This is a genomic window from Cupriavidus sp. OV096, assembly GCF_900115455.1.
Taxonomy (GTDB): domain Bacteria; phylum Pseudomonadota; class Gammaproteobacteria; order Burkholderiales; family Burkholderiaceae; genus Cupriavidus.
On record NZ_FOWM01000005.1, the window covers coordinates 169277 to 395123 of the forward strand.

The following is a 225847-nucleotide window of genomic DNA, read 5'->3' on the forward strand; positions in this document are numbered from 1 at the left end:
AGGCCACAGCCGCCGCGCCGATCATGCCGGCGGCGCCGGGGCGGTTGTCGACGATCACGCTGGTCTTCAGCGAGGCACCGAGTTTGTCCGCGATAAAGCGCGTGATGGCGTCCGTGGAGCCGCCGGGCGGGTAGGGCAGCACGATCCGGATCGGACCGGAGGGGGTGGGCTGCTGCGCCCAGACGGGGCGGCCGAGGGCCAGGCCGCCGAGCGTGGCGGCGGACAGTTTGAGCAGGGTGCGTCGCGGCGTGTTCATCGGGTGTCTCCTCTTTTGTCTTGTTAGTTCTGCTCGAACTGCGCCTGCAGTTCCACCTTGCGGACCTTGCCGGTGGCCGTCATCGGCAGTTCCGCCACCAGGCGGATCTCCGGCACCTTGTAGCTCGCCATATGCTCGCGGCACCAGTGCAGCAGGTCGTCGCCGGAAACGGCGGCATGCTCGGGGCGCAGCCGGATGAAGGCCACGGGCACCTGCCCGCGCTCCGGGTCTGGCCGCGGCACCACGGCCGAGCCGAGCACGGCCGGATGCCGGCCCAGCAGCACTTCCAGCTCGGACGGAAACACGCTCATGCCGCGCACCTTGATCATCTCCTTGCGGCGACCGAGGAAGTGGAGATAGCCGGCCTCGTCGTAGGCGCCGATGTCGCCGGTATGGAACCAGCCGTTGCGGAACACCTCGGCGTTGGCTTCCGGGCGGCCCCAGTAGCCCTTGAACAGCGAGGGCGTGCTGACCACGATCTCGCCTTCCTCGCCCACCGGCAGCACCTTGCCGGTCTCGAAATCGCAGATCTTGATGCGCGTGCCGGGCACGGGCAGGCCCACGAAGATCGGGCGGCCGTGCAGGTCCATGTCGTCGGTCTGCATGCCGGTGGTGAAGGTGTCGCTGGTGTGCGTCTCGGTCATGCCCCAGGCACCCTCGGCCAGGATGCCGCCGGTGAGCGCCAGCCACTGGCGGCGCAGGTCCGGCGTGAGCTTGCGGATAAACGACGCCACGCGCGTGTGTTGCAGCGTGCGCAGGTCGTGGCGGGGGAGGTCCGGGTGCTGGAGCAGTTCGACGATGCTGTCCACCACCATGAAGGTCCGGTTCACGCGGTAGCGGTCCACGGCGGCCATCACGGCCGAGGGGTCCCAGCGCGCCAGCAGCACCAGCGTGGCGCCGCTGAAGATCGGGTAGATCAGGCCGAGGTTCTCACCGGCGATCCAGAACATCGGCAGGAAGTTCAGCATCACGTCCGAAGAGGGCTGGGCCGGGTCGCGGCCCGCCTGCCCGCTGGCCACCGCCAGCGAGGCGGCGGCGGTGTAGAGCATGTCCCGCTGCGTGTGCATGCAGCCCTTCGGCATGCCGGTGGTGCCGCCGGTGTAGTTGAGCGCCGCCAGGGCGTCCAGATCCACCTGCGCGTCGCGCACGTTGCCGGTGCACAGGCGCACGGCGGTCATCAGGTCGATGGTGCCGGCGTGCTCGACGGGCGGCGCATCCAGCCCGGCGGGCACCGGCAGCGTCGGCTGGGCCGGCAGGAACTCGCCCGGCGAGGTGCGGAACACCGTGGCCACGGGCGTCTGCGCCTTCACGGCCATCAGCATCGGCACCAGCGAATCGAGCGCGATGACGGTGGTGGCGCCGGCATCGTTCAGCTCGTAGGCCAGCTCGTGTTCCTTGAACAGCGGGTTGACCGGCACGTAGACCGCGCCAATCTTGAGGATCGCGTAGAACACGATATGGAACTGGGGGCAGTTGCCGAGCAGCACGGCCACGCGCTCGCCCGGCCCGGCGCCGTGGCCGCGCAGCAGCTCCGCGCAGCGTTCGCTGAGGTCGTCGAGTTCGGCATAGGTCAGCGTGGTGCCATAGTAGACCAGCGCCGGGCGGTCTGGCTGCACGCGCGCCCAGGCGCGCAGGGTGTCACCCAGTCCGATCTCGCCGTGCGGGTAGTGCGGGGCGGTAGGCAGGCCAGCCGGCCAGATGCGGGCGTGGCGGGCGTCCAGGTCGGCAAAGAAGGCGGTCTCTTCCATCGTGTCTCCGGGGCGTTGGACGAACAGGGGGTTACCAGGCGTCTACATAGCGGCGCGGCGGGATGTCGCGCGGGGCGGGTTCCAGCCCTGCCAGCAGCCAGCGGCGTGTCTCGGCGGGATCGATCACGGCGTCGATCTCCAGCCCGGCGGCGGCGTTGATCGCGTGGCCGCGCTCGTACATTTGCGCTACCAGCTGTTGATAGAGCGCGTCGCGCTCGGGGCCTTCGGGCAGCGCCTCCAGTTCCTTGCGGAAGCCGAGCCGCACGGCGCCCTCCAGCCCCATCCCGCCGAACTCGCCGGTGGGCCACGAGATGGTGAAGGCCGGCGCGCGGAAGCCGCCGGCTGCCATCGCCATCGCACCGAGTCCGTAGCCCTTGCGCAGCACCACGGCCATGAACGGCACGCGCAGCTTGGCGCCAAGCACGAACAGGCGGGACACGTGCCGCACCTGCGCGCGCGCCTCGATCTCGGGGCCGACCATGAACCCCGGCGTGTCGATCAGCGAGACGATGGGCAGCCCGTGGGTGTCGCACAGTTGCATGAAGCGCGCGGCCTTGTCGGCGGCGTCCACGTCGATAGCGCCGCCGAGGTGGCGCGGGTTGTTGGCGACGATGCCGACCGGGCGCCCCGCGATGCGCGCGAGCGCCGTATGCACGCCCGTGCCGTAGCCGGCGCGCAGTTCGAGCAGGCTGTCCACGTCCGCAATGCCCTGCATGGCCGCCCGCGTGTCGTAGACGCGCAGGCGGTTCTCGGGCACCACGCCGCGCAGCAGCAGCGGGTCGGGCGCCTGCCAGTCCTGCGTGCGGCCCTGGAACATCGACAGATAGTGCTTGGCGGCCTGCACGGCAGCGGCCTCGTTGTCGACGAGCAGGTCCACCACGCCGTTCTGGAACTGCACGGCAGCGGGGCCGATGTCCTCGGGGCGATACACCCCCAGCCCGCCGCCCTCGATCATCGCCGGGCCGGCCATGCCGATGTTGGCGTCGCGTGTGGCGATGATGACGTCGCAGCAGCCGAGCAGTGCGGCATTGCCGGCAAAGCAGCGGCCCGCCGCGATGCCGATCACCGGCACCTCGCCGCTCAGGCTGGCGAACGCCGCGAACGACGGCTGGTAGAGCCCGGCCACGGTCGGGAAATCGACATCGCCGGGCCGGCCGCCGCCGCCTTCGGCAAAGATCACCGTGGGCAGCTTCTGGTCCGCGGCGACTTGCAGGATGCGGTCAGTCTTGATGTGGTTGCGCTTGCCCTGCGTGCCGGCCAGCACGGTGGCGTCATAGGCCAGCACCGCGCAGCGGGCTGCCTCGGGTGCGAAGCGGGCGCCGTTGACGCGCCCCGTGCCGGTGATCAGGCCATCGGCAGGGGTGTTGGCGATCAGGTCCTCGGCGCTGCGCCGGCTGGCCTGCGCCGCCACCGCGTAGGCGCCGTACTCGACGAAGCTGTCGGCATCGCACAGGTCCGCCACGTTCTCGCGCGCGGTGCGCTGGGCACGGGCATGGCGCTTGGCCACGGCGTCCGGGCGGGCGGCGTCGGCGAGGAAGGCGTCGCGGTCGAACACGCGCTGCAGGTCTGGTCGTACGGCGCGCGGATCGGCGCCTGCGGTGCGGTGCTGCGCTGCACCGGTGGTCTCCATCGGCTCCAGCACCAGCAGGATCTGGTTCTCGGTGGTCTGCGCGCCGGCGCCGAGGCGCACGTCGATCACGCGGCCGGCGGCCTCGACGACGATGGTGTGCTCCATCTTCATGGCGTCGAGGATGGCCACGGTCTGGCCCGGCTGCACGATGGCGTCCTCGTTGACGCGCATCTCGACCACACGGCCGTTCATCGGCGCGCGGATGGCGATGAGGCCTTCGCCGGGTGCTGCCTCGCTGCCCGCAGCCAGCGCGCTGGCCGGTACGCCGGCGGGCTGGCCGCTGGTGGCATCGCGGGTGGCAGCCGTGGCAGCGATGCGCCTCGCGTGCTCCAGCAGTTCTGGCAGGATCGCCTCGAAATGGCGCGTATGCACGTGCTGGGTGGCGAAGTCCTCGCGCGCGACCAGCGCCCGCAACAGGTCGATATTGGTCGGCACGCCGTCGATGCGGAACTCGGCCAGCGCGCGGCGCAGTCGGCGCACGGCGTCGTCGAAGCGCGGCGCGGCGGCGGTGACGATGAGCTTGGCCAGCAGTGAGTCATAGCCCGGCGGCGGGGCATAGCCGGTGTAGCCGTGGGTATCCACGCGCACGTCCGGGCCGCTGGGCGGATCGAAGCGCTCGAGCCGGCCCTGCGCGGGCCGCGCGAGACCCTGGGCGTCGGTGGCCTCGGCGTTGATCCGTAGCTGGATGGCGTAGCCGCGCGGGGCGGGCGGCGCCTGCGGATCGAGCCCCGCCTCGCGCAGCGAGCGGCCCTGCGCGAGGGCAAGCTGCGTCGCCACCAGATCCACGCCGGTGACCTGCTCGGTAATCGTGTGCTCGACCTGAAGGCGCGGGTTCGCTTCGATAAAGACGAAGCCGCGCGGCTCACCGGCTTCCGTGGTCTCCACGAGGAACTCGAACGTCCCAAGGCTGCGATAGCCCACCTCGCGCGCCATCACCGTGGCGGCGTGGAGGATGCGCTCGCGCAGGCCCGCCGTGAGCACCGGGCTCGGGGCGATCTCTACAAGCTTCTGGAAGCGCCGCTGCAGCGTGCAGTCGCGCTCGCCCAGCGCCACCACGTCTCGCCCATCGCCCACGATCTGCACTTCGATATGGCGCGCGCGCTCGACCAGCCGCTCCGCGTAGATCTCGTCCACGCCGAAGGCGCTGCGCGCTTCCGAGCGGCAGCGCGCGTAGGCTTCCGCGAGCGCCTCCGCCTCGCGCACGATGCGCATGCCGCGCCCGCCACCGCCGCCCACGGCTTTCAGCACGATCCCGTTGCCTTGCTGGGCGTGGAAGAACGCCGTGATGGCGTCAAGCGTGGCACCACCGGGCGTGGCGGGCATGACCGGCACGTCGCAGCGCGCCGCCAGTGCCAGCGCGCGGCCCTTGTCGCCGAACAGCCCAAGCTGCTCGGGCGTGGGGCCGACGAAGACGATGCCCGCATCGGCGCACGCCTGCGCAAAGTCGGCCCGCTCGCTCAGGAAGCCGTAGCCGGGGTGAATCGCATCGGCGCCGGTGGCGCGCGCGGCGCCGAGCATCGCGTCGATATCGAGGTAGGCCGCCGGGCCGCTGCCCGGTAGCGCCACCGATTCGTCGGCCAGCATGCGGTGGCGGCACTGGGCGTCGTCGGCGGCGTAGACGGCCACCGTGGCGATGCCAAGATCCTGGGCCGCCCGTTGGACACGCAGCGCAATCTCGCCGCGATTTGCAATCAGAAGCTTCTTCACTGGCTGGATTCCCGAGGTTGACGACGTGGGATGCAAGCCAGACTGTAAGGGGCGGCGGCCACCGGTCACAACGTGAATCGGACACGCATGGCGCAAGTTTCATTACGGCCATGCACGGCCTGTATGACCGGTGCTGCGCTGCGGAACGGCGCTAGCCGTCCTGCATCATGCCCCGCGCCACGGTGGTGAAGTGCTGCACGTGGCGGTCATCGGCGCCCTCGCGCGTGGCCAGCGCAATGCCGATGCGCGCGGCGGGCCGGGGGCTCGACAGCCGCAGGAAGCGCACGCGCCGATTGGTGTAGCGGGCCGTCACGCCGGGCACCAGCGCCACGCCCAGGCCGCTTTCCACCAGGCTGACCATGGTCTGCACCTGCACCGCCTCCTGCGTCACGCGCGGCACGAATCCGGCCTGCTGGCACAGCAGCATCGCCACGGCCTGCTGGTTGGGAACCTCGGCGCTCGGATGCATGATGAAGGGCTCGTCAGCCAGTGCCTTGAGCGCGATGGACTCCTGCGCGGCGAAGCGGCTGTCGGCCGGCACGGCGGCCACGAAGGTGTCTTCCTCCAGTGGCGTCAGCGTGAAGGGGCCGGCGCTCAGGATCGGGAAGCGCACGAGGCCGGCATCCACCTGCCCGCGTTCGAGCCGGTCCAGGATCGAGGCCGATGTCGACTCATGCAGGATCAGTTCGATGCCGGGATGCGCCGCGCGGAAGGCCGGAATCAGCCGGGGCAGCAGCGCGTAGGTAGCCGAGCCGATAAAGCCGACGCGCAGCGCGCCGCGCTCGCCATGTGCGGCGGAGAGCGCAGCCGCCCGGGCCTGATCGGCGTGGAACAGCGCGCGCCGGGCATCGGCCAGCGCCGCCTCGCCGGCCTGCGTGAGGCGCACGCCGCGCGTGGTGCGCACGAACAGCGGCGTGCCCAGATCCGCCTCCAGCTTGCGGATGGAGATCGAGAGCGGCGGCTGCGCCATATGCAGGCGCTCGGCCGCCCGGTGGAAGTTGCCGGTTTCGGCGAGCACGACGAATTGCTGGAGTTGGCGCAGGTCCATGGCGAGATGGTGATATCTAATCGATATCGGTTCCTAAAAAACTAATATTAGACGGAAAGGGTTCGCCAGCGGTAACCTCGTCACTCAAAGCCAAAAGATATAAGGAGACGCCCATGCTGCCGCTGTCAGGCATTCGCGTGGTAGACCTGTCCACGGTCGTGATGGGCCCGTACGCCAGCCAGTGGCTGGCCGACCTGGGCGCCGAGGTCATCAAGGTGGAGCCGCCCGAGGGGGATTCCACGCGTCGCACCGGCCCCGCCACCGAAGACGGCATGTCGGCCATCTTCCTGGGCGTGAACCGCAGCAAGAAGAGCGTGGTGCTGAACCTGAAGCTGCCCGCAGCGCAGGCCGCGCTGCACCGGCTGCTGGCCACGGCGGACGTCTTCATGCACAGCATGCGGCCGCAGAAACTGGCCAAGCTCGATCTGGACCCCGCCAGCGTGATGGCGCGGCATCCGCAACTGGTCTATGTGAGCCTGCTGGGCTTTGCGGAGGATGGCCCCTACGGCGGGCGCCCCGCGTACGACGACATCATCCAGGGCCTGTCCGGCAATGCCGCGCTGATGGCCGCGCAGACCGGCACGGTGCGTTACTTCCCGACCATCGCAGCGGACAAGACCAGCGGGCTGGTGGCGGCGCTGTCGATCTCGGCGGCGCTCACCGGGCGCGCGCGGCAGGGCGGCAAGGGCTCGATGGTGGAAGTGCCGATGTTCGAGTCGATGGTGGCCTTCAATATGGTCGAGCACCTCTACGGCCAGCATTTCGAGCCGCCGCGCGGCACCGCCGGCTATCCGCGCGTACTGGCGCCGCTGCGCCGGCCCTACCAGACCGCCGACGGCTACGTCTGCATGATGCCGTACACCGACGCGCACTGGCGCGACTTCTTCCGCAGCACCGGTCGCGACGATCTGGCCGCCGACGCGCGCTTCACCGACATCGCGGCGCGTACGCGCCATATCGAAACCCTCTACGAAATCACCGGCGAACTGGTGAGGGAACGCTCCACGGACGACTGGATCGAGATCTGCGAGGGCCTCCAGATTCCTGTGGCGCGCGTGAACGACCTCGACGAGCTGATTGATGACCCGCACTTGAAAGCCACCGGCTTCTTCGAGCAGGTCAGCGATCCGTCGATGGGCACGCTGCGCTTTCCGGGCGCGCCGGTGCGCTTCGACGGCGAGCGCGCCCGTGCGGCGCTGCCGCCCCGGCTCGGCGAGCACACGCGCGCTGTGCTCGGCGAGGCTGGGCTGGACGCGCAGGACATCGACGCCCTGACGCGCGACGGCGCGGCGTTCGCAGCCAAGCCGCGCTGATACCCCCATTCCAAAGAAGATCCACAAGGAGACGAACATGACCCAAGCACAGCCCAAGCGCCTCGGGCAGGGCTACTACTGGCAGGACATCGAGGTCGGGCAGGTTTTCGAGACCTTCCGCCGCACCGTGACGGAGACCGATCTGGTCAACTTCATCTCCACCACCGGCATGCTGGAGGCCATCTTCATCGAAGCCGGCTACGAGGGCGGTGCGATCCAGGGCCGCCCGGTGCCGGCCGCGCTGACCTACGCGCTGATCGAAGGCTTCATCCTGCAGACCATGATCCAGGGCACCGGGCTGGCGATGCTGGAACTGACGCAGAAGATCCACGGCCCGGTGGTGGTAGGCGACACGATCCGCGCCACCGTGACCGTGACCGGCATCCGCCCGACGTCGAAGAGCGGCCGCGCGGTGGTGGATTCGAGCATCGAGGTCTTCAACCAGCGCAACGAGCTGGTGATGACCTACACCGCGCGCCGCCTGCTGGCAGGCCGCTAGCCTGCCGGCGGCGGCCCCCACGCATTCACAGGAGGAGACAACATGCCAGTTCAGAGCAAAAATGCCAGGCATCACCCCACGCTGCGACGCGTCTGCGCCGTCGCCGCGCTGGTCTGCGCGCCGGCCGCCATGCCGGCGCACGCGGCGGAATTTCCCGATCATCCGATCAAGCTCGTGGTGCCGTTCCCGCCGGGCGGCCCGACCGACCTCGTCTCGCGCGTGATCGCCAAGAAGATGTCGGAAGACCTTGGCCAGCAGGTGGTGGTGGACAACCGCCCCGGCGCCAACGGCAATATCGGCGGCGAGATGGTCGCCAAGGCGCCCGCCGATGGCTACACGGTGCTGTACAACACCTCGTCCATCGCACTGAGTCCGGCGCTGTACAAGAAGCTGCCCTACGACGTGAAGCGCGACTTCGCGCCGGTGGCGATGACCGCCATGGTGCCGCTGGTGCTGGAGGTGAACGCGAAGGTGCCTGCGAACACCGTGGCCGAGTTCGTCAGCTGGCTCAAGGCCAACCCCGGCAAGATGACCTACGGGTCGGCCGGCAACGGTAATGTCACGCATCTGGCCGCTTTCCTGTTCCTGCAGGCCAACGGGCTGGACGCGGTCCACGCACCCTACAAGGGCAGCGCGCCGGCCCTGACCGACCTTGCCGGCGGACAGGTGCAGTTCATGACGGACACGATCAACTCGTCGCTGCCGTTCATCCGCGACAAGCGCATGAAGGCGCTGGCGGTGACCAGCCTCACGCGCAGCTCGCAACTGCCGGACGTGCCGACCGTGGCCGAAACCGTCATGCCGGGCTTCGAGGTGGGCGCCTGGCAGGGCATGATGGTGCCGGCCAAGACGCCGCCCGAGATCGTCAAGAAGCTCAATGCCGCCACGCTGAAGGCGCTGGCCGCGCCCGAGGTACGTGCCAGCCTGGCCGCGCAGGGCGCCGAGCCGCGCGGGACCAGCCCCGAGGCCTACGGCAAGTACGTGGCCCAGGAGCTGGATCGCTGGCGCAAGGTGGTCAAGGATTCCGGCGTCACGCTGGACTGAAACAGGAGTTCGATGTGAGTGCGCTGTTCGCAACGTTCCAGCTCACGGCGCTGCCGCCGCAGGCTGCGGCCTTCCGTGCCGAGGTCAAGGCCTTCCTCGCCGAACATCTGCCCGCGCTGCCGCCCGATGTGCGCGCGCGCTCGTGGATGGGCTTCGACGCCAGCTTCAGCCGTGCGTTGGCGCGGCGCGGCTGGGTGGGGATCACGCTGCCGGCGGCGTACGGCGGCGCCGGGCTCGACGCCTTTTCGCGCTTCGTGCTCGTGGAGGAACTGCTGGCATGCGGCGCGCCGGTCTCCGCGCACTGGATCGCAGACCGGCAGAGCGGGCCGCTGATCCTGCGCTACGGCAACGACGCCCAGCGCGCCTTCTACCTGCCGCGTATCTGCCGCGGCGAGGCGTTCTTCTGCATCGGCATGAGCGAGCCGAACGCCGGCTCCGATCTCGCCAGCGTCAGCACGCGCGCGGTGCCGCTGCCGGAAGGCGGCTGGCGGCTGAACGGCCGCAAGATCTGGACGACCAATGCCGACCGCTGCCAGTACATGCTGGCGCTGGTGCGCACCTCGGGCGAGGTGGGCGACCGCCAGAAGGGCCTGTCCCAGGTCATCGTGGACCTTGCCGCGCCGGGCATCACGATCCGGCCGATCCACGACCTGGCTGGCGACGCGCATTTCTCGGAAGTGAGCTTCGAGGATGTGACCCTGCCGCCCGATGCGCTGGTGGGGCAGGAAGGCGCGGGCTGGGAGCAGGTCAACGCGGAGCTGGCTTTCGAGCGTAGTGGCCCGGAGCGGCTCTATTCGAGCGTGGTGCTGCTCGATGCATGGATTGCCGCGCTGCGCCGGCTGCCGTCGATCCGGCGCGACACGGTCACCGTCGGGCGGCTGGTCGGCCGGCTCGCCACGCTGCGCGCGATGTCGCTGGCGGTGACGGCGCGGCTCGCCGCCGGGGAAAGCCCGCTGGTGGAGGCCGCGCTGGTCAAGGACCTCGGCACCGAGCTGGAGCAGTCGGTGGGCGCGCTGGCCGAAGCGGCGCTCGGGGAGGATCCGGAACTGGCCGCCGACACGGCGCTGTATCGCACGGCGGCCTACGTCAGCCAGATTTCGCCGACCTATTCGCTGCGGGGCGGCACCCGCGAGATCCTGCGCGGCATGATCGCGCGCGGGCTTGGCCTGCGCTGAAGGAGTTTCGAGATGGATAACGCCTATTCCGACGCGCTGACGGCCCTGCTGCGCGACCACTGCACGCCGGCGCATGTGCGCGCCGTGGAAGCGGGGCAGGGCGCGGCGTCGCTGTGGAACGTGCTGCGCGACAGCGGCTTTGCGGACTGCCTGCTGCCCGAGGACGCCGGTGGCGCGGGGCTCTCGCTGGCGGACGTCGCCCCGCTGTTCTTTACGATGGGCTGGCACGCGATGCCGTTGCCGCTCGCGCAGACGATGTTCGCGCGGGCCGTGCTGCACCGGGCCGGCATCGAATTGCCGGAAGGGCCGATCGCGCTGGCGACGTTTGACGGCGCGCCGCGTACCCATGCGCCGGGTGGGGCGACTGCCGCGTGGTTCGTCGTGCAGGACGGCGGTCAGGGCGCGCTGGTCGCCCGCGAGGCAGCGGACGTATCCGAGACCGGCGTGCACGGCGACCTGACGGTCTCCATCGGCCGCTCCCCGTCAACGACCTTTCCGCTGGCGCCGGGGCTGCTGCGCCCGTTGGGCGCCTGCCTGCACGCCGCGCAGATGGCCGGCGCGATGGCGCGCGTCTTCGACATGACCTTGCAGTATGCCAACGACCGCGCGCAGTTCGGGCGGCCTATTGGCAAGTTCCAGGCGATCCAGCATCAGGTCAGCGTGATGGCCGAGCAGGTGGCGGCGGCGCGCGTGGCAGCGCAGATCGCGTGCGCGTCGGACGACGCCTGGCCGGACCGCATGCGCGCAGCGGTGGGCAAGCTCAATGCCAGCGAGGCGGTGACCCCGGTGACCGGCAGCGCCCACGCCGTGCACGGGGCGATGGGCGTGACCGAGGAATACGACCTGCAACTGTTCACGCGCCGCCTGCACGCGTGGCGGCTGGCCGATGGCTCGGAGCGCTACTGGGGCCGGGAGATCGGCGAAGCGGCCTGCGCGGCGGATGCCGGCACGGTCGACCTGATCCGGTCGTGGAGTACCGACGCGGCTTGACCCCGGACTTCGCTTGAGGTGCCCGCCCTCTCCCCCGGCCCCTCTCCCGGAGGGAGAGGGGAGGAACACCGCCGGTTTGCTCCCCTCGCCCGCTTGCGGGAGAGGGGCCGGAGGGAGAGGGGAGGAACACCGCCGGTTTGCTCCCCTCGCCCGCTTGCGGGAGAGGGGCCGGAGGGAGAGGGGAGGAACACCGCCGGTTTGCTCCCCTCGCCCGCTTGCGGGAGAGGGGCCGGGGGAGAGGGGCAGCGCGTCAAACTGACGGCACGGTCTCGCGCATCGACGCGCGCTGGTCGAATGTGGCGAACCATTGCGCCAGCGCTGGCGCCTGCGCGCGCCAGTCACGTTCCTGAAAGCGGAAGTCGAGATAGCCCAGCGCGCAGCCGATGGCGACATGCCCGAGCGATACGGCTGACTCGCGCAAGGTGGCCGCTTCGCCGTCGAGCACCGCCAGTGTCGCCGCCAGCTTGGCGGCCCAGGCGTCAAGGATGGGTGCCGATTGCTGCGCCGTCGGGCGTAGCCGCTCGTTGCGCCACAAGACCAGCAGATCGGTCAGCCCATGGCCGATGCCGTGCCAGCGCAGCGCGCGCAGGCGGGCCGCGCGCTCCTGCGGCACCAGCGCCGAGCCGGCAGCGAGGTATTCGCAGATCAGCGTCGATTCGGACAGCACGCCGCCGTCCTCCAGCACCAGCGTCGGGATCTTGTTGAGCGGGTTCACGCCCATCACGTCTGCGTTGCAGGCGGTCATGGCCACCACGGCGTCCGTGCAGCGGATGCGGTCGGCGATGCCCAGTTCGTGCGCGGTCACCATCACGCGCCGCACGAACGGCGAGCGGGGCGACCAGTACAGCGTCATCGTGCTCATGTCATTCTCCGTGGATGTTGTGTTCCTTGACCACGCGGCCCCACTTGGCGGTGTCGTTGCGGATCAGCGTGGTGAACTCGGCGGCGCTGCCAGGGGCGGGGACCAGACCAAGTTGTTCAAGGTTTGTGCGCACGCCGGGGTTGTCCAGCGTGCGGCGCAGGGCCGCGTTCACGCGCTTCACCACATCAGGCGGCGTGCCGGCTGGCCCCATCATCCCGTACCAGTTGCTGGCCTCTACGTTGGCGATGCCCAGCTCGCCGAGCGTCGGCACATCGGGCAGGAAGCCGAGCCGCTTCGGCGCCGCCACGCCAATCGGCCGCAGCCGCTTGCTGGTGATGAACGGCATCAGCCCGGACGCATCGCCAAAGAACGCATCCACCTGACCGCCGAGCGTGTCGGTGATGGCCGGCGCGGCGCCCTTGTAGGCCACGTGCAGGAAGTTCACACGCGTGGCTGCCTTGAACAATTCGATGGTCATATGCGGCATGCTGCCGACGCCGGTGGAGGCCAGGCTCGGCGGCTTGGCCGCCTGCTGCGCCTGCTTGACGAATGCCGCAGCGTTGGCGGCGGGCGCGTCGGGCTTCACGACCAGCACTTCGGGCGTGTTCACCACCAGCGAGATCGGCGTCAAGTCCTTCTGCGGGTTGTAGGGCAGGCTGGCGTAGAGCGACGGGTTGATGACGATGGCCCCGGCGCTGGTCAGGAACAGCACCGAGCCATCGGTGGGCGACTTCGCCACGAAGCTCGCCGCGATGGCGCCGTTGGCGCCGGGGCGGTTGTCGATGACGACGGTCTGCTTGAGTTCGAGTTCCAGCTGGCGCGAGATGGCGCGCGCCAGCGAATCAGCAGGGCCGCCGGCCGGGAATGCGACAACGAGCCGCGTGATGGGCGCCGCGTGGGCGACGGGTGCAGTGGCAAGGGTGGCCAGCGTGGCCAGGGCCGCGAGCGCGAACGCCGGGGCAAGCATGCGGATGCGCATGGGGGTCTCCTCCAGATTGACAGGGTCGGTGGCGCGCGGGTCTAGCCGCCCACGGCGCCTTGCGTGTTGACGTACAGCGAATAGATCGACGTGCAGGACGCCATGAACAGCCGGTTGCGATGCCGCCCGCCGAAGCAGAGGTTGGCGCAGCGCTCGGGCAGCGAGATATGGCCGATGGCCTCGCCCTGTGGCGAGAACACGCGCACGCCGTCCAGTTCCGGCGTGCCCATGCCCCAGCCGCACCAGAGGTTGCCGTCCACGTCCACGCGGAAGCCGTCCGGCGTGCCGGGGCCGGCATCGACCAGCACGCGCGACTCGCCGAGCCGGCTGCCGTCGCCGCTGACCTGGAAGGCGCGGATGCGGCGCGGGCGGGCGCGCGATTCGATCACGTACAGCGTGGATTCGTCGGGCGAGAAGGCCAGGCCGTTCGGCCCGCTGACGTCGTCGGCCATCACGGTGGCGGTGCCGGTAGCGGGATCGAAGCGGTAGATGCGCTCCGGCTGCTCGGCTTGCGCGCGCTCGCCCTGGTAGTAGCCGGCGATGCCGAACGGCGGATCGGTGAACCAGATCGAGCCGTCGGACTTCACCACCACGTCATTGGGCGAGTTGAGCGGCTTGCCGTCGACGCTGTCAATCAGCACCGTGATGCGCCCGTCATACTCGGTGCGCGTGATGCGGCGGCCACCGTGCTCGCAGGTGATCAGGCGGCCCTGGCGGTCACGCGTGTTGCCGTTCGCATGGCCGGAGGGCGCGCGGAACACGCTTACCGCGCCGGTTTCTTCCTCCCACTTCATGATGCGGTTGTTCGGGATATCGCTCCAGAGCAGGTAGCGGCCATCGCCGAACCAGACCGGGCCTTCGTTCCAGCGCCCGCCGGTGGCGATGCGCTCCACGGCGGCCAGCACCAGGCGGTAGTGCTCGAAGGCGGGCTGCAGGACCTGGACGGCGGCGTCCGGATAGCGGCCGATGGGCATGCGGTCGTTGTCGTGCATGGGGGTTCCTGTTTCAGGCATAGAGCCGGGCGGGGTTGTGGCGCAGCACGGCGTCGGCGGTGGCGGCGTCGCCGCACAGCGCGCGAATCCAGGCCAGCAGTTGCGCCTCGTCGGGCCGGGGATAGCGGATGTTCGGGTGCGGCCAGTCGGTGCCCCAGATCGCGCGGTCCGGCGCGGTGTCCAGCAGGGCGCGCGCCACGCGCACGGCATCGAGATAGGGCGCGATGCCGTCGGTGATGCGGTCAGGCCCGGAGAGCTTGATCCACAGGTGGGGCAGGGCGAGGGTCTCCTGGAGCCGCGCGAAGCTGGCATAGGCCACGCCGTCGCGCGCCTGCACGCGTGCCATGTGGTCGATCACGAGCGGTACGCCCAGCGGGGCCAGCACCGCGAGCGCGCCCAGTACATCGTCGATCTGGCCGTGTAGCAGCGCGTGCCAGCCGTACGGGCGAATCCGCTCCAGCACGGCGCGCATCTGGCCCATGTCCGGCGCGCCGCCGAGGTGGGACATCAGGCCGAGGCGGATGCCCCGTACACCGCGCGCCGCCATGTCGGCAAGCTGGGCTTCGTCGATATCGGGATCGATGGTCGCAATGCCGCGATAGGCCCCGTCGGTCGTATCCAGCGCGGCAAGCAGCGCGCTGTGATCGTTGCCATAGCAGGCGCCCTGCACGATCACGCCATGGGCGATGCCGAGCGCGGCGTGGATCGCCCGGATCTCGGCAAACGGCGCGGGCGGCGGCGTGTAGATGGGGTTGGGTGGCAGCGGATGGGCGTCGTAGGGGCCAAAGATATGGAAGTGGCAGTCCCAGATGCCCGAGGTGCTGGCGGCAGAAGTCGGCATATTGGTGTCAGTCGGAGCGCGCGCCGGTTTCCTTGACCACGCGGGTCCAGCGCGCATATTCGTTGCGGATCAGCGCGCCGTACTGCTCTGGCGTGCCGCCGGTGGCTTCGGCGCCCTGCGCGTGCAGCGCGGCGAGCGTGTCGGGGTCCTTCAATACGGCGGCCACCTCGCGGTGAATCCGTGTAACGACGGTAGTGGGCAGGCCGCGCGGCGCCACGATGCCCTGCCACGTGCCGGAGTCGAACCCGGGCGCGATGGTTTCGGCCAGCGTGGGCACATCGGGCAGCACGGAGACGCGCCGCGCCGTGGTGGCCGCAATCGCGCGCAGCCTGCCGTCCTGGATGAACGGCAGCGCGGCGTTGAGGCTGCCGGACATCATGAAGTCCAGCCGGCCGGAAAGCAGGTCTGGCAGCGCGGCGGCGTTGCCCTTGTAGGGGATATGGTTGAACTGCGTGCCCGTGCGCGCGGCAAACAGCACGCTGGTCAGGTGGTCGATGGTGCCGTTGCCGGACGAGCCGAAGCTCATCTGCCCGGGCCGCGCCTTCAGTTGTGCGAGGAAGTCCTTGGGCGTGCGGATCGGCGAGGCGGCGTTGACGATCACCACCAGCGGCACCGTGGCCACGTACGCCACCGGCGTGAAGATCTCGGTCGGATTCAGCGCGGGCTTCTGGAACAGCGCCGGCGAGATGGCGATCGACGAGCTGTTGTAGAGCAGCGTGTAGCCGTCCGCGGCGGACTTGGCGACCTGCTCCGCCGCGATATTGCCGCCCGCGCCGGGCCGGTTCTCGACCACGACCTGCTGGCCCAGCCGCTCGCCAAGCTTGCGCGCGATCACGCGGGCGATGATGTCGGTGGGGCCGCCCGGCGAGAACGCCACGACCATGCGGATCGGCTTGTCGGGGTAGGTGTCGGCCTGGGCGGCCTGCGCGAAAGAGGGAAGGCCGAGGCTGGCCGCCAGGAACGTGGCCAGCAGGATGCGTCGCCGGGAAGCGGCGGCGCGCGGTGTCGATGCCATGAGCGGGTGTCTCCTCTATCTGTTTTTATATGCGGCGCGTCTTGTCGCTCAGTCGCAGCGCACGCTCATCCCGCCATCGACGACGATCTCGGTGCCGGTGACGAAGCGTGCTTCGTCCGAGGCGAGAAACAGGGCTGCGTTGGCGGTGTCGCGCCCGTCGCCCATGAAACCGAGCGGGATGCGGGCCTGGCGCTGGGCCAGCAGCGCGTCCACGTTGCCGCCGGCGCGCTGGCCGGCCAGGCGGGCTTCGACCATCGGCGTATGCATCTGGCCGGGAATCACGGTGTTCACGCGTACGCGTTTCGGGGCGTACTGCACGGCCACCACGCGCGAAAACTGGATCACGGCGGCCTTGGCCGAGGCGTAGCCCACCTGCGCGGCGCCAGTCCAGCGGATGCCGGAGGTGGACGCGGTGTTGACGATGGCGCCGCCGCCCTGTGCCTCCATGTGCGGCAGCACGGCCTTGCAGGTCAGGAACACGCTCTTGAGGTTGAAGTCGAGCTGGGCGTCCCAGGTCTCCTCGCTCAGTTCCACGGGGCCGCCCTTGGCCGAGCCGCCCACGTTGTTGACCAGCACGTCCACCCGGCCGAAGCGGGCGATACAGGCATCGACCATGGCGTTGACCGCGGCGGCGTCGGTCACGTCGCAGCAATGGGCTTCCACGTCGCCGTCGATGGCGCGCACGCGCTCCAGGGTTTCGGCCATGGCGTCGGCGCTCTTGTCCACAGCGAAGATGTGCGCGCCTTCCTCGGCAAACCGCACGGCAACGGCGCGGCCGTTGCCCCAGCCCGGGCCGACGCAGCCCGCGCCGGTCACGATGACGACTTTGCCTTCGAGTCTCTTGGACGATGTGGATGACATGTTTCGGGATTCCTGTTCAGAGCGGATCGAGTTCGCTGGGCGTGCCTTCGGGCGGCACCACCTCGAACGCGTTGATGGTCATCGAGATCAGCGTGTAGTAGCCGGCGAGGCCGACGAGGTCCACCACGCCGTCCTGGCCGAGCACGTCGATGGCGTGCTTGTAGAGCGTGTCGGGAATGCGGCGCGTCTGGTCGAGGCTCTGCATCACGGCATGGACCACGGCCTCGTCCTCGTTGGCGAAAGCCGGGGTGCGGCCGGTGCGGATGGCTTCGACCACCTCAGGCTGCACGCCGGCCTTCAGCGCCAACGGCTTGTGGGCGTACCACTCGTATTCGGCACGCCAGGCGCGGGCCATGCAGAGGATGGCCAGCTCGGACAGGCGCGGCGGCAGGGAGGAGTCGTAGCGGCAGTACTGGCCCAGCGCCTGGGCGGTGGCGGCGAGCTGGGGGCGTTGCAGCCAGACCGCCAGCGGTCCGCGGACGCCACCGCGCGGGCCGCCGGCAATGGTGTCGTGCACGGCGCGCTGGGCAGGGGTCATGGCGTCCAGCGCCAGGTTGGGGATGCGGGGCATTGCGCCTGTCTCCGGAATTGTAGGGTTGTCTTGGAATCCGGCCATTGTGCAAATGGCGTTTGGATGCGTCCAATATATTTTTGGGAACAGACTGATTCCAAAATAGAATGACTGGCGCCGCTGTCCGGTGGCGCACGCAAGGGGCGGGAAGCATGAAAGCGACGATGGAGATTCGGGACCTGCGCATGTTCATGGCGCTGGCGGAGGAACTGCATTTCGGCCGCGCGGCGGAGCGGCTGCGCATCTCGCAGCCGCCGCTGACCAAGCACATCCAGCAGCTCGAGGAACAGCTTGGCGTGATGCTGTTCGACCGCAACAAGCGCAGTGTGCGGCTGACGCCGGCCGGCGCGGCGCTGGTGCAGGAGGCGCGGCGCATCCTGAATCAGGCCGAGGTGGCCTTGCAGGTGGTGCGGCGCGCACAGCAGGGCGAGACCGGCACGCTGCGCATCGGCTTCGTGGCGGCAGTGGTCTACATCGGCATCGAGGCGCTGTTCGCCCGGCTGCATCGCGAACTGGCGGGCGTGGAAACGGTGTGGGAGGAGATGGGCTCGTCAGAGCAGGTGGAGGCGCTGCGCAAGGACCGCATCGACCTGGGCTTCGCGCAGGTGCCGATGGGGGTGGGCGAGATGGCGGCGCACCTCGTGGCCAGTGTGCCGCTGGCGGCGGCGCTGCCCGCCACGCACCGGCTGGCCGGTCGGGCGAAGATCGACGTGGCGGCGCTGGCCGACGAGCCGTTCATCGTGATTCCCCGGGAGAGCGCGCCGGGCTACTTCGACCTGACGGCGGCCACCTGCCTGGCCGGCGGCTTCAGCCCGAACTTCCGCCACTACGCCAAGCACCTGCTGTCCGTCATCAGCCTGGTGGCGCTGGGCCGGGGCGTGGCGCTGGTGCCGCGCACGCTCGGCACGGCGGCGGTGCCCGGTGTGGTGCTCAAGCCGCTCACCGGGGCGCCGGCGCACGCGCAGTACTCGGCGATCTGGCATCCGGGGAACCCGTCGCCGGTGCTGGCGCGTGCGGTGGAATTGCTGGGGGCGGGCGGCCTCAGATGATCGTATCGACCACGCCGCCATCCACCCGCAGCGCCGCGCCGGTGGTGGCCGATGCCTGCTTCGAGCACGCGTAGACGATGATATTGGCCACTTCCTCCACCGTGGCCGCGCGCTGGATCAGCGACGAGCTGCGGTGCGCCTTGACGAAGTCGGCCGCCACTTCCTCGGCGCTCTTGCCGGTCTTGGCAATCTCGTCCTTGAGCATTGCCTCCACCCCTTCGGACAGCGTCGGCCCCGGCAGCACCGCGTTGACCGTCACGCCGGTGCCCGCCAGCCGCTTGGCCAGCCCACGCGAGATGGCCAGCTGGGCGGTCTTGGTGACCCCATAGTGGATCATTTCCACCGGGATATTGATCCCGGACTCCGACGCGATGAACACGATCCGGCCCCATTTCCGGGTGGCCATGCCTTGGGCGTAGGCGCGCGAGAGCCGCACGCCGGTCAGCACGTTGACGTCGAAGAAGCGCGTCCATTCGCTGTCGGGGATGTCGAAGAAGTCCTGCGGCTGGAAGATGCCGAGGTTGTTCACGAGGATGTCGAGGTCGGGATGGGTGCCGACGAGCTTGTCGCACACCGCCGCATCGACCAGATCGCCGGCAAAGCCTACCGCCTGGGCGTCTGGCACGGCGGCTTTCAGCTTGGCCAGCGCCTGTTCCACGCTGGCGCTGCTGCGGCCGTTGACGATGACGCGCGCGCCGGCCTCGGCGAGCCCCTTGGCCGTGGCAAAGCCGATGCCGGCCGTGGAACCCGTGACGAGGGCGGTCTTGCCCGATAGATCGATCTTCATGGCGACTCCATTCAACTGGGTGGAAAGAAAGGAACGGGCCCCGCGCGGGGCAACCCGACAAGTGTAGGAGGAAATGAAAAGGGCCGCGTTGCCGCGGCCCTTCCGTCACTGAGTCACTGGCTGTCCGGTATTAGTGGAACAGCTTCAGCGCCTGGGTGATGGTGTTGGACACCCCCCAGACCAGCGGCACCAGCACATAGAGCCAGAACACCGCCAGCAGACCCGTATTGGTCGGTTGCGCGTTGAGAGATTGGTTTTCCATGGATGACTCCGTTCTAGATACTTAGTGCGCGCCGCCCGCCACACCGGCCATGCCGGCCACGTCGGCGTCGCTCATGTGGTGCTTCTCGCTGACGCGCGAGACCAGCAGGTTGGCCAGGAAGCCGATAACCAGCAGGGCGGCCATGATGTGCAGCGTCATCGTGTACGCCGCGCCACCGGTCACGCCGTGCGCCACCTGGTATTCGCGGATGTAGTTCACCAGCACCGGACCGGCGATGCCGGCGGCGGCCCAGGCGGTCAGCAGACGGCCATGGATGCCGCCCACGTAGGCCGTGCCGAACATGTCGGCCAGGTAGGCCGGGATGGTGGCGAAGCCGCCGCCGTACATCGACATGATGACGCAGTAGGCCAGCACGAACAGCGCGATGCTGCCGGCGCCACCCAGTTGCGGCACCAGCCAGTACAGCACGGCACCCAGCGCGAAGAACACGAAATAGGTGTTCTTGCGGCCGATCCAGTCCGACGACGAGGCCCAGAAGAAGCGGCCGCCCATGTTGAACAGCGACAGCAGGCCCACGAAGCCCGCGGCGGCAGCCGGGGTGACCGAGCCCTTGAAGCTTTCCTGGATCATCAGCGAAGCCTGGCCGAGCACGCCGATGCCGGCGGTCACGTTCAGGAACAGCACCACCCACAGCAGGTAGAACTGGGGCGTTTTCAGCGCCTGGTCGATGTGCACGTGGTTACGCGTGATCATCTTGTTGGTGGTGACCGGCGGGGTCCAGCCAGCGGGCTTCCAGCCGGGCGGCGGGACGCGGATGGCCAGCGAGCCGATGGTCATCGAGATGAAATAGCCCACGCCCATGACCAGGAAGGTCTGGGTCACGCCGACCGAGGTGGCGCTCTTGAAGGTGTTCATCAGCGCCACGGACAGCGGCGCGGCGATCATCGCGCCGCCGCCGAAGCCCATGATGGCCATGCCGGTGGCCATGCCGCGGCGGTCCGGGAACCAGCGGATCAGCGTGGAGACCGGCGAGACATAGCCGAGGCCGAGCCCGATCCCCCCGAGCACGCCGTAGCCGAGGTAGAGCAGCACGATCTGGTGCGTATAGACCCCGAGGGCCGAAACCAGGAAACCGCCGCCGAAGCAGCAGGCCGCCGTGAACATGGTCTTGCGCGGGCCCACGCGTTCCAGCCATTTGCCGGCGAAGGCGGCGGAAATGCCGAGGAAGAAAATGGCCAGCGAGAAAATCCAACCCAGCGTGGTCAGTTTCCAGTCGTCAGGCGCGGATTCGGAAATACCGATGACCTTGGAAAGGGGGGCATTGAATACCGAGAAAGCATAGGCCTGGCCAATGCAGAGGTGCACCGCCAGCGCGGCGGGCGGGACCATCCAACGGGAAAATCCCGGTTTGGCGTAGGTCGCTTCCTTGGAAAAGAACGGCGCTCGCCCGTAGGACGGGCTGCCACCATCGTTGATCACGCTGCTCATGTTGAACATTCTCCGGGACATGGGAATACCGGGTAGTTCGTCCCCACTGGCCTGGCGCGCCCGGCTGCTCTGGCGGCAGCGCGGTTGACCCCGTCACGCCCTGGACGAATTACCCCCAGAAATGTCGGTGCCCCCGGGCTTTGAGAGGGTTTGTGGCCCCGGGGCGGTCCGACAATTACTACACGGTGGAAACGGGGGCCGCACACACCGGACGTGCGTGCGCAACGGACCTGGGGGGTCCGGCATCGAGGGCGAAGGAAGGCGTGCTGCGTCCCGTTTCGAAATGACTCATTTGGATTTCCAGATTGGGGCGTGCAATATATGTCGCGAATAACATATATCACCGTGGAAAATATTATTCGCCGAACCTTATCCGCCCTTATTCAGGACTTCAATAGGCTAAAGATGACATATTCCCGCTGCGCGTGAATTGCGGGCGTTGATCGGGAATTGGACTGGATGGTGCCCTGGGGGCGTGGGATTTTTGCCACATGACCGGGCCACCCGGCAGTGCGGATGGCCCGGGTACATCAGGACATCAACCCAGCTTGACGCTGGTGGCATCCGCGGTCAGGTAACCGACGGCGGAGCCGAACTTGTCCTTGTAGTTGGCACGCACGAGCGGATCGAGCGTGGTCTTCACGCCGGCGGGCATGGTGCTGATGAATTCACCCGCGTGCTGGAAGTTGCTCATGATGTAGGTCCAGCCGTTGAGTTCGTCCACGGCGTGCAGGCCCGTCGACTCGCCGCCAGACGGCACCGACATCAGGCGGCTCAGCTTCTTCGTATCGATGTTGTACGCCCACAGGAAGTTGTTGGCGTGCTGGCCGCTGTCTTCGCCGATGAACAGCGTGCGCAGCTTTTCCGAGAACTTCAGGTTGTCCGGGTTGCCGATCGTTTCCGGATCCGCCGTGTTGCCCAGCGCGTCAGCGGCGATGTCCTTGCCGGCGATCAGCGCCTTGGTGTGCACCGGCACCCATTCGCTGCTGATGGCAGCGCCGCTGGTGTCGGTCTGGCCACCGGTCAGGTTGTGCTGCATCACCACGCCGGCCTTCAGCGCGGCCGGCACGCTGATGTTGCTGGCGGCGTTCCAGCCCTTGGCGTTGTTCAGCACCATCGAGTCCTGAACGTTCTGCAGGGCGGAATAGGCGATCTTGTCCTTGATGTTGACCGTGGTGCCTTCCATCTTGGTGAAGCCCATGCTGCCGCCGGCCAGGTAGGCGTAGCGGTGGGTTTCCAGGAACGCGGCGACGTGCTCCTTGCCCGGCACGACCTTGACCCATTGGGCAATGCCGTTCGCGAAGATCTTGGTGTAGCTGGCGTCCACCGGGTCCGCCCACTTCACGTCCATGATGTCCTGCGGACGGTGCGACTTGGCCATGGCTTCCACTTCGGCGCTGGTGGCGTGGCCGAGCTTGATCCAGGTCAGCGCGGCGCCAGCGGCGGCCGGATCGACCGAGAAGCCCGAACCCACCTTCGCCACGTACAGCGTGCCGGCGGACAGGTCCTTCTCCTTGTCGGCGATGAACATGAACATGGCGCTGTTGGTGGCGTCATCGCCCATCAACACGGTGCGGTTGTCCGGCATCACCTGCACGAGTTCGTGCGAGATGCGGCCCAGGCAGTAGTGCTTCTTGATCGAGCCTGTGCCGTCCGCGTTCACCGTGACTTCCGGCAGGTGGCCGTACAGGTACGGGTTCAGCGGAATGCTCGCGTTGCCGTACAGGTTGGTGGAGTACTTGGCGTACTGCGCGATCAGGGCGGCGTCCGTGGTCCACGGGTCCGGCTCGTACTCTTCGCTGGAAAGGTGGGTGTTCCACGGCGACAGGCTCGCGCCGCAGGTAATCCACAGGCCGTTGGCGCTGGAGGTGTCGACGTTGTGGTACTTGACCAGCGACAGCTTGCCGGTGGTCGGGTTCTGGTCGAGCGTGAGGATGGCGATCGGCGACGGCAGGCAGCCGTAGGTGCTCACGCCGGCCTGGTCGGCCGTGTTGTATTCGAACTGGACCACGGCGAACACGGTGTTGCCGGTCACGCCGGCCACCTTGGCGCCATCGATCTTCAGCAGCGACGTGCCGTCCGGCGAGTCGGAGAAGAACTGGCGTTCCTTGCCGGCCACCGAGACGTCCGTGATCGGCTGGTTATTGATGTTGACGTAGCCGCCGGCCAGGATCTTGCCGCCGTTGCCGTCAGGCACCTGGTCGCCGGTGATGAAGAACGGCTGGTAGGCCAGCTTGTAGGTCTGGCTGGTGCCGTCGCTCATGGTCACCTTGAGCGACGAGCCCACCGTGGTGGTGGACATCGCGGCCGGATCGGCCAGCGTCGGCGCGGCCATGCCCGTGAATTCGGCGGAGGCGAACGTCGCGGGGGTGGCGCCCGGCGTGGCGGGCGTGTTCGGCGTACCCGGCGTGGCAGCGTCGCTGTCGCCGCCGCAACCGGCCAGCAGGGAAATGGAACCCATGCCCAGCGGCAGCATCGGCGCGCCGGCGAGGAGTTTCAGGGCCTTGCGGCGCGATGCGTTGAGTTTGTCCAGCATTTTCTCGTCCTTTTTTGTGTGGTCGGCAACCCGATGGCAAGGCTCGCCATGTCGCCGAGTGGGAACGACCTCTAATCGTTCAGGCCGGACGCCATGCTATGAACGGAGTGTGACAAGGTGTTGAAAGCGCAATAACCATCACTTAATTGCGCACCCGGGGCGTCGCAAAAGTGCAAAAAAGGTGGGCGATCATGGTCGCCCCAAATGTCTCTCAACCTGGAGCGCCGGGTATGCATTGATGTACAGACATGATGTAACGAAACCGTCATTTGTGATCGCTAGTATCTGCCCCGGCAAGTCGCCGCCGGGACAACAGAAGCCCGGCGGTCTCCCTGACAACTGGAGGTCTCTACTCATGTCGTACATCACCGATAAGTTCCGCGCACCGCGCCGCGAAGCCCAGGGCTCGGTCACCGTGCCTGGCCAGACGCTGGAGGAAATCGTTGCCGCCAACCCCGAGCGCCGCAAGGTGCTGCGTGGCGGGCTGGGCCTGTCGCTGCTGTCGGCATTCGGCAGCGGCAGCCTGCTGGCGGCCTGTGGTGGCGATGATGATCCCGCTCCGGCTCCCGCGCCGGCGCCGGCTCCTGGACCCGGCGCGGCCCCAACGCCGACCCCGGTGCAGCCGCTGGACTACAGCATCAACTTCACGCCGGTGGCCGACAAGGTGACCGCCGACACCGTGACGCTGCCGACCAACTACTCGTATACCGTGCTGTTCTCGGCGGGCGACCCGGTGGAAGCGGGCTCGGTGGGCTACACGGGCGCGTTCCAGTCGTCGGCCGAAACCGAGCGCCAGGCCGGCGGTAACCACGACGGCATGCACTACTTCGAGATCCCGGGCACGGACCCGCAGAAGGGCGGCCTGCTCGTGATGAATCACGAAGCCATGGATAGCGCCATCCTGTTCCCGGGCTCGTACAACGCCGGCACCGCCACGCCCGAGCAGAAGCGCCTGGCGCTGTCGTCCGTTGGCGTGTCCGTGATCGAGGTCGAATTCGTCGCCAACGCCTGGCAGGTCAAGAAGAATTCGACGTACAACAAGCGCTACACCGGCAACTCGCTGTATCGCGTCTCCGGCCCGGCCGCCAGCGTGGTGGGCGGTACCGTGGTCGGTACGCTGAACAACTGCTCCAGCGGCCACACGCCGTGGGGCACCTACCTGACCTGCGAAGAAACCACCGATAACTACCTGGACCCGACGCAAGCCGAGGAAGGCTACGGCTGGGTGGTGGAGATCGATCCGCTGCAGCAGATCTCGGGCATGCCGGTCAAGCGCACCGCCATGGGCCGCTTCGACCATGAGAACACCGCGTTCATGACCGATTCGAGCAATCGCGTGGCGTTCTACATGGGCGACGATGGCACGCCGGGCTGCATCTACAAGTTCATCCCGAGCGCCGCTTTCGACGCGACCAATCGCCTGAACAACGCCAGCCTGCTCGACAACGGCACGCTGTACGTGGCCAAGTTCAATGCCGACGGGTCGGGCGACTGGATCGAACTGACCCAGGGCAAGAATGGCCTCGTGGCGGGTGCCTCGGACCCCGGCAATTTCACGCAGTCGGTCGTGCCGCCGGCGCCGGTGGCAATCGACTTCAATACACAGGCCGACGTGCTGATCAACACCAAGGCCGCCGCGCGCGTGGCCGGCGGCACGCTGATGGACCGCCCGGAGTGGATCACGGTGGGCCTGGACCGGACGATCTACTGCACGCTGACCAACAACGGTGGCCGCCAGGTGACCGACGCGGCCAACCCGCGCGTGACCAACTCGCACGGCCACATCGTCCGCTGGAAGGAAACCGGCGATTCGCCGCTGGCGGTCAAGTTCACGTGGGAAATCCTGCTGCTGGCCGGCGACCCGTCCATCGCGGCGGCGAACCTGAAGGGCAACATGGTGGGCGACACGTTCTCGAGCCCGGACGGCATCCGCGTGGACCCGAAGGGCCGCCTGTGGGTGCAGACCGATGCGGGCACGGGGACCAGCGTGACCAACATCTTCGGCGCCAATTCGATGCACTACGTGGATCAGCTCACGCGCGAGGTGAAGCGCTTCCTGGTCGGCCCGCACGGCTGTGAAATCACCGGTCTCGCGTACACGCCGGATCTGACGACGTTCTTCGTGAACATCCAGCATCCGAACGACAAATGGCCGAGCGCCAGCCTCCCGGCACGCTCGTCCACGGTCGTCATCCGGCACAACGAAGGCAAGCCGATCGGCGCCTGATACAGGCGCACGGGCGGCATAGTGGGTGCCGCCCGATCGGCACATTGACACGCCGCGGTCCGCAGGGATCGCGGCGTTTTTTTAGGTTCGGCACGCTTAGAACTTGTGGCGAACCCCCACACGCGCCACCACCTGTCGCGTCGTGGACGACTGGCTTCCCGTTGCGCCGTCATAGACATCGGCCCGGGCACCACCTGCGGATTGCTGATAGATGCCCATCAGATAGACGTCGGTGCGCTTCGAGAAGTAGTAGTCCAGCAGTGCGTTGAGCTGATGGTACTTAGGGCTCCCGCCCGTGGCGTCGACCTTGGCCCGTGTAAAGGTGTATCCGAGCGTCGTCTGCAGGACTGGCGTGAAATAGTATCGACCCCAGATTTCGTAGTTGTCGAACTTCACGGTATTGCCGGTGACGCCGTTGGCATCGTCAAAGCTGACATGCGAGAAGTCCATGCCGATAAGGCCGGCCTGGCCGAACGAATAGGTGCCGCCGGCCGCGTACGTTTCCATGTTCGAGGGATTGCCGACATAGCCGAACGGCCCACGACCCGATACGCCAGGATTCGTCGTGCTGGGGGCCCAGTTGCCATCGGGAAACTGGGTCGCCGGGTTGCGTGCGTAGAAGTATGCGGCGCCAAGATAGACGGGGCCGCTGCCATAGCTGGCGCCCGCGCCGACCGTGCTGTTGCCGCGATAGTTGCCCGCCTGCTCGCCGAATGCGTAGAGTGCCTCGAAGGTAAGCCCGCCCAGCGGCGCGGTGACGTACTTGACGGCGTTACTGACGCGGAAACCGTTGTTGCTGTTGTCGATGTCACCCGCATGGGAGAAGAAGGCGCCGCTCGAGCCGTTCATCACAGCCGGCTGCACCAGGTCGGCTACGGGATCGTACTGGCGGCCGACAGTGACGGTACCGTATTTGCTGTCGGATAGCCCGACATACGCCTGCCGGCCGAAGATCAGGCCACCTTGTCCAAGCTTGCCGGTATCGACATTGAAGCCGCTTTCGAGTTGAAAGATCGCCCTGACGCCCTGGCCGAGATCTTCCGCGCCCTTTATCCCCCAGCGACTCCCCTGGGCCACGCCGCTCTGTACCTGCCAGAACTGGTGCCCGCCTGCATTGTTGGTAAAGGTGATGCCTGCGTCGATAATGCCATACAACGTCATGGCATTTTGCGCCGACACGGGGCTCGCCGCTGCACTCATTAATCCCAGTGCGATAAGCGACTTCTTCATATTATGGTCCTCCGAGATACTAGTGGAAAGGTATGCGCGCAAGCATCCGGGAGAGATGTACCATTATGGAGTGCTGTTCCATAATGGTGCAGGTGTTGTGGGCGGATGCACCGGATTTGAGCTTCTCTTTTCTCTCGAGCCTTGTCCGGAGAACGGTTATCCAGAAAATCTCGATGCCGTCTTGTGCGTGGCCGGATTTTTCACGTCCCCATATTCGCAGTCCACTCATTTACCTTCTTGATACAGAAGCGGAGCTTATAGGTGTATATCAGGGAAATTGAGGCATTTCGGGCGGTCATCACGTCGGGATCGACCGGCAAAGCGGCCCGGTTGCTTGGGGTGTCCCAGCCGGCCGTGAGCCAGGCCATCCGCAAGCTTGAGGAGTTGGCCGAATTGCGTCTGTTCGACCGGATTGGCGGCCGCCTGCAGCCGACCCAGGAAGCGCACGCGCTGATGACGGAGGTGGACAAGTTTTTCGTCGGCTACGAGGCTATCGAACACCGCATCCGAAGCCTGAGAATGTTCGGCGTCGGGCGGCTATCGGTGGCCTCGTACCCAGCCTTCGGCGTTTCCTTCGTGAGCCGGGCAATCGCCGCCTTCGCGCCGCAAAAGCGAGATGTGCGAATGTCTCTGCAGGTCGGCAGTTCGAAGGAGGTCTTCCAGCTCGTCTCCGCTGGCCTGGTTGATTTCGGGCTCATGAATGATGAGGTGGCGACCCAGAGTGTCGAACATTCGGTGTTTTCGACGTTTTCCGGCGTGGTTGCCATGTCGCCTGAACACCCGCTGCGCGCGCGGCGGGTGATTCAACTGGGCGACCTCGCTTCGGACGCCTTCATCGACATGAACCCGGAGGATCTGGGTAGGACTCGCCTCGAGAGCGCGCTGGTCGAACATGGCGTGACGCTCCGCCGTGTCATCGAGACGCCGCTCTCGGCGACTGCCTGTGAGTTGGCACTGGCGGGAGTTGGCCTGGCGCTGGTCAATCCGATTGCGGCGCTGGACTATATGGCGCGCGGACTTGTGGTCCGCCGCCTGGCAGTGGCGATCGATGCGCGCACGCTGCTCATCATGCGACCGGGGCGGCCGGTTTCCACGAACGGGCAGGAGTTCCTGAGGTACCTGCGCCTGCAACTTCAGTCTGAGACCGACAAAATCAACAGATATCTGGATGCCTAATCCCACCCCGGGCCGGAAAGCTTATCCAATACCCTGATGGGGATTCCACTGATTGCGATATTCCAGATAGCGAATATCTGGATTTTCCCGGGCGCAAGGCAAGGTGATATGGCTCATTGGCCAATAAGCCAGGCTTCTCGATTGAAAAGTCCCGCAGGTGGATGGATTTGAAATCGTGGTGAAAAATGCTGGCACATATTCACTGGCATTGAAAAATGAGCACGCCACCGGCCGACTACCGTAACCAACCTTTTGAGAGTCTTTCTCCTGGTGTATTCAGGGCGTCCACGATCGTATTCGATTCGTATGAAGATTTCGTTGCGCGAAAATCACGCCAGCCAGATGGATTCAGCTACGGGGTGACTGGTACCCCGACCCACCGCGAGCTGGAGGGCAGGATCGCGGCGCTGGAAGGCGCCAGCCACTGCGTCGTTGTTCCGTCTGGGCAGGCCGCGCTGGTCAGCGCGATCATGCCATTCGTCAAAAGCGGCGACCACATCCTGATTTCCGACGCGTGCTATGGCGGCCTGAAGGCCTTCGCGGGCGACTGGCTGGCCCGGCTCGGTGTGGATGTCGATGTCTATCCGGCCGACATCGGCAGCGACATCGCTTCCTACATCCTGCCGTCGACACGGATGATCTGCCTCGAGTCTCCGGGGACGGTGTCGATGGAAATGCCCGATGTACCGAAAATTGCCGCCGAGGCCCGGCGGCGCGGCATCCTCACCATGATGGACAACACCTGGGCGAGTCCGCTTGGGTTCCAGCCGCTCCTGCATGGTGTGGACATGAGTATCGAGGCCGCCACGAAGTTCTTCGGCGGGCATTCCGACCTGCTGATGGGTGCGATCAGCACGAACGACTTCACGCTGTACGAAAAACTGCGCGAGGCGCAAGCCACCCTGGGCCTTGCCGTGAGTGCGGACGACTGCTTTTTGGTGTTGCGCGGTCTGGAGACGTTCCCCTTGCGCTTCGCCGAGCAGGGCAGGCGCGCACTGGAGGTGGCGCAATGGATGCGGCACCACCCAGTTGTCGATCGCGTGCTGTTCGCTGCCTTGCCAGACGACCCCGGGCATACGATCTGGAAGCGGGACTTCACGGCTGCCGGGTGCCTATTCTCATTCGTGCTCAAACCTGCCCCGGAACAGGCGGTCGCAGCGTTCTTCAACGCGCTCAAGGTGTTTTCGATCGGTGCAAGCTGGGGCGGGACGCATAGTCTGATCGCGTTCTACCCGGCAGGGATCCAGAAGGCTCGCAGATTCCCACCCACCGACCAGCCGATCTTCCGCGTGTCCATTGGTCTTGAGGACACGCAGCGACTCATCGCCGACCTTGAGCACGGCTTCGAACAGTATGCTGGCCATCGGCCGGTCTGATTTCTCCCCCCCCCCCACACACACTCACAGCAACAGGATAAAAAATGAAACGTTGGCCTCTGACAATGCGACTCAGGCAGGCACTCTTGGTGGGTGTGATGATGGGCCTATGGCCGGCCGCTCACGCTACCGATCTCCTTCCGAAGATCAAGGCAGACAACGTGCTGCGTGTGGCCAACACCCAAAGCAGCCCGCCGTGGAGCATGCTCGACGAGAAGAACCAGCCTGCCGGCTACGACGTCGAGATCGCCAAGGAAGTGGCACGGCGCATGGGTGTACAGAAGGTCGTGTTCATCGCCGACTCGGGAAAGAACTTCATCGAAGGCCTGAAGGCGGGTAAGTACGACGTGGTCATGAACGACCTGACCCCGACGGTCGAGCGCAGCAAGCAAGTGGACTTCGGCACGCCGTACGGTGCGGAGGACTTCCGGATCTTTGTGCGTGCCGACACTACGACCATCAAGGGACGTGGCGATCTCGGCGCGAAACGCGTCGGCGTGACAACGGGCTCCAGCAACGAATCCTGGGCACGCAAGCATCTCACGTCTTCCGAACTGCGCTCCTACGACAACGGCGGACTGCTGTTCAGCGATCTCGCCAACGGGCGCATCGATGCGGTGATCGTGTCGCATTTTGGCGGGCTGCGATACGCGACGGTCAACAAGCTTCCCCTGAAGGAGGTCGGCGAACCGCTGACCTACCAGCTCTCGGCGCCTGCGCTCGCGAAGAACCAGCCAGCCCTGGCGGCGGCGATCAACAAGGCAATTGGCGAGATGCTGGCGGATGGCACGGTCGACCGGCTGGCGAAGCGGTGGGTAAGTCATGACTATGACATGCGTGGTGCCATTGCCAGGGCAAACGAAGACAAGGAGTAAGTGATGGGCGAGCTATTCCTCCGTTCGCTGCCACTGCTCAAGGACGCCGTCCTGATGACGCTGTTCCTGGGGCTCGGCGCGTTCACGCTCGGGTCGATCCTCGGCCTGCTGCTGGCCCTCGCCCGGCTCTCCCGCTTCGTTGCACTGCGGGCATTGGCCTTCGCTTACGTGTCGGTTTTCCGGGGCACGCCGCTGCTCGTACAGATCCTGCTGCTCTATTTCGGATTGCCGCACTACGGTGTGACGCTCGACCCGATTCCCGCTGCACTGCTTGCACTCACGCTGTTTGCCGCGGCCTATCTGAGCGAGAACTTCCGGGCGGGTATCGGCGCGGTGGACAAGGGCCAATGGGAAGCCGCGATGTCGCTCGGCATGGGGTACTGGAAGGCCATGTCGCGCGTGATCCTGCCGCAGGGTCTTCGCATTGCCATTCCGCCCGTGGGCAGCCGCATGATCGCCCTGATCAAGGATACCTCGCTGGCGTCGACGATCACGGTGGTGGAGTTGACCCGGGTCGCCGAGCAGGTCGGCGCGACCACCTTCCGGTACATGGAAATGTTCCTGATGGTCGGGCTTATCTATTGGGTAGTGAACCAGATCCTGACGATCCTGCAGACAGTGCTGGAAAGCAGGGCGTCGAAGCGTTATCTATGAACAATACGGAAGCAACAATCTGCGTACGTGGCCTGACCAAATCATTCGGTGGAACGCCGGTACTCCTTGGCGTCGACTTCAGCGTCGCCAAGGGCGAGGTCGTCGTGATCATGGGACCCTCCGGGTCTGGCAAGACCACGCTGTTGCGCTCGCTGAACTTTCTCGAGCAGCCCGACGCCGGATCCATACGGGTCTGCGGCACGGAAGTCGAGTGCTTTCCGAATCGGGAGCTCTCGCGCGAGAACAGGAAGCGGATCGCCGCGATCCGCCAGCGATCCGCGATGGTGTTTCAGTCGTTCAACCTCTTCCCGCATCGCACGGTTATCGAGAACGTGATCGAAGGCCCGGTGAGTGTCAAGAAGGTCGACCGCAAGGTGGCCATGACACGGGGAATGGCGCTGCTGGAGCGTGTAGGGTTGAGTGCCAAGGCCAATGAGTATCCGTCACGCCTGTCCGGTGGCCAGAAGCAGCGCGTGGCCATTGCACGCGGCCTGGCCATGGATCCCGATGTGATCCTGTTCGATGAGCCAACGTCCGCACTCGACCCCGTGCTCCGCGAGGATGTGCTCGTAGTCATGCGCGAACTGGCGCGGGAAGGCATGACGATGCTGGTGGTGACACACGAGGTGCGTTTCGCTCAGGACGTGGCTGACCGCGTCGTATTCATGGAAGGTGGCGTGGTAGTGGAAGATGCGCCTCCGCAGCAGTTCTTCCGCGGCAACGACAATCCTGGCGTGCAACGGTTTCTGAATCTCATTGCGAGTTGAGCCTGCGCTGGCCGCGACACGCGGGAGGAGATCGACCCGCCAGGCGCCGCCAGCTCAGGGCTTTCTCCCCTTGACCGCCCCTGCCTTCACCTTCCACCCCGAAAACACCACATCCAGACACTCCAAAGACGTACACGCATCCCGCTGCTTGCGGAACGCCGCCACATCCGCGTCCGTAATCTTCTGCTCCCGCAGCAACCGCTGCTGGTCCGCGAAGATCCGGCGGTAGCCCATGGATAGCAGCGCGTGGTCGCAGATCAGGCGGTGGGCGGGGAGGGCGGTGGCGGCCAGGGCGGGGTCGCAGTCGAGGTCGATGCCTTCGGCGTGGGCGGCGAGGGTGCCGGTGGCGAGGCTCAGGAAAATGGTCAGCCGGATCAGCGATCTACGGAAAATTCGATGCATATGACGATGGCGGCGCGTGCGTGCGCCGGCGCGCTGCGGGTTCCAAAGCGGCGATCGTAGCACCGCTGCGGGGGATGACCGCGGGCATCGGGGCGACGGTCTTAGGGGAACTACTACCCCGTCTGACCAGTCAATTGTTGCGTTCGGTTACAATGCTGTACCGCAGCAACGCCGGTACTGGTGCGTGTTCTGCAAGAACCCCAGCGCCGTCCCGGTGCGTGCCCCCAATCGCCCCAACGCCCATCGCGCCCCCGTTTTGAGACGTTTCATCCTCTTCGTGCTGACTGCCCTGTGCTTGTCCGCGCTGTCCTTTACGGCAGCGGCGGGTGCGCTCGCGGGCACGCCGAAGGTGGAGGCGGCCATGCCGGACTATGACGCGATGCTGGCAACCGGTGACGACCTCGCCCAGATCGTCCTGCCCGGCGATGCCGCGCTGGAGGCCGAGGCGCTGTTCGACAACGCGCCGCCGCCCGGCTACTGCAATATCTGGTCGGCCGATCTGCTCGACCCGCTGGACCTGCTCGATGAAATCGAGGAATCCAGCGCGCTGTTCGATCTCCCCGACATGAAACTGGCCCAGTCGATCGACGACGTGGCGCCCATCCTGCCGGGACGCTCCGCGTCCCAACCGGACGGCCTGTTCCGGCCGCCCAATCTCCTCGCCTGATCTCCCGGGCCACCCCGCGCGCTGTCTCTGACACGGTCGCCTCTGTCTTCATGGCATTGAGCGACTACTCTTAACCAGCCGTCCGTCGTCCCGTCCATTGCCCCTGAGCGCCCCCAAGCGTCCGTGATCCGAGCCGTCACGGCGTGATGCCATGCAGGTCCTCTCGCGCCCGCCGCAGCCGAGGACGCGCCTGGCCATCGTGGCGGCGTCGGGCAGTTGTATCGCTCGATTGATTCCGACATGACTATCAATAAAACGCTGACCTGGGTCGCGTCGCTATCGCTGGTAGCGGCGCCGGCAATGGCCGCGCAGCCTGTGCCCGGTGGCTCCGCCGCCGCGCCCAAGGTGGCGCAGTCCGCCACCACCAAGCCTGCCGCGCCGTCCGGCCCCGTGACGCTGCCGCGCGCCGCCTCACCGGCCACGATGGCCGCTGCCGACAGCTTCGACCTGCCTTACCTGCTCTCGCTGGCCCAGTCCACCAACAAGGGCGTGGAGGCCGCGCAGGCCAATGTCGATGCCGCGTCCGCGGCCATCAGCACCGCGCGGGCCTATCCGAATCCTCAGGTCGAAGTGATGTACGGTCGACTTCACGGCAAGGAGGCCGGTGTCGCCAGCGGCAACGCGCCGTCCTACGCCTTCGTCCAGAAGTTCGACTATCCGCAGCAGCGCAGCCTGCGCCAGGAGATGGCCGGACGCGGGTTCGAAGCCTCGCAGGCCGTGCGCCAGGGGTTCCGCAGCGACCTCTCCGCGCGCGTGAAGACCTCGTACTACCAGGTGCTGCGCCGCGAGACCGAGCTGGCCGCCGCGCAGGAAGACCTGTCCCTGATGCGCCAGATCCATTCCCGCGCCAAGGTGCGTGTGGACGTGGGCGAAGCGCCGCGCTACGAGCTGATCAAGGCCGAGACCGAACTGCTGGCCGCCCAGAAGACGCTCCAGACCACCGAGCTGCGCGTCGAGCAGGCCAAGACCGCGCTGCGCCAGCAGGTGGGCGGGGCGCTGCCGTCGAACTTCCGCCTGACCGGCACCCTGGGCAACGCGCCGGATGTGCCGAACCTGCCCGTGCTGCGCGACACCATGCAGGCCGGCAACGCGGAACTGGCCCAGCGCCGCATGGAGCTGGAGCGCGCCCGGCTGGGTGTGGACTACCAGCGCTCGCTGCGCTGGCCGGAAGTGGCCGTGCGTGCCAGCACGGATCGCCAGCCCGACAACAACGTGTCGCAGATCGGCCTGGTCATGACGATTCCGCTGTGGGACCGCCGCAGCGGCCCGGTGGGCGAGGCGGCGGCGCAGGCCACCCAGGCCCGCACCGCGCTGGAGGCGCGCGAGTTCGAGCTGAACCAGGAGCTGGAAACCGCCTACCGCCAGTACGAGATCACCCAGGCGCAGGTCACGGCGCTGGAGTCCGGCATCGTGCGCGAGGCCGAGTCCGCGCTGGGCGTGGCCGAGGCCGCCTACCGCTTCGGCGAGCGGGGCATTCTCGACTACCTGGACGCGCAGCGCGTGCTGCGCAACGCCCGCAGCGAACTGATTTCCGCGCAGTACGAACTCCAGGTTGCCGCCATCCAGATTGAAAAGCTTATGTCGACCGCCCCCGGCACCGCTGCCGGTGTCGCACCCGGTGCGCCCGGTGCACCCGCTGCGCCGTCGATGTCCGACTCCCCGAATCCGCCGACTCCGAACTGATCATGCGCCCCCATCATCCCTATCGTCCACGTGGCCTGCTTTCCCTGATCGCCGCCGCGGTCATGCTGATGGCCGTGGCCGGCTGCTCCGATAAACCCGAGCCGACCGCCGAGGCGCCCAAGTTGCCGCCCGGCATCGTCAAGCCCGAAGAGAACCTCCAGAAAACGCTGAAGGTGGCGCCCGTCGCCACGTCCCCGTTCAGCGAGATGCTGCGCGTGTCCGGCCGCATCGATTTCGACGAACAGCGCGTGTCCCGCATCGGCGCCAGCGTGACCGGCCGGGTGACCGACCTGTACGGCATCCTCGGCCAGGAGGTCAAGGCCGGCCAGGTGCTCGCCCGCCTGCACAGCAGCGAGCTGGGCGCCGCCCAGATGGCCTTCCTGAAGGCCGAGGCGCAGAGCACGCTGCAGGCCCGCAATGCCGAGCGCGCGCGCCAGCTGTTTGCCGCCGACGTGATCGGCCGCGCCGAACTGCAACGCCGCGAGAGCGAATACGCCATCGCCGCCGCCGAGATGCGCGCCTACCGCGACCAGCTGCGCGTGCTCGGCATGTCCGCGGCGTCGATTGCCACGCTGGCCAAGAGCGGCAGCATCGACTCGTACTCGCCGGTCTACTCCAGCATCCAGGGCACCGTGGTGGAGCGCAACGTGGCCCAGGGCCAGGTGGTGCAGCCCGCCGACGCGCTCTACACCGTGGCCGACCTCTCGCACGTCTGGGTAGTCGCCGAGGTGCCCGAGCAGCAGGCCGCCCAGGTGGCCGAGGGCCAGAGTGTCGATATCGATGTGCCGTCGGTGGCCAATGGCGCCGGCCGCATCACGGGCAAGCTGATCTACGTCGGCCGCACCGTGAACCCGCAGTCGCGCACGGTGCTGGTGCGCACGGAACTCGAGAACAAGGAAGGGCGCCTGAAGCCCGCCATGCTGGCCAGCATGCTGATTGCAGGCAAGCCGGTGGACCAGCTCGTGGTGCCGGAGTCCGCCGTGGTGCGCGATGGCAACGACGAGCAGGTCTACGTGGAGACCTCCCCGGGCCAGTACCGCATCACCAAGGTCAAGCTCGGCGCCGAGAGCGACGGCATGCGCGTGGTGCAGGGCGGCATCAAGCCGGGCGACCGCGTGGTCGTGGAGGGCGCGTTCCATCTGGACAATGAACGCAAGCGCCTGGAACAGGGGTAAGCGGCCATGATGACATCCCTAGTTGAAGCCGCTATCAAACAGCGGCTGGTGGTGTGCGTGATTGCCGTGGTGTTGTTCTTCTTCGGCCTGCGCGCTGCCAGCAAGCTGTCGGTCGATGCGTTCCCGGACGTGACCAACGTCCAGGTGCAGATCGCCACCGAAGCCACCGGGCGCTCGCCAGAGGAGGTGGAGCGCTTTGTCACGGTGCCCATCGAAATGTCGATGACCGGCCTGCCCGGCCTCGAGGAAATGCGCTCGCTGAACAAGGCGGGCCTGTCGCTGATCACGCTGGTGTTCACGGAGAAGACCGACGTCTACTTCGCGCGCCAGTTGGTGATGGAGCGGCTGATCGAGGTGGGCGGGCGCATGCCGGCGGACGTGACGCCGGTGCTCGGCCCCGTTTCCACGGGCCTGGGCGAGGTCTACCAGTACACGCTGGATCGCGCCGACGATGGCAACCGCGAACTGACGCAGGAGGAGCTGGCCGAGCGCCGCATCGCCCAGGACTGGGTGGTGCGGCCGCTGCTGCGCTCGATCCCCGGCGTGGCGGAAATCAACTCGCAGGGCGGCTACGTGCGGCAGTACCAGGCACTGGTCAACCCGGAGCGGATGCGCCACTACGGGGTCAACATCCAGCAGGTCTACCAGGCGCTGGCGCGCAACAACGCCAACTCGGGCGGCGGCGTGCTGCCGCACTATGCCGAGCAGTACCTGATTCGCGGCGTGGGCCTGGCCAAGGGCGTGGACGACATCGGCAGCATCGTGCTGAAGGAGGTCAACGGCACGCCGGTCTACCTGCGCGACGTGGCGCAGGTGACCATCGGCCACGAGGTGCGACAGGGCGCGCTGGTCAAGAACGGCCAGACCGAGGCCGTGGGCGGCATCGTGATGATGATGCGCGGCGGCAACGCCAAGGAAGTGGTCAGCCGCGTGAAGGCCCGCGTGGCCGAGATCAACGACCGCGGCATGCTGCCCGGCAAGCTGCAGATCGTGCCGTACTACGACCGCAGCGAACTGGTGGACGCCGCGCTCTGGACCGTAACCAAGGTGCTGCTCGAAGGCGTGGTGCTGGTGGTGATCGTGCTGTTCCTGTTCCTTGGGGACGTGCGCTCGTCGGTGATTGTGCTGGCCACGCTGGTGCTCACGCCACTGATGACGTTCATCGTCATGAACAAGGTGGGGCTGTCGGCCAACCTGATGTCGCTCGGGGGGCTGGCCATCGCCATCGGCCTGATGGTGGATGGCTCCGTGGTGGTGGTGGAGAACGCGTTCGAGCGGCTGGGCCACGCCGAGAAATCGGGGCTGACCCGCACCGAGATCCTCGTCAAGGCGGTGCAGGAGGTGGCCACGCCGGTGATCGTGGGGGTAGGCATCATCATCCTGGTGTTCCTGCCGCTGATGACGCTGTCCGGCATGGAAGGCAAGATGTTCGCGCCGCTGGCTTTCACGATCTCGATTGCGCTGGCGATCTCGCTGTTCCTGTCGCTGACGCTGTCGCCGGTGCTGTCCGCCTACCTGCTCAAGGGCGGCGCCGAGCATGACACCAAGCTCATCGCGTTCATGAAGCGCAACTACCTGCGCATGCTGCACTGGGCGCTGCAGAACAGCAAGACCACCGTGCTGTCGGCGGTGGGGCTGTTCGTCGCGACGATCCTGATCGTGCCGCTGCTGGGTACCTCGTTCATCCCCGAGATGAAGGAGGGCTCCATCGTGCCCGCCATCGACCGTGTGCCGAACATCTCGCTGGAGGAGTCGATCAAGCTCGAGAAGATGGCCAACAAGCTGGTGCTGGAGGTGCCGGGCGTGAAGTCCGTGGTGTCCGGCGTGGGTCGGGGCGAGAGCCCGGCGGACCCGCAGGGCCAGAACGAGTCCACCCCCATCGCCAGCCTGAAGCCGCGCGACGAGTGGCCGGACGGCTGGACCCAGGACGACATCGCCAACGCCATTCGCGAGAAGCTCAAGGCCATTCCAGGCGTGCAGGTCGTGATGGCGCAGCCGATCTCGGACCGCGTGGACGAGATGGTCAGCGGCGTGCGTTCCGACGTGGCGGTGAAGATCTTCGGCGACGACCTCGACAAGCTGCGCGAGCTGGCCGGCGAGATCGCGCGCGTGGCGGGCGGCATCCAGGGCTCGCAGGACGTGCGGATCGAGCGGATCTCGGGCCAGCAATACCTGTCGATCGAGATCGACCGGCAGGCGATTGCGCGCTACGGGCTGAACGTGTCGGACATCCACGACATCATCGAGATTGCCATCGGCGGCAAGCGCGCCACGGACATCTTCGAGGGCGAGCGCCGCTTCGCGGCGGCGGTGCGCCTGCCCGAGGACTTCCGTGACAACGTGCAGGCCATTCGCCAGCTATTGGTGCCGGCGCCGGGCGGCGTGCAGGTGCCGCTGGAGTCCGTGGCCAAGATCGAGGTCAGCGACGGCCCGGCGCAGATCAGCCGCGAAATGGCCAAGCGCCGCGTGGTGGTGATGATCAACGTGAAGGACCGCGACCTGGGCGGCTTCGTGGCCGAACTCCAGAGCGCGGCCGAGAGCAAGGTCAAGCTGCCCGAGGGCTACTACTTCGAGTGGGGCGGCCAGTTCCAGAACATGGAGCGCGCCATGGGCCACCTGAAGATCATCGTGCCGATCACCATCGCCGCGATTTTCTTCCTGCTGTTCCTGCTGTTCAACTCGCTGCGCTTTGCCACGCTGATCATCACGGTGCTGCCGTTCGCGTCAATCGGCGGGATCATCGGGCTGTTCGTGACGGGCGAGTACCTGTCCGTGCCGGCGTCCGTGGGCTTTATCGCGCTGTGGGGCATGGCGGTGCTGAACGGGGTGGTGCTGGTGTCGTACATCCGCACGCTGCGCGAGTCGGGCATGTCGCTGCGCAACGCGGTGGTGCGCGGCGCTACGCAGCGTTTCCGCCCGGTGATGATGACCGCGACGATCGCCATGCTGGGCCTGGTGCCGTTCCTGTTCTCGACCGGACCGGGCTCCGAGGTGCAGCGTCCGCTGGCCGTGGTGGTGATTGGCGGCCTGATCACCTCCACGCTGCTGACGCTGGTGATGGTGCCGGTGCTGTACCGCTGGTTCGACGACAGCAAGCCGGAGCCGCGCGACATGTCGGTGTAGGCGCGGTATGACGTTGGCCCTGACGTTGACCCCTGACGTCGCAGTACAATGACGGCCGGCCGGCACGCCACGCGTGTCGGCCGTTTTTCGTTTTTCGGAGGGATTCCATGACGTTGCCGGTTTCACGGCAGGGGCGCCGCATGCTGGTGGCGCTGGCTGCTGCCACGCTCTCGACCTTCGCCTTCGCTACCGAGGCGCCCGTCAATATCGAACTGGGCCAGCGCGGCGGACGCCCCGAGGCACCCGAGGCACCCGTGGCCTGCATGGAGGCCGTCAAGGCCAGGCTGCCGAACCCCGACCGCTTCCGCTGGGTGCGCGGCACCACGCGGCGCGTGGCGGAGGACTTCTACAGCGTGGTCGGCAACGTCGAGTTCGTGAACCAGGCCGGCGAGACGCGCAAGGGCGACGCCCAGTGTGATGTCATGCGCGCGCCCGGCAACCAGTTCATCGTGCCGAAGGTACGGCTGCCCCAGTAAATACAAGGGTTTGCGAGCCGCCAAGATGACAATGCTGTCATCTTGGCGGCTTTTTCATTGGCGCGTCTTTACACGTACGGGACCATCTCCTAAGCTCTTGTGTACGCTGTACACAAATAGGCAGCGACATCATCGACTGAATCAAACCGATCAACAGGAGACCGTTGCAATGCAGACCGAAACGACCAACGAACACCGCTGGCTGCAGAAGCTGGTGGGCAAATGGATGGCCGAAGGCGAGGCGGTGATGGGGCCGGACACCCCGCCGCAGAAGTGGAAGATTCCCGAACAGGTGGGCGCCGTGGGCGACCTCTGGGTGCAGGGCCGCTCCGAGGGCGAGATGCCCGGCTGCGGGCAGGCCGTCACGGTGATGACGCTGGGCTATGACCCCACGCGCAAGCATTTCGTGGGCACCTTCATCGGGTCGATGATGACCCATATGTGGATCTACGAGGGTGACCTCGAGGCCGATGGCCGCACGCTGACGCTGCGCGCCGATGGCCCGACCTTCACGCCGGAAGGCAAGCTGGTGCCGGGCAAGACCTCGAAATTCCGCGACGTGATCGCCTTCCAGGACGATGACAACCGCACGCTGACCTCATTCATGCAGGGCGATGACGGCGAATGGATGCAGATCATGCAGGCGCGGTATCGGCGGGAGAAGTAGGGCGCGGGGAGGGGCGTCGAAGCCGGACGCCTCAGACCCGGTCCAGTTCGTCGCTGTTCCACCAGGCGTCCAGCAGGGGCTGGAAGCGGTTGTCGGGCGCGGGCGGTATGCGCGTGCTCTTGCGCGCGGGCGGCAGTTCGCGCCCCGTCAGCTGGTAGTAGACGGCAGCCGGCAGGGTGCCCGGGCCGTAGGGCACATGGTCGATCACGCTCATCTGCCGCGCGGCCTTCAGCGCCCGGGTGGTCTCCTCCGGGGACAAGCCGCTGGCGTCAGCCAGCGCGTCGCGGCGCAGCGGACCCTCGCGCTGCAAACCGGCGATCAGAAGATGCACACATTGACGTGTATTCCGTTTCATAGGGGCGCATTTTTCCGCACCTGCCCCGCGCTGCACAATCCGGATTGACATTTGTTTGCAATCCGCCACGTCGTTTCGTGGCAGTTGCCCCACTGTAGTGGGAGATGTGGGGCCTTTTGGGCCACTTTTGGTCCAACGAGGCGGCGCGCGTTCCACTTCGGCCATGCCCCTCTTGCGCCAGCGTCGATACTGTATAAACATACAGTAATCGTCAATCTTCCGATTGCGCACGCCCGCCGCGTGTGCCGAATTCATCACCATGACTGCGCCCCCGCACATCCTGCCTGCCGAGGAGGATGGTGCGTCTCCACTGCCTTCGCCTCCCGATCCCGTGCCCGATCACCGGGCCTCGGTGGCCGAACTCGAGCATCGCTACCCCGGGCTGTGGCGCGCCGGGCAACTGGGCCATGCCGGCCGGCTGCCCGTGTGCCCGAGCGGCTATGACGCGCTGGCGCAGGAGTTGCCCGGCGGGGGCTGGCCCGCTGGCGCGGTCACCGAACTGCTGCTCGCCCACGATGGCGTGGGCGAACTGCGGTTGCTGATGCCGGCGTTGCGCACGCTGGCCGCGGCGGGGCGGCGCCTGGCGTTCGTCAATCCGCCTTATCTGCCGAATGCCGCTGGGCTGGCGGGGCTGGCCGGCCTGCCTGCGCGACAGCTCTACTGGGTGCGGCCGCCGGCGGCCACCCCGCCGGCCTCGCGCCGCACGGACATGCTCTGGGCGGCCGAGCAGATGCTGCGCAGCCAGGCGTTCGGCGCCGTGCTGGTGTGGCTCGGCGCCGCGCGGCCCGAGGCGCTGCGCCGGCTTCAGGTGCTGGCCCAGGCCGGCGATACCGTGGTCTGGGTGCTGCGGCCCCTGCGCGTGCTCCAGGAGTCGTCGCCGGCCGTGCTGCGGCTGGCGCTGTCGCCGTTGCCCGGCAACATGCTGTCGATTGCCTTCCACAAGCGCCGTGGCCCCGTGCGGGACGCGCCGCTGCAACTGTCGCTGGGCGGCATGGCGCACGTGCCCGCACGCGTCGCCACGCCCGTCACTCCCACCGCTCCTGTCACTCCCACCGCGCCTTCCGTGGTGCCCCCTCATCATGCTGCCGACGTTCTGGATCGCGGTGCATCTGCCGCGCCTGCCGCTGGACGCGCTGCAACCGAGCTGGCCTGAGGCCGCCGGTGCGCCGTCCGTCCCCGCCTCCGGCACGCTGCAACAGGCGCTGCCCGTGGCGGTGATGGCGCACGAGCGCGTGGTGCTGGCCAACGGCCCGGCCGTGGCCCTCGGCGTGGCGTTCGGCATGCGGCGCGGCGGCGTGCAGGCGCTGTCGGCGGAGGTCGTGCAACTGGAGCGCAGCCTCCCGGCCGAAGAGGCGTTGATGACCGACGTGGCGCTGACGCTGCTCCACTTCACGCCGGCCGTGACGATCGACCCGGATGCCGAATCAGCCACCGTGATGCTCGACGTCACCGCCAGCCTGCGCCTGTTCGGCGGGCACCGCGCGCTGTGCCGTGCCATCCGCGCGCGGGTGCGGCAGCTCGGCACGTTCGCGCAACTGGGCTGCGGCACCACGGCGCAGGGCGCGGCCTGGCTCGCCCGGCAGCCGCTGCGCCGGACGCGGCGCGGGATCGTGCGGCCCGCGCGCCGCGCCATCCAGCCTGCCCGCATGACGCGCCTGCTCGATGCCCTGCCCGTGGCGTGCCTGCAGACGCTGGCCGATCCGGGCTGGCTCGAGGGCGTGGGCTGCCGCACGCTGGGGCAGGTGAGGCAGTTGCCGCGCGCGGGGCTGTCGCGCCGCATCGGCACGGCACTGCTGGCGCGGCTCGATCAGGCTTACGATCAGGCGCCGGCCGGCTTTGCATGGTTCGAGGCGCCGCCCGCCTTCGCGCAGCGGATGGAGCTGCCGGGGCGCATCGAAGCGGCCGACGGGGTGCTGGCCGGCGCGCAGCGGCTGCTGCTGGCGCTGTCCGGCTGGCTGGCGGCGCAGCAGGCCGGCGTTACGCGCTGCGTGCTGGTGCTGGAGCACGAGCGCTACCGGCTGGGCGAGGACATGGACAGCACGCTGGTGCCGCTGGGCCTGGCGCAGCCCAGCCGGGACCCGGTGCATCTTTCCAGGCTGCTGCGCGAGAAGCTCGACAAGGTGCGCTTCCACGCGCCCGTGGGCGGCCTGGCGCTGCGCGTGGAGGCGATGGAGACCTGCTTGCCGCAGAGCGATTCGTTGTTCCCGGAGCCCGGCGCGGCGCCGGCCGAACTGGGCCGGCTGATCGATACGCTGATGGCCCGCCTCGGCCGCGACAACGTGCTGCAGCCTCGCCCGCTGGCCGACCATCGCCCCGAATGCGCCAACCAGTGGGGCCCTGTGGACGAGCCGCCGCCCCGCGCGCCCGCCACCGGCACGCTGCCGCCCGAACGGCCGCTGTGGCTGCTGGAGGCGCCCCGGCCGCTGCGCGTGCAGCGGCACCGGCCCGTCTACGAAGGCCCGCTGGTCATGCTCACCCGCCCCGAGCGCATCGAAGCCGGCTGGTGGGATGGCGGACTGGCCACGCGCGACTATTTCATCGCCGAACGGGCGGACGGGCTGCGCTGCTGGGTCTATCGCGAGCGCCCCGGCCATCCCACCCGCAGCGGGCAGGAAGAGGGCGGCGAATACCGCTGGTTCCTGCACGGGCTGTTCGCCTGATTTCGCCTGAATATTCCTGACGTTTTCCCCATGCTGTCGTCGCTTCCTGGCCTCTCCTCGCTGCTGCCCTCGCTGCCCGATTACGCGGAGCTGCACTGTGTGTCGAACTTCACGTTCCTCACCGGCGCCTCGCATCCGCAGGAACTGATCGCGCGCGCATTCCAGCTCGGCTACAGCGGGCTGGCGCTGACCGACGAGTGCTCGGTGGCGGGCACGGCGCGCGCGCATCACGCCATCAAGGTGCTGCGCGAGGAGATGTGGGAGGCCGTGGCGCGCAGCGCCCGCCGGCTGGCGGCGGGGCAGGCGGACGGCGAGTTCGATGATGCCGAGCTGGTCCATGCCTTCACACCCGATGGAATGGAGGGGATGGACGATGTGGACGACATGGAGGAGGGCGACCCCGACGCCTTGCCGCTCATCGGCGACCACCCGGACGACCACCCGGACGACCACCCGGGCGACCACCCGGACGACGACCCCGATGCCGCCGCGCACCGCCACCGCGTGCTGGAGGCGCGCGCCGCCGCCGCCGATGCGTTCAACGTGATCCTCGGCAGCCGCTTCACGCTGACGGCCTCCCCCGTGCAGCCCCCCGAGCCCTATGCCATGCCCATGCCGCCCCCGCGCCTGCTGCTGCTGGCGCAGAACCGCGAGGGCTTCGGCAATCTCTGCGAGTTCATCACGCTGGGCCGCACGCGCGCGGAGAAGGGCAGCTATCTGCTGTATCCGTCCGACCTCGCCAGCCCCGAGCCGGATCAGGCGCACCTGCGCGGCATGCCCGATTGCCTCGCCATCCTGCTGCCCGACTACTGCGCCGATCCCGATGTGCTGCGCGCGCAGGCGCTGTGGTGCCGGGAGACGTTCGGCACGCGCGTGTGGATCGCGCTGGAACTGCTGCAGGGCCATGCCGAGGCGCTGCATCGCACCCGGCTCCAGGCCGTGTCGGCGGAAACCGGCGTGCCGCTGGTGGCGGCGGGCGCCGTGACCATGCACGTGCGCTCACGCAAGCCGCTGGCCGACGTGCTGACCGCCATCCGGCTCGGCCAGCCGCTGCCCGCCTGCGGCATGGCGCTGGCGCCCAATGCCGAGGCGCACCTGCGCATGCGGCAGGTGGTGTCGCGGCTCTATCCGCGCGAGGCGCTGGCGCAGACGCTGAAAATTGCCGATCAGTGCCGGTTCTCGCTGGACACGCTGCGCTACGAATACCCCGAGGAACTGGTGCCCGACGGCGAGACGCCGATCAGCTACCTGCGCAAGGAGGTGGAGCGGGGCAGCCGCGAGCGCTTTCCGCACGGCATGGAGCCCGAGTGGGAGGCGCAGCTTGAGGGCGAACTCGAACTGATCGAGGAAAAGCACTACGAGCCGTTCTTCCTGACCGTGCACGACATCGTGCGCTTCGCGCGCCAGCGCGGCATCCTGTGCCAGGGCCGGGGCTCGGCCGCCAACTCGCTGGTCTGCTACTGCCTGCATATCACCGAGGTGAGCCCGGAGCAGGCCAACCTGCTGTTCGGCCGATTCCTCTCGCGCGAGCGCGACGAGCCGCCCGATATCGACGTCGATTTCGAGCACCAGCGGCGCGAGGAGGTGATCCAGTACATCTACGAGAAGTACGGCCGGCATCGGGCCGCGCTGGCGGCGTCGCTGATCACCTATCGCTCCCGTAGCGCGCTGCGGGACGTGGGGCGCGCGCTCGGCATCGACCCGAGCGTGGTGGAGCAGGTGGTCAAGGGCCAGGCGTGGTGGGATGGCGGCACGGCGTTCCTGGAGCGCATTACGCGCTATGGCCTGGACCCCGACTCCCCGGCCGTGCGGCAATGGGCGAGCCTGACCGAGCAGCTGCGCGGCTTTCCGCGCCATCTGTCGCAGCACGTGGGCGGCTTCGTGATCGCGCGGCACAAGCTGTCGCGGCTGGTGCCGATCGAGAACGCGGCCATGGCCGACCGCAGCGTGATCCAGTGGGACAAGGACGACCTCGAATCGCTGGGGCTGCTCAAGGTGGATGTGCTCGCGCTCGGCATGCTCACCGCCATCCGGCGCGCGCTGGCGATGATCCCGAATCCCGAGCCCGAGCGGGCCGGGCTGCCGTGCCGCATGGAAGACCTGCCCGAGACCGACGACGCCACCTACGACATGATCTGCAAGGCGGATACCGTGGGTGTGTTCCAGATCGAGTCGCGCGCGCAGCAGTCGATGCTGCCGCGCCTGCAGCCGCGCAAATATTACGATCTCGTGGTGGAGGTGGCCATCGTGAGGCCGGGACCGATCCAGGGCGGCATGGTGCACCCCTACCTCAAGCGGCGCGAGGCGCTGCGCCGCACCGGCAAGCTGCCGACCTACTTCAACGACGTGATCCGCCGCGTGCTGGGCCGCACGCTGGGCGTGCCGATCTTCCAGGAGCAGGTGATGCAGCTCGCCATCGACGCGGCCGGTTTCACGCCGGGGCAGGCAGACCAGCTGCGCCGCTCGATGGCGGCGTGGCGGCGGCGCGGCGATCTCAAGAAGCACCAGGATGCGCTGGTGCGCGCGCTGACCACGCGCGGCTATCCCGAGTCCTTCGCGCTGGCCATCTGCAAGCAGATCGAGGGGTTTGGCGAGTACGGCTTCCCGGAGAGCCACGCGGCGAGCTTCGCGAAGCTGGTCTACGTGAGCGCGTGGCTCAAGTGCCATCATCCCGATGCCTTCCTGTGCGGCCTGCTGAACAGCCACCCGATGGGCTTCTATTCGCCGTCGCAACTGGTGCAGGACGCGCGCCGGCATGACGTGGTGACGCAGCCCGTGGACGTGACCGTCAGCGGCTGGGAGAGCGCGCTGGAGGCCCGCCGCCCCGGCCAGCGCTACCGCGACGTGCGGCTGGGGCTGGGCCGCGTGCGCGGCATGCGCGAGGATGCCGCGCTGCGCATCGAGGCGGCGCGGGCCGAACGGCCGTTCGAGAGCGTGGAAGACCTGGCACGGCGCGCGGGGCTGGACAAGCACGACATCGACGTCCTGGCGGCGGCCGACGCGCTGGTGTCGCTGGCCGGCCACCGGCGCCAGGCGCGTTGGCTGGCGCGCGGCGCGGCGGTGCAGTCCGTGCACCGCGACCTGCTGCACGAGGCACCCCCGGCCGAAGCCGAGCTGCTGCTGCCCGAGCCGAAGATCGGCGAAGACGTGGCCGCCGACTACGCCAGCCTGGGGCTCTCCCTGAAATGCCACCCGCTGACCCTGCTGCGCCGCCGCCTGACGGCGCTCAAGTTCCTCACGGCGCAGCAGCTATCGCGGCTGGGCAACGGCCGCCGCGTGCGCGCGTGCGGCATCGTCACGGTGCGCCAGCGCCCCTCCACGGCCAACGGCACCATTTTTACCTCCATCGAGGACGAAACCGGGCCGATCAACGTGATCATCTGGCCCGACCTGGTGGAGCGGCAGCGCAAGGAGGTGCTCGGCGCCAAGCTGCTGGGCGTGATCGGCACCTGGCAAAGGCAAGGCGAGGTCAGGCACCTGGTGGCGCAGGAACTGGTCGACCTGAGCCCGCTGCTGGGCAAGCTGATGGCGGAGAGCCGGGATTTTCATTGAGGGATGGCCGGCGAGCATCGTATCCGTCGCCCGTAGCACCTACACTTAGGCAACCGCGCCGCGATCGGCCAGCACGATCTGCCCGGTTTTTCGGCTTTCCCCCACCTCAACGAGGAGATGCGTCATGGCAACATCGCCCAATCCGTTTACCGATTTCACCAAGTTGCTCGAACAGTACAAGCTGCCCGGCGTCGACATGACGGCGGTGATCGAAGCCCGGCGCAAGGATATCGACGCCATCACGGAGGCCAACAAGATTGCCTACGAAGGCATGCAGGCGCTGGTGCAAAAGCAGGCCGAGATCCTGAGCCAGAGCATGCAGGAGATTCAGGCCGCGGCCCAGAAGCTGACCGCAGGCGGCGATCCTGCCGCGGCCATGGCCCGGCAGGGCGAGTTCGTCCAGCAAGGCTTGCAGACGGCGTTCAACAACATGCGCGAACTGGCGGAAATGGCCCAGAAATCGCAAGCGGAAGCGCTGGCCGTGATGACCCAGCGCGCCGAGCAGAACATCGAAGAGGCCAAGCGGCTGATGAAAATGCCCGGGAAGTAAGCGACGGGTAACGACGATCCGGGCCCGGCCGGGGGTGCCCGCCCAGGCCCGCTCAGGCCCGCACCGGCAGCCGGGGCGTGAACCGCAGGTGCTGGATCTCGCCGCCCTTGCCCACCAGGATCGTGGCCTCGGGGATTTCCTCCCAGACGCCTTGCACGTCGATCAGGGGCTCGGACAGCACCAGAAAGGCGTCGTCGCCGGCGGCGATGATGCGCGGGTCTTCCGGATAGAGCGCCCGTAGCTGCCGGAACGAGGTGCTGTGGAACAGCGAGCGCGACGCGTTTTCGCTGGAATAGCGCACGGCCACGATCTGCTGGCCGTCCATGACGCAAACGGTCATGTTCAGCGGGTGCTCCACGTCGTGGCGATGCCCCACCTCCTCGATCAGGCCGGCCATCTGCTCCAGCGCGCCGCGCGGGTCGCGCTCCAGCCCGAACGTCAGCGCCAGGAAGAACATCACCTCGGAGTCGGTCGAACCCTCGATCCAGCGGAACAGATGCGGCGCCACCGCCATCATCAGGTCGCGCCGCACCAGCGGAAAGTCGCGGATCAGCCCGTTGTGGACGAACAGCCAGCGCCCGAAGCGGAACGGGTGACAGTTGGTTTCCTGGGTGGGCGTGCCGGTGGCCGCCCGGATATGAGCGACGAACAGCGGCGCCCGCACCGCCCGGGCGGCCTCGCGCAGGTTGGTGTCGCTCCACGCCGGGTGCAGGCCGCGATAGCGGAACGGCAACTCCGAATGCCGCCCGTACCAGCCCACGCCGAAGCCGTCGCCATTGGTCGTGGTGTGGCCCAGCCGGGAGTTCAGGCTCTGGTCGATCAGGGAGTGCTCGGGCTGGAACAACACAGCCTCGAGCGGGACGGAACGGCCGGAATAGGCCAGCCAGCGGCACATGGGGGCGTCTCCTGTGTGTGGGCTCTCCACTTCAGGATAGCAACTACGCGCGTGTTGTGACGGATGCGACCGATGGTAGTCGTGCTGCGGCGCAATATCGGGCCGCGTTAGGTCTTCTCCGGCATGGCCGACGAATGGTGGCTGGTGATCAGCCACTGCGTGCCGTCCCAGCGGTAGGTGTAGGTGTAGCGCGCCTTCACCGTGGCGCCGGTTCGGGCGAAGGTGAAGGTGTAGAGCCCGGCATCCACGGCGGTGTTGCAGCCGATTTCGATGGTGCGGAAGTCGATCTTGCCGGACGGCCCGCTCTGCAGGAAGTGGGTGAAGTAGTCCTCTTTCTCGGCCGGTGTCACGCGCGGCTTGTTGGACACCGTGGCCAGCAGGATCGATCGTTCCGCGTAGTTGGCCACCACCTTGCGGGGGTCGCCGGTCTGCAGGGAGCGGTTCCAGCGGTCGAACAGGGCCGAGATTTCCTGCTCGGAGGTCGCCTTGCAGTTCTCCGTGCGCGACGCCTGTGTGCTGCCGGGCGTACCCGGGCTCGTGGCGCAGCCGGCAAGCAGCAGGGCCAGCGCAGCAGCAATCTGGTAGCGCGCCATGACGGTCTCCTCAGGCCCGGGATTGAGCCTTGAATACTAGGCGTGGGCGCGGCAGGTAACGGCGCCGGGGCTGGCGGGTCTGTGCGGTAGCACACGGATGGCGGGGGCGCCGGCCTTGACGTGGCGCGCTACAACTCCAGCACCAGCTTCCCGCCGCCCACCGCGCGCGAGCAGCAGGCCATCATCCGGCTGTTCGCCTCGCGTTCGCCGCGCGTGAGCACCACGTCGCGATGGTCGATCTGGCCCGCCAGCACGCGCACCTCGCAGGAGCCGCACAGGCCTTCCTCGCAATCGCTCTGCACGTCGATGTTGGCGCAGCGCAGCGCGGTGAGCAGCGTCTGGTGGGCGGGCACCTCCACTGTCAGGCCGGAATCCTTGAGTTCGACGGTGAACGGCTGTTCCCGCGACGGATCGAGCGTGCCGAGTGCCGAGACGAAGTGCTCCACGCGCAGCGCATCCTCCGGCCACGCGGCGCAGTGGTCTTCCAGCGCCGCGATCATGCGCGCCGGGCCGCAGGCGTAGATCTGCGTCTGCGGGTCGGGCGTGCCGAGCAGCGCGGCGAAGTCCGCGCGCTGGCCTTCGTCGCCCGCATGGACGTGCAGCCGGTTGCCATGCAGCGCGGCCAGTTCCTCGCGCAGGGCCATGCTGGCGCGCGAGCGGCCGCAGTAGTGGAACGTATAGTCGATGCCCAGGTCGCGGGCCCGCCGCGCCATCGCGCTGACCGGCGTCACGCCGATGCCGCCGGCGATGAAGATCGCCTTGCGGCAGCCCTCGTCGAGCCGGAAATGATTGCGCGGGCCACGAATGCGGAGCCGGTCTCCGGCGCGCAGCACGTCATGGACCCAGGCCGAGCCGCCCCGGCTATCGACCTCACGCAGCACGGCGATCTCGAAGGCGCCCGCGTCGGCCGGATCGCCGCACAGCGAATACTGGCGCGAAATCCCCGTATGGCCGCACTCCACGTCGATGTGCGCACCCGGCGCCCAGCGCGGCAGCGCCTTGCCATCGGGCGCCACCAGCCGCAGCCGCACCACGTTGTCCGCCACGGGGTCGATCCGCTCTACCACCACAGTGCGGGCGATGGCTTGCCCGGAGGGCTCGCCAATCCGCACGGCGTCTCGCCAGGTCAGCACGGACGGATCGGTGCGCTCGGGATTGCGCGCCGGGTCCCATTCGACCCAGAGATGCTCCGGCCCCCGGAACGAGGTGTTCGGCACGTAGCTGAACGACTGCTCGGCCAGCCGCAGATGGGGCAGCCGGCGCGTCAGCTCCTCCAGAAAGACCTGCATCTCCATGCGCGCGAGGTTCTTGCCCATGCACTGGTGCGAGCCGTAGCCGAAGGTCAGCTGGTCGCTGGCATTGTCCCGGCGGATGTCGAACAGGTCCGCATCGGCGAAATGCCGTTCGTCGTGATTGGCGGACGAGGTGACGATCAGCAGCTTGCTGCCGGCCGGCAGGGCGATGCCGCCGACCTGCGCATCCCGCGTGACCAGCCTGCGCCAGGCCGCCACCGAGCCGTTGTGGCGCAGGCATTCCTCCACCGCATTGGGGATCAGCGCCGGGTCCGCGCAGATCTCGCGCCAGGCATCCGGGTGCTGGAGCAGCAGCTTGATCGCGTTGGCGGACGCATTGGCCGTGGTCTCGTGCGCCGCCACGATGCCCGCCATCATCATCGAATGGAGGTAGGAGTCGGTGACCACCTCGGGCAGCTCGCGCTGCTTGCGCAGGCCGTACTGCATCCAGCCGGGCGCGTCCGGGTTCTCGCGCATCTTGTCGAGGATCTTGCCGGCGAGCTGCCAGAAGTTGCCTACCGCGTGCGCCACGGCCACCTGCTCCTCGGGCTTGGGGCGGCCCCAGGTGTTCACCGTATGGGCGATCGAATACTGGCGCAGCCGGTCCATGTCCTCCTCGGGCACGCCGAGGAAGTGCAGCGCCACGGTCAGGGGCACTTCCCAGAGCATCTGGTCGACCAGGTCAGCGCGTCCGCTGTCGATGAATCGATCGACGTATTCGCGCGTCAGTTGCCGCACCATCGGCTCATGGTGGGCCAGTTCGGCGGGCGTGAACGGCTCCATCAGCGCGCGGCGGCGCGGCATGTGGGCTGGCTCGTCCTCGTTGACCAGCGTGCGGTTCATCGCATAGCCATAGGAGGCCAGCACCGCGTTGGCCGCGTCGCCCGTGGGCGTGATCTTCTCCAGGGCGATGGACGGGCTGAAGGTCAGGTTGTCCCGGAAGATCGCCTTGATGTCGTCATAGCGCGTGACCACCCAGTAGCCCAGCTTCGGGCTGTAGAACACCGGTTCCTGCTCGCGCGACCAGCGCACGTAGTCGGGCGGGTCCTGCTGGTAGCCGTCCTCGAACGGATCGAACGTGGCCGCGTGGGCGCTCACCGGGCAGCCGTTGGGCGCCCGCAGCGCGGTGTGGTCGATGGGACAACCGCCCGGGCGGGCGGCGGTGGCGGAGGACGAGGACGAGGACGAGGACGAGGACGACGGGGGCGTGGCGGATGACGACATACAGCGAACCTCAGTTATCGAGCGTGATCTTCAGGTCGTGGATCAGCTTGGTCCAGCGCGCAATCTCGCTGCGCAGCAGCTCGCTGTATTGCGCCGGGGTGTTGCCGACCGGCTCCACGCCGAAATCGACCAGCTTCTTGTGGATAGCCGGCTCCTTGATGGCCGCCACCACCTGCTTGTTCAGCGTGGCGATCACCTCGGGCGGCGTGGCCGCCGGCACGACCATGCCGACCAGCGCGGCGGCTTCCACGTTCCGGTAGCCGAGTTCGGCGAAGGTCGGCACGTCCGGCAGTTGCGGCAGGCGCGTGGCGTTGGCCACGGCCAGCGGGCGCACCTTGCCGCCCTTGATGAAGCCGGCGCCGGCGGCGTAGTCGACCATCATCGCGGGAATCTGGCCGGCCGCCACGTCGGACAGCGCGGGCGCCGCACCGCGATACGGCGCGTGGGTCATGGTCAGCTGGGCCTCCACCTTGAGCAGTTCCATGGCCAGGTGGTGCGGGCTGCCGGCCCCGGCGGACCCGTAGTTCACGCCGCCCGGCGCGGCCTTGACCTGGGCGATGAACTCCTGCGCGGTCTTGGCGGTGGTGCCCGGCCCAACCACCAGGATCATCGGGAAGCGGCCCAGCAGCGTCACCGGCGCGAGGTCCTTGGCGGGGTTGTACGACAGCGTCTTGTAGAGCGCCGGGTTGAAGACCAGCGTGCCGTTATCGGCCGAGAGCACCGTGTAGCCATCGGCTGCCGCCCGCGCCGTCTCGGACGCGCCAATCGCCGTGTTGCCGCCCGGCTTGTTGTCCACCACCACGGGCTGGCCGACCTTGGCGGAGAGCCCCTGCCCGATGGTGCGGGCGAGGAAGTCCGAGCCGCCGCCAGCCGGGTAGGGCACGATCCAGCGGATCGGCTTGCTCGGATAGGCGTCGGCGGCGTGGGCCGAAGGGAAGGCAGCGGAAAACGCAAAGGTCAGGGATGCCGCGATGAGGCCGGCAGCGCGATGGCGGGGCATGGGTGCTTGTCTCCTTGGTATTTGGCCGGATAGTATGTGGCCTTGTTTTGCGTAAATCATATACGCAATGCGTAATCGTTGAATGGGGGTTAACCCAACGCCATGCCAGCCATACCCGACATTCCCGGCAGTCCTGAGCCCGAAGCCCGCCCCCGCGAACGCCGCCAGCGCGTGCAGGCCGCCGAGACCGGCATGGCCGTGCTCAAGGGGCTGGCGCGCCTGGGCGGCCGTGCCAGCCTGACGGCCATCGCGGCCCATATCGACGAAAGTCCGGCCAAGGTGCATCGCTACCTGGCGAGCCTGATCGAGGAAGGGCTGGTGGCGCAGGAGAGCGGCACGCAGCAGTACCACCTGGGGCTGGAGGCGCTCCAGATCGGGCTGGCCGCGATGCGGCAGTCCGACCCAATTCGGCTGGCCGAGGCGTCGCTGATCCGGCTGCGCGAGCGGCTGGAGATCACCTGTTTCATCTCGGTGATGGGCAACAAGGGGCCGACCATCGTCCGGTTCGAGGAACCGGCTCTGCCGGTGACCGTGAACGTGCGGGTGGGATCGGTGATGCCGCTGCTGTGGTCGGCCACGGGCCGCGTGTTCCTGGGTTTGCTCGACGACCAGCGCGTGCAGGCGCTGGCGGAGGCGGAACTGCGGGCGGCCACGCCGGAGCAGCGCGCGCTGCTTGACGCCCAGGACCCGCTCGGCCCGCTACGCGCGGCGGTGCGCGCCGATGGCTGCGCGGCCGTGCGCGATACCAATCTGAAGGGGATCAGCGCCGTGGCGGCGCCGGTGCGGGACTACACGGGGCGGGTGTGCGCGGTGCTGACCGCGCTGGGTGCCACGGGCGGCTTCGACCCATCGATCGACGGGCCGACCGGCCGCGCGGTGCGCGAGGAAGCGGCGGCGGTGAGCACCTTGCTGGGCTTCGCCGCCTGATTCCTGCCTGATTCCTGCGCCCGGGAAAGGGTCTTACTCGGGACGCTTGGGGATGTTCACCGCGCGCTGCACGGCGGGGCGGGCCAGGAAGGCGTCCAGCACACGGCGCACTTCGGTGAAGTCGTCGAATCCGACGAGGCTGCCGGCCTCGTAGAAACCGACCAGATTGCGCACCCACGGGAAGGTGGTCATGTCGGCAATCGTGTAGTCATCGCCCATGATCCACTGCCGGCCCTTGAGCCGCTCGTTGAGCACGCCCAGCAGCCGGCGCGACTCCGCGACGTAGCGGTCACGCGGCCGCTTGTCCTCGTAGTCCTTGCCGGCGAACTTGTGGAAGAAGCCGATCTGGCCAAACATCGGCCCGATGCCGCCCATCTGGAACATCACCCACTGAATCGTCTCGTAGCGGGCCGCCGGGTCCGTGGACATGAACTTGCCGGTCTTCTCGGCCAGGTAGATCAGGATCGCCCCCGACTCGAACAGCGCCAGCGGCTTGCCGCCCGGCCCATTCGGATCGAGGATCGCCGGGATCTTGTTGTTCGGGTTCAGCGACAGGAACTCGGGCGTGGTCTGGTCATCCTTGTCGAAACGCACCAGATGCGGCTCGTAGGGCAGGCCCAGCTCCTCCAGCATCAGCGAAACCTTGATGCCGTTGGGGGTGTTCAGCGAATACAACTGCAGGCGCTCGGGATGCTGCGCCGGCCACTTGCGGGTGATCGGGAAGGCGGACAAATCTGCTGCGGCCATGCACGGGCTCCTGTCGGAATCTTGGGAAGATCCGCGATAGTAAACCGGATGGCGGAATGCTGCCGGGGCGAATCCAGCGCACTCTAGAAAACAAAACAGGCCGCAAAAGCAGCCCGTCTTGTTACGCATGCATCACAAGCGCGAAGGCTTTCACCCCTTCAACACGTCCCCGATCGCACTCGCCACCACCCCCACATTGCGCTCGTTCAGCCCCGCCACGCACATGCGGCCGGAACGGAGGATGTACACGCCGTGCTCGGCCTTCAGGCGTTCGACCTGATCGGCGGAGAGGCCGGTGTAGGTGAACATGCCGCGCTGGGTGATGTAGCGGGAGAGGGCCTCGCCGCTGACGTGGTCGCGCAGTTTGTCGTGGATGGCCTGGCGCATGTGGGCGATGCGCTCGCACATGGCGGCCAGTTCCTGCTCCCAGCTGGCGCGCAGGGCGGGCGTGGTCAGGACGCGGGCGACGACGCGGGCGCCGTGGGTGGGCGGGTTGCTGTAGTTGGCGCGCACGGCGCCGGTGAGCTGGCCCAGCACGCGGCTGGCTTCGTCGGCGCTCTGGCAGATCACGCTCAGGCCGCCGCAACGCTCGCCGTACAGCGAGAAGTTCTTCGAGAACGAGTTGGCCACCAGCGCCGGCACGTTCTGGCGGGCCAGTTCGCGCACGGCGAAGGCGTCGTCGTCGAGCCCCGCGCCAAAGCCCTGGTAGGCCATGTCCACGAAGGGCAGCAGCTTGCGCGCCTTGAGCACCGCGATGACCTGGCGCCACTGGTCCTGGTTCAGGTCCACGCCGGTCGGGTTGTGGCAGCAGGCGTGCAGCAGCACGATGCCACCTTGCGGAATGGCTTCGATGGCCGCGAGCATGGCGTCGAACTGCAGGCCGCCCGTGGCGGGGTCGTAGTACGGGTACGCATTGACCTGGAAGCCGGCGCGCTCGAAGACCACGCGGTGGTTCTCCCAGCTCGGGTCGCTGATCCACATCTGCGCGGTGGGGAAGTAGCGCTTCAGGAAGTCGGCGCCCACGCGCAGCGCGCCGGAGCCGCCCAGCGTTTGCACCGTGGCGACGCGGCCTTCGGCGCGGGCCGCGCAGTCTTCGCCGAACACCAGCGCCTGCACGGCCTGGCGGTAGCCGGGAATGCCGGCCATCGGCAGGTAGGGGCGCGGGCCCATGTCCGCGAGCAGCGCGGCTTCGGCTTCGGCCACGGCCTGCATCACCGGCAGGCGGCCTTCGCCGTCGAAATAGATGCCGATGCTCAGGTTGACCTTGTTGGTACGCGGGTCCTGCTGGAAGTCCTCGTTGAGCGAGAGGATCGGATCGCCCGGAAAGGCTTCGATGTGTTCGAACATGGGAAAGCTCTGGCTGTGTTTCAGGGGGCGGAGACTCATTGCGCCTGCACGCTCGGGGCGCGCAGCGCGGCGGCGGCGTTCTTTTGCCGGAGGCGATAGCTTACGCCAAGTACGCCAAGCCATACCGGAATCAGGTAGACCGAGATCCGCAGGCCGGGTGTCAGATACATCACATAAAGGATGCCGGCGAGGAAGGCGAGGGTCAGGTAGTTGGTCAGCGGATAGCCCAGGCTCTGGAAGCGCGTGGTCTGGCCGGCCAGGCGCTTGTCGCGGCGGAACTTCAGGTGAATCAGGCTGATCATGGCCCAGTTGATGATCAGGGCCGATACCACCAGGCCCATCAGCAGCTCGAAGGCTTCGCCCGGCATGAAGTAGTTGATCAGCACGCAGGCGCCGGTGGCCAGCGCGGACACGCCCAGCGCGGCCAGCGGAATGCCGCGGCGGTTCACCTTCATCAGCGCCTTCGGCGCGTTGCCCTGCTGCGCCAGGCCCAGCAGCATGCGGCTGTTGCAGTAGACGCCGCTGTTATAGACCGACAGCGCCGCCGTCAGCACCACCAGGTTCAGCACATGGGCCACCGCCGCGCTATCCAGCGCGTGGAAGATCAGCACGAACGGGCTGCCGCCAGTGACCACCTTCTCCCACGGGTAGAGCGACAGCAGCACCGCCAGCGCGCCCACGTAGAAAATCAGGATGCGGTAGATCACCTGATTGGTGGCCTTGGGGATGCTCTTCTCGGGGTTGTCCGCCTCGGCGGCGGTAATGCCCACCAGTTCCAGGCCGCCGAACGAGAACATGATCACGGCCATCGCCATCACCAGGCCGCCCAGGCCGTTCGGGAAGAAGCCGCCGTGCTGCCACAGGTTGGCCACGGAGGCCTCCGGGCCCGCGCCGCCGGCCATCAGCAGATAGCCGCCAAAGCCGATCATGCCGACGATGGCCGCCACCTTGATGATCGAGAACCAGAATTCCATCTCGCCGAACGACTTCACGCTCGACAGGTTGATTACGTTGATCAGCACGAAGAACGCCAGCGCGGAGATCCACGTGGGCAGCTCCGGCCACCAGTACTGCACGTAGATGCCCACGGCCGACAGCTCGGCCATGCTCACCAGGATGTAGAGCACCCAGTAATTCCAGCCGGACATGAACCCGGCGAAGTGGCCGCAGTATTTATTGGCGAAGTAGCTGAAGGAGCCGGCGACGGGCTCGTCCACCACCATCTCGCCGAGCTGGCGCATGATGAAAAACGCGACGATGCCGGCCAGCGCGTAGCCGAGCAGCACGGCCGGGCCGGCCATCTTGATGGTCTGGGCGATGCCCAGGAACAGCCCGGTGCCGATGGCGCCACCAAGGGCAATCAGCTGGATGTGACGATTCTTCAGGCCACGCTGAAGCGTGCCGTCCTGTTGGGGGGCGTGCATGGGTTTGTGTCCTCTACCTATCTGGCCATTCTGGTGGAATGGCGATCACGTCTCTTTTGACCCGGGAGGTCGGACGCTATGAAAAGGCCGCCGGCGCGGGTAGCTCCGGCGGCGGGGAGGGCTCAGGCGTCCCGGGAGGACGCCGGACCAGGTGAAACAGGTGAAACGGGAAACGGAGGGAGGGTCAGACCTTGAGCGTGCCGCGCTCGATCTGGTCGCGCTCGAGCGATTCGAAGAGCGCCTTGAAGTTGCCTTCGCCGAAGCCTTCGTCGCCGGCACGCTGGATGTATTCGAAGAACACCGGGCCCAGCGCGGCCTTCGAGAAGATCTGGAGCAGCAGGCGGGGCTTGCCGCCCTCGGTGGTGCCGTCCAGCAGGATGCCGCGCGCCTTGAGCTGGTCCACCGGCTGGCCGTGGTCCGGCAGGCGGTTGGCCAGCGCGTCGTAGTAATAGTCGTTCGGCGCCGTCATCAGCTCCACGCCGGCCAGTTGCAGGTTGTCGATGACCTCGATCAGGTTGTCCGTCAGGAAGGCGATGTGCTGGATGCCCTCGCCATTGAACGCCATCAGGAATTCCTCGATCTGGCCGCTGCCCTTGGACGACTCCTCGTTCAGCGGAATGCGGATCTTGCCGTCCGGCGCCGTCATCGCCTTCGAGGTCAGGCCGGTGTACTCGCCCTGGATGTCGAAGTAGCGGATTTCGCGGAAGTTGAACAGGCGTTCGTAGAAGTTCGCCCAGTAAGCCATGCGGCCACGGTAGACGTTGTGCGTCAGGTGATCGATCAGGCGCAGGCCATGGCCCACCGGGCGGCGGTCCACACCGTCCAGGAATTCGAAGTCGATGTCATAGATCGACTTGCCGTCCTCGAAGCGGTCGATCAGGTACAGCGGTGCGCCGCCGATGCCCTTGATCGCGGGCAGGCGCAGCTCCATCGGGCCCGTGGCGATCTCGATCGGCTGGGCGCCCAGCATCAGCGCGCGGTTGTACGCCTTGTGGGAGTCCTTCACGCGGAAGGCCATGCCGCAGGCGCTCGGGCCGTGCTCGGCGGCGAAATAGGCGGCCTCGCTGTGCGGCTCGTTGTTGATGACGAAATTGATGTCGCCCTGGCGGTACAGCAGCACATCCTTGGAGCGGTGGCGGGCCACCAGCGAGAAGCCCATCTTTTCGAACAGGGGCTCCAGAACGTTCGGCGTCGGCGAAGCGAATTCGACGAACTCGAAGCCCATCAGCTGCATCGGGTTTTCAAAGAGATCGGCCATGGTGTGCTCTACAAGGAAGTGGGGGCAAGGGAGTCCAGCACGGGGCTGGCAATCGTATTTCAGCGACTTTCAAAGCCGTCCGAACTGGAATCGAGTGTATAACCCGCGCCAGTAAATAGGATTTCGTTCGGGACGCAGGGAAACCCTGAAATATGAGATAAGATTTCGCGAAATCGCGTTCTGAGGAAACGGAAATGCAGAATACCGAGCTAGACCGCACGGATCGCCGCTTGCTGGGGGTGCTGCAGGAGAACGGACGGGCCAGCAATCTGGAGTTGGCGGAGGCGATCAGCCTGTCTCCGGCGCAGACGCTGCGGCGTCACCGCCGCCTGGAGGAGAACGGCATCATCAAGCGCTACGAGGCGCGGCTGGACAGCACCGCGCTGGGCTTTGGCGTCACCGCGTTCATCCATGTGACGATGGAGCGCGGCCATATCCGCGACCTGTCGAAGTTCAAGGGGCTGGTGGCGGAGCTCGCCCAGATCCAGGAGTGCTTTTCCGTCACCGGGGATATCGACTACGTACTGAAGGTGGTGGCCAAGGATCTGAAGTCGCTGTCGGACTTCCTGCTGGATACGCTGATGCGCATTCCCGGCGTGAGCGGGGTCAAGTCCAGCGTCTGTCTGGACGAAATCAAGTGCACCAGCGCGATGCCGCTGGAGGCTTGATCGGTGTGATCAGTGCGTCACTGATGCGCCGTCGATCTGCGCCATCGCCTCGGCAATCGCCTGCGCGTCAGCGGGGCGCACCAGCCGGGCCACTTCCTGGCCATCGCGCAGGAAGACCAGCGTCGGCCACAGCTTCACGCGGAACGAGCGGCCAAGCGGGCGCCCGCTGCCGTCCTCGACCTTGATATGCCGGATGGCCGGATGCTTGCCGAACGCGGTCTCGATCAGCGGCTGGGCGCGCATGCAGAAGCCGCACCACGGCGCGCCGAACTCCAGCAGCGTGGCACCCGGCAGCGCGTCGATCTCCGCGCGGGTGGGCTCGGTGGCGGCAAAGGCCTTGGTCATGCTCATTCTTGGGTCTCCGTCGAGGCTTACCCCCTTTGGGGCAAGTAAGGGCAAGCGAGAACCGCGCCATAGGCGCTGCCGTCATTCTGCCAGTGGCAGCGCCGCCGCGTGCGGCGTGCCGATGCCGGTTTTTGCCATCGGCGCGACAGATTTACGTGCCGGGGTGTCGATTTCCCACCACGCCGGCAGCAACGCCTGCACTTCCGGCCGGCCGAAGCGGTCGTCGATCAGCCACACCACGCCCCGATCCTCACGCGTGCGGATGACCCGCCCGGCGGCCTGCACCACCTTGCGCAGCCCCGGATACAGGTAGGCATAGGCGTAGCCGTCGCCAAACGCGGCTGCCATGCGCTCGCGCAACTGCTCGTTCACATCATTGACCTGCGGCAACCCCAGTGTGGCCACGAAGGCGCCGATCAGACGGTCGCCGGGCAGGTCCACGCCTTCCGAGAACACCCCGCCCAGCACCGCGAAGCCGATGCCGCGCCCGCCCGGCGCGAACTGGCCGAGGAACGCGGCCTGCCCCGCCTCGTCCATGCCGCGCGCCTGGGCCCAGATCGGAATCTCCGGATGCTGCGCGGCCAGCAGATCGGCAGCCTGGCGCAGGTAGTCGTGGCTGCTGAAGAAGGCGAGGTAGTTACCGGGTCGCCGCGCGTACTGGTCGGCCATCAACTGCACGATGGCCGGCAGCGAGCGCTGGCGCTGGGTATAGCGCGTGGAGATATGGCGGGCGATGTGCACGTCGAGCTGGTCCGCGTGGAAGGGCGAGGGCACCTCCACCCAGACCGCGCTGGCGGGCAGGCCGAGCATGTCGGTGTAGTAGTCCGCCGGCTGGAGCGTGGCCGAGAACAGCGTGGTGGCATGCGCGCCGGCAAAGCGCGGACGCAGGAACGGCGCGGGCAGCAGGTTGCGCACGCAGAGCTGGGCCTGCACGCCGCCGCGCGGGCCGGGCGTGCGCGTGATCTCGAACAGCGAGTGCTGGCCCCCGTGGTCGGGTAGCTGTTCGGTCAGGCGCAGGAAGTGCAGGGCGTCGAAGTAGAAGCGCTCCAGCGTGGCGTCGTGCTGGCCGGGATGGGCGCTCAGATGTTCGAGGATCGCGCCGCATAGCTGGGCCAGCGCCTCCACCAGCGCGGTGGGGGCAGTCGAGTGGGTTTCGAAGTTCGCGCGGGTTGACGATTCGGCCCGCGCCAGCGCCTGCCATGCCCGATGGACGCAGTTCACCGGCCGCGACAGCGCCTTGGGCGCAGCCAGCCGCGCGCCCCGGAAGGCCGCGGGGTCGAGCGTGGCCGTGTACATGGCGCGACCGCGCTCCACCAGATTGTGGGCCTCGTCCACCAGCACGCTGGCGCGCCAGCCGTTCAGCACGGTCAGCGCGTACAGCATGGCGCTGCGGTCGAAGTAGTAGTTGTAGTCCGCCACGACCAGATCGCTCCAGCGGATCATCTCCTGGGCGAGGTAGTAGGGGCAGACGCTGTGCTGGCGGGCGATCCCGCGCACGGCGTCCCGGTCCAGCAGCGGCACGGCGGCGGCGGCTTCGCGGGCGGCGGGCAGGCGGTCGTAGAAGCCCTGCGCGAGCGGGCAGGATTCGCCGTGGCAGGCCAGATCGGGGTGTTCGCACGCCTTGTCGCGGGCGGTCAGCTCCAGCACGCGCAGGGGCAATGGGTCGCAACCCCGGTCGCCCTCGCCCCGAAGTTGTGCGGCGGCCTGCAATGCCACCGCGCGGCCCGTGGTGCGGGCGGAGAGGAAGAACAGCTTGTCGAGGCGCTGCCCTGGCATCGACTTCAGCGCCGGAAACACCGTGCCGATCGACTTGCCGATGCCCGTGGGCGCCTGCGCCAGCAGCGTGCGCGCCGCCACATTGGCCTTGTAGACCGACTCCGCCAGCACGCGCTGGCCGGGCCGGAAATCGCCATGCGGGAAGGTCAGCGCCGCCAGCCCGGCATCGCGTGCCTGACGGTGGGCGATCTCGCGCTCGGCCCATTGCAGGAAGCGTCGGCAACTGGCCTCGAAGAAGGCACGCAGCGTGGCGGCGTCGTGGCGCTCCTGCTCCACGCGTTCGCGCTGGCTCAGGATGTCGAAATAGACCACGGCGATGTCGATCTCGGCCAGCCCACGCGTCTGGCATAGCAGCCAGCCGTAGACCTTGGCCTGCGCCCAGTGCAGTGCCCGGTGGTTGGCGGGCACCTCGACCCCTTCGCCGCGCACCGTCTTGATTTCCTCGAGGCGATTGGCGGTGGGGTCGTAGCCATCGGCGCGGCCCCGCACGTGCAGCCCTTCGAACGTGCCGGAGAGGGACACCTCGGCCTCATAGCCCGCGCCGCGCCGGCCCGTGACCACGCCGTGGCCGGCCACGCCTTCCTGCGCGGTGGGCGAAGGCGTGAAGCGCAGGTCGAGGTCACCCGCCTTGGCTGTGAACTCGCACAGCGCCCGCACGGCAACCGTGTAGCGGGGCAGAGCACGCGATTCTGGGATGGATGTGGCGGACAAGGCGCAGCAGGCAAGGGCAACGAAAGAACTGTATAAATATACAGTCTTTGCGCCGGAAGGAAAGCACGCGACGCTATCGAAACCTGCTGAAACTTGCCGATGGCGTTGCCACTTCGCACAGGAGAGCCGATGTCCCGCTTCAAGATCGCCACCTTCAATATCAACGGCATTCGCACCCGCCTGCCGGCGCTGCTGGACTGGCTGGCGCGCGAGGCGCCCGACGTGGCCTGTCTCCAGGAACTGAAGACCATCGACACGGCGTTTCCGATCGACGAGATCCGCGCCGCCGGCTACGGCGCCATCTGGCACGGGCAGAAGTCCTGGAACGGCGTGGCCATCCTCGCCCGTGGCACGGACCCGATCGAGGCGCGCCGCGGCCTGCCCGGCGACGAGGCAGACACCCACAGCCGCTACCTGGAAGCCGCCATCAACGGCGTGCTGGTGGCCTGCCTCTACCTGCCGAACGGCAACCCGCAGCCGGGACCGAAGTTCGACTACAAGCTGGCGTGGTTCGAGCGCCTGATCCGTCACGCACAGGGTTTGTATGACAGCGGCCACCCGGTGGTGCTGGCCGGCGACTTCAACGTGGTGCCGACCGACGAAGACATCTACAACCCGCGCTCGTGGCTCAAGGACGCGCTGCTGCAGCCTGAGAGCCGGGAGTGCTACCGCCGCCTGTTGGCGCAAGGCTGGACGGACGCCCTGCGCACGCGCTACCCGGACGGGCGCATCTACACCTTCTGGGATTACTTCCGCCAGCACTGGCAGACCAACTCGGGGCTGCGCATCGACCATCTGTTGCTGAATGCCGAACTGGCGCCGCGCATGGTCGATGCCGGTGTGGACAAATGGGTGCGGGGCGAAGCGCGCGCGAGCGATCACGCGCCGACATGGATCGAACTGGATCTGGGGGAGGTGCCGGCGAAGAAGGTGCCGGCAAAGAAGGTCGCGGCAGAGAAAGCCCCCGCCAAAACGACAAAGGCGCCCGCCGCAAAGCGACGGGCGCCACGCGCCTGATGCCGGAGGTTGGACCTTACACCGCCACGGCCTCTTCGGCCTTTGCCGATACCGGTACGGGGTGCGCCACGGCGCCAAGCAGCATATCCGCCGCCGCGTCCAGGCGGTCACTCGACCCCGACATCCGCGCCGTGATCATCCCGTTCTGGATCGCGCCATACAACACCTTGGCGAAGGCCGACGGCGGCAGCGGGTAGGGCTGGCCACGCTCGGCTTCGGCGCGGCGCAGCAGCTCGGCAATCCACGCCTCGTGCATGCGGAAGTGATCCTGCAGCAGCGCGCCGATGGCCGGCGGCAGCATCATCACCTCGGCGGACAGCATGCCGACCAGACAGACCTGCCCGTTGTCCGAGCCGCCACGCAGCGGCTCGATATAGCGCTGGGCCTGCTCGGCCAGCGGCAGCGTGGTGTCGATGGCCCCGATCCGCGCCGTGGCGGTCTCGCGGTAGCACCGCACCACCTCCAGTACCAGGTCGTCCTTCGACGGAAAGTAGTAATGGATGCTAGACGTCTTGACGCCAACCAGCTCCGCCAGATCGCGGTAGCTAAAACCGTTGTAGCCCCGGCGCCGAATCAGCACTGACGCGTGTTCCAGCAATTGCTCGCGTACGGGTTGCGTTTTCATGGCGACTGTCTCCCTTATGGGAGACCCTCCGGTTCATGCCGCCGCCGATCAGATCGGATCAGATCAGACCGACAGCGACTGCGCGACGAGAGAAAGCAGTGATCCGCTGGCAATGCAGAGCACTACCCATCCGCCCAGGATCAGGGCGCTGTCACGCAAACTCATGATGAAACTCCTTGTTCGATCTAGGCCGTGCGCCCGGTTTCGCTACCAGGCGATTACCGGGCGCGCGGCGCTGCACTAGGCTCAGGCCAGCGCGCCGTCGGTGTACACGTCGAAGGTGCGCGACGGTTCGCTCGACACACCGGTGCGGTCCAGGCCAGCCACGATGCGGGCGCCGTCCGTGTACGGGTCGAACTTGCCGGCACGGGCGCCGTCGGTGAAGGCATCCACCGTGCGGGCCGGGCTGGCCGAGACGCCCTGGGTGTCCAGGCCGGCAACGGTGCGGGCACCGTCGGTGTACGGGTCAGTCTTGCCGACGCGGGCGCCGTCGGTGAACGGGCTGCGTTGGTCATTCACGCGGGCACCGTCGACAAACGGGTTGCGGGGTTCGTTCACACCGCTGGCACGGGCGCCATCGGTGAAGGGGCTGCGCTGGTCGTTGACGCGATAGCTGTAACCGTAGACTTCGCCGGTGCTGTTGCCGGGGGCTGCCTGGGCGGCGCCAGTCACGAAAGCGGCGGCGAGGGCGGCGGCGGAGAGGATGGTCTTGGCGTTCATGGTGTTGCTCCTTGTCTTTGGTTTGACCGGGCGATCTCGGTTAGAGGTGGATCGCGGGGCCGATGTCTTGCTGCGTTGTAACGGTCCTTGCTGCTGCTATCTACTGGTAGGTAGAGGGTCAGGGCTAAAAAAAAGACCGTCTTCCGGTACCAACCAACTACATGTACTGCGTGGACTTGGACTGCATCGCGGGGCTTGTTTCTGTTTGCCGGGTGGTGCAGCGCCGTCCATGAGCCAAATATTATCTACTACTAGATAGATAGGCAAGGACTTTTTAAAGAAATTTCGATTGTGGGGCAGAGGGGTGTCTGGTGTGCCGCGCGTGTCTACATCGTAAATCGATGATTGATAAAGAAAAACGGCGCCGATCCCCGTGTGGATCGGCGCCGTCTGGCGACCTTGCGAACCCTCGGATCAGCGCTTGCCGATCGTGAAAGCGATCTCGCCGAGGCCGTCTACGCCACCCGTGACCACGTCGCCCGGGTTCAGCGCGCCCACGCCGGCGGGCGTGCCGGTGAAGATCACGTCACCCGGGGCCAGCGTCATGCTCTCCGAGATATAGGCGATCACATCGGCCACGGGCCAGATCAGTTCGTCGAGGTCGCCCTGCTGGCGGGCCTCGCCGTTGACCTTGAGCCAGATCGCGCCCTTGGCCGGATGGCCGACCTTCGACACCGGATGCAGCGGGCCGCAGGGGCCGGAAGCGTCGAACGCCTTCGACCAGTCCCAGGGGCGGCTCATCTTCTTGGCCACGTCCTGCAGGTCGCGGCGCGTAAGGTCGACGCCGACCGCATAGCCCCACACCAGATCCAGTGCCTGCGCCGGGGTGACGTTGGCGCCACCCTTGCCGATGGCCACCACGAGTTCGATCTCATGGTGCAGATTCTCCGTCAGCGGCGGATAGGCCACGGTGCCTTCGGCCGCCACCACGGCATCAGCCGGCTTGGTGAAGAAGAACGGCGGTTCGCGGTCCGGATCCTTGCCCATCTCGCGGGCGTGCGCGGCGTAGTTGCGGCCGACGCAGAACACGCGACGGATCGGGAAGCGGGCCTGGCTGCCGGCCACGGCCACGCTGGCCTGCGGGGCCGGCTGGATAACGAATTCGGTCATGTCTCGCTCTTCTCTTGTGGGTCTGGGTTTGATGGGGACGACTTGGCGATTACTTGGCGAACACCTGGCTCAGGTCGCCGAATGCCTTGAACTCGAGCGCGTTGCCCGACGGGTCCAGGAAGAACATGGTGGCCTGCTCGCCCACCTGGCCCTTGAAGCGCACATGCGGCTCGATCACGAACTTGGTGTTGGCGGCGCGCAGCTTGTCGGCCAGCGCTTCCCACGTCTCCATCGGCAGGATGGCGCCGAAATGGCGTACCGGCACATCGTCGCCATCGACCGCGCTGGTGCCGCGATGGCCGCATTCGTCCGGCGAGAGATGCGCCACCACTTGATGGCCGTAGAAGTCGAAATCGACCCAGGCGTCGGAGCTGCGGCCTTCCGGGCAGCCCAGCAGGTCGCCGTAGAACTGGCGCGCGGCGGCAAGGTCGTGCACGGGGAAGGCAAGGTGGAACAGGGGCATCGTGCTCATGGCAATCCTTTCGTGGGCAGGGATGTTTGGATCTGTCGTTGATTGTAATCAGCAGAACTCGTAATATGAAACGAATGATTTCTGGTCTGAGTATCAGAGATTTCGATATGCGACTGCCTACGCTGCGACGCCCGTGATCCGCTACTTCCGCACCTTCCTGATGGCCGCCGAGACGGCGTCGTTTTCCGCCGCCGGCGCGCGGCTCGGCCTGACGCAGTCGGCGGTGAGCACGCAGATCCGCCGGCTGGAGGAGGATCTCGGCTACGCGCTGTTCGACCGCTCGGGCAAGTCCGTCGCGCTGAGCGAGGAGGGCCGGCAACTGCTGCCGGACGCCACGCGCTTCGTGGCGCTCTATGAGTCGATGAAGGGCAGCGCACAGGCGCGGCCGGACACGGCGCCGCTGGATCTGGGCGCGGTCTCCACGGTGCAGTCGACGCTGCTGCCCAAGGCGATGCAGCGCTTCCGCGTCGCCTATCCGGACACCCACGTCAACATCGTGCCCGGCATGTCCACGCAGCTGCTGACCCAGGTCGATGCGCGCGAGCTGGACATCGCCGTGCTGGTGAAGCCCCGCCTGGGGATTCCGCCTGAACTGAAATGGGTGCCGCTGCTGCACGAGCGCTTTGTGGCGATTGCGCCGGTGGGCGGCCCGGCGGACCTGAAGACGCTGCTCGCCACCGTGCCGTTCATCCGCTACAACCGGCATTCCACGGGCGGGCAGCTGGTGGACCGCTACCTCAAGCGGCACCGGCTGTGGGTGCGCGAAGGCATGGAGCTGGACGAGCCGGCCGTGATCCTGCAGATGGTGGGCGAGGGACTCGGCTGCGCGATCATCCCCGCCGATCTGGTGCCGTTGCGGCAGACGCCGAACATCGAGGAAGTGCCGATGCCCGGCCCGCCGCTGTTCCGCGAGATCGGCGTGCTGGTGCGGCAGTCGGCGCTCAAGCGCGCCCCGGCGGCGGCGCTGATCGACGCCTTCGTGGCCGTCGCACCGCCGCCTGCCCAGGCTGGCGAACCTGGCGAGGCCGGTGTTAAGCCTGCGCCGCCGCCTGAGGCGGGGTAGCGGCCGGCGCCTTGCGGCGCACCGCGAGCGCCATCAACGCAGCCACCAGGCAGGCTCCGCCCGCCACGTACAGTGCGGGCGAATAGGTCAGCAGCAGCGTGCGCGAGAGCCCTGCGCCGAACGCCGCCGTGGCCGCGCCGATCTGGTGGGCGGCGAAGATCCAGCCGAACACCATGGGCGCACGCTCGCGGCCAAACGTGGTGGCAGCCAGCTTCACCGTCGGCGGCACCGTGGCAATCCAGTCCAGGCCGTAGAACATCGCGAAGATGGACAGGCCGTAGAGTGTGAATTCCGAATGCGGCAGCCAGAACAGCGAGAGGCCGCGCAGCGCGTAGTACCAGAACAGCAGCTTGCGGCTGTCGTACCGGTCCGAAAGCCAGCCAGACAGGATCGTGCCGACGAAGTCGAATGCGCCCATCATCGCCAGCGCCGAGGCCGCCGGTACCGCCGTCATGCCGAAGTCCGCGCACAGGGCGATGAAGTGGGTCTGGATCAGGCCATTGGTGGACAATCCGCAGATAAAGAACGTGCCGGCCAGCAGCCAGAAGGTCTGCGTGCGCGCGGCGTCGCGCAGCACGACGAAGGGGCCGCGCAGCGTGAGCGGCATGGGCGGGCCGGACGGCGCCGGCGCCGTGCCGGGCAGTTCGCCGAACGCGGGCAGGCCGACATCGCCGGGCCGGTTGCGCATCAGCGCGAAGACGAGCAGTGCCAGCGCGGCGCAGGCCACGAGCACCGGAACCACCGCCGTGCGCCATCCCATATGCTCGATCAGCCATGCCGCAACCGGCAGGAACGCAAGCTGGCCGGTGGCCGAACTCGCCGTGAGGATGCCGATCACCAGCCCGCGCCGCGCGGTGAACCAGCGGTTGGCCACCACGGCGGCCAGCACCAGCGCGGTCATGCCCGAGCCGATGCCGAGCATCAGCCCCCAGGCGACGAACAACTGCCACAACTCCGTGGCCACCGTGGCCAGCGCCATGCCGCCCGCGATCAGCGCGAGCGCTGCACAGACCACATTCTTCACGCCGAAGCGTTCCATCAGGATGGCCGAGAACGGCGCCATCAGGCCGAACAGCGCGAAGCGGAAGGCGAGGATCGACGAGATCTGGTCGGTGTTCCAGCCCATCTCCTGCGTCAGCGGTTTCAGGAACGCGCCGGGCAGGCCGAGCGCGGCGGAAGTGGTCAGCATCACGCAGAAGGTGATGGAGGCAACGATCCACGCATAGTGGATGCCGCGCCGGTCCAGCCGGCTGGAAAGGGCTTGCGCAAACATGGGGGTCTTGGTTTGGGTGGGTCGGATGTGTGGAGAAAAGGTGTCCGCGCCGGCCTCAGCCGGCAGCGGGTTCGGGGGCAGGCTCGGCGGCCGGTTCGTCAACATCCGCGCCCAGCAGCCACGCACGCGTGGCATCGAGGATTGCCTCGGAGAGCGGGTCGCCGGTCGTGGCACGGGCCAGCATCAGCGCGCCGGCCATGGCCGACACCTCCACCAGCGCCTGCTGGCGGGCGTCGGCTTCGGGCAGGTCGGCCGGGGCAGTCGAGCGCCATTTGTCGATCAGCGCCGAGAGCCCTTCGCGGTACACGGGGCGCACGGGTTTGTCGGCATCCTCGCGCGCCACATCGGCGGCCAGCGCGGCGGCGGCGCAGCCCTCGGCGGCGTGGTCGCGGTGCACGGGGGTGAGGTAGGCCGCCACCAGCGCGCGCCGGGCGGCCTGGCGGTCGCCGTCCGCGCTGGCGATGCGCCGGTCCCAGCGCTGGTCGCCTTCCTCGAACGCGCGCCGGCAGGCCACGGCCACGAGGTCGTCCTTCGACGCGAAATGGCCGTAGAAGCCGCCGTGGGTCAGCCCGGCATTCGCCATGATTTCTGCCACACTGACTGCGTGCGGCCCGCGTTCCCGGAACAACTTTGCCGATGCTTCTTCGATGGCCACCTTGTGCTGGCTGGCCACTGCTCGTGATGCGCGCGCCATCTGACGCCTCCCTCTGGAAATCTGACTGAAACTTGCCTTGACCGCAGTTTAGATGACGTCCATACTTTATTCAATAGATGCTGATCATCATTTAAGATAAGTGGCTGGCATCGTTGTTGTCATGTCGTCCCATCGATCCAAGGAGATTCCTGCTATGTCCAAACTGTTCGACCTGTCCGGCCGCGTCGCGGTGATTACCGGCTCCACCAAAGGCATGGGGCTCGAGATGGCCCGCGCGCTGGGCCAGCAAGGCGCCCGCGTGGTGGTCTCGGGCCGCGATGGCGCGGTGTCCGAGCGCGTGGCGGCCACCTTGAAGGCCGAAGGCATCGACGCCACCGGCATCCCCTGCGATATCGCCGACCTCGTCAGCGTGCGCGCCTTTGCCGACAAGGTGCTGTCCACCTTCGGCCGCGTGGATGCCCTCCTGCTCAACGCCGCCGCCAGCGGCGTGGTCGGCTCGATGCTGGAGCAGGGCGAGAAAGAGTTCGATGACGTGATGGCCGGCAACGTGCGCGGCAATTTTGTGCTGGTCAACGCACTCGCACCGCAGATGATCGAACGCCGCGATGGCTCGATCGTCTTCATGTCGAGCATCGCCGGCCGCCGCGGTTCGGCCTTCCTGCCGCTGTACAGCGTCTCCAAGGGCGCCATCGACGCCGTGATGCGCAACTTCGCGCTGACGCTGGCGCCGCACAACATCAACGTGAACAGCATCAACCCGGGCCCGGTGCGCACCGATTTTTCGCGCGACGCGCTGTGGGGGGATCCCGAGCGCGAGAAGGCCCTGAGCGGTGCCATCCCGATGCGGCGCATCGCTGAGGCGAGTGACGTAGCCGGTCTGGCCGTGCTGCTCGCCTCGCCGGCGGGCCGCTACATCACGGGTCAGGTGATCGGCCTCGACGGCGGCGCCACGGCCTGATTTTCGCCCCGCCGCCGTGCTTTGCGCACCGTGCGCGTGCGGCGGCGGCACCGTGTTTGTGCAGTGCGAAAAATAGCGGGGAAAGTGGCTTTATTCCTTCGAATCGGGACCGATACAGCGTGAAATCAGTCCTCGACATCAAGGAGCCCCGTGACCGCTTTCCTCACCCCTGCAAAGCATCTGATGGCGCGTCTCACGATCACGCGCAAGCTGGTGCTGCTGACCATCCTGTTCCTGATTCCGCTCTGCGGCGCGCTGGTCGCGGTGCTGAATCAGTCGGTACAGTCGATCCGTGCCACGCAGGATGAACAGCGCGGCCTGACGCTCGTCGGCCGCGCGCTCGACTTCATGCGCGAGACGCAGGTGCGCCGGGGCGCCGCCAATGGGCTGCTGCTCGGCAACGCCACCTTCCGGCCGACCTTCGATGCCGCCAACGGCAAGGCCGATGGGCATCTCAGCGCACTGCGCGCCGAGGTGGCGCGCGTGACATCGTTCAACGTCACGCAGGATGCGGCCAAGCTCGACGAAGCCTGGGCGCAGATCCGCAAGCTCGGTCTGGAAACCCCCGCCGCGCCGCTGTTCGAGCGCCATACCGCGCTGGTCAAGCAGACGCGGCTGTTTATTGGCGATGTGGCGGACCGCTCTTCGCTGGCGCTCGACCCGGACGCCGGCTCCTATTACCTGATCAACCTGATGGTCGGCCCGATGCCGAAGCTGGCCGAGCTGAGCGCGCTGGCGCGTGGCCGGGGCGCGGGCATCATCGCGCAGGGCGGCTATTCCGATGCAGCCCAACAGGCCGATCTCGCCGCGCTGGCCGAGCAGATCCAGGACGGCCTGGAAGCCGTGCGGCGCGACATCGCCCGTGCCGAGCGCGGCGCGCCGGCCTTCAAGGACCGCATGGAAGCCGCCACCGCCAAGCTGGCCGCGATGGACAACTTCTACCGCACGCTAAAGGTGAGCATGCTGGGTTCCAGCGGCATCACGATCGATGCGAAGTCGTATTTTTCCGAAGGCACGGCGGCGATCGAGGCGGTGTCGGCGCTCAATCAGGAGTTCGCCGCGCTGACGGGCGAGATGCTGGCCCAGCGCGTGGCCGCCGAGCAGCGCCAGCTGGTGCTGCTGGTCGTCATCGCGCTGGTCACGGTGGGCGGCGCGCTCTACCTGTTTGCCGGCTTCAGCCAGGGCATGCGCACCGATGTGCAGGACGTGGCGACGCTGGTGGCGCGCATCAACGCCGGCGACCTCACCGTGCGCATCGACGCCCATGGCCGGGACGAGTTGAGCGACGTCAAACGGCACCTGATGTCGATGGTGGAGACGTGGCGCGGCATCATCGGCGAGACCAAGGACGGCGCGCAGAACGTGCTGGTGGCGGCGGGGCAGATCGCGCAGGGCAATGCCGATCTGTCGCAGCGCACGGAGGAGCAGGCGTCGTCGCTGGAGCAGACCGCCGCGAGCATGGAGGAGCTGACCGCCATCGTCCAGCAGAACGCGGGCAACGCCGATGAGGCCAGCGCGCTGGCGGCGGAGGCGTCGGCGATTGCGGTGGCGGGCGGGGAGTCGGTGTCGCGCGTGCGCGAGACCATGGGCGAGATCGAGGCGGATTCGAAGCGGATTGTCGAGATCATCGCCGTGATCGACAGCATCGCCTTCCAGACCAATATCCTGGCGCTGAACGCGGCCGTGGAGGCGGCGCGCGCGGGGGAACTGGGCCGGGGCTTCGCCGTGGTGGCCAGCGAGGTGCGCACGCTGGCCCAGCGCGCCGGCCATTCGGCGAAGGAGATCCGCGCGCTGATCTCGCAGTCGACCAGCCGGGTGACGGCGGGCACGGCGCTGGCCGGGGAGGCCGCCGCGACCATGGAGCGCATCGTCACGGCCGTGCAGCGCGTGACGACGATGATGGACGAGATCAGCCGCGCCTCCCACGAGCAGAGCGGCGGCATCACGCAGGTGAATCAGGCGGTGACGCAGATGGATCAGGTCACGCAGCAGAACGCCGCGCTGGTCGAGGAAGCCGCCGCCGCCGCCGAGGCGCTGCAGGAACAGGCGCTGCGCATGGAGCAGAGCGTCAGCGTGTTCCGGCTGGCGGCTTGATCAGGAGGATGGCGGGGAAGTTGGCACGGGCGGGGCGCGCAGCAACGGATAGGGGTTGATCGCCCCGGTCCCGGTGTAGACGCCGAAATGCAGGTGCGGCGGTGTGCCGCGCGCGTTGCCGGTGGTGCCGACGTAGCCGAGCACTGCGCCCGGCGCCACGCGGTCGCCGATGCTCACATCGGCATAGTCATCCAGATGCGCGTAGTAGTGCATCTGACGACCCGGCCCGAGCACCCAGACCACCTTGCCGCCCAGGCTGTTGGTGCCCACGCGCGAGACGATGCCCTCCGTGGCGGCCAGCACCGGCGTGCCGCGTGCGGCAAAGATGTCGATGCCTTCGTGCTTGCGCCCGCCGGAGCGCGCCCCGTGCCAGGTGTCCCGCAGCCCGCGCTGGGCCACGCCCTGCACCGGCATCGCCAGCGCGGTGGGCGCCGGCATCGATGCCAGCCGCACCGCGTACAGCGCATTATCTATATAGGGTTTGACGTAGGGCCAGCCCAGCGCGCCCGCCGCCAGCAGCGCAGCCAGCCACAGCCAGCCGGCGTAGGAGCGTGGCTGGGGCTGCGGTTGGGGTTGGGGCTGGCCGGCCGGGCGCGTCACCATGGGTGGCTCCGGCCGGTGGGGATGGACTCACCAGCCGTTGGAGCCGGCGCTGGTGCCGCCGGCGGGCGCTTCGCGCTTCTCGACGCGGATGTTGTTTTCGACTTCGGTAACGCCGAACGTGTTATCGGCGATGTCCTCGATGGCATATTTCTGGCTCCGCTGATGGACGGTGCCGGATAGCGTGACCTTGCCCTTGTCCACGTCGACGCTGACTTCGCCCACATCCACGCCGCTGGTAAAGGTCAGCCGTTCGCAGATCTGGTCGCGAATGCGCTCGTCGGTGCGGGTGTAGCCGCGCGGGACGTTGCGCTTGTCGATGTCATCGTCGTCGTGGCCGAAGAAGTTGCTGACGGCTTCGCCGATCCGGTGGCCGAGATTGTAGAGCGCGCCGTGCTCCTCGCCTTGATCGCGGTCATCGTCATCGTCCGACCAGCGCCGTGGCGAGCGGTAGCCGAGTTCCTCGTCGTAGCCGCTGGTGCCGGCGCTGGTGCCAGGGTAGTCGCGCCCGTAGGACTGGGCGTAGGGCTGGCGGCCGGCGTAGCGGTCAGACCCACCCGAGGGGCGGGATTCTCCCCACTCGTCGCGTGGCTCGGTCCAGTAGCGGGTGTCGCTGCGCAGGTCGTTGAAGTAGGCGTCATGCCCGGACCCGCCGGCCTGCCAGGGTTCGCGCTGCTGGGCGCGGCGCAGCCATTGCTGGTCGGCGCTGCCGAAGCCCTGCTGGCCGCGCTGACCTTGCTGCCCTTGCTGATAGCCGCGTTGACCCCGACCCTGTTCCCATCCGCGCTCGCCGCCGTAGCCGCGTGCTTCCTGATTGCCTTGATAGCCTTGGCTGCCTTGCGGGCCGCCGTAGTCCTCGAAGTCCCCATAGTCGCCAAACTCGCTCGCCTGGCGGCGGCTGCGGTACGCCTGCTGGCGGCGCTGGGCGTCGTCTTCCGGCGAGTCGCTGCTGGCGTAGCCGCCGTTGAGCCCGTAGCGCAGGTTGCTGCCCTGCCATTGGCCGCTGTCCCGGTAGGCGCCGGCATAGCCGCTGCGGGGCGGGCCGCCGTCGCTGGTTTGTCCCGGGGTCAGGCGCTGGCGTCGGCGGGCATCGTCCCATTCATCGCTGGCGGACTCGGGCTGCCAGTCCTGATCGCGCGCACGCAGCCCCCGGTTGTCGCTCCATGCATCGTCGCGCCATGGATCGTAAGCGTCGTCGTCGCGGACATTTTCAAAGGCCCGCCAGGTCTGGCCCCGGCGATAACGCTCGGTGTTGTGGTCGCCCATTGCTGATCTCCTGAAGTTGCGGGTGTGCCATTACTGGCAATCCAGAAGAGGGGCAAGATTCGTACCGCGCCGGCTGGCCCTTGTCAGGGCTGGCCTTGCGGGATTTAGGGTGCTGCGGGTGCGCTTCACGCCCATGCAAGCCTTGCGCGGGCGCGTGTAAAGACTGCTCGGCAGCAGGAGGGGAGCAACCGGGACGGGTTAATGGGCCGTCACACGGCGCAGCGAGCCCGGCGGATGGGCCAGCACGGCAGCCGGGATCATCGGCGTGGAAGGTGCTGCCGGTGCGGGATCGGTCCGCTCGGTACGGGTCGGGCGCACCGGGGCGATGCCTTCGACAGCGCCCAGCGCCTGGCCGTTCTCGTAGCCGGTGGACACCGCCTCGAGATAGCCGGGCGAGAACTTCTGCTCGGGCGTGACGGCCGGGGCCGGGGCCAGCGCGGGCTGCGCATACACCGCCGTGTGGGCGCAGAGCGCCAGCACGCGGAGCAGCAGGATGCCGCCACGCATGCGGTAGAGCAGGGCGAGGGGCGTGAGAGGCGAAAGAGGACGAGGCTGGTGGAGGGGCGCGGCGTCGGTGGGGCGCAACTGTGGCGGGATCTTCATGATGGTTCTCCAAAGGAGCTTTCGCTCCGGCTGAAAAGGTGCTGCGGGACGAGCATCGCGGCGCCGCGCTCGTCCTTCCTTTTCGCAGGGAACATGCCACCATCATTTCGGCCCCGGGCGGGCAGGCCGGGCCACTTTCACGGGGAAAACAGGGGGTTGTGGGCCAACACGTCGCGAGGAACGGTTGGGGCCGGGCCAACATCCCACCAACCTCCACCCATCAGATCCAGACGTCGTTTTGCGCAGTGCGCTCGCCCACGTCGTCGCCCGTATTGCGCACGCCGCGCGGCTCGATCAGCAGCATGCGCACCTCGCCATCGGCAAACGGTTTGTGCTCGATGCCACGCGGCACCACGTACATCTCGCCGGCGCGCAGGTCCACGTGGCCGTCGCGGAAGTCGATGCGCAGGTGGCCGTCCAGCACGATGAAGGTCTCGTCGGTGTCGGCGTGGCTGTGCCAGACGAAGTCCCCCGCGATGCGGACGATCTTGAACTGGTAGTCGTTCATCTCGGCAATCACGCGCGGCTGCCAGTGGTCCGAAAACAGGGCGAGCTTCTCGGCGAAGTTGATGGCGCGGTAGGGGGTGGGATTGGGGGTGGGATTGGGAGTGGGGGACATGGGGCGCTCCTTCGGATGGGATGAAGGCCCGAGCATGCGCCGCCGGCGGGCGGGCCGTCTTGTACGATCGTGCAGCTACGGCGTGCGCCCCAGCGTGCGAAGCCAGCGCGCCGGCGTGATGCCGAAGGTGCGCGCGAAGTGCCGCGTCATATGGGCCTGGTCGGTGAAGCCGGCCCACGCGGCGGCGTCGGCCAGGGTCTGGCCGGCCACGATCAACCGGCGGGCCATGTCGAGCCGGCGCATGGTCAGGTAGCGGTACGGGCTGGTGCCGAACAGTCCACGGAAATCGCGCGACAGGCGCCAGCGGTCCCGGCCGGTGGCGGCTTCGAGTTCGTCCAGCGTGACGATGCGCGCCACGTTGTCGAGCAGGAAGGTCCGGGCCGTCTCGGCGGCACGGTAGTCGAGCGCCTGCCGGCGCCCCGGCGTAGTGCCGCCGGCGACGGCCGCCAGCGCGTGGGCCAGGTCGTAGAGCGCGTCGTCTTCCTCGAGCGGGTCGATCGGGCTATCCATCGCGCGGAGCAGGGTCTCGGTGGCGGCGAACAGCCGGGGGTCGTCCGATCGGCCGCCCGGGATGAACGGCAACGGCCGGCCGCCCAGCGCGCGCTGCACGTGCGCGGGCTCGACATAGATCATCCGGTACTGGAAGCCGGCCTCGGTGCCGGCCTGGCCGTCGTGCGGCTCGTCGGGGTGCAGGACGATGGTGCCACCCGGCAGGCTGTTGCAGACGCCGCGCCGATAGGAAAAGCGCTGCACGCCGGTCAGCGTGCGGCCAATCGCGTAGGTGTCGTGGCGATGCATGTCGTAGCCATGGCCGCCGATAAACGCCTCGATCCGCTCCATGCGCTGGGCGGACGCATCCCGCCGCATCCAGTCGCGCCGGCCCGGCAGTACCCCGTCACCCATGCGTGTGGCCGGGGTGGCTGTGCGAGTGGCTGGGGGCGGCGTGCGTGTGGATGTGGTCCGCCTCCGGGGGCGGGGAAAGATCGGCGCTGCAGCTGGGCGACGACTCATCGTGGCTATGCGGCTCCAGCGCGCCGGGCACGCGGCGGCTCTTCAGGCCATCGGCACGCAGCCAGGCCACGGTGGCTTCGGCGGCGCGGTCGATCAGCTCGCCGCAGCGCGTGTAGTCATAGGGCGAGACATCGAGCGGACAAAGCGGCGGCACCACGGCGATATGCGCGTGGTCGGCCCAGCGCTCCAGGTCATGCACGAGTTGCCGCGCCACCAGCAGGGACAGCGCATTGAGCGCGTGTTCCACGGCGCCGCGCGGCGGGCGGCGCTCGGCGCAGGCGAAGCCGGCCGGCAGCACCACGATGCGCGTGGCGCCCAGCCGCACGGCCGTGGAAACGGGCGTGTTGTTGGCCACGCCGCCATCGATCAGCGCGCGGCCTTCCACCTGCACCGGCGGAAACACGCCCGGAATGGCCGCGCTGGCCAGCACCGCATCGACGATATTGCCCGAGGACAGCACCACTTCGTCGCCGGTATGCATGTCCGTCGCCACCACATAGAGCGGCAGGCTGGCATGTTCGAGCCGGGATTCGCCGAAGTGGCGCGAAAGTAACTTCTGGAGGCCGAACGATTCGACCAGATGCCCGCGCCGCCCGCCCAGCATGCCGAGCATGCTGCGCCAGGACCAGGGCAGCACTTCGGCCCGGCGAATGCCGCGCCAGAGGCTCTCCAGCTTGGCCGTGCCTTCCTCGTGCGGATGGCAGGCGAAATACGCGCCGTTGATGGCGCCGGCCGAGGCGCCGATCACCATGTCGGGCGCCAGGCCCCACTTCACCAGTTCCCGCAACATGCCGACCTCGATGGCACCGAGGCTGCCTCCACCGGCAAAGACGAATGCTGTTTTTTCCATGGCTGGGCGCGCGGGGAGCCATCCTCCCCGGATTCTCGATCTGTTAGTGGCCACAGCATAGGCCACTTCCGGGCGGGAGCGAAAGAGTCTGTTAGTGCGGGAGTGTCGAGCGCTTGTTATGCAATTAACCGCCAGGAATTTAGCGCGACTGCAGAGGCCGGCTGGCAGGGGATGGGGTCGAAGCATGATGCGGACACCGCACGCGGCACGCGAACGCCAAATACGAAAAAGGCGCCGGCAGCGGAATCCCGCTGTCGGCGCCTCGCGGCAGTCCAACCTGGCGCGCTAGAGAAGCAAAAGCCCGATCAGAAGCCGGGAGCCGGCGTTTCCGGAATCTGGTTGCGCAGGCTCAGGTTCATCACGTTCCAGCCTCGGATGGCGGCGATGGTGTACGACAGCTCGGCGATTTCCTGCTCGCTGAACTGCTCGCGCAGGGCCGGCCAGGCGGCGTCGGTCAGGTCCTGGTGGGGCAGTGCGTTGACGGCCTCGGCCCAGCCCAGCGCGGCGCGCTCGCGGGCGTTGAAGAACGAGGCGGGGGCTTCACGCCAGCCGGCGATGGCGTTCACGTGGCGCGGGTCCAGGCCCTGCTTGATCAGGTCGCGCCAGTGCATGTCCACGCAGACGCCGCACTGGTTGATCTGGGACACACGCAACTGCACGATCTCCACCAGACGCGGGCCCAGCGAGCTTTGCTTGACCGAACCCGACAGCGCGATCATGGCCTTCAGGTTGGCCGGGGCGAGCTGGAAGAAGTTAATACGCGATGCACTCATGATGGTTCCTCACGGTAGTTCAAGGGAGTTGGCGTGCGCCCTTTGCGCTTGCCTTTCCCTGTAAGACGTACCGTGAACCCGGCTTGTGACAGCTTTTCCGAAAATTTTTAACCCAGCCATTCCCGGAAGGTGAGCACGAGCATGGCCGCGTTCATGGCGATGATGATGCCGACCGTCAGCGAGGCCAGGATCACCACGCTGCGCGGGTTGGCGTAGGCGCCCATGCGGGCGCGGCTGCTGGTGAAACGCACCAGCGGAATCGCCGCGAACGGCAGTTGCAGGCTCAGCACCACCTGGCTGGCGATCAGCAGCTGCGCCACGCCTTTGTCGGCATACAGCCACGCCACGATCAGTGCCGGCACGATGGCCACGCCGCGCGTGACCAGCCGCCGCGCCCACGGCGCCAGCCGCGTGCGGATAAAGCCCTCCATGACCACCTGCCCGGCCAGCGTGGCGGTCACGGCCGAGCTTTGCCCCGAGGCCAGCAGCGCCACGGCGAAGATCACACTGGCCCAGGCGGCGCCGGTCAGCGGGGAGAGCAGGTGGAAGGCCTCCTGGATCTCGGCCACCTCCGCATGGCCGCTGCGGTGGAACACGCCGGCCGCCGTGACCAGGATCGCACTATTAATAAAGAAGGCGATGGCGAGTGCCACCAGCGTGTCGATGGCCGTGTAGCGCAGCGCCCGTTGCAGCGCCGGCGCATTGTCCTCGACGGTGCGCGTCTTGACCGCCGCCGAGTGCAGGTAGAGGTTGTGCGGCATCACCGTGGCGCCGATGATGCCCGTGGCGATGACCACGGCGTTGGCGTCGGTGAGCGAGCGCGGCGAAGGCAGCAGCCCCCAGCCCACCTCCGACCAGGACGGCTCGGCGATGATCAGCATCGCCACGAAGCACAGCAGCACCAGCGTAATCATGCTGATGACGAAGGCTTCCAGCCGCCGGAAGCCGCGCTGCTGCAGGATCAGCACCAGCAGCACGTCCAGCACGGTCAGCGCCACGCCAGCCAGCAGGGGGATGTTGAACAGCAGGTTGAGGGCGATGGCCGTGCCGATGACTTCGGCGAGATCGGTGGCGCAGATCGCCAGTTCGGCCAGGACCCATTGCGACCAGGCCGACCAGCGCGAGGCGCCGTGCCGGCACGCCTGCGCCAGATCCATGCCGGTGACCAGCCCGAGCCGGCTGGCCAGCACCTGGAGCAGCATCGCCATCAGGCTGGACATCGCCACGACCCAGAGCAGGGTGTAGCCGTAGGCGGAACCGCCCGCGAGGTCGGTGGCCCAGTTGCCGGGGTCCATGTAGCCCACGGCCACGAGGTAGGCCGGTCCGAGGAAGCGGACGAACTCCCGCCACCTGGCGGCGGGGCGGCTAGGGATGACGACCGACACGTGCCCATCCTACGAGGTGATGACCGCGCATGGCGCTCCCGTTCACGTTGTGTGTGGCTCAGGTCGCTTGCACGACCAAGGCAGCCAATTTAGCCGAATTTTTCGATCGATGCGCTGAGGGCACATTGCCGGTGCGGTCATCCGGCGCCGGCATCGAGCGGGGCTAGGTGTGCTGCGCCACGGGCTTGGCGCGTGCCGCCTGGGCACGCAGGCAGCGCAGCAGTTCCTCCGCATAAGGCAGCACCACGAACAGGCCGAGCGCAGCGAACAGGCCGATCAGGTAGGACGACGGCAGGGGATCGCGTTTCGGGGTCAGGGTGAGGCGGGGCGGCTCGGCGCCGGCGCCGAACAGCGCCAGGAACTGGTCCCAGTGGGCGGCGGCCAATATGACCACGGCCGTGATCGGCAGCATCTCCAGCAGGCTGTGCATGTGCTGCTCGTTCGGCGGCACCGTGCGCCGGGTCACCGCGTAGCCGACGTCGACCCAGGCGGTGACCGCGTGGACCACCACAGCGACGATCATGATGGCGAACAGCAGCGCGTTCACCTCGAAGAACAGCACCAGCAGGACCGGGACGCCCACCTGGACCATCATCAGGCTGTGCATGACCGATTCCCGGACGCCCGCGTTGATCTCGATGCGCTGGCGCCGATGGAACCACCAGTCGCCCAGCCCCGCGAGGATCCAGAGCGGGATCAGGCCGTACATCAGGATCAGGCGAACCGGTTCTTGCATGGCGTCTCCAGCGGTGGCGGGAGCGCGCCACCTTCCGGCACGGTGCAAGTGCCGTTCCATGCCGAAAAGGGCCCGTGGGAGGCCCGTAGGAGGCAGCCGGCAGCCGGGCGGGATGTAAAAACCGCCCGGTCGTGCAGAAACGTCAGGCTGCCAGCGGCGCGGCTTCGATTGGCTCGACGGCCGTCGCCCGGGATGCCGGCAGCATGGTGCCGTGCTCGCGATAGTTCAGATGCCACGCAAACGCCTCTTCCAGCAGGTGCGGGGTCTGGCCGCCGCGCGTCTGGGCCCGGCGGAAATAGTCGAGCAGGCCGTCGCGGTAGGCCGGGTCGGCGCAATTGCGGATCACCTGGAGCGCCCGCTCGCGTGGCGCCAGCCCGCGCAGGTCGGCCAGGCCGTGCTCGGTGACGAGGATGTCCACGTCGTGCTCGCTGTTATCCACGTGGGAGACCATCGGCACGATGCTGGAAATCCGCCCGTCCTTGGCCACGGACTTGGTCACGAAGACCGACAGGTAGGCATTGCGCGCGAAGTCCCCCGAGCCGCCGATGCCGTTCATCATGTGCGTGCCGCCCACGTGCGTGGAGTTGACGTTGCCGTAGATATCGCACTCCAGCGCGGTGTTGATGGTGATCAACCCCAGCCGGCGCAGCACCTCGGGATGGTTGCTGATCTCCTGCGGCCGCAGCACCAGCCGCGACTTGTAGCGGTCGATCTCCTCCAGCACGCGGCGATAGACCGGCCCGGACAGCGTCATCGACGACGCCGAGGCAAAGCGCAGCTTGCCGGCGTCGAGCAGCGAGATGGTGCTGTCCTGCAAGACCTCCGAGTACATCGTCAGGTCATGAAATGGCGAATCTACGAGCCCGTGCAGCACCGCGTTGGCAATCGTGCCGATGCCGGCCTGCAAGGGCTGGAGCGACGGGGAGAGCCGCCCGGCGCGCACCTCGCGCTCGAACAGCGCGTTGAGATGGCCGGCGATCAGGCGCGTGTCGCCGTCGGGCGGCAGCGCGTTGGACGGGCTGTCGTCGCGCGCGGTGAGCACGATGGCCGCAATACGTGACGGATCGACGGGGATATAGGGCAGGCCGATGCGCTGCTCGACGGCAATCAGCGGAATCGGCTGGCGATACGGGCGCTGCACCGGGAAGTAGATGTCGTGCAGCCCTTCCAGCGCGGCCGGCATATTGGTGTTGATCTCGACGATGACCTTCTTGGCCATCATCGCGAAACTCGCCGAATTGCCAACCGAGGTGGTCGGCACGATGCCGCCGGTCTCGGTGATGGCGGCGGCTTCGATCACGGCGATGTCCACCGGGGCGAGCTGGCCGCTGCGCAGCTGCTCCACGGTCTCGCCCAGATGCTGGTCGATGAACATGACCTCGCCGTCGTTGATCTTGCGGCGCAGGGTGGCGTCGGACTGGAACGGCAGGCGGCGCGCCAGCACGTTGCTTTCGGCCAGGATTTTGTCGATGTCGTTGCCGAGCGAGGCGCCCGTGATCAGCGTGATCTGGAGCGGGTCGGCGGCGGCGCGGCGGGCCAGGGCGAAGGGCACGGCCTTGCAGTCGCCGGCGCGGGTGAAGCCGCTCATGCCGACCGTCATGCCGTCCTGGATCAGCGCGGCGGCCGCATCGGCCGACATGATCCGGTCCTGCAGGGCGGCCAGGCGAATGCGATCACGGTACATCTCGTCTCCTTGCTTGTTGGCTTCTGTAGCCTGTGGGGGCGTTGTCGGGGCCAGTGTAGCGAGCGCTGAATATTCTCACCATGATTTAAATCGCTAGAAGCCAGTCGGTTTTTTCATGGGTGACGCCGCCGTGCAAAGTGCCGCGCGCCGGGCAATTCGGCAAGCAACGGTGGCCATCGCTTCCTAAAATCTTCATGTGTGTTTCGTAGCCACGCCGGCTACTATCTCAGTCGAGTACGCAGTCGAGTCCTGTCCTACCTAGACCGAAATTGAGGGGAGTCGCATGGAGATGACGCAGGGAGCTTCGCAGCCCGAAGCCAGTCCGGACCCGGTTGCTGATCAGGTCGCCAATCAGGCCGCACATGAGCCGGTGGTAGGGCTGGAGGCGCCGTTTTCGGTGCTGGAGACCCGCAAGCACCAGATGTTTCCGACCCTGACGCCGGCCGAGATCGAGCGCGTGCGGCGCTTTGGCGCGGTGGAATCGTTCAAGGCCGGCCAGACGCTGTTCCGCGTCGGCGACCCGGCGCCGGGCATGCATCTGATCCTGACCGGCAAGCTCCAGATCATCCAGCGCGACGGGCTGGGCAACAGTTTCCCGATCAACGACGAGGGCCCGGGCCAGTTCCTGGCCGAGGTGGGCCAGCTCTCCGGCAAGCCGGCGCTGGTGGATGCCGTGGCGCTGGAGGACTCCACCGCGCTGGTGGTGCCGCCCGAACGGCTGCGCGCGCTGCTGGTGGCCGAGGCGGATCTGGGCGAGCGCATCATGCGCGCGCTGATCCTGCGCCGGGTGGGCCTGATCGAGCGCGGCGGCGGCCCGGTGCTGGTCGGCAAGGGCACCCAGCCGCTGCTGCTGGCGCTGCAAGCCTTCCTGCGCCGCAACGGCTATCCGCACAAGGTGGTCGATATCGACACCGACCCGGACGCCATGGCGCTGCTGGACGTCAGCAACGCGCCTGCGAGCGATTTCCCGATGGTGATTTGCCCCGACGGCGGCATACTGCGCGCGCCGGACGAGGGCCAGCTCGCCTCATGCCTCGGTTTGGTGCCTGAATTCGCGCCGGACCATATCTATGACGTGGTGGTGGTCGGCGCCGGCCCCGCAGGGCTGGCGACGGCGGTCTATGCCGCGTCCGAGGGGCTGTCCGTGGCCGTGATCGACTGCCGGTCCCCGGGCGGGCAGGCCGGCGCGAGCGCCCGGATCGAGAACTACCTCGGTTTTCCCACGGGCATCTCGGGCCAGGCGCTGGCCGGGCGGGCCTTCGTCCAGGCGCTCAAGTTCGGGGCCCACGTGGCCATTCCGCTCGAGGTGAGCGCGCTCCATTGCGGCGAGAACCCGATCCGGATCGAGCTGACCGATGGCCGCATGGTGCCTACGCGCACCGTGGTGATTGCCAGCGGCGCCCAGTACCGGCGCGCGGAGATCGAATCGCTGGATCAGTACGAGGGGCGGGGCGTCTATTACTGGGCGTCGCCGGTGGAGGCCAAGCTCTGCAAGGACGAGCACGCGATGCTGGTCGGCGGCGGCAACTCGGCGGGGCAGGCGGCGGTGTATCTCGCCTCGCACGCGGCCGAGGTGCATATGCTGGTGCGCGGCGAGGGGCTCGAGGCCACCATGTCGCGCTACCTGATCGACCGCCTGAAGAGCCTGCCGAACGTCTTCCTGCACACGCACGCGCAGATCACGGCGATGGAGGGCGAGGGCTGGCTCTCCACGGTGCGCTACAGGGAGCGCTCCTGCGGCCCGGACTGCATCTCCCGGCCGATGCGCCACGTGTTCCTGTTTATCGGCGCCGCGCCGAACACGGAATGGCTGCGGTCCTGCAACGTGACCACGGACCCCAAGGGCTTCGTGCTGACCGGCTATGAAGCCCACCAGTCCTGCACCGAGCGCGCCGACTACACGCTGGAGACCAGCGTGCCGGGCGTGTTCGCGATCGGGGATGTGCGCTCGGGCTCGACCAAGCGCGTGGCCGCCGCGGTAGGCGAGGGCGCTGCGGTCGTGGCGCAGATCCATCGCTACCTGGCGGGCATGCAGGCCGGCCAGACCATGCAGGCGGTGGCCTAGGCGGCGCGGGCGGTACTCAGGCCGCCCACGCCACCGTCCGCCATCATCGAACCGCCGTCAGGCCGCCATCGCCGGAATCGGCACGCCGGCGGCGGGCATCGCGTACATCAGCGGTCCCATGGCGGCCTCGATGCGCGCCATCTGCCCGGCATCGACCATCCCGCCCAGCAGCTTGCTGAAGCGCGGTTCCAGCATGCCCGAGACGATGTAGGTCCAGCGGTACGCCTTGAGCACCACGGCTTCCACCTCGGCGGTGCGCGGGGCGTCCGGCGTGCCACGGATCACGCGCATGACGTAGTGCGCGTCGGCGGTGGCCTGGGCCTGCAGGATCTCGTCCACGGCGCCCACCAGCGCGATCAGGTCGTCGATGGCGGCATCACGCGAGGTGCGGCACATGCGGGCGTCTTCGCGCAGCCATTCCAGCTCGTCGAGGTTGGCGTGCTGGGACTCCTCGCGCCAGTGGTACAGGAACACGTCCTTGAACAGGTCGGACAGGTCCGGCGCGGTGCCGATGCTGCCGCGATAGTGCGCCTGTGACAGCAGTTCGACATGGCAGGTCAGCGCCAGCACCGCCCAGGTGCACTTGGAGAGCACGAAGGCAGCCACGGCGTTGGCGTCCGCCCCGAAGGTGTAGCCCGCCGGCATGCCCTGCGCGGCTAGTTGCTCGATGCGGCGGAACAGCTCCTGGTGCTTCAGTTCCTCGTCGGTGAAGCGCACCAGCGCCTCCAGCGCGACCTGATCGCCAACGCTGTGGGCCTGCGTCAGCTCCACCACCTTGGCCGAGACGAAGCGCTCCACCAGCCCGAACATATTGGCGTAGGTGCGGCCCTGCACCTGGCTCACGAAGCGGCGTTCGGCCGCGCTGAGGAACGGTAGTTCGTCGGCCAGGGACAGCCCGTCGGGCAGGAACTTGTGGGAGAGGTCGAAGGTGCGGTCGCGGATGACGTCACGGTCGATGTCCCAGCGGATGCGCTTGGATGCGGCGATACAGCGGGCGTAGCGGGCGGTGTCGGCTGACAGGGATACGGCTTGCATTGCAAAACTCCTCTGGAATGAACGGCGTCCATGCAGAAGGTGCCTGACAGGACGTAGGCGGATCATTCCAGCGGCACGCGCCGCCAACATGAGACGGGTGTCCCGGGTTTGGCGCGCTTCGAGGGTTTTGGAGTGGGGCGGTTGTCCTGCTTTAGGGCTTACCCTCTAACTGCCGTTTCTCGCCGCTTCATTTCGCTGAAGCCCCCGCGGAAGCGCGCCAGCGCCTCCGCCACCCCCCGGTAATTACCCGCGCCCGGGACCCTTGTCCCACGGAATCCCCCCGCACAGACCCTGACGAATCCCGCAAACCGGGACACCCGCCTCATGTTCGCCCGCACCCCGCTGCCCACAATCGGCCCCTCGAACAAGGAGCAGTGCGGCTCAGGCGATCCCCACACCGTTCCTTCATCCTGAGCTGTGATCGCCTTCCTGACGTTGTAGTTGGAGTTTGCGATGTACACGAATCTTGCCAAGACCCTCTTGACCGCTTCCTCGCTGGCCATCGGCCTGTGCAACCTGGCGTATGCCGGGCTGGGCGGCGATCGTTCCTCTTTCACCACCACCGCGGCGCAGGCCGGCATGTCTGCCTGCAAGGGCGGCAAGTTCGATCCGTATCAGGACGGCCTGCGCACCAGCAAGCCGGATCCCTACACCGACGGCGCCCGGATGGATCAGCGCGACCCCTACACCGATGGCGCCCGCATGGGTCAGCGCGACCCGTTCACCGATGGGGCCCGGATGGGCGCTGCCGGTGGCGGATGTCTGCTGCGCAACGCCTGACCGCGGATAATGCGCCGGGCACGGTATGCACCACGTCTGGCTTTCCGCACTTCGCGGGGCCAGCTGGCCGTGGTTTTGCCTGCACGCTGGGGATCGTTGACTAAGATTAGTCAATCGCCCGTTCCAAGCGGACGTGGTGAGCTATCGCCCCGGCGCCCTGCACCGGCCGTACCCTGTCCCGCGCGCGATCCCACCATGCCGATGCTGAAGCAGCAGATACGCCTTTGCACCAGCCTTGACCGGGTGCGACTGGCGTATGCCATCACGGGCAGCGGACCGCCGCTCGTGAAGGCCGCCAACTGGATGAGCCACCTCGAATTCGACGTGGGGAGTCCGGTCTGGAGCCACATGCTGTGCGCGCTGTCAGAGAACCACACGCTCGTGCGCTACGACGAACGCGGCTGTGGCCTCTCTGATCGCCACGTGGAGGACCTGTCCTTCGAGGCGTGGCTGCGTGATCTCGAAACCATCGTGGACGCCACCGGCGTCGATCATTTCCCCTTGCTGGGCATTTCCCAGGGCGCGTCGATCGCCGTGGCGTACGCGGTGGCGCATCCCGAACGGGTGAGCCACCTCGTGCTGCACGGCGGCTACGCCCGGGGGCGCCTCAAGCGCAACCTCGGGGCCGAGATGCGCGAAGAAGCCGAGCTGATGGCGCGGCTGGCCGAACTGGGCTGGGGGCAGGAGAACCCGGCCTTCCGCCAGTTCTTCACCACCCAGTTCATCCCGGGCGGCACGGCGGAGCAGCACCGCTGGTTCAACGAGCTGGAGCGCGTGTCCACCTCGCCGGCCAACGCGGCGCGCTTCATGCGCATCTTCAACGACATCGATGTGGTGGAACTGCTGCCGCTGGTGACCTGCCCCACGCTGGTGCTCCACGCCGTGCGCGACGCGCGCGTGCCGTTCGACGAAGGCCGGCTGATCGCCAGCATGATCCCGAACGCGCGCTTCGTGCCATTGGAGAGCGGCAACCACCTGCTGCTGGAGACGGAGCCGGCATGGGACCGCTGGCTCGAGGAAGTACGCGCCTTCCTGCCCGCGCCGGTGCCGGTCGACGACCCGGCGTTCCACACCTTGACCCGGCGCGAGCGCGACATTGTCGTGCTGATCGCGCAGGGCCGCGACAACGCACAGATCGCCGCCTACCTCGGGCTGTGCGAGAAAACCGTGCGCAACCACATCACGAGCATCTTCTCGAAGCTCGAGGTGGAAAACCGCTCGCAGGCCATCGTGCTTGCGCGCGAGGCCGGCTTCAATCGGTCCCGCGCGTAAGCCGGCGGACCTGCCGGGCGAACAATCAGGAGACTCCCATCATGACGACTACCCCCGACGCTGCCGCTGCCCCGGCGACTTCGCCCGACCTTGCCGCCCTGAAAGGCCGCCAGCAGGTGGCCTGGGCCAGCGGCGACTATGCCGTGATCGGCACCACGCTCCAGATCGTGGGCGAGCAGCTTGCTGAAGCCTGCGACCTGCGCTGCGACGAGCGCGTGCTCGACGTGGCCGCCGGCAACGGCAACGCCACGCTGGCGGCGGCGCGCCGTGGCTGCATCGTGACGTCCACCGACTATGTCGGCGCACTGCTGGAGCGCGGCGCCGAGCGCGCCAAGGCCGAGCGGCTGGAGGTCTCCTTCCAGCAGGCCGACGCCGAGGCGCTGCCCTTCGACGACGCGAGCTTCGACGCCGTGCTCTCCACCTTCGGCGTGATGTTCGCCCCGGACCAGCCCAAGTGCGCCGCCGAGATGGCGCGCGTGACCCGGCCCGGCGGCCGCATCGGGCTGGCGAACTGGACGCCGCAGGGCTTCGTCGGCCAGATGTTCAAGACGCTGGGCGCCTACGTGCCGCCGCCGGCGGGGGTGTCGCCGCCGTCCAAATGGGGGGTGGAGGAGCACCTGCGCACGCTGTTCGCACCGCATGGGGTCGATGTCCGCGTGACGGCGCGCCAGTTCAACTTCCGCTATCGCTCGGCGGCGCACTTTATCGAGGTGTTCCGCACGTGGTACGGCCCGGTCCACAAGGCGTTCGCCTCGCTGCCGGCCGACAAGGCCAGCGCGCTGGAAGCCGACCTGACCACGTTGCTCAACAGCTTGAACGTGGCCGGCAAGGATTCGATGGTGGTGCCAAGCGAGTACCTGGAGGTGGTGGCGACGAAGCGGTAGGGGGAGGCGGGGCATTATGAAGAACGCCACCGGCGCGGAAGCAGCGGTGGCGTTTTTTGCTGCAGGCAGTCTTCACCTTTTGCAGCATTCATGAGGGCAGGCGGGTAGAAACTCTATCGCGATGGTTGAAGGCGTGGTGCTGCTATATGAACCGATATTCTCCGCGCGATAAACACTTGTGCCTCCCCACACGATATCCGCCGGATCCTCGCCCATGTCGATAAGAAAATTCTTTACCCATGCCGCGCGACGTTCGACGATCTCTTTGTTCTCCCCCTCTTCTTCGATATATCCGACCAGCAATAACATCGCATGATTGGGATAGTCTCGCTGCAACGTCGATACCCAGGCTCCAAGGCTGCCAGCTTCGGCACCGCTTAACCGATCCATCCCCGCTGGGAAGCGTACATTGAACTGTTTGCCGGGTGAGCAAGCCATCGCACTACCGAATGAAAGCGCCAAAGCTATCAGGAATGGGACCATGAACAACGATATACCCCGCAACGTTATCCGCATTCCTGATGCAGCGCTCGTTCTTTTCTCGTGCAATGGCAATAGCGTTCCACAATTTGTAGTAATCATCTTCCGTGTCCATGGTGTCGTGAAAATGGGAGACCTCGTGAGCGATGGTCAGCAGTTGTGAATCGCTTCGGTCGGAGAATTCAGGCAGCTCGCAGAACTTCAAGGCGATGGCTATCGTATGAGTCTTAACGTCGGGCTTGCACACCGCCGCGACGACGCCGCGTGTCTCGGCATTGGGGCGGGATACACATCCGACGAAGTCGAACGCGTTAGCGTTGTGGCGCACGAAGTTGATTGGACGCAGGTTTTCGAAGACCGCCAGCATACGCGTCAAGCCATTAGTCAGCCTTTCGCGCGTTCGGTTATCGGCAACGCCAAACCAGGTTTCCACGCCGCCCCGAGCGTGATTATCCCAACGGCGAAGCTCCGCCAGTCGCGTCTCGGTACGCGCCACCAGCGCTGCGCATAGCCTTAGTGTCAGTTGGGCGAAGGCTTGGTTACTCATGTTTGGACAAATGAGTTTTGGGTCGTCCGCCACTCTTTTTCTTGAATCTGTCCCGTCAGCCGTGTAATTGACTTCATCCGCCCATTGCGAGCGCACGGGAGATACGACCGTTGCCGCGCCCTTTCGTCGATTCACCTCCGTCGACATCGTGAATTGCGAAGCAAATATCCGTGGTTTCTCCTTGCATTGGCAGAACACTATTGCGCCGTCCACCAGAACGGATTTCCCCATATCGGTCCAATGCGGATCGCAGTCGTTATAGACCGGTCCGCCGACCTTGCACGCCGGGCAGGTCGCAAAATCGCCCTCTACGGCGATGCGCTTGCCCATGTTCGTGGAATTGCTGGATGCCGTGAGAATGCCTTGGGTACCGGTGCGGTCCCCATCGCCAAGCAGATAGCGCTCATCCACACCGTCAACACCTGAATGCATGGTCCTTCTCCATTCGTGAAAGGAACGAAGAGGGTGGCGCAGCCGCCGCTTGCGGGTCCATAGGCATTCCGCGAATTTGTGTACCAGATTGCCTCCGGCGACTCAGGCGGCCGTGCCCAAAATCTCCTTGACATACAGATCTGTCTACTCCACGATAGTAGACAGATCTGTCTCATTCCGGCGCTAGCCAACCCATCGTCAAGGAGCTTCGATGTCGACCCAACCCGAATCCCGTCCGCCGTTTCCGCCCTTTACCCGCGAGAGCGCCGCCCAGAAGGTCCGGGGGGCCGAGGATGGGTGGAACAGTCGCGACCCGGCGCGCGTGGCGCTGGCCTATACCGTCGACAGCCAATGGCGCAACCGGGCGGAGTTCGTCACGGGGCGTGCCGCGATCGAGGCCTTTTTGTCGCGCAAGTGGCAGAAGGAGCTCGATTACCGGCTGATCAAGGAGTTGTGGGCGCACGATGGCAACCGCATCGCGGTGCGATTTGCGTACGAATGGCATGACGACTCGGGCAACTGGTACCGGTCGTATGGCAATGAAAACTGGGAATTCGACCAGAACGGTCTGATGCAGCGGCGCTTTGCCTGCATCAACGATGCCCCGATGCGCGAGGCGGACCGCAAGTTCCACTGGCCGCTGGGCCGCCGCCCGGATGACCACCCGAGCCTGAGCGACCTGGGGCTGTAAAGATGTAAAAGCCGGCATGCGGGGGGGGGCGCCGCTGCACCCCCGCCGCGCATGCCGGCGCCGGCTTACTGCATGGTGTCCAGATTGCCGATGCGGACCAGCATCTCGGTGAACATCTGCATGTCCAGGTTCAGGTCGGCCACTTCCTTGTACTCCTTGGCGTTGTGCGCGGTGTACTTCTTGCCGGGCATGGCCGGGCCGAAGTTGATGGCGTTCGGCATCAGCTTGGCCGTGGTGCTGCCGGCCGTGGGCACCGGCTTGGCTTCGAGCCCAGTGGTGTCGCCGTAGATATTCAGCAGGGTAGAGAGCCAGGCGCCCTTGGGGTCACGCGCCATCCAGTTGCCCTGGTCGTGCTGGATCTCGACCGCCGTCTGCGTGGCGCTGGCCCAGGCGTTGATCCTGGTCGCCACCCGGGTGCGCAGTTCGTCCGGCGTGGCGCCGCGCGGCATACGCACGTTGGCGGTGACTTCAAGCTTGCCGTTGCGCTCGCGGATCAGCGTGGGCGACATCGTCAGCGGGCCCATGAAATCGTCCCGGTAACCCACTTCCATCTTCTCGCCCAGATAGCCGGTGCCGTACAGGTCCCCGAGGTAGCGGATGGCGCGCGCGTACTGGTTGTCCGCGAACGGCACGCCGGCGCCTTGCAGGAACAGCGCCAGGCGCGGTACCGGGTTCACGCCTTCTTCGGGCCGGGAGCCATGGGCCGACGAGCCGGTCACCTTGACGTCCACGCCGCCGGCGCCCGGTGTCACGTCGATCGAGAACTTGCCCTGCGCGGCATGCTGGGCGATGAACGGCTCGCGCGCCTTCTCCAGCGCGGCAGCCACGGCGGCCGGATCGCCGCCCGTGATGCGTGCCGTGGCGGTCTGCGGAATCGCGTTGGCGGACGCCGCGCCAGCCATTGCCACGATGGCGGGGGCCTTGCCGTCCGTCGGCCGGTCCGCGAAGCGCACCGTCAGCGCGCCCGAACCCTTCTCGGCCACCACCGCCGGGTACTTGCTGTCCAGCACGATGTTGTACGCCGGCAGCGTGGTGTGCGCCTGGTAGTACTTCATGCCGTCGCCGCCGGTTTCCTCGGTGGTTTCGATCATCAGACGGATCGTGCGGGCCAGCGGCACGCCGCTCTCGCGCACGGTCTTCATCGCGTACATTGCCGCCGCGATCGAACCCTTGTCGTCAATGGTGCCGCGCCCGTACAGGTAGTCGCCCACGCGGGTCACCTTGAACGGGTCGAGCTTGGTGCCATCGTCGAGCACCCATTCGTCGGCCACCACGGGCACTACGTCGGCGTGCGTGAGGATGCCGAAGGTGTCCGCGCCGGTGCCGGGCAGGATCACCTCGAACACGCGGTTGTCCACGTTGCGATAGGTCAGGCCGAAGTCCCGGGACATGCGTTCGACCACCTTGCCGAACGCGATGATGGCGGGGTTCTCGTGCTGCGGCACCTTTTCGTCGCGCACGGTGCGGATTGCCACCATCTCGGTGATGCTGTCCAGCACGGCGGTTTCGTTGTGGAGCCGGTTATAGACACCGAGCAGCCGGCCGATGTTGACGAGATTGTCGCCCTTGAGCGGCTTCTTCGCCCGGTAGGCCCGCACGGCCGGGGCCAGCTTCGGCTCGGTCTTTACGGCGGCGGTCAGGAAGGCGTTGAAGCTGGCCGGCGGCTTGGCCGACTGGCTGGCGACCAGATGGTCCAGCGCGGGCTTGGCCAGCGTCTCGGCCAGCGCCGCGCCGGGGATCGACATGGCGAGCAGCGGGGCGAGCAAGGCAGCCAGCAAGGCGGCCCGCAGGGGGGAGGTCGGCACGGCAGGCAGGCGGTTCATCGATGTCTCTCGTACGGGTCTTGTGATGGATGCGCATGATAGCAGCGCCTCCATCGCCCGCGTCGACCGCGCCGGGGGTCAGGCGGCGTCGTGCCGGCCCATGATGCGGGTGCCCAGTGCCATGCCCCAGCGCACGAGTTGCGCGCCAGCTGGCAGCTGCGTGCGCTCCCACTGGGACAGCGCGGTGTCGATGCCACCGCGGTTGGCGTGCAGCGCGCGGCCCAGCGCCACCGCATTGCCGGCCGCCTTGCCCGCGCCGGCGCCGGTATGGGGGCGTGCGACGAAGGCCGCGTCGCCGGTCAGCACCACGCGGCCGAACACCATGCGCGGCGCCTCGTAGTCGTGGATCAGTTGCAGGAAGGGATCGGGCGTGCCGGTGACCAGCGCGGCGAGGTCCGGCGCGAGGTCGCGCACCGCCGCGTGGCGCAGGCCATCGATCTCGCCGTCGCGCATGACGCCCGGCGGGAGCGAATGGAGGTGCTGGTGCCCCACGCGGTCCCGCAGCGCCGCGTCGCGCGCCGGGCCGCTTGGTAATGGGCGATACCAGACCCAGTTCTGCCGGCGTTGCCCCGGGGCGGTCTCGCCGTTCTCGCCGGGAATCAGGTAGGTCAGCAACTGGTGGCCGTGCCCTTCCTCGAAGGCGAAGTTGTTGTGCAGGAGCTGGCGCGTGGCGTCTGGCAGGGCCGACTCGGGCAGCACGCCGCGCCAGGCCGCGTAGCCGGCGTAGGCCGGTGCGGCGCCGGGCAGCAGTTGCGCGCGCACGGTGGAGAGCGGCCCGTCCGCCGCCACGAGCAGGTCGGCGGTCTCCGTGCGGCCCGACGCGAAGCAGGCGGTCACGCGCGCGCCATGCTGGCGCAGCGCCAGGAAGGTCTCGCCCGCATGCACGGCGCGGGGGCCGAGCGCCTGCCGCATGTGACCGTACAGGCCGTTCCAGGCGATCTGCGTCTGCGGCATGTAGACGCGGCGCACGTCGCCGTCACGCGTGACGAAGATGCGGCCGCCCGAGGGCACCCCGAAGTCCTCGGGCAACGGCACGCCGGCAAAGCCGAGTGCGTCGGCCACATCGGGCTGCAGGACGAGGCCGCCGCCCCGGCTGTCGAGCGCCTGGGGCGAGCGTTCGAACACATCCACGTGCCAGCCGATGGCGCGCAGGCAGAGGGCCGTGAACAGGCCGCCGAGAGAGCCGCCGATGATCACGGCGCGAGGGGTGGAGGTTGGATGCATGGTCGTCAGGGAGGTGGAGGCGTCTTCGCATCGTAGGGGCGGGCCCGGATGCCGCCAATCGGCCACAGGTTTGCGGCGTGTGACACGAAGGTATAGGCACCCGCCCTAGCGGCGTTCCAATCGACAAAAAGCCGGCGGACGCGCCATCCTCGCAGCACCGGCGTGCCAACAATTCGCTCCGAGGGGGTCCTGCTCCCGTATTCAAGGAGTTGTCATGAATATCCAGTCGCGTTCATCGGCGGGACGGCCGCTTGCCGCCGCGTGCGCCGCTGCCTGTGCGATGGCGGGCCTCGCCGCCGTTGTCGGGCACTGGTGGATCGAGGGGCGCCATTTCGAATCCACGGATGACGCTTATGTGGCCGGCAAGATCGTGGATGCCGCGCCGCGCGCTGCCGGCGCAGTGGTGGCGATCGTTGCCCCGGACACGCGGGGCGTGCCATCAGACGCGGTGTGGGTCGACGCGCGGTTCAAGAAGCACCAGCTTGCGCGGCTGCGCGCCGGCCAGCCGGTGACGTTGTACGCCGACGCATATGGCGCGAAGGTGCGCTATCACGGCACGGTGGCCGGATTCTCGGCAAGGAACGGTGCGGCGCTCACGCCGCAACCCGCCCACGGCGCCATCTGCCAATGGATCAAGCCGCCGCAGCGGTTGCCGGTGCGCATCGCGCTGAACCGGGCGGAACTCGCCGCCCATCCGCTGCGTGTGGGGTTGTCGATGTACGTGACGGTAGACGTGCGTACGCGGACCGGGCAGGGCCAGGTGGTATCGAACCAGAGGCCGCTAGCGTAGCGCGCGCTGCCAGATGGCGACGGCAGCGATGCCCAGGCAGATGACGGCGACCACCGCCAGCATGTTCGCCGACGCCACCAGCACGGCCTGTTGGTCGATTAACTGCGACAGCGTGGCCAGCGCGGTGGCGTCGAGCGGGGCGGGCAGCCCGTAGGGCGTGACACGGCCAATGAGGTGCGTGCGCGCCACGGCTTCCCCGGCCTGCAGCCACTGCCCGGCCAGTCCGGTGCCGCCCATCAGCGCCACCTGCCGGAGGATGTTCTTGAACTGGTAGGCGTGGGGGAAGTCCTCGAGCGAGGTCTCCATGAAGGTGAGTTTGGCGACGAGGATCAGCGTGAACGGCAGCGCCACGCTTTGCAGCAGCAGCGCTGGCAGGACGGCGGAGACGGGCAGCCCGTCCGACAGGCGCGTGGCGAACAGCCACGCCGCCGCCGCCGTCATGCCGTAGCCGAGCGCCAGGTAGCGCCGCGCGCCGGGCAGGCGCGATCCCATCAGCATGAAGGCGACGCCGGCCACCAGCCCGCCGAGCGCCGACAGGGTCAGCACCATGCCGGTGGTCTCGAACGTGAAACCGAGGCCGAGCTGCATCACGTTGGAGACCGTAAAGGTCCAGAGTCCACTCAGGCAGGCAAAGATCGAGTAATAGGCCAGCCCCGTGAAGTAGCGGCGGCCGTTCAGGCGGCGCGGGCTGAGCCAGGCGTCCGGCGCGCGGTGCAGCCGGATGAAGGCGAGCACGACGACGACCAGACCGGCCAGCGGCGCGGCGGCCACGCGCAGGGAGTCGCCGGTGGCATAGAGCCGCAGCGAGGCCAGGCCATGCACCAGCACCAGCGCGCCGGCGCCGACCAGCAGCACGGTGAGCCAGTCCATGCCGGCCACGTCGTCGAGGTCCGGCGTGCGTGGCGGGCGGGCGCGGTGCGGGTAGACGCAGAATACGAACAGGGCCGTCAGCGCGGCCAGCAGCGCCTGCACGAGGAAGATCATGCGCCAGCCGGTGTCGAGCATCAGCGTGGCGGTCAGCCAGGGCGCAATCGCCGGCAGGCCAATCGTGCCAATCACGAAGCCCGTCAGCAGCCGTGGGCGCTCCGCTGGCGTGGCAATCAGCTGGATCAACACGCGCGACGCCGAGAACAGCCCGCCGGCGCCCAGCCCCTGCACCGCCAGTGCCGCGGACAGTTCCGCGACGTTGGACGACGCGGCGCACAGCAGGCAGCCGACGAAGGCGATGACGAGGCCGAGCAGCGTGAAGCCGCGGTAGCTGAGATCGTCGGCGAGGCGCCGCGTCAGCAGGTTGGCGACGATGGCCGCACCGGCATACGCGGTCAGGCACCACAGGAAGTCGTCGGGCGTGGCGTAGATGCCGGCGCGGATGTGGAGCGTCCCGGTGGCGAGCATCGACGTGGCGACGAAGTCCACGCCCGTTGCGCAGCCCAGCGCGAGGCCCAGCCACTGCACGCGCGCCCGGGACAGCTCGGGGAGCGCCTCCAGCGGTACCGCGTCAGCCGGCATGCTGCGCAAGAGGAAGCGTGAAGGGGAAGGCGATTCGGGACATGCATCTCTCCGGGGATCGGGCCGGCATCCGGCAGGTCTCCAGCTTAGGCGTGTCCCGCCGCCAGCACACTCGTCCCCGCGCATGGGGGCGCCTGTGCATCGGTTTGTGACGACTATCCCCGGGTATGGAATGTCTGGAATGTGCGGCGGCTGGCGCTCCGGTCCCTCACCCGCCCAGCGGCCAACACAGCGGCAGCGTGAACGAGAACTCGGTGCCGTGCGGCGTGCGCGCCGTGGCGCGGAGCCGGCCCTTGTGGGCTTCGACGATGGAGCGGCAGATGGCCAGCCCCATGCCCATGCCGTTCTCCTTGGTCGTGTAGAACGGTTCGAACACCTGGTCGATGGCGCCCTCGTCGAGACCCGCCCCGGTGTCCGAAACGCTGACTTCCAGCATGTTGTCGCCGGCGATGCGCGTGCCCATCGTCAGCAGGCGGGCGCGGTTGGTGATGTCGCCCATCGCCTCCACGGCATTGACCACGAGGTTCAGCAGCACCTGCTGGAGCTGCACGCCGTCACCGAACACGCAGAAGGCGTCGGCATGCAGCGCCAGTTGCACGGACACCTGCCGGCGTTCGATCTCGCTGCGCGAGATGGCGAGGATATGGCGGATGGACTCGTGCATGTCCACCTCGGCCAGCACGGGCGCGGCGTTGCGCGTAAGCCCCTGCAGGCTGCGGATCATGTCGCCGGCGCGCTGCCCCTCGCTGGCGATGGCCTGGAGGCCCTCGCGCGCGTACTCGATCTCGGGCTTGCTGCGCGCCAGCCAGCGCAGGCTTGCGCCGGCATTCGAGACGATGGACATCAGCGGCTGGTTGATCTCGTGAGCGATGGAGGCCGTGAGCTGGCCCACCGTGGTGGCACGCGCCACCCGCGCGAGGTCGGCCTGCGCGTTGCGCAGCGCGTCGTCGGCATGGCGGCGCGTGGTCACGTCCGTGACCGTGCCGACGTACTCGAGTATCTCGCCGTCCGTCACCAGCGGCTTGCCAATGCCTTCCACATGGCGGACCGCGCCGTCGCCGCGCACGATGCGGTACTCCAGGTGGATGGGCACCTTGTCGGACACGCACTGGATGATGGTGTGCAGCGCGGCGGCGCGGTCGTCGGGATGCATCCGGGCGCCGAAATCCTCCAGCGCGAAGTGGGCGCGCGCCGTGTCGAGTTCGAAGATGCGGCGCATCTCATCGGAGCAAGAGATCGCTTGCAGCCGCAGGTCCCAGCGCCAGCTACCGGTGTGGCTGACGCTCTCGCCCATGCTCAGCGAGGCCTGGCTCGCACGCAGCGCGCGTTCCACCTGCTGCCGGCGGTCGTTCTCGGCCAGCAGGTCTTCGTAGAGCCGTGCCGTGCGCAGCGAAATAGCGGCCTGCGAGGCGATCAGTTCGAGCACCTCGGTCTGCTCGGGCGTGAAGCCGTCGCCGAGCAGGCGATTTTCGAGGTACAGCGCGCCAATCAGCGTGTTGTGCCGCGACATCGGGATGCAGATGGCCGCGCACTGCGTGTGGGCCGCGAAGTAGGGGTCGAGCCCGAACGGGTTGGTGCCGGTCGCGTGGCCCACCATCACCGGTCGGCCGGTGCGGATGACGGTGTGGAACATCGACATCGGCAGGTCATCGGCGGCGGGGGCGCCCTGCGCCAGCTGCACGCGGATACCGGCGGGCGAGGTGTGGGCGCGCGCCTCGATGATCGGCGCCTTGCCCTGGAGGCGGATCAGCAGCCCACGCTGCGCGGCGGCGTATTCGAGCGTGATGGTCATCAGCGTGTCCACCAGTTTGTCGAGCCGGATCTCGTCGGTCAGCGCGCGCGAGGCGCGGATCACGCTTTCCACGTCGCGGATGCGCTTGCCGTTGGCGAGCACATAGGCCGGGCCACGCGCCGCATCGAACAATTGCGGGTAGGTGGCGGCCATGTGGCGAGCCTTGCCCGTCGCGCCCCATTGCCGATAGCGGTCATGCGCCGCGCGCAGGTGGCCGCGTGCGGCGGTGGTCAGGCCGGCCGCCATGCAATAGTGGCCGGCGCGTTCGTGCGCCAGCGCGGCCGTGTGCACGAAGCCGTGCGCCGTGGCATGGGCGATGGCCTGCTCGTAGCGCGTCATCGCTCCCAGTCCGTCGCCATCGAGCCGCGCAAGCTCCGCTTCCACGAGCAGCGCCTTGTCGGTGAAGGTGAGCGGATTGGCGTCGGCCCAGCGGCGCAGCTTGCTGGCGTCCTCGGTAAGCGTGGCGCGCGCCGCCGCGTCGGGCGTGCTGGCGGCCAGCGTCAGCGCGCGATAGAGATGGAAATCGACCTGATGGATATGGGCCGGCGCGGACCACGCGAGCGTCCCGGCCGTCTCCAGGCTCGCGGCGGCTTCGGCGTGCCTGCCAGCCAGGTATTGCAGCGTGGCGCGATAGAGCCAGTACCAGAACTCCAGCGTGGACATGCGCTCCCGCGCCGGCGTGCGGGCGAGGTCGTGGCCGTCGAGCGCGGTGGGCGCGTCGGCGCCGAGCGGGAATTCCGCTTCGCGCAGCCCGTCGACAAAGCGCTGTTGCAGCAGCAGGATGGCTTCCACGTCGAGGAAGCCGGTCTGCCGCACGAAGTTGAGTCCGCTGGTGATTTCGGCGGAAACCTCGTCGAGCGTGTCGCCGCGTGCGAGCCGGTTGCTCACCAGATGGCAGCAGAGGAAACACGCCGTGGTCACGTCGCCGTTGGCGACGCCGGCCGCGAAGCCCGCCCGGGCGCAGTCGGTCGAGTAGCCCAGCGGCTGCGTCCACACGCTGAGCTGGTCGAGCGGCAGCAGCGTGCGGGCTTCATACGCGACGTAGCCATGCCGCGTGACCAGTTCCCGCGCCATCTCGCCGTAGCGGAAGCCGTCCTCGTAGGCCGCGAAGCGGTGGCAGACCAGCACGCCGAGCCAGCCCAGCGCAGCGGTGGACGGGCCGCTGATGCCGTGCGCGAGCGTCAGCCACATCATCTCGCACAGCTCCAGGAACACCAGGTGCTCGTCGACGAAACTGGCGGGCACGGAGAGCGCGGCCAGCAGCGCCATGGCCGCCTTCACATCGGGCTCCGACATCTGCGGAAGGTGCGCCAGCGCCTTGAGTCCAGGGCGATCCAGCCGCGCCGCGATGGCCCGGTAGGCGGCGTCGGCGTCCGCTGCCGATGGATGCGCGGACAGCGAAATGCCGAACATCCGCAGCCCCCGGATGGCCGTTTCCACCGCCAGCGCGTTCTCCGAGCGCCGGGTATGCAGTTCGGTCTTGAGCCGGTAGACCTCGGCAAGCTGGCGGGCGGGCGCGTCCGCATCGAGCAGCGTTTCGGCCAGCGTCAGCGCCTCCGGCAGCCGGCCTTGCTGGAGCAGGCACGCGCAGCGCTCGCGCAGCAGCGCGAATTCCACCTCGCCGGCACCGGCATGGCCTTGCACACGCGCGGTGCGCACGAAGGCGAGGCCGGCGGTGACGGCGTCCAGCGCGGCCGGATAGGCGATGGCGCGGCGTGCGCGCGTGGCGGCGGCCAGGCTCAGCCGCGCGGACTGGATGGCCTCGTCGGCATCGGTGATCAGCTCTACCACCTGCGCCAGCATCTCGGTGGCGCGGAACAGGGTGTCGTCGCGCAGGGTGCCTTCGGCCGTATCGGAGGCATCGCGCAGCTGCCGGCCTACGCGCAGGTGCACGCGGTCGCGCTCCTCGGGCGTCAGCAGCGCGTGGGCGGCCTCCTGCACGCGGTCGTGCGAGAACACGTAGTGGGGCTCCTGCAGGCCGATGGCGTCGGCGGCGCGCGCCGGGGCCAGCAGGGCGTGCAGCGCCCCTTCCTCCACCTCGAACGCGGCGCAGACCAGCGCCACGTCCGACTGCCGGCCCAGGCACGCCATGCCGCCGAGCAGTTGGCGCGTGCGCGGCGGCAGCCGCTCCAGGCGCTGGAGCACCATGTCGGCGACGTTGTCGGTGTAGGCGTGCTGCGCAATGCGCTGGAAGTCGTACTGCCAGCTGCCCTCGTCGGGCGAGTAGGTGACGAGCCGGTCATCGACCATGGTCTTGATGAACTGGCCGACGAAGAACGGGTTGCCGAAGGTCTTGGCGTGGACCAGCCCCGCCAGCGGCTGGAGGTCGCGGCGGCGGGCGCGCAGCGTTTCGGCCAGCAGCGTGCCGACAGCCTCCACGTCGAGTGGTTGCAGCGCGAGATGGTGGTCCTGCGGGCGATCTTGTGGGGGATCTACCGATCGACCGTCTGATTGACCCAGCGCATCGCCCGCCGCGCGCGTGCTCCCAACGAGCAGCAGCGGCAGCGGCGTGGCGCAGTCCAGCAGGCGCGCCAGTAGCTGCCGGGAAGATGGGTCGAGCCACTGGAAATCCTCGATCACCAGCACCAGCGGACGCTCCGGCAGCCCGAACGTGCCGACGAGGTTGCGCATCGCCAGATCGAAATGCACGGCCGTATCGGCGCCGCTCCCCCTCGGCGGGGCGGGCAGCGGGCCGGTCAGCGCCGCGAGCGCGGGCGCGATGCCCACGGCGGTGCGCGCATACGGGCCCAGGCTGTGGCTGACGCGCGCCTGCCAGTGGCGCACGCGCTCCTCGGGCTGGCCGAGGATGTCGATGACCAGCCCGTGGAAGGCTTCCGCGATAGCCGCGTAGGGGGTCTCGTGCCGGAACTGGTCGGCCTTGCCCACCGCGCAGCAGACCTGCTGCTGGCGCAGGCCATCGACAAACGCCCGCATCAGGGCGGACTTGCCGATGCCGGACGGCCCGCTTACCGTCACCAGCGCATGCTGGCCCGTGAGGGCGACGTGCGCGTAGGCTTCGGCGAGTTCGCGCAGCTCGGCGTCGCGGGCGTGGAGCCGGTCCGGCAGTTCGAGTTCGGCGGGCTGGTCGCGGCGGCCCAGTTCGAAGACGTCGATGCGGCCGAGCGTGCTCCACGCGGCCCGGCAACGCCGGATATCCGCTTCCAGCCCCGCCGCGGACTGGTAGCGCCGGCTCGGGCGCTTGTCGAGCAGCTTCATGATCAGCAGCGACAGCGCTTCCGGCACGCCGGCCGCCAGCCGATGGGGCGGCAGCGGTTCGCTGGCCACGTGGGCGTGGATCCACTCGTTGGCGTCGGCCGGATCGCGCGCGGCGAACGGTAGCTGGCCCGTGGCCAGGCGGTAGAGCACCACGCCGAGCGAATAGAGGTCGCTGCGCGCGTCCAGCCCGTTGCGGGTGCGGCCGGTGTGCTCGGGCGACATATAGGCCAGCCCCTCGCTCCCGGCCAGCGTGTGGGGCGCCAGCGCGTCGGCGATGTCACACTGCTGCGCGGCGGCCAGCCCGAAGCGCGTGAGCCGGCACCGGCCGTGCGCGTCGACGAGCAGGGCCGACGGCATGATCGCCTTGTGGATCAGCCCCGCCTCGTGCGCGGCACGCAGGGCCTGGCTGGCACTCTCGGCAACGGACAGCAGCCGTGTCACCGGCAGCGGCGCGGGCGGCAAGTTCGCCAGCGGCACCGCGCCGGTGTCCTCGTACACCAGTGCCACGCCGCCCTGGTACTGCACGCAGGCGCGCGGCACCATCGCCCAGGCCGGTTGCAGCAGGGCGACGAGACCGAATTCATTGTGGAACCGGCGCACGGCCTCGCCCTCGGTGAGTACCGACGCCGCGTGCGCCACCAGCAGGGTGCTGCCATCCTCGACGTGGAAGCCGCGCGAGAGCGCGACGATGCCGTTGTGGCAGAGCGGCGTGAGGGCGTACTCGTCCAGCGATACTGCGGCGGCCTGGCTTGTGTCGTACGGCGTCATCGTGAGGCGTCTATTGCTGGCCGCCGCACCGGTGGGGCTGGTGCGGACAACGGGGCGGGGGTGGGGCGTTGCGCCGCGCTAGGCGCCGGGATCTTCCGGGGCGGGCGCCAGCGCGCGCTCGATGCACGCAATGATAGCCGTGTCGAGGAAAGGCTTGTGCAGGAAGCATGCCGCGCCGGCGGCCACGGCGCGGGCTTCGTAGCCCGCCTGCGCGAACGCGGTCATGAAGATCACGGGCATGTGCAGGTCGCGCGCCCGCAGGGCCTCGCACAGCTCGAACCCGTTCATCTCGGGCATCTGTACGTCGGTTATCAGGCAGGAAACCGTATCGAGGGCGGCCGATTGCAGCAGTTCCTCGCCGCTGCCGTACAGCGCGACGGCGAGGTCGAACGAGCGCACGAGCCGTCCCAGGGCGTGTCGGACCGACGCGTCGTCGTCGACGATGGCGATCACCGGGGTGGCAGTCACACGGGATTCCTTGAGTAGTCCGGAGCGATGACGGGGCCGATTCCGGGCCCCCATCGCTTGCTCACAGCATACTGCCAGGCGGGCGCGGCCCATATCATACGGTGGTATTGTCGGCGCCCGTCCCACACGGCAGCCGCGCCGGACCTCGCCGGCGGACTCATACCTAGGTATGTCTTGCAGCGCTTCAGAAATAGTGGCGCATGCCCAGGGCAAAGGTCTGCGGATCGGCCCCCGCGCTGACGCCAAGCTCGTTGATGGCGAAGTCGTAGACCGCGTTCGGGCGGTTGTTGATCCGGCTATACCAGGCGAACAGGGCCGTGCGCTTGGAGAGCGGGTAGTCGTAGCCAACCGTCACCTGCGTGGCGCCCGTGCCGGAGCCGCTCCGGAAAAAGCCGACGGTGTCCGTGGACGAGCCCGTGCCATTGGCGGCATAGGCGAAGCCGATCCGCACGCTGCCGGGGCCGAGCTGCTGCACCAGCGAGGCATAGTAGCCGTTGCGCTGGAGGTCGCCGGTGTCGGTGCGGTAGTGCAGGTGCTCGTAGATGGCGGAGACGCGCGTGCCGGCGAACAGCTGGTAGGCCACGCCGACCTTGATGGCGTCGTCGTTGCGGCCGGCGGCCTGGTAGTGCTGGTGCACCTCGTAGGCCAGGGTGGCGTTCAGCGGGCCGCGCTCGTAGACCGCCGCCGCCGAGTACAGCGCCGGATTGCGCGCCACGGTGGTCTTCTCCTCCGGCAGCCCCCAGCCCAGCCAGACGCTTACGCCACCGAACTGCGGCGAGCGATATTGCACGATGTTCTTCTGGCGGCGATCGAACGAACTGGTGTCCTGCACGTTGTCCGACGAGGACGTGGAGCCGTTGCCGATCAGCGCCATGTAGCCGGCGGTGGTCGGGTAGTACGGGTCGTAGGCCGCCGTCGACTCGGTATAGGGCGTCTGCCAGTGCCCCATGAACAGCAGGCCGTAGTCGCCCTGGAGGCCGACGCGCGAGTTGCGGCTGGCGATCTGGCCCTGGCCGGTATCGAGCGACAGGTTGCTCTCGATCTGCCACAGCGCCTTCAGGCTGCCGCCGAGACCTTCCTCGCCGCGCAGGCCGAACACGGAGCGGTAGTTGGTCTGCCGCACCACGCTGCCCAGCGCGGTGCCGTCGGTGGCCGTGCTGGCGCGGCTATATTCGATGGCCGTGTTGAGGCGGCCGTAGATGGTCACGGAACTCTGCGCTGCGGCAGGCCCGCCGGCCACGCACAGTCCCAACCCCAACCCCAGCGCGGCGACGCGCGGCGATACAAGACGTCGGTACGGCATGGGGTCAGCGCTGGCTCTCGTTGGGGTTGGCGGCCTCGGCCTTGTTGGCGGCGGTCAGCGTGCTGGGCGGCGCGCCGGTGATCTTCGGCACGCATTCGCTGTGGAACCACGCGGCGGTGACCGGCTCGCCGGCCAGCATGCGCTTGATCGGCGGCACGACCTGCTCGCCGATCAGCATGCCCAGCAGGCCGATCAGTGCCACCACGGGCGGCGCCGGGGAGCGCACCTGCATCAGCGCGTAGATGATGCCGACGAGAATGCCGGCGCCCAGGGAGACGAGATAGAGCTTCATGATGGTCTCGATATGAATGGGAGGGGTCAGACAGCCGGCTTGCCCGGGGGCAGGCCAACGCCCAGCAGGTGGCGCACGCGGGGCGGCGTGGCGCCGGTGTGGTAGCGCGTGACATCGCGCTGGAGGTCGGCGTCGGCGTGGTGCACGCGCTCGTGCTGGCGCATGTGTTCGGCCCAGGATTCGACCAGGAACCACTCGGTCAGCAGTTCGGGGTCGGCCGGGTCCTCCATCACGCCCCAGTTGAACGCGCCGTCGCGCAGGCGCTCGTCGGACAGCTTGTGCACGGCGCGCAGGAAGGCGTCGCGGTCCGCGGCGGTGACGCAGTACTCGATCAGGATCATGACCGGGCCACGGTCCTGGGCGATCTCACCCGCCATCTCCGGCTGAGGCCAGTGCCGTGCCGGGACAAGGTCTTCCTCGCCCTGCGGCAGGCGCAGGCGGTGCAGGAGCAGCGCGGCCACGACCAGCCCCGCCGCCGCGATCAGCAGCGCGTTCGGCGTGCCGGTCTCTTGTGCCACGAAGCCCCACAGCAGGCTGCCGCCGGCCATCGCCCCGTTGAACACCATCTGGTAGACCGCCAGCGCACGGCCGCGCACCCAGTTCGGCAGAATCGCCTGCGCCACGCCGCCGAGCGTGGTCAGCGCGGAAATCCATGCCGCACCGAGCAGCAACAGCAGCGGCAGGGCGATCCAGACCGGCGGCGCCACGGACAGCACCGCCATGACGCCCGCCGTGACGAGGGCGGAGAGCAGCACCATGCCATCGGCATCGAGCCGGCGTTGCAGCTTGGGCATGATCAGCGCGCCGAGGATGGCGCCGGCGCCCACGCCGCCCAGCAGCACGCCGTAGAGGCTGGCGCCCCCGTGCAGCAACTGCTTGGCGACCAGCGGCAGCAGCGCCCAGATGCTGCTGCCGAACGCGAAATGGACGGCGGCGCGCGCCAGTACTACGTGGAGTTGGCTGTGGGCGCGCGTGAAGCGCAGGCCGGCGCGGAAGGCGCCGAAGAAATGCTCGCGCAGCGGGTCGGTGGCGCGCTCGGGGCGCTTCCACCAGAGCAGCGCGGCAATCACGAAGATATAGCTGAGCAGGTCCAGCCCGTAGGTGGTGGCCGCGCCGAACGCGGCCAGCAGCAGGCCGCCGGCAGCAGGCCCGATGGCGCGCGCGATGTTCACGCCCAGCGCGTTGAGCGCCACGGCGCGCTTCAGCTCCTGCATCGGCACCAGTTCCGGCACGATCGACTGCCAGGTGGGCCCCATCATGGCCGCGCCGATGCCGCCGGCGAAGGCCATCGCGATCAGGATCTCGATGGTCAGCGCCTGATTCCAGGCGAGCAGCATCAGCGTGCCGCTGACCGCCGCCATGCCGAACTGGATGACGATCAGGAAGCGGCGCCGGTCGAGGATGTCCGACAGCACGCCGGCCGGAATGGCCAGCAGGAACACGGGCAGCGTGGCGGCGGCCTGGATCGTGGCCACGGCGGCGGGGGAGGAAGACAGGTCCGTGGCCAGCCATGCGCTGGCCACGTCGCGCATAAAGCTGCCGATGTTGCCGAGAATGGTGGCGGCCCAGAGCACGGCGAACGTGCCCTGGACGAGCGGGGCGAAGGTGCCGCCGGCAGGGCTGGCGGCGGTGGTGGAGGAGGAGCGGGAATCGGCCATGGAATCAGTGTCTGCGGAGGTCTTCCCACGCCACGAGCACGAAGGCCCCGGCCAGGCCCAGATGCTCGAAGAAGGCGTTGGCGAGCATGAAGCGGGCTTCGGGCGGCGCGCTCCAGAAGCGGTTGGCCATGAACGTGGCGGCGACCGTGAACACGGCCAGCGCCAGCGCGCCCAGCCAGCGCCAGCGGCCGAGCAGAATCAGCGCGGCGGCGCCCAGCTCCAGCACGATCGTGGCGACGGCCATGGGCACGGCCGGCGTGAGGCCGAAGTGCTCCATCTCGGCCACCGCGCCGGGGAAGTCGAACAGCTTGACGAGGCCGCCCTGGATATAGGCGCCGCAGAGCAGCAGTAGGGCGACCCAGCGCACCCAGCGCGGCAGGATGCCCGAGCCGGCCGTGGCCGATCTCATCGAGGAAGTGGTATCAGCCATGGCCGGTCTCCGGTCAGCAATCAAGGAACAGGGGCATCAGAACGCCCAGCACGAGCAGCCCAGCGCGCCCCAGAACGAGCTTTCGTCAGCCGTCGGCACGCTCGACGTCCACGCCTTGGCGTGCGCGTGGCCGTGCACGCCGCAGGAGCTGGCGCAGCCGCAGGCGGTGGCCAGCGCGAGAGCCTTCGCTTGCGGGCGCGGCTGGTACTGGCTGCCGTGGCGGGCCGGCGACCAGTCCGGCATGGCTGGCGGAATCTCGGGCGAGAGCTTGTTGAACTCGCTGTCGCCGTAGACCACCTTGCCGCCCAGGATCGTCATCACCGAGGTGATGTCCTGGATGTCGTCGCCCGGCACGCTGAAGTAGTCCTGCGACAGCACGGCCACGTCGGCCAGCTGGCCCACCTTGATCTGGCCCTTCTTGCCGACTTCCGACGAGAACCACGTGTTGGCCTCGGTCCAGAGGCGCAGCGCGGTTTCGCGGTCGAGCAGGTTGGCCTGCGGGTACATCGCCATGCCGCCCACGGTCTTGCCCGTGGTCAGCCAGTACAGCGAGACCCACGGGTTGTAGGACGCCACGCGCGTGGCATCGGTGCCGGCGCCCACCTTGACGCCTTTCTCCAGCATCCGCTTGATCGGCGGCGTGGCCTCGGCGGCCTTGGCACCGTAGCGTTCGACGAAGTACTCGCCCTGGTAGGCCATGCGGTGCTGCACGGCGATGCCGCCGCCCAATGCCGCGATGCGGTCGATATTGCGATCGGTGATGGTCTCGGCGTGGTCGAAGAACCAGTTCAGGCCGTCGAACGGGATGTCCTTGGCCACTTTCTCGTAGACATCCAGCGCGCGCGTGATGGTCTCGTTGTAGGTGGCGTGCAGGCGCCACGGCCAGCGCTTCTCGGCCAGCAGGCGGATCACGGGCTCGAGGTCGCCTTCCATCGACGGGGGCATGTCGGGCCGCTCGACGCGGAAGTCCTCGAAGTCGGCCGCGGTGTAGACCAGCATCTCGCCGGCGCCATTGTGGCGGTAGAGATCATCGCCCTGGCCCGGCTTGACGGTCGAGGTCCAGGTCTTGAAGTCGCTCAGTTCTTCCTTGGGCTTCTGCGTGAACAGGTTATAGGCCAGCCGCACCGTGAGCTGGCCTTCCTTATGCAGTTCCTCGATGATGTTGTAGTCATCGGGATAGTTCTGGTAGCCGCCGCCGGCGTCGATCACGCCGGTCACGCCGAGCCGGTTCACTTCGCGCATGAAGTGGCGCGTGGAGTTCTTCTGGTACTCCGGCGGCAGCTTCGGGCCCTTGGCCAGCGTGGCGTACAGGATGGTAGCGTTGGGCTTGGCCAGCAGCAGGCCCGTGGGGTTGCCAGCCTTGTCGTGCACGATCTCGCCGCCCGGGGGATTCGGGGTGTCTTTGTTGTAGCCCACCGCACGCAGCGCGGCGCCGTTGAGGATGGCGCGGTCGTACAGGTGGAGGATGAAGACCGGGGTGTCCGGCGCGGCGGCGTTCAGTTCCTCGATGGTGGGCAGGCGTTTCTCGGCGAACTGGTGCTCGGTGAAGCCACCCACCACGCGCACCCATTGCGGAGCCGGGGTACGGGCCACCTGGTCCTTGAGCATGCGCATGGCGTCCGCCAGCGAGCGCACGCCGTCCCAGCGCAGTTCCATGTTGTAGTTCAGGCCACCCCGGATGATGTGCATGTGGCTGTCGATCAGCCCGGGAATGGCCCGCCGGCCGTTCAGGTCGACGATCTTCGTCTGCGTGCCGGCCAGTTTCATGATGTCCTGGCGCGTGCCCACGCCGACGAAGCGGCCATTCTGGATGGCGACGGCATCGGCCTGGGGGTTGGCGCGGTCGAGCGTGGCGAACTTGCCGTTGACAAGGATGAGGTCTGGCGTGGCGGATGTCATGGCGAAGAGCTCCGAAGAAGCCGCCGCACCGAGTGCGGCAGCCGAGGCAATGAAATGCCGGCGGGTAACTGACATGGTGCGGCTGGGATCAGGTGTTGAGGAAGGCGAGCAGGTCGGCGTTGATCTGGTCGGCGTGGGTCACGCACATGCCGTGCGGCGCGCCGGGGTAGACCTTCAGTGTGGCGTTCTTCACGATCTTGGCGGACAGCTTGCCGGCGTTGTCGATCGGCACGATCTGGTCGTCGTCGCCGTGCATGACCAGCGTCGGCACGTCGATCTTCTTCAGGTCGTTGGTGTAGTCCACCTCCGAGAATTCCTTGATGCACGCGTACTGGCCCAGGATGCCGCCGGCCATGCCCTGCGCCCAGAAGGCGTCGATGGTGCCTTGCGAGACCTTGGCGCCCGGACGGTTGAAGCCGAAGAACGGCACGGCCAGGTCCTTGTAGAACTGCGAGCGGTTATCCGTCACGCCCTTGCGGATGCCATCGAACACGTCCATCGGCAGGCCGTTGGGGTTGTTGGCGGTCTTGACCATGATAGGCGGCACGGCGCCGATCAGCACGGCCTTGGCGACGCGCTTGGTGCCGTGGCGGCCGATGTAGTGCGTGACTTCGCCGCCACCGGTGGAGTGGCCGACCAGCGTGGCGCCCTTGATGTCGAGCGCGTCGAGCAGCGCGGCGAGATCATCGGCGTAGGTGTCCATGTTGTTGCCCTGCGACGGCTGGCCCGAGCGGCCATGGCCTCGACGGTCATGAGCGATCACGCGGAAGCCCTTCTGCACCAGGAACAGCATCTGCGCGTCCCAGGCGTCCGCGTTGAGCGGCCAGCCGTGCGAGAACACGACCGGGCGACCCGAGCCCCAGTCCTTGTAGAAGATCTGCGTGCCGTCCTTGGTGGTGATGGTGCTCATGGTGTTGCCTCCTGCAGTGTGATGGGTGGCGCTAGCCTGCGGCTTGCCGGCTGCATTGGCTTGGGTCGTGGCGGAAAGCGCGGCGACGGCGGCCACGCCGACGGTGCCGGCGCCCGAGACCAGCAGCTTGCGACGCGAGGGATTGAGCGCTTCGATTTGTTCTTGGGGTTGCATGACGGTTCTGGCGAGGAATGTGAAGGATGCGACGGAGGAGCGCCCCGCTCCCGCAGGCGGCAGCGGGGCGGCGGACATCAGCGTGCGGCGACCGGCGCCACGGACTCGTGCGGCGTGGCGGTGCGCTGGGCGGCCTTGTGGACCATCGTGTAGGCGTAGTCCACGCCCATGCCGTAGGCGCCCGAGTGCTCCTTGACGAGCTTCATCACGGCGTCATAGGAGTCGCGGTGGGCCCAGTCGCGCTGCCACTCCAGCAGCACCTGCTGCCAGGTCACCGGCACCACGCCGGCCTGCACCATGCGCTGCATGGCGTAGTCGTGGGCTTCCTTCGAGGTGCCGCCCGAGGCATCGGCGACCATGTAGATCTCGTAGTCGCCTTCCAGCATCGCGCACAGCGCGAAGGTGGTGTTGCAGACTTCGGTCCAGAGACCGGCCACGACCACCTTCTTGCGGCCGTTGGCGGCCAGGGCGTCACGCACCTTCTGGTCGTCCCACGAGTTCATCGAGGTGCGCTCGAGCGTCTTCTGGTTCGGGAACACGTCCAGGATCTCCGGGTACGTGAAGCCCGAGAACGACTCGCTTTCCACCGTCGTGATGGTGGTCGGCACGTTGAAGATCTTGGCCGCCTTGGCCAGACCCACGACGTTGTTCTTCAGCGCCTGGCGGTCCATCGACTGGACGCCGAAGGCCATCTGCGGCTGGTGGTCGATGATGATGAGCTGGCTGTTTTGCGGGGTCAGGACTTCGAGCTTCGGATTGGACATGGTATTGCTCCAGGAAACATTGGCAAGGGATTGGGGCATGCTGGTGGTAACAGCCCGGCGGAAGACTAAGCGCCTGTCCCGCTGACAGCTACTGTTCGATCGTATTAGTTTCTCGTGCGATCGGCTAAGCGGCGGTCGACACCGGGCGGCAGGAAACCCGCCACGCGCGGCCAGTCGTGTTTGCGGATGACATGGTGGCGCCTGCGCCGCGTTTGGCCAACTAACCCGATGGTATGAATGGCATGTCCGCGCTGACTATGTTGAAATGCGGGGCGCTGCGTCCGTGGTGGCCGGCGGGGCATCTCGCTGTCCTCGATATAATTCGCAGCAGATACCCGGGACCACCCCCGCGGACAGGGAGAGAAAACGTGACATCGAATAGCCTGGAGCCCGCTGACGACAGCACGCGCGACAATGCGCTGGTGCTGGTTGTCGACGACGACGCGATGCTGCGCGCGGGCCTGGGCAACCTGTTCCGCTCGGTGGGCATGGAGGTGGCGCTGTTCGCCTCGGCCGCCGAACTGCTCGAGTTCACCATTCCCGACGTGCCGTGCTGCCTCGTGCTCGATGTGCGGCTGCGCGGGCCGAGCGGGCTCGACCTCCAGACCCGGCTGGCCCAGATGGGCGTCAACATCCCCATCATCTTCATGACCGGCTACGGCGACATTGCGATGACCGTGGCGGCGATGAAGGCTGGCGCCGAGGACTTCATGGCCAAGCCGATTCGCGACCAGGATTTGCTCGACGCGGTGTCTGCCGCGCTCGACAAGGATCGTGCACGCCGCCTGGAACTGCGGCAGGCGGCGACGCTGCGCGCCAGCTACGAGGCGCTGACGCCGCGCGAGACCGAGGTCATGACGCTGGCCGTGTCCGGCCTGCTCAACAAGCAGATCGCGAGCCAGATCGGTATCAGCGAGGTCACGGTCAAGATTCATCGCGGGCAGGCCATGCGCAAGATGCGTGCGCGTACGTTCGCCGATCTCGTCCTGATGGCGCAGCAGCTCGGCATCTGCAAGCAGCGCCTCTGAAAGATATTCTCGGAAGGGGACGCGGCTAGCCCGGCCCTTGCGTGGCGGGCGGCGGCAGGCGCAAGGTCGCTTGGAACAGCGGGCGCGGCGACAGCGCGAACGTGGGCGCCGCCGTGGCCTGGGCCACCCGGGCCAGGATGCCGGACATCAGGCGTTTCTGCTGCGCGAGCGCCTCAGGCCGAACATGATTCGTGACGTGCAAAGCCATAGCGTCCTTCCTTCCCGATTGTGCTGCTGATTGTCCTGTCAGCGTCCGGCCGCGTCACGCAGCGGAATTGCGCGCTGCCTGGCGTGCGCGTGAATTGCCGGATCACGCGTTCGCACAAAAAATCCATCTTTCGGGTCTGCGCCACGCAGACGTACTGCTGCACCGACGGGTGGGCGTCCACATGGTGGCGCATCGCCTGCAGCAGGGCCTCCGAGAACTGCCAGACCATGTGCGGGCAGGGCAGGCGCCAGAAGTCCGGCAGGAACATCGTGCCGTGGTCGGCCTCCACGCGCACCACCGTGACGAAGCGGGCCGCCTGACCTGCCGGCTCATCCGCCAAGTCCTCGGGGACATCGGCAAAGAACATCACATAGCGCAAGTCGGCGAAGCCGATGCCGACGACCTCCAGGCCATCATCCACGCGCATCGTTTCCGTCACGTGAATGTCGCCACGTCCGCCTTGCGGCGGTAGCGTGGGAAATACGCGTGTAACCAGTGCGGGGCAAATGAAGTCGTACATCGGGCAACAAAAAATGCATCACAAAAAGCGGCATACCCGCCTTTACAAGCCCGGATGCTAACTGCCGTGCAGCCCGGCGGCCCGCTTCTTTACAACATTTCACGTCAACCGGGCAGCCTTGGAAATTCCGTGCGATAGAGAAAAGCAATCGGAAAACGCCGATTGATAATAGATTGTATCAATCGCCGAGGTAGGAACGATGAATTGTACAAATCACATGGCGATCGTCAGAATCCATCCCATCGCTACGACACGTGGCGCCAATCCAACCCAGAGGAGTCTTACCAATGCTGCAATCCCGCGAAGGCCAACGCGTTCCCCAAGTCACCTTCCGTGTACGTGAGAACAATGAATGGAAGAACGTGACCACGGCCGAACTGTTCGACGGCAAGACCGTCGTGGTCTTCTCGCTGCCCGGCGCCTTCACGCCGACCTGCTCGTCGACCCACCTGCCGCGCTACAACGAACTGGCGTCGGTGTTCGCCAAGCATGGCGTGGACGACATCCTGTGCGTGTCCGTGAACGATACCTTCGTGATGAACGAGTGGTCCAAGGACCAGGAGTCGCAGAACATCACCATGATCCCCGACGGCAACGGTGAGTTCACCGACGGCATGGGCATGCTGGTGGACAAGGCCGACCTGGGCTTTGGCAAGCGCAGCTGGCGCTATTCGATGCTGGTCAAGGACGGCGTCGTGACCAAGATGTTCATCGAGCCGGAAGAGCCGGGCGACCCGTTCAAGGTCTCGGACGCCGACACGATGCTGAACCACATCGCCCCGAACGCGAAGGGCCCGGACCAGGTCGTGGTGTTCTCGAAGGTCGGCTGCTCGTTCTGTGCCAAGGCCAAGCAGCTGCTGTCGGACAACGGTTTCGAGTACATCGACGTGCCGCTGGAAAACAAGGTGCGCGGCAAGGTGCTGGGCGCGGTGTCCGGCAACATGACCGCCCCGCAGGTGTTCATCAACGGCAAGCTGATCGGCGGCGCCGAAGCGCTCGAGCAGTACCTGACGCGCTAAGCGCATCCCCCCACGCCTCCCCTGGCCCGGCTTCCCGCCGGTGTCCGGGGGGGACATTTCCCGAAGCACGACAGTCGTCGGATCCGATGACATCGGGCGCCCAGCCTGGCGCCGGTGTCATGCCGTCCGCTGATTGAGAAAAAAAGCAGCAAACCGCTCATTACCAGGAATCGCATCATGAAGACGACCATCCAGACCGACGTAGCCGTGATTGGCGCAGGCACCGCTGGCCTCGCGGCCTACCGGGCCGCCATCGCGGCTGGCAAACGCGCCGTGATCATCGAAGGCGGCGCCTACGGCACCACCTGTGCCCGCGTGGGATGCATGCCGTCGAAACTGCTGATCGCCGCCGCCGAGGCCGCCCACGAGGCGCGCCACACCAGCGCATTCGGCGTGCATGTGGATGGCTCGGTGCGCGTCGATGGCCGCGAGGTCATGGCCCGCGTCCGTAGCGAACGTGACCGCTTCGTTGGCTTTGTGGTGCGCGGGACCGAGAACATCCCGGCGGCGGACCGCCTGATCGGCCACGCACGCTTCATCGACAACACGGTGCTGGAGATCGACGACCACACCACGGTGCGCGCCAGCCGCGTGGTGATTGCCACGGGTTCGCGTCCGGCCGTGCCGCCGTCGTTCCAGGTGTTTGGCGACCGGCTGATCATCAATGACGATGTGTTCGCCTGGGACGACCTGCCCGCCAGCGTGGCGGTGTTCGGCCCCGGCGTGATCGGGCTCGAACTGGGCCAGGCGCTGTCCCGGCTGGGCGTGCGGGTGCGCGTGTTTGGCATGGGCGGCTCAGTCGGCCCGTTCACCGATCCGGCCATCCGCGCCTATGCCGCGCAGGCGTTCAACCAGGAATTCTCGCTGCAGCCCGACGCCCACGTGACCGACATGCGCCGCGAGGGTGACGAAGCGGTGATCACGTTCGAGGATGCCGATGGCCAGCCCGTGACCGAGCGCTTTGCCTACGTGCTGGCAGCCACGGGCCGCCGCCCCAACGTCGACAACCTGGCGATAGAGAATGCCGGGCTGGCGCTCGATGCGCGCGGCGTGCCGGTCTTCGACCCGCTTACGCTCCAGTGCGGTACCGCGCCGGTGTTTATTGCCGGCGACGCCAACAACGTGCTGCCGCTGTTGCACGAGGCCGCCGACGAAGGCAAGGTCGCCGGCGACAACGCCGCGCGCTGGCCCGACGTGCGCCCGCTGGCCCGCCGCGCCATGCTGGCCGTGGTGTTCTCCGATCCGCAACTGGCCATCGTCGGCAACACTTTCGCCAGCCTGGAGCCGGGCAGCTTCGTCACCGGCGAGGTCAGCTTCGAGGATCAGGGCCGCAGCCGCGTGATGCTGAAGAACAAGGGCCTGATGCACGTCTATGCGGACATTGCCACGGGCCGCTTCCTTGGTGCTGAGTGGATGGGCCCGCGTGCCGAGAACATCGCCCACCTGCTGGCGTGGTCGTACCAGCAGGGCCTGACCATCGCCCAGATGCTGGCCATGCCGTTCTACCACCCGGTGGTGGAAGAGGGCCTGCGCACCGCGCTGCGCGACGCGGAAGCCAAGCTGGCAGATGCGACAAAAAAGTGATGAATAAGTAGCAGCAGGACTGACCAGAGTCTGGTTGGGAGGGCCGGCAGCGGTGACGCTGTCGGCCCTTTTTTTCGTTCCGGAATTGGGTCCTGGGCAGGGTGTGAAACCGTTTTCGGGACGTTGTCCATCAGACAATGTGGTAGCAGGTTGAAATTTATCGGCTGTGGTACTATTTTTATCGAAATCGTTTTCGATTCATTTTCGAAACTCTCAACAGGAGTCAGACCATGAGCTTTCGTACAGTCAATCCGGCCACGGGCGAATTCGTGAAGGAATTTCCGCTGCAAACCGATGCGCAAGTCTTCGCGGCGCTGGACACCGCGGAAAAGCGCTATCGCGAGGACTGGAAGTTCCGTTCCGTGGCCGAGCGGGCCCGCATCGTGGGCCGGGCGGCCCAGATCCTGCGCGAGAAGCGCGATGAATACGCGAAGTATCCGACCCTGGAAATGGGCAAAGTGGTCCGCTTTGGCTATATGGAGATCGATCTTGTCGCGGACATCCTGGATTACTACGCCGAGCATGGCGAACGGCTGCTCGCGGCGCAGGCATTGCCCGGCGAGCCCGGCGCCACGGTGGTGGCCGAGCCCATCGGCGTGATCCTGGCGATTGAGCCCTGGAATTTCCCTTACTACCAGCTGGTGCGCGTGGCCGCGCCGCAATTGATCGCCGGCAACGTGGTGTTGATGAAGCATGCCGAGAACGTGCCGCAGTGCGCGCTCGCCTTCGCGCGGCTGTTCGAGGAAGCCGGCGCGCCGGAGGGCGTGTACACGAACCTGTTTTGCAGCATCGACCAGATCGCCAGCCTGATCGACGATTTCCGCGTGCGCGGCGTGGCGCTTACCGGCAGCGAGCGGGCGGGCACGTCCGTGGGCGAGCGGGCCGGACGCAATCTCAAGAAGGTGATCCTGGAGCTGGGCGGCAGCGATCCGGCGCTGATCCTGGAGGGCGCGCCGCTCGATCACGCGGTGGAACAGTGCGTGATGGGCCGCACGTTCAACTCGGGGCAGGGCTGCGTCAATATCAAGCGCGTGATCGTGGTGGGCAAGACTCGGGGCGCCCAGATGCTGGCGGCGCTGAAGGAGCGGTTTGCCGCCATCAAGGTGGGCGACCCCACGGACGAGACCACGTTGCTCGGCCCCCTCGTCAGCGAACGCGCGCTGGAAGGGCTGCTCAAGCAGATCGAGGACGCCAAGGCTGCCGGCGCGACGATCGTCTACGGTGGCAAGCGGGTGGACCGCCCCGGCTTCTACCTCGAGCCGACCATCATCACTGACATCGCCGAAGACAATCCGCTGTATCAACAGGAAGCCTTCGGCCCCGTGCTGTCCTTCTATGTGGTGGATAGCGAGGAAGCGGCTATCGCCCTGGCCAACGACTCCAAGTACGGCCTGGGCGCCTTTGTCTTCGACGCCGATATCGAGCATGCGAAGCAGGTGGCGTCCCGCATCGAGTCGGGCATGGTCTACATCAACTCGTGCTTCGTCGACTCCCCGGGCCTGCCGTTCGGTGGCGTCAAGAACTCGGGCTTTGGCCGTGAACTGTCCGAACAGGGCATTGGCGAGTTCCTCAACCGCAAGCTGATCCGCATCGCCGACGCCGCCGGGAGCCAATGATGCGAACCATGCGCGCGGTGCAGGTGGCGCAGGCAGGCGGCCCGCTGGAGCTGGTGGATCGCGAGATCCCGGAGCCGCCCGCGGGGCATGTGCGGATCAAGGTGCAGGCCTGTGGCATCTGTCACAGCGACTCGCATACGCTGGATGGCTCGTGGCCGGGGATCCAGTATCCGCGTGTGCCGGGCCATGAGATTGCGGGCGTGATCGACGAGATCGGCGCTGGCGTGCAAGGCTGGCAGCCCGGGCAGCGGGTGGGCGTGGGCTGGCACGGTGGCCACTGCGGGCACTGTGACAACTGCCGGCATGGCGACTTCGTGCGCTGTGACAACCTGCGCGTGCCTGGCATCAGCTACGACGGTGGATATGCGGAGTACATGGTGGCGCCGCAGGAGGCGCTCGCCCGCATGCCGGACGCGCTTGCGGACGTCGATGCCGCGCCGCTGCTCTGCGCGGGCCTGACTACCTTCAACGCGCTGCGCCACAGCGGTGCGCGCGCCGGGGACGTGGTGGCCATCCTGGGCGTGGGCGGCCTCGGCCATATCGGCGTGCAGTTCGCGCGGCAGATGGGCTTCGTCACCGTAGCCATCGCGCTGGGGCAGGACAAGGCGACGCTGGTGCGCGACCTCGGCGCGCATCACTACATCGACGCCGCCACGCAGGATGTTGCCGAAGCGCTGCAGGCGCTCGGTGGCGCGCGCGTGATCCTGGCGACCGCGAACAGCGGCAAGGCGATGAGCGGCGCGCTCGGCGGGCTGGGCATGAACGGCAGGATGGTCATGCTCGGCTGGACCGAGGAGCCCATCGCCGTCTCGGCCACGCAGTTCATCATGCGCCGCAATGCCGTGGAAGGCTGGCCATCGGGCACGGCCGCGCAATCGCAGGAGACGCTGGCCTTCAGCGCGCTGTCCGGCGTGCGGCCGATGATCGAGCAGTACCCGCTGTCCCGCGCGGCGGAAGCCTACGAACGCATGAAGAGCGGAAAGGCCCGCTTCAAGATCGTGCTGACGCCAGACCCGTCACACTGATCCAACCTATCAACAGGGAATCCCAATCATGAAGGAAAGACAAGGCGGCTGCCTGTGCGGAGCCGTGCGTTACGTGATGAAGGGCGAGCCGGAGACGGCGGCCATCTGCCATTGCCGGCACTGCCAGAAACAGAGCGCCAGCCTGTTCTCGTTCAACCTCTTCGTGAAGGAGGCCAACTTCACGCAGCACGGCGAGACCAGGGTGTTCGAGGACCGGGGCGACAGCGGGCATCCCTCGTATCGCCATTTCTGCGGTAGTTGCGGGTCGCCCATCCTCACCCGGGTGTCGACGATGCCCGGCGTGGTGCTGGTGAAGGCAGGCACGCTGGACAGCCTGGCCGGCATCCAGCCGCCCGGCCTTGAGATCTATACCGATCGCGCGCCGTACTGGCTCGCGCCGGTGGACGGCACGCAGCGCTTCGCGCTCAGCCCCTGAGCGCTGGCGCATCCCCCCTAAACCGGAGCGGCACACATGGTAAGACTGGATATCAACGGCCGGCAGCACACGATCGATGCGCCGCCCGACATGCCCCTGCTGTGGGCGATTCGTGACCTCGTCGGCCTGACGGGCACCAAGTTCGGCTGCGGCATCGCCCAGTGCGGCGCGTGCACCGTCCACCTCGATGGCGTGGCGGTGCGGGCCTGCGTGATGCCGGTCTCGGCCGTTGGCGAGCGCAAGATCACCACGATCGAGGGCGTTAGCGCGACGCCGGCCGGCCAGCGCGTGCAGGCCGCGTGGCGCGCGCTCGATGTCGTGCAGTGCGGCTACTGCCAGTCGGGCCAGGTGATGTCGGCGGCGGCGCTGATCGCCAGCAATCCGAAGCCGAGCGACGCCGATATCGATGCCGCGATGGCAGGCAATATCTGCCGCTGCGGCACGTACAACCGCATCCGCGCCGCCGTCAGGCAGGCCGCGAAGGAAGCCTGACATGCATGGCGATGCACAGGAGACGGACGTCTCGCGCCGAGGCTTCCTCAAGTTCGCCGCGATGGTCGGCGCTGCCGGCGGCGGTGGCCTGCTGTTCGGCTTCAGCGTGCCGGCGCGCAGCCAGGGCGAAGGGCGCCGGTCGGTCATCGGCGGGGATGGCGTGGAGACGCCGCAGCCGGGCGTGTTCGCGCCCAACGCGTTCATCCAGATCGCGCGCAGCGGGCAGGTCACGCTGATCATGCCGAAGGTGGAGATGGGGCAGGGCGTCTATACGTCGATTCCCATGCTGTTGGCGGAGGAGCTGGAAGTGCCGCTGGAGCGCATCACGCTCGTCCATGCGCCGCCCGATGGCAAGCTGTTCAACGACCCGCTGCTGGGCGAGCAACTGACCGGCGCCTCGACCTCGATCCGCTACGCGTGGGAGCCGATGCGCAAGGCCGGCGCCAGCGCGCGGACGCTACTCGTCACGGCTGCCGCGCGGCGCTGGAAGGTCGATCCATCGACCTGTATCGCGCAGGCGGGCCGGGTAACGCATCCGCCCAGCCGCCGCAGCATCGGCTATGGCGAGCTGGTAGACGACGCGGCGAAGCTGCCGCCGCCGCAGGACGTCCGGCTCAAGGCGCCGAAGGATTTCCGGCTGATCGGCACGCGGGTGAAGCGGCTCGACTCCCCGGAGAAGGTCGACGGCACCGCCATGTTCGGCCTGGACGTGCGGCTGCCGGGCATGGTCTATGCGGCGATTGCCACGTGCCCGGTGTTCGGCGGCACGCTGGCCAGCGTCGATGACACGCACGCCCGCAAGATGCCCGGGGTGCAGCAGGTGGTCCGCTTCGACAACGGTGTGGCCGTGATCGGCGCCCACACCTGGGCGGCAAAGCGCGGGCTGCAGGCGCTGGTGATTCGCTGGAACGAAGGGCCGGACGCCAAGGTATCGACGGAGACGATCGTCGCCGACCTCGTCAAGGCCTCGCGCCGCAGCGGCGCCGTGGCGCGCCGGGAAGGCGATGTCGACAAGGCATTCGCCAAGGCCCGCACGCGCATCGATGCGGTCTTTCAGCAGCCGTTCCTCGCGCACGCGACCATGGAGCCGGTGAACTGCACCGTGCATGTGCGCCCGGATGGCTGCGAAGTCTGGACCGGCACGCAGGTGCCCGGGCGCGTGGTCGATGCGGCCGCCAGGGTCACCGGACTGCCGCCCGGCAAGATCACCGTGCACAACTACCTGCTCGGCGGCGGCTTCGGCCGGCGGCTGGAAATCGACATGGTCACGCAGGCCGTGAAGATCGCCCGGCAACTGCGCGTGCCGGTGAAGGTGGTGTGGACGCGCGAGGAAGACATCCAGCACGACATGTACCGCCCGTACTACTACGACCGGATTTCCGCCGGGCTGGACGATAGCGGCAAGCCGCTGGCCTGGCAGCACCGCATTGTCGGCTCCTCGATCATGGCCCGCTACGCGCCGGCCGCGATGATGCCGAATGGCGTCGATCCCGATGCCGTGGCGGTGGCGGCGGAATTGCCCTACGACCTGCCCAACCAGCTGGTTGACTACGTGCGCCAGGAGCCGCGGGACGTGCCAACGGCCTTCTGGCGCGGCGTCGGGCCGACGCGCGGCGCCTTTGTGGTCGAGAGCTTTATCGACATGCTGGCGCAAGCCGCCAAGGTGGACCCGGTGGCGTACCGGCGGGATCTGCTGCGCAAGTCCCCGCGCGCGTTGTATGTGCTGAACGAGGCGGTGCGGGCCTCCGGATGGAAGCCGGGCGTGTCCCAGGGCAATGGCCGGGGCAGCGGCGTCTCCGTGATGCATGCGTTCGACAGCTTTTTCGCGATGGTCGTCGATGTGACCGTGCAGAACGGCGAGGTGCGCGTGAACCGCGTCACCTGCGTGGTCGACTGCGGCATGGCGGTCAACCCGGACACGATCGAGGCGCAGATGCAGGGCGGCATCATCTTTGGCCTGACGGCGGCGCTCTACAGCCAGATCACGATCCGGGCGGGCCGCGTCGAGCAGAGCAACTTCAACGACTACCGGATGCTGCGCATCAACGAGACACCGGAGATCGACGTCCATATCGTCAAGAGCAGCGAGGCGCCGGGCGGCATCGGCGAGCCGGGAACGTCCGCGCTCCAGCCCGCGCTGGCCAACGCCATCCACGCGGCCACGGGCCGGCGGCTGCACACCCTGCCGGTGGGCGATCAACTGAAGGCGCGCACGTGAGCACAGAAACGATGAACAAGCTGAAATCCACGGGTGCGCTGCTCGGCACCGCGCTGCTGGCGTTCGGGGCGGCGCCCGCACAGGCCGCCACGGCGGTGGACCAGGCGCTGGTCGCGCGCGGCGAGTATCTGGCCAGGCTCGGCGACTGCGTGGCCTGCCACTCGGCGCCGGGCGGCAAGCCCTTCGCGGGCGGGCTGCCGATGACGACGCCGCTGGGCCGCATCTACACCACCAATATCACGCCCGATCCGGCCACCGGCATCGGCGGCTATACGCAGGCGGCGTTCAACCGTGCCATGCGCGAAGGCGTGGCGAAGGACGGCCACAACCTGTATCCGGCCATGCCGTATCCGTCCTACGCCAAGGTCAACGATGCCGACCTGACCGCGCTCTACGCGTATTTCATGCATGGTGTGCCGGCGGTGCGGCAGGCCAACCGGGCGTCCGACATCCGCTGGCCGATGAATATGCGCTGGCCGCTCAAGCTCTGGAACCTCGTCTTCCTCGAAAAGGCCGTCTATAAGGAAAGGCCCGGCCAGGGCGCCGCGTGGAACCGCGGCGCCTATCTGGTGCAGGGGCTGGGGCATTGCGGCTCCTGCCACACGCCGCGTGGCGTCGGCTTCCAGGAGAAGGCGCTGGACGAGGGCGGCAAGGCGTTCCTTGCCGGCGCGCTGCTCGATGGCTGGTACGCCTCGAACCTGACCGGTGAGCACAACGTGGGGCTGGGGCGCTGGAGCGCAGCCGATATCGCGGGGTTCCTGAAGGATGGGGCAAACCGGCACGCGACGGCGTTTGGGCCGATGTCCGAGGTCATCCACAACAGCACGCAGGCGATGACCGATGGCGATCTCGCGGCGATGGCCGCCTACCTGAAGTCGCTCCCGGCACAGGGTGGCAACGGCGCTCCGCCTTACGCGTACGACGCCCGGACGACCACGGTGGCCTTGCAGCGCCCGGCTGGCAACGCCGGCGCGCGGCTATACGTCACGTACTGCATGCAGTGCCACGGCGCGGACGGGCGCGGCGTTGCGCCCCTGCTCGCGCCGCTGGCTTGCAATCCGAACGTGCTGGAGCGCGATGCGTCGTCGCTGATCAACGTGACGCTGCACGGCACGCCGGACCTCGTGATCCGCGGCATTCCGGCGCCGTATCCGATGCCGAAGTACGCCGCCATCCTGAGCGACCGCGACGTCGCCGAGGTGCTGACCTTCATCCGCGCCAGCTGGAACAACAGCGCCCCGGCCGTCAGCCCGGACGCCGTGGAGAAGCTCCGGCGCGAGTGACCCTGCGCCGGTGCTTCACCGGCCGGCGTCAGCTTCCGATATAGGCGGCCGGTCGCCGCTCGACGAATGCCGTGGCGCCCTCGCGGGCGTCGCGGCTGCGCAGCAGCAGCCGCTGCAAGGTCGATTCCTCGAACAGCCCGGCCTCCAGCGTGAGGTCATGGCTGGCGAGCACGGCGCGCCGCGCGGCGATGACGGCCAGCGGACCATTTCCGGCAATCTGGCGCGCGATCTTGAGCGCGGCTGCCTCCAGTCCCGCCTTCGGCACCAGTTCGGTCACCAGCCCGTGGTTCAGGGCGAAGCTGGCATCGAAGGTGTCGCCGGTCAGGATCATCCGCATGGCTACACCCATCCCCGCCACCTTTGCCAGCCGCTGGGTGCCACCACCGCCGGGAAGAATCCCCAGCCGGACCTCCGGCAAAGCGAAAGTCGATTCGGGCGTGGCGAGGCGGATGTCGCAGGCCAGCGCCAGTTCCAGCCCGCCGGCCACACAGATGCCGTCGATAGCTGCAATCGTCGGCTTGGACACGTCGCCGGCGCCGGTCAGGCCGCCAAAGCTGATGATGGATGTGGGCGCGTCGCTCTCGGCGAGTTCGCGCCGATAGGTGAGATAGTTGCCAATATCGGCCCCCGTGCAGAAGGCGCGACCGCCCCGCGCGGAGAGGACGGCGACTTTGAGTTGCGGGTCGTCGTTGAAGCGCTTCCAGGCGCCGGCCAGCGCCCGGTCGTGTTCGACGTCGAGCGCGTTGTGGCGCTCGGGGCGGTCAATGATGATGTGGGCGATGGCGTGGTCGATGATCTGAAAGTCGATGGACATCTCAAGAATTCCGTTGATAAGAGAGAGGGCTCAGCGCATGGCGTTAGGCAGGCGTTTGGCGGCGGATCGCTCCAGCCACTCAAACGCGCCGTTCACGCCCACGCCGATCAGGCCGACGGTGAGCAGCAGGGCAAACACGCCGGGGGCATCGAAGTCCCGCTGGGCGGTGAGCAGCAGGCGGCCGATGCCCGGTCGCGTGGCCAGCATCTCGACCAGCAGGGCGACGATGATCGCCAGCGGCGCCGCCACGCGCAGTCCGGCAATCACGCCGGGCAGGATGCACGGCACGTAGATGTTCCGCACCCGGCTCCACGGCGAGAGCCTGAGCGTGTGGCCCGTACTGATCAGTGTGGGATGGATCGATCGCGTTGCCTGCAGGACATTGAGCATCACCGGCCAGACCGTAGCTAGCGCGACTACCGAGATATCCAGCCCGGTGCCGGCGCCGATCAGCAGCATCGCCACTGGGACGATGGTCGGCGGCGGAATCGAGCGCAGGAATTCGAGCGTGGGCGCCACCGTGTCGGAGATGGCACGGCGCGCGCCCAGCGTGGCGCCCATCACCGTGCCGGCGATGCCGGCAACCAGCGTGGCGAGCAGCACGGTCTTCAGCGTGGCGAGGACCGCCAGTTGCAGGTCACCCGCCGCCAGCATGACGGCCGCCTGCGTCAGCCACGTCTGCGGGGGCGGCGCCACCGGCGAGGCAGGGTCGCCCAGCACCCCCCAGACGCCGAGCAGGGCGATGGGCGTGGCAAGGCTGAGCAGCCCACGGGACATCTTGTTCATGAGCACAGTCCTTTCAGTTGCCCTGGGCCAGTCCAGGAAACAGATGCTTGACGGCGAAGTCCAGCGCGCAGTTCGCGCAGACGCCGAGAATGCCAATGGCGAAGAGATAGGCAAATGTCTCGCTGGCGCGCATGGCCTCCTGGGCGCTGACCAGCCCCCATCCCAGTCCAGCCGGGTTGCCAACCATCTCGGCGACCACGCTGACCACCAGGCATAGGCTGAAGCTGAGCTTGGCGCCCACGAGGATCTGGCGGAACGCAGCGGGCGTGATCACGCAGCGCAGCGCATGCCAGCGACGCAGGTGAAGCGTGCTGACCACCTCGAGGATGCGCGGATGCATCCGTTCGATGCCGGACCGGCTGGCTAGGATCAGCGGCCACACGCTGGCGAACACCGTGACGGTGATCTCGGTCTGCCAGGAGAAGCCGAACACGAGGATGGCGAGCGGAATCAGCGCCACGGCCGGCAGGGGCCGCAATAGCTCGATAAAGAGCGACAGGGCAACGCGCAGCCGCTCGGCGCTGCCGAGCGCCATGCCGAGCGGGATGCCGATCAGCAGGCAGATCACCCAGCTGGCGATGGCCGCGGCAAAGGTATGCAGCGCATCGGCCGGCAGCCGGCCACTGACCAGCGTCTCTAGCAGGGTCTGGCCGATCTCCACGGGCGAGGGCAGGATGCTGGGCCCCTCCTGGGCCGTGGCCGCGAGTTGCCAGGCCACGAGGAGGGCCGCCGGGAGCAGCCATTGGCGCGTTTGCCGCAGGCGGGGCGTCATCGGGCCGCTCCGTGCAGGCGCTCCAGCAGCTCATGACGCGCGTGGAGGTACTCGGGCATCTCCTTGGTCGAAATCTGGTCGCGCGTGGCGGGCAGCGCAGAACGCAGCTCCGAGGCAATCCGCCCCGGCGAGCCGGCGAGCAGGATGACGCGGTCGCCCAGATAGACTGCCTCGTCCACATCGTGCGTGATGAAGACGATGGTGGTGCCAGTGCTGGCCTGAATGTGCCGAAGCTGGTCCTGGAGCTTGGCCTTGGTCATGGCGTCCAGCGCGCCGAATGGCTCGTCCATGAGCAATACCTTGGGCTGCAGCGCCAGTGCGCGGGCGATTTGCAGTCGCTGCTGCATGCCGCCGGACAGCTTGGCGGGATACTCCCGGGCCGCCTGCTGCAGGCCGACCATGGCCAGCGCGGCGTCGATGCGGTCGTCCAGTGCCGCGCCTGAGACCTGTTCCTCGATGCCGAGGGCCACGTTGCCGCGCACCGTCCGCCACGGCAGCAGCGCGTTGCCATAGTCTTGGAACACCGTCACCACGCCCGCCGGCGGACCGCTGAAGGCCGCGCCTTCATATAGGACGGCGCCGCCGGTCGGCGCGCAGAACCCGCCGAGCGCGCGCAGCAGGGTGGTCTTGCCCGTGCCGGAGCCGCCCACCATGCAGAGGAACTCGCCCCGGCCGATGTTCAGGTCGATGCCCTGGAGAATCATCTTCTCCCCACTGGCCGACGTCAGTCTGACTTCCGCCTGCTCACAGCAAAATACCGATGCATTCATAGGTCGTGAACTAGTTGAGGCTGGCGCCGGCGGCGCTCACTTTCTCGTGGATGGCGCCGACGGCGAATGAGGTCTGGATCCAGGTGTCAATCTCGGCATCGCCGAGGCGGGTGGTGTAGGCCGGCAGGCGGACCGAGCCCGCAACCGCATCAGGCAGGCGGGTCCACTTGGCCAGCACCGCGCGCGACGCCTGGTCGTTCTTCTGGATGTACTGGATGGCGTCGTTGAGCGCGGCGCGCCAGGCCGTCACGGCGGCCCGGTGGTCACGGGCCCACTGGCCATTCGCCATCCAGCAGGTCAGGATCACCGGGTCGGCCACGCCAAGCATGGGGTTGCCGAGGGTGCGCACGCCTACCTTCATTGACACCGAGGCGTAGGGTTCGACGATCTCCGCCGCCGCCACCCGCCCTGCGGCCAATTGGTCGCCCATATTGGCGAAGGCCATTTCCTGGAAGCGGACGTCCTTGGGGTCCACGCCGCGCTGCCGCAGCGCATTGAGCGTGGCAATGTGGATCACCCCGTTGAGCGAGGGCGTGGCCACGACCTGCCCCTTGAGATCGGCCAGATTCTGGATCGGGCCGTCGGCGCGGGTCACCAGCTGCATCTGCTGGTTCGCCGTCAGCTCCTGCGTATTGCCCGCGATGCCCACGACATCGAGCTTGCGCAGCCGTGCCTTGATGATGTCGATGGGCGTGCATCCGGAGACCTCGAACTGCCGGCCGAGCGCGCCGACCACGGTGGAGACGTTCTGCACGGTGGTGATGTCCACGTCCAGCCCATGGGCTGTGAACATGCCCTTGTCCTTGGCAATCCACAGCGGCAGCCAGGCTGCCGAGACCACGGACGCCACGCGCACCTTAGTCCTGGCCGGCGTTTGCGCCATCGCGGTGGGCGGCTGGGCCAGTGCCAGCCCGGTCAACAGGAAAACCAGCAGCCGAAAGCGTGTCGTCATCGAAGTCTCCTTGTATCCTTGTAGGGTTAGCCCGAGATTTAGTATCTTGAGATAAAGATACTTTACGCAAAGCTAGAATGCGACTGAGACAATTTCTTATATGGATAAACACGATTTGATAGACAGCTTCGATGAAGAGTGGTCGCGCGTGCGGCCTGATCTCGTCACGGACCACGTGCTGGTGCTGGGCCGCATCCTGCGGATTCGCGATCTGGCGATGAAGGCATCCGAGCGGTGGCTGGCGCCGCATGGCATCACCTGGGACATGTTCGACATGATCGCTACGCTGCGGCGCACCGGGCCGCCTTTTGCGCTGAACCCCAGCGCGCTGTCGCGGGCGCTGCTGCTGTCGTCGGGCGCCATGACCATGCGGATCGACCGGGTCGAAAAGCGCGGTCTGGTGCGGCGAGAGCCCGATCCCCACGACCGGCGAGGCACGCTGGTGGTGCTGACCCAGCAGGGGCTGGAACTGGCGGACGCGGTGCTCACCGCGCACTTCAAGGAAGCCAACCAGCTGCTGGATTGCCTGTCCGCCACGGAGCGCGCTTCGGTGGCGAAAAGCCTGCGCAAGATCCTGCTGAAACTGGAAGACCCTGCCGGCGATGCGCCGGCCAACGAGGGCTAGCCATGGCGGCAAGAGTGCGTCACTTCGAAATCGTTATCGATCCAACGCCCCCGTATTTTCCCTGATAACGTCTAGATCGATGTTGACTCCCTAAGAGGCTGGGCCTACTGTACCGAAAACGTTTTCGAAACAGCGGGACCGGGCTAGCGGGTTATGTTTAGGCTTGCGGGTTCGATCCAGCACCTTGGGGATGACCATGAAACGCTTGAAGCTCTTCTTTTCGATCCTGACCGTGTGCTGCGCGGGCAGTGCCGGTGCACAGACGGCCGACTGGCCGCACAAGCCGGTCAGGCTGGTAGTGCCTTATGCCGCAGGCGGCCCGGTCGACAATCTGGCGCGCGCACTCTCGGCGCAGCTCGCCACGCTTTGGGGCCAGCCGGTGGTGGTGGACAACCGGCCGGGCGGCAATGAGGTCATTGGCGCGGCGGCGGTGGCCAAGTCGCCGGGCGATGGCTACACCCTGCTGCTGGCCACCGATGCCGCCGCCACCTTGAATCTGTACGTGTTCAAGAAGCTTCCGTATGACCCGATCAAGGAACTGGCGCCGATCACGCGGGTGGCCATGGCCAATATGGCAATCGCCGTCTCGCCGTCGCTGCCGGTGACGGACCTGCGCAGCTTCGTGGCCTATGTGAAGGCGCATCCCGGCCAGGTGAGCTACGGCTCGGCGGGCATTGGCAATACCACCCACCTCGCGCTGGCGTGGTTCGCCAAGGAGAACGGGCTGGAAATGGTCCATGTACCGTACAAGGGTCTCGCGCCGGCCCTGCAGGACGTGATGGGCGGCACCATCCAGGTGACGATTGGCGCGGGGTCAGTGGTCGGCCCGTTCGCGCAGGGCGGCAAGGTCAAGGCGCTGGGCATCAACGGGGCCAAGCGGGCTTCGATCCTGCCAACTGTGCCGACGTTTGCTGAAGCGGGGTATCCGAAGCTCGACGCCAGCTTCCCGTTCAGCCTGCTCGCCCCGGGTGGCACCCCGGAGGCGCTGCGCCAGAAGATCTACGCTGACGTGAAGAAGGTGGTCATGAACCCGCAATTCCGCAGTGACAATCTCGAGAAATACGCGCTGGACCCGGTGCTGGACTCGCCCCAGGAATACGCCAAGGCGCTGGTCAAGGACCGTGCGCTGGCGGTGGAGAAGGTCAAGGCCTCCGGCGCCCAGTTGGACTGAATCCCCCACCAGGACGGCGGCGGCGGCTCCCTGTCAGGGGGCCGCCGCCGCCGAATGCATTTCTGCTTCAATCACACCACTGCCCCATGGAAGACGACGTCTATTTCTATCGCCCGGATGCCGGCCACGGCCTGCCCCATGATCCATTCAAGGCGATTGTCGCGCCGCGCATCATCGGCTGGATTTCGAGCCTGACCGCCGCCGGCACCCCCAACCTCGCGCCATACAGCTTCTGCGCGGCAATGTGTTCCGACCCGTACATCATTGCCTTCTCCAGCGAGGGCTACAAGGACAGCGTTCGCAATATCGAGGCGACGCGTGAGTTCGCGTGGAACTTCGTCAGCCGGGAGCTGGCCGAGAAGATGAACGCCACGTCCGAGCCGGTGGACCCCCAAGTCGATGAATTCCGCCTCTGTGGCGTAGCGCCGGCGCCCGGGCGCGCTATCCGCGCGCCGCACGTGGCGGCGTCTCCGGCCGTACTGGAATGCAAGCTGCTGGATGTGCGCGAAATCAAGGACCTGAACGGCGACGGCACCGACCACTGGCTGGTGCTGGGCCAGGTGGCCGGCGTGCATATCCGCCGCGAGTATCTGCGCGACGGCCTATTCGACACCTTCCTCGCTAACCCCGTGCTGCGAGCTGGCTACCGGGCGGACTACATGCACAGCGGCCAGCGGCTGGAACTGTATCGACCTTATTGAATGACCGGGGCCGATACCGGCTCCGGTAGAAGAAAGCCCCCGCGACTCCTGGAGTGGCGGGGGCTTATGTTTTCCGACCGTTGACCGGACTGGGCTAGCGGCGCCGCCTGAGCTGTTCGAGATGCCGGGCGTGGCGGTGCCGCACGGTCCAGATCAGCGCGCGCAGCACGGTCGCACCGGAAGCTCTGACGGCCTCGGTGCAGCGCTCCAGATCGGCTTCGGCCGGGAAGATGCGCAGTTCCGCTGCGCTGCCCAGCGCCACAGCCATCTCCGAGATCGACCGGGCGGCAATGGCATTGCGCAGCAGGCTGTCCAGCCGCTGCTGTACCGCATGGTCCCGGTCGTCCGCGCCCCGGGCGCCGTGCCGGACGTCCTTCACGCACGCGCGGATGCGATGCAGCAATTCGCTGGTGGACAGCGAATCGCCGGCATGCACGGCTGGGGCCCGGGTCATGCGTGTGCCCCTGTCGTCAGGCTTCGTCAGCGGGGCGCAGATGCGCGCTGGCTTCGTGCTCGATGCGCAGGTAGAGCGTTTCCGCCATCGGCTGGCGCATTTCCTCGAGGATGTGGCCGACCAGTCCGACCGAGCGCGCGGCCACGGCGAGGCCCCGGCAGATCTTCCAAGAAATGCCCATCTCCGAGGCCACCGCGGCCATCGCGCCGGTGACGTTGACGGGGAGGGGCCGGTTGGCCTGCTGCGTCGCCTGTTCGCCCAGCGCCACCATCAGCTTGATGTACGGGCCATCGAAGCCGGTTTCCTGGGCGACCTTGAACAGCGCCGGGGCGCGCGGGTCGATGGGCTTGTGGAAGGGATGGCCGATGCCCGGGAGGATCTCCTTCCGGCTGCGATAGCCCGCCACGATGTCGGTGGCCAGCGCGTTCATGTCGACGTCATCGCTCACGTCCCTGCCCGCGAGCGATTCCTGCAGCAGGCGCGCGGCGTTGTCCAGCGAGCCGACGAACACCGAGCCGAGCCCCAGCAGGCCGGCGGCCACGGCAGCCTGCACCGCCTCGGGCGCGCCGCAGTAGGTCATGCGGGTGGCCAGCGAGGACGGCGTGATGCCGTGCTCCACCAGGATCACCATCATCGCGTTGAACATGCGCAACTCGTTGTCGTCCGCCGGCAGCCGGCCGAAGATCTGCAGGAAGGCCATCTGGCCGAAGTCGAGCTTGCCGACGATGTCATCGCACAGGTCGAGGCCATGGATTACCACGCGTTTCGGCGTGGCCCAGGCGATGTCAGATTTGATTTCCTTGAGTTTCATGGCGTCTTCCTCGTGTTGTCTTGGGGGTTCGGTGCGGGTTGAAGGTGTCCCTTCGCGAGATCGCGCAGGACGTGCTTGAGAATCTTGACCCCATTGGGGCCGTCCACCTGCGGGAAGCTGTCCAACGCCACGATGCGCCGGGGCAGCTTGAACCCCGCGATGCCGCGCTTGCAGAACTCCAGCAGCGCCGCTTCGCTCACGTCTGCTGTCCGGGTGCGGATGAAGGCCACCGCGACATCGCCTTCGCCCTCCTGGTGAACGCCCACCACCTGCGCTGCCGCCACCGCCGGATGCGTGACGAGGAATTCCTCGATCTCGGCCGGATCGACGAGGTAGCCGCGCAGGCGCAGCGTGTCCTTGAGGCGCGACAGGTACTGGAACGCGCGGCCCTGCGCCCGGGCGAGGTCACCTGTGCGCAGCCAGCCATCGGCGGTAAAGGCGTCCGCCGTGGCGGTCGGGTTGTTGAGGTAGCCGGCCGTCACGTTGTAGCCGCGCAGCTGCAATTCGCCCTGTTCGCCTTCGGGGACGACTTCGCCGGTCGCGGGATCGACGATGCGAAACGAAATCACGGGCGCAACCGGGTGGCCTCCGGCCAGCCGGCGTTCGTCGCCAGTCGCGTTGGTATCGCGCAGCGCGGCCAGCGCGAAGCATTCGGACATCCCGTAGATGGCGGTGAGCGGCACCTGCCAGTCGGCCCACGCCTTGTCGGTGATGCGGCTGCCCAGCCCCGCGAACTCGGCGAAGCCGCCCCGGCGCCAGTTTCGGAAGCTGTGGCCGGGCACGCTGAGGACCATGTCGAGCATGGCGTCGGAGCCGTAGAAGTGGGTCACTGCATGGCGTTCCATGGCCTCGGCCGCGGCCTGTGCCTTGAACACGGGCAGGAACACGCAGGCCGCGCCTGCTGCCAGCGAGGAGATCGCCAGGACGAAGCCCATCACGCCGTAGAGGGGCAGGGCGCAGAGGGTGGCGTCGCCGGGCCGCATGTCCGTGGCCGCCGCCACGTTCAGCACGTGCGTGACGATGCCGGCCTGCGTGTGCACGGCCAGCTTGGGTTTGCCGGTGGTGCCCGAGGTGCTGAAGGTGCACCACGGGTCCAGCCCCTCGCCGAGGCTTGCCGCGCGCGCGGGATAGGCGTCCCACATGAACTCGCCGGTCACCGGCACGTTGACCACATGCTCCAGCGCGCCGACGGCGTGCTGGATGGCCGAGGCGGCTTCCATATAGTCGAAATCCAGGAAGCGGGTGGGCACCACCAACATCCGTGCCTGTGCCGTATTCACCACATGGAGCGCTTCGGCCGTTTTCAGCCGGGTGCTGACGGGCACCACCAGCACGCCCAGCTGTGCCGCGCCAAACAACAACTGCAGCCAGACGGCGCCATCGGGAATCCAGACGGCAAGCGTGTCGCCCCGGCGCAGGCCCCGCTCCCACAGGAAGCTGGCAGCGCGCTGGGACGCCTGCTGGAGTTCGCCCCGGGTAACGGGTTGGCCTGCCTGATAGAAGGCGGGCAGGTGCGGATCATGGGCGGTCAGGATTTGCTGATACATGAATCCGTCCCTCACTGCGCCAGCGCGGCGCGAGCAATCTGCAGGCGCTGCATCTCGGAGGTGCCTTCGCCAATGCGGAATGCCCGCGCGTCGCGGTAGAAGCGCTCGACCGGCAGCTCGCACATATAGCCCATGCCGCCGAAGATCTGGAGCACACGGTCGGACACCCGGCAGCCCATTTCGCTGGCGAACAGCTTGGCGCGGGAAGCGGCAATGCGCGCCGCCGGGTCGCCGGCTTCGATCAGTTCCGCCGCGCGGCCAATCAGCAGGCGCGCCGCTTCGATATCGACATCGTTGTCGGCGAGCATGAACTGGATGCCCTGGTGCTGGCCGATGGCGTTGCCGAACGCCTTGCGCTCGTTGGCGTATTCGCAAGCCATGGCCTGGCCCCGCGCGGCCAGGCCGAGCGAGCGGCTGGCGGAGAGCAGGCGGTCCTGGTTGATCGACTGCATCATGCCGAGGAAGCCGGCGTTGGGCGCGCCGAGCACGTCCTCGTCCGGGACGAAGCAGTCCTCGAGCGTGAAGCCGTTGAGGTGGTAGCCGCGCCAGCCCATCTTCTTGTAGCGCGTCATGCCGACCACGCCGGGGTTGCCCTGCCGGACGATAAAGGTGCCGAAGCGGTCCTTCAGCGAGGCGGCCGGGTTGGTCACCGCCAGGACGATGATGTAGTCCGCGGTTTCGGCATGGGAAATGAAGTGCTTGCTGCCGGTGAGCGTCCAGCCGCCCGGCACCTTGATCGCGCGGGTCTTCAGGCCGCCCAGGTCGGAGCCTGCGTTCGGCTCAGTCAGGGCGTAGGTGATGGTTTTCTTGCCGGACAGGACATCGGGCAGGAAGCCGGCGCGCTGCGCGGCGTTGGCCTGCGTGAGCTGCAGCGGCAGGTGGCCGAAGACTTCGCTCAGCGGCACCGATGTATAGGTCAGCTCCTCCAGCACCACGACCTTGGCGGCGGCGGAGAGGCCGGGGCCGCCGATGGATTCGGGCAGGTTGAAGCCGTATAGGCCCAGCCCCGCCACCTCGGCGCGCAGCTGCGCCAGCAGGTCCAGTTCGACGTCGTCGTCGGTCTCGATCTGCTGTTCGAGCGGTACCAGACGCTGGCGGACAAAGCGCCTGGCGGTCTCGCGGATCATGGAAAGCTCGGTGTCTTGGGAAGTGTCGTGCATGGTGTGCTCCTCGCCGGGGTTTTATCGGGCCATCGAAAACGTTTTCGAAAGAGTAGTGTTTGAACCAGGGGAAGTCAAGCAGGTGGGGCAAGGTCCTGCGGAAAACGGTTTCGGTCCGGATAGGCGCAGCCCGGCGCGGTGAGGGATAATGTTGTCCAAAGCACCTCAGGAATCCCAAGTGGACATCAAGGAATTTGCCGCCCATCTGAAGCTGTCGGTCAGCACGGTCTCCAAGGCGATGAACGGCCGGGCGGACGTCAGCCGTGACACGCGCGAACGCGTGCTGAAGGCCGCGGCGGAACTCGGATTCAGCCCGGACCCGGCTGGCCGGCGCCTGCGCCGCCAGTCGTCGGACACGATTGGCTTTGTGATCTCGGCGCCGCAGACGCAGTTCGCGCATCCGTTCTTCCTGAACATGCTGTCGGGGATCGACGAAGCGCTGGATGGCACCAACTACCAGGTGATCATCGCGTCCGGCCGCACCGTGGAAACGGAAATCGACGTTTTCAAGCGGCTGGTGGAGAAGCAGCGCGTGGATGCGCTGCTGTTCGGCCGTACGCGCCGGCACGATGAACGGATCGAATATCTGCTGGAACGGGACATCCCGTTCGTGGCCTTTGGCCGCAGCGAGAGCTCGCAGGACTTTCCGTTTGTCGATATCGACGCAACCGTGGTGGGCCGGGATGGCTGCGGGCGCTTTATCGCGTTGGGTCACCGCCGGATTGCGCTGGTGCACCCGCCCGAGTACCTGATGTTCAGCTACTGCCAGCGGCTTGGCTATGAAGAGGCGCTGCGCGCGGCCGGCATTCCGCTCGACCCGGCACTGTGCGTGGAGGAAGCCATGACAGAGGAGGGCGGGCTGCGCGCTGCACGTGCGCTGCTGGCGCTGCCCAATCCGCCCACGGCTTTTGTCTGCGGGCAGGACATGGTGGCAGTGGGCGTGATGCGGGCGATTGCCGAGGCCGGCAAGGTCGTGGGCCAGGACGTTGGCGTGATCGGCGGCGACGACCATCCCGTGGCGCGGCTCGTGACGCCGCCCCTCACGACCTTCACCGCCGAAACCAATCGCGTCGGCAAGCGCCTGGTGGAAATGCTGCTCGCCCGGCTAGACGGCGCGGACCCCAGGACCTTGCAGGAAGTCTGGCGGCCCGAGCTGATCCTCCGTTCGTCTGACGGCCCGCCCAGACCCCGCTAATCCCCTTCGATAATCGACCCGGCGCAAGCTTTGCCTTGTGCCGTGCCGCTCTGCATGCTATCTTTTACGAAAACGTTTTCGAACAAACCGGAACCGTATGGAGGGACAGGATGACGAGGTTTGAAAGTGCGGAAAGCGCCAGTTTTTCGACGCGTTTAAGGCTGCGCAACGGCGACACGGACCAGTTCCGGCACGTCAATAACGCGGCGATCGCCACCTGTTTCGAGGAAGCGCGGATGGCGATCTTCCAGCAGGCCGATCTGGCGCCCTGCATGGCAGGCAAGACCGTCGTGGTGGCGCACCTGGCCATCGATTTCCTCAGCGAGGTGTTCTACCCGGGTGAAATCGAAGTCAGAACCACGCCCGTGGCGGCCCGGAATACCTCGTTCGAACTGATGCAGGGGCTTTATATGGGCGACACCCTCTGCGCACGGGCCAAGGCGATCTGCGTGCTGATGGATGCCGCGCAAGCCCGGCCCACGCCGCTCCCTGATGCCTTCCGCGACCGCTTAACCCTCAGACCTTGCGCGTGACCATGAAAACCTTCACTACCTTGATTCTCGACGTCCGGGATGACATCGCCGTCATCACGCTGAATGACGTGCAGCGGCGCAATGCGCTGTCCCGGCGGATGGTCGGCGACATGTTCGACGCCATCGAGTCCAGCCAGGCGCAGGGCGCCCGGGCGCTGGTGATTGCCGCCAATGGGCCGACGTTCTGCGCCGGCGCCAATATCGATGACCTGCGCGATGGCTGGATGGAGCAGGCCGACCCCCGGACCGACCCCGCCTTGCTGTTCCGCCGGCTGGCGGAAGAGAAGCGGATCGTCGTGGCGGCGGTGCAGGGGCCGGCCGTGGGCGGCGGCTTCGAGCTGACGCTGGCCTGCGATCTGGTCATCGCGGAAGAGGGGGCGTGGTTCGCGCTGCCCGAGGTGACCCGGGGCGTCATCCCCAATACCGGGCTGGCGCTGCTCCAGCACATCGTCGGTACCCGGCAGGCACTCGAACTTGTACTCACCGGGAAGCGATTGCCGGCGCCCGAGGCGCTGCAACGTGGGCTGGTAAATGAAGTGGCGGAGAAGGGCGCGTCGCTGGGCCGGGCCTTCGAGCTGGCGAAATCCATCGTCGCCAACGCCCCGCCGGGCGCGCTGGCGGCGGCAAAGGGCCACCTCCACGCCCATGCCGGCTATGACTGGGGCCGGGTGGTCCGCTCTGTGTCCGACGTGCCGCGTGCCGAATGGCAGGAAGGGCTGGATGCCTTCACCGAGAAACGCGCGACGGATTTCGACCGCCTCTGGCAGGCCAGCCAAAGGGGGCAACAGGCATGATCGAGTACATCAACCATGCCAGCGCGCCGTTGCCGCGCGGCCATTATTCCCAGGCGGTCAAGGCGAATGGCTTGATATTCGTGTCGGGCCAGCTCCCGATTATGTTGGGCGATGACCTGAAAATCCCGGCCGGCCTCGACGCCCAGGTCAGGCAGGTGTTCGACAACCTGAAAGCCATCCTGCTGGCCTCGGGCAGTTCGATGCAGAACCTGGTCAACGTGCAGATATTCATCGCCGATATCGCCAACTGGCCCCGGGTGAATGAACTCTATGCCCAGATCCTCGGTGACGGCCCGGCGCCGGCGCGCACGGTGGTCCCGTGCCCGACCATCCACTATGGCGCGGAACTGGAAGTCAATGCGATAGCCGTGGCCTAGACGGCGCCGCAGCGCCCCATCAGCAAATGGTGCTCCGCTTAGGAGCTTTCTGGCCATCCTGTTTTCCGGGATGGCTTTTTTTTGCATTTTTCCCGCTGGTGGGCGGCATGCGTCACAGCGCAACACTTTTCATGCCGATTATCGATAGTTGTTAATTCGATGAAAGAAAAATTGACTTCCGTAAGACCGCGAAGTGGAGAAGGATCAGGCACGAAACCAGATTTCAGGGAGCCTGCCATGAGACGCATTGCGGTATCGAGCCTGCTTGCCGTTTCGCTCTGGGGCTGTAGCCACGCGCCATCGACGCCTCCGGCGGCTCCTGCGCCCCCCAGCGCTTCCAAATCGAACGCGGCGCCGCCCCCGGCCCCGGCTGCGTCTTCGTCCGCGCCCCCAGCGGCCAATGCCGTGGACCCGGCTGTGGTGCAGGCGCTGCAGAACATGGGCAAGTACCTCCAGACGCTGCGCACGTTCGAGGCGCAGGTGGACCTCTCCGGCGAGCGGGTGCTCCAGGACGGCCAGAAGCTGCTCCACATGGCCACGGCCAAGGTGGACGTGCAACGCCCGAACATGCTGCGCGCCGAGATGCGCAGTGCACGGTCCGCGCGCGACCTGATCTACGACGGCAAGACGGTCGTGCTCTACCTGCCCGAGCAGAAGTACTACTCGAAGGCGCCGTTCACGGAGAACCTGGACGCGCTGGGGAACCGGCTGCAGGAGCGGTACGGCATCGAGCTGCCGGTGGCGGACCTGTTCCTCTGGGGCACGCCCCAGGCGCCGCTCGACAACATGACCTCGGCGATGAATGCCGGCCAGGACGTGGTGGAGGGCGAGGTTTGCGACCACTATGCCTTCCGCCAGGGCAATGTCGACTGGCAGATCTGGATCGCCACCGGCGCGCGGCCCCTGCCGCGCAAGCTGGTCATCACCAATCGGGCCGATGAGGCACGCCCGCAATCGGTCTCGCTGATCCGGTGGCGCATCAATCCGGGCTTCAAGGAATCCCGCTTCGCCTTCACGCCGCCCCAGGGTGCCACCGAGGCGAAGTTCGTTCCGCTGAAGTCTCAGTAAAGGAGCTGCATCATGCATCACGCTATTGGGAAGGGCTTCTTGCTGTCGATGGCCGTGATCTTCCTCGCCGCAGCCACGGCGTGGGCCCCTGTGGCGGACGCGCGTCCCGCTGGCGGAGGCGGGCACGCGGGCGGCAATCGTGCCGCGGCGGCGCCGGCGCGGGGCGGCGGCGGTGGCGCGCAGCACGTCAACAACCAGCATGTGGATGCGCGCGCCAACAACGTGCGCAGCAACAGTGTCAACAGCGTCAATACCAACCGCAACGTGAACGTCAATTCGAACCGCAACGTGAACGTGAACGTGGAGGGCGGCGGCGGGTGCTGCCACAACGGCTGGGACAATGACTATCACCCCGTGGCGACGGCTGCGGCGGTGACCGCCACCGTTGCGGTGACCTCCGCTGTGATCGGCTCCATGGTCCGCACTGTGCCGCCCGGGTGCGCGCCGGTCAATTACGGCGGCATGGTGTACCAGCAGTGCGGCACCACCTGGTATCAACCGCAGGGCTCGCAATACGTGGTGGTGAATCCACCTTACTGACGGGCATGGTACGAGGGCCAGCGAGGGGTGGCCTTCCTGTTTCCCAAGTCGGGAGGGCAGTGCGCCTAGCGCCAGGCGTAGGCGATGCCGGCGCCGTAGGTCACCTGGTTGCGCGTGCCGCGCTGCGTGACGATGGGGCTGTCGGCGGCGCTGCCGGTGATGCGCTGGTAATAGACCATGGCGCCCGCATGCCAGTGCTTGTCGATCCGATAGATCGCCCCGAGCCAGCCCGTGCCCTGTTGCAGGCCGCTGCCGGGCGTGTAGACGGGCAGGCCGCTGGCGGCGCTGTCTTCGGTAGTGACGCCGAAGTAGGTCCGGTTGAAGCTGCCGCTTACCCACGTCAGGCCCATGCCGAGCCCGAGCATCATTCGGGTGTGCACGGGCACCCAGAAGGTACCCGTGGCCGACACACGGGCCCCGCCATACACGATGCCCGCGTTGGTCAGCACATTGATCCCGCCGCGCAGGCGGTACGGAATGCCGCCGCTATGGATGTACTCGTAGCTGATAAAGCCGCCGGCTTCCACGGTGGTGTCGATCTCGTGGATCCTGGCGACGACGGCGTCGTCGACATTGTTCCGCCCCAGGCGGAGCGAGACGGCCGGGCCGTACTGGAAGCCGGTCAGGCTGCCGAAGTTGAACTGGGCGTAGGGGCCATACCATTCCAGCAGCCGGCCGCTTTCCGAGGTGTAGCGCAGGCCCGGCAGCACGCCGATCATGCGTTCGTTGCCGCCCGCGTACTGGGTGGTGGAGCCCACGCCAACGCCAAACATGTTCGGGATCGTGCTGGGCAGGTCGAAGGGAGAGGCCATCGCCGTGGAGGCGGCGCCGGCCAGCAGCACGCCAAGGAACCGGCTCGGCGCAGGCTTCCGGCGGTAGGGCGGTCGCGCGCTCATCGTAAGAGTCTCCTTGCGGCGAACCCGCGCAGGCACGCGGGACTGGCCATCTGCGGATTGTGCAAGCGCACGGCCGGCAAGAGAAGTCAGTCTTTTCGGGCGGCCCGTTAAATGAAATCGACGCCTTCCCGCCGCTGGTTTGTGTCGATGTGTGTGTCGATTGGCCTGGCAGGTGCGGCCCCGCCCGGGCAGGCGGACGAGCCGGTGGAAGCGGTGGAAGCGGTGGAAGCCGTGGAGGGCGCGGCGAGCGCGGAAGAAAAGCAGGGCTGGATCGACCGGATCCTCACCAAGCTCGGCGCATCGGACGCCGTGGACGTGAGCCAGGGCATCGACTGGGGCGTGCTGCCGGGGCCGTTCTACAACCCGGAAATGGGCTTCGGCATCGGCGCGGCGGCCATCGGCCTCTACAAGCCGGGCAACGCCGCAGAGGAGACGCAGCTATCCACGCTGTCGATCCGCGGCTTCGGCACCGTGAAGGGCGCCTACGGCATCTCGATCGAGAACAACACGTTCTTTGCCGACGACAGCTACCGCTTTCTCATCGAGGCGGATCTCATCAACATGCCCACCGCCTACTGGGGCATCGGCTACGGCAGTGCCATCGACAACGCCAACAAGGAAGCCTTCACGCGCAAGGAGGTGGTACTGCAGCCCAAGATCATGATGCGGGTGCGTCCCAACATCTACTTGGGGGCGGGATGGAGCTTGCAGTACGACGATGCGGTGAAGCTGGAGCGCGGCGCCGACAGCAAGCTGGCGACCGACCCGCATGGCCCCCGCGTGCTCAGTTCCGGGGTCAGCGCGCATTTCTCGTACGACACGCGGGACTTCATCCCCAATCCCTACCGGGGCGAATCGCTGCTGGCCAACGTCACCGTCTACCGCCGCGAACTCGGCAGCGACACCGATATGGAGAACGTGGAACTCACGTTCAACAAGTACTTCCGCATGCGCGAGCGCGATGTGCTGGCCTTCGACGCCTACGCCAACATGAACTGGGGCGACGTGCCCTGGGACATGATGGCTACCCTCGGCAACAACAAGCGGATGCGCGGCTACTTCTCGGGCCAGTTCCGGGACAAGGTGATGGCGGGGGTGCAGGCCGAATACCGCTGGCACATCGCGGGGCGGCAGGGCATGGTGTTCTGGCTCGGCACCGGGGCGGTCAGCCCCAATGTGGGGGCGCTGTTCCGGGGGCACTGGCTGCCGAATGGCGGCATTGGCTACCGCTTCGAGTTCAAGCCGCGGGTCAATGTTCGCTTCGATGCCGGCGTGGGGCGCAACACGAAAGGCGTGTATTTCCAGATCAATGAGGCGTTCTGATCTTCACAAAAATGGACCTTCACAAAAATGTCACATTAACGTCACAATAGCGCTTCGGTCCGCCGCCGTGTAGAGCGGGGCCGCCTCCGGAGACAAGACGATGACGTTGTTCGCTGCCCGCCGTGCCCGGCAAGCCCTGGCCGTATTGGCCCTTACCCCGCTGGCCTTCGCGGCCGGCGTTGCCCACGCCGCCTGGCCCGAGAAGCCGATCCGGATGGTGGTGGGATTTCCGCCTGGCGGTCCGGTGGACACGCACGCGCGCATCCTGTCGGAGAAGCTCCAGCCCTTGCTGGGCCAGTCCGTGGTGCTGGACTACAAGGCCGGCGCGGCCGGCAATATCGGTTCGGACAGCGTGGCCAAGGCGGCGCCGGACGGCTATACGCTGTTGATCGCCAATACGGGCCAGATGTCGATCAACAATTCGCTGTATCCCAAGCTGCCGTACAGCATGCCGAAGGACTTCGCGCCCGTGGCGCGCACCGCGCTGATCCCGCTGGTCATGGTGATCAACAACAACGTGCCGGCACGGAATCTCAAGGAATTCATCGCCTATGCCAAGGCGAACCCGGGCAAGCTCAACTTCGCTTCGGGCGGTAACGGCGGGATCTCGCACCTGATGCCGGAGATGTTCAAGCAGGCATCGGGCACCTTCATCGTTCACATCCCGTACAAGGGCAGTGCGCCAGCGCTGACGGACGTCATGGGCGGGCAGGCCCAGATGATGGCCGATTCGATTCCGCTCTTCACCCAGTACATCAAGGCAGGCAAGGTCCGCGCGCTGGCGGTGACGTCCGGCAAGCGCTCGCCGGCGCTGCCCGATGTGCCGACGATGGAGGAGTCCGGCCTGAAGGGCTTCGAGGTGGTGGGCTTCTATGGGGTGCTGGCGCCGGCGGGTACGCCGAAGGAGATCGTCGACAAGCTGTCGGGCGCGCTGCGCACCGTGCTGGCCGACCCGGATACCAAGGCCAAGCTGGAAGCGCAGGGCGCCGAGCCGGCGTGGCAATCGCCGGAAGCGTTCGCGGCGACCATCATCAAAGAGCAACAGCGGTGGGGCCAGACGGTGAAGGTATCGGGCGCGAAGATCGACTGATCCGGGGCGGCGGGAGGCCCTGCCTCCTGCCTTTTCCCGGGTTTACCCTGACAAGAACGTGTCCGCGACGCAACAAAAGCACTGATTCGCATTACGATGTGTTGCAATCCCCACATGCAATGCCGTTACAATCTACACGTTTACTTACAAAGCTAAGTATTCGAGGTATTGCAAAAAAAATAAATATGTTCGGGGTGGGTTGCTATGCGTTTTTCAGTTCCTTTGTTGTTCGTGACAGTTTTGGGCTTGGCGGGCTGCGCCGCGCAGTCGGCGGAAGGGCAGCTGTCGCGCTCGCCCACGGTACGCGTGTGCAACGGCAATGCCTGCACCGAACAAGACCGACGCGTGAGCACATTCCGGGACGCGCCCGTCGATGCCGAGGCCGAGCGCCGCATGCAGGCCCTGACCGAAGTGGCGGAGCGCAATCCGAACGCGGCCTATGACCTGGGCCTGCGCCTCCTGCGCGGCGACGGCGTCGAGCGCAACAGCTATCAAGCCCTCGAGTGGATGCGCAAGGCCGGCGACAACGGCCACGTGCAGGCCCAGCTCGCGCTTGGGCGAATCTATCTGATGGGCTTCGAGGAAATGGGATCGGACCCGGCGGAAGCCGAGGCCTGGCTGACGCGCGCTGCCTCCAAGGGCAACAAGGAAGCCCGCGACCTGATTCCGCAAGCCCAGGCCGCCAAGAAGGACGAACAGAGTCTGTATCAGGTGCGTGAGGCGTATCGCAAGTCTTGGTACGCGTGGTACAGCGGCTACCCGTATTACTGGGTCTGGGGCCCTTCCGGCTGGCATCTGCGCTAAGCCGTCCCACCCTTCCTCTTTCCATCACTTCCAATAACAGGCGATTTCATGCCCAAGAAGACTTCTTTGCGCCTGGCCGCACTGGCCGCGTCCCTGGTTCTGGCTGGCTGTGCCGTCCCGGGCGGCGGCGGTAGCATCTCCACTGGTACGGCACCGACGGCAGCCACCGGCGCCGCGGGCGGCGCAAGCAGCGTGAATGCCAATCCGTCGCTGGAGCGCTGCGACGCGCCCCTGGGCACGCTCGCCGTGGACGATGGCCGTGGCAAGGAGTGGTACGCAAGCTTCGGCGCCACCACCAAGATCACGACCATCGAGCCGCTGATCCGCCTGGCCGTGCAGCAGTCGAACTGCTTCGTGATCACGTCCGTTGGCAATAACCGCACCGAAAGCAAGCTGTCGTCGATCACCGACAAGCAGCGCAATTCGGGCGAGTTCCGGGCCGGTTCGAAGCAGCAGAAGGGCCAGCGCGTGGCCGCCGACTTCTACATGGAGCCGGCCATCATCATCGATAACGACGCCACGGGCCAGTTGGCTGCCGGCGTGGGCAGCCTGTTCGGCGCCGCCGGCGCACTGGTTGGCGGTGCGATGCAAAGCAAGGCATCGGTCGTGACGCTGACCATGTTCGACATCCGCTCGGGCGTGCAGCTCTCCATCTCCGAAGGCAACGCCACGGCCACCAACTTCGGCGCCGCACTGGGCGCCTTTGGCGGCGGCGCGGCCGGCGGGCTTGGCGGTTTCTCCCGCACGCCGGAAGGCAAGGCCACGGTTGCAGCGTTCATGGACGCCTACAACAACATGGTGGTCTCGCTGCGCAACTACAAGGCGCAGGAAGTGAAGGGCGGCCTGGGCCGCGGCGGCCGACTCAAGGTCGGCTCGTAATCGCCTTCGTAATACCTCCGGCCGCCGTGCAACGCGGTGGCTGATTGGCGGGGATGACGGGCACTAGCCCGTCGCACCCCTGCCGCGTGTGTCGCCTTCGCGCAAGGCGACACGAATCCCCCCTACCGTACCTCCCCAAGCCGCGTCGTTCCGAATCGTGGAACATCCATGCGCTTTGCAGGGGCTCGTCCAGAATCGTTGCAGGCTTGCCGTCAGCGGCAGCCGGCATAACGACTGGAGGAGACAACGATGACTTTGCATAGGGAAAGCGCGGCCACACGCGCATGGCGTGGCGTGCATTGGCTGCTGTGCATGATGGTATGCATCACGGCAACTGCTGTGCACGCGGAGTACCCGGATCGGCCGATCAAGCTCGTGGTGGGCTTCCCGCCGGGCGGCGGTGGCGACCTGTACGGCCGGCTCATCGCGGATCAGCTCTCGCGCAAGCTTGGCCAGCCCGTGGTCGTCGAGAACAAGGGTGGCGCCGGCGGCATGATGGCGGCCGAGCAGGTGGCGCGCAGCAAGCCTGACGGCTACACGCTGCTGATGGGCATGAGCAGCAACATGTCGCTGGCGGCGGCGATCCGGGGCAGCGAACTGCCCTACAAGGTACCCGAGGACTTTGTCGCCATCGGCATGCTGGTCCAGGCGCCGCATGGCCTGTTCGCCGCCGCGGATCGCTACAAGAACGCCTCCGCTGCGTTCGCCGAAGCCAAGGTGCGGCAGATCAGCTACGGGTCGTCCGGGCCCGGCAGCGTGGGCTATGTGACCATGGAGATGGTCAAGGCGAAGGCCGGCGTCGAGATCGCGCCGATTCCCTACCGTGGCTCCGGTCCCGCCATCACGGACCTGCTGGGCGGGCATACCGACCTGTTCTTCGCCACCGCGCCGCCGATCATGGGGCAGGTCAAGTCCGGCAAGCTCAAGCTGCTGGCGTTGACGGGCGAGCAGCGCACCCCGGCATTTCCCGATGTGCCGACCTTCCGCGAACTGGGCATCGATGTGACGGTGACGCAGTGGTACGGCCTGGTGGCGCCCGCCGGCACGCCGGATGCGATCGTGCAGCGCCTGTCCAAGGCCGTGTCGGAAGGGCTGCGCAATGCCGAACTGCAACGCGTGGTGCGGCAGGATGGTGCCCGTGAAGTCGACATGCCGACCAGCAAGTTCCGCCAGTACATTGTCGATGACATCGCCCGCTACCGCGCCGGCATCAGCGACAAGCTGCTGAAGACGATGGAGGTGAAATGAACGCGCCACATCCTCCATTGCATCCCGTGGGCCTGCCGCAAGGGCTGACGCGGGAACTGGTGGCACACAGCCTGTCCGTGGCATCGGGCGGGCTGCCGACTGACGTGGGGCGTATCGCCCGTCACAGCCTGCTCGACTGGTTCGCCGTGGCGCATGCCGCGTGGCGGGAGGCACCGGTCCAGATCCTGCTGGCCGAAGTGCGGGAGGAGGGCGCCAACCCATGCGCCACCTTGCTCGACGGCTCGCGCGGCAGCGCGGTGCAGGCCGCGCTGGTGAACGGCACGGCGTCCCATGTGCTCGATTTCGACGATGCGCACCTGCAGTCCCGCGTCCATCCGTCGGTGCCGCTGTGGCCGGCGATTCTTGCGCAGGCCGAAGGGGGCCGGCATCACGGTATCGCGGTGCTGGCGGCCTTTGCCGCAGGCGTCGAGTTGCAGAGCCGCGTGGCGTCTTGCATGGGCGAAGATCACTACCGGCTGGGCTGGCACAACACCGCCACGCTCGGCGCACTGGGCGCCACGGTGGCTGTGGCCTCACTGCTCGGACTCGATGTCGACCGCACCGCGCATGCGCTGGGTATCGCCGCCACGCAGGCGGGCGGCATGCGCGCGCTGTTCGGCACAATGTGCAAGCCGTTGCACGCCGGGCAGGCTGCCGCGATTGGCCTGCGCGCCGCCCGGCTGGCGGCGCGAGGCTTCCAGGCAGTGCCAGACATCCTTGAGCGCGAGCAGGGCTTCGCGGCGTTGTACGCCGGCGCGTGGGATGCCGACGCAATCTGGTGCGATGCCACCACCTCGCGCGTGCACGGCATCGTCTACAAGTACCACGCGTCCTGCTACGGCACGCAGGCGCCGATCGAGGCCTGCCTGCAATTGCGCCAGCAGCTCGGTGCTGCAGCAGCCGAGATCGGGACGGTGGAGATCGCCATCGAGCCGCAGTATCTGGATGTGTGTTGTATCGCCAATCCCAGCACGCCATCGGAGGCCAAGTTCAGCATCGCCCATATGGCCGCGCTGGCGTTGGCCGGCCACAGCACCGTTGCGGCGGAAAGCTTCACCGCCGCGCTGGACGACCCTGCGCTGGCCGCGCTGCGCCAACGCATTCGTGTGCATGGCGAAGCCGCGATGCCGCGCGCGAACGCCCGGGCGACCGTGACGCTGGAAAACGGCCGCATGCATGCCTGCCATAGCGATGCGAGCCGTCCCGAGACCGATCTCGACCGGCAGGAAGCGCGCATCGCCAGCAAGGCGCGCACGCTGCTGGTGCCGGGGCTGGGCGCCGAGCGCACGGAAGCGTTGATCGCCACGGTCCTGTCCTGCGAGAGCCTTGCCGACGCCGCCGACTGCTTTATCCACTTCCGCCAGTAATCCCTATCCACAAACCGCCGCAATGCAAAGCGGGTGCCGGAGGAATCCCGGCACCCGCTTCTTGCTTGCGCAGCGCGTGTCAGCGCGCTTGCTGTCCCACCACCCGATCCACAAAGAACCCCGCCATGCCGGTATAGCCGTGCGGGTCGAGCATCTTGTCGATGGTTTGCGCATCGATGCCGGCCGCCACCTTCGGATTCGCCAGCAGCGCCTCGCGGAAGTCACCGCCGCGCTCGAACACGTCCATGCAGACCTCGTAGACGATCTCGTGTGCCTCCTGGCGCCCCAGTCGGTCGCTGAGCCCCATCATGACGGCCTCGGACATCAGCAGGCCGCGCTGGATGAACAGGTTCTTCTCCATATTGGCCGGGCGCACAGTCAGGTTGGCACACACGTAGCCGAGCTTCAACGCTGCCGCATCGCTCATGCAGCACAGGCGCGAGATGAACTCGCGTTCCGTCTGCAGCACGATCTTGTCGCGCTCGTGTTCGGCCATGATCGACTCCAGCGCCATCGGCGCGGTGTTGCGCACCAGACGGGCCAGCGCCACCACGGTTTCGCAGGTCGGCGGATTGCGCTTGTGCGGCATGGTGCTGCTGCCCACCTTGCCCATCGAGAACGGTTCTTCCAGCTCGGCCGTCTCGGTCTTTTGCAGGCTGTACACCTCATGCGCGATCTTGCCGATGGTGCCGGTGCAGATCGCCAGCACGCAGGCCAGCTCGGCGATGCTATCCCGCGAGACATGCCAGTGGATGCGCGGGCAGCCCAGGCCCAGCTCCTCGAACAGCGCCTCCTGCACCGCGATGCCCTTGTCGCCCAGTGCCGCCAGCGTGCCGACCGCGCCGGAGAACTGCCCCACCAGCACACGCTGCTTCATGGCCGCGAAGCGCTCCTGGTTCCGGCGCATCTCCTCGACCCAGACGGCAGCCTTGAAGCCGAACGTGATCGGCAGCGCCTGCTGGCCATGGCTGCGTGCCACCATGGTCAGGTCGCGGTGCGTCTGCGCCAGCTTCACCAGATGGCCCTCCAGCTCCGCGTAGCGGGTGCCGATGACCTCCAGCGCATCGCGCACCTGCAGCATGGTGCCGGTGTCGATGATGTCCTGCGTGGTGGCGCCCCAGTGGATGTACTCGGCCGCGTCGCCGCTGCACACCTTCTTCATGGCGCGCAGCAGCGGCACGATCGGGTGGCTGGTACGGTCCATCTCGCGCTTCAGGTCGGGCAGGTCGATCAGCTCGACCCGCGCCTTCGCGCAGATTTCGTCGGCGGCGCGCTGGGGAATGATCCCCAGGCGCGCCTGCACTTTGGCCAGCGCGGCTTCCACATCGAGCCACCGCTGCACCGTGGTTTCATCACTGAAAATCTCGCGCATCTGCGCGGTACTGAACTGGTCCCGGAACAGGGCGCTGTCGATGACGTATGCGGCCATGTTTGTCTCCTCCTTATTGGTGCGCGCGATTCGCCGGATCAGGCGGCTTCCTTGAGCTGGCTGACGGCTTCCATCGCGCGCAGCGAATACACATAGGCCGCGCCGGCATTGAGGGCGATGGCGGTACCAAGGGCATCGCTGATCTCCGCCTCCGTGGCACCGGCCTTGACCGCCGCTGCGGCGTGAGACGAGATACAGCCGTCGCAGCGCGTGGTCACGGCCACGGCCAGCGCAATCAGCTCGCGCGTCTTGGCGTCGAGCGCGCCGTTCGATCCTTGCGCTGCTGCCAGGTTCCGATAGGCTTCCAGCATCTTCGGGTTGGAATTGCCGAGACGGTTGTAAGAACGCTTCAGCGTGTTGAGCAGATCGGGCCAGTTCATGAACATCGACATGCGGAATCTCCTTGGATGATGTCGGGGGGGGAAATCGGGGGGTTACTGAACCTACTGAACCTTCACGTTGCCGGCTTTCACAACCTTGTGCCAGCGGGCGATGTCATCGGCCAGGAAGCGCTTGAAGTAGTCGGGCGACTCCATCATGGTTTCCGCGCCCTCGCTCCGCATGCGTTCACGGAACGCCGGATCGGACACGGCTTTGTTAATGGCCGCATTGAGCCGATTGATGATCGGCGCCGGCGTGCCGGCCGGGGCCAGTACCCCGTACCACGCGGCCATGGTCATATGCGGCATGCCCGCCTCGACCATGGTGGGCACATCGGGCATCAACGGCGAGCGGCTGGCGCTGGTGATGGCCAGCACGCGCATGCGGTTATTGGACTTCACCGCCATGACCGACGGGATATTGATAAACGTGTACTGGACCTCGCCGCTCAGGATCGCGACGATGGACGGCGCGGAGCCTTTATACGGCACGTGGCTGGCCTTGATGCCGGTCTCTTGCCGGAACAGCTCGCCGCCAAGATGCTGCGAACTGCCCGCGCCCGACGACGAGAAGTTCACGCCATCGTCATTCTTCTTCTTGGCGTAGGCCACGAACTCGCTGACCGAACTTACCCCGAGCGATGCGGGCACCACCATCAGGTTGGGGCTCTGTCCGAACACCGCGACCGGCGCGAAGCTCTTGATCGGGTCATAGTCGAGCTTGTTGTACAGGCTGATGTTGACGGCCAGCGCGCTGGAACTGAGGAACAGGGTGTAGCCGTCCGCCGGCTGCCGGGCCACATAGCTGGCCGCGATGTTCTGTCCCGCGCCCGGCTTGTTCTCGACAACGACGGGCTGCCCCAGCGCGATACCAATCTGCTGGCCGATCAGGCGCGCCATGATGTCCGTGCCGCCGCCGGGGGCGTAGCCCACCACAAGATGGATCGGCTTGGACGGATAGGGCCCCTCGCCCTGCGCGTGGGCGCCCGTGGCGGCCATCCCCGCCATGGCGACGGCCACGGCCGCTGCAAACCGCTGGATCTTCCCGTTCATCGTCTGTCTCCTTTGTCTTTGTTATCGTGCCTGCCGTGCCTCGGCTTGCCGGTTCACATAGGCCGTCAGCCGCTGCTGCAAGCCGGCGCATGCCGCCGAACGCACGAGCGCGGCAAGGTCGCGCGCGTCGTCGAGTTCGGCATTGCCATCGAGGGCACCGGCGAGCGGGCCGTCTAACGCGTTTGCAACCGGCGCCGTGAACGTGGCCGGGGCCGCTTCCACGCGTGCCGTGGCAAGGCCGGCGGCAAGCGCCTCGGTATCAGCGATGACGCACGCGCGCTCGATCCAGTCCCGCGCGCGAGCCGTACCGATGCGCGCGGCCAGCCGCCGGCTGCCAAGCACGAGCCCGAAGCCGCGCCAGCCTGGGAAGGCGAAGCTCGCCCCCGCTACTGCGATGCGTACCGCGCAGGCAGCAAACAGGTCGGCGCCGGCGCCCATGGTGCGGCCGTGGGCGACGGCAATCGTGGGATACGGGGCACGTGCTACGCGCTGGAGCAGCAGTTCGATCCGTGTGAAGCGCGCCAGCAGGCTGTCATCGGTTTCGTCAGCTAACCCGGAGAGATCGAAGCCGGTGCAGAAATGGCGTCCCGCGCCGTCGATCACAAGACAGGCCGGCGGGCGGGCCGCGCAGTCGTCCAGCGCCGCATCGAGTGCATCGAGCAGGTCGCGGGACAAGGCGTTGCCCTGCTGCGGCCGGTTCAGTGTCAGCCGGCACACGTTGTCGTCCCAGCGGAGCAGCAGCGGCGCTTCGCTCATGCGGACGCCTTTTCCACGTTGGCGTAACCGGAGATGAAGGTCTTCATCGCGCCGGTAGCCGCATCGAACACATGCCGGGACTGCTTGCCGATATCGGTGCCGTACACATGGATGCTGATGGACACCTGGTCGTCATAGGCATTGCGCACCACGTGGATGTCGCCGATTGCAGGGGAGACGAAGGCCACGTCGCCCGGATCGAGCCGTTCGGCCTCGCCGGTCTCGACCATGCCGGCCGCGCCCTGCGCGTACGCCTGTCCCACTTCGGCACCGCGCAGCATGCCGATCGCGCCCCAGGTGCAGTGGTCGTGGATCGGCGTCTTCTGGCCCGGCCCCCACACGAAGCTCACCACGCTGTAGCGGTCCTCCGGGTCAGCGTGGAGCAGGTACTGGCGGTAGTACTCGGGATGCGGCACGGCGAATTGCGGGTCCAGCCAGTTGTCCTGCGCCACGAGGTCGCCCAGCGCCTGGCCGACTTGTTCGAGCGTGGCTGCCTCGGGCTGGCTGGTGTCCGCGACGATGGCGTCCATCCGGGCGATGAAGCGCCGCAGTGGCTGGGTGTCTGCTGTGGATGTGTTCTGCATGGTGTTTACCCCTGTTTGTCTTGCGGGTTGCCGATCGTGCGGCGGACTTCCTCCGAATGCTGGCCCAGCGCGGGCGGCGCGCTGCGCACCGGCACCGCATGGCCGTCGATGCGAATCGGCGAGGAGAACGTGCGCGTCTGGGTGCCGCCCGGCAGTTCGATATCGCGAATCCAGCGCATGTGGTCGACCTGCGGGTCTTCCAGTGCGCGCGCATAGTCGTTGATGCGCGAATGCGGCACGCCGGCGCTGCGGAAGACATCGATCCAGTGGTCGACGCCTTGCTGCACAAAGACTTCTTCCAGCAGCGCTTTCAGCGCCACCTGATGGCGGGCGCGCAGCGTGGGCGACAGGAAGCGCGGGTCGTCCGCCAGCGGCTCCATCTGCACTGCGCGCAGCACATCGCGCCACAGGCCATCGTTGCCGGCGGCAATGGCGAAGTAGCCATCGGCGGCGCGAAAGGCCTGGTAGGGCGCATTGCGCGGATGGGCGGAGCCGAGCTTGACGGGGCTGCGGCCCGTGCCGAAGTATTCGCTGGTTTGCAGTGCACCAATCGCCAGCGTGCAGCCGAACATCGGTACATCCAGATGCGCGCCGCGCCCGCGCGCCCTGGCCTGGAGCAGCGCGCTGGCGATCGTGAAGGCGCCGTACAGGCCCGAGGCGAAATCGGAGACCGGCACGCCGCATTTGACTGGGGCATCGGAATCGCCTGTGACGCTCATCACGCCTGCAGCCGCCTGGATCGTCAGGTCGAAGCCGCCCTCGGCGGCGCGCGGGCCTGACTGGCCGAAGGCGGAGATCGAGCAGTAGACGAGTTCGGGGCGCAGCGCACTCAGTCGCGCGTAGCCCAGCCCGAGCCGATCCATCACGCCCGGCCGGTTGTTCTCGATGATCACGTCGGCTTTGGCGCACAGGGCGAGCGCGACGTCGAGATCGGCGGGAAGCTTGAGGTCCAGGACCACGGAGCGCTTGTTTCGGTTCAGCGATGCGAAGTTCTCGCTGAAGCCGGCGCTAATCGGCGGCCAGGTGCGCAGCGTGTCGCCGCCGGGCGGCTCGATCTTGATCACATCGGCGCCCATATCGGCCAGCAGCATGGCGCAAAATGGGCCGGCGGCCACGGAGCAGAACTCCAGCACGCGGATGCCGCGCAGCGGCAGGTCTTCGGTTTGGACGTCGGTCATGGATGGGTGTCGTGGGTCGTCATGGCTGGGGTGCATGACGTCAGGACCGAGTCTAGAACCGTTCCTCATTCCGGCACGGGTGTTCTACACTTTGGAACAGTTGCCCGGGCTCCACCGGGCGTCAGATGCTCGGTGCCATGAACAACACGCTGATTAAGGGTCTTCACCTACTCGACATCATGGCGCGCCACGGCAAGCCGATCGGCGTGAGCGAGCTCGCCCAGATGGCGAGCATGCCCAAGAGCGGCGCGCATCGGCTGCTGCAGGCACTGGTGGACGAGCACTATGTGGTGCGGGTGCCGCCGTCGGGCTACACGGTGTCGATCAAGCTATGGGAGTTGGGGTCGGCGGCGCTGTGGAGTTTCGACCTGCGCCGTCACGCGGACGCGCTGATGGAAGCGCTGATGCAATCCACCGGGGAGTCGGTCCACCTGTCCGTGCTGGACGGCCGCGAGGTCGTCTACGTGCACAAGGTGGAATGTCCGAACCCGATTCGCGCCTACAGCCAGATTGGTGGCCGCTCGCAGGCGCATTGCGTGGCCACGGGGAAGGCCATGTTGGCGTTCAGAAATCCGCAGTGGCTGGCCGAGATCGCCGATGACCTCAGCGCCGCCACACCCCGCACGATCACGGAGCCCGAGGCCTTTCTGCATGAGATGCAGCAGGTCCGCCGCATGGGGTACGCCATCAATCGGGGCGAATGGCGCCCGGGCGTGAACGGACTGGCCGCGCCCATTTTCGATGGAACAGGCGCGGTCATCGCGGCGGTTGGTATTTCCGGGCCGGACACACGGCTGCGGCCCACGCGTTTGCGCGATTTGGCCGCAGCCGTGTGCGAGGCAGCCGAGCAACTATCGACAGGGCTCGGCGAATTCGGCCCGCATGCCTCGCTGCTGCGCGTGACCAACCACTGGGGTGGGCTGCGCTAGGGCCTGGACATACCTGCATCCTCAGGCGCCATCGTAGAACGCATTGCGGGGGCGATCAATGCGCGGGATTGCCGGCACGGCGGCCATCGTTGCCACCGGCTTCTGCACCGGCGTGGGCGAGGCAGTGGTCGTGCCGGATACGCGTGCCTCGGCGGCCTCGAGCTTGGCGGGATACGTGCTGCCGACGCGGAACGGATCATAGCCGGCCTTCTCCACCTTCAGAAGATCTTGCCGGACTTCGGCGCGCGTCTCCGGCTGGATGGCCGGCGTGCCTTGCTGCGCAGCCACCTTGGCTTCCGCTGCCTGGATATCGACGGGATAGTTGGCGTCGTTGCCGAACGGGTTGTAGCCGGCCTTCTCTACACGGATGAGGTCGGCGCGCACTTCCGCGCGGGTCACAGGGCCCGGGGTGCTTTGCGCAAAGGCCAGTGCGGGCAACGCGACAAGGGCCAGGCTGGTGAGTCTTACGAGTGTTTTCATGATGTGCTCCTTGCGAACTAACGGGTGGATCCGGATGAATCCACGACGCATCTCAGCGTCTGGCGTCAGCATGCGCGCGTCCGGCCGGCGCGATTTTCGGGTTCGCATGGATTTCTTGCGGGATCACGATGCAGGAAACTGGTGGGCAGTTGCCGCGCAGCGCAATCCACTTCGGGCGTGCGGATGCATCGGCAAGCGCGCCATAAAGCGCTTTCAAGGGGGAATCATGACGGATTGCGATCAGGTGTTTGCTGGCTCGATCCCGAAGTTCTACGACACGTTCATGGTCCCGTTGATCTTCGAAGCCTATGCCGTCGATCTGGCCGCGCTGGTGGCAGCCGCCTCGCCCGGCGCGGTGCTGGAGACGGCGGCCGGCAGTGGCGTGGTCACGCGGGCGCTTGCGCCCAGGCTGAGCGCTGGCGCGCGCTATGTGGTGACCGATCTCAACCAGCCCATGCTCGACTATGCCGCCAGCCGGCAGGGGCCCGACAGCCGTATCGAATGGAAGCAGGCGGACGCGCTCCACCTGCCGTTCGAGGCCGCGTCGTTCGACGTTGTCTGCTGCCAGTTTGGTGCGATGTTCTTTCCCGATCGGGTCGCCGGCTATGCCGAGGCGCGTCGCATGTTGCGGCCGGGCGGTCGCTTCATCTTCAATGTCTGGGACCGCATCGAAGAGAACGTCTTTGCCAGCGACGTCACCGACGCTGTAGCCACGGTGTTCCCGCACGATCCACCGAGATTCCTCGCGCGCACGCCGCACGGCTATCACGATGTGGCGCTGATCCACGACGAGTTGAACCGCGCAGGGTTCGCCCGCGTCCAGATCGAGACACGCGAGAAGACAAGTCGCGCGAACTCGGCACGCGACGTCGCCACCGCCTATTGCCTGGGCACGCCGCTACGGAACGAGATCGAGGCGCGCGACGCCAGCTTGCTGCAACACGCGACGGACCGGGCGACGGAGACGATTGCCAGCCGCCATGGCGACGGCCCGGTGGGCGGGAAAATCCAGGCGTATGTGATCGTGGCGGCAGGGTAGCTGTCGCCTGCCACATCACCAGCGAAGCAGGCGTGGCCCCAGCAGCGCGCCAATCGCGGTTGGCACCAGCATGCCAAGCACGTACCACACCGCCCAGAAGGCGACGCCCATCTCTGGGCAATGCAGGCAGTAGGCGAGCGTTGCCACCGCACCGGACAACAAACCGCCGACGGCGCCGGTCAGGGCCAACCGTGTCGGGGCCAGGCCGCGCAACGCCCAGAATACGGCGATGAACACCGGCACCGACAGCAGCGTGATGTTGAGCGGGCAGACCCGCCACGTCTGCCCCAGGATGGCCGCCGCCCGTTCTCCGGCGGGTGTCTGTGCGACCGCAGTGATCGCGCCCAGCCAGACGGCGCCAAACGGCACGGCGATGCCCAGCCAGCGGAAACCCGTGGTCATTCCGGGCCGTGCCAGCCGGGCTGTCATCCACAGCGCACCCAGCAGCAGCGAGAGCGGCAGCGCTACCTTCGCCCAGAACAGCGGCGTGGCGGCGACGTCGGCCAGATCCGCGCGGACGTGCAGCATCGTGGCCACCAGCAAGGTCGCCAGCGCCGTGCCCACCGCCACGGCGATACCAAAACGGCGGCTGAGCGCGTGCCGGTCCACCGGCGCGGCGCCCGTGGCAAGCATGGAAATCAGGTCGTCCGTTTTCATTTCGTTCCTCGAATCTTCGCCGCGAGCGCCTTCAGCCCGCGATGCACGCCCACCTTTACCGCCGATTCGGACAGGCCGGTCATCCGCGCGGTTTCGCTGACAGACAGTCCCTCCAGCTTGACGTGCACGATCGGCAGGCGTTGCCGGTCGGGCAGCTGGTCGAGCAGGAGGTTCAGATCCCGCCTGGCCTGGGCCGATTCCAGGTCCGGCGTCGCAAGGATGTCCTCCGCGGCATCCAGCGGCATGCTCAGCGCGTCGTGCCGCGCATGGGCGCGAAAGTGGTCCGCAAGCTTGTAGCGGGCGATGGCGTGCACCCAGGCCGTCAGCGGCTGGTCCGGCAGGTAGGTGTGCCGGGCGTTATGCACCGCCAGCAGGACTTCCTGCGTCAGATCCTCGACATCGCCGGCCTGTTGCTGGAGCCGGTGGCGGAAATAGCCGCGCAATAGCGCGGCCAGCTCGGTCAGGAACCGCGCGTAGGCCGCCTGATCCCCTGCCAGCCCGTCCGCAAAAAGTTCGCGCAGGCGCGCCTCCCGCCGCTGCAGCGCTTCCTGTCCTGTAGTTCGCTCCATCGATCGCGTTGGTTACACCGGCCACGTTAGTTTGCGCGAATTCTACGCCGCGCCGGCGGCGATGTGGTGAGCAGCGCACCGTCATTGGGGAGGAAATTTTTTTGCGATGGCTGTAACCGGATGCGCCGCCGGGGCGAATTTCCTTTCAGACGCACACATGCCGTGTGGATCTACCGCCAGCCGTCCCGGCGTGGCGCGAAGTTTCTGATGCCGGGATGCTCCCGGTCCATGTCCAAACTATGAGGTGTGAAGATGAAGAAGATCGCAATCGCCGTGGTTTCCGCCGCCTTCCTGATGAGCGGCACGGCGGCATTCGCCCAGGCCAGCGGGTCGATGGCCAAGGATTCGATGTCGAAGGACAGCATGTCGAAGGACGGCATGCATAAGGACGGCATGCACAAGGACGCCATGTCGAAGGACAGCATGGGCAAGGATTCGATGTCGAAGGACAGCATGTCGAAGGACGGCATGCACAAGGACAAGATGAGCAAGTCGAAGTCGGGGGACAAGATGGGCAAGGATGGCGATGCCATGTCCGGCGGCATGAGCAAGTGATGCCGGGCAAGTGAGCGCGCCCCTGCGCCGCAGGCGGGATGACCGTCCCGCGCGGCGCATGGGTTCTGGAGGCCGAAATGGAAACCACACATGACGCGATGCCGCGCCGCGCTGCGCCACGTGCAATCCAGCCCGTCTGGGTGCGGATATCGCACTGGCTCAATGCCCTGGCAGCGGTGGTGATGATGCTGTCGGGCTGGCGCATCTACAACGCTTCACCAGTCTTCGCCAGCTTCAGCTTTCCGGCCGACATCACCCTCGGCGGCTGGCTGGGTGGCGCGCTGCAATGGCATTTTGCGGCCATGTGGCTGCTGTTCTTCAACGGCCTGTTCTATCTGGCGATGAATGTGATCACAGGCCGGCTTGCCAGGAAGTTCTTTCCACTGGCGCCGCGTGCCGTGCTCCACGATCTGGCCGCCGCGCTGCGCGGCCACCTCTCGCATGCGGATCTCAGTCACTACAACGCCGTGCAGAAGCTCGCGTACCTGTTCGTGATGGCGGTGCTTGTCGTGCTAGTGCTGTCCGGCATCGCGATCTGGAAGCCCGTGCAGTTCCCGCTGCTGCGCGAGTTGATGGGCGGCTATGACTTCGCCCGCGTGGTGCATTTCTGTGCCATGGCGCTGCTTGCCGCCTTCATCGTCGTGCATCTGGTGATGGTGGCGCTGGTGCCGCGCAGCCTGCTGACGATGATTCGCAGGCGCTGACGTCACGAAACTGGAGTAGAGCCGTGAACCCCAAACCTCCCCGGCGCCTGGCCGTCGATCGCCAGTCGCTGATCATCGACGTACGTCGAGAACTCGACGCGCCCGCGCGGCGCCTGTTCGGCAAGCGCATCCTCACGCTCGGCGGCCTTGCCATGCTCACGGGATGCAGTCTGCGCGACGAGGCGTCGGTCGAAACCTTCCTGGGTCGCATCTCGCGCATGAACGACAAGGTACAGGCATGGCTGTTCGATCCGAACCGGCTCGCCCCCACCTACACCGCCGTGCAGATCACGCGCCCGTTTCCCTTCAATGCGTTCTACGGCATCGACGAAGTGACCGTGGTGAACGGCGATGACTTCCGGCTCAAGGTGGGGGGGCTGGTGCAGGACAAGCGAAGCTGGACGCTGGATGCCCTCTACGCCTTGCCGCAGGCGGAGCAGATCACCCGGCATATCTGCGTGGAAGGCTGGAGCGCCATCGGGCGCTGGGGCGGCACGCCGTTCGCCGGCTTTCTCCAGCGGATCGGCGCCGATACCACGGCGAAGTACGTGGGATTCAGGTGCGCCGACGACTACTACGAAAGCATCGACATGGCCACCGCGCTACATCCGCAGACCTTGTTGACCTTTACGTACGATGGCGAGCGCCTCCCGCCCAAGTACGGCTTCCCCATGAAACTCCGGATGCCGACCAAGCTGGGCTACAAGAACCCCAAGCACATCATGGAGCTGTTCGTGACGAACACCTACCCGGGTGGCTACTGGGTGGATCAGGGCTACAACTGGTTCGGCGGATCCTGAACGCCGGCTGTCACGGTTCGCCAGCCTGCGTGGGCACCGTGAACTGGATGACGGCGCCGTGCGGCGCGTTCTCGCTGGCCCACAACCGGCCGCCGTGCGCCTCGATGATCGAACGGCAGATGGACAACCCCATGCCTAGCCCCGTGGACTTGGTGGTGTAGAAGGGCGCGAAGATGCTGTCGGGGTTCAGGGAGCCGAAGCCGGGGCCAGAATCCCGCACGGTAACGAGGACGCAGCCATCGGCCGTACAGCGCGTGGCGATCAGCACGTGCCGTTCGCCATCGACACCAAGCATGGCCTCGATCGCGTTGACGATCAGGTTGAGCAGCACCTGCTGCAGCGCCACGCGCTCGCCCTCGATGAGGGGCAAGTCATGTGCGAGCTGCGTCTCCACCCGGGCGCGGCTCTTCCGGGCTTCGCCGCCGGTGAGTTCCACCACCTCGCGGATGGCCGCGTTGATGTCGACCAGTTCCTTGCCGCGCGGCGCCTTCCTGATCAGTTGCCGAATCCGGCCGAGCACGTCCGCCGCGCGATTGGCATCCTTGACGATGCGTGTCAGCGCGAAGCCGACCTCGTCAAGATCGGGGCGCGGCAGGTTCAACCACCGCGTCGCGGCCTGGGCGTTGGTCACGGTCGCGGCAATCGGCTGATTCACTTCATGGGCGATGGAGGCAGCAAGCTGCCCCATGGTGGCCACGCGGTTGGCGTGCGCCAGTTCCGTCTGCACCTCGCGATAGCGGCGTTCGCCCTCGCGCACCCTGTCTTCCGCCTGCTTCTGCTCGGTCAGGTCGAGCACAAAGGCGACACCATCCCGCCCGCCCGGTTCGAAGGTCGCCAGGCCCACGATGACTGGTATCCGGCTGCCATCCTTGCGGAGGTATTCCGTCTCCAGCGGCGCGACGCGCCCCGTCTGGATCAACGCCGCTGCGGCGCGATCGGTGTCCTGTTGCCTGTCCGGCGGCGTCAGGTCCCGCCAGCCGATGTGGCCCGAGACAAGATCCGCGCGCGCGTATCCCACCATGCGAAGAAACGCGTCGTTGGCTTCGAGGATGCCCCCATCGGCGCGCCAGACGGCAATGCCGATGATATTGGCCTCCACCAGCCGCCGGATCTTGGCCTCGCGCTCCGCCACATCACGGTACAGGCGCGCATTCTCCAGCGAAATCGCGGCCTGGGAGGCCACCAGCCGCAGCACGGCGATGCGGGACGGGCTGAATACCCGCGCCGCCAGATTGTTCTCGAGGTAGAGCGCGCCGGTGAGCTTCGCCTGGGTCATCAGTGGCACGCACAGGATCGAGCGGGCGCGATGCTGATGGATGTACGGGTCGGCGGCATAGAGCGGCTCGGCGACGGCATCGTCCAGAAAGAGAGGCTCCCGCGTGCGCATCACATGGTTGAGCACGGATGCTGGCAACATCGCCGCGCTGACCGGCACGTTGTGCGGATGCAGGCGGGTCGCGTCGCTCGTGGCTTCCGCCGCCATCCGCTGCTCGCCGCCTTCCGACAGGATCAACAGCCCGCGCTCGGCGCCGGCCTGCTCCAGGGCCGTGCGCAGGATCATGTCGATCAGCTTTTCCAGGACGATCTCGCCCGAGGCGGCCTGCGTCACCTTGATCACGGTGGCGAGGTCCAGTTGCTCGACTGACGTGGCCATCGTATTCGTGGCGCCGGGCGTGGAAGCCTCCGACCGCAGGTACGGATGCTGCGCCTCGAGATGCCGGGCCTTCCCATCTGCCCCCCAGCGCAGGTAGCTGTAGCGGGCGTCCCGCAGATACGACCGGGCGATCTTCTGAAAGCCACGCGCCGCGTAGAAGCGGGAGGCGAGTTCGTTCGCCAGCGCTTCGATGTTCACGAAGCCGTCATCCCGCGCCGCGTGGATCGCCTGCTCGTAGCGCAGTTCCGCGTCGATCTCGCGGCCCTCGATGCGGGCGATCTCGGCGCCCACCAGCGCGGCGTGGCTGGCGAAGTTCTGGGGGCAGAGATCGGCCCAGACTTGCAGTTCCCGGTGATGGTCGGCCAGGATGTCCAGATGCGACTGCTGGTCGCCGGCCGGGAGCGCATCGCAGAGGCCCGCCCGGGCCAGCGCGCCATAGAAGTAGTACTCGGCTTCCTCGAGGAACGAGTACGAGGACCAGAGCAGCGCCTTGGCATGGGCGGCGGCATCCATGGCTGCCGCAAGGTCGCCGGCAAAATACCGCGCCTGCAGTTTCCGGATCCAGTACCAGCAGGCGAATACCGGCGACGCGAGCGAAAGGCCCGGTTCGACGAGGCTTTCGCTGAAGTGTTCGCCATCCAGATAGCCGAACGTCGGGGTGATGCCGCGCAGCATGCGGATCAGCGCCAGCTGGTTCTCGCTGAAGCCGATGGCAATCCCGAACCGCACCTGCCGGGCATACGCCACGCCACGTTCCGCTTCGTCCTGTAGTGCGGGCAGCGGCTCGCCGGCGAACAGCAGGTTCGATACCAGGTTGTTGCGCGTGAACGCGCCGGACGGCACATCGCCGACCCGGTGTGCCGCATCGAAGGCACGCTGAAGTTGCTCGCCACACGTGCGCACCGGCTGCGACCAGCGCGCGACAAACACCGAGAACGACAGGTAGGTGCGCGGCTCGTAGCGCTTGAGGCCGCGCCGTTCGGCCAGTTGGCAGCCGAGTTCCCCGAACTGGAATCCCGCCTGGTAGTCCCCGAAAATCCGCCCGGCGACCCGGGCGACATTGGTATAGGCCACGCAAGAGGCATCGGTGTTGCCGTGTTCGAGGCTGAGACTGATCGCCTTGCAGATCGTCAGCCAGGCCAGGTTCCCGTCCTTCCTCGCCGTGTGCAAGGCGGGCGAGGACAGCTTGGCCAGCGCCTGGATCGTGGCGAGGGCGACCGGATCCTCCATCGGCGGGAGATCGATCAGGGTCTCGATCGGCCGGTCCCCGAGCAGCGACCAGATGCGGTCGTATTCGTGGCGTAGCACGCTCTCGTCCGGCTGGGGTGACCATTCGATGCCCACCAGGCGGAGCAGGGCGAGGCAATCCGAGACCGCCCGGTCGCCCTGGCCGAGAATCAGGTACAGATCCATCTGCCAGCAAGCGATGCCCAGACGCTCGACCACGTCCACGGCGCGCTCGGCCAGCGTCATGAAGCGCGCTTCGGCGGCGGCCAGTTGCCCGGTCAGGAATTCGCACTGGGCCCGGTTCGACTCCAGCGCAAACATCAAGTCATAGTGGTCTTGCCAGCCGTTTTCCGGCAACAGGCCGGCGCCGGCGCCGAGATACGTCAGCGCGGAGGCATAGGCGGTGGACGCCTTGGCGCGCTGGCCCGCCAGCAGGTTGAATTCGGCCAGCTGCTCGCGCTCGGCCGCGTCCGTGATCAGCGCAGTGCCGCGATTGAGCTGGCCCACGATTTCGAAGATCGCCTCGTCGCGTTGCGCCGGCAGGGTCCGGGCGGCCAGCAGCCGGCCGATCCGCAAGTGCGCCTCGGCGCGCGAGGCCTCGGGGATCAGCGTGTAGGCGGCTTCGTGCACGCGGTCGTGCACGAACGCATAGGTGGTCTCTTGCCGGATGACCAGCTCCTGACGAATCGCCTCCCACAGCGTCGTGTGGACCTGCGCCTCGGGCATGCCCAGCACCGCTGCAAGCGTCGTGATCTCGGCGACGTTGCCGAGGCAGGAGAGCTGCTGCAACGCCTGCTGCGTCGGCAGCGGCAGCTTGGCCAGCTTGCCGACCAACAGATCGACGACGTTATCGGTGTAGCCCTTGGCGTGGATGCGCGCCGGATCCCAGCGCCATTGCCGCGTGGCATGGTCCGGGGTGAGCAGGTCTTCGTCGACCAGCGCGTGCAGGAACCGGATCACGAAGAACGGATTGCCGGCGGTCTTGTCGTGCACCAGTTGCGCCAGGGGCTCGATCCGTGCCGGCTCGCCATGCAGCGCCTCCGCGAGCAACTGCCGGATATGCGCGCTGGCGAGCGGCGCCAACTGGATGTCATCGACCCGCGCCCCCGCATTGCGGATGGCCTGCAGCTTGCCAGTAAGCGGATGGGCGGCGCCGACCTCGTTGTCGCGGTACGCACCCACCAGCAGCAGGTGGCGCATGTCCGCGTGGGTCAGCAGGTCTTCCATCAGGTCCAGCGTGGCTGCGTCCAGCCACTGCAGATCGTCAAGAAACAATGCGAGCGGATGTTCCGGGCGGGCGAATGCCCCGATGAAGGCGCGGAATACCAGCAGGAAGCGGCGTTGCGCCTGCTGCGGCTCAAGCTCGGGCACCGGAGGCGGCTCGCCGATGATGAGCTTCAACTCGGGAATCAGGTCCGTCATCAGCCCCGCGTTGGGCCCCAGCGCTTCCAGCAGGGCGCTGCGCCAACGCTCCAGCTCCGCGTCGGACTTGCCGAGCAGCATCCGCACCAGACCCTGGAAGGCCTGCACCAGCGTGGAATACGGGATGTCGCGCTTGTACTGGTCGAACTTGCCAGACGCGAACAACCCGCGCGGCGGCACCAGCACCCGGTGCAATTCGCTGACCACCGAGGACTTGCCGATGCCGGAATAACCCGACACCAGCACCAGTTCCGGCGTGCCGGTCTCGACCACCCGGGTGAAGGCGTCGACCAGGGTGCTGACTTCGCACTCGCGTCCGTAGAGCTTCTCGGGAATCAGCAGGCGGTCGTGCGTGCCGTGCGCGTCGAGCGGGAAGTCCTCGATGCGGCGCTGGCGCTCCCAGTCTTCCAGGCATTGGCGAAGGTCATGCTCAAGCCCGACAGCGGTCTCGTAGCGCTCCTCGGCCATCTTGGCGAGCAGCTTCATGACGATGCGTGAAATCGTCGCCGGCACGGTTTCCTGCCGCGCGCGCGGCGACACTGGCATCTTGGCAATGTGGCAGTGCACCCACTCCATCGGATCCGTGGCCGTGAACGGCAGCGCGCCGGTCAGCATCTGGTAGAGCGTGACGCCGAATGCGTAGAGGTCGCTGCGGGAATCGATCGACCGGTTCATCCGCCCGGTCTGCTCGGGCGCCATGTAGGCCAGCGTGCCGGCGATGGTTTCGGGCGGTTTGGGCGCCTGACGTTCGCGCGGCAGGCGCGAGGCCAGGCCGAAGCCGGTAAGCCGTGCTTGCCCGTCGGCGCAGTTCACGACGATGTGGGTCGGCTTGAGATCCTTGTGGAGTAGCCCGCGCTGGTGGAGCCCGCAGAGCGCGGTGGCGATGCTCACCGCGTGGCGCAGGAACGCCCCGATCTCCATCGGCGCGCCCAGCAGGCGGGAGAGCGGCTCGCCGCCCGGGTCCTCGAGCATCAGCGCAGTCCGGCCGGCCTCTCGCACCAGTTCCAGCGGCCGAATCGCCCAGGCGCTGTCCAGTTCGTCCTTCAGGCGGTATTCGTGGGCCAGGCGGTCCAGACTGGCCGGCAACGGCTGTTCCGCAGCGGGCCGCGCCAGCAGAAAATCGCCGGCGGCCTCGTCCGGGCGCCGTCCCCGGTAGAAGACACGCTCGCCGTCGTCCCACAAGATCTGCAGTCCGTTATGCATTACCCCGAAGCATCCTGTAGGCCTTCCCTGCGGACGCAGGTATCGAGTGAAGATACGCCGACGCCGCTACGGCGCCATTGGGGAATAGTATGAAAATGTGATGATATCGTAATATTTGGCGGATTCCTATAATCATCAGGCTCATCACGCCCAGCCCGGCCGAAGCGCCGGTCTGCGGCATTCTCGTTCTCTCCATGGAGCAACATGATGAAGATCCTGATGGTCCTGACCTCGCACGACCAGCTCGGCAATACCGGCCGCAAGACGGGTTTCTGGCTCGAAGAGCTGGCTGCGCCGTATTACGCCTTCAAGGATGCGGGCGCTGAAATCGTCCTGGCCTCGCCCAAGGGTGGCCAGCCGCCGCTGGACCCCAAGAGCAACGAGCCGGATTTCCAGACGGAACTCACGCATCGATTCGAAGCCGACGCGGCGGCCAAGGCGCAGCTTGCCGCCACCGTGCGGCTGGATTCGGTTTCGCAGGCGGACTTCGACACGGTGTTCTATCCGGGCGGCCATGGTCCGTTGTGGGATCTGGCGGAAGACAAGCGCTCGATCGCGCTGATTCAGTCGTTCGTTGCCGCCGGCAAGCCCGTGGCACTGGTCTGCCATGCGCCGGGCGTGCTGCGGCACGTGGTCACGCCGGACGGCAAGCCGCTGGTGCAGGGCAGGAAAGTCACCGGCTTCACCAACACCGAAGAAGCCGCCGTGGAACTGACGAAGGTGGTGCCGTTCCTGGTGGAAGACGAGCTGAAGGCCAAGGGCGGCCTCTATTCCAAAGGGGATGACTGGGCGCCCTACGTGGTGGAGGATGGCCTGCTGATCACGGGCCAGAACCCGGCATCCTCGGCGTCAGCGGCGGCGGCCTTGTTGAAGCGGCTGGCGTGAGTTGACGCCTGCCGCCAGGGCGCGCCGATGACGTTATCGGGCGCTCAGCCGTCGATGCGGCGCGCCCACGCGAGTTCCACGAACACCGCGCACAGCGCTTCCATGCCCGCCTGGTCCGCTTCGTCGAAGCGGGCTTCGCGGGGGCTGTCGACGTCCCACACGCCAATCAGCGTGCCATCGGGCGCGACCAGCGGCACCACGATTTCCGAGCGCGAGGCCGCATCGCAGGCAATATGGCCGGGGAAGGCGTGGACATCGCGTACCAGCTGCGTGGCGCGCGTCTGCGCGGCCGTGCCGCAGACCCCGCGCCCGATGGCGATGCGCACGCAGGCCGGCTTGCCCTGGAAGGGGCCCACCACCAGCTCGGCGCCATCGTAGAAATAGAAACCGGCCCAGTTCAGGTCGGCCAGCGAGTGGTAGACCAGTGCCGAGAAATTCGCGGCATTGGCGATCAGGTCGCGCTCATCGGCCAGGAGACCGCGCGCCATGTCCACCAGCGTGGCGTACTGGTCGGACTTGGGGGCGGCGGAGAGATCGTCGGAAAGCTGGAACATCGTGAGGAGGCCGGAGATATTGCGGAAGGGCCGATGATATACCGGCCGCCGGCCGCCTACATCCGCCCGACTTCAGGCCCCCGGGGCCGGCGCCCCACGCAATGCCAGATTCAACTGGTCCACCATCTCGGCCCAGTCGGCGTCTTCCATGTACTCGTCGCGCAGCAGTGCCGCCTGCGCGGGCGTCCAGAAAGGCGCCTCCCAGATTTCGACGTCCTCGGCGAGCGGGGAGTGCGTGGTGATGAAGGCGCGGATGTCGGCCTCTTCGGCGGGCAGGCCGAGTTGTGCGAACAGATCGGAGAAATGGTGGAAGGACAGGTCCATCGCGTGCTCCTGAAGGTTGGCCGGCAGTGTGATGGCCGATTCTCGCTCGCGGAGCGGGGGCCTGCAATCCTCCATCCGCCTACGCGCGCTTTGTGATGCGGCGGTCTCCCGGTGCTGTTCCGGTTAGCGTAAGGATTGGCCCGGTACCTTAATTGATGCCTGCCGCCCGGCGCCGTATTGTGGGATCACAACCAGATCAGCGGCGCGCCGGCGGAATTCTTCCGGTGACGACCCCCACCACCCGGAGACAACTCGTGACCGCCAGCCCCCGCCAACGTTTGCCTTAGCGGCGAATCCTCCCGGCAGTTCTGCCGATGCCATTCCCATGCCTTCCCTACCAAGCGGGGTGCGCCGATGCGTGCCTGCCGCGATGGAGCCGCTATGTCGCAACATTTGATTGCCATCTCAGTCCTGGGACTGATGTTCGTCGTCGCCACGGTCCTGCCGGTCAATATGGGGGCGCTCGCCTTCGTCGGCGCGTTCCTGGTCGGTACCTGGGTGGCCGCCATGCCGGCCAAGGCCATCCTGGCCGGCTTTCCGGCTGACCTGTTCCTGACGCTGGTCGGCATCACCTACCTGTTCGCCGTGGCGCAGAACAACGGCACCATCGACTGGCTGGTGCGGCTGGCAGTACGCGCCGTGGGCGGCCGGATCGCGGCAATTCCGTGGATCATGTTCCTGATCGCGGCGTTGCTGACCTCGGTCGGCGCGGTCAGCCCGGCAGCGGTAGCGATCATCGCGCCGATTGCGCTGGGCTTTGCCGCGCGCTACGGCATCAACCCGCTGCTGATGGGGCTGATGGTGATCCATGGTGCGCAGGGCGGTGGCTTCTCGCCGATCAGCATCTATGGCGGCATCACCAACAAGATCGTGCAGAAGGCCGGGCTGCCGCTGAGCGAGATGGCGACGGCTTTCGCCAGCCTCGGCGTCAATCTCGCCGTGGCGGCGGGGTTGTTCGTGGCGTTCGGCGGGCTGCGCCTGATGCGCCAATCGGCAACATCGGCTGCGGCAGCGCCGCAACCGGCCGGCGACGCGCTGGCCATGCCGCATCCCTTCGGCGCCTACACGGTGGCGGCACAGGGCGCACAGATCTATGGCGATGCCGAGGCCGAGGCGGGCATGGAGGAGCAGAAAACCATGACGCGCGACCGGGGATCGATGCTGGAGGGGGGCAACGATGCCGCCAGCAGCACGGAGACGCCGGCCGGCCTCTACCAGTACCTGACCGTGGCCGGCCTCGTGGCGCTGGCCGTGCTGACGCTCTATTTCAAGCTCGATATCGGCTTCGTCTCGCTGACCATCGCGCTGGCGCTCACGCTGATCGCCCCGGACCTGCAGAAGCGGGCGCTGGGCCAGGTGTCCTGGCCGGAGATCATGCTGATCGTCGGCGTGAGCACCTATGTGGGCGTGATGGACAAGATGGGCACGATCGATTTCGTCGGCCACAGCGTGGCGCACCTGACCTCCCCGCTGATGGCCGCGCTGCTGCTGTGCTTCGTGGGCGCCGTGGTGTCCGCGTTCGCATCGTCGACCGCCGTGCTGGGGTCGCTGATCCCGCTCGCGGTGCCGTTCCTGCAGCAGGGTTCCGACGTGAGTGCGATCGGCTTTATCGCCGCGATGGCCGTGTCGTCGACCATCGTCGATGTGAGCCCGTTCTCGACCAACGGCGCGCTGGTGCTGGCCAATGCCCAGGGCGTGGATCGGCAGGCTTTCTTCCGCAAGCTGATGGTCTACGGCGCGCTGGTCACGATCATTGCGCCAGTGGTGCTGTGGTTTGCCTTCGTCGTGCTCTGAGGTTGTAGACAGGTCTGTCTTCTATAATGGTCACCATCCGCACCCGACTTCCGCACCGCCATGGCCACTCCCTCCGCCCGCGACCGCATTCTCGATACCGCCGCGCGGCTGTTCTACCGCGACGGCTATCGCGCCACCGGCATCGACAAGATCATCGCCGAGTCCGGCGTGGCGAAAATGTCGCTATATCGTCACTTTGCATCGAAAAACGATCTGATCTCGGCCTTCCTGGCCCGCCGGCATGACAACTGGATGGCGTGGTTCGAGGCTGCCGTGCGTCGCCGGCTCGCGGAACGGCCGAACCTCGATGTGCTGGCCGATGCCCTCGCCGAGTGGTTCCAGTCGGACGACTACCGGGGCTGCGCCTTCATCAACGTGGTGGCCGAGGCCGGCGGCGGCGCAGGGGATGACCCCCGGCTGGCCGGGCACGCGGTGGAACACAAGAAATCGCTCGCCGAATTTGTCGCGAACGTGGCCCGCGAACTGAAGCTGAGCGACCCCGAGGCGGTGGCCGAGGAAGCCATGGTCTGCATCGAAGGGATGATCGTGCGCTACCAGATGGTGCCAGACGTGGCATCGATCGACGCCGGCCGCCGCCTGCTGGCCCGGCTGCACGCGGCCGGGTAGGCAGCTACCCCGGTCCCACGCCGGTCATTCCCCGCTCTGCCGCATCACCCAGTCCACCGCCCGCAGCAGGTACGGCGACGTATCGCCGGCACGGTAGCTCATGATCACGGGCGAGACGAAGCCGGCCGCATCCACGGGCACGTAGCGCACATCGTCCCGATGCAGCCGCTGCACCGAGGCCGGCACCAGTGTGATGCCGATGCCCGCCGCCACCAGCCCCAGCGCCGTCTGCAACTCGTTGGCTTCCTGCACGACACGGGGCTGGAGCCCCTGCGCGCGGAACAGCGACAGCACGTGGTCCGCATAGCTGGGGCGGGGCCGGGCAGGGTAGAGGATCAGCGGATGGCGGGCCAGGGCGTCCGCCGTCAGTGGGGCGGCCGGCACGGCTGCGCTGGCGGGCAGGGCGGCCACGAGGGCCTCCGCCCGGACCACGCGCTGCGCGATGGCCGGATCGTTGAGCGCGAGCCGGCCGAAGCCGAGGTCGATGCGGCCGGACTTGAGCGCCTCCAGTTGCTGCACCGTGATCATCTCGGTCAGGCCCACTTCGATCTGGCTGGCGTCGTCGCGCAGCACGCGGATCAGTTCGGGCAGCACCCCGTAGAGTACCGAGGGCACGAAGCCGATGCCGAACCAGCGCTTCTCGTTGCGGCCGATGCGCCGCGTGCCTTCCAGCGTCTCTTCCAGCCGCTGGGTCAACTGGAGCGACTGTTCGAGCAGGAAGCGGCCGGCCTCGGTCAGCTTCAGGCCCCGCCCGACGCGATCGAACAGCGCCACGCCCACTTCCTCCTCGAACTGGCGGATCTGGCGCGACAGCGGCGGCTGGGCCATATGCAGCAGGGATGCCGCCCGCGTCACATTGAGTTCCTGGGCAACGGTCTGGAAATAACGCAGGTGCCGGAGTTCCATGGCGCCTCCTTTGTCGGGTCGATGCATACCCACAGGGTATCGATCGAGACATCATCGGTCTTGGACGTCCGTAAAGTCAAGGCGTATGCTCGATTGCAACTGATACCAAGCATCGAGAAAGTATGACTACGACGATTACCGGCATCGAGGCCATCCTGGTCGATCTCCCGACCATCCGGGCCCACCAACTGGCCATGGCGACCATGCAGCAGCAGACGCTGGTGATCGTGCGGCTGCGTTGTAGCGACGGCGTGGAGGGCATCGGCGAGGCCACCACCATTGGCGGGCTGTCCTATGGCGATGAAAGCCCCGAAGGTATCAAGCTGACCATCGACACCTACCTTGGCCCGGCGCTGATCGGCCAGGACGCCACCAATGTCCACGGCGCGATGGCGCGGCTGAACAAGGTGGCGCGCGGCAACCGTTTCGCCAAGAGCGCGCTGGAAACCGCGCTGCTCGATGGGCAGGGCAAGCGCCTGAATGTGCCGCTGGCCACGCTGCTCGGCGGCGCCGTGCGCGACACGCTGCCGGTGCTCTGGACCCTGGCCAGTGGCGACACCGCCCGGGACATCGAGGAAGCCGAGCGCCTGCTGACCGAGCGCCGCCACAACACCTTCAAGCTCAAGATCGGCCGCCGCGCGGTGCGTGACGACGTGGCGCACGTCTCCGCCATCAAGCGCGCGCTGGGCGACCGTGCCCGCGTGACCGTCGACGTGAACCAGGCGTGGAACGAGGCCGACGCGGCCACCGGCATCGCCATGCTGGAGGCGGCCGGCATCGACCTGATCGAGCAACCCACGCCGCGCGAGCACCGCACGGCGCTGGCGCGGCTGGCGGCGCGCTTCGTGGTGCCGATCATGGCCGACGAGGCCGTGACCGGCCCGGAAGACGCGATGGAGTTGGCCCGCCTGGGTGCCGCCGATGTGTTCGCGCTCAAGATCGCCAAGTCCGGCGGCATCTTCGGCATGCTGCGCACGGCGGCCGTGGGCGACGCGGCTGGCATCGCGCTCTATGGCGGCACGATGCTGGAAGGCAGCGTCGGCACCATCGCCGCTGCGCATGGCTTCTGCACGCTGCCGCAGCTCGCCTGGGGCACCGAGCTGTTCGGCCCGCTGCTGCTCAAGGACGACATCGTGGCCGAGCGCCCCACCTACCGCGACTTCGCGCTGCACCTGCCCACCGGCCCCGGCCTGGGGCTGGCGCTGGACGAAGACAAGCTCGCGCACTATCGTCGCCCGGCCGCCTGAGCGGCGACCGCCGCCCCGCATCATCGACATATAAAAGAAGGAATGGAGACTATGAAATCCCTGAACCGGTCATTGCTGTCGGCGCTCTTCGCCGCTGCCGCACTGGTGGCGGGCACCGCCCACGCCGCCTATCCCGACCATCCCATCCGCTGGATCGTGCCGTTCCCGGCCGGCGGCGCGATGGACAACATCGCCCGCACGCTGGGCGAGGACATGTCCAGGACGCTCGGCCAGGCCGTGGTGGTGGAGAACCGCCCCGGCGCGGGCGGCAACATCGGCGCGGAACTGGTGGCGCGTGCCCCGGCCGATGGCTACACGCTGCTGATCGTGGCCAATGGCATGGCGGTCAATCCGGCGCTGTACGGCAAGCTCGGCTACGACCCGGTCAAGGATTTCGCGCCGGTCTCGCTGCTGGCCGTGGTGCCAAACGTGCTGGTCGCCAACAAGGCGAAGACGCCGGCCAAGACCGTGGCGGAGGTGATCGCCAGCGCCAAGGCGCGGCCGGGCAAGTACACCTACGCGTCGGCCGGCAACGGTACGTCGATCCATCTGGCGGGGGAGTTGTTCACGTCGATGGCACAGGTGGATCTGCTCCACATCCCCTACAAGGGGTCGGGCCCGGCCATGACCGACCTGCTTGGCGGGCAGGTGGACTATATGTTCGACAGCATCACCTCGGCCAAGCCCCAGATCGATAGCGGCAAGCTGACGCCCATCGCCGTCACCACCGCCAAGCGTTCCTCGGCGCTGCCCAACGTGCCGACGCTGGCCGAGGCGGGGCTGCCGGGCTACGAGCTGTCGCCGTGGTTCGCCGCCTTCGTGCCGGCCAAGACGCCGCAGCCGGTCATCGACGCGCTGAACAAGGCCATGCTGGAGGCGCTGAAGAAGCCCGCCGTGCAGCAGCGGCTGGCGGGCATCGGCGCGGAGCCCATCGGCAGCACGCCGGCGGCGCTGCGTGACCATCTGGCGAAGGAAACCACCAAGTGGGGCGCCCTGATCAAGGAAAGGGGCATTCGCGCCGATTGAGGATTGCGGACGGGGGCGAGCCCCCGTCAGGGAACGATGGTGAGGAACAGGTAGGCGGCGAAGATCACAAGGTGCACCACGCCCTGCAGGATCGTGGTGCGGCCCGAGCCGAGCGTCAGCGACGCGACGATCACCGTCAGGAACAGCAGCACCATCTCCTTGGCGCCCAGCCCCAGTTCGAGCGGGCGGCCAAGGGCGATGAAGACCACCGCCACCGTGGGAATGGTCAGGCCGATACTGGCCAGCGCCGAGCCCAGCGCCAGGTTCATGCTGGTCTGGAGGCGGTCCAGCCGCGCGGCGCGCAGCGCGGCGAGCCCCTCAGGCAACAGCACCAGCGCCGCGATCACCACGCCCACCACGGCGGGCGGCAGGCCCGCGGCGGCCACTGCCGCTTCCACGGACGGCGACAGCATCTTCGCCAGCGCCACCACGGCCACGAGGCACACCACCAGCAGCACGCCACTCGCGGCGGCCACGCGCCCCGGCGGCGGCGGTGCGTGCTCGTTCTCGTCGCTGCTCTCCACCAGGAAGTAGTCGCGATGTCGCACCGTCTGCACGAACACGAAGCAGCCGTACAGCACGAGCGACATCAGCCCCGAGAACGCCAGTTGCGACGAGGTCAACATCGGCCCCGGCGTGGAGCTGGTGAAATTGGGCAGCACCATGGTCAGCACCAGCAGCGCTACGAGCACGGCCATGGCCGCCTTGGCGCCGGGCGCCTGGAATTCCTGCTCCCGGTGGTGCAGGCCACCCACGAACAGGCACACGCCGACGATGCCGTTGCAGATGATCATCACGGCGGCGAACACGGTATCCCGGGCCAGCCCGGCTTTCTCGGGCCCGGCCGACAGCATCACCGAGACGATCAGCGCCACCTCGATCACGGTCACCGCAATCGCCAGCACCAGCGTGCCGAACGGCTCGCCCACCTTGTGGGCCACCACTTCGGCGTGGTGCACCGCGGAAAATACCGCGCCCGCCAGCGCGGCGGCCATGATCGCAACAAGCCAGCCCTGGCCCGGCAGCATCAGCCCGAGGCCGAACGCGGCCCAGGCGGCCAGCGGCGACCAGACGGTCCATGCGGGCAGTTTGTTCGAAGTAGCCATCCTTGTTCCTTTTTCTTCTGCTGCCGCACGACGGGCGACTGACGGGGCATTGTGCAGCAGAAGGCCGCCCGGCGATAGGTTTCAGGCGGGGCGGGGAAGTTCCGGAGGGCGGCGGATTCAGTCCGGCATGAACGGCCGGGTGGGCGGCTCCGCACGCGCGAGGCGGTCGGCATCGGCATCGCGCAGGCCGGGATGATGGCGCGAGATCCAGCGCGCGGCGACGATGAGGGCGATGAGGAAAGCGAGAACGTACCCGACGAAAGAGACGGCGTTATGCATGGTCTGACCCCTATATAGGAACGGCTCTGGTGGCCGGTGCAGGTCAGTATGGGCAACAAGCGCAGCGGCCGACACCCTCTGTCGGAGGGGCGTTCCGGTCACCCAATTGGGGGCTGCGCCGCGCGTGGGCGCCTGAGTCAGAATAGCGAGCCGGACTCGGGCGCGGGCGGCGCGGGCTCGGCATCGGGGGCGGCATCGGGGGTGGCATCTGGGGCGGCCTTGCTTGCCGCCGGCGGCATCGGCGCGGGCGCCCCGGCCATGCGTTCGGACGGATAGAGCCGCAGGAAGGTCCGGGCGACCTCCGGGTCGCGGCAGCGCAGCCAGTCATCCCATTCAGTCTCCGGCACGATCACCACCGAGCGCTTCTCGGTGCCGGGCCGGTGCATGCGCGACAGCAGCGGGTGGGCATCGGCATTGACGGTGAGCATGGTGAAAGACAGCGTGTCGTCCGGCCACGCGCGCCAGAGGCCGGCGATGCCGAACCCCGGCGCGTCTGGCAGCCAGAGCTTCCAGCGCACGGGTTTGCCGGGCCGCTCCGGCGTGCCGGCCTCGGGGTAGGCGTATTCGTAGAACGCGCTGGCCGGTATCAGGGCCAGCTGGCCGGCCTTCCAGAACCGGGCGAAGGACTTGAGCGTGCCCACGGTCTCGGCGCGCGCATTCGCGGTGGGGAAGTAGCGGGTGCCGGGCGGGATCTTCCCCTTCGGCACCATGCTGAACGAGGCCAGCGCGCAGGTGCGCCCGGCATCGGAGCCGGTGACAATGGGCGCGAGGGTGTCTGGCCACGCCTCGTCCGCCCACAACCGGGCCGGCGGCTCGATGCCGAAGATGTCGCGCAGGACTTGCCGCTGGATGGGGGCGTAATTGACGCACATCGATCGCTCCAGGGAGGGGAGAGGCGTGCGGACATCCTAGCAGCCGCCGCCGTGCTACGCACTCCGCTTCGGGAGCTTCCCCGCAATGCCCATGATGGCTGCCACGCCGTCGTCTCCCATCATGGCCCTGGCGGCCGCCTGCGCCTGTGCCCACGCGGGTGCGGCCGCTTTCAGCATCGATTTGCCGGCGCGGGTCACGGAGAGCGGCCGCGATCGGCCATCGGCGGCCTCCGCCGCGTCTTCCGCGATCCATCCTGCTGCGAGCAGCGGCTGCAGGTTGCGGGTCAGCGTGGAACGGTCATGATGATTGCGCCGCCCGAGATCGGCGCGGCTGATCGGGCCGAGTTCATGCACGAGCACCAGCAGCGTGAACTGCGTGGCGTTGATGCCGAACGGGCGCAACGCCTGATCGTAGGCAGCGGTCAGGACACGCGAGATCTGCCGGGCACGGGTCATCACGCAGTGCTGGAGAATCTCGGCGCCCGGGTTGCTGGCCACAGAACGCTTGTCGGTACGCATGTCTCACGGGAAGGGGGAGCGATGAAGTACCGCCAGCGTACCGCACTCAGTGCCGATGTGCTGGCGGCGCGGCCGCGGTGCCCGGCGACCGGGTATCGGGGACGGTCACGCTCACCACTTCCGTCGCCAGGATCTTGTGCGTGGGATCTGCCAGTTCCATCCGCACCTTGTGCGGCCCCGGCGGCAGCCCCACCACGATGATGGGATCCTCGCTCGTGTGCGCCCAGGTGGCCGGGCCATCGTCAACGGTCACATGCAGATGGCCGACGCGCGGCGAAACCTGGGTGGCAGCCTTGCCGAACACCGGGATCACGCGGAAGTTCTCGGTACGGAACTGGACGATCACCACGCCCCGCGCGAGCGGCTCAGGCAATGCCGGGTAAGCCACAACCCTGGGCGCCGGCTCCGCGTCGAGCGGCAGGACGGCCGGTGGACGGCTCGTGTCCGGAGAGGTTTGTGCGGCGGCCGTCATCTGCACTGCCGCGAGCGCGGCGGCGGCGAATACGTAGGTAAGTGCTCTCATGTCTGACTCCTGAAGTTGGGAAACAACCCGAGGGCGCCGATGATGCCTTGACGGAATAGTAGGTGCGCGGCCATTTTGTACGCGCATGTATCTGCGCGGCGCCGGCATACACGGCGATACCGTTTGACCGTCTCGGGACCACAGACTGGATACATCGCCTCACTCTAATGCTGCATATGCAACAGATTGCGCGGCTTGGCCGGTGCAGGAGGAAACGAGATGAAAGCGAAATCAGCAATCCGTCGGTCGGCACGGTCGGTGGCCACTGCAGTCAGTGTCTCCGCGGCGCTTATGGCCGGCACAGGCGCCGCTATCGCAGCGGCCAGCGAGCCCGTTGCGGAAGTGAGTTATGTGGATGTCGATCCCGAACTGCGTTTGCGGCGGATGGTGGTCGGGCCGGCGGCACCGCGAGGCACGGTGCTGTTCCTGCACGGTTTTCCCGAAACCATGCTCGCCTGGAAAGAGATTGCCAGGACGCTTGGGGAGGAATACGAAGTCCACGCGTTCGACTGGCCGGGCTATGGCGATTCTTCACGTCCGCCTGCCGAGCGTTTCGCCTACGCGCCGCGTGACTACGCCACGGTACTGACGCGCTACATCGACACGGCAGGCATCGACAGCAGCCGCCTGGTGATCTACGCCACCGACATCGCAGCCTTGCCGGCGTTGCTGGCGGCCATCGACCGGCCCAGCATCGCCCGGACCATCATCGTCGGCGACTTCGCACCGTTCAACCGCCCGCAATACATGCAGGAACGCCTGCAGGCGCTCAAGGAGCCCGCATCGGCCGAAGCCGTGCGGAGCGCCTTCAATGCCTCGCGCGACGAGATTCTGCAGAACGCGTTCACGCGTGGATTGCCGGAGGGGGCGCGCTATGCGTTGGATGCGGATTATCGTGCCGATCTTGCACGTGGCTGGCAGAACGGGGCGCTGACGTCGGCCGACGCGTTCGCGCACTACTACGCGCACTTCACGCGGGATCAGAATGCGTTCGAGGCGCGGCTGCCGGGCCTGAAGGCCCCGGTACGCGTGGTGTGGGGCGAGCAGGACATCTATATCAACAAGGAAATGGGCGTCGAGTTCGCGCGCAGGACCGGAGCGCCATTGCGGCTGCTGCCCGCCACGGGCCATTACCCGCACCTGCAGCGTCCGCACGAGACGATCGAAGAGGTCCGCGCGGCGTTTCGTTGAGGGTCCCCAGCGTGGCCCGTGTCGCCACCACGGGCCGCCGCCTTTCCTACGTGGCGAACACGCCGCTGACGGCTCCTGTCGCCGTTACACCGCGCCCTCCGGCCCGCGCCGGAAGCTGATTGCCAGCCGGTTGAAGGCGTTCATGAGGCCGATCGCGATGGTCAGGTCGGCCAGTTCTTTTTCCTCGAAGACGGCGGCGGCAGCCTCGAAGGCGTCGTCGGGCACATGGGTGTCGGCGACACGGGTCACCGATTCGGCCCAGGCCAGTGCGGCCTTTTCGCGGTCGGAGAACAGGCTGCCGGCCTCGTGCCAGACCTGGACCAGCGCGAGCTTCTGCACGTCCACGCCCCTGCGCGTGAGATCCCGTGTGTGCATGTCCAGACAGTAGGCGCAGCCGTTGATCTGGCTGATGCGCAGGTAGGTCAGCTCCACGAGCGCGGGGTCGAGCCCGGACTGCGTGATGTAGCCGTAGACACTGCCAAGCGCCTTGACGCCGGCCGGGGAAGTTTTGGTGTAGTCGATACGCATGTTCCGTCCTGCTTGTTGGGTGTTCAGGTTGGAGCCGATCAGAACCAAACTGCCTCATGATCGACTTCATTTCATTACTACGACTGATATAGTCGGAGATGAAGATAGCCGATCCGCGGTCGTACCGCAAGCGGTGGATGGGTTGGCGTAAACCCCGCCCCAAAATTTCTTGCGCGGCTTAACTACGACTAATACAATCGTAGTTAAGCCGCATCGAGAAAGGCGGGCTGGAGATCGCCGCGGCGTCGCCGCTGGTCAAGGCAGCACAGATCCATTCAGGAGCAGTAGAGATGTCCCAACGCATTCTTGTCATTGGCGCCGGTTTTGCCGGCATGTGGAGCGCCCTCGCTTCGGCTCGTCTACTCGACGAGGCCGCGCGTACCGATGTGGAAATCGTGCTGATCGCGCCGGAGCCGGCGCTGCACGTGCGTCCGCGGCTCTACGAGCAGAACCCGCTGAAGATGAAGGCGCCGCTGCTGGAGATCTTCGCCGCTACCGGCGTGCGGTTCGTACAGGGCTTCGTCGAGCGCATCGACGTGGCGGCCCGTGAAGTGGAGGTGAGGGGCGTGGGCGCCGAACCATCGCGCCAGACGCTTGGCTATGACCGCCTGGTGCTGGCGGCCGGCAGTCGGCTGTTCCGGCCGGCGATCAATGGGCTCGAAGCGCATGCCTTCAACGTCGATCAGGTGGCCGATGCCGCCCGGCTGGAAGTGCATCTGCACGGTCTGGCCGGCCGCCCAGACAGCGTGGCGCGCAATACCGTGGTGATCGCCGGCGCTGGCTTCACCGGCATCGAGACGGCGGCCGAAATGCCGGCGCGGCTGCGCGAAGTGCTCGGTGCCGATGCCGCAGTGCGCGTCATCATGGTAGAGCGCAATGGCGAGATCGGTCCGGACCTGGGCCAGGGGCCGCGCCCGGTGATCACCGAGGCGCTGACCGAACTCGGCGTGACGTGGAAGCTGGGCTCCGGTGTCGCGTCGGTGGACGCGGAAGGCGTCACGCTGGAAAGCGGCGAGCGCATCGACGCCCAGACCGTGATCTGGACCGCAGGCGCCCGCGCGAGCGCGCTGACCGACCAGATCCCCGCGCAGCGCGACAACTTCGGCCGGTTGCACGTCGATCGAAACCTGAAGGTCGATGGCGTGGCGCACGTCTATGCCACAGGCGATGTGGCCCGTGCGGCGACCGATGACGAGGGCAACGTCACGATGATGTCGTGCCAGCACGCGATGAACCTCGGGCGGTCCGCGGGGCACAACGTGGCAGCCGACCTGCTGGGCCAGCCGCCGATCCCGTACAGCCAGCCGAAGTACGTGACCTGTCTGGACCTGGGTCCGTGGGGCGCGGTCTACACCGAGGGCTGGGACCGCCAGGTGAAGCTGTCCGGCGCGGAGGCCAAGGCGCTGAAGACCAGGATCAACACGGAATGGATCTATCCGCCGAGCGCGAACCGGGCCGAGGCACTGGCGTCGGCTGACCCGCGCCGCATCGTCGTGGCCTGATCGGGCTGGGGGGAAAGAAGAAGGGCGATCCGCCGGGATCGCCCTTTTTTTATCTTGCGCTGCGCCGGTTGGCCGCGCGGTCTGTCAGCCACTCCACTACCTGCCCGCCGTAGGCGGCGGGCACTTTCTCCACGGTGCGTTCGGCAATGTCGGCCAGCGTGTGATTTTTCAACTCGGCGCGCATCGCCTTCTCGGCAGACTGCATCACGGCGTGGATCGTGCACACGCCGCGCGTCGCCCATGCCGGCGGGCAGCCCTCGAATACGGCACTGCGCTCGCGGATCTCCCGGCACTCGAACAGCGGCTTGTCGCCGTCGATGGCGACGATGACGTCGTAGACCGAGATGCGCGAAGGCGGGCGGGCGAGCCGAAAGCCGCCCTTGATGCCTTCGGTGGCCACCACGAGTTCGGCCTTCGCGAGCTTGGTGAACAGCTTGGCCAGGAACTCGGTGGGGATGCCCTGCAGCTCGGCGAGGTCGCGCACGCTGGCCTCTTCCACGGCCATGTTGGAACGGGACAGATAGAGCAGGCAGTGCAGCCCGTACTCGACACCCGTGCTGATATGGGACATTTTTAACTAGGACTCAATAGATCGTAGTTGCAAGCCTACACCAGCGCCGGCGCGACAGCAAGGCTCTCCAGAGACCTTGAAAAACTGAAGCGCTTGTTCGAATACTGTTGTACTAGCTGCAAATACCCACACTGCCCCGTCCGGCATCGCAAGCCTGCCACTTGCAAATGTCTGGACAATTTCGCCAGATGACAATCCTGCAATGTTCCTCGTGAACTTGCGCCGCTCGCGTTCAAGGAGAACGGGAAATGGACGACTCTTGTCAGCAGAATGGTGGCCGTGCCCGCACCGGCGGCGTGCAACCCGCCGCGCCGCAGGCCGGCGCCGGCCACGCGGTGAGCTTCAAGGTCAACGGCACGCTCCAGTCGCTTACGGTGGCGCCCAACGCCATACTGCTTGACGTCTTGCGCGATCAACTGCACCTCACTGGCACCAAAAAGGGGTGTGACCATGGCCAGTGCGGGGCGTGCACGCTGCACGTGAACGGCGTGGCGATCAATGCCTGCCTGTCGCTCGCGGTGATGCATGACGGCGACGAGATCACCACCATCGAAGGGCTCTCCCAGGGCGGCACGCTGCACCCGGTGCAGCAGGCTTTCTGGGATCACGACGCCTACCAGTGCGGCTACTGCACCGCCGGCCAGATGATGAGCGCCGTGGGCGTGCTCGGCGACAAGCGCATCCCGACCGACGACGCGGCCGTGCGCGAGGCGATGAGCGGCAACATCTGCCGCTGCGGCGCCTACCGGAACATCGTCGCGGCCGTCCAGGACGCACGCGGCAAAATGAAGAGAGGCTAGCCATGCGTACCTTCGAGTATGCCCGCGCGGCGGACGTCGAGCAGGCCATCGTGCTGCACGCGCGCGCGCCTGAGACCGCCTATCTGGCCGGTGGCACCACCCTGCTGGACCTCATGAAGCTGGACGTGATGCACCCGCCGCGCGTGGTGGACATCCACAAACTCGGCCTCAACCAGGTCGAGGTGGCTGAGGACGGCCGGGTGCGGATTGGCGCGATGGTCAGCAACACCGAGCTGGCGCGCCATCCGCACATCGTCAAGCATCACCCGGCGCTGTCGCAGGCGCTGCTGTCCGGTGCCAGCACGCAGCTGCGCAACAAGGCCACCACGGCCGGCAATGTGATGCAGCGGGTGCGTTGCGGGTACTTTCGCGATGGCGTGTCGCCCTGCAACAAGCGCGAGCCGGGCTCGGGCTGCCCCGCCATCGACGGGCTGAACCGCAACGTGCACGCGGTGCTGGGCGGCAGCAACCAGTGCATCGCCGCGCATCCGTCCGATATGTGCGTGGCGATGGTCGCCATCGGCGCCACCATCCACGTGCAGGGGCCCAAGGGCCGGCGTGACATCCCGTTCGCGGACTTCCACCTGCTGCCCGGTGAAACGCCGTGGAAGGAGCACGCGCTGGAGGCCGACGAGATGATCACGCACATCACGCTCGATGCGCCGCTGCCGAACAGCCGCTCGGCCTACCTGAAGCTGCGCGACCGGGGCTCCTACCAGTTCGCGCTGGCGTCGAGTGCGGTGGTGGTGGTGCTGGATGGTCGCACCGTGCGGGACGTGCGCATCGCGCTCGGTGGCGTCACCACCAAGCCGTGGCGGGCCGCCAATGCCGAGGCGGTGCTGCGCGGCAAGGCGGTGACGGACGCGCTGATCCGCGAGACCGCCGCCGCTGCCATGGCGGGCGCGCAGTCCTATGGCCAGAACGGCTTCAAGCTGCTGCTTGGCCAGCAGGCGGTATCGCGCAACCTGACGCGGCTCGTCGCCTGACCGGCTGCCCCGATCCATCCCCGATCCAGCGGACCTTCACTCGACAACGGGAGTCCAGCGTGAACAAGAATGCCATCGGCGCGTCGCCGCGCCGTATCGACGGTCGACTCAAGGTCACCGGCGCCGCGCTCTACACGGCGGACCGCAACCTGCCCGGCATGCTGCATGCCTATGGCGTATTCAGCACGATTGCGAGCGGGCGCGTCACGGGCATCGACACCGCCGCCGCGCGGCGCGTGCCGGGCGTGGTCGACATCCTGCACCATGACAATTTCCTGCGGCTCTACCGCGCGCCGAAGGCGCCGATCTCGCCGGCCACGATCCTGACCGCCGGCATCACGGACGAGCACCGCCTGCCGTTCGAGGACGCGAAGGTGCACTACGCCGGCCAGTTCGTCGCGCTGGTCGTGGCGGACACCTACGAGCATGCGCGAGAGGCGGCCCAGCTTGTGAAGGTGACGTATGCCGCGGCCAAGGCACTCGCCAATCTGGAGCAGGGCATGGCGGCTGGCAAGCTGCAGGACGGCGGGCGCGGCCACACGCGCGGCGAGCCGGCCAGGGACTTCGACGCCGCGCCGGTCCGTGTCGATGCCGTGTACCACACGCCGGTGGAGACCCACAATCCAATGGAGATGCACGCCACGGTGGCGTGGTGGGAGGGCGGCGACCTGCATCTCTACGAGGCCTCGCAAGGCGTGCTGGTTCATCGCAACACGTTGGCCCTGATCTTCGGACTCACGCCGGAGAGCGTGAGCGTGGACGCGCCGTTCATCGGCTCGGGCTTTGGCGCCAAGCTGTTCCTGTGGCCGCACTCCGTGGCCGCCTGCGCGGCGGCCAAGATGACCGGGCGCCCGGTGAAGCTGGTGGTGCCACGCGCGCAGATGTTCACGACCACGGGGCAGCGGCCGGAGACGAAACAGCACCTCCGGCTGTCGGCGGGCGCCGACGGCAAGATCACGTCGATCCGGCATGAGTCGATCAACACCACGTCCTTTATCGAGCAGTACGTGGAGAACTGCGGCGGCATGACGTCGAGCCTGTACACCTGCCCGAGCGTGCTGGTCACGCACCACACCATCGACGTGCACCGGGGCGCGCCCACCTCCATGCGCGCGCCCGGCGCCGCGCCGGGCCTGTTCGCGCTCGAATCCGCCATCGACGAACTGGCGCTGGCGTGCCAGAAGGACCCGGTGCAGTTCCGCCTCGATAACATCTCCACGCGCGACGAAAGCACCAACCTGCCGTGGTCCAGCAACCACCTGCGCGAGGCCATCGAGCAGGGCGCCCGCAAGTTTGGCTGGGCCAGGCGCGACCCGCGCATCGGTGCGATGCGTGTGGGCGACGAGATTGCCGGCTACGGCGTGGCCGTCTGCAACTGGGACGCCTGGCGCACCCCAGCCGAAGCGCGGGTGCAGTTGCGCAGCGACGGCACGGCCGCGGTGATCTGCTCGATCCAGGACATCGGCACCGGTACCTACACGATTGCGGCGCAGACGGTGAGCGAGCTGACCGGCCTGCCGTTCGAGAAGATCGAGGTGAAGCTGGGCGATTCCTCGTTCCCGGCGGCACCGGTCTCGGGCGGATCGTGGGCCACGGCCAGCGTCCTGCCGGCCATCGCAGAGGCCACGCGCAACGCCATCGACCAGTTGCGCACGTTTGCCACGCAGGAGGGCGCGCCGTTCGCCGGGGCGAAGCCCGAGTCGCTTCGCTTCGAGAATGGCTGCCTGACCGATGGAACGCGCACCGTGGACTACGCCACCGTGCTGACCGCGCAGCGCTTTGCTAGCGCCGATGGTCATGCGCGCACGGGCGGCACGCCCACGGACAGGATGTCGTTCATGTCGTTCGGCGCGCATTTCGTGGAGGTGCGCTGGGACCCCGGCATCTCGCGCCTGCGCGTGGCGCGCGTGGTCAGCGCCATCGACGTGGGCCGCGTCATCAACCCACTGACGGCGCGCAATCAGGTGGAAGGCGCCATCGTCATGGGCGTGGGCATGGCGCTGTTCGAGGCCACCGAGTACGACGAGCGCAACGGCATCCCGGGCAACAACAACTACGCCGAGTACGTGATGCCGGTGCATGCGGACCAGCCGGACATCGACGTCATCCTGCTCGACTACCCCGACCTGGCCTTCAACGAGTTCGGCGCGCGCGGCATCGGGGAGATCGGCATTACCGGCTTTGCGGCGGCGGTGGCCAACGCGGTCTACCACGCCACGGGCAAGCGCATCCGTGACCTGCCCATCACCATGGAGAAGCTGATGGACGCGCCCGGCCGGGTCGCCGCCTAGCCGATGGCCTATATATATAGCGGTGGATGGCCGAGCGCGGGAGGGGGTGATGGTCGACAATCCGGTTCCGGAGGATGACGCCGGGGTGCGCGAGCACCCGCGCTACGCGCAGATGTTCCCCGTGCTGACCGAGGAGGACATCCAGCGCGTGCGCCGCTTCGGGCGCCTGTCGCACTTCGCTGTTGGCGAATGCCTGTACCGCGCCGGCAGCCTGTGCCCGGGGATGTTCCTGATCCTGTCCGGCAAGGTGCGCATCGTCGGGCGCGATGGGCTGGGCCACGAGCGCGTCCTCCACACCTACACCCAGCGCGGCGAGTTCACCTCGGACGTGACGCAGCTCTCGAACAAGCCAGCCGTGGTGGATGCGCGCGTGATCGAGGACGTGGAGGCCGTGCTGGTGCGCCCCGACGAACTGAGCGCGATGATGATCAGCGAGGCCGATCTCGGCGAGACCATCATGCGCGCGCTGATCCTGCGCCGCATGCTGGTGATCGAGCGCGGCCACGGCGTGGTGCTGGTGGGCGCGCCGGACAACGGGCGGCTGGTGGCGCTGCAGAACTTCCTGCGGCGCAACGGCTTTCCCAACACCACGCTCGACGCGGCGATGGACCCCGAGGCCGTTGCGCTGCTCGAACGCCTGACCCCGCTGCCGGACGACTTCCCGCTCGTGGTCTGCCCGGACGGCACCGTGCTGCGCAATCCGGACGAAGGCCACCTGGCCTCGTGCCTGGGCCTGATTCCCGAGTTCGATCCCACCCACGTCTACGACGTGGCGGTGGTCGGCGCCGGCCCGGCCGGGCTGGCCACCGCCGTCTATGCGGCGTCCGAAGGGCTGTCCGTGGCCGTGCTCGACTGTCGTGGGCCGGGCGGGCAGGCTGGCACCAGCGCGCGCATCGAGAACTACCTCGGCTTTCCCACGGGCATCACCGGGCAGTCGCTGGCCAGCCGCGCCTTCGCCCAGGCGCAGAAATTCGGCGCCCATATCGGCATTCCATGTGAAGTGAAGGCCCTGTATTGCGACCGGCGTCCGCTCTTCGTGGAACTGACCGATGACCGCCGCATTGCCGCGCGCACCGTGGTGATCGCCAGCGGCGCCGAATACCGGCGACCGGACGTGACCGGGCTCGATCGCTTCGAGTCGTCCGGCATCTACTACTGGGCCACGCCGATCGAGGCGCGCCTGTGCCGCAAGGAGCCGGTGCTGCTGGTGGGCGGCGGCAATTCCGCCGGGCAGGCGGCGGTGTTCCTGGCCGCGCATGCCGAGCACGTGCACCTGTTTATCCGGGGCACCAGCCTTGAGCACAGCATGTCGCGCTACCTGACTGAGCGGATCGCCGTGCTGCCCAACGTGACCGTGCATACCCGCGTGGACCTGCGCGCGCTTGAAGGCGGGGCACGTCTCGAACGGGTGTATTACCGGGGCGCGGGCGGCGTGGAGGGCTGCATGACCACGCATCACCTGTTCGTCTTCATCGGCGCGGCGCCGAATACCGCGTGGTTGGCCACCTGCGGCGTGCTGCGCGACGAGAAGGGTTTCGTGTTGACCGGGGCCGAAGTGCCCGATGCCGCGCCGCACGTGCCGTCCCTGCAAACCAGCCTGGAAGGCGTGTTCGCCATCGGCGACGTGCGTTCGGGATCGATCAAGCGGGTGGCTTCCGCCGTGGGCGAGGGCGCTGCCGTGGTCGCACAGATCCACGCCGTGCTGGCCGGCATGCGCGGCACCTGCCAGCCCGGCACGCGCTGATCCGTTTCCCCCCCTGCGGCGCCGGCATCACTCCGCCAACGCGCCCCCATCGGAATGCCTACAATAGCTGGACGGACAGGCCGCGCGGGCTGATGCGCGGCACTGTCGCTGCCACGCGTGCTCGCAGGCAGGGGCGCGCGCCACTCATCTCCACGAAACATGGAGAAACATCATGCAGAGTAGCGAAGCGGTGCTGACGCAGGCGCGAGCCGCGTTGGCGCATGTGCCGTATCAGGGCCACCATCTCCATCCCACCATTCACCTGCGGCTTTCCGACGGCGCGCTGATCCTCGAGGGCGAGGTAGCGGACATCGTCGACAAGACGCGCGCCGCCGCGCACCTGCGGCGCGTGGACGGCGTGACCATGGTCATTGACCACCTGCGCATTGCCGATGGCGCCGCGCCGGTGGGCGACGGCGAACTGCGCGATGCCGTGTGCCAACGGCTGCTTACCGCGATCGATTTCCGCAACTGCAAGATTTGCGCGAAGGTGAAGGGCCAGGACGAGGCGCGCCGCGAGGCCGTGGGCGAGCGCAGCGGCTGGATCGAGGTGGCCGCCGCCAATGGCGTGGTCACGCTGTCCGGCAATGTGATCAGCCTTTCCCACATGCGGCTGGCCGGCGTGCTGGCGTGGTGGTCGCGCGGCTGCCGCTGCGTGGTGAACGAACTCGTGGTGGCGCCGGCCGAGGCCGATAGCGATGAGGAAATCACCGAGGCGCTGCAACTGGTGCTGGAAACCGATCCCTTCGTCGATGCGGGCCGCATCGCGGTGCGCACCGCGAAACGCGTGGTGACGCTCGACGGCTACGCCACGAGCGAGGGCGCGCGCAAGCAGGTCGAGCGGGATGCCTGGTATGTGTACGGCGTGGAGGACGTCGTCAACCGGATTTCGCTGAGCAGCTGAGTGCTTTGGGGGCATGCCGGTGGCGGGAACGGCGCGTGGATTGGCGGGATTGACCCTCCCCGGCCGCGCGCGCAGGCGATAGGATCGGCTTTTGTCGCCAACCGTCCACACAGGAATCCTCATGCCCCGTTCCGTTCGTCACCGCCGCGCAGCGCTGCCCGCCGCGCTCTCCCTCGCGTTGTCATTGGCCTGGAGCGGCGCCGCGCTGGCCGCCGGGCCGGACGCGGCCCTGCTGCAAGCGGCACAGGCCGCGCAGCCGGGCGTGGTGCAGTCGCTTAAGGAGATGGTGTCGATCGAGTCCGGCAGCCATGACGTCGAAGGGCTGAACCGCATGGCCGCCTACACCGAGAAGCGCCTCAAGGCGCTGGGTGCCAGCGTGGAGCGCGTGCCGGCGGCGCAGGGCCACGGCCCGATCGTCAAGGGCACGCTGGAAGGCACGGGCACAGGCCGCGTCATGCTGATCGCCCATATGGACACCGTCTACGCGCGCAACACGCTGGCCTCGCAGCCGATTCGCGAGGACGGCAACAAGCTCTACGGGCCGGGCATCGCCGATGACAAGGGCGGCATCGCGGTCATCCTGCACGCGCTGGAGATCATGAAGGCGCAGGGCTGGAAGGACTTCGCGCGGGTGACCGTGCTGTTCAATGCGGACGAGGAAATCGGCTCGCTCGGCTCGGGCGCCGCCATTGCCGCGCTGGGGGCGCAGCACGATGTGGTGCTGTCCTGCGAGCCCAATCCGGCCAAGGCCGTGGCCAAGACCGAATCCCTGCTGCTCGGCGCCGCTGGCACGGCCTCCGCGACGATGGCTGTTCAGGGCCGCGCCTCGCACGCCGGCGCCGCGCCGGAGCTGGGCCGCAATGCCTTGATGGAACTGGCCTACCAGCTGCAGCAGACGCGCGATGTGGCGAAGTCCGTGCCGGGCTCGCAACTGAACTGGACCAATGCCAAGGCTGGGGATGCCCGCAACCAGATTCCTGCTTCGGCCAGCGCCTTCGGCGATGTGCGGATCACGGCCAACGGTGCCGCCCAGAAGCTCCAGGCGGCGCTGCAGGAGAAGGTCAACGCCGGTCATCTGGTGCCCGATACGCAGACCACCATCACGATGGAAGAGGGCCGTCCGCCCTTCGTGGTCAATGCGCGTGGCCGGGAACTGGCGGCGCAGGCCCAGAAGATCTACGCGGAACTGGACGGCCGGCAGCTGGCCCTGTTTCCCGGCACGGGCGGCGCCACGGATGCCGGCTTCGCGGGCCAGTCGGGCAAGGCCGCCGTGGTGGAGAGCTTCGGCCTGTCCGGCTTTGGCTATCACGCGCGCGACGAGTACATCGAACTCGATTCCATCGTCCCGCGCCTCTACCTGATGACCCGCATGCTTCAGGAGAGCGGGCGCTGAGCGGATTGGGCGGATTGGGCAACCTGCTTGGCGATGGCGTCGGCAAGACGCGTGGCGTCGTTGTAGACGCTGTCGTGCTGCAGTTCGCTGACGCCGTGCGCCGCGCCGCCGGCGGCGGCTGACATGGCCACATGGCCGGCCACCGCGCCCACGCCGGCGGTCTCCGCCACGCCGGGCATGTGGCCGCTATCCGCGCTGGCGTGGAAGTCCTGCACCGCCACCGCCGGGCCATTGGCGGGCTGGTAGACCAGTTCGACCGACGCGCCCACATCGCTCTTGCCCGCGCCCAGGCCCACCACCATGCGGCGGCGCAGGTTGCCTTCGTCGATCTTGTCGAACTGGCCGGTAACGACCAACGCATTCGCGCCCGCCGGGACCGCGCCATCGAGGCGCACTGCGTTGAGCCCCTTGGCACGCAGCTGCCGCACGATTTCATCGCTCACCTGATCACGGGCCTCGCGCGCATCGTGCATGGCCTTGCCAGCCTGGCTGTCCGCGCCGGCCATCGACATGACCTTTTGCATCACGCGGCTGTCTACCTTGACCTGATCGGGGTTGGCGTTGAAGGTCTGCACGTAGATGATGTCCGCGTTGCCGGGGAGGGCGGCGGTGCCCTGCGTGATGGTAGTGGCGTTGGCGTAGCCGGCGGCCAGCAGCGCGGCGGCCGTCAGCGTGGCGAGGGTGAAGCGGCGGGCAATGAGGGAGAGTTGGGTGGTTTGCATGGCGAAATCCTGTATCGGTTGGGTTGGAGCGTGTCGGTGCATCGCTGGAACCCAGTATGGGAAAAACCGACCACAGATGCCATGCAGCAAGTATGTCGAGAAATGTCAGGCCGCTGGCCGCAGCGGCAGCGCCACTACGGCTTCGAGGCCGCCGCCGTCACGTGGGCGGAATTGCAGCGAGCCGCCGTGCAGCCGCGCGATGCGCTCCACAATCGCCAGCCCCAGCCCGGTGCCGCCCGAATGACCGCGCGCGTTGTCGCCGCGTGCGAACGGCGCCTTGAGCTGCTCCAACTGCTGCGCGCCGATGCCGTCGCCCCGGTCGCACACCGCCACATAGGCGGTCTCCGCATCGGCCCAGGTGCGCACGGCCAGTCCGGTGCGGCCGTAGACCACCGCGTTCTGCATCAGGTTCATCAGCAGCCGCATCAGGCTCACCGGGCGGTAGTCGAGCGGCGGCAGGTTGCCGATCGACAACTCGAAGCTGTGTCCCAGCCCCGCAAAATCGGACGACAACTGCTGCACCAGCGCGTTGAGGTCGCCCGGCTGGGGCGGCTCGCGCTCGCCGCTGCCGGCGTAGTCCATGAATTGCTGGAGGATGGTGTCGATCTGGTCGAGATAGCTTTCGGTGGAGGCAACGAAAGCGTCGTCGCTGCCGCGTGGCATGGCCATCGCCATGCCCAGGCGCAGCTTGGTCAGTGGCGTGCGGATGTCGTGCGAGATGCCCGCCAGCATCAGCGCGCGGGTGGCTTCCGCCTGGCGCAGGGCGTCGGTCATCTGGTTGAAAGCGGCGCTGACCTGCGCGATTTCCGTGGGGCCGTCCGTGGGGAGCGGCGCGGGCATCTCTCCAGCGCACACGTCGCCTGCGGCGCGGGCGAGGTCCTGCAGGGGCCGGTTCAGGTGGCGCTGGATCAGGTAGCCGGTCAGCGCGGCCAGCATCGCCAGCGCGGTCGAGAGCGCCAGCGCGGCCAGGATGCCGCTGGCGCGGGCATCGGCGGTCATCGGCAAGGAAATCCACGCCGGGGTGTGGGCCACGTGCACGCGGATCCACAGCCGTTCCTCGCCATCGGGGGCGTCGATCTGCCAGCGCACTGGCATGTCGGGCGGCAGGTCGCGGCGCAGGGCGTGCAGGAAGACATCGCGCTGGTAGGTGCGGAACAGTTGCAAGGGGCTGGCGGCGCCGTCCGGCGTGGGCTCCGGCACAGGGTCCGCCGCCTGGGCGTTGAGCCGCGTGGTGACCGCCTGCGCCTCGGCAGGCGGCAGCGCGGCCAGCACGCCATCGAGGGTCTTCACATAGTCCGCAAAGATAATGGCCGCGCGCTCGATACGCGGGCGCTGCACATAGTGGAGCAGTACCGAGAGGGAGCACGCCTGCGTGACGGCCACCAGCGCCACCAGCAGGGCGATATTGCGCGCCAGCAGCGACCGGGGCAGCCGCATCACGCCGCCACGCCGGCCACCAGCATGTAGCCCACGCCCCACACCGTCTTGATGAAACGGGGCTTGGATGGGTCTTCCTCGATGATCTGGCGCAGGCGCAGCACCTGTACGTCGATGCTGCGGTCCAGCGCGTCATGGTCGCGCCCGCGCGCGCGGGCCAGCAGGTTCTCCCTGCTCACGGGCCGGTTGGGCGAGGAGCCGAGCGCGTGCAGCAACAGCATCTGGGCCGAATGCACCTCCACGGGATCGCCACGCAGCCGCAGCGTCTGCTGGCCGACATCGAACTCGAATTCGCCGAAGCGCAGCGTCTGCGCGGTGACGGTGGGATCGCCCGACGCGATCCGCTGCCGCCGCAGCAGCGCACGGATGCGGGCGACCAGCTCGTCCGGCACGAACGGCTTGGAGAGGTAGTCATCGGCGCCGGTCTCCAGCCCCAGCACGCGGTCCATGGGATCGCCCTTGGCGGTCAGCATCAGCACGGGCAGCGTGATGCCGTCCGCACGCAACCGCCGGCAGATGGTCAGGCCATCCTCGGGCGCCATCATCAGGTCGAGTACGAGCAGGTCGTAGGGTTCGCGCTGGAGGTAGCGGTCGAGCTGCTTGCCATCGGCCACGGCGCGCACGCGGAAGCCCTGGCTGGTCAGGAAGCGCTGCAACATGTTGCGCAACTCGGCCTCGTCGTCCAGCACGAGGATGCGGTTGACTACCTCCATGGCATGTCTCCGTGACCATCCGTCATGCGGGAACGATACCCGAAGTCATGCGTAGTGTGCGGGCACCCAGACACGTCCGACCCAATGTCCCGGCACCCACACCGCCGGGTGGGGCGGCGGCGCCACATAGACGGCACGCGGCGCGACATATTCGCCTTGGGGCGTGACATAGACCGGCGGCAGCGGCGGGGCGACATAGACGGGGCGCGGCGCCGGGGCGACATAGACAACGTGCGGCGGCGGCATGACGACGACCGCCCCAGCGCCATACCAGCCGGCGAAGGCGGGCGTGGCGGCGGTGACGGTGGCAACGATGAGGGCGGCGGTAGCGGTAACGAAGCTGAGGCGTTTCATGATGAGTCCCTTCCTGGTGAGTTTCAGCCGACCGATGTGCGGCGGCAACGGGACGAAATATAGGAGGGGACGGGGCAGTCCGCGAGGCGCAAACCATGTCGCGGTGTTACACGGCGTGGCGCCGTTCCGGGCATGACATCCGGCGACATATTTCCCGCATGGCGCGGCTGGCGGGCGGCACCTACATTTGGCTCACCGCGACGCAACATCGTCCCGATCCCCAATCGACTACCCCATGAGGCACGCCATGCTGACTCCCACCGCCAACCCCGAACTATCCGTCCAGCGGATAGCCCTCTACGCCACGGCATTCATCGTCGCCGTCTCGCTGGTCGAAGCCGTGGTGCTCTGGCGCAAGCGCCGGAATTCGAATGCCCCGTTCGACTGGCGGGAGGTCTGGCTGTCGCTGGCCGACCTGGCCGGCCGCAAGCTGTCGGTGCTGCTGCCGCTCTCGCTGGCCACGCCCGTGTTCGCCTTTGCCTGGGATCACCGCCTGTTCACGGTCACGCTCAACAGCGCGCTGATGGTGCTGCTGCTCTTCGTGGGGCAGGAGTTCTGCTACTACTGGTATCACCGCGCCTCGCACCGCGTGCGCTTCTTCTGGGCGACCCACGCGGTCCACCACTCGCCGAACCAGCTCACGCTGGCCTCGGCCTACCGGCTCGGCTGGACCGGCAAGCTTACCGGCACGGCCATCTTCTTCGCGCCGCTGGTCTGGCTGGGTGTGCGGCCGGAAGTGGTGCTGGCCACGCTGATGTTCAACCTGCTCTACCAGTTCTGGCTGCACAACACGTGGGTGCCGCGCCTGGGCTGGCTCGAATACGTGTTCAACACGCCGTCGGCGCATCGCGTGCACCATGCCTCGAATGTGGATTACCTCGATGCGAACTACGGCGGCGTGCTGATCGTGTTCGACCGCCTGTTCGGTACCTATGTGGCCGAGCGTGCCGAAGAGCCGTGCCGCTACGGGCTGGTCAAGCCGTCCCGCACGGTGAACCCGCTGATGAACCAGTTCGAACACTGGATTGGCCTGTTCCGCGACATGGCGGCAGCCCCCAGCCTCGGCGCGGCCCTCGGCTACCTGACCATGCCCCCGGGCTGGCAGCCCGACGGCAAGGGCGAGACCACCGAGAACCTGCGTGCGCAGTCTCAGGGTCAGGTCAGCGCCTAGGCTTCCACCATGCCCAGGAACTGCTGCAACTCCGGGGTCTTCGGACGGGCGAAGACCTCGTCCGGCGGCCCGATCTCGTGGACCTTGCCCTGGTGCATGAAGACCACGCGGTCGCACACTTCCCGGGCGAAGCGCATCTCGTGCGTGACCATCAGCAGCGTCATCCCATCGGCGGCCAGCCCGCGCATGACCTGGAGCACCTCGTTGACGAGTTCCGGGTCCAGCGCCGAGGTGATCTCGTCGCACAGCAGCGCAGCGGGCTGCATCGCCAGCGCCCGGGCAATCGCCACGCGCTGCTGCTGCCCGCCGGAGAGTTGATCGGGATGGGCGTCGAACTTGGCCGAGAGGCCCACGCGGGCCAGGTTCAGCTCCGCCAGCTCGCGCGCCCGGGCCTCCGGCACCCCCTTGACGATCATTGGCGACAACATCACGTTGCGCCCCGCGCTCAGGTGCGGAAACAGGTTGAACTGCTGGAAGATCATGCCCACCTTGAGCCGCAGCGCGCGCAGTTGCAGCTCGGTATCGGCCAGATGGGCGCCAGCCACGGTGATGGCGCCGGCGTCGATGGACTCCAGCCCGTTGATGCAGCGGAGCAGCGTGCTCTTGCCCGAGCCGCTCTTGCCGATGATGGCGATGACCTCGCCCGGCTCCACCGACAGCGACACCCCCTTCAGGACCTCGTTGCTGCCGAACGACTTGCGGACCTGGTCAATGGCGATGAGCGGCATGGAATTTCCTCTCCAGCAGTTTGCTGGCTTGCGAAAGGGGCCAGCACAGCGCGAAGTACATCAGCGCCACGGCGGCATAAACGGTGAATGGCTGGAAGCTCGCGTTGACAATCATCGTGCCGGCCTTGGACAGCTCGGTGAAACCGATGATCGACGCGAGCGCGGTGCCCTTGATGACCTGCACGCCAAAGCCGACGGTCGGCGCCACGGCAATGCGCATGGCCTGCGGCAGGATCACGTGGCGCATCTGCTGCACGTAGCTCATGGCCAGGCTGCCGGACGCCTCCCATTGGCCGCGCGGAATCGCCTCCACGCAGCCGCGCCAGATCTCGGCCAGGAAGGCGGCGGTCCAGAGCGTCAGCGCCACGCCGGCGGCGAGCCACGCGGGCACGTCCACGCCGAACAGCGCGAGGCCGAAGAAGGCGAGGAATAACTGCATCAGCAGCGGCGTGCCCTGGAAGATCTCGATATAGGCCCAGGTGGCCCGGCGCAGGAAGGGCCGCTTGCTGGTGCGCATCAGCAGCACCAACAAGCCCACCACGCCGCCGCCGACAAAGGCCACCAGCGACAGCAGGACGGTCCAGCGCGCGGCCAGCAGCAGGTTGCGCACGATGTCCCATAGCGTGAAGTCGATCATCGCGCCCTCCGCGCAAACAGTTGCCGGCCCACGCCGCGCAGCAGCTGGCGCAGCAGCAGCGCCAGCAACAGGTAGATCACGGTGCTCACCAGATAGACCTCGAAGGCGCGGAAGTTGCGGCCCTGGATGAAGTTGGCGGCGTAGGTCAGGTCCTGGGCGGCAATCTGGGAGCAGACCGCCGAGCCAAGCATGACGATGACGATCTGGCTCGACAGCGCCGGCCAGATCTTCTGCAGCGCCGGGCGCAGCACCACATGGCGGAACACCTGCAGCGGCGACATCGCCAGGCTGGCGCCGGCCTCGAACTGGCCGCGTGGCGTGGCGGCCAGCCCGGCCCGGATGATCTCGGTGCCGTAGGCGCCCAGGTTGATCACCATCGCCAGCGAGGCGGCCACCATCTCGGGCAACTGCACGCCCAGGCTGGGCAGGCCGAAGAAGATGAAGAAGAGCTGGATCAGGAACGGCGTGTTCCGGATCATCTCCACATAGGCGCCGACGATGGCGCGCAGCCAAGCCGGCCCCTGCGTCCGGGCCCAGGCGCCGAAGATGGCCACCGCCACGCCCAGCACGCCGCCCGTGAGCGTGAGCTGGGCCGTGACGGCGATGCCCTTGAGCAGGACGTCGGTGTAGTCGAGCACCGACAGGAAATCGAACTGATAGGCCATGGACGGGACCGGTTGCAGCGGGAGGGGAAGCGGTTCAGATCAGAGCTGGGCCGGCAGCGGACGCAGCAGCCACTTGATCGACAGCGAGTTCAGCGCGCCGTCCTTCTTGGCTTCGGCCAGGATGGCGTTCACCTTGGCCTGGAGCGCGGGCTCGTCCTTGTTCATGCCGATAAAGCACGGCGAGTTCTTGATCAGGAACTTGGTCTCGGGCGCCTTGGGCGCATGCTTGGCGATCAGCGCGGCGGCGACCACGTTGCCGGTGGCAATCAGCTGCACCTGGCCGGACAGGAACGCGGAGATCGTCGCGTTGTTGTCCTCGTAGCGCTTGATGGTGGCGTTGGCCGGGGCGATCTTCGACAGCTCCAGGTCCTCCACCGCGCCGCGCGTGACGCCGACGGTCTTGCCGGCCAGGTCGGCGGCGCTCTTCACGGGCATGTCGGCCGGGCCGAACACGCCGTTGTAGAACGGGGCATAAGCTTCGGAGAAGTCCAGCACCTTCTCACGCTCGGGATTCTTGCCGAGGCTGGAGATGATCAGGTCCACCTTGCGGGTCTGGAGGTAGGGCACGCGGTTGGTGCTGGACACCGGCACCAGTTGCAGCTTCACGCCCATCCGCTTCGCCATCAGCGCGGCCACGTCGATGTCCAGGCCCTGCGGCGCCATGTCGGCGCCAATCGAGCCGAACGGCGGGAAGTCCTGCGGCACCGCCACGCGCAGCACGCCGGCCTTGGTGATGTCCGCGAGCGTGTCGGCCTGCGCCGGGCGGGGCAGGGCGGCCACGCAGACGCTGGCGAACACGCCCAGCAGCAGCGCGCGGCGCGCCTTGGAGAACAGCGGGGTCGATGGAGTCGGGGTCATCGGTCAGTCCTTTTGCAAAGCGGGTGGGTTGGAGCGGGAGGAAGCGGAGATCGGGGGCGCTGGCGCGCGGCCGGAAACCGGCGCCAGGGCATGGCGCAGGCCGGCCAGCGGGTCCGCCGGCACGGCGTCCAGGCTGGCGTGGACTTCGCCGAGGTGGTCGGTCATCAACCGGGCGGCGCGTTCGCCGTCGCCGGCGGCCAGCGCGTTGACGATTTCCTCGTGCTGCGCGCAGGAGCGGCCCGCGTCAGCGGCGGACTGCTGGCGGCTGGCGACGAGCGTGGTGCGCGCGGTCAGGTCGCGCAGGGTATCCACGAGCAGGCCGTGGCCCAGCGCGGCGCACAGGCAGACATGGAAGTCGCCGAGCAGGAAGCTGCGCTCGCCGGCGTCGTCGCCGTCCAGCGCCGCCTTTTCGCGGGCGATATGCACCTTCAGTGTGTGGATGGCCGGCGCGCTGGGCGGCTGGGCCGCGCTGATCTCGCGCAGCAGGCCGGTCTCGATGATGCGGCGGGCGGCAAACGCGGCGCGGATATCGTCGGCGCCGGGTTCGATCAGGTACCAGCCGCGCCGGGCGCTTACGGTCACCATGCCGCGCGCGGCCAGCCGCATCAGCGCCTCGCGCACCAGCGTGCGGCTGACGCCGAACAGCGCGGCCAGTTCCTGCTCGCCCAGGCGCGAGCCCGGCAGCAGCTTTTGCGCGAGCATGGCCTCGGTGATGCGCTGGGCAATGTCGGCGGAGGGTTTTTCTTGGATGTCGCTCACGGGCATTCCTATTGCAAGTGGTATGCCAGCCTTGTATGCAAGACTTGTGAGCAAACATGGGGCGCAAGGGGCCGGTCAGCCCCCATCGGCGCCGGCATCGGCCCCAACAGGGTGCATGACCGGCCGCGCGTGGTGCACGCAGCCGGTTGATCTTTGGGGGGAGCCCCGGGGCTTACGCCTTGAGCTTGCGTTCCGCCGGGGCCGGCAGGAACTGGCCGGTCCAGATATCCGCCACGGTCAGGCCGGGCTTCATCCCGAACGCGCCGACCGTCTCGTCGATGGTGGCCTGCAGCCGTGCCTGGGTGGCGGCGCCCCAACCGTCGCGCAGCGTATCGGGGGTGCGCATCGACCCGTCGACAATCAGCTTCAGCCGTTCGAATTCCAGCGTCTGGTCGGCCAGCGGCTCGCGCGCCTTGACGGCGGCGGCGCCGGCCTGCGGGTCGGCCATGGCCTCGATCCAGCCGCGCGTGGAGGCCTTGACGAAGGCCTTCATGGCGTCCGGGTGCTCGGCCATGCTCTTCGGGTTGGCCACCAACCCGTTGCCGTACGATTTCATGCCGTAGTCGGAGAAGCGGAACACGCTGAGCTTCTCCGGGCCCATGCCGCGCGCCTTGAGGTTGAGCAGGCCGGTGAAGTAGAAGTAGGCCACGGCGTCGAAGTCACCCTTGACGAAGCGGGTGTCGCCGATATCCGGCGTGGCGCTCTCCCATTTGATCGAGGACGGGTCGAAGCCCTGCGCCTTGGCGAACACCGGGAACAGCTTGCGCGAGGCGTTGAACGGCTGGCCGAGGATGGTTTTGGCCGCCAGATCGCCCGGCTTGCGGATCGGGCCGTCCTTGCGCACGATCACGGCGTTCGGGTTCAGGTCGTACTGGATGGCCACCGCCTTGAGCGCGGCGGCGGGGTTGGCGGCGTTGAATTCGAGCATAGCGGCCAGATCCGCCGAGGCGCAGTCGTAGGCGCCGCCCGCCACGAGGCTGATGGCCGAGGCCGAGCCATTGCCGGTGTCGATCACCACGTCGAGCCCGGCGTCCTTGTAGTAGCCGCGCTGCTGGGCCAGCAGGAAGCCGGCGCCGGACGCCTCGACCTTCCAGCCGAGGTTGAACTTGAACTTCTGCAGGCTGCCGGCGGCGCGCACGAAGGCGGGGGCGGCGATCAGCGACGACACAGCGGTGGCGGCGGTGGCATGGAGAAAGGAACGGCGGCGCATGGAAAAGCTCTCCGGAAAATGGGTGTGGGAACACGCGGCGAGCAATTTCCGGGCGGCCCGACATGGCGAGGCGGGCCGCTGAACGCTTCTACTCTCCTGGCCACCGGTTCAGCAGGTTCCGTGCCACGGCCCCGGCGCCGGGCGGGCCGTGTGGCGCACCGCAATGTGTCATGCCATGCGCCATGGCGGCGCATTGGCGATGCATCGGCGCCCCGGCTGGGCGAACATCGGCGCGATGGCTTGCCGGCGGCGCCTTATCCGACTAAGGTTTCGGCCCATGACGAAGACGACTGACAAGACGCCACGGGTTGCCGTGGTGGGCGCCGGCATTGTGGGCTGCTGTATCGCGCTGGCGCTGCGCAAGCGCGGCGCCGACGTGACGCTGATCGACCGGGACGCCCCCGCGCAGGGGTGCAGCTACGGCAATTCGGGCGCCATCAGCGTGAGTTCGGTGGCGCCGCTGGCCATGCCGGGCGTGCTGGCCTCGCTCCCCAAGATGCTGTTCGATCCGGAAAGTCCGCTCCATCTGCGGCTGGCCTACCTGCCCACGGCGGCGGCGTGGCTGACGCGCTTCGTCCTCTCGGCCGCGCCGGGGCGCGTGGCGGAGTCGGCGGCAGCGCTGGCCGCGCTCCACGCCAACGCCGGGGACCGCCACGAGGCGCTGGCGCGCGAAGTCGGCGTGCCCGAGCTGTTCATGCGGCGCGGCCATCTGCACCTGTACCCCGATGCTGCCGCGCTTGAGGCGGATGCGGCGGCGTGGCAGCTGCGCGAGCGCTTCGGCTTCCGCTTCGAACGGCTGGACCGGGCCGGCATCGAGGCGCTCGAGCCCGGCGTGGCGCCGCGCTACCAGGCGGGCGTCTTTCTGGCCGACCACGCCACCATCCGCAACCCGGCGCGCTACACGGAGGCGATTGCCGCGGCCTTCGTCGCGCGCGGCGGCCGGATCGTGCGCGACGAGATTCGCGGGATGCGCCGGCAGGACGGGGAATGGCTGCTGAGCGGTGCGGAAGGCCGCCACACGGCGGACCACGTGGTGGTGGCGGCGGGCGCCTGGTCGCGCCGGCTGCTGGACCCGCTGGGCGTGCGGCTACAGCTGGAGAGCCAGCGCGGCTATCACGTGCAGTTCACCAACCGGCACGGCGCGGTGTCGCGCACCGTGGTGCTGACCGATCGCAAGATCTTCGTCACGCCGATGGAGGGCGGGCTGCGCGTGGGCGGCACGGTGGAGATCGCCGGGCTGGCGGCGCGGCCCGATCCGAAGCGCGCGGCCATCCTCGAACGTATAGCGCGGGAGACATTCAAGGGGCTCGAAGACGCCCACGTCACCACCTGGATGGGCCACCGGCCCTGCATGCCGGACTCCGTGCCCGTGGTGGGACCGGCCGAGGGCCAGCCCGGCCTCTGGCTGGCGGTGGGCCACGGCCACCTGGGGCTGACCGACTCGGTCAACACGGCCGACCGGATCGCCGATGCTTTAATCCGTTAATCCGTTGGAGCATTAATACTTTGATACAGGGACGCCCTTGACCTCCGGCCGACCGGCATCCTAAAAATTAGACAGTTCCGTTCCTCTCGAAGGGTACCGTCGTGAAGATCTCGATACATCGTCGTGGTGTACGCGCTCTTTTCGTCGCGCACACACACCCGCTGGAAAACATCCCGCCCGCCATGCTCGCCTGGCTCGGTCCGCCCGAGCGGGTGGAGTCGTGCGATTTCGATCCCCACACGCCGCTGACCGGCCTTAGCGCCACCGAGGTCTGGAGTGCGCTGCAGCGTGACGGCTACTGCGCGGTGGACGAATGCCGCATCCTGGCCGAGGCGCGACACCGGCATCCGGTGTCGGCGCCCCGGCCGTGGGACTAGGGGCTCAGGCCCTCAGGCCCTCAGGCTGACAGGTCGGGCATCCGCCCGAGCAGCTTGTCGAGCGTGACCGGGTAGTCGCGCACGCGCACGCCGGTGGCGTTGAAGACCGCGTTGGCGATGGCGGCCCCCACGCCGCAGATGCCCAGTTCGCCCACGCCCTTGGCCTTCATCGGCGAGGACATCGGGTCGGTTTCGTCGAGGAACACCACCTCCTGCGGGCCGATGTCCGCATGCACGGGCACCTCGTAGCCGGCCAGGTCGTGGTTGATGAAGCAGCCCAGCCGCTTGTCCACCGCCAGCTCCTCCATCAGCGCCGCGCCCACGCCCATCGTCATCGCGCCGATCACCTGGCTGCGGGCCGACTTCGGGTTGAGGATGCGCCCGGCGGCGCAGACCGCCAGCATGCGGCGCACGCGGATCTCGCAGGTGTCCGCATCCACGCCGACTTCCACGAAATGGGCGCCGAAGGTGGATTGCTGGTAGCGGCGCGTGAGGTCGCCGAACTCGATGGTGTCTTCGGCCACGATGTCGCCGCGCGCGGCCACGGTGGCCAGCGGCACGGCGCGCCCGCCCGGGTTGTTGCCGCCGGCGCGGACCCGGCCGTTCTCGAACACGGCCGTGGCGGCATCAAGACCGGCCTGCGTGGCAATCGCCTCGCGCAGCTTCACGCACGCGGCGTAGACGCCGGCGGTGGAGCTGTTGCCGCCCCACTGGCCGCCCGAGCCGGACGAGACCGGGAAGGTCGAGTCGCCCAGCCGCACGATGACCTTGTCGATCGGCAGGCCCAGCATTTCGGCGGCGGTCTGGGCGATGATGGTGTAGCTGCCCGTGCCGATGTCGGTCATGTCGGTTTCCACGGTCACCATGCCGCGCTTGTCCAGCCGCACGCGCGCGCCGGACTTGGCCACCTGGTTGTTGCGGAACGCCGCCGCCACGCCCATGCCCACCAGCCACTGGCCGTCGCGCACCGCGCCGGGGCGCGTGGCGCGGCCCTTCCAGCCGAAGCGCTCGGCGCCGATGCGCAGGCAATCGACCAGACGCCGCTGCGAGAACGGGCGCTCGGGCTTCTCCGGGTCCACCTGGGTGTCATTGCGTACGCGGAATTCCACCGGATCGAGGCCGAGCTTGCCGGCCATCTCATCCATGGCGATCTCCAGCGCCATCATGCCGGGCGCCTCGCCGGGCGCGCGCATGGCGTTGCCTTCCGGCAGGTCCAGCGCGGACAGCCGCAGCGCGGTCATGCGATGGGCGCCGGCGTAGAGCAGGCGCGTCTGCTGCACCGCGTTCTCGGGCTTCACGCCGTCGATGTCGCCGGACCAGCTTTCATGGCCGATGGCGGTCAGCCGGCCGTCACGCCCGGCGCCGAGGCGGATGCGCTGGATCGTGGCGGGCCGGTGCGGCGTGTTGTTGAAGATCAGCGGGCGCGTCAGTGCCACCTTCACGGGCCGGTGTACCGCCCGCGCGCCGAGGGCGGCGAGCACGGCATCGGCGCGCACGAACAGCTTGCCGCCGAAGCCGCCGCCGATAAAGGGCGAGATCAGGCGCACGTTGTCCTTCGGCACGCCGAGCGTCTGGGCGAGGTCGCCCCGGCTCCAGTCGATCATCTGGTTGGAAGTCCACACCGTGAGCTGGTCGCCGGTCCAGCTCGCCATCGACGCATGGGGCTCCATCATCGCGTGGGCCTGGTCGGGGGTGGAGTAGGTGCCGTCCAGCTGCACCGGGGCCGCCGCGAAGGCGCCGGGGAAATCCCCACGGGCCGATTCGGGCGTGCCGGACTTCGGGCGCGTGGCCCCGTCGCGTGAGGCGGCGAGGTCGAAGCTGCCGCGCTCGCGTTCATAGCGCACCCGCACCAGCTGCGCGGCGGCGCGTGCCTGCTCGAAGGTCTCGGCCACGACCAGCGCGATGGCCTGATGGTAGTGCTGCACCTCCGGGCCGCCCAGCAGCCGCGCGTTATTGAAGCGGCCCTTGCCGAGCGTGCCGGCGTTGGCGGCGGTGACGATGGCCAGCACGCCCGGCGCGCGGTGCGCGGCGTCGGTGTCGATGCCGGCGATGCGGCCCTTGGCGATGCCGGCGCCCACCACGTAGCCATAGGCGGCGTTGCGGGCAACGTCGTGCCATTCATAGGCGTAGCGGGCGACGCCGGTGGTCTTGAGCGGGCCGTCGATGCGGTTGAGCGGCTGGCCGACCACCTTGAGCTGGTCGATCGGATTGGTGGTGGCGGGCGTGTCGAATTTCATCGGAGCGTCCTTGTTTCCGTTCGGTCAGCGCTTGGCCTGCAGCAGCACAGCGCCGAGCGTGCGCTCGGTCAGCGCCACCTTGAAGGTGTTCTCGGGCGTGGGCGTGGCGCCTTCCAGCAGGCGCTGGGTGACGGCGCGCGCGCCGCGCGGCAGGTCCGCCTCGGCGGCTTCCACGCGCCACGGCTTGTGCGCCACGCCGCCCAGCGCCACGCGGCCGGTGCCGTCGCGCTGGACGATGGTAGCCACCGAGACCAGCGCGAACGCGTACGAGGCCCGGTCACGCACCTTGCGGTAGGCGTGCACGCCGCCGAGCGGACGCGGCAACGTGACGGCCGTGATCAGCTCGCCGGGCAGCAGCGCGGTCTCGATATGCGGCGTGTTGCCAGGCAGGCGATGGAAATCGGCAATCGGGATGACGCGCGCGGCGCCATTCGGCTGGACGGTTTCCACGGAGGCGTCGAGCAGGCGCATGGCCACGGCCATATCGCTCGGATGGGTGGCGATGCACGCCTCGCTCACGCCGATCACCGCGTGCTGGCGCGTGACGCCGCCGATGGCCGAGCAGCCGCTGCCCGGCGTGCGCTTGTTGCACGGCAGGTTGGTGTCGTAGAAGTAGGGGCAGCGGGTGCGTTGCAGCAGGTTACCGGCCGTGGTGGCCTTGTTGCGCAACTGGCCCGAGGCGCCGGCCAGCAGCGCGCGGGACAGTACGCCGTAGTCGCGCCGCACGCGGGTATCGGCGGCCAGGTCGGTATTGCGCACCAGCGCGCCCACGCGCAGGCCGCCCTCGGCGGTGGGCTCGATCTTGTCGAGCCGCAGGCCGTTCACGTCGATCAGGTGCGAGGGGGACTCGATGCCGAGCTTCATCAGGTCGAGCAGGTTGGTCCCGCCCGCAATAAAGCGGCTACCCGGCGTGCGCGCGGCGGCTGCGGCGGCCTCCGCCGGGGTCTTGGCGCGTTCGTAGCTGAAGGGATTCATGCCTGCCTCCCGGCCACTTCGGTCATGGCGTCGGCGATGTTGGCGTAGGCGCCGCAGCGGCAGATATTGCCGCTCATGCGCTCGCGGAACTCCACCACGGTCATCTGGGGCCGCGCGTTGAGGTCGGCGCTGACATGGCTGGGAATGCCCTGGCGGATCTCGTCGAGCACAGCCACGGCGGAGCAGATCTGCCCCGGCGTGCAATAGCCGCACTGGTAGCCGTCATGCTTGACGAAGGCGGCCTGCATCGGATGCAGGCTGTTGGGCGTGCCCAGGCCCTCGATGGTGGTGACCTTGCCCCCGTCGTGCATCACGGCCAGCGACAGGCAGGCGTTGATGCGCCGCCCATCCGCCATCACCGTGCAGGCGCCGCACTGGCCGTGGTCGCAACCCTTCTTGGTGCCGGTGAGGTGCAGGTGCTCGCGCAGGGCATCGAGCAGCGTGGTGCGGGTGTCCAGCTTGAGCGTGTGGCGGCGCCCATTGACGTCGAGCGTGACGCTGGCCACCACGGGCGGGCGGCTGGCGTTGGGGGAGGGCGAGGGGGTGTTTACATTAGTGGGGCTGTCCTGCGCCTGGGCGGCTGGCACGGCCGCTGCGGTGGCCGATGCCGCGCCCGCCTTGAGCAGGTCACGCCGTGACATTCTGATGTCGCCGAAATCTTCCATGGGGGGCATCCTTGTTTTGTGGACTTTCGGGCAAGGCAAACCGGAATGATAGGAGGCGTGGCCCACAAAGGGTAGACGCAGGAATCTGCATACACTTGTTAGCTGTGCTCATGAATGCAGGCCATCGGCGCCCGTCACAGCTCCGGTGGCAGCAGGCAGACCATGCTGCCGCAGGCCGCCTCGATCCGTTGGCGGAGGTACCGGATCACGCCCGTGGCGCGTGCCGACAGGGGCCATTCGGCACGATGGATCCACCACAGCGTGTCCACCACCGGCGGACCGCATTCGGCCACCTTGACCGGGCGGGTGCGCTCCCACGCCTCGCGGGCGAAGCGTGGCACCACGGTGAAGCCGAGCCCCCGCGCCACCGGCTCGTGCAGCATGCCAATCTGGTTGCTGAAGCCGCGCCTAGGCAGGTGGAACGCCCCTGGGTTGCCGGGAAAGCGCCGACTCAGCAGCCGGTTGGCCATCGCCTGGCCTTCGGCATGGTCGATGAAGCCGATGCGCACGAGGTCGTCCCAGCTATGGACTTCCTCGTCGGGCGGGATCACCAGTTCCAGCGGTTCCTCGATGAACGGCGTGGCCGTCAGGCGCGTGTCGTCCGGCTTGAGCGTGACGATGCCGAGTTCGTAGCGGTTGTGCAGCACCGCCTCCAGCACCTCGGTATCGGGCGCGAAGCGGTGCCGCACGGCCAGCCCGGGATGCTCCTGCTGGAGGTCCAGCAGCATCGGGTAGATAAATAGGCCGATGCTCCCTGGCGTGATCAGCGCCACCTCGCCCTGTGTGGCATCGGCGTCGGAAAGCCGCGAGGCCAGCCGCTCATGCGCCTGGTTCACCTCGGCGCAGTATTCGAGCAGCGCCGCGCCCGCCGGGGTCAGTTCCAGAGCGCGGGGGCGCCGGATCAGCAGTGATCCATACATCTCTTCGAGATGCCTTACGTGTTGACTGACGGCGGCCTGGGTCAGCCCGAGGCGGTCTGCCGTGCGCGTGAAGTTGCCCAGCTCGGCCAGGGTGGCGAAGGACTTCAGCCATTGCGGGTTCACCATCATCGATTCACCATAACAAACTCTTATTGCGACGATAATCGCCAGATAGTTTTCATTATAGCGGCGCCCGCCTACGATTGGCACCCTCGACAACACCCCCGGAGCCATCCGATGAGCGACGCCGCTTTGTTCACCCCCTTCACGCTGAAAGACGTCACGCTGCGCAACCGCATCGCCATTCCGCCGATGTGCCAGTACAGCGCCGTCGACGGTGTCACCAACGACTGGCATCTGGCGCATTACACCGGGCTGGCGCGTGGCGGTGCGGGCCTGGTGATCGTCGAGGCCACGGCGGTGTCGCCGGAAGGCCGCATCTCCCCGGGTTGCACCGGCCTGTGGAACGACGAGCAGATGGTCGGCATGGCGCGCATTGCCGCCGCGATCAAGGCCGGCGGTGCCGTGGCCGGCATCCAGATCGCCCACGCCGGCCGCAAGGCCAGCGCCAACCGGCCCTGGGAAGGCGACGACCATATCGCCGAAGACGATGCGCGCGGCTGGCCGACCATCGCCCCGTCTGCCGTGCCGTTCGGCGCCCACCTGCCCAAGGTGCCGAAGGCGATGACGCTCGACGACATCGCCCGCGTGCAGGCCGACTTCGTGGCCGCCGCCAAGCGCGCGCTGGAAGCTGGCTTCCAGTGGCTTGAGCTGCACTTCGCGCACGGCTACCTCGCCCAGAGCTTCTTCTCGCGCCACGCCAACCAGCGTACCGATGGCTATGGCGGCGACGTGGCCGGCCGCAGCCGCTTCCTGCTGGAAACGCTGGCCGCCGTGCGCGAAGTCTGGCCGAAGAACCTGCCGCTGACCGCGCGCTTTGGCGTGATCGAATATGACGGCGACGACGCTCGCACGCTCGACGAATCGATCCAGCTGACCCGTGCGATGCGCGAGGGCGGGCTCGACATGCTCAATGTCAGCGTCGGCTTCACCATCCCCGACGCGCAGATCCCGTGGGGCCCGGCCTTCCTGGCCCCGGTGGCCGAGCGCGTGCGCCGCGAGGCCGGCCTGCCGGTGGCGGCGTCGTGGGGCATCGACAATCCGGCCATTGCCAACCAGACCGTTGCCGATGGCCAGATCGACCTCGTCATGGTGGGTCGCGCGCTGCTGTCCAACCCGCACTGGCCCTATCAGGCGGCCATGGCGCTGAACGTGGAACGCCCGTCGTGGGTGCTGCCGGCGCCGTATGCGCACTGGCTCGAGCGCTACCGGGTGCAGCAGTAAGGCGGATCCCGGCGGCGCGGCTTGAAGCGCCGCCGATCATCCCCATCTAGGCGCCTTTGCCGCCCTCAACCCGATCGACGCATGTACAAGAAAGGCTCCGTCCTAGAACTTCAGTTTTCCCCGCAACGCCTGAACGATGGCGCTGGTGATCCGTTCTGGATCGACTTCACGCTGGAGGAGACCCAGGCGCTGATGGCGAGGCTCCAGGGTCACATGGCCGATCTGGCGAGCGCCACGGCCGCGCCGCTGGTCTTCAGTCTCGATGACCCCGAAACCAGCCAGGACGCCCCCGCCAGCGCCGGGAAGCCAGCGGCCCCCGAAGCGGAATTCAAGCAATGGGTGTGCATCATCTGCGGCTGGGTCTACGACGAAGCGGCCGGCCTGCCCGAGGACGGCATCGCGCCCGGCACGCGCTGGGAAGACATTCCGGACGACTGGCGCTGCCCCGAGTGCGACGTGGGCAAGGAAGACTTCGCGATGGTGGAGTTCTGAGCGGTCCGAGCTGATTAGTACCTGAAATGAAAAACAGGGCGGGAGTGCATCCCCGCCCTGTTTTTTTTTGGCTTTTCCCCTCAGGCGGTGGCGCCTACCACGGCACGCTGTACAGCAGTGTCGGCGCGGCCAGGATCGACACGGTTGCGGGCGTCAGCGGCGTCAGCGCACCGGTCACGCCGATAACGTACTGGCGGATTTCGAGGCTGCTGGCATTCGGCACATAAAGGAAGCGCCCGGTCGGGTCGATCGTCGGCGCGCCGGGAAGGGTGCCCGCGGCAACGGTGGGCTGGGGCATCGCCACCAGCGTGCCATCGGCGGCGATCGTGTACTGCGAGATCCTGCCGGATGCCGGGCTCGTGGCGTACAGGTAGCGGCCCGAAGGGTCGATGCTGAGGTGCTGTGGCTGCCCGTCGGTGGCAATGAGCACGGCCGGCAGGGGCGTCACATTGCCTGCACCGTCGACGCGATACTCCATGATTCGGTTATTGATGGGGTCCGCCACATACAGATAGCTGTTGGAAGGATGCATCGCCAGCGCTGACGGCGCCACAGCCAGGGCGAGATGGCTGCTGGAGGTCAGCGAGCCATCCGGGGCGATCGCAAAGACGTCGAACCCCGGTGTGGCGGACGAGCTGGCAATCAGGTACTGGCCATCGGGCGTAGCGACCATCCTATCGGGCCGGAAGGTCGTCCCAATCGGGGTCGTCGGGGTCGTCATGTTGCCGAGGACATCGAGAGTGGCGGTGCGGATGTTGAATACGTCACTTCCCACGAAGAGGAACCGTCCGAGGGGGTCGCGCAACAGGCTGGTGGGCGTGCCGCCGTAGGCCCAGTTCCCCGCGCTGCTGATCCACGTGCCGTCCGCGGCCACGTCGAACTTGTACGTCCATCCGCTCGTCGTCGAAAAGTACAGCGTTCTCAAGCTGTCGTCATAGGCCATGGCGATCGGATCCCCGCTGTAGCCATAGGCATTGCCGGAAATGACAAGCTGGCCGTCCGACATCACGCTGTAGACGTCCGTCCGCGTGGCGAAGGCGGCCGGCATGTAGAGGGTGCCAATCGGCTGCGAGGTGCAGATCACTGCGATATTCGTGACGTTGGCGGCGGCCACCGTGCCGGAGCTGTTCACCACGGTACAGGTCTGCCCGAGTGGCAGGGTGTTGATGGTGACATTGAAGGTGCCGCCCGTCGGAAGGGCGGTCGGCATGGTGAATCCGCCGTTCTCGGAAATCGTGAGGAAGTCCGTGCCGTTGTTGGCCAGGGTGACCTGGCTCGACAGACCCGCCACGGTGCCGCCCACACTGTATGTGGTCGTGGCGCAAACCACGTCCACCGAGGCAATGTCCGCGATGACCGCGCTGCCTTGGTGCCCATTCACGGTGCAGGTCTGGTCGGCCGGCTGGGCGGATACCGTTACGAGGTAGCTGCCGTTGTAGGGCACGGGTGTCGGAAAGCTGAACGTGCCATTCGCGCTCAGGGTCAGGGTATCCGCGCCATTGTTGTGCAGGACGACCGACTGCCCGCCAGCCAGTCCGCTGACCTTGCCACCGACGGTGAAGCGAGTGGTGGCACAGACCACGGCGATATTTGTGACCGCTGCGGTCACACCGGCCCCGGCGCCGCCTGCCACCGAGCAGACCTGTCCGGCCGGCTGTTGGGCGATGGTGACCGCGTAGCCGCCGTTGTGGGCCACGGGCGTGGCGAAGGTAAAGCTGCCGTCGGCGGTCAGCGTCAGCGCATCCCGCCCGTTGTTTTGAAGCACCAGCTGGCTGCCGGCGGCGAGGCCGGCGAGGGTGCCGCCGATGGCGTACGGGCCGGGGGTTGCCGGCACCGTGGGCGCCGTGGGCACTGCCGGTGCCTCGGTGGATTCGTCCGCCGCGCATCCGCCCAACAGCAGGGCGGTGAACAGCGCGAGGCATGGCAGAAAGGCGGCTTGTACGCGCAAAGGCCGCGCGGCGTGGCGCCAGCGCAGGAGATGGCTCATGATTGGACCCGTTTGTGATTATTGTTGATAAGTCAAGCGACAGAAACGTAGCAAGAAAACCGGCGTGAATCAATACGGCGCGATCCATCCCCGCTTCGTGTTGGACGCTGAAATGAAAAAACCCCTTGCACAGCGGTGCAAGGGGTTTGCGGACCGGTCTGGCAAGGCCTACGCCGCCAGTTGCTGCGGCGCCACGCCGAAGTGCGGATGCCGGGAGAACAGGTCGGCCGCCCAGTTCACGAAGACCCGCACTTTCGCCGACAGGTGGCGGTTCTGCGGGTACATCGCCGAAATCGGTAATTCCTCGGTCTGCCAGTCACCCATGACCTCGACCAGCCGGCCGCTCTGGACGTAGGGCTCCGCCATTGCCCGCGAAATCTGGGCGATGCCGTGGCCTTCCAGCGCGCAGCCGATGTAGACATCGGCGTCGTTGGTGGAGATGGCCGAGGGCAGCAGGATCTCGCTGCTCTCGCCGCCGCGTGACAACGTCCACGGCATTTCGCGGCCGTGCCGGTTGGACAGATAGTTGATGGCCTTGTGCTGCGCCAGCTCGGTCAGGTCGGCGGGTGTGCCAAAACGCCGCAGGTAGATCGGCGAGGCAAAGAACGCCAGTTTGACCTGGCCCAGGCGCCGCGCCACCATCGCCTCATCCAGCGAGCCCACGCGCAGCACCAAGTCCACGCCTTCCTGGAGCAGATCGATCGGCTTGCCGTTGATGGTCAGCTCGAGCTTCAGTTCCGGGTAGGCATTGTAGAAATCGTGCAGGTGGGGAATCAGCACCATCCGCGCGAGAGCCGCCGTGGTATCTACGCACAGCGTGCCCCGTGGCGAGTTGTTGTGGCGCGTCAGTGACTGTTCAGCTTCCTCCACGTCCGCGAGAATGCGCACGCAGCGTTCGTAATAGGCGGCGCCGTCCGTGGTCACGCTGATGCGCCGCGTGGTCCGGTGCAGCAGCTTGACGCCGAGATGGGTCTCCAGGTTCTGGATCAGGCGGGTGAGCGTGGCTTTTGGCAGGTCCAGGGACTCCGCCGCGCGCGCAAAGCTGCCGACATCCACCACCCGAGTGAATGCCTGCATAGAGACAAGACGATCCATGATGTTGCTTCCGAAAGGGGTGAGACCGGGGGCTACGTTCCGAAGGATGGTGTCTGGCGGGAGTGGGGTCGCGCATGTCAAGTGCGTGCCCTGGGTTTGCTGCCGGCGGTCCGCCAGTGGCGGCCGGAGCGGGGATGGGTGGAGGTCTGGGGGCTCGGTGGCGGGCGCGGTTCCCCAACCGTGCGTGCACCGAGGACCGGAGTGAATCACATTTCCGGTGTCCTTGCCAAGCGTGTGGTTTCACTTCTCGCAACACTCTGGCGATTATTCCACTCCAGAAACAGTGCGTTGGCAATCTCCAGCTTTATCCCAATCGGGTCAATCACCATAATTCGTTGCATCGCAACACAGTATCGACGGCCCGTGCAGGCGTCGTAACCACCATGTCAAAGACCGTGAATCCCATCACCCCCGCCGTGAAACCGGCTGCAGGCAAGGGAGAAGCGCGCGCTGAGCAATACATGGTGGCGAGCGGCGACCGCGAGATCAAGGTCTGCGTGGCCTATCCCGCCGGGTATGCACCGGCGGCGGGCAGCACCGAGTTGCTGCCGTGGCTGGTGTACCTGCACGCGGGCGGTTTTGTCGAAGGTGGCGTGGAAGCGGCACAGGCATTGGCGCGGGATCTGGCGAAGTCGGTCCCGGCCGTGGTGGTGACGCCGGCGTATTCGCTGGCGCCCGACCATCCGTTTCCGGCCGCGCCGGAAGATGCGGTGAATACGGCGGTCTGGGTGCTCAAGCACGCCAAGAAGCTGAAGGTGGACAAGCTGCGCTTCGCGCTGGTCGGCGAGGAAGCCGGCGGCAATCTCGCGATTGCGCTGGCGCAGATGCTGCGTGACCGCGGCCTGCCGCAGCCCGCCGGGCAATGGCTGATCCGCCCCGTAACGGACCCGTGCCTCCAGCACGCGTCGATGTGCACGACCGGCCAGGTGCCGATGGAGATGCTGCGCCGCCTGGCCTGCAACTATCGTGATTACCTGCCCACGCCGGCCGCCAGCGTGCACCCGTATGCGGCACCGGCCATGGCATCGCGCCTGGTGGGGCTGCCGTCCACGCTGGTGCAGGTGGCCGAGAAAGATGCGTTGCGCGCCGAGGGCGAAGCCTTCGCGGCAAAACTCGTCAAGGCGGGCATTCCGGCCCGCACCCTGATCATGCCCGGCGCCTGTGGCGACGGGGTGGAAGAATCCCATGAGCAGTGCCAGGCATGGGTCAACGAAGGTGCGCGGTTCTTGCGCGAGTGTTTTGCGCAAACCGACGATACCTCATCACCGGCCGAACGCCGGCCCGGCGCTCAAGGAGCCTGAGCGACCGGAGCAAGTTAGCCAGCGCCCTTCGAGGCTGGCAGCGGTAGTGGCATAGCCCCGTCCATCCAGGCGGGGACGAACCCTTGTTTCCCATTTTTCCGGGCCTTCCAGCCCGGCGGGGGGCGTTCGGCCTTTTGCTTTTCCAGTTGAAGAAAACCCGACGAACACGGAGTGAAGAAAAATGAATCATCAGTCTCGACGCACGCTGATCGCCATTGCCATCGTGGCAATCCTGGGCGCCGGCGTGGCGACCTCGGTTCTGCGTCCCTGGCACGGCGGGGAAGCACAGGCCAACCCGGCACCGTCCGCCCCTGCGGTGGAAGTGGCGGCGGCTGTGGGGCAGACCATCACCGAATGGGATGAATTCTCGGGCCGCATCGAGGCCGTGGACCGCGTGGAGATTCGTCCGCGCGTCTCCGGCACCATCGACACGGTGCATTTCCGCGAAGGCTCCATCGTGAAGAAGGGCGATCCGCTGTTCACGATCGACCCGCGTCCCTATGCGGCCGAAGTGGCCCGTGCCGACGCCGCGCTGAACGCGGCCCAGGTGCGCGCCAGCCACGCGCAGAGCGAAAAGGTACGCGCCCAGCGCCTGCTGGATGACAACGCCATTTCGAAGCGCGAGTTCGACGAGCGCATCAACGCTGCCAGCGAGACCACCGCCGACGTGCGTGGCGCGCAGGCTGCGCTGGAAGTGGCGCGCCTGAACCTGAGCTACACGCGCATCGTTGCACCGGTTTCGGGCAAGGTGTCGCGTGCGGAAATCACGGTGGGCAACCTCGTGGCGGCGGGTGCGGCTTCGCCGCCGCTGACCACGGTGGTGTCGGTCTCGCCGGTGTACGCGAGCTTCGACGTGGACGAGCAGAGCTACCTGCGCTACACGGCGCCGGGCGCCGGCGGCGGCAAGAACGACCTGCCGGTGTTCGTCGGCCTGGCCAACGAGGACGACTACCCGCACAAGGGCAAGATCCACTCGGTGGACAACCGCCTCGATACGCGCAGCGGCACCATCCGCGTGCGCGCGGTGTTCGACAACGCCGACGGCCGCCTGCTGCCGGGCCTCTATGCCAAGGTCAAGCTCGGCGGCGGCACGCCGCACCCGGCGGTGCTGATCAACGACCGCGCCATCGGCACGGACCAGGGCAAGAAGTTCGTGCTGGTGGTGGACAAGGCCAACAAGCTGGTCTACCGCGAGGTGAACCTCGGGCCGTCGTTCGAAGGGCTGCGCGTGATCCGCAAGGGTCTGCAGCCGGGCGAGAACATCGTCGTGAATGGCCTGATGCGCGTGCGTCCGGGCGATACCGTGGCGCCGAAGCCGGTGGCCATGGCCTATCGCAGCGAACTCGAACCGCGTGGCACCACGCCGGACCGCAAGCAGGCTGCCGAGGACAAGGCGGGCCAGGCCGACAAGCCTGCCGAAGCCGCAGCGGCCAAGACCGTGAGCTGAGCACTACCCCGCAGTACGCACAGGTAGCTTAATTTTTTCTCCCTTGCAGCATATGGCGTCCGCTCCGGCGGACGGCCAGGGGGAGTGCTTTCGCCGAGACCAAGATGAATCTCTCGAAATTCTTTATCGATCGCCCGATCTTCGCGGGCGTGTTGTCGGTGCTGATCTTCCTGATCGGCGCCATCTCGATGTTCAAGTTACCGATCTCGGAGTATCCCGAGGTGGTGCCGCCGTCGGTGGTGGTGCGCGCGCAGTTCCCGGGCGCCAACCCGAAGGTGATCGCCGAAACGGTGGCTACGCCGCTGGAAGAGCAGATCAATGGCGTCGAGGACATGCTCTACATGAACTCGCAGGCCAACAGCGACGGCAACCTCACGCTGACGGTGACCTTCAAGCTCGGCACGGACCCGGACAAGGCCCAGCAGCTGGTGCAGAACCGCGTCTCGCAAGCCGAGCCGCGCCTGCCCGAGGACGTGCGCCGCCTGGGTATCACGACCGTCAAGAGCTCGCCCGACCTGACCATGGTGGTCCACCTGGTCTCGCCGAACGACCGCTACGACATGACGTACCTGCGCAACTACGCGCTGATCAACGTGAAGGACCGCCTTGCGCGGATCCAGGGCGTTGGTCAGGTGCAGATGTTCGGCGCGGGCGATTACTCGATGCGCGTGTGGCTGAACCCGGAGAAGATCGCCGAGCGCCATCTTGCCGCGTCAGACGTGGTCAAGGCCATCCGCGAGCAGAACGTGCAGGTGGCAGCCGGTGTGATCGGCCAGTCGCCGTCGCTGCCTGGCACTGACCTGCAACTGTCGGTGAACGCGCAGGGCCGTCTGCAGACCGTCGAGGAATTCGGCGACATCGTCGTCAAGACCTCGTCCGACGGCGTGGTGACCTACCTGAAGGACATCGCCCGCATCGAACTCGGTGCGTCGGAGTACGCGTTGCGCTCGCTGCTGGACAACAAGTCCGCCGTGGCGCTGCCGATCTTCCAGGCACCGGGCTCCAACGCCATCCAGATCTCGGATGACGTGCGCAAGACCATGGCCGAGCTCAAGGAGAACATGCCGGAAGGCGTGGACTACAGCATCGTCTATGACCCCACGCAGTTCGTGCGCCATAGTATCGAGGCCGTGGTTCACACGCTGTTCGAGGCCATCGCGCTGGTGGTGCTGGTGGTGATCCTGTTCCTGCAGACCTGGCGCGCGTCGATCATCCCGCTGCTGGCGGTGCCGGTGTCGATCGTCGGTACCTTCGGCCTGATGCATGCGTTCGGCTTCTCGATCAACGCGCTGTCGCTGTTCGGCCTTGTGCTGGCCATCGGTATCGTGGTGGACGATGCGATCGTGGTGGTGGAGAACGTCGAACGGAACATCGAGGAAGGACTCTCGCCGAAGGAGGCCACCTACAAGGCCATGCGCGAAGTGAGCGGCCCGATTATCGCCATCGCGCTGACGCTGATCGCCGTCTTCGTGCCGCTGGCCTTCATGACGGGCCTGACCGGCCAGTTCTACAAGCAGTTCGCGCTGACGATCTCGATCTCGACGATCATCTCGGCCTTCAACTCGCTGACGCTGTCGCCGGCGCTGTCGGCCCTGCTGCTGCGCGGCCATGATGCGCCGAAGGACTGGCTCACGCGTGGCATGGACAAGGTCTTCGGCGGCTTCTTCAAGCGCTTCAACCGGTTCTTCCACCGCAGCTCCGATAACTATGGCCGCGGCGTGACGGGTGTGATCCGTCGCAAGGGTGCGGTGTTCGGCGTCTATGCCGTGATGCTGGTGGCGACGTGGGGCGTGTTCCAGATGGTGCCGAAGGGCTTCGTGCCGGCGCAGGACAAGCAGTACCTGGTGAGCTTTGCCAAGCTGCCGGACGGCGCCACGCTGGACCGTACGGAAGACGTGATCCGCCGCATGTCGGATATCGCCCTCAAGCATCCGGGCGTGGAATCGGCCATTGCGTTCCCGGGCCTGTCGATCAACGGCTTCACCAACAGCCCGAGCGCCGGCATTGTGTTTGTCTCGCTCGATCCGTTCGATCAGCGCAAGAGCAAGGAGTTGTCCGGCGATGCCATCGCAGCGGATCTGAACAAGCAGTACGGTGCGATCCAGGACGCGTTCATCGCCGTGTTCCCGCCGCCGCCCGTGCAGGGCCTGGGCACCATCGGCGGTTTCAAGCTGATGATCGAGGATCGCGCCGCGCTGGGTTATGACGCGCTGTTCGATGCGACCAATGCGTTCATGGGCAAGGCACGCGCCACGCCGGAGCTGGCTGGCATCTTCAGCAACTACCAGGTGAACGTGCCGCAGCTCGACGTGCAGCTGGACCGTACCAAGGCCAAGCAGCTCGGCGTGCCGGTGACGGACGTGTTCGATACGCTGCAGACCTACCTTGGCTCGGCGTACGTGAACGACTTCAACAAGTTCGGCCGTACGTATCAGGTGAAGGTGCAGGCAGATGCGCAGTTCCGCGCCCATGCCGAGGACATCCTGCAACTGAAGACCCGCAACGTGAATGGCGACATGGTGCCGCTGTCCTCGCTGGTCCAGGTGAAGCAGGGCTTTGGCCCGGACAGCGTGGTGCGCTACAACGGCTTCACGGCCGCTGACATGAACGGCGGTCCGGCACCGGGCTTCTCGTCGGGTCAGGCGCAGGCTGCAGCCGAGCGCATCGCCGCCGAAACGCTGCCGAAGGGTATCAAGTTCGAATGGACCGAGCTGACCTATCAGGACATCCTGGCCGGCAACGCGGGTGTGTGGATCTTCCCGCTGTGCGTGCTGCTGGTGTTCCTGGTGCTGGCAGCCCAGTACGAGAGCCTGACGCTGCCGCTGGCCGTGATCCTGATCGTACCGATGAGCCTGCTGGCCGCCATGACCGGCGTGTGGCTGACGCGTGGTGACAACAATATCTTCACGCAGATCGGTTTCATCGTGCTGGTGGGGCTGTCCGCGAAGAACGCGATCCTGATCGTCGAATTCGCACGGGAACTGGAGCACCACGGCCGTACGGTGGTGCAGGCCGCGATCGAAGCGAGCCGCCTGCGTCTGCGCCCGATTCTGATGACGTCGTTCGCGTTCATCATGGGTGTGGTGCCGCTGGTGGTGTCCTCCGGCGCTGGCTCGGAAATGCGTCATGCGATGGGCGTGGCGGTGTTCGCGGGCATGCTCGGCGTGACGTTCTTCGGCCTGTTCCTGACGCCGGTGTTCTACGTGGCGCTGCGCCTGTGGGCCACCCGTGGCCAGCGTAAGGCCGTGGCGAATGACGCCTCGGCTTCGCACGCGGTGGCATCGGCGGAATAAGCCAATCAGAGACATGAAAGCAAAAAGGGAACACATCATGATTGCGCAATTGACACGCACGCTGCCCCGCCTGGCCACACTGGCCGCCGCGCTGGTGCTGGCGGGCTGCTCGCTGGCGCCGACCTACAAGGTGCCCGAGACCGCCTCCGTGCCCGCGTTCAAGGAAGCGGAAGCGGCGCAGGCCGAAGGCGCGCAGTGGAAGACCGCCACGCCGGCCGAGGGCCAGCATCGCGGTGACTGGTGGAAGGTATTCGGCGATGCCGACCTGGACCGCCTGATCACGGCCGCCAACGGCAGCAACCAGGACCTCGCTGCCGCAGCCGCCCGGCTGAAGCAGGCGCGGGCCTTCATGGGCGCGACCGAGGCCGACCTCTATCCGCAACTGAGCGTCGGGCTCGATCCGACGCGTACGCAGGCGTCAGCCGCCTCGCAGGGCCTGCCTGACGGCACCCGTGTGTCGCCGCAGACCGTGTACAAGGCCCGTGCCTTCGCCAGCTACGAGCTGGACCTGTTCGGCCGCGTGGCCAGCAGTGTGAACGCCGCCCGGGCAGACACCCAGGCTGCCGAGGATCTGTATCGCTCGGTGCAACTCGCGCTGCAGGCTGACACCGCGCAGGCCTACTTCGCGCTGCGCACGCTGGATAGCGAACGCGAACTGCTGAACGCGACGATCAAGCTGCGCGAGGATGCGCTGTCGCTGCTGAAGAAGCGCTACGACGCCGGCGAGACTACCGACCTCGATCCGGCCCGTGCCGAAGCCGAACTGGGCACCGCGCGCGCGGACCTGGCCGGTATCGAGCGTCGCCGCGCCAATCAGGAGCATGCGCTGGCCGTGCTGACCGGCGTGCCGCCGGCGCAGTTCACGCTGGCTGCGCGGCCGTTCGACACGGCACCTGTGGCGGTGCCGGCCGGCCTGCCGTCGGAGCTGCTGGAGCGCCGTCCCGATATCGCCGCCGCCGAGCGGCAGATGGCGGCCGCCAACGCGCGGATCGGCGTGGCGAAGGCCGCGTTCTTCCCGCGTATCTCGCTGACCGCGCTGTTCGGCTTCGAATCGGCCGATCTGTCGAACCTGTTCAAGTGGTCGTCGCGTACGTGGATGCTGGGGCCGCTGATTGGCACGACCGTCGCGCAGACCGTGTTCGACGGTGGCCGCAACAGCTCCAATCTGGCCGGCGCCCGCGCCGCGCACGAGGAAACCGTGGCGTCGTACCGGCAGACCGTGCTGGTGGCCTTCCGCGAAGTGGAAGACAGCCTGGCCGACGTGCGCTGGCTGAGCCAGCAGGGTACGGCGCTGGACGGCGCGCTGGCCGGCGCCCGCCGCGCGCAGCGCATCTCGCGCAGCCGCTACGATGCCGGTGCGGTCGATTACCTGACCGTGATCGACGCGGACCGCACGGTGCTTCAGTCGCAGCGTGAGGCTAATCAGGTCGCGGGCCTGCGCGCAGCGGCGACGGTGTCGCTGGTGCGCAGCCTCGGCGGCGGCTGGGGTCCGCTGCCGGAGTCGGTGGCGGCCAACGGCACCGCGCAACCGGCGGCGCAACAAACCGCCCAGTAGCCTAGGCAGTAAGCGGCGTAACAAGTCGTAAGCCCCGGCAGGGGCACGCTGGCGCGAGGTATCCAGAGCACTACACTGGATGCATCGCGCCAGTTTCTTTTTGTAGCGGCGCCATGAAAGAGGAGGGCGCCATGCCATCGAGACTGCTTGTTGCCATGATGGCGGCCACCCAGTTGTCGCTGGGCATGCTGTGGCCCCAGTGGGCAGGCGCCCAGCCCTCGACCACGGGATCGATCGCGGTAGGCGGCTCGGCGCATGTGAAGGGGCCAGTCACGGTGCAGGGCACCCTGAGCGTGGACGGCAGCGTCTACGCAGAGGGTCCGATCACTGCTGCGTGGTTCTCCTCCCCGGGGCGCGGCTATCCGCCGCCGCCGGCGCGCCGCCTGCTCAAGGTGTTCCATGGGCCGTTGACGGTACATGGCACGATGGTGGTGCACGGCGACCTGCATGTCGATGGGCCGCTCACGGTCACCGGCCCGCTCGAGGCCGGCGGTGGCATCGACGCCGGCGGCCCGATGGTGGAGCGGCAGGCGCGCTAGGCCAGCCGGGCGATCCGTCCCGCCGCGAATGCTGCACAATGGCGGCTTCGTCGACTCCCGCAACTCGCCATGGCAAAAGGGGCAGCAGCCAGCCCGCAACTGGGCCTCAAGAGCATTGCAATGTTCGAAGCCGCCAAGGGCGCGCTCGTCATCCTGGCCGGCATCGGCCTCGTGGCGCTGCTGCACCGCGACGCGCAGGCACTGGCGGAAGCCATCGTCAGCCGCTTCCATATCAACCCGGCGAGCCGGTATCCCACCATCTTCCTGTCGCTGCTTGCCCATCCCACGGATGGGCGGCTCTGGGCCATTGGCGGCTCGGCCGCGATGTACGCGCTGATGCGGTTCACCGAAGCCTATGGCCTCTGGCGTGGGCGCGCATGGGGCAACTGGCTCGGCGTGTGGTCCGGCGGCATCTATATTCCGGTGGAGGTTTACGAGGCGATCCGCCATCCCACATGGCTCCATGTGGGGCTGGCCGTGGCGAACGCGCTCGTGGTGGCCTACCTCGTGATGGGGCTGGCGCGGCACCGCGTGACGTGACGAGCGCGCGCCAAAATCTGCTAAGGTAGACAGCAAGCCGCTTCGCGGCGCATTGCTGACTGATCGGAAGACTCTGATCCCACCCGAACACGAGACCATCATGATTCACGAAATCGCCCAGATCACCATCAAGCCCGGCATGGAGTCGCAGTTCGAAGGCGCTGTGGCGCAGGCCAAGCCGCTGTTCCTGCGTGCGCGCGGCTGCCACGGCATGAACCTGCGACGCTCGATCGAGCAGCCGTCGCAATACGCGCTCGTGGTGGCCTGGGAAACCGTGGAAGACCACATGGTCCACTTCCGCGAGTCCGACGACTTCCAGACCTGGCGCAAGCTCGTGGGCGACTGCTTTGCCGCGCCGCCCCAGGTGCATCACGTCACCACCGTGCTCTGACCCGGAGGTTGCGCATGGCGACACCCCAGGAGCGCCCACGGCATTTCTCGATGCTACGCGACCTGCAGCTGGCCGATTTTTTTACACTGGCCAACGCGGCGTGCGGAATGGGATCGGTATTTTTTGCCATGTACTACGTGGCCGAGCCGATGCTGACCTATTTCTACATCGCCGCGGCGCTGGCGCCGGCAGCCTTCATCTTCGATGTGCTCGACGGCCGTATCGCGCGCTGGCGCCACGCCCATTCGGCGCTGGGCCGCGAACTCGATTCGCTGTCTGACATCATCTCGTTCGGGGTGGGCCCGGCCACGCTGGCCTTCGCCGCCGGCATGCGCGGCGGCTGGGACCTCGCCGCGCTGATCTACTTCGTCTGCTGCGGCGTCAGCCGGCTGGCACGCTTCAACGTGACCGCCGAAACGCTGGCCGAGGGCACCGGCAAGGTCAAGTACTTCGAAGGCACCCCGATCCCGACCAGCGTGGTCCTGACCGGCATCCTGGCCTGGTGCGCCGCCGCTGGCCGCATCGGCGATGCCCTGCCCGCCGGCGCCTGGCTGATCGGCCCCGGCACCTTCCACCCGATGGCGCTGCTGTTCGTCCTGAGCGGCTCGTTCATGATCAGCAAGACGCTGCGGATTCCGAAGTTTTAGGGCGTTTTCGTCCTGCCGCCGGATGGGCTATACTTAGCTAAGAAGATTAGCTAGGATAAAAAATGCCAACCATCAACATGCATGAGGCCAAGAGTCAGTTGTCCAGGCTGGTGGATGCGGTCGAGTCCGGCCTGGAGACCGAAGTCATCATTGCCCGCAATGGGAAGCCGGCCGCGAGGCTGGTGCCGATATCGGCTTCGGTGGATGTGTCCAGGCGCATCGGCGGCGGCAGGGCGTTGTTCGGGGCGGTGATGGACGACACGACGCTGGCCAAGTTCAACGGAGTGGACGAGGACGTTGCCGCGCTCTTCTATGGGGAGCGTGAATGAGGCTGCTGCTGGATACGCACATCGCCTTGTGGGCGGCCTTCGATGCCCCCCAATTGCCGCCAGCCGCCGCCGAGTTGATCGCCAATCCCATCAACGACATCTTTGTGTCCACGGCCAGCCTGTGGGAGATTGGGATCAAGTCGTCCATCGGCAAGCTCGAACTCACGGCTACGCAAGCCTCGACTGTGTTCGACTTGTGTGGATACCGCTCCCTGGACCTGACCAAGCTGCATGCGCGCACGCTTGACGGACTCGCGCTGAATCCGAACCACAAGGATCCGTTCGACCGCATGCTGGTGGCACAGTCCCTGTCAGAAGGCATGACGCTGCTGACGGCGGATGCCAAGATGTCCGGCTACCATCCGGTGCTGGTCCGCATTGTGTGATCATCGCGATAAAAACAACCAGGAGATTCGGCGATGCAAGACAAGACGGTGCAAGGTATGTCCCGGGCCCGGCTGGAGCGGGTCGAGCAGTTCCTCGATACCAACTACGTATCCAGCGGCAAGCTGCCCGGCGCGCTGGTCCAGGTGTGGCGGCGCGGCGAAGTCGTGCTGAATTCCGTGCTGGGCGTGGCCGACCGCGAGCGGCAGACGCCGCTGGCCGAGGATTCGATCTTCCGCATCTACTCGATGACGAAGCCGATCACCTCGGTGGCGATCATGATGCTGGTGGAGGAGTGCAAGATCGCCCTCGATGATCCTGTCAGCAAGTACATCCCGTCCTGGGAGAACCTCGGCGTTTATGCGGGCGGCTATATGGATAGCTTCCAGACCCGGCCGGCCAAGCGCCAGATGCTGGTGGTGGACCTGCTGCGCCATACGTCCGGCCTGACCTACGGCTTCCAGCAGAACAGCAATGTCGATGCCGCCTACCGCAAGCTGAAGATTGCCGACCGGACCACCGAGGGCACGACGCTGGACGACATGGTCGAGCAGTTGTCGAAGCTGCCGCTGGAGTTCTCGCCCGGCGAGGCGTGGAACTACTCGGTTTCCACCGACGTGCTGGGCTATCTGGTCGGCAAGGTCAGTGGCATGCCGTTCGAGAGCTTCGTCAAGCAGCGCATCCTCGATCCACTGGGCATGGTGGACACCGCGTTCCACGTGCCGGAAGACAAGGTCTCGCGCTTCAGCGCCTGCTATGCCGTGGGCGTGCTTGGCTCCAAAGTGGTGTCCCAGGACCGTCCGACACTGCAGGACGACCCGCGCACCAGCCCGTACCTGAAGCCGCCCACGCTGGTTTCCGGCGGCGGCGGGCTCGTTTCCACGGCCGCCGACTACCTGCGCTTTTCGCGCATGCTGCTGCAAGGCGGTGAACTCGATGGGGTGCGCCTGCTCGGCCCCAAGACGCTGGCGCTGATGACCGCCAACCATCTGCCGGGCGGGCAGGACATCCCGCGCCTGTCGCGCTCGATGTTCAGCGAGGCCACCTACGATGGGGTGGGCTTCGGTCTCGGCTTCGCCACCACGGTCACGCCGGCGAGCACGCTGATGCCGGGCAGTGCGGGCGACTTCTTCTGGGGCGGCGCCGCCAGTACCTTCTTCTGGGTCGATCCCCAGGAAGACCTGATCGGCGTGTTCCTGACGCAGCTGCTGCCGTCGTCCGCGTTCCCCGTGCGGCGCCAGTTGCGGACGCTGGTCTATAGCGCGATCACCGAGCCCGGCCCCGCAGCACGTGGCAGGGGCTAAGCCGCCCCCGCGCGCAACTCGGCCCGCACCGAGTGCGCGCGCCGGTGCGCCCCGGGCGGCAGGCCGGTGTGCTTGCGCACCACGGAGCGGAACGCTGACATATCCTGATAGCCGCACTGCTCGGCAATCGCCGTCAGGCTCAGCGTGGTCACCTCCAGCAGATGGCAGGCGCGTTCCGCGCGCAGCTTGTGCAGGAACTGCAGCGGCGACATCCCCACCGATTTCATGAAATGCCGCAGCAGCGTGCGCTCGCTGGTGGCGGCCACCGCTGCCAGCCGCGCCAGGTCGTAGGGATCGGCCAGATGCTGTTGCAGGTGCCGGCGGGCGCGTAGCACCACGCTTTCTCGGGGCGCGTCGCCAGCGCGGAGCCATATCTTCAGCGCCGCGCCGCGCTCGGGCTGGTCCAGCAGGGTATTGCCGACGGTGCGGGCCAGCGCGTCGCCGGCCATGCGCGCCACGGCCCGCTGCATCAGCACGTGGATCTGCTCCATCGCGCGCGCGCTGAGCAGGTTGCCGCTCTCCACGATGGCCTGATCGGCCGGCAGCCGCCGCGCCGGCTCCCCGGCGCGCATCCAGTTCCCGATCAGCCACGGCACGGCCAGCCGCCACGGCTTGGGCAGTGTCAGGCCGACCAGCAGCGCCACCGCCGTGAATGGCGCCACCAGCAGCGCGCCGTTGGCCGCCGCCGCCGCGATGGCCGCGCGCTCGGCATCGATCTTTGATAGCAGCAGTTCCAGCCCGGCGATATGGTCGAACAGCGGCGGGCCGATCACGACCATGCTGTCGCTGTCGGCCTGCGCGAGGGCGTCCAGCCCGACCACCTCGGCCCGCATGACCTCGGCGGCGGCGCGCCAGCGATCGGGCTCGGCTGCTGCGATCCGCCACTGGAAGGGCGTGGCGTGGCCGCGCCGCCGTGGCTGCATGGAGGCGAGCGTGTTCGCGATCATCAGCGTATCGGCCGCCACGGCCAGCGTGGAGACCGCCACGGCGGGATAGCAGATCAGATAGACGATGGTCATCGGAGCGGGGGCGGCGCCGCATGGCGGCATTGCCACCAATTCTGGCGAGATTCCCCCTACCTGTCATGCCCCGATTTACCCGACCATTGGCCACGCGGCACCCAGAACAATCACAAGAGACGGAGAGAGACAGATGAAGCATCGCATTGCGCGAGGCGCGATCGCGCTCGCCACGCTGGCCCTGGCAGCCACCGCGCTGACCGGCTGCGCCACCAGCGGGGGATATGGCAGCGAGCAGGGCCTGAGCGCGGAAATCCGGCGCACGTCGTACGGCATTCCGCACATCCGTGCCAACGACTACGCCGGCGTGGCGTTCGGCATGGCCTACGCCTATGCGCAGGAAAACGTCTGCCTGATGGCCGACCAGCTTGTTACGGTCAGCGGCGAGCGCTCGGCCGTGTTCGGCCCGGACCAGACCACCGAGGTCTCGTTCAAGCGCATGCGCAACACTGACGCAGACGCGTTCTTCCGCGCGATTCTGGACGACGACGCCCTGCAGGCCGGCATGGCCACGCAGTCGCCCGAGGCGCGCGAACTGCTGCGCGGCTACATCGCCGGCTACAACCGCTATCTGCGCGATACCCCGCCGGCGCAGCGCCCCGCCGCCTGCCGCAATGCCGCGTGGGTGCGGCCCATCACCGCGCTGGACATGGCGCGGCTGGCCGAGGAAAAGAGCATCCAGGCCAGCGCCGGCGCCCTCGCGGCCGGCATCCTGGCCGCTGCGCCGCCTGCCGCCGGCAAGGCTGCTGCGGCGCTGTCCGACAAGATCGATGTCGCGTCGATCGACGTCGACGCCGTCAACCGTGACCTCCAGCTGCTCGATCCGCCCATCGGCAGCAACGGCTGGGCCTTCGGCAAGGCCGCCACGGTCAACGGGCGCGGCCTGCTGCTCGGCAATCCGCACTTCCCGTGGACCACCACCAACCGCTTTTTCGAAGCCCACCTGACCGTCCCGGGCAAGCTGGACGTGATGGGCGCGTCCATCGCCTCGTTCCCCATCATCAGCATCGGCTTCAACAAGGACGTGGCGTGGACCCACACGGTGTCCACCGCGCGCCGTTTCACGCTGTTCGAACTGAAGCTGGCCGAGGGCGACCCGACGACCTACCTGATCGACGGCAAGCCGCACAAGATGACCACGAAGACGGTGCGCTACGACGTGCGCCAGCCTGACGGCACGCTGGCGGCGCGTACGCACACGATCTACCTGACCGAGTACGGCCCCGTGGTGGCGATGCCGGCTGCCGGCCTGCCGTGGACCGCCCAGCGCGCCTACACGCTGCGCGACGCCAACCGCAATAACATGCGCGCCATCGACACCTGGCTGGATATCGCCCGCGCCGGCAATGTGGGCGATGTGCGCCAGGCCATCGGCAACCTCGGCATCCCCTGGGTCAACACGATCGCCACGGACCGCCATGGCCGTGCGCTGTTCGCCGATGTCTCGGTCACGCCGAACGTCTCGACGGCGATGCTCGGCCAGTGTGCGCCGGCCGGCGAGGGCGCCGCGCTGGCGAAGAAGCTGCTCGTGGGCACCGGCATGGTGTTGCTGGACGGCTCACGCGCCGCGTGCAACTGGACCGTGGACGCCGCCTCGCCGGTGCCGGGCCTTGTGCCGCCATCGGCCATGCCGGTGCTGGAGCGCGACGACTTCGTGGCCAATAGCAACGACAGCTCCTGGCTGACCAACCCGGCGCAGAAGCTGGAGGGCTTCTCGCCGGTGCTCGGCCCGCAGGGCGTGCCACAGCGGCTGCGCACACGCGTGGGCCTGATGGAGATCGGCAAGCGGCTGTCGGGCGTGGATGGCCTGCCCGGCAATCGTTTCGATGTGCCGAGCCTGCAAGCCGTGCTGTTCCGTGACCGCAACCTGGCGGCCGAAATCGTACTGGACGACCTGTTGCGCGCCTGTGCCGGCAAGGCGGCGCAGGCCGATGCGGATCTGCGCGATGGGTGCGCGGCGCTGGGCCAGTGGGACCGCCGCAGCAACGTGGAGAGCCGCGCGGCACCCCTGTTCCGCGAGTTCTGGATGCGCGCGCACACCATCCCCAACGTCTACGCCGTGGCGTTCAATGCGGCGGACCCGGTCAACACGCCGCGCGGCCTGCGCATGCAGGACGGCACGGTGGGCCCGGCGGTGTTCAAGGCGCTCAAGGACGCGGTCGGGGCCATGCGCACGGCTGGATTTGCGCTCGATGCGCCACTTGGAGACGTCCAGGCGGCGATTTCCCCGGCGGGCCGCATCGCGCTCCACGGCGGCGAGGAGTACGAGGGCGTGCTGAACAAGCTGACCAGCCAGCCGGTGTCGGCGCAGGGCCTGCACGTCTATTTCGGCACCAGCTATGTCCAGACGGTGGGGTTCGATGACCAAGGGCCGGTGGCGCAGGCGCTGCTCGTCTACGGCCAGTCGGTCGATCCCAACTCGCCGCACGCCTGGGACCAGATGCGGCAGTTCTCGGCCAAACGCTGGATTTCGCTGCCGTTCACGGAACAGGCGATTGCGGCGGACCCGCAGCTCACCGTGGTGAAACTGAGTCAATAAGAGGGCTCTGCGTCACCCCGATTCCCAAAGACACCGCCCGGTTCCCCGCCGGGCGGTTTGTTTTTTGTGGCGACGCAGCATCGGACCTTGCGTTTTGTATCGATCGCTCTATAATCGATTTCATATCGACCGATACAAAACGGAATCGTCATGGCAAGACCCCGGCAATTCGACGCAGCGGCTGCGCTGGCCGCCGCCCAGAACACCTTCCTGGACAAGGGCTACCAGGCCACGTCCACGCGCGAGCTGACGCAGGCCATGGGCCTGACCCAGCCCAGCCTCTACAACGCGTTTGGCGACAAGCGCTCGCTGTTCCTGCTGGCGCTGGACGACTACCTGAACAAGTCGCTGCGTGCCCGCATCGCGCGCGCGGAAGCGAACCATCCGCCGGCGGAGGCCATTTCGGCGTTCTTCGCCGAGAGCGTGGAGCGCGCACTGGCGGACCCGCAGCATCGCGGCTGCATGCTGATCAATGCTTCCCTGGATGCCTCGTCCGACGACCCCGCGCTGCGCGAGGTGGTAGCCGAGGAACTGGACGATCTCCGCGCGTTCTTCGAACGTTCCGTGCGCGCCGCGCAGACCGCCGGCACGCTGGATGCCGACTTCGTCCCCGAGGACGTGGCCGCCAACCTGCTGGCCGTGCAGGTGGGCCTGCGCGTGCTGTCGCGCGTGATGCCCGAGCGCCCGCTGCTCGAGGCGATGGTGCGGCAGGCGCTGTCCATGCTGGGTCTGCCGTCCACGTCCCCGCCATCGTGTTGATGCCGATCCGCTGATCCGCTGAGGGCCCCCGGCCCGCCTCGCATTCCCCCTGATCCATTCGCCAACGTGCTGCCGGCGCAGCGCGGGGGCGGCGTTCGTCCCCAAGGAGTTCCGTCATGTCCCAAGATGCCGCTACGGCACCAACACCCACCGCGATCCGGCCCTCCGCGGACGGGGCGCTCGATGCCCGGGCCCTCTATGCCGCGCTGGCCGGCCTCTGCGCGAGCCTGGTCGCCATCGGCCTCGCACGCTTTGCCTATACGCCGCTGATTCCCCCGCTGATCCACGCGCACTGGTTCACCGCCGCCGATACGGTCACGCTCAGCGCCGCCAATTTCGCGGGCTACTTCGCCGGCGCGCTGTTTGGCCGGCCGATCGCCGCGCGGCTGTCCAACCGCCATGCGCTGCGCTGGCTGATGGTGGCCGCCACGGCGGCGTTCTTCGCCTGCGCGTTTCCGCTCTCGGTGAGTTGGTTCTTCGTCTGGCGCTTCCTGTCCGGGCTGTCAGGCGGCGCCATCATGGTGCTCGTGGCGACGGCCATCCTGCCCCATATCGCGCCGGCGCGGCGCGGGTTCGTCAGCGGCATGATCTTTCTCGGCCTGGGGTTGGGCATCGCGGCATCCGGCACGCTGGTGCCGGCGTTGCTGACGCTGGGCCTGCGCGAGACGTGGCTCGGCCTTGGCGCGCTGTCGCTGGTGCTGACGGCGCTGAGCTGGTTCGGCTGGCCGACCACCGATGCGCCGGCCGGCACGCCGGCCTCGCCCGCCGGGCACCCCGAAATTGGTGCAGCGCTCCGCGCCGAGCGGCCCACGCTGCGGCTGCTGAGCCTGCAATACGCGGCCAATGCGCTGGGGCTGGTGCCGGCGATGGTGTTGCTGGTGGACTACGTGGCGCGCGGGCTGGGGCAGGGCGCCAACGTGGGCGCCGGCTACTGGGTGCTCTACGGCGTGGCAGCCATCGCCGGGCCGCTGGTCTCCGGCTTCATGGGTGACCGCATGGGCTTCCGCAATGCCTACCGGCTGGCGCTGGCGCTCCAGGCCCTGGCTGTGGCGGCGCTGGCGCTGTGGGACGGCCCCGTGGCGATCGTGGCGGCCACCATCGTGCTCGGCGCGTTCACGCCCGGCGTGGTGCCGTTGATGCTCGGCCGCGTGCACGACGCGCTGCCGCACGACCCCAGCGCGCAGCGCGCCGCCTGGAGCCGCGTGACCAGCGCCTTCGCGCTGTTCCAGGTGCTGGCCGGCTACGGCTACTCCTACCTGTTCGCGCACACGCACGAGAACTACGCGCTGATCTTTGCCTGCGGCGCGGTGGCCTTCGTGATTGCGCTGGGGGCGGATCTGGCGCTGCGGGGACGGGTGCGATAAGGGTCGGCGGCGCTGTAGGGGCGTTGCGAGCAAGGTTTTCCGCGCGCCACTACAATCGCCAAACATCGTGACACCCGGCTACGCCTGAAGGCCTCCGAAGGAACCTGTTCATGTCCCAACTTTTCACGCCCTACAAGATCGGCAATCTCGAACTTGCCAACCGCATCGCGATTGCGCCGATGTGCCAGTACTCGGCCGACGAGGGCTCGGCCACCGACTGGCACATGATTCACCTGGGCCACATGGCGCTGTCCGGCGCCGGGCTGCTGATCGTCGAGGCCACGGCGGTGTCGCCCGAGGGCCGCATCTCGCCGGACGACCTCGGCCTGTACAGCGATGCCAACGAGGCCGCGCTGGGCCGCGTGCTGGACGCGGTGCGCAAGTACTCGCCCATCGCCGTGAGCGTGCAGCTCGCGCATGCGGGCCGCAAGGCGTCGAGCCAGGCACCTTGGGAGGGCGGCGCGCAGATCCGCCCGGACCAGCCGCGCGGCTGGCAGACCCTGGCGCCCTCGGCAGTGCCGCATGGCGCGGACGAAGTGCCGCCCGTGGCGCTGGACAAGGCCGGCATGCGCAAGATTCGTGACGACTTCGTCGCGGCGGCCAAGCGCGCTGCGCGGCTTGGCATCGACGGTATCGAGGTGCACGGCGCGCACGGCTACCTGCTGCACCAGTTCCTGTCTCCGCTGGCCAACCATCGCACCGACGAGTACGGCGGCAGCCTGGAGAACCGCATGCGCTTCCCGCTGGAAGTGTTCGATGCCGTGCGCGAGGCGTTTCCGGCCGAGCGGCCCGTGTGGATGCGCGTCTCCGCCACGGACTGGGTGCCGAACGGCTGGGACATCGACGGCACGCTGGCGCTGTCCCACGCGCTCAAGGCGCGCGGGTGCGCGGCGGTGCATGTGAGCACGGGCGGCGTGTCCCCGCAGCAGGCCATCAAGCTCGGACCGGGCTACCAGGTGCCGTACGCGCAGCGCGTGAAGGCCGAGGTGGGCCTGCCGACACTGGCCGTGGGCCTGATCACGGAACCCGAGCAGGCCGAATCCATCGTCGCCAACCACGAGGCCGATGTCATCTCGATTGCGCGCGCCATGCTCTACGACCCGCGCTGGCCGTGGCATGCCGCCGCCAAGCTCGGCGCCAGCGTGGACGCCCCGAAGCAGTACTGGCGCTCCCAGCCGCGCGGGCTCGAGAAGCTGTTCCGCGACGCGCATTTCGGCCAGCGCTGAGTCCCTGACTTCCCCTTGTCCGGCCTTTCCCGGCGCGCCTGATCCATCTGATGCATCCGGCGCGCATCGCCAATCCATTCTCCGATCCTGCCTTGCCGCCTAACCTGCGCTGACGCTGGCGCACGGGGCGCCGCGCTGACGAACATGCGGAGGCAGGGATCATGGCAGTGCTTTACGACATCAAGGTGGAGAGCGGGGCGTCGCAGTGGTATGGCGTGATCTCGGTCACGAATATCCGCTACGCCGATGGCAGCGCGGTCCGGGTCAACGACTTCCTCGGCATGGGGTTCCATTCCCCGGCATCGGTGCAGCCCACCGACTTCAATCCGCAGTTCTGGATGTGGACGCCGACCACGGCGGAGACCACGAATGACCAGATCGACAGCCAGACCTGGGACGTCACCGCCAAGCTCATTTTCGAACTGGGGCACACGTTTGCCGCCCAGGACAAGATCAATATCGGCATCAATGGCGACCTGACCGGCCCCGACGCGGCCGACTACCTGTCGTCGTTCGCGCTGGCTGCGGATACACTGCCGGATACCAACGGCATCGTCAGCGTGCAGGCCAACTCGGCGCCCGATGAGCGGCTGTACTCGTCCGCCCAGACCCTGTACTTCACGCAGGGCACCCAAGTCCATGTGGAGACAGTGGCGCCGGGCACGACCACGCCGCTGGCGCTGCCGGCCGGCACGTATTCGATTACCGCCAGCCCGCTGTCGAACCATGCCGGCACGGTCGTGTCCACTGCCCATGTGCAGCCGTCGACCGTCACGGTCACGCCCGGCAGCAATGCAGTCATCATGGTCGTCTACGACCCGGCGAAGTACACCGCGGCGCTCGATGTGTCGATTGGCGATATTCCCGTGCTGGCGGACGAACTGCTCGACGTCACGGTGGTGTCCCGCAACAGCCAGGACCCGCTCGCCGCGTTCTCGAGCCCGCCCGGGCATCTCACGCAACTGCACGGGCTGCCGCTGGTCGGCGTGGTCGACATCAGCGTGGCGAGCATCGCGGTGAACAACGTTCGCCACACGTTCCCGTCCCAGCACCGTTCGCTCGATACCAAGCTCCAGTTCGTTGCGTTCACGGCCGCCGACATGCATTCCACGGCGGTCAGCACCGCCGGCTTCGTGACGCTGCCGGTCGTCATCACCTCGGACGTGACCGTCAACGCGCCGCTGGACGTGCGTCTGGTGGCGCCGAACATGAGCTATCACCAGACCTTCCACCTCGTGGCGGGCACGCATAGCTACAACCTCGCCGTGCCGGTGCAGCCGCAGACGTACGCCGTGGAGGTGTCGGACTTCATCTACGACGGCGTGGTGTACAACACGCAGACCGCGGACTACCTCGTCGTGCTGTCCACGGGCAAGGCGCAGCTGCATATCGACGTCTCGCAGGGCGCGAACCTCAAGGTGCGCGGCTTCCCGGATTTCCTGAGCTTCGGCGGCTGCGCCGACCTGACGCCGGGCAATGCGGTGGACTTCGTCGCGGCGCGCGCGTCATCGGTGTTCAAGTACGCGGGCTTCGATGGGGCCGGCGATCCCGGCCAATACCTGACCGACGACGCCCAGACCACGCGCACCATCCTGCTGGCGCGCGATGTGGAGCAGCAGATTGGCGGCGGCCACAAGGTGCTGCCGGTGATGGTGTCCTATACCTGCAACCTGTCGCTCGGCGACACGCCCACGCAGCTCGCCAACACGCAGGGGCTGGCTCACAGCTTCGGCAACCTCATCCTGTCGCTGAACCTGGCGAAGGCCCACACCGATGTCGATCATCCGGTGCCGTGCGGCTTCGTGGTCAACCCGGACTTCCTCGGCGCCTGCCAGCAGGGCGGATTCGCGCCGGACTACGCCATGCCGGTGCGCGAGCCGCTGCGGCAGGCCCTGGCCCACTGGAAGGTGGTCGCCACGATTCCGCAGAACATCGAAGAGAACATCCGGGGCTATGTGGCGGCCGTGAACTGGCTGATCCGCACCGTGGCGCCGGCGGTCACCTTCGGCTGGCAGGTCAACCTGTGGGGGGTGGGGGCGTCCGAGTGGATCTACGCATCCGACGACTCACCGGTCCGCAACGGCCGGGTCACCGCCGCGTATGTGCGGGCGCTGAAGGTCCACGAGGGGCCGTACGCGCCGGACTTCCTCGCCGTGGACCGCTACGAGGCCGACGACTTCACCATCCGCGCCTACGCCAACGGCTATTGCTACTGGGTGCACGAGTGGAAGCGCTTCTTCGACTTCTGCGCCGAACTGAGCCGCGATCTCAAGGTGCCGATCATGCCGTGGCAGGTGCCGGCCAGCCATGCGCCGCTGGTCACGGACCCGGTCAACGACAACTTCGACACGCAGAACTGGGGCACGGGCGGCACGTACATCCTCGGCGATCCGGCCATCGGCAGCGATTACCACAACATCAATCCGAAGATCATCGCCCTGCAGTTCCCGGATGCCTTCCACTGGGCGATGGGCACGAGCGCCGAGGACATGTTCGAGCGCTCGATACCGTTCGACGTCAGCGCCCCGGCCTATGGCGACTTCCCGTATCGCGGCATCTTCACGCTGCTGCTGGGCGGCGGCGCCACCACGGGCATCATCTCGACGGTGGGCGATGACACCTCCTTCGTGCGCGACAAGCTCAACGCGTACATGGACCACCCGATCCCGTTCGGCAACGACGCCGCGTCGCTGGGCACGCCCCGTCCGCAGCGCCGGCTGCGGCGGCGCGGATTGGTGCGATGCGGCAAATAAGGCACGCGCCATAGGCGATGAGCCAGGCGCGGCAGGAGCAGGGATTTCCATGATTGTCACGGCCCGGTGAAGTGACGACCATGGGCCTCAATAGATTGCGTTGGGCAGTACCGCGGGCGCCCCGATTCGAGCCAGCCCGCCATCACAGAAGTAGTCGAAGAACGAACTCTGGGAGACATCCATGCAAGTCTATGACGGCCTTGTTTTTGCCTGCGCCATGATGCTGATCTGCGCGTACACGTATCTGGGCGTGCAGTCGCAGAGCCTGGCGCTCAAGTACGGCTCCCCGGCCATCGTCGGCGTGCTGACGATCGCCTACGCGCTGCTGCCGATGCGGATGGTCGGCTGACCGACCCTCCGCATCCCATCCTCCTCCGTTCTGGCTGACGCTAGCGTAGCGACAGCCAGATCGCCTTTGGTTCCGTGAAGTTCTCGATGGCGGCATCGCCGTGCTCGCGCCCCAGGCCCGAGTCGCCCGACCCGCCCCACGGCAGCCTCACGTCCGTATAGCCATAGGTGTTGATCCACACGGTGCCCGCGCGCAGCTCGCCGGCCACCTTGTGCACGCGCGCGATGTCCGCGCTCCACACCCCGGCCGCGAGGCTGAAGGCGGTGCCGTTGGCGATGCGCACCGCGTCCGCCTCATCGTCGAACGGGATCACGCTGGCCACCGGGCCGAAGATTTCCTCCTGCGAGATGCGCATCTCGTGCTCGACGTTGGCGAACACGGTGGGCGCCACGTAGAAGCCGCGCTCGCCGATGCGCGCGCCGCCGGTGACCGCGCTCGCGCCTTCCTTCTTGCCGATCTCCACGTAGTCCAGCACGGTCTTCATCTGCGCCGCCGAGACCACCGGGCCCATGGTCGTGCCGGGCTCGGCCGGGTCGCCCACGCGGATCGCGCGGGCGCGCGCGGCCATCCGCTCGACCACTTCGTCGTAGACCTGCCGCTGCGCCAGGATGCGCGAGCCCGCCGAGCAGACCTGGCCCGCGTTGAAGAAGATGCCGGAGGCCGCCGCGCGCGTGGCGGCGTCCAGGTCGGCATCGGCAAAAATCACATTGGCGGACTTGCCGCCCAGCTCCAGCGTCACGCGCTTGAAGTTGGCCGCCGCGCCCTGCATGATGCCGCGCCCCACGCCCGGCGAGCCCGTGAAGGTCACCTTGTCGACGCCCGGGTGCGCCACCAGCGCGTTGCCGACCACGCTGCCCTTGCCCGTGACGATATTGAACACGCCCGGCGGCACGCCAGCCTCCAGCGCCAGCTCGGCCACGCGCAGCGCGGAGAGCGGGGTGATTTCGGCCGGCTTCACCACCAGCGTGCAGCCGCATGCCAGCGCCGGGGCAATCTTCCACATGCCGATCATCAGCGGGAAATTCCACGGCACGATGGCGGCCACCACGCCCACCGGCTCGCGCACGGTGTAGGTCAGCGCGTCGTTGCGGGCGGGAATCACCTGGCCGTTGATCTTGTCGCACCAGCCGGCGTAGTAGCGCACGGTGTCGATGGCGGCCGGCACGTCCTGGCGCCGCACGCCGGCCAGCGGCTTGCCGCAGTCCTGGCTTTCCAGCTGCACCAGTTCCTCGGCGTGGGCTTCCAGCAGGTCGGCGAAGCGGTAGAGAATGCGCCCGCGCTCGGCGGCGCGCATGCGGTTCCAGACCTTCAGCGCGGCGCGCGCGGCCTGCACGGCGCGGTCCACGTCGGCGGCATTGCCCTGCGCCACGCGGGCGATGGGCGTTTCGTTGGCCGGATTGATGTCAGTGGAGTATTCGCCACTTCCGGGCGGCGCGCGCTGGCCGTCGATCAGCAGATCATGGGTCGGCAGGTTGCCGGATGGGGACAAAGGCATGGAAGGCTCCTCGCTGCTGGGTCATTGTTGGGGATGACGTGCGCATTGGCCGGACGAGCTGCGGTGCCGGGCCCGCTTCTGCCTTGCAGTGTGGTGGGCGTGCTGATCTAAGTCCAATTAATAGGACTGATTCATTCATGCTTTTAATGCATGAATGGGGGTGGGGCTTATTGTTCCGCCCGCGAGCATTCACCCTGGTCGATTTCCACCCAGTGGGACTCGCGCAGCAGGGTGCTGATGGCCGCGTGGAGTTCGCCCGGCACCACGGGTTTGTGGAGCAGGGCGGTGCCGCCGGCATGGGCATGCCGCAGGCGGTCAGCGGCGGTGT

The 225847-nt window shown here is 67.4% G+C and carries 207 protein-coding genes and 1 pseudogene (2 of these 208 cut by a window edge); 98 read left to right on the forward strand and 110 right to left on the reverse strand.

Annotation, left to right across the window (positions count from 1 at the left end):
• The 4 genes from BM115_RS13730 to BM115_RS13745 form a co-directional block, all read right to left on the reverse strand.
• On the reverse strand, positions 1-256 hold the start of the coding sequence (locus BM115_RS13730) for a Bug family tripartite tricarboxylate transporter substrate binding protein (protein ID WP_092294670.1). The gene continues 728 nt to the left of window position 1, outside the view; the window shows 256 of its 984 coding nt (coding positions 1-256); it begins with the start codon at positions 254-256; the stop codon falls past the left edge of the window.
• 23 nt (positions 257-279) lie between these two features.
• Positions 280-2004 (reverse strand): AMP-binding protein, encoded by a 1725-nt coding sequence (locus tag BM115_RS13735; protein ID WP_092294672.1) that lies wholly within the window; start codon positions 2002-2004, stop codon positions 280-282.
• A gap of 31 nt (positions 2005-2035) precedes the next feature.
• The gene (locus tag BM115_RS13740) at positions 2036-5341 is read right to left on the reverse strand and encodes an acetyl-CoA carboxylase family protein (RefSeq protein WP_092294674.1); all 3306 of its coding nucleotides are present in this window, start codon (positions 5339-5341) and stop codon (positions 2036-2038) included.
• 151 nt (positions 5342-5492) lie between these two features.
• Positions 5493-6389 (reverse strand): LysR family transcriptional regulator, encoded by an 897-nt coding sequence (locus BM115_RS13745; protein ID WP_092294676.1) that lies wholly within the window; start codon positions 6387-6389, stop codon positions 5493-5495.
• A 113-nt stretch (positions 6390-6502) separates the two neighbouring features.
• Between BM115_RS13745 and BM115_RS13750 the strand changes: the two genes are divergently transcribed.
• The 5 genes from BM115_RS13750 to BM115_RS13770 are packed head-to-tail and all read left to right on the forward strand — an operon-like array spanning position 6503 to position 11410.
• Positions 6503-7702, forward strand: a complete 1200-nt coding sequence (locus tag BM115_RS13750; RefSeq protein WP_092294678.1) for a CaiB/BaiF CoA transferase family protein — start codon at positions 6503-6505, stop codon at positions 7700-7702.
• A 37-nt stretch (positions 7703-7739) separates the two neighbouring features.
• Positions 7740-8201, forward strand: coding sequence for a MaoC family dehydratase (locus BM115_RS13755; protein WP_092294680.1), 462 nt, complete (start codon positions 7740-7742; stop codon positions 8199-8201).
• A 42-nt stretch (positions 8202-8243) separates the two neighbouring features.
• The gene (locus BM115_RS13760; RefSeq protein ID WP_092294682.1) at positions 8244-9245 is read left to right on the forward strand and encodes a tripartite tricarboxylate transporter substrate binding protein; all 1002 of its coding nucleotides are present in this window, start codon (positions 8244-8246) and stop codon (positions 9243-9245) included.
• 14 nt (positions 9246-9259) lie between these two features.
• Complete coding sequence (locus BM115_RS13765; protein WP_092294684.1) at positions 9260-10420, forward strand: acyl-CoA dehydrogenase family protein; 1161 nt, start codon at positions 9260-9262, stop codon at positions 10418-10420.
• Between the two features lie 12 nt (positions 10421-10432).
• Entirely contained in the window at positions 10433-11410 is a 978-nt protein-coding gene (locus BM115_RS13770) for an acyl-CoA dehydrogenase family protein (RefSeq protein ID WP_092294686.1), read from the forward strand.
• Between the two features lie 250 nt (positions 11411-11660).
• Here BM115_RS13770 and BM115_RS13775 read toward each other — a convergent pair whose 3' ends face one another.
• From BM115_RS13775 to BM115_RS13805, 7 genes are read right to left on the reverse strand one after another with little or no spacing between them, the layout of a single operon-like run.
• Entirely contained in the window at positions 11661-12272 is a 612-nt protein-coding gene (locus tag BM115_RS13775; RefSeq protein WP_255370813.1) for a glutathione S-transferase family protein, read from the reverse strand.
• Position 12273: 1 nt separating this feature from the next.
• The gene (locus BM115_RS13780) at positions 12274-13251 is read right to left on the reverse strand and encodes a Bug family tripartite tricarboxylate transporter substrate binding protein (protein WP_255370814.1); all 978 of its coding nucleotides are present in this window, start codon (positions 13249-13251) and stop codon (positions 12274-12276) included.
• Between the two features lie 41 nt (positions 13252-13292).
• A complete protein-coding gene (locus BM115_RS13785) occupies positions 13293-14243 on the reverse strand; it encodes an SMP-30/gluconolactonase/LRE family protein (protein ID WP_092294688.1) in 951 nt (316 codons plus the stop codon).
• A 13-nt stretch (positions 14244-14256) separates the two neighbouring features.
• A complete protein-coding gene (locus BM115_RS13790) occupies positions 14257-15084 on the reverse strand; it encodes an amidohydrolase family protein (protein ID WP_177219916.1) in 828 nt (275 codons plus the stop codon).
• A gap of 7 nt (positions 15085-15091) precedes the next feature.
• Positions 15092-16099 (reverse strand): Bug family tripartite tricarboxylate transporter substrate binding protein, encoded by a 1008-nt coding sequence (locus BM115_RS13795; protein WP_092294692.1) that lies wholly within the window; start codon positions 16097-16099, stop codon positions 15092-15094.
• Between the two features lie 48 nt (positions 16100-16147).
• Positions 16148-16960, reverse strand: coding sequence for an SDR family NAD(P)-dependent oxidoreductase (locus BM115_RS13800; protein ID WP_092294694.1), 813 nt, complete (start codon positions 16958-16960; stop codon positions 16148-16150).
• Between the two features lie 16 nt (positions 16961-16976).
• A complete protein-coding gene (locus BM115_RS13805) occupies positions 16977-17531 on the reverse strand; it encodes a carboxymuconolactone decarboxylase family protein (protein WP_092294696.1) in 555 nt (184 codons plus the stop codon).
• A gap of 152 nt (positions 17532-17683) precedes the next feature.
• Here BM115_RS13805 and BM115_RS13810 point away from each other — a divergent pair, with 152 nt between their 5' ends.
• Positions 17684-18580 (forward strand): LysR family transcriptional regulator, encoded by an 897-nt coding sequence (locus tag BM115_RS13810; RefSeq protein WP_177219917.1) that lies wholly within the window; start codon positions 17684-17686, stop codon positions 18578-18580.
• Here BM115_RS13810 and BM115_RS13815 read toward each other — a convergent pair.
• The 4 genes from BM115_RS13815 to BM115_RS13830 all read right to left on the reverse strand — a co-directional run bounded on the left by BM115_RS13815 (position 18573) and on the right by BM115_RS13830 (position 23614).
• Positions 18573-19367, reverse strand: a complete 795-nt coding sequence (locus tag BM115_RS13815) for an SDR family NAD(P)-dependent oxidoreductase (protein ID WP_092294700.1) — start codon at positions 19365-19367, stop codon at positions 18573-18575. The genes BM115_RS13810 and BM115_RS13815 overlap by 8 nt on opposite strands.
• Before the next feature lie 130 nt (positions 19368-19497).
• Positions 19498-19629 carry an MFS transporter small subunit gene (locus BM115_RS13820; protein WP_092294702.1) on the reverse strand — a complete coding sequence of 44 codons (132 nt, stop codon included), beginning with the start codon at positions 19627-19629 and terminating at the stop codon, positions 19498-19500.
• Positions 19630-19650: 21 nt separating this feature from the next.
• Positions 19651-21078: an L-lactate MFS transporter gene (locus tag BM115_RS13825; RefSeq protein WP_092295089.1), complete on the reverse strand. Its 1428-nt coding sequence runs from the start codon at positions 21076-21078 to the stop codon at positions 19651-19653.
• Positions 21079-21616: 538 nt separating this feature from the next.
• The gene (locus BM115_RS13830; protein WP_092294704.1) at positions 21617-23614 is read right to left on the reverse strand and encodes a PhoX family protein; all 1998 of its coding nucleotides are present in this window, start codon (positions 23612-23614) and stop codon (positions 21617-21619) included.
• A 355-nt stretch (positions 23615-23969) separates the two neighbouring features.
• Between BM115_RS13830 and BM115_RS13835 the strand changes: the two genes are divergently transcribed.
• A complete protein-coding gene (locus BM115_RS13835) occupies positions 23970-25841 on the forward strand; it encodes a PhoX family protein (RefSeq protein ID WP_092294706.1) in 1872 nt (623 codons plus the stop codon).
• A gap of 96 nt (positions 25842-25937) precedes the next feature.
• On the opposite strand, the gene BM115_RS13840 is transcribed toward BM115_RS13835, so the two are convergent.
• Positions 25938-27071, reverse strand: a complete 1134-nt coding sequence (locus BM115_RS13840) for a porin (protein ID WP_092294708.1) — start codon at positions 27069-27071, stop codon at positions 25938-25940.
• A gap of 261 nt (positions 27072-27332) precedes the next feature.
• Between BM115_RS13840 and BM115_RS13845 the strand changes: the two genes are divergently transcribed.
• From BM115_RS13845 to BM115_RS13865, 5 genes are all read left to right on the forward strand, one after another.
• On the forward strand, positions 27333-28247 hold the full coding sequence (locus BM115_RS13845; protein ID WP_092294710.1) for a LysR substrate-binding domain-containing protein: 915 nt from the start codon (positions 27333-27335) through the stop codon (positions 28245-28247).
• Positions 28248-28462: 215 nt separating this feature from the next.
• A complete protein-coding gene (metC, locus tag BM115_RS13850) occupies positions 28463-29623 on the forward strand; it encodes a cystathionine beta-lyase (RefSeq protein ID WP_092294712.1) in 1161 nt (386 codons plus the stop codon).
• A gap of 44 nt (positions 29624-29667) precedes the next feature.
• Positions 29668-30498: a transporter substrate-binding domain-containing protein gene (locus BM115_RS13855; protein ID WP_092294714.1), complete on the forward strand. Its 831-nt coding sequence runs from the start codon at positions 29668-29670 to the stop codon at positions 30496-30498.
• 3 nt (positions 30499-30501) lie between these two features.
• Positions 30502-31152 carry an amino acid ABC transporter permease gene (locus BM115_RS13860; RefSeq protein WP_092294716.1) on the forward strand — a complete coding sequence of 217 codons (651 nt, stop codon included), beginning with the start codon at positions 30502-30504 and terminating at the stop codon, positions 31150-31152.
• Complete coding sequence (locus tag BM115_RS13865; RefSeq protein ID WP_092294718.1) at positions 31149-31919, forward strand: amino acid ABC transporter ATP-binding protein; 771 nt, start codon at positions 31149-31151, stop codon at positions 31917-31919. Before BM115_RS13860 ends, BM115_RS13865 begins: the two co-directional genes overlap by 4 nt.
• Before the next feature lie 54 nt (positions 31920-31973).
• On the opposite strand, the gene BM115_RS13870 is transcribed toward BM115_RS13865, so the two are convergent.
• On the reverse strand, positions 31974-32321 hold the full coding sequence (locus BM115_RS13870) for a hypothetical protein (RefSeq protein ID WP_255370815.1): 348 nt from the start codon (positions 32319-32321) through the stop codon (positions 31974-31976).
• 256 nt (positions 32322-32577) lie between these two features.
• Between BM115_RS13870 and BM115_RS13875 the strand changes: the two genes are divergently transcribed.
• From BM115_RS13875 to BM115_RS13900, 6 genes are all read left to right on the forward strand, one after another.
• The gene (locus tag BM115_RS13875) at positions 32578-32988 is read left to right on the forward strand and encodes an auxiliary protein of the heavy metal cation-transporting efflux system HmyCBA (RefSeq protein ID WP_092294720.1); all 411 of its coding nucleotides are present in this window, start codon (positions 32578-32580) and stop codon (positions 32986-32988) included.
• A 240-nt stretch (positions 32989-33228) separates the two neighbouring features.
• The gene (locus tag BM115_RS13880) at positions 33229-34671 is read left to right on the forward strand and encodes a TolC family protein (RefSeq protein ID WP_092295093.1); all 1443 of its coding nucleotides are present in this window, start codon (positions 33229-33231) and stop codon (positions 34669-34671) included.
• Positions 34672-34673: 2 nt separating this feature from the next.
• Positions 34674-35846: an efflux RND transporter periplasmic adaptor subunit gene (locus BM115_RS13885; RefSeq protein WP_092294722.1), complete on the forward strand. Its 1173-nt coding sequence runs from the start codon at positions 34674-34676 to the stop codon at positions 35844-35846.
• Positions 35847-35852: 6 nt separating this feature from the next.
• The gene (locus BM115_RS13890; RefSeq protein WP_092294724.1) at positions 35853-38969 is read left to right on the forward strand and encodes an efflux RND transporter permease subunit; all 3117 of its coding nucleotides are present in this window, start codon (positions 35853-35855) and stop codon (positions 38967-38969) included.
• A gap of 107 nt (positions 38970-39076) precedes the next feature.
• Entirely contained in the window at positions 39077-39445 is a 369-nt protein-coding gene (locus BM115_RS13895) for a DUF2880 domain-containing protein (RefSeq protein ID WP_143093892.1), read from the forward strand.
• 169 nt (positions 39446-39614) lie between these two features.
• Positions 39615-40112 carry a DUF1579 domain-containing protein gene (locus BM115_RS13900; protein ID WP_092294728.1) on the forward strand — a complete coding sequence of 166 codons (498 nt, stop codon included), beginning with the start codon at positions 39615-39617 and terminating at the stop codon, positions 40110-40112.
• A 31-nt stretch (positions 40113-40143) separates the two neighbouring features.
• Here the strand turns inward: BM115_RS13900 and BM115_RS13905 are convergent, their stop codons facing one another.
• A complete protein-coding gene (locus tag BM115_RS13905; protein ID WP_255370816.1) occupies positions 40144-40443 on the reverse strand; it encodes a hypothetical protein in 300 nt (99 codons plus the stop codon).
• 283 nt (positions 40444-40726) lie between these two features.
• Between BM115_RS13905 and imuA the strand changes: the two genes are divergently transcribed.
• From imuA to BM115_RS13925, 4 genes are all read left to right on the forward strand, one after another.
• Positions 40727-41620 (forward strand): translesion DNA synthesis-associated protein ImuA, encoded by an 894-nt coding sequence (gene imuA / locus BM115_RS13910; RefSeq protein ID WP_092295095.1) that lies wholly within the window; start codon positions 40727-40729, stop codon positions 41618-41620.
• A complete protein-coding gene (locus tag BM115_RS13915) occupies positions 41547-43127 on the forward strand; it encodes a Y-family DNA polymerase (protein WP_092294732.1) in 1581 nt (526 codons plus the stop codon). Before imuA ends, BM115_RS13915 begins: the two co-directional genes overlap by 74 nt.
• 30 nt (positions 43128-43157) lie before the next feature.
• On the forward strand, positions 43158-46679 hold the full coding sequence (locus BM115_RS13920) for an error-prone DNA polymerase (protein WP_092294734.1): 3522 nt from the start codon (positions 43158-43160) through the stop codon (positions 46677-46679).
• 124 nt (positions 46680-46803) lie between these two features.
• Positions 46804-47229 (forward strand): phasin family protein, encoded by a 426-nt coding sequence (locus tag BM115_RS13925; RefSeq protein WP_092294736.1) that lies wholly within the window; start codon positions 46804-46806, stop codon positions 47227-47229.
• A 52-nt stretch (positions 47230-47281) separates the two neighbouring features.
• Here BM115_RS13925 and BM115_RS13930 read toward each other — a convergent pair whose 3' ends face one another.
• From BM115_RS13930 to BM115_RS13945, 4 genes are all read right to left on the reverse strand, one after another.
• Positions 47282-48124, reverse strand: coding sequence for a class II glutamine amidotransferase (locus tag BM115_RS13930; protein ID WP_092294738.1), 843 nt, complete (start codon positions 48122-48124; stop codon positions 47282-47284).
• A gap of 107 nt (positions 48125-48231) precedes the next feature.
• Positions 48232-48717 (reverse strand): DUF4440 domain-containing protein, encoded by a 486-nt coding sequence (locus BM115_RS13935; RefSeq protein ID WP_092294740.1) that lies wholly within the window; start codon positions 48715-48717, stop codon positions 48232-48234.
• Between the two features lie 128 nt (positions 48718-48845).
• Positions 48846-51233: a cytochrome P450/oxidoreductase gene (locus BM115_RS13940; RefSeq protein WP_092294741.1), complete on the reverse strand. Its 2388-nt coding sequence runs from the start codon at positions 51231-51233 to the stop codon at positions 48846-48848.
• 10 nt (positions 51234-51243) lie between these two features.
• Positions 51244-52233: a Bug family tripartite tricarboxylate transporter substrate binding protein gene (locus tag BM115_RS13945; protein ID WP_092294743.1), complete on the reverse strand. Its 990-nt coding sequence runs from the start codon at positions 52231-52233 to the stop codon at positions 51244-51246.
• Between the two features lie 102 nt (positions 52234-52335).
• On the opposite strand from BM115_RS13945, the gene BM115_RS13950 reads away from it, so the two are divergent.
• Positions 52336-53160, forward strand: coding sequence for an IclR family transcriptional regulator (locus BM115_RS13950; RefSeq protein ID WP_092294745.1), 825 nt, complete (start codon positions 52336-52338; stop codon positions 53158-53160).
• A gap of 33 nt (positions 53161-53193) precedes the next feature.
• Here the strand turns inward: BM115_RS13950 and BM115_RS13955 are convergent, their stop codons facing one another.
• The 4 genes from BM115_RS13955 to hppD all read right to left on the reverse strand — a co-directional run bounded on the left by BM115_RS13955 (position 53194) and on the right by hppD (position 57936).
• A complete protein-coding gene (locus BM115_RS13955; RefSeq protein WP_092294747.1) occupies positions 53194-53907 on the reverse strand; it encodes a glutathione S-transferase N-terminal domain-containing protein in 714 nt (237 codons plus the stop codon).
• A gap of 150 nt (positions 53908-54057) precedes the next feature.
• Entirely contained in the window at positions 54058-55254 is a 1197-nt protein-coding gene (locus BM115_RS13960) for an amino acid aminotransferase (RefSeq protein ID WP_092294749.1), read from the reverse strand.
• Positions 55255-55289: 35 nt separating this feature from the next.
• Complete coding sequence (locus BM115_RS13965) at positions 55290-56678, reverse strand: amino acid permease (protein WP_092294750.1); 1389 nt, start codon at positions 56676-56678, stop codon at positions 55290-55292.
• 184 nt (positions 56679-56862) lie between these two features.
• Positions 56863-57936 carry a 4-hydroxyphenylpyruvate dioxygenase gene (gene hppD / locus BM115_RS13970; protein WP_092294752.1) on the reverse strand — a complete coding sequence of 358 codons (1074 nt, stop codon included), beginning with the start codon at positions 57934-57936 and terminating at the stop codon, positions 56863-56865.
• Positions 57937-58130: 194 nt separating this feature from the next.
• Here hppD and BM115_RS13975 point away from each other — a divergent pair, with 194 nt between their 5' ends.
• The gene (locus BM115_RS13975) at positions 58131-58604 is read left to right on the forward strand and encodes an Lrp/AsnC family transcriptional regulator (protein ID WP_092294753.1); all 474 of its coding nucleotides are present in this window, start codon (positions 58131-58133) and stop codon (positions 58602-58604) included.
• 9 nt (positions 58605-58613) lie between these two features.
• On the opposite strand, the gene BM115_RS13980 is transcribed toward BM115_RS13975, so the two are convergent.
• On the reverse strand, positions 58614-58955 hold the full coding sequence (locus tag BM115_RS13980) for a thioredoxin family protein (RefSeq protein WP_092294755.1): 342 nt from the start codon (positions 58953-58955) through the stop codon (positions 58614-58616).
• 75 nt (positions 58956-59030) lie between these two features.
• Positions 59031-61436 carry an ATP-dependent DNA helicase gene (locus tag BM115_RS13985; protein ID WP_255370817.1) on the reverse strand — a complete coding sequence of 802 codons (2406 nt, stop codon included), beginning with the start codon at positions 61434-61436 and terminating at the stop codon, positions 59031-59033.
• A 129-nt stretch (positions 61437-61565) separates the two neighbouring features.
• Here BM115_RS13985 and xth point away from each other — a divergent pair, with 129 nt between their 5' ends.
• A complete protein-coding gene (xth, locus tag BM115_RS13990; protein WP_092294757.1) occupies positions 61566-62453 on the forward strand; it encodes an exodeoxyribonuclease III in 888 nt (295 codons plus the stop codon).
• Between the two features lie 16 nt (positions 62454-62469).
• Here the strand turns inward: xth and BM115_RS13995 are convergent, their stop codons facing one another.
• The 4 genes from BM115_RS13995 to BM115_RS14010 all read right to left on the reverse strand — a co-directional run bounded on the left by BM115_RS13995 (position 62470) and on the right by BM115_RS14010 (position 65380).
• The gene (locus BM115_RS13995) at positions 62470-63078 is read right to left on the reverse strand and encodes a TetR/AcrR family transcriptional regulator (protein WP_092294759.1); all 609 of its coding nucleotides are present in this window, start codon (positions 63076-63078) and stop codon (positions 62470-62472) included.
• Between the two features lie 246 nt (positions 63079-63324).
• Positions 63325-63798, reverse strand: coding sequence for a copper resistance protein CopQ (locus BM115_RS14000; protein ID WP_092294761.1), 474 nt, complete (start codon positions 63796-63798; stop codon positions 63325-63327).
• Between the two features lie 414 nt (positions 63799-64212).
• The gene (locus tag BM115_RS14005) at positions 64213-64908 is read right to left on the reverse strand and encodes a fumarylacetoacetate hydrolase family protein (protein WP_092294763.1); all 696 of its coding nucleotides are present in this window, start codon (positions 64906-64908) and stop codon (positions 64213-64215) included.
• Between the two features lie 49 nt (positions 64909-64957).
• On the reverse strand, positions 64958-65380 hold the full coding sequence (locus BM115_RS14010) for a VOC family protein (RefSeq protein ID WP_092294765.1): 423 nt from the start codon (positions 65378-65380) through the stop codon (positions 64958-64960).
• Between the two features lie 133 nt (positions 65381-65513).
• Between BM115_RS14010 and BM115_RS14015 the strand changes: the two genes are divergently transcribed.
• Entirely contained in the window at positions 65514-66443 is a 930-nt protein-coding gene (locus BM115_RS14015) for a LysR family transcriptional regulator (RefSeq protein ID WP_092294767.1), read from the forward strand.
• Here BM115_RS14015 and BM115_RS14020 read toward each other — a convergent pair.
• Positions 66412-67716 carry an MFS transporter gene (locus BM115_RS14020; RefSeq protein WP_092294769.1) on the reverse strand — a complete coding sequence of 435 codons (1305 nt, stop codon included), beginning with the start codon at positions 67714-67716 and terminating at the stop codon, positions 66412-66414. The two genes, BM115_RS14015 and BM115_RS14020, sit on opposite strands and share 32 nt — an antisense overlap.
• Before the next feature lie 55 nt (positions 67717-67771).
• Positions 67772-68410, reverse strand: coding sequence for a TetR/AcrR family transcriptional regulator (locus BM115_RS14025; protein ID WP_092294771.1), 639 nt, complete (start codon positions 68408-68410; stop codon positions 67772-67774).
• Between the two features lie 154 nt (positions 68411-68564).
• On the opposite strand from BM115_RS14025, the gene BM115_RS14030 reads away from it, so the two are divergent.
• Together BM115_RS14030 and BM115_RS14035 are read left to right on the forward strand one after the other, a co-directional pair.
• On the forward strand, positions 68565-69329 hold the full coding sequence (locus BM115_RS14030) for an SDR family NAD(P)-dependent oxidoreductase (protein ID WP_092294773.1): 765 nt from the start codon (positions 68565-68567) through the stop codon (positions 69327-69329).
• Positions 69330-69512: 183 nt separating this feature from the next.
• The gene (locus BM115_RS14035) at positions 69513-71423 is read left to right on the forward strand and encodes a methyl-accepting chemotaxis protein (RefSeq protein ID WP_092294775.1); all 1911 of its coding nucleotides are present in this window, start codon (positions 69513-69515) and stop codon (positions 71421-71423) included.
• On the opposite strand, the gene BM115_RS14040 is transcribed toward BM115_RS14035, so the two are convergent.
• The 10 genes from BM115_RS14040 to BM115_RS14085 form a co-directional block, all read right to left on the reverse strand.
• Positions 71424-72026 carry a M23 family metallopeptidase gene (locus tag BM115_RS14040; RefSeq protein WP_092294777.1) on the reverse strand — a complete coding sequence of 201 codons (603 nt, stop codon included), beginning with the start codon at positions 72024-72026 and terminating at the stop codon, positions 71424-71426.
• A gap of 27 nt (positions 72027-72053) precedes the next feature.
• Complete coding sequence (locus BM115_RS14045; protein WP_092294779.1) at positions 72054-73289, reverse strand: BON domain-containing protein; 1236 nt, start codon at positions 73287-73289, stop codon at positions 72054-72056.
• Positions 73290-73487: 198 nt separating this feature from the next.
• On the reverse strand, positions 73488-73892 hold the full coding sequence (locus BM115_RS14050; RefSeq protein WP_255370818.1) for a hypothetical protein: 405 nt from the start codon (positions 73890-73892) through the stop codon (positions 73488-73490).
• Between the two features lie 220 nt (positions 73893-74112).
• Complete coding sequence (locus tag BM115_RS14055) at positions 74113-74511, reverse strand: cupin domain-containing protein (protein WP_092294781.1); 399 nt, start codon at positions 74509-74511, stop codon at positions 74113-74115.
• Positions 74512-74586: 75 nt separating this feature from the next.
• Positions 74587-75414 (reverse strand): AraC family transcriptional regulator, encoded by an 828-nt coding sequence (locus tag BM115_RS14060; protein ID WP_092294783.1) that lies wholly within the window; start codon positions 75412-75414, stop codon positions 74587-74589.
• Positions 75407-76372, reverse strand: a complete 966-nt coding sequence (locus tag BM115_RS14065) for a patatin-like phospholipase family protein (protein WP_092294785.1) — start codon at positions 76370-76372, stop codon at positions 75407-75409. Before BM115_RS14065 ends, BM115_RS14060 begins: the two co-directional genes overlap by 8 nt.
• Before the next feature lie 305 nt (positions 76373-76677).
• Positions 76678-77145 (reverse strand): carboxymuconolactone decarboxylase family protein, encoded by a 468-nt coding sequence (locus BM115_RS14070; RefSeq protein ID WP_149138057.1) that lies wholly within the window; start codon positions 77143-77145, stop codon positions 76678-76680.
• A gap of 107 nt (positions 77146-77252) precedes the next feature.
• Positions 77253-78530, reverse strand: a complete 1278-nt coding sequence (locus BM115_RS14075; protein ID WP_092294789.1) for an Nramp family divalent metal transporter — start codon at positions 78528-78530, stop codon at positions 77253-77255.
• Between the two features lie 163 nt (positions 78531-78693).
• Positions 78694-79266 carry a diguanylate cyclase gene (locus tag BM115_RS14080; protein ID WP_092294791.1) on the reverse strand — a complete coding sequence of 191 codons (573 nt, stop codon included), beginning with the start codon at positions 79264-79266 and terminating at the stop codon, positions 78694-78696.
• Between the two features lie 142 nt (positions 79267-79408).
• Positions 79409-80950, reverse strand: a complete 1542-nt coding sequence (locus tag BM115_RS14085) for an acetyl-CoA hydrolase/transferase family protein (protein ID WP_092294793.1) — start codon at positions 80948-80950, stop codon at positions 79409-79411.
• Between the two features lie 283 nt (positions 80951-81233).
• Between BM115_RS14085 and BM115_RS14090 the strand changes: the two genes are divergently transcribed.
• A complete protein-coding gene (locus tag BM115_RS14090) occupies positions 81234-83015 on the forward strand; it encodes an FAD-dependent oxidoreductase (RefSeq protein ID WP_092294795.1) in 1782 nt (593 codons plus the stop codon).
• A 57-nt stretch (positions 83016-83072) separates the two neighbouring features.
• Here BM115_RS14090 and BM115_RS14095 read toward each other — a convergent pair whose 3' ends face one another.
• Positions 83073-84050, reverse strand: coding sequence for a hypothetical protein (locus BM115_RS14095; RefSeq protein WP_092294797.1), 978 nt, complete (start codon positions 84048-84050; stop codon positions 83073-83075).
• Positions 84051-84503: 453 nt separating this feature from the next.
• Here BM115_RS14095 and BM115_RS14100 point away from each other — a divergent pair, with 453 nt between their 5' ends.
• The 3 genes from BM115_RS14100 to BM115_RS14110 all read left to right on the forward strand — a co-directional run bounded on the left by BM115_RS14100 (position 84504) and on the right by BM115_RS14110 (position 86986).
• Positions 84504-84830 carry a hypothetical protein gene (locus BM115_RS14100; protein WP_092294799.1) on the forward strand — a complete coding sequence of 109 codons (327 nt, stop codon included), beginning with the start codon at positions 84504-84506 and terminating at the stop codon, positions 84828-84830.
• Positions 84831-85025: 195 nt separating this feature from the next.
• Entirely contained in the window at positions 85026-86102 is a 1077-nt protein-coding gene (locus BM115_RS14105) for an alpha/beta fold hydrolase (protein WP_092294801.1), read from the forward strand.
• Positions 86103-86143: 41 nt separating this feature from the next.
• Positions 86144-86986: a class I SAM-dependent methyltransferase gene (locus BM115_RS14110; RefSeq protein ID WP_092294803.1), complete on the forward strand. Its 843-nt coding sequence runs from the start codon at positions 86144-86146 to the stop codon at positions 86984-86986.
• 72 nt (positions 86987-87058) lie between these two features.
• On the opposite strand, the gene BM115_RS27110 is transcribed toward BM115_RS14110, so the two are convergent.
• Positions 87059-87469: an OmpA family protein gene (locus BM115_RS27110; RefSeq protein ID WP_143093893.1), complete on the reverse strand. Its 411-nt coding sequence runs from the start codon at positions 87467-87469 to the stop codon at positions 87059-87061.
• Complete coding sequence (locus BM115_RS14115) at positions 87429-88445, reverse strand: M35 family metalloendopeptidase (RefSeq protein ID WP_092294805.1); 1017 nt, start codon at positions 88443-88445, stop codon at positions 87429-87431. The genes BM115_RS27110 and BM115_RS14115 overlap by 41 nt, the downstream gene beginning before the upstream one ends.
• A gap of 211 nt (positions 88446-88656) precedes the next feature.
• On the opposite strand from BM115_RS14115, the gene BM115_RS14120 reads away from it, so the two are divergent.
• Entirely contained in the window at positions 88657-89136 is a 480-nt protein-coding gene (locus BM115_RS14120; protein ID WP_092294806.1) for a nuclear transport factor 2 family protein, read from the forward strand.
• Positions 89137-89201: 65 nt separating this feature from the next.
• On the opposite strand, the gene BM115_RS14125 is transcribed toward BM115_RS14120, so the two are convergent.
• Together BM115_RS14125 and BM115_RS14130 are read right to left on the reverse strand one after the other, a co-directional pair.
• On the reverse strand, positions 89202-90959 hold the full coding sequence (locus tag BM115_RS14125) for a dipeptidase (protein ID WP_092294808.1): 1758 nt from the start codon (positions 90957-90959) through the stop codon (positions 89202-89204).
• A 78-nt stretch (positions 90960-91037) separates the two neighbouring features.
• Positions 91038-92183 (reverse strand): FAD binding domain-containing protein, encoded by a 1146-nt coding sequence (locus BM115_RS14130; RefSeq protein WP_092294810.1) that lies wholly within the window; start codon positions 92181-92183, stop codon positions 91038-91040.
• A 214-nt stretch (positions 92184-92397) separates the two neighbouring features.
• Between BM115_RS14130 and BM115_RS14135 the strand changes: the two genes are divergently transcribed.
• Complete coding sequence (locus BM115_RS14135) at positions 92398-92973, forward strand: HlyD/EmrA/EmrK family protein (RefSeq protein ID WP_092294812.1); 576 nt, start codon at positions 92398-92400, stop codon at positions 92971-92973.
• Here BM115_RS14135 and BM115_RS14140 read toward each other — a convergent pair.
• From BM115_RS14140 to BM115_RS14185, 10 genes are all read right to left on the reverse strand, one after another.
• On the reverse strand, positions 92965-94482 hold the full coding sequence (locus BM115_RS14140; RefSeq protein ID WP_092294814.1) for an MFS transporter: 1518 nt from the start codon (positions 94480-94482) through the stop codon (positions 92965-92967). The genes BM115_RS14135 and BM115_RS14140 overlap by 9 nt on opposite strands.
• A gap of 208 nt (positions 94483-94690) precedes the next feature.
• A complete protein-coding gene (locus tag BM115_RS14145) occupies positions 94691-100258 on the reverse strand; it encodes a trifunctional serine/threonine-protein kinase/ATP-binding protein/sensor histidine kinase (RefSeq protein ID WP_092294816.1) in 5568 nt (1855 codons plus the stop codon).
• Between the two features lie 78 nt (positions 100259-100336).
• Entirely contained in the window at positions 100337-100726 is a 390-nt protein-coding gene (locus BM115_RS14150) for a response regulator transcription factor (RefSeq protein ID WP_255370819.1), read from the reverse strand.
• Positions 100727-100910: 184 nt separating this feature from the next.
• Entirely contained in the window at positions 100911-102029 is a 1119-nt protein-coding gene (locus BM115_RS14155; RefSeq protein WP_092294820.1) for a porin, read from the reverse strand.
• A gap of 4 nt (positions 102030-102033) precedes the next feature.
• Positions 102034-102321 (reverse strand): XapX domain-containing protein, encoded by a 288-nt coding sequence (locus BM115_RS14160; protein ID WP_092294822.1) that lies wholly within the window; start codon positions 102319-102321, stop codon positions 102034-102036.
• Positions 102322-102347: 26 nt separating this feature from the next.
• Complete coding sequence (locus BM115_RS14165) at positions 102348-103979, reverse strand: MFS transporter (protein WP_092294824.1); 1632 nt, start codon at positions 103977-103979, stop codon at positions 102348-102350.
• A gap of 4 nt (positions 103980-103983) precedes the next feature.
• The gene (locus BM115_RS14170; RefSeq protein WP_092294826.1) at positions 103984-104409 is read right to left on the reverse strand and encodes a DoxX family protein; all 426 of its coding nucleotides are present in this window, start codon (positions 104407-104409) and stop codon (positions 103984-103986) included.
• Positions 104410-104445: 36 nt separating this feature from the next.
• A complete protein-coding gene (locus BM115_RS14175; protein WP_092294828.1) occupies positions 104446-106383 on the reverse strand; it encodes an amidohydrolase in 1938 nt (645 codons plus the stop codon).
• A gap of 13 nt (positions 106384-106396) precedes the next feature.
• Complete coding sequence (locus BM115_RS14180) at positions 106397-107218, reverse strand: alpha/beta fold hydrolase (RefSeq protein WP_092295101.1); 822 nt, start codon at positions 107216-107218, stop codon at positions 106397-106399.
• A gap of 251 nt (positions 107219-107469) precedes the next feature.
• Entirely contained in the window at positions 107470-108156 is a 687-nt protein-coding gene (locus BM115_RS14185; RefSeq protein WP_092294830.1) for a hydrolase, read from the reverse strand.
• Positions 108157-108524: 368 nt separating this feature from the next.
• Here BM115_RS14185 and BM115_RS14190 point away from each other — a divergent pair, with 368 nt between their 5' ends.
• Positions 108525-109184 carry a response regulator transcription factor gene (locus tag BM115_RS14190; protein ID WP_092294832.1) on the forward strand — a complete coding sequence of 220 codons (660 nt, stop codon included), beginning with the start codon at positions 108525-108527 and terminating at the stop codon, positions 109182-109184.
• Between the two features lie 25 nt (positions 109185-109209).
• Here the strand turns inward: BM115_RS14190 and BM115_RS27485 are convergent, their stop codons facing one another.
• On the reverse strand, positions 109210-109332 hold the full coding sequence (locus BM115_RS27485) for a hypothetical protein (RefSeq protein WP_255370820.1): 123 nt from the start codon (positions 109330-109332) through the stop codon (positions 109210-109212).
• A gap of 25 nt (positions 109333-109357) precedes the next feature.
• On the reverse strand, positions 109358-109831 hold the full coding sequence (locus BM115_RS14195) for a hypothetical protein (protein ID WP_143093895.1): 474 nt from the start codon (positions 109829-109831) through the stop codon (positions 109358-109360).
• Positions 109832-110199: 368 nt separating this feature from the next.
• On the opposite strand from BM115_RS14195, the gene BM115_RS14200 reads away from it, so the two are divergent.
• The 8 genes from BM115_RS14200 to BM115_RS14235 all read left to right on the forward strand — a co-directional run bounded on the left by BM115_RS14200 (position 110200) and on the right by BM115_RS14235 (position 119585).
• Positions 110200-110931: a glutathione peroxidase gene (locus BM115_RS14200; RefSeq protein WP_092294836.1), complete on the forward strand. Its 732-nt coding sequence runs from the start codon at positions 110200-110202 to the stop codon at positions 110929-110931.
• A 177-nt stretch (positions 110932-111108) separates the two neighbouring features.
• Positions 111109-112515, forward strand: a complete 1407-nt coding sequence (locus tag BM115_RS14205) for a dihydrolipoyl dehydrogenase (RefSeq protein WP_092294838.1) — start codon at positions 111109-111111, stop codon at positions 112513-112515.
• A 230-nt stretch (positions 112516-112745) separates the two neighbouring features.
• Positions 112746-114131 carry an NAD-dependent succinate-semialdehyde dehydrogenase gene (locus BM115_RS14210; RefSeq protein ID WP_092294840.1) on the forward strand — a complete coding sequence of 462 codons (1386 nt, stop codon included), beginning with the start codon at positions 112746-112748 and terminating at the stop codon, positions 114129-114131.
• Positions 114131-115156: an alcohol dehydrogenase gene (locus tag BM115_RS14215; RefSeq protein WP_092294842.1), complete on the forward strand. Its 1026-nt coding sequence runs from the start codon at positions 114131-114133 to the stop codon at positions 115154-115156. The genes BM115_RS14210 and BM115_RS14215 overlap by 1 nt, the downstream gene beginning before the upstream one ends.
• 28 nt (positions 115157-115184) lie before the next feature.
• The gene (locus tag BM115_RS14220) at positions 115185-115592 is read left to right on the forward strand and encodes a GFA family protein (protein ID WP_092294844.1); all 408 of its coding nucleotides are present in this window, start codon (positions 115185-115187) and stop codon (positions 115590-115592) included.
• 36 nt (positions 115593-115628) lie between these two features.
• A complete protein-coding gene (locus BM115_RS14225) occupies positions 115629-116084 on the forward strand; it encodes a (2Fe-2S)-binding protein (RefSeq protein WP_092294846.1) in 456 nt (151 codons plus the stop codon).
• Between the two features lies 1 nt (position 116085).
• A complete protein-coding gene (locus tag BM115_RS14230; RefSeq protein ID WP_092294848.1) occupies positions 116086-118302 on the forward strand; it encodes a xanthine dehydrogenase family protein molybdopterin-binding subunit in 2217 nt (738 codons plus the stop codon).
• Between the two features lie 11 nt (positions 118303-118313).
• Positions 118314-119585, forward strand: coding sequence for a c-type cytochrome (locus BM115_RS14235; protein ID WP_092294850.1), 1272 nt, complete (start codon positions 118314-118316; stop codon positions 119583-119585).
• Between the two features lie 28 nt (positions 119586-119613).
• Here BM115_RS14235 and BM115_RS14240 read toward each other — a convergent pair whose 3' ends face one another.
• The 5 genes from BM115_RS14240 to BM115_RS14260 all read right to left on the reverse strand — a co-directional run bounded on the left by BM115_RS14240 (position 119614) and on the right by BM115_RS14260 (position 123679).
• On the reverse strand, positions 119614-120399 hold the full coding sequence (locus BM115_RS14240) for an enoyl-CoA hydratase/isomerase family protein (protein ID WP_092294852.1): 786 nt from the start codon (positions 120397-120399) through the stop codon (positions 119614-119616).
• A gap of 30 nt (positions 120400-120429) precedes the next feature.
• Positions 120430-121185, reverse strand: a complete 756-nt coding sequence (locus tag BM115_RS14245) for an ABC transporter permease (protein WP_092294854.1) — start codon at positions 121183-121185, stop codon at positions 120430-120432.
• Positions 121186-121198: 13 nt separating this feature from the next.
• Entirely contained in the window at positions 121199-121957 is a 759-nt protein-coding gene (locus BM115_RS14250; protein WP_092294856.1) for an ABC transporter permease, read from the reverse strand.
• Positions 121954-122661: an ABC transporter ATP-binding protein gene (locus BM115_RS14255; protein ID WP_255370821.1), complete on the reverse strand. Its 708-nt coding sequence runs from the start codon at positions 122659-122661 to the stop codon at positions 121954-121956. The genes BM115_RS14250 and BM115_RS14255 overlap by 4 nt, the downstream gene beginning before the upstream one ends.
• A 76-nt stretch (positions 122662-122737) precedes the next feature.
• Positions 122738-123679, reverse strand: coding sequence for an ABC transporter substrate-binding protein (locus BM115_RS14260; RefSeq protein ID WP_092294858.1), 942 nt, complete (start codon positions 123677-123679; stop codon positions 122738-122740).
• Positions 123680-123779: 100 nt separating this feature from the next.
• Here BM115_RS14260 and BM115_RS14265 point away from each other — a divergent pair, with 100 nt between their 5' ends.
• From BM115_RS14265 to BM115_RS14275, 3 genes are all read left to right on the forward strand, one after another.
• Positions 123780-124304 carry a MarR family winged helix-turn-helix transcriptional regulator gene (locus BM115_RS14265; protein ID WP_092294860.1) on the forward strand — a complete coding sequence of 175 codons (525 nt, stop codon included), beginning with the start codon at positions 123780-123782 and terminating at the stop codon, positions 124302-124304.
• A 196-nt stretch (positions 124305-124500) separates the two neighbouring features.
• Entirely contained in the window at positions 124501-125475 is a 975-nt protein-coding gene (locus BM115_RS14270) for a Bug family tripartite tricarboxylate transporter substrate binding protein (protein WP_177219918.1), read from the forward strand.
• A gap of 86 nt (positions 125476-125561) precedes the next feature.
• Positions 125562-126176 carry a flavin reductase family protein gene (locus BM115_RS14275; protein ID WP_092294864.1) on the forward strand — a complete coding sequence of 205 codons (615 nt, stop codon included), beginning with the start codon at positions 125562-125564 and terminating at the stop codon, positions 126174-126176.
• Between the two features lie 94 nt (positions 126177-126270).
• On the opposite strand, the gene BM115_RS14280 is transcribed toward BM115_RS14275, so the two are convergent.
• From BM115_RS14280 to BM115_RS14295, 4 genes are read right to left on the reverse strand one after another with little or no spacing between them, the layout of a single operon-like run.
• Positions 126271-126630, reverse strand: coding sequence for a hypothetical protein (locus tag BM115_RS14280; protein ID WP_092294866.1), 360 nt, complete (start codon positions 126628-126630; stop codon positions 126271-126273).
• Between the two features lie 16 nt (positions 126631-126646).
• Complete coding sequence (locus BM115_RS14285; RefSeq protein WP_092294868.1) at positions 126647-127441, reverse strand: citryl-CoA lyase; 795 nt, start codon at positions 127439-127441, stop codon at positions 126647-126649.
• A complete protein-coding gene (locus tag BM115_RS14290; RefSeq protein ID WP_092294870.1) occupies positions 127438-128988 on the reverse strand; it encodes an AMP-binding protein in 1551 nt (516 codons plus the stop codon). Before BM115_RS14290 ends, BM115_RS14285 begins: the two co-directional genes overlap by 4 nt.
• An 11-nt stretch (positions 128989-128999) precedes the next feature.
• Positions 129000-130148 carry an acyl-CoA dehydrogenase family protein gene (locus BM115_RS14295; RefSeq protein WP_092294872.1) on the reverse strand — a complete coding sequence of 383 codons (1149 nt, stop codon included), beginning with the start codon at positions 130146-130148 and terminating at the stop codon, positions 129000-129002.
• Positions 130149-130326: 178 nt separating this feature from the next.
• Here BM115_RS14295 and BM115_RS14300 point away from each other — a divergent pair, with 178 nt between their 5' ends.
• The 6 genes from BM115_RS14300 (at position 130327) to BM115_RS14325 (ending at position 134655) form a co-directional block, all read left to right on the forward strand.
• Positions 130327-131343: a LacI family DNA-binding transcriptional regulator gene (locus tag BM115_RS14300; RefSeq protein WP_092294874.1), complete on the forward strand. Its 1017-nt coding sequence runs from the start codon at positions 130327-130329 to the stop codon at positions 131341-131343.
• Between the two features lie 110 nt (positions 131344-131453).
• Positions 131454-131876 (forward strand): acyl-CoA thioesterase, encoded by a 423-nt coding sequence (locus BM115_RS14305; protein ID WP_092294876.1) that lies wholly within the window; start codon positions 131454-131456, stop codon positions 131874-131876.
• A 2-nt stretch (positions 131877-131878) separates the two neighbouring features.
• The gene (locus tag BM115_RS14310; RefSeq protein ID WP_092294878.1) at positions 131879-132670 is read left to right on the forward strand and encodes an enoyl-CoA hydratase/isomerase family protein; all 792 of its coding nucleotides are present in this window, start codon (positions 131879-131881) and stop codon (positions 132668-132670) included.
• Positions 132667-133047 (forward strand): RidA family protein, encoded by a 381-nt coding sequence (locus tag BM115_RS14315; RefSeq protein WP_092294880.1) that lies wholly within the window; start codon positions 132667-132669, stop codon positions 133045-133047. Before BM115_RS14310 ends, BM115_RS14315 begins: the two co-directional genes overlap by 4 nt.
• Positions 133048-133284: 237 nt before the next feature.
• The gene (locus tag BM115_RS14320; protein WP_092294881.1) at positions 133285-134115 is read left to right on the forward strand and encodes a DUF2092 domain-containing protein; all 831 of its coding nucleotides are present in this window, start codon (positions 133285-133287) and stop codon (positions 134113-134115) included.
• Positions 134116-134127: 12 nt separating this feature from the next.
• Positions 134128-134655 (forward strand): hypothetical protein, encoded by a 528-nt coding sequence (locus BM115_RS14325; protein ID WP_092294883.1) that lies wholly within the window; start codon positions 134128-134130, stop codon positions 134653-134655.
• A 65-nt stretch (positions 134656-134720) separates the two neighbouring features.
• Here BM115_RS14325 and BM115_RS14330 read toward each other — a convergent pair whose 3' ends face one another.
• Positions 134721-135551 (reverse strand): MipA/OmpV family protein, encoded by an 831-nt coding sequence (locus BM115_RS14330; protein WP_255370822.1) that lies wholly within the window; start codon positions 135549-135551, stop codon positions 134721-134723.
• A 111-nt stretch (positions 135552-135662) separates the two neighbouring features.
• On the opposite strand from BM115_RS14330, the gene BM115_RS14335 reads away from it, so the two are divergent.
• From BM115_RS14335 to BM115_RS14360, 6 genes are all read left to right on the forward strand, one after another.
• Positions 135663-136874: a BamA/TamA family outer membrane protein gene (locus BM115_RS14335; RefSeq protein WP_255370823.1), complete on the forward strand. Its 1212-nt coding sequence runs from the start codon at positions 135663-135665 to the stop codon at positions 136872-136874.
• Positions 136875-136974: 100 nt separating this feature from the next.
• On the forward strand, positions 136975-137964 hold the full coding sequence (locus tag BM115_RS14340) for a Bug family tripartite tricarboxylate transporter substrate binding protein (protein WP_092294885.1): 990 nt from the start codon (positions 136975-136977) through the stop codon (positions 137962-137964).
• Between the two features lie 345 nt (positions 137965-138309).
• Entirely contained in the window at positions 138310-138768 is a 459-nt protein-coding gene (locus BM115_RS14345; RefSeq protein WP_369823423.1) for a tetratricopeptide repeat protein, read from the forward strand.
• A 48-nt stretch (positions 138769-138816) separates the two neighbouring features.
• Positions 138817-139647 (forward strand): hypothetical protein, encoded by an 831-nt coding sequence (locus BM115_RS14350; protein ID WP_092294889.1) that lies wholly within the window; start codon positions 138817-138819, stop codon positions 139645-139647.
• A 249-nt stretch (positions 139648-139896) separates the two neighbouring features.
• A complete protein-coding gene (locus tag BM115_RS14355; protein ID WP_092294891.1) occupies positions 139897-140895 on the forward strand; it encodes a Bug family tripartite tricarboxylate transporter substrate binding protein in 999 nt (332 codons plus the stop codon).
• Entirely contained in the window at positions 140892-142262 is a 1371-nt protein-coding gene (locus tag BM115_RS14360; RefSeq protein WP_092294893.1) for an MmgE/PrpD family protein, read from the forward strand. Before BM115_RS14355 ends, BM115_RS14360 begins: the two co-directional genes overlap by 4 nt.
• Positions 142263-142341: 79 nt before the next feature.
• On the opposite strand, the gene purB is transcribed toward BM115_RS14360, so the two are convergent.
• From purB to BM115_RS14390, 6 genes are read right to left on the reverse strand one after another with little or no spacing between them, the layout of a single operon-like run.
• The gene (gene purB, locus BM115_RS14365; protein ID WP_092294895.1) at positions 142342-143691 is read right to left on the reverse strand and encodes an adenylosuccinate lyase; all 1350 of its coding nucleotides are present in this window, start codon (positions 143689-143691) and stop codon (positions 142342-142344) included.
• Between the two features lie 38 nt (positions 143692-143729).
• On the reverse strand, positions 143730-144077 hold the full coding sequence (locus tag BM115_RS14370) for a carboxymuconolactone decarboxylase family protein (protein ID WP_092295109.1): 348 nt from the start codon (positions 144075-144077) through the stop codon (positions 143730-143732).
• A 57-nt stretch (positions 144078-144134) separates the two neighbouring features.
• Positions 144135-145124 carry a tripartite tricarboxylate transporter substrate binding protein gene (locus BM115_RS14375; protein ID WP_092294897.1) on the reverse strand — a complete coding sequence of 330 codons (990 nt, stop codon included), beginning with the start codon at positions 145122-145124 and terminating at the stop codon, positions 144135-144137.
• Positions 145125-145145: 21 nt separating this feature from the next.
• Positions 145146-145880 carry an enoyl-CoA hydratase/isomerase family protein gene (locus BM115_RS14380; protein WP_092294899.1) on the reverse strand — a complete coding sequence of 245 codons (735 nt, stop codon included), beginning with the start codon at positions 145878-145880 and terminating at the stop codon, positions 145146-145148.
• On the reverse strand, positions 145877-146464 hold the full coding sequence (locus BM115_RS14385) for a cysteine dioxygenase family protein (protein ID WP_092294901.1): 588 nt from the start codon (positions 146462-146464) through the stop codon (positions 145877-145879). The genes BM115_RS14380 and BM115_RS14385 overlap by 4 nt, the downstream gene beginning before the upstream one ends.
• A gap of 5 nt (positions 146465-146469) precedes the next feature.
• Entirely contained in the window at positions 146470-147642 is a 1173-nt protein-coding gene (locus BM115_RS14390; protein ID WP_092294903.1) for a CaiB/BaiF CoA transferase family protein, read from the reverse strand.
• Positions 147643-147779: 137 nt separating this feature from the next.
• Here BM115_RS14390 and BM115_RS14395 point away from each other — a divergent pair, with 137 nt between their 5' ends.
• Positions 147780-148571 (forward strand): IclR family transcriptional regulator, encoded by a 792-nt coding sequence (locus BM115_RS14395; protein WP_177219919.1) that lies wholly within the window; start codon positions 147780-147782, stop codon positions 148569-148571.
• Between the two features lie 174 nt (positions 148572-148745).
• Here the strand turns inward: BM115_RS14395 and BM115_RS14400 are convergent.
• A pseudogene (locus tag BM115_RS14400) lies at positions 148746-149051 on the reverse strand (DUF4148 domain-containing protein); the annotation flags it as partial.
• Positions 149052-149277: 226 nt separating this feature from the next.
• On the opposite strand from BM115_RS14400, the gene BM115_RS14405 reads away from it, so the two are divergent.
• Positions 149278-150090 (forward strand): class I SAM-dependent methyltransferase, encoded by an 813-nt coding sequence (locus BM115_RS14405; RefSeq protein WP_092294909.1) that lies wholly within the window; start codon positions 149278-149280, stop codon positions 150088-150090.
• Positions 150091-150105: 15 nt separating this feature from the next.
• Here the strand turns inward: BM115_RS14405 and BM115_RS14410 are convergent, their stop codons facing one another.
• Positions 150106-150747: a DUF1109 domain-containing protein gene (locus BM115_RS14410; RefSeq protein WP_092294911.1), complete on the reverse strand. Its 642-nt coding sequence runs from the start codon at positions 150745-150747 to the stop codon at positions 150106-150108.
• A complete protein-coding gene (locus tag BM115_RS14415; RefSeq protein ID WP_092294913.1) occupies positions 150744-151316 on the reverse strand; it encodes a sigma-70 family RNA polymerase sigma factor in 573 nt (190 codons plus the stop codon). Before BM115_RS14415 ends, BM115_RS14410 begins: the two co-directional genes overlap by 4 nt.
• Before the next feature lie 252 nt (positions 151317-151568).
• Here BM115_RS14415 and BM115_RS14420 point away from each other — a divergent pair, with 252 nt between their 5' ends.
• The 3 genes from BM115_RS14420 (at position 151569) to BM115_RS14430 (ending at position 153375) form a co-directional block, all read left to right on the forward strand.
• Positions 151569-151871: a pentapeptide MXKDX repeat protein gene (locus BM115_RS14420; RefSeq protein ID WP_092294915.1), complete on the forward strand. Its 303-nt coding sequence runs from the start codon at positions 151569-151571 to the stop codon at positions 151869-151871.
• Between the two features lie 77 nt (positions 151872-151948).
• Positions 151949-152575: a cytochrome b/b6 domain-containing protein gene (locus BM115_RS14425; protein ID WP_092295111.1), complete on the forward strand. Its 627-nt coding sequence runs from the start codon at positions 151949-151951 to the stop codon at positions 152573-152575.
• A 23-nt stretch (positions 152576-152598) separates the two neighbouring features.
• Positions 152599-153375 (forward strand): molybdopterin-dependent oxidoreductase, encoded by a 777-nt coding sequence (locus tag BM115_RS14430; RefSeq protein WP_092294917.1) that lies wholly within the window; start codon positions 152599-152601, stop codon positions 153373-153375.
• A 10-nt stretch (positions 153376-153385) separates the two neighbouring features.
• Here BM115_RS14430 and BM115_RS14435 read toward each other — a convergent pair whose 3' ends face one another.
• Entirely contained in the window at positions 153386-158881 is a 5496-nt protein-coding gene (locus BM115_RS14435) for a trifunctional serine/threonine-protein kinase/ATP-binding protein/sensor histidine kinase (protein WP_218158031.1), read from the reverse strand.
• A gap of 207 nt (positions 158882-159088) precedes the next feature.
• On the opposite strand from BM115_RS14435, the gene BM115_RS14440 reads away from it, so the two are divergent.
• Positions 159089-159766: a type 1 glutamine amidotransferase domain-containing protein gene (locus BM115_RS14440; protein WP_092294919.1), complete on the forward strand. Its 678-nt coding sequence runs from the start codon at positions 159089-159091 to the stop codon at positions 159764-159766.
• Positions 159767-159810: 44 nt separating this feature from the next.
• Here BM115_RS14440 and BM115_RS14445 read toward each other — a convergent pair whose 3' ends face one another.
• Positions 159811-160320 carry a GAF domain-containing protein gene (locus BM115_RS14445; protein WP_092294921.1) on the reverse strand — a complete coding sequence of 170 codons (510 nt, stop codon included), beginning with the start codon at positions 160318-160320 and terminating at the stop codon, positions 159811-159813.
• 72 nt (positions 160321-160392) lie between these two features.
• Complete coding sequence (locus BM115_RS14450) at positions 160393-160644, reverse strand: DUF2789 domain-containing protein (protein ID WP_092294923.1); 252 nt, start codon at positions 160642-160644, stop codon at positions 160393-160395.
• Positions 160645-161025: 381 nt separating this feature from the next.
• Between BM115_RS14450 and BM115_RS14455 the strand changes: the two genes are divergently transcribed.
• Together BM115_RS14455 and BM115_RS14460 are read left to right on the forward strand one after the other, a co-directional pair.
• A complete protein-coding gene (locus BM115_RS14455) occupies positions 161026-162438 on the forward strand; it encodes an SLC13 family permease (protein WP_092294925.1) in 1413 nt (470 codons plus the stop codon).
• A gap of 60 nt (positions 162439-162498) precedes the next feature.
• On the forward strand, positions 162499-163065 hold the full coding sequence (locus tag BM115_RS14460) for a TetR/AcrR family transcriptional regulator (protein WP_092294927.1): 567 nt from the start codon (positions 162499-162501) through the stop codon (positions 163063-163065).
• 24 nt (positions 163066-163089) lie between these two features.
• Here the strand turns inward: BM115_RS14460 and BM115_RS14465 are convergent, their stop codons facing one another.
• Positions 163090-163971 carry a LysR family transcriptional regulator gene (locus tag BM115_RS14465; RefSeq protein ID WP_092294929.1) on the reverse strand — a complete coding sequence of 294 codons (882 nt, stop codon included), beginning with the start codon at positions 163969-163971 and terminating at the stop codon, positions 163090-163092.
• 122 nt (positions 163972-164093) lie between these two features.
• Between BM115_RS14465 and BM115_RS14470 the strand changes: the two genes are divergently transcribed.
• Both BM115_RS14470 and BM115_RS14475 read left to right on the forward strand, forming a co-directional pair.
• Positions 164094-165218, forward strand: a complete 1125-nt coding sequence (locus BM115_RS14470; protein ID WP_092294931.1) for a muconate/chloromuconate family cycloisomerase — start codon at positions 164094-164096, stop codon at positions 165216-165218.
• Between the two features lie 51 nt (positions 165219-165269).
• Positions 165270-166244, forward strand: a complete 975-nt coding sequence (locus BM115_RS14475; RefSeq protein ID WP_092294933.1) for a tripartite tricarboxylate transporter substrate binding protein — start codon at positions 165270-165272, stop codon at positions 166242-166244.
• Positions 166245-166270: 26 nt separating this feature from the next.
• Here the strand turns inward: BM115_RS14475 and BM115_RS14480 are convergent, their stop codons facing one another.
• From BM115_RS14480 to BM115_RS14495, 5 genes are all read right to left on the reverse strand, one after another.
• Entirely contained in the window at positions 166271-167350 is a 1080-nt protein-coding gene (locus BM115_RS14480; RefSeq protein WP_092294935.1) for a calcium:cation antiporter, read from the reverse strand.
• Positions 167351-167467: 117 nt separating this feature from the next.
• A complete protein-coding gene (locus BM115_RS27295) occupies positions 167468-167629 on the reverse strand; it encodes a hypothetical protein (RefSeq protein ID WP_177219920.1) in 162 nt (53 codons plus the stop codon).
• Between the two features lie 137 nt (positions 167630-167766).
• Complete coding sequence (locus BM115_RS14485; RefSeq protein WP_092294937.1) at positions 167767-168501, reverse strand: SOS response-associated peptidase family protein; 735 nt, start codon at positions 168499-168501, stop codon at positions 167767-167769.
• A gap of 54 nt (positions 168502-168555) precedes the next feature.
• Complete coding sequence (locus BM115_RS14490) at positions 168556-169020, reverse strand: MarR family winged helix-turn-helix transcriptional regulator (RefSeq protein ID WP_092294939.1); 465 nt, start codon at positions 169018-169020, stop codon at positions 168556-168558.
• A 46-nt stretch (positions 169021-169066) separates the two neighbouring features.
• The gene (locus BM115_RS14495) at positions 169067-169543 is read right to left on the reverse strand and encodes a DUF6130 family protein (RefSeq protein WP_092294941.1); all 477 of its coding nucleotides are present in this window, start codon (positions 169541-169543) and stop codon (positions 169067-169069) included.
• Positions 169544-169762: 219 nt separating this feature from the next.
• On the opposite strand from BM115_RS14495, the gene BM115_RS14500 reads away from it, so the two are divergent.
• Positions 169763-170734: an alpha/beta fold hydrolase gene (locus BM115_RS14500; protein WP_255370824.1), complete on the forward strand. Its 972-nt coding sequence runs from the start codon at positions 169763-169765 to the stop codon at positions 170732-170734.
• Between the two features lie 84 nt (positions 170735-170818).
• On the opposite strand, the gene BM115_RS14505 is transcribed toward BM115_RS14500, so the two are convergent.
• Entirely contained in the window at positions 170819-171262 is a 444-nt protein-coding gene (locus BM115_RS14505) for a carboxymuconolactone decarboxylase family protein (protein WP_092294945.1), read from the reverse strand.
• 290 nt (positions 171263-171552) lie between these two features.
• On the opposite strand from BM115_RS14505, the gene BM115_RS14510 reads away from it, so the two are divergent.
• Positions 171553-172764 carry an NAD(P)/FAD-dependent oxidoreductase gene (locus tag BM115_RS14510; protein WP_092294947.1) on the forward strand — a complete coding sequence of 404 codons (1212 nt, stop codon included), beginning with the start codon at positions 171553-171555 and terminating at the stop codon, positions 172762-172764.
• Between the two features lie 49 nt (positions 172765-172813).
• On the opposite strand, the gene BM115_RS14515 is transcribed toward BM115_RS14510, so the two are convergent.
• Entirely contained in the window at positions 172814-173335 is a 522-nt protein-coding gene (locus BM115_RS14515; RefSeq protein WP_092294949.1) for an RrF2 family transcriptional regulator, read from the reverse strand.
• A 248-nt stretch (positions 173336-173583) separates the two neighbouring features.
• Here BM115_RS14515 and BM115_RS14520 point away from each other — a divergent pair, with 248 nt between their 5' ends.
• From BM115_RS14520 to BM115_RS14545, 6 genes are all read left to right on the forward strand, one after another.
• Positions 173584-174135: a (2Fe-2S)-binding protein gene (locus tag BM115_RS14520; protein ID WP_092294951.1), complete on the forward strand. Its 552-nt coding sequence runs from the start codon at positions 173584-173586 to the stop codon at positions 174133-174135.
• A gap of 2 nt (positions 174136-174137) precedes the next feature.
• The gene (locus tag BM115_RS14525) at positions 174138-175121 is read left to right on the forward strand and encodes an FAD binding domain-containing protein (protein ID WP_092294953.1); all 984 of its coding nucleotides are present in this window, start codon (positions 174138-174140) and stop codon (positions 175119-175121) included.
• Between the two features lie 59 nt (positions 175122-175180).
• On the forward strand, positions 175181-177412 hold the full coding sequence (locus tag BM115_RS14530) for a xanthine dehydrogenase family protein molybdopterin-binding subunit (RefSeq protein WP_092294955.1): 2232 nt from the start codon (positions 175181-175183) through the stop codon (positions 177410-177412).
• A 49-nt stretch (positions 177413-177461) separates the two neighbouring features.
• The gene (locus BM115_RS14535) at positions 177462-179156 is read left to right on the forward strand and encodes an FAD-dependent oxidoreductase (RefSeq protein WP_092294957.1); all 1695 of its coding nucleotides are present in this window, start codon (positions 177462-177464) and stop codon (positions 179154-179156) included.
• Between the two features lie 172 nt (positions 179157-179328).
• A complete protein-coding gene (locus tag BM115_RS14540) occupies positions 179329-180060 on the forward strand; it encodes a BON domain-containing protein (RefSeq protein WP_092294959.1) in 732 nt (243 codons plus the stop codon).
• Positions 180061-180181: 121 nt separating this feature from the next.
• Positions 180182-181453: a M20/M25/M40 family metallo-hydrolase gene (locus tag BM115_RS14545; RefSeq protein ID WP_092294961.1), complete on the forward strand. Its 1272-nt coding sequence runs from the start codon at positions 180182-180184 to the stop codon at positions 181451-181453.
• On the opposite strand, the gene BM115_RS14550 is transcribed toward BM115_RS14545, so the two are convergent.
• The 4 genes from BM115_RS14550 to BM115_RS14565 form a co-directional block, all read right to left on the reverse strand.
• Positions 181435-182175 carry a DUF4410 domain-containing protein gene (locus BM115_RS14550; protein ID WP_092294963.1) on the reverse strand — a complete coding sequence of 247 codons (741 nt, stop codon included), beginning with the start codon at positions 182173-182175 and terminating at the stop codon, positions 181435-181437. The genes BM115_RS14545 and BM115_RS14550 overlap by 19 nt on opposite strands.
• A gap of 105 nt (positions 182176-182280) precedes the next feature.
• Complete coding sequence (locus BM115_RS14555; protein WP_092294965.1) at positions 182281-183612, reverse strand: ATP-binding protein; 1332 nt, start codon at positions 183610-183612, stop codon at positions 182281-182283.
• The gene (locus tag BM115_RS14560; protein WP_092294967.1) at positions 183612-184325 is read right to left on the reverse strand and encodes a response regulator; all 714 of its coding nucleotides are present in this window, start codon (positions 184323-184325) and stop codon (positions 183612-183614) included. Before BM115_RS14560 ends, BM115_RS14555 begins: the two co-directional genes overlap by 1 nt.
• A gap of 45 nt (positions 184326-184370) precedes the next feature.
• Positions 184371-184679 carry a hypothetical protein gene (locus BM115_RS14565; RefSeq protein ID WP_092294969.1) on the reverse strand — a complete coding sequence of 103 codons (309 nt, stop codon included), beginning with the start codon at positions 184677-184679 and terminating at the stop codon, positions 184371-184373.
• 247 nt (positions 184680-184926) lie between these two features.
• Here BM115_RS14565 and BM115_RS14570 point away from each other — a divergent pair, with 247 nt between their 5' ends.
• Positions 184927-185850, forward strand: coding sequence for a sterol desaturase family protein (locus tag BM115_RS14570; RefSeq protein WP_092294971.1), 924 nt, complete (start codon positions 184927-184929; stop codon positions 185848-185850).
• Here BM115_RS14570 and BM115_RS14575 read toward each other — a convergent pair.
• From BM115_RS14575 to BM115_RS14600, 6 genes are all read right to left on the reverse strand, one after another.
• A complete protein-coding gene (locus BM115_RS14575) occupies positions 185847-186578 on the reverse strand; it encodes an amino acid ABC transporter ATP-binding protein (protein WP_092294973.1) in 732 nt (243 codons plus the stop codon). The genes BM115_RS14570 and BM115_RS14575 overlap by 4 nt on opposite strands.
• Positions 186559-187215 carry an amino acid ABC transporter permease gene (locus BM115_RS14580; protein ID WP_092294975.1) on the reverse strand — a complete coding sequence of 219 codons (657 nt, stop codon included), beginning with the start codon at positions 187213-187215 and terminating at the stop codon, positions 186559-186561. The genes BM115_RS14575 and BM115_RS14580 overlap by 20 nt, the downstream gene beginning before the upstream one ends.
• The gene (locus tag BM115_RS14585) at positions 187212-187880 is read right to left on the reverse strand and encodes an amino acid ABC transporter permease (protein WP_092294977.1); all 669 of its coding nucleotides are present in this window, start codon (positions 187878-187880) and stop codon (positions 187212-187214) included. The genes BM115_RS14580 and BM115_RS14585 overlap by 4 nt, the downstream gene beginning before the upstream one ends.
• Before the next feature lie 39 nt (positions 187881-187919).
• The gene (locus tag BM115_RS14590) at positions 187920-188738 is read right to left on the reverse strand and encodes a transporter substrate-binding domain-containing protein (RefSeq protein WP_092294979.1); all 819 of its coding nucleotides are present in this window, start codon (positions 188736-188738) and stop codon (positions 187920-187922) included.
• Between the two features lie 3 nt (positions 188739-188741).
• Positions 188742-189497: a GntR family transcriptional regulator gene (locus BM115_RS14595; protein ID WP_255370825.1), complete on the reverse strand. Its 756-nt coding sequence runs from the start codon at positions 189495-189497 to the stop codon at positions 188742-188744.
• A gap of 172 nt (positions 189498-189669) precedes the next feature.
• On the reverse strand, positions 189670-190707 hold the full coding sequence (locus BM115_RS14600; protein WP_092294983.1) for an ABC transporter substrate-binding protein: 1038 nt from the start codon (positions 190705-190707) through the stop codon (positions 189670-189672).
• A 277-nt stretch (positions 190708-190984) separates the two neighbouring features.
• On the opposite strand from BM115_RS14600, the gene BM115_RS14605 reads away from it, so the two are divergent.
• Together BM115_RS14605 and BM115_RS14610 are read left to right on the forward strand one after the other, a co-directional pair.
• The gene (locus tag BM115_RS14605) at positions 190985-192193 is read left to right on the forward strand and encodes an NAD(P)/FAD-dependent oxidoreductase (RefSeq protein ID WP_177219921.1); all 1209 of its coding nucleotides are present in this window, start codon (positions 190985-190987) and stop codon (positions 192191-192193) included.
• 101 nt (positions 192194-192294) lie between these two features.
• The gene (locus BM115_RS14610) at positions 192295-192570 is read left to right on the forward strand and encodes a YcgL domain-containing protein (protein WP_143093896.1); all 276 of its coding nucleotides are present in this window, start codon (positions 192295-192297) and stop codon (positions 192568-192570) included.
• Positions 192571-192590: 20 nt separating this feature from the next.
• On the opposite strand, the gene paoC is transcribed toward BM115_RS14610, so the two are convergent.
• The 4 genes from paoC to BM115_RS14630 all read right to left on the reverse strand — a co-directional run bounded on the left by paoC (position 192591) and on the right by BM115_RS14630 (position 197496).
• Positions 192591-194807 (reverse strand): aldehyde oxidoreductase molybdenum-binding subunit PaoC, encoded by a 2217-nt coding sequence (gene paoC, locus BM115_RS14615; protein WP_092294989.1) that lies wholly within the window; start codon positions 194805-194807, stop codon positions 192591-192593.
• Between the two features lie 24 nt (positions 194808-194831).
• Positions 194832-195782 carry an FAD binding domain-containing protein gene (locus BM115_RS14620; RefSeq protein WP_092294990.1) on the reverse strand — a complete coding sequence of 317 codons (951 nt, stop codon included), beginning with the start codon at positions 195780-195782 and terminating at the stop codon, positions 194832-194834.
• Complete coding sequence (gene paoA / locus BM115_RS14625) at positions 195779-196447, reverse strand: aldehyde dehydrogenase iron-sulfur subunit PaoA (RefSeq protein ID WP_092294992.1); 669 nt, start codon at positions 196445-196447, stop codon at positions 195779-195781. Before paoA ends, BM115_RS14620 begins: the two co-directional genes overlap by 4 nt.
• A gap of 134 nt (positions 196448-196581) precedes the next feature.
• A complete protein-coding gene (locus BM115_RS14630) occupies positions 196582-197496 on the reverse strand; it encodes a LysR family transcriptional regulator (protein WP_369823431.1) in 915 nt (304 codons plus the stop codon).
• 108 nt (positions 197497-197604) lie between these two features.
• On the opposite strand from BM115_RS14630, the gene BM115_RS14635 reads away from it, so the two are divergent.
• Positions 197605-198711: an NADH:flavin oxidoreductase/NADH oxidase gene (locus BM115_RS14635; protein ID WP_092294994.1), complete on the forward strand. Its 1107-nt coding sequence runs from the start codon at positions 197605-197607 to the stop codon at positions 198709-198711.
• Positions 198712-198792: 81 nt separating this feature from the next.
• Positions 198793-199203: a rubredoxin gene (locus BM115_RS27560; protein ID WP_092294995.1), complete on the forward strand. Its 411-nt coding sequence runs from the start codon at positions 198793-198795 to the stop codon at positions 199201-199203.
• Between the two features lie 94 nt (positions 199204-199297).
• Here the strand turns inward: BM115_RS27560 and BM115_RS14645 are convergent, their stop codons facing one another.
• Positions 199298-201190 carry a lactonase family protein gene (locus BM115_RS14645; protein ID WP_092294997.1) on the reverse strand — a complete coding sequence of 631 codons (1893 nt, stop codon included), beginning with the start codon at positions 201188-201190 and terminating at the stop codon, positions 199298-199300.
• 168 nt (positions 201191-201358) lie between these two features.
• Positions 201359-202285, reverse strand: coding sequence for a LysR family transcriptional regulator (locus tag BM115_RS14650; RefSeq protein ID WP_092294999.1), 927 nt, complete (start codon positions 202283-202285; stop codon positions 201359-201361).
• 383 nt (positions 202286-202668) lie between these two features.
• Here BM115_RS14650 and BM115_RS14655 point away from each other — a divergent pair, with 383 nt between their 5' ends.
• The 11 genes from BM115_RS14655 (at position 202669) to BM115_RS14705 (ending at position 214015) form a co-directional block, all read left to right on the forward strand.
• Entirely contained in the window at positions 202669-203586 is a 918-nt protein-coding gene (locus BM115_RS14655; RefSeq protein WP_092295001.1) for an alpha/beta hydrolase, read from the forward strand.
• Positions 203587-203767: 181 nt separating this feature from the next.
• The gene (locus BM115_RS14660; protein ID WP_092295002.1) at positions 203768-205033 is read left to right on the forward strand and encodes an efflux RND transporter periplasmic adaptor subunit; all 1266 of its coding nucleotides are present in this window, start codon (positions 203768-203770) and stop codon (positions 205031-205033) included.
• Between the two features lie 104 nt (positions 205034-205137).
• Positions 205138-208326 carry an efflux RND transporter permease subunit gene (locus BM115_RS14665; RefSeq protein ID WP_092295004.1) on the forward strand — a complete coding sequence of 1063 codons (3189 nt, stop codon included), beginning with the start codon at positions 205138-205140 and terminating at the stop codon, positions 208324-208326.
• 37 nt (positions 208327-208363) lie between these two features.
• Positions 208364-209881, forward strand: a complete 1518-nt coding sequence (locus BM115_RS14670) for an efflux transporter outer membrane subunit (RefSeq protein WP_092295006.1) — start codon at positions 208364-208366, stop codon at positions 209879-209881.
• Between the two features lie 131 nt (positions 209882-210012).
• Positions 210013-210420 (forward strand): hypothetical protein, encoded by a 408-nt coding sequence (locus tag BM115_RS14675; protein WP_255370826.1) that lies wholly within the window; start codon positions 210013-210015, stop codon positions 210418-210420.
• A 69-nt stretch (positions 210421-210489) separates the two neighbouring features.
• Entirely contained in the window at positions 210490-210960 is a 471-nt protein-coding gene (locus BM115_RS14680; protein WP_092295008.1) for a DUF2127 domain-containing protein, read from the forward strand.
• 100 nt (positions 210961-211060) lie between these two features.
• Positions 211061-211351 (forward strand): antibiotic biosynthesis monooxygenase family protein, encoded by a 291-nt coding sequence (locus BM115_RS14685; protein WP_092295010.1) that lies wholly within the window; start codon positions 211061-211063, stop codon positions 211349-211351.
• A 14-nt stretch (positions 211352-211365) separates the two neighbouring features.
• Entirely contained in the window at positions 211366-211998 is a 633-nt protein-coding gene (gene pssA, locus BM115_RS14690; RefSeq protein WP_092295012.1) for a CDP-diacylglycerol--serine O-phosphatidyltransferase, read from the forward strand.
• Between the two features lie 62 nt (positions 211999-212060).
• Positions 212061-212327: a type II toxin-antitoxin system Phd/YefM family antitoxin gene (locus BM115_RS14695; RefSeq protein ID WP_092295014.1), complete on the forward strand. Its 267-nt coding sequence runs from the start codon at positions 212061-212063 to the stop codon at positions 212325-212327.
• On the forward strand, positions 212324-212713 hold the full coding sequence (locus tag BM115_RS14700) for a type II toxin-antitoxin system VapC family toxin (RefSeq protein WP_092295016.1): 390 nt from the start codon (positions 212324-212326) through the stop codon (positions 212711-212713). Before BM115_RS14695 ends, BM115_RS14700 begins: the two co-directional genes overlap by 4 nt.
• 33 nt (positions 212714-212746) lie before the next feature.
• On the forward strand, positions 212747-214015 hold the full coding sequence (locus tag BM115_RS14705; RefSeq protein WP_092295018.1) for a serine hydrolase domain-containing protein: 1269 nt from the start codon (positions 212747-212749) through the stop codon (positions 214013-214015).
• Here BM115_RS14705 and BM115_RS14710 read toward each other — a convergent pair.
• Positions 214012-215034, reverse strand: a complete 1023-nt coding sequence (locus BM115_RS14710) for a helix-turn-helix domain-containing protein (protein ID WP_092295020.1) — start codon at positions 215032-215034, stop codon at positions 214012-214014. The two genes, BM115_RS14705 and BM115_RS14710, sit on opposite strands and share 4 nt — an antisense overlap.
• Positions 215035-215167: 133 nt before the next feature.
• Between BM115_RS14710 and BM115_RS14715 the strand changes: the two genes are divergently transcribed.
• The 6 genes from BM115_RS14715 (at position 215168) to BM115_RS27300 (ending at position 224024) form a co-directional block, all read left to right on the forward strand.
• On the forward strand, positions 215168-217573 hold the full coding sequence (locus BM115_RS14715; RefSeq protein ID WP_092295022.1) for an acylase: 2406 nt from the start codon (positions 215168-215170) through the stop codon (positions 217571-217573).
• 150 nt (positions 217574-217723) lie between these two features.
• Positions 217724-218332 (forward strand): TetR/AcrR family transcriptional regulator, encoded by a 609-nt coding sequence (locus tag BM115_RS14720; RefSeq protein ID WP_092295024.1) that lies wholly within the window; start codon positions 217724-217726, stop codon positions 218330-218332.
• Positions 218333-218448: 116 nt separating this feature from the next.
• On the forward strand, positions 218449-219696 hold the full coding sequence (locus BM115_RS14725; RefSeq protein WP_092295026.1) for a YbfB/YjiJ family MFS transporter: 1248 nt from the start codon (positions 218449-218451) through the stop codon (positions 219694-219696).
• Positions 219697-219806: 110 nt separating this feature from the next.
• Positions 219807-220922, forward strand: a complete 1116-nt coding sequence (locus tag BM115_RS14730) for an NADH:flavin oxidoreductase/NADH oxidase (protein ID WP_092295028.1) — start codon at positions 219807-219809, stop codon at positions 220920-220922.
• A 161-nt stretch (positions 220923-221083) separates the two neighbouring features.
• Positions 221084-223675 (forward strand): hypothetical protein, encoded by a 2592-nt coding sequence (locus BM115_RS14735; RefSeq protein WP_177219922.1) that lies wholly within the window; start codon positions 221084-221086, stop codon positions 223673-223675.
• Between the two features lie 181 nt (positions 223676-223856).
• The gene (locus BM115_RS27300; RefSeq protein ID WP_177219923.1) at positions 223857-224024 is read left to right on the forward strand and encodes a hypothetical protein; all 168 of its coding nucleotides are present in this window, start codon (positions 223857-223859) and stop codon (positions 224022-224024) included.
• 40 nt (positions 224025-224064) lie between these two features.
• Here the strand turns inward: BM115_RS27300 and BM115_RS14740 are convergent, their stop codons facing one another.
• Together BM115_RS14740 and BM115_RS14745 are read right to left on the reverse strand one after the other, a co-directional pair.
• Positions 224065-225519 carry an aldehyde dehydrogenase family protein gene (locus BM115_RS14740; protein WP_092295030.1) on the reverse strand — a complete coding sequence of 485 codons (1455 nt, stop codon included), beginning with the start codon at positions 225517-225519 and terminating at the stop codon, positions 224065-224067.
• A gap of 167 nt (positions 225520-225686) precedes the next feature.
• Positions 225687-225847, reverse strand: the 3' portion of a protein-coding gene (locus tag BM115_RS14745) for an ATP-binding response regulator (RefSeq protein ID WP_092295036.1). Its footprint extends 1648 nt past the window's final position; 161 of the gene's 1809 nt are visible here — the last part of the coding sequence; the start codon falls outside the window, past its right edge; it ends in the stop codon at positions 225687-225689.

Excerpts from the sequence above, each read along its gene's own strand:
- BM115_RS27560 (WP_092294995.1), top strand. The coding sequence starts at position 198,793 with ATGTACAAGAAAGGCTCCGTCCTAGAACTTCAGTTTTCCCCGCAACGC.
- BM115_RS14480 (WP_092294935.1), bottom strand. The coding sequence starts at position 167,350 with ATGGCTACTTCGAACAAACTGCCCGCATGGACCGTCTGGTCGCCGCTG.
- BM115_RS13940 (WP_092294741.1), bottom strand. The coding sequence starts at position 51,233 with ATGTCGTCATCCGCCACGCCCCCGTCGTCCTCGTCCTCGTCCTCGTCC.
- BM115_RS14585 (WP_092294977.1), bottom strand. The coding sequence starts at position 187,880 with ATGGCCTATCAGTTCGATTTCCTGTCGGTGCTCGACTACACCGACGTC.
- BM115_RS14285 (WP_092294868.1), bottom strand. The coding sequence starts at position 127,441 with ATGAAACTCAAGGAAATCAAATCTGACATCGCCTGGGCCACGCCGAAA.
- BM115_RS14290 (WP_092294870.1), bottom strand. The coding sequence starts at position 128,988 with ATGTATCAGCAAATCCTGACCGCCCATGATCCGCACCTGCCCGCCTTC.
- BM115_RS14235 (WP_092294850.1), top strand. The coding sequence starts at position 118,314 with ATGAACAAGCTGAAATCCACGGGTGCGCTGCTCGGCACCGCGCTGCTG.
- BM115_RS14700 (WP_092295016.1), top strand. The coding sequence starts at position 212,324 with ATGAGGCTGCTGCTGGATACGCACATCGCCTTGTGGGCGGCCTTCGAT.
- BM115_RS14500 (WP_255370824.1), top strand. The coding sequence starts at position 169,763 with ATGAAAGCGAAATCAGCAATCCGTCGGTCGGCACGGTCGGTGGCCACT.
- BM115_RS13760 (WP_092294682.1), top strand. The coding sequence starts at position 8,244 with ATGCCAGTTCAGAGCAAAAATGCCAGGCATCACCCCACGCTGCGACGC.
- BM115_RS14665 (WP_092295004.1), top strand. The coding sequence starts at position 205,138 with ATGAATCTCTCGAAATTCTTTATCGATCGCCCGATCTTCGCGGGCGTG.
- BM115_RS14295 (WP_092294872.1), bottom strand. The coding sequence starts at position 130,148 with ATGCACGACACTTCCCAAGACACCGAGCTTTCCATGATCCGCGAGACC.
- BM115_RS13915 (WP_092294732.1), top strand. The coding sequence starts at position 41,547 with ATGCTGCCGACGTTCTGGATCGCGGTGCATCTGCCGCGCCTGCCGCTG.
- BM115_RS13780 (WP_255370814.1), bottom strand. The coding sequence starts at position 13,251 with ATGCGCATCCGCATGCTTGCCCCGGCGTTCGCGCTCGCGGCCCTGGCC.
- BM115_RS14340 (WP_092294885.1), top strand. The coding sequence starts at position 136,975 with ATGACGTTGTTCGCTGCCCGCCGTGCCCGGCAAGCCCTGGCCGTATTG.
- BM115_RS14315 (WP_092294880.1), top strand. The coding sequence starts at position 132,667 with ATGATCGAGTACATCAACCATGCCAGCGCGCCGTTGCCGCGCGGCCAT.
- BM115_RS14670 (WP_092295006.1), top strand. The coding sequence starts at position 208,364 with ATGATTGCGCAATTGACACGCACGCTGCCCCGCCTGGCCACACTGGCC.
- BM115_RS14450 (WP_092294923.1), bottom strand. The coding sequence starts at position 160,644 with ATGGACCTGTCCTTCCACCATTTCTCCGATCTGTTCGCACAACTCGGC.
- BM115_RS14660 (WP_092295002.1), top strand. The coding sequence starts at position 203,768 with ATGAATCATCAGTCTCGACGCACGCTGATCGCCATTGCCATCGTGGCA.
- BM115_RS13930 (WP_092294738.1), bottom strand. The coding sequence starts at position 48,124 with ATGTGCCGCTGGCTGGCCTATTCCGGCCGTTCCGTCCCGCTCGAGGCT.
- BM115_RS14415 (WP_092294913.1), bottom strand. The coding sequence starts at position 151,316 with ATGGAGCGAACTACAGGACAGGAAGCGCTGCAGCGGCGGGAGGCGCGC.
- BM115_RS14675 (WP_255370826.1), top strand. The coding sequence starts at position 210,013 with ATGCCATCGAGACTGCTTGTTGCCATGATGGCGGCCACCCAGTTGTCG.
- BM115_RS14090 (WP_092294795.1), top strand. The coding sequence starts at position 81,234 with ATGGAGATGACGCAGGGAGCTTCGCAGCCCGAAGCCAGTCCGGACCCG.
- BM115_RS14645 (WP_092294997.1), bottom strand. The coding sequence starts at position 201,190 with ATGAGCCATCTCCTGCGCTGGCGCCACGCCGCGCGGCCTTTGCGCGTA.
- hppD (WP_092294752.1), bottom strand. The coding sequence starts at position 57,936 with ATGGCCGATCTCTTTGAAAACCCGATGCAGCTGATGGGCTTCGAGTTC.
- BM115_RS14125 (WP_092294808.1), bottom strand. The coding sequence starts at position 90,959 with ATGAACCGCCTGCCTGCCGTGCCGACCTCCCCCCTGCGGGCCGCCTTG.
- BM115_RS14485 (WP_092294937.1), bottom strand. The coding sequence starts at position 168,501 with ATGTGCGTCAATTACGCCCCCATCCAGCGGCAAGTCCTGCGCGACATC.
- BM115_RS14200 (WP_092294836.1), top strand. The coding sequence starts at position 110,200 with ATGCTGCAATCCCGCGAAGGCCAACGCGTTCCCCAAGTCACCTTCCGT.
- BM115_RS14455 (WP_092294925.1), top strand. The coding sequence starts at position 161,026 with ATGTCGCAACATTTGATTGCCATCTCAGTCCTGGGACTGATGTTCGTC.
- BM115_RS14525 (WP_092294953.1), top strand. The coding sequence starts at position 174,138 with ATGCGTACCTTCGAGTATGCCCGCGCGGCGGACGTCGAGCAGGCCATC.
- BM115_RS14325 (WP_092294883.1), top strand. The coding sequence starts at position 134,128 with ATGCATCACGCTATTGGGAAGGGCTTCTTGCTGTCGATGGCCGTGATC.
- BM115_RS14545 (WP_092294961.1), top strand. The coding sequence starts at position 180,182 with ATGCCCCGTTCCGTTCGTCACCGCCGCGCAGCGCTGCCCGCCGCGCTC.
- BM115_RS14105 (WP_092294801.1), top strand. The coding sequence starts at position 85,026 with ATGCCGATGCTGAAGCAGCAGATACGCCTTTGCACCAGCCTTGACCGG.
- BM115_RS13995 (WP_092294759.1), bottom strand. The coding sequence starts at position 63,078 with ATGAAAACGCAACCCGTACGCGAGCAATTGCTGGAACACGCGTCAGTG.
- BM115_RS14180 (WP_092295101.1), bottom strand. The coding sequence starts at position 107,218 with ATGAGCACCATCACCACCAAGGACGGCACGCAGATCTTCTACAAGGAC.
- BM115_RS14620 (WP_092294990.1), bottom strand. The coding sequence starts at position 195,782 with ATGAATCCCTTCAGCTACGAACGCGCCAAGACCCCGGCGGAGGCCGCC.
- BM115_RS14020 (WP_092294769.1), bottom strand. The coding sequence starts at position 67,716 with ATGTTTGCGCAAGCCCTTTCCAGCCGGCTGGACCGGCGCGGCATCCAC.
- BM115_RS14100 (WP_092294799.1), top strand. The coding sequence starts at position 84,504 with ATGTACACGAATCTTGCCAAGACCCTCTTGACCGCTTCCTCGCTGGCC.
- BM115_RS13750 (WP_092294678.1), top strand. The coding sequence starts at position 6,503 with ATGCTGCCGCTGTCAGGCATTCGCGTGGTAGACCTGTCCACGGTCGTG.
- BM115_RS14655 (WP_092295001.1), top strand. The coding sequence starts at position 202,669 with ATGTCAAAGACCGTGAATCCCATCACCCCCGCCGTGAAACCGGCTGCA.
- BM115_RS14165 (WP_092294824.1), bottom strand. The coding sequence starts at position 103,979 with ATGGCCGATTCCCGCTCCTCCTCCACCACCGCCGCCAGCCCTGCCGGC.
- BM115_RS14395 (WP_177219919.1), top strand. The coding sequence starts at position 147,780 with ATGAACAACACGCTGATTAAGGGTCTTCACCTACTCGACATCATGGCG.
- BM115_RS14205 (WP_092294838.1), top strand. The coding sequence starts at position 111,109 with ATGAAGACGACCATCCAGACCGACGTAGCCGTGATTGGCGCAGGCACC.
- BM115_RS14220 (WP_092294844.1), top strand. The coding sequence starts at position 115,185 with ATGAAGGAAAGACAAGGCGGCTGCCTGTGCGGAGCCGTGCGTTACGTG.
- BM115_RS13745 (WP_092294676.1), bottom strand. The coding sequence starts at position 6,389 with ATGGACCTGCGCCAACTCCAGCAATTCGTCGTGCTCGCCGAAACCGGC.
- BM115_RS14650 (WP_092294999.1), bottom strand. The coding sequence starts at position 202,285 with ATGGATCGTCTTGTCTCTATGCAGGCATTCACTCGGGTGGTGGATGTC.
- BM115_RS13890 (WP_092294724.1), top strand. The coding sequence starts at position 35,853 with ATGATGACATCCCTAGTTGAAGCCGCTATCAAACAGCGGCTGGTGGTG.
- BM115_RS14680 (WP_092295008.1), top strand. The coding sequence starts at position 210,490 with ATGGCAAAAGGGGCAGCAGCCAGCCCGCAACTGGGCCTCAAGAGCATT.
- BM115_RS13755 (WP_092294680.1), top strand. The coding sequence starts at position 7,740 with ATGACCCAAGCACAGCCCAAGCGCCTCGGGCAGGGCTACTACTGGCAG.
- BM115_RS14170 (WP_092294826.1), bottom strand. The coding sequence starts at position 104,409 with ATGGCTGATACCACTTCCTCGATGAGATCGGCCACGGCCGGCTCGGGC.
- paoC (WP_092294989.1), bottom strand. The coding sequence starts at position 194,807 with ATGAAATTCGACACGCCCGCCACCACCAATCCGATCGACCAGCTCAAG.
- BM115_RS14140 (WP_092294814.1), bottom strand. The coding sequence starts at position 94,482 with ATGCCGGCTGACGCGGTACCGCTGGAGGCGCTCCCCGAGCTGTCCCGG.
- BM115_RS14715 (WP_092295022.1), top strand. The coding sequence starts at position 215,168 with ATGAAGCATCGCATTGCGCGAGGCGCGATCGCGCTCGCCACGCTGGCC.
- BM115_RS14370 (WP_092295109.1), bottom strand. The coding sequence starts at position 144,077 with ATGTTCATGAACTGGCCCGATCTGCTCAACACGCTGAAGCGTTCTTAC.
- BM115_RS14425 (WP_092295111.1), top strand. The coding sequence starts at position 151,949 with ATGGAAACCACACATGACGCGATGCCGCGCCGCGCTGCGCCACGTGCA.
- BM115_RS14030 (WP_092294773.1), top strand. The coding sequence starts at position 68,565 with ATGTCCAAACTGTTCGACCTGTCCGGCCGCGTCGCGGTGATTACCGGC.
- BM115_RS14390 (WP_092294903.1), bottom strand. The coding sequence starts at position 147,642 with ATGACCGACGTCCAAACCGAAGACCTGCCGCTGCGCGGCATCCGCGTG.
- BM115_RS14465 (WP_092294929.1), bottom strand. The coding sequence starts at position 163,971 with ATGGAACTCCGGCACCTGCGTTATTTCCAGACCGTTGCCCAGGAACTC.
- BM115_RS13805 (WP_092294696.1), bottom strand. The coding sequence starts at position 17,531 with ATGCCCCGCATCCCCAACCTGGCGCTGGACGCCATGACCCCTGCCCAG.
- BM115_RS13920 (WP_092294734.1), top strand. The coding sequence starts at position 43,158 with ATGCTGTCGTCGCTTCCTGGCCTCTCCTCGCTGCTGCCCTCGCTGCCC.
- BM115_RS14630 (WP_369823431.1), bottom strand. The coding sequence starts at position 197,496 with ATGATGGTGAACCCGCAATGGCTGAAGTCCTTCGCCACCCTGGCCGAG.
- BM115_RS14520 (WP_092294951.1), top strand. The coding sequence starts at position 173,584 with ATGGACGACTCTTGTCAGCAGAATGGTGGCCGTGCCCGCACCGGCGGC.
- BM115_RS14505 (WP_092294945.1), bottom strand. The coding sequence starts at position 171,262 with ATGCGTATCGACTACACCAAAACTTCCCCGGCCGGCGTCAAGGCGCTT.
- BM115_RS13945 (WP_092294743.1), bottom strand. The coding sequence starts at position 52,233 with ATGCCCCGCCATCGCGCTGCCGGCCTCATCGCGGCATCCCTGACCTTT.
- BM115_RS14065 (WP_092294785.1), bottom strand. The coding sequence starts at position 76,372 with ATGGAAAAAACAGCATTCGTCTTTGCCGGTGGAGGCAGCCTCGGTGCC.
- BM115_RS14040 (WP_092294777.1), bottom strand. The coding sequence starts at position 72,026 with ATGGTGACGCGCCCGGCCGGCCAGCCCCAACCCCAACCGCAGCCCCAG.
- BM115_RS14265 (WP_092294860.1), top strand. The coding sequence starts at position 123,780 with ATGGATAAACACGATTTGATAGACAGCTTCGATGAAGAGTGGTCGCGC.
- BM115_RS14225 (WP_092294846.1), top strand. The coding sequence starts at position 115,629 with ATGGTAAGACTGGATATCAACGGCCGGCAGCACACGATCGATGCGCCG.
- BM115_RS13975 (WP_092294753.1), top strand. The coding sequence starts at position 58,131 with ATGCAGAATACCGAGCTAGACCGCACGGATCGCCGCTTGCTGGGGGTG.
- BM115_RS14725 (WP_092295026.1), top strand. The coding sequence starts at position 218,449 with ATGTCCCAAGATGCCGCTACGGCACCAACACCCACCGCGATCCGGCCC.
- BM115_RS14255 (WP_255370821.1), bottom strand. The coding sequence starts at position 122,661 with ATGATTCTCCAGGGCATCGACCTGAACATCGGCCGGGGCGAGTTCCTC.
- BM115_RS14730 (WP_092295028.1), top strand. The coding sequence starts at position 219,807 with ATGTCCCAACTTTTCACGCCCTACAAGATCGGCAATCTCGAACTTGCC.
- BM115_RS27295 (WP_177219920.1), bottom strand. The coding sequence starts at position 167,629 with ATGCATAACGCCGTCTCTTTCGTCGGGTACGTTCTCGCTTTCCTCATC.
- BM115_RS14735 (WP_177219922.1), top strand. The coding sequence starts at position 221,084 with ATGGCAGTGCTTTACGACATCAAGGTGGAGAGCGGGGCGTCGCAGTGG.
- BM115_RS14575 (WP_092294973.1), bottom strand. The coding sequence starts at position 186,578 with ATGCCGCTCATCGCCATTGACCAGGTCCGCAAGTCGTTCGGCAGCAAC.
- BM115_RS13935 (WP_092294740.1), bottom strand. The coding sequence starts at position 48,717 with ATGGCGCGCTACCAGATTGCTGCTGCGCTGGCCCTGCTGCTTGCCGGC.
- BM115_RS14475 (WP_092294933.1), top strand. The coding sequence starts at position 165,270 with ATGAAATCCCTGAACCGGTCATTGCTGTCGGCGCTCTTCGCCGCTGCC.
- BM115_RS14025 (WP_092294771.1), bottom strand. The coding sequence starts at position 68,410 with ATGGCGCGCGCATCACGAGCAGTGGCCAGCCAGCACAAGGTGGCCATC.
- BM115_RS14050 (WP_255370818.1), bottom strand. The coding sequence starts at position 73,892 with ATGAAGATCCCGCCACAGTTGCGCCCCACCGACGCCGCGCCCCTCCAC.
- BM115_RS13925 (WP_092294736.1), top strand. The coding sequence starts at position 46,804 with ATGGCAACATCGCCCAATCCGTTTACCGATTTCACCAAGTTGCTCGAA.
- BM115_RS14710 (WP_092295020.1), bottom strand. The coding sequence starts at position 215,034 with ATGACCATCGTCTATCTGATCTGCTATCCCGCCGTGGCGGTCTCCACG.
- BM115_RS14405 (WP_092294909.1), top strand. The coding sequence starts at position 149,278 with ATGACGGATTGCGATCAGGTGTTTGCTGGCTCGATCCCGAAGTTCTAC.
- BM115_RS13885 (WP_092294722.1), top strand. The coding sequence starts at position 34,674 with ATGCGCCCCCATCATCCCTATCGTCCACGTGGCCTGCTTTCCCTGATC.
- BM115_RS14010 (WP_092294765.1), bottom strand. The coding sequence starts at position 65,380 with ATGAGCACGATGCCCCTGTTCCACCTTGCCTTCCCCGTGCACGACCTT.
- BM115_RS14380 (WP_092294899.1), bottom strand. The coding sequence starts at position 145,880 with ATGAGCGAAGCGCCGCTGCTGCTCCGCTGGGACGACAACGTGTGCCGG.
- BM115_RS14115 (WP_092294805.1), bottom strand. The coding sequence starts at position 88,445 with ATGCATTCAGGTGTTGACGGTGTGGATGAGCGCTATCTGCTTGGCGAT.
- BM115_RS14245 (WP_092294854.1), bottom strand. The coding sequence starts at position 121,185 with ATGAACAAGATGTCCCGTGGGCTGCTCAGCCTTGCCACGCCCATCGCC.
- BM115_RS14130 (WP_092294810.1), bottom strand. The coding sequence starts at position 92,183 with ATGCATCCAACCTCCACCCCTCGCGCCGTGATCATCGGCGGCTCTCTC.
- BM115_RS14460 (WP_092294927.1), top strand. The coding sequence starts at position 162,499 with ATGGCCACTCCCTCCGCCCGCGACCGCATTCTCGATACCGCCGCGCGG.
- BM115_RS14270 (WP_177219918.1), top strand. The coding sequence starts at position 124,501 with ATGAAACGCTTGAAGCTCTTCTTTTCGATCCTGACCGTGTGCTGCGCG.
- BM115_RS14185 (WP_092294830.1), bottom strand. The coding sequence starts at position 108,156 with ATGTCCAATCCGAAGCTCGAAGTCCTGACCCCGCAAAACAGCCAGCTC.
- BM115_RS13840 (WP_092294708.1), bottom strand. The coding sequence starts at position 27,071 with ATGAAGAAGTCGCTTATCGCACTGGGATTAATGAGTGCAGCGGCGAGC.
- BM115_RS14275 (WP_092294864.1), top strand. The coding sequence starts at position 125,562 with ATGGAAGACGACGTCTATTTCTATCGCCCGGATGCCGGCCACGGCCTG.
- BM115_RS13900 (WP_092294728.1), top strand. The coding sequence starts at position 39,615 with ATGCAGACCGAAACGACCAACGAACACCGCTGGCTGCAGAAGCTGGTG.
- BM115_RS14145 (WP_092294816.1), bottom strand. The coding sequence starts at position 100,258 with ATGACGCCGTACGACACAAGCCAGGCCGCCGCAGTATCGCTGGACGAG.
- BM115_RS14590 (WP_092294979.1), bottom strand. The coding sequence starts at position 188,738 with ATGACCCCGACTCCATCGACCCCGCTGTTCTCCAAGGCGCGCCGCGCG.
- BM115_RS13855 (WP_092294714.1), top strand. The coding sequence starts at position 29,668 with ATGAAACGTTGGCCTCTGACAATGCGACTCAGGCAGGCACTCTTGGTG.
- BM115_RS13950 (WP_092294745.1), top strand. The coding sequence starts at position 52,336 with ATGCCAGCCATACCCGACATTCCCGGCAGTCCTGAGCCCGAAGCCCGC.
- BM115_RS13960 (WP_092294749.1), bottom strand. The coding sequence starts at position 55,254 with ATGTTCGAACACATCGAAGCCTTTCCGGGCGATCCGATCCTCTCGCTC.
- BM115_RS14540 (WP_092294959.1), top strand. The coding sequence starts at position 179,329 with ATGCAGAGTAGCGAAGCGGTGCTGACGCAGGCGCGAGCCGCGTTGGCG.
- BM115_RS14445 (WP_092294921.1), bottom strand. The coding sequence starts at position 160,320 with ATGTTCCAGCTTTCCGACGATCTCTCCGCCGCCCCCAAGTCCGACCAG.
- BM115_RS13770 (WP_092294686.1), top strand. The coding sequence starts at position 10,433 with ATGGATAACGCCTATTCCGACGCGCTGACGGCCCTGCTGCGCGACCAC.
- purB (WP_092294895.1), bottom strand. The coding sequence starts at position 143,691 with ATGGCCGCATACGTCATCGACAGCGCCCTGTTCCGGGACCAGTTCAGT.
- BM115_RS14580 (WP_092294975.1), bottom strand. The coding sequence starts at position 187,215 with ATGATCGACTTCACGCTATGGGACATCGTGCGCAACCTGCTGCTGGCC.
- BM115_RS13785 (WP_092294688.1), bottom strand. The coding sequence starts at position 14,243 with ATGCACGACAACGACCGCATGCCCATCGGCCGCTATCCGGACGCCGCC.
- BM115_RS13870 (WP_255370815.1), bottom strand. The coding sequence starts at position 32,321 with ATGCATCGAATTTTCCGTAGATCGCTGATCCGGCTGACCATTTTCCTG.
- BM115_RS14635 (WP_092294994.1), top strand. The coding sequence starts at position 197,605 with ATGAGCGACGCCGCTTTGTTCACCCCCTTCACGCTGAAAGACGTCACG.
- BM115_RS13820 (WP_092294702.1), bottom strand. The coding sequence starts at position 19,629 with ATGGAAAACCAATCTCTCAACGCGCAACCGACCAATACGGGTCTGCTG.
- BM115_RS14060 (WP_092294783.1), bottom strand. The coding sequence starts at position 75,414 with ATGGGTGACGGGGTACTGCCGGGCCGGCGCGACTGGATGCGGCGGGAT.
- BM115_RS14490 (WP_092294939.1), bottom strand. The coding sequence starts at position 169,020 with ATGCGTACCGACAAGCGTTCTGTGGCCAGCAACCCGGGCGCCGAGATT.
- BM115_RS13775 (WP_255370813.1), bottom strand. The coding sequence starts at position 12,272 with ATGAGCACGATGACGCTGTACTGGTCGCCCCGCTCGCCGTTCGTGCGG.
- BM115_RS14515 (WP_092294949.1), bottom strand. The coding sequence starts at position 173,335 with ATGTCCCATATCAGCACGGGTGTCGAGTACGGGCTGCACTGCCTGCTC.
- BM115_RS14565 (WP_092294969.1), bottom strand. The coding sequence starts at position 184,679 with ATGAAACGCCTCAGCTTCGTTACCGCTACCGCCGCCCTCATCGTTGCC.
- BM115_RS27110 (WP_143093893.1), bottom strand. The coding sequence starts at position 87,469 with ATGGTCCCATTCCTGATAGCTTTGGCGCTTTCATTCGGTAGTGCGATG.
- BM115_RS14570 (WP_092294971.1), top strand. The coding sequence starts at position 184,927 with ATGCTGACTCCCACCGCCAACCCCGAACTATCCGTCCAGCGGATAGCC.
- BM115_RS14350 (WP_092294889.1), top strand. The coding sequence starts at position 138,817 with ATGCCCAAGAAGACTTCTTTGCGCCTGGCCGCACTGGCCGCGTCCCTG.
- BM115_RS14320 (WP_092294881.1), top strand. The coding sequence starts at position 133,285 with ATGAGACGCATTGCGGTATCGAGCCTGCTTGCCGTTTCGCTCTGGGGC.
- BM115_RS14160 (WP_092294822.1), bottom strand. The coding sequence starts at position 102,321 with ATGAAGCTCTATCTCGTCTCCCTGGGCGCCGGCATTCTCGTCGGCATC.
- BM115_RS14495 (WP_092294941.1), bottom strand. The coding sequence starts at position 169,543 with ATGAGAGCACTTACCTACGTATTCGCCGCCGCCGCGCTCGCGGCAGTG.
- xth (WP_092294757.1), top strand. The coding sequence starts at position 61,566 with ATGTCCCGCTTCAAGATCGCCACCTTCAATATCAACGGCATTCGCACC.
- BM115_RS14440 (WP_092294919.1), top strand. The coding sequence starts at position 159,089 with ATGAAGATCCTGATGGTCCTGACCTCGCACGACCAGCTCGGCAATACC.
- BM115_RS14005 (WP_092294763.1), bottom strand. The coding sequence starts at position 64,908 with ATGACCGAATTCGTTATCCAGCCGGCCCCGCAGGCCAGCGTGGCCGTG.
- BM115_RS13980 (WP_092294755.1), bottom strand. The coding sequence starts at position 58,955 with ATGAGCATGACCAAGGCCTTTGCCGCCACCGAGCCCACCCGCGCGGAG.
- BM115_RS13865 (WP_092294718.1), top strand. The coding sequence starts at position 31,149 with ATGAACAATACGGAAGCAACAATCTGCGTACGTGGCCTGACCAAATCA.
- BM115_RS14330 (WP_255370822.1), bottom strand. The coding sequence starts at position 135,551 with ATGAGCGCGCGACCGCCCTACCGCCGGAAGCCTGCGCCGAGCCGGTTC.
- BM115_RS14155 (WP_092294820.1), bottom strand. The coding sequence starts at position 102,029 with ATGCCGTACCGACGTCTTGTATCGCCGCGCGTCGCCGCGCTGGGGTTG.
- BM115_RS14550 (WP_092294963.1), bottom strand. The coding sequence starts at position 182,175 with ATGCAAACCACCCAACTCTCCCTCATTGCCCGCCGCTTCACCCTCGCC.
- BM115_RS14740 (WP_092295030.1), bottom strand. The coding sequence starts at position 225,519 with ATGCCTTTGTCCCCATCCGGCAACCTGCCGACCCATGATCTGCTGATC.
- BM115_RS14470 (WP_092294931.1), top strand. The coding sequence starts at position 164,094 with ATGACTACGACGATTACCGGCATCGAGGCCATCCTGGTCGATCTCCCG.
- BM115_RS13895 (WP_143093892.1), top strand. The coding sequence starts at position 39,077 with ATGACGTTGCCGGTTTCACGGCAGGGGCGCCGCATGCTGGTGGCGCTG.
- BM115_RS13735 (WP_092294672.1), bottom strand. The coding sequence starts at position 2,004 with ATGGAAGAGACCGCCTTCTTTGCCGACCTGGACGCCCGCCACGCCCGC.
- BM115_RS14685 (WP_092295010.1), top strand. The coding sequence starts at position 211,061 with ATGATTCACGAAATCGCCCAGATCACCATCAAGCCCGGCATGGAGTCG.
- BM115_RS14435 (WP_218158031.1), bottom strand. The coding sequence starts at position 158,881 with ATGCATAACGGACTGCAGATCTTGTGGGACGACGGCGAGCGTGTCTTC.
- BM115_RS14535 (WP_092294957.1), top strand. The coding sequence starts at position 177,462 with ATGGTCGACAATCCGGTTCCGGAGGATGACGCCGGGGTGCGCGAGCAC.
- BM115_RS13815 (WP_092294700.1), bottom strand. The coding sequence starts at position 19,367 with ATGAAGATCGATCTATCGGGCAAGACCGCCCTCGTCACGGGTTCCACG.
- imuA (WP_092295095.1), top strand. The coding sequence starts at position 40,727 with ATGACTGCGCCCCCGCACATCCTGCCTGCCGAGGAGGATGGTGCGTCT.
- BM115_RS14510 (WP_092294947.1), top strand. The coding sequence starts at position 171,553 with ATGTCCCAACGCATTCTTGTCATTGGCGCCGGTTTTGCCGGCATGTGG.
- BM115_RS14555 (WP_092294965.1), bottom strand. The coding sequence starts at position 183,612 with ATGCGGCTGCCCCGGTCGCTGCTGGCGCGCAATATCGCCCTGCTGGTG.
- BM115_RS14375 (WP_092294897.1), bottom strand. The coding sequence starts at position 145,124 with ATGAACGGGAAGATCCAGCGGTTTGCAGCGGCCGTGGCCGTCGCCATG.
- BM115_RS14355 (WP_092294891.1), top strand. The coding sequence starts at position 139,897 with ATGACTTTGCATAGGGAAAGCGCGGCCACACGCGCATGGCGTGGCGTG.
- BM115_RS14070 (WP_149138057.1), bottom strand. The coding sequence starts at position 77,145 with ATGAGTGCATCGCGTATTAACTTCTTCCAGCTCGCCCCGGCCAACCTG.
- BM115_RS14055 (WP_092294781.1), bottom strand. The coding sequence starts at position 74,511 with ATGTCCCCCACTCCCAATCCCACCCCCAATCCCACCCCCTACCGCGCC.
- BM115_RS13955 (WP_092294747.1), bottom strand. The coding sequence starts at position 53,907 with ATGGCCGCAGCAGATTTGTCCGCCTTCCCGATCACCCGCAAGTGGCCG.
- BM115_RS14310 (WP_092294878.1), top strand. The coding sequence starts at position 131,879 with ATGAAAACCTTCACTACCTTGATTCTCGACGTCCGGGATGACATCGCC.
- BM115_RS14410 (WP_092294911.1), bottom strand. The coding sequence starts at position 150,747 with ATGAAAACGGACGACCTGATTTCCATGCTTGCCACGGGCGCCGCGCCG.
- BM115_RS14335 (WP_255370823.1), top strand. The coding sequence starts at position 135,663 with ATGAAATCGACGCCTTCCCGCCGCTGGTTTGTGTCGATGTGTGTGTCG.
- BM115_RS14720 (WP_092295024.1), top strand. The coding sequence starts at position 217,724 with ATGGCAAGACCCCGGCAATTCGACGCAGCGGCTGCGCTGGCCGCCGCC.
- BM115_RS14215 (WP_092294842.1), top strand. The coding sequence starts at position 114,131 with ATGCGAACCATGCGCGCGGTGCAGGTGGCGCAGGCAGGCGGCCCGCTG.
- BM115_RS13830 (WP_092294704.1), bottom strand. The coding sequence starts at position 23,614 with ATGCTGGACAAACTCAACGCATCGCGCCGCAAGGCCCTGAAACTCCTC.
- BM115_RS14705 (WP_092295018.1), top strand. The coding sequence starts at position 212,747 with ATGCAAGACAAGACGGTGCAAGGTATGTCCCGGGCCCGGCTGGAGCGG.
- BM115_RS14600 (WP_092294983.1), bottom strand. The coding sequence starts at position 190,707 with ATGCGCCGCCGTTCCTTTCTCCATGCCACCGCCGCCACCGCTGTGTCG.
- BM115_RS14305 (WP_092294876.1), top strand. The coding sequence starts at position 131,454 with ATGACGAGGTTTGAAAGTGCGGAAAGCGCCAGTTTTTCGACGCGTTTA.
- BM115_RS14385 (WP_092294901.1), bottom strand. The coding sequence starts at position 146,464 with ATGCAGAACACATCCACAGCAGACACCCAGCCACTGCGGCGCTTCATC.
- BM115_RS13965 (WP_092294750.1), bottom strand. The coding sequence starts at position 56,678 with ATGCACGCCCCCCAACAGGACGGCACGCTTCAGCGTGGCCTGAAGAAT.
- BM115_RS14175 (WP_092294828.1), bottom strand. The coding sequence starts at position 106,383 with ATGTCAGTTACCCGCCGGCATTTCATTGCCTCGGCTGCCGCACTCGGT.
- BM115_RS14260 (WP_092294858.1), bottom strand. The coding sequence starts at position 123,679 with ATGACGACACGCTTTCGGCTGCTGGTTTTCCTGTTGACCGGGCTGGCA.
- BM115_RS14605 (WP_177219921.1), top strand. The coding sequence starts at position 190,985 with ATGACGAAGACGACTGACAAGACGCCACGGGTTGCCGTGGTGGGCGCC.
- BM115_RS13860 (WP_092294716.1), top strand. The coding sequence starts at position 30,502 with ATGGGCGAGCTATTCCTCCGTTCGCTGCCACTGCTCAAGGACGCCGTC.
- BM115_RS14240 (WP_092294852.1), bottom strand. The coding sequence starts at position 120,399 with ATGTCCATCGACTTTCAGATCATCGACCACGCCATCGCCCACATCATC.
- BM115_RS13825 (WP_092295089.1), bottom strand. The coding sequence starts at position 21,078 with ATGAGCAGCGTGATCAACGATGGTGGCAGCCCGTCCTACGGGCGAGCG.
- BM115_RS14250 (WP_092294856.1), bottom strand. The coding sequence starts at position 121,957 with ATGACGCCCCGCCTGCGGCAAACGCGCCAATGGCTGCTCCCGGCGGCC.
- BM115_RS14695 (WP_092295014.1), top strand. The coding sequence starts at position 212,061 with ATGCCAACCATCAACATGCATGAGGCCAAGAGTCAGTTGTCCAGGCTG.
- BM115_RS27300 (WP_177219923.1), top strand. The coding sequence starts at position 223,857 with ATGCAAGTCTATGACGGCCTTGTTTTTGCCTGCGCCATGATGCTGATC.
- BM115_RS13810 (WP_177219917.1), top strand. The coding sequence starts at position 17,684 with ATGAAAGCGACGATGGAGATTCGGGACCTGCGCATGTTCATGGCGCTG.
- BM115_RS14000 (WP_092294761.1), bottom strand. The coding sequence starts at position 63,798 with ATGAACGCCAAGACCATCCTCTCCGCCGCCGCCCTCGCCGCCGCTTTC.
- BM115_RS14120 (WP_092294806.1), top strand. The coding sequence starts at position 88,657 with ATGTCGACCCAACCCGAATCCCGTCCGCCGTTTCCGCCCTTTACCCGC.
- BM115_RS14095 (WP_092294797.1), bottom strand. The coding sequence starts at position 84,050 with ATGCAAGCCGTATCCCTGTCAGCCGACACCGCCCGCTACGCCCGCTGT.
- BM115_RS14035 (WP_092294775.1), top strand. The coding sequence starts at position 69,513 with ATGGCGCGTCTCACGATCACGCGCAAGCTGGTGCTGCTGACCATCCTG.
- BM115_RS13800 (WP_092294694.1), bottom strand. The coding sequence starts at position 16,960 with ATGTCATCCACATCGTCCAAGAGACTCGAAGGCAAAGTCGTCATCGTG.
- BM115_RS14420 (WP_092294915.1), top strand. The coding sequence starts at position 151,569 with ATGAAGAAGATCGCAATCGCCGTGGTTTCCGCCGCCTTCCTGATGAGC.
- BM115_RS14045 (WP_092294779.1), bottom strand. The coding sequence starts at position 73,289 with ATGGGCGACCACAACACCGAGCGTTATCGCCGGGGCCAGACCTGGCGG.
- BM115_RS13880 (WP_092295093.1), top strand. The coding sequence starts at position 33,229 with ATGACTATCAATAAAACGCTGACCTGGGTCGCGTCGCTATCGCTGGTA.
- BM115_RS27485 (WP_255370820.1), bottom strand. The coding sequence starts at position 109,332 with ATGTCCGGCATCCTGGCCCGGGTGGCCCAGGCCACGGCGGCGCCCACG.
- BM115_RS13795 (WP_092294692.1), bottom strand. The coding sequence starts at position 16,099 with ATGGCATCGACACCGCGCGCCGCCGCTTCCCGGCGACGCATCCTGCTG.
- pssA (WP_092295012.1), top strand. The coding sequence starts at position 211,366 with ATGGCGACACCCCAGGAGCGCCCACGGCATTTCTCGATGCTACGCGAC.
- BM115_RS14280 (WP_092294866.1), bottom strand. The coding sequence starts at position 126,630 with ATGACCCGGGCCCCAGCCGTGCATGCCGGCGATTCGCTGTCCACCAGC.
- BM115_RS14085 (WP_092294793.1), bottom strand. The coding sequence starts at position 80,950 with ATGTACCGTGATCGCATTCGCCTGGCCGCCCTGCAGGACCGGATCATG.
- paoA (WP_092294992.1), bottom strand. The coding sequence starts at position 196,447 with ATGGAAGATTTCGGCGACATCAGAATGTCACGGCGTGACCTGCTCAAG.
- BM115_RS14135 (WP_092294812.1), top strand. The coding sequence starts at position 92,398 with ATGAATATCCAGTCGCGTTCATCGGCGGGACGGCCGCTTGCCGCCGCG.
- BM115_RS13790 (WP_177219916.1), bottom strand. The coding sequence starts at position 15,084 with ATGCCGACTTCTGCCGCCAGCACCTCGGGCATCTGGGACTGCCACTTC.
- BM115_RS14560 (WP_092294967.1), bottom strand. The coding sequence starts at position 184,325 with ATGGAGGTAGTCAACCGCATCCTCGTGCTGGACGACGAGGCCGAGTTG.
- BM115_RS14080 (WP_092294791.1), bottom strand. The coding sequence starts at position 79,266 with ATGCAAGAACCGGTTCGCCTGATCCTGATGTACGGCCTGATCCCGCTC.
- BM115_RS14210 (WP_092294840.1), top strand. The coding sequence starts at position 112,746 with ATGAGCTTTCGTACAGTCAATCCGGCCACGGGCGAATTCGTGAAGGAA.
- BM115_RS14360 (WP_092294893.1), top strand. The coding sequence starts at position 140,892 with ATGAACGCGCCACATCCTCCATTGCATCCCGTGGGCCTGCCGCAAGGG.
- BM115_RS14110 (WP_092294803.1), top strand. The coding sequence starts at position 86,144 with ATGACGACTACCCCCGACGCTGCCGCTGCCCCGGCGACTTCGCCCGAC.
- BM115_RS13835 (WP_092294706.1), top strand. The coding sequence starts at position 23,970 with ATGTCGTACATCACCGATAAGTTCCGCGCACCGCGCCGCGAAGCCCAG.
- metC (WP_092294712.1), top strand. The coding sequence starts at position 28,463 with ATGAGCACGCCACCGGCCGACTACCGTAACCAACCTTTTGAGAGTCTT.
- BM115_RS14230 (WP_092294848.1), top strand. The coding sequence starts at position 116,086 with ATGCATGGCGATGCACAGGAGACGGACGTCTCGCGCCGAGGCTTCCTC.